Source organism: uncultured Sulfitobacter sp. (assembly GCF_947497275.1).
Lineage (GTDB): Bacteria > Pseudomonadota > Alphaproteobacteria > Rhodobacterales > Rhodobacteraceae > Sulfitobacter.
In genome coordinates, this window is sequence record NZ_CANMFS010000003.1 from 284511 (window position 1) to 515196 (window position 230686).

At 60.8% G+C, this 230686-nt stretch carries 209 protein-coding genes, 2 tRNA genes and 2 pseudogenes (1 of these 213 running past the window's edge); 98 read left to right on the forward strand and 115 right to left on the reverse strand.

The window, feature by feature from the left end; genetic code table 11:
• Positions 1-21 precede the first annotated feature (21 nt).
• From Q1A06_RS08165 to Q1A06_RS08180, 4 genes are all read right to left on the reverse strand, one after another.
• Positions 22-1203: an HlyD family type I secretion periplasmic adaptor subunit gene (locus Q1A06_RS08165; RefSeq protein ID WP_299561375.1), complete on the reverse strand. Its 1182-nt coding sequence runs from the start codon at positions 1201-1203 to the stop codon at positions 22-24.
• Positions 1200-3422: an ATP-binding cassette domain-containing protein gene (locus Q1A06_RS08170; protein WP_299561378.1), complete on the reverse strand. Its 2223-nt coding sequence runs from the start codon at positions 3420-3422 to the stop codon at positions 1200-1202. The genes Q1A06_RS08165 and Q1A06_RS08170 overlap by 4 nt, the downstream gene beginning before the upstream one ends.
• Positions 3419-4726, reverse strand: coding sequence for a TolC family protein (locus Q1A06_RS08175; protein WP_299561380.1), 1308 nt, complete (start codon positions 4724-4726; stop codon positions 3419-3421). Before Q1A06_RS08175 ends, Q1A06_RS08170 begins: the two co-directional genes overlap by 4 nt.
• Positions 4727-4834: 108 nt before the next feature.
• Positions 4835-8008: an Ig-like domain-containing protein gene (locus Q1A06_RS08180; protein WP_299561383.1), complete on the reverse strand. Its 3174-nt coding sequence runs from the start codon at positions 8006-8008 to the stop codon at positions 4835-4837.
• A gap of 330 nt (positions 8009-8338) precedes the next feature.
• Here Q1A06_RS08180 and Q1A06_RS08185 point away from each other — a divergent pair, with 330 nt between their 5' ends.
• The 6 genes from Q1A06_RS08185 to Q1A06_RS08210 all read left to right on the forward strand — a co-directional run bounded on the left by Q1A06_RS08185 (position 8339) and on the right by Q1A06_RS08210 (position 16459).
• A complete protein-coding gene (locus Q1A06_RS08185) occupies positions 8339-10336 on the forward strand; it encodes a CocE/NonD family hydrolase (protein WP_299561386.1) in 1998 nt (665 codons plus the stop codon).
• A gap of 114 nt (positions 10337-10450) precedes the next feature.
• The gene (locus Q1A06_RS08190) at positions 10451-12058 is read left to right on the forward strand and encodes an ABC transporter substrate-binding protein (protein WP_299561390.1); all 1608 of its coding nucleotides are present in this window, start codon (positions 10451-10453) and stop codon (positions 12056-12058) included.
• Between the two features lie 4 nt (positions 12059-12062).
• Positions 12063-13019, forward strand: a complete 957-nt coding sequence (locus Q1A06_RS08195; protein ID WP_299561393.1) for an ABC transporter permease — start codon at positions 12063-12065, stop codon at positions 13017-13019.
• Complete coding sequence (locus Q1A06_RS08200) at positions 13016-13831, forward strand: ABC transporter permease (protein WP_299561396.1); 816 nt, start codon at positions 13016-13018, stop codon at positions 13829-13831. The genes Q1A06_RS08195 and Q1A06_RS08200 overlap by 4 nt, the downstream gene beginning before the upstream one ends.
• On the forward strand, positions 13828-15465 hold the full coding sequence (locus tag Q1A06_RS08205; RefSeq protein ID WP_299561398.1) for an ABC transporter ATP-binding protein: 1638 nt from the start codon (positions 13828-13830) through the stop codon (positions 15463-15465). The genes Q1A06_RS08200 and Q1A06_RS08205 overlap by 4 nt, the downstream gene beginning before the upstream one ends.
• A gap of 157 nt (positions 15466-15622) precedes the next feature.
• Positions 15623-16459 carry an alkaline phosphatase family protein gene (locus Q1A06_RS08210; protein WP_299561400.1) on the forward strand — a complete coding sequence of 279 codons (837 nt, stop codon included), beginning with the start codon at positions 15623-15625 and terminating at the stop codon, positions 16457-16459.
• Between the two features lie 7 nt (positions 16460-16466).
• On the opposite strand, the gene Q1A06_RS08215 is transcribed toward Q1A06_RS08210, so the two are convergent.
• The 21 genes from Q1A06_RS08215 to Q1A06_RS08315 all read right to left on the reverse strand — a co-directional run bounded on the left by Q1A06_RS08215 (position 16467) and on the right by Q1A06_RS08315 (position 38272).
• A complete protein-coding gene (locus Q1A06_RS08215) occupies positions 16467-17396 on the reverse strand; it encodes an alpha/beta hydrolase (RefSeq protein ID WP_299561402.1) in 930 nt (309 codons plus the stop codon).
• The gene (locus tag Q1A06_RS08220) at positions 17393-19270 is read right to left on the reverse strand and encodes an acyl-CoA synthetase (protein ID WP_299561404.1); all 1878 of its coding nucleotides are present in this window, start codon (positions 19268-19270) and stop codon (positions 17393-17395) included. Before Q1A06_RS08220 ends, Q1A06_RS08215 begins: the two co-directional genes overlap by 4 nt.
• Positions 19271-19471: 201 nt before the next feature.
• Entirely contained in the window at positions 19472-19906 is a 435-nt protein-coding gene (gene lysM / locus Q1A06_RS08225; RefSeq protein ID WP_299561406.1) for a peptidoglycan-binding protein LysM, read from the reverse strand.
• Between the two features lie 68 nt (positions 19907-19974).
• The gene (locus Q1A06_RS08230; protein ID WP_299561408.1) at positions 19975-21777 is read right to left on the reverse strand and encodes an ABC transporter transmembrane domain-containing protein; all 1803 of its coding nucleotides are present in this window, start codon (positions 21775-21777) and stop codon (positions 19975-19977) included.
• Positions 21778-22056: 279 nt separating this feature from the next.
• Positions 22057-22130 (reverse strand) — tRNA-Gly (locus Q1A06_RS08235).
• 189 nt (positions 22131-22319) lie between these two features.
• Positions 22320-23888: a hypothetical protein gene (locus tag Q1A06_RS08240; protein WP_299561410.1), complete on the reverse strand. Its 1569-nt coding sequence runs from the start codon at positions 23886-23888 to the stop codon at positions 22320-22322.
• Between the two features lie 628 nt (positions 23889-24516).
• Positions 24517-25950 carry a hypothetical protein gene (locus Q1A06_RS08245; RefSeq protein ID WP_299561413.1) on the reverse strand — a complete coding sequence of 478 codons (1434 nt, stop codon included), beginning with the start codon at positions 25948-25950 and terminating at the stop codon, positions 24517-24519.
• 93 nt (positions 25951-26043) lie between these two features.
• Complete coding sequence (locus tag Q1A06_RS08250; protein ID WP_299561415.1) at positions 26044-26985, reverse strand: hypothetical protein; 942 nt, start codon at positions 26983-26985, stop codon at positions 26044-26046.
• 450 nt (positions 26986-27435) lie between these two features.
• Positions 27436-28179: a hypothetical protein gene (locus Q1A06_RS08255; protein WP_299561417.1), complete on the reverse strand. Its 744-nt coding sequence runs from the start codon at positions 28177-28179 to the stop codon at positions 27436-27438.
• A gap of 5 nt (positions 28180-28184) precedes the next feature.
• Entirely contained in the window at positions 28185-28562 is a 378-nt protein-coding gene (gene csgH, locus Q1A06_RS08260) for a curli-like amyloid fiber formation chaperone CsgH (protein ID WP_299561419.1), read from the reverse strand.
• A gap of 14 nt (positions 28563-28576) precedes the next feature.
• Positions 28577-29146 carry a hypothetical protein gene (locus tag Q1A06_RS08265; RefSeq protein WP_299561421.1) on the reverse strand — a complete coding sequence of 190 codons (570 nt, stop codon included), beginning with the start codon at positions 29144-29146 and terminating at the stop codon, positions 28577-28579.
• A gap of 114 nt (positions 29147-29260) precedes the next feature.
• Entirely contained in the window at positions 29261-29887 is a 627-nt protein-coding gene (locus tag Q1A06_RS08270; protein ID WP_299561423.1) for a hypothetical protein, read from the reverse strand.
• A gap of 165 nt (positions 29888-30052) precedes the next feature.
• Entirely contained in the window at positions 30053-31111 is a 1059-nt protein-coding gene (locus tag Q1A06_RS08275; protein WP_299561425.1) for a CsgG/HfaB family protein, read from the reverse strand.
• An 11-nt stretch (positions 31112-31122) separates the two neighbouring features.
• Positions 31123-31584 carry a curli assembly protein CsgF gene (locus tag Q1A06_RS08280; RefSeq protein ID WP_299561427.1) on the reverse strand — a complete coding sequence of 154 codons (462 nt, stop codon included), beginning with the start codon at positions 31582-31584 and terminating at the stop codon, positions 31123-31125.
• A gap of 287 nt (positions 31585-31871) precedes the next feature.
• Positions 31872-32717, reverse strand: coding sequence for an MBL fold metallo-hydrolase (locus Q1A06_RS08285; protein ID WP_299561429.1), 846 nt, complete (start codon positions 32715-32717; stop codon positions 31872-31874).
• A 170-nt stretch (positions 32718-32887) separates the two neighbouring features.
• Positions 32888-33061, reverse strand: a complete 174-nt coding sequence (locus Q1A06_RS08290) for a hypothetical protein (RefSeq protein ID WP_299561431.1) — start codon at positions 33059-33061, stop codon at positions 32888-32890.
• Positions 33061-34098: a pyridoxal-phosphate dependent enzyme gene (locus Q1A06_RS08295; protein WP_299561433.1), complete on the reverse strand. Its 1038-nt coding sequence runs from the start codon at positions 34096-34098 to the stop codon at positions 33061-33063. Before Q1A06_RS08295 ends, Q1A06_RS08290 begins: the two co-directional genes overlap by 1 nt.
• A 100-nt stretch (positions 34099-34198) precedes the next feature.
• Positions 34199-34771, reverse strand: coding sequence for a hypothetical protein (locus Q1A06_RS08300; RefSeq protein WP_299561435.1), 573 nt, complete (start codon positions 34769-34771; stop codon positions 34199-34201).
• Positions 34768-37008, reverse strand: coding sequence for a molybdopterin cofactor-binding domain-containing protein (locus tag Q1A06_RS08305; RefSeq protein ID WP_299561437.1), 2241 nt, complete (start codon positions 37006-37008; stop codon positions 34768-34770). The genes Q1A06_RS08300 and Q1A06_RS08305 overlap by 4 nt, the downstream gene beginning before the upstream one ends.
• A gap of 3 nt (positions 37009-37011) precedes the next feature.
• Positions 37012-37470: a (2Fe-2S)-binding protein gene (locus Q1A06_RS08310; RefSeq protein WP_299561439.1), complete on the reverse strand. Its 459-nt coding sequence runs from the start codon at positions 37468-37470 to the stop codon at positions 37012-37014.
• 25 nt (positions 37471-37495) lie between these two features.
• Positions 37496-38272 (reverse strand): SDR family oxidoreductase, encoded by a 777-nt coding sequence (locus Q1A06_RS08315; protein ID WP_299561441.1) that lies wholly within the window; start codon positions 38270-38272, stop codon positions 37496-37498.
• Positions 38273-38379: 107 nt separating this feature from the next.
• On the opposite strand from Q1A06_RS08315, the gene Q1A06_RS08320 reads away from it, so the two are divergent.
• Complete coding sequence (locus Q1A06_RS08320; protein WP_299561443.1) at positions 38380-38916, forward strand: TetR/AcrR family transcriptional regulator; 537 nt, start codon at positions 38380-38382, stop codon at positions 38914-38916.
• A 23-nt stretch (positions 38917-38939) separates the two neighbouring features.
• Here the strand turns inward: Q1A06_RS08320 and Q1A06_RS08325 are convergent, their stop codons facing one another.
• The 30 genes and pseudogenes from Q1A06_RS08325 to Q1A06_RS08475 form a co-directional block, all read right to left on the reverse strand.
• Positions 38940-40052: an S-(hydroxymethyl)glutathione dehydrogenase/class III alcohol dehydrogenase gene (locus Q1A06_RS08325; RefSeq protein ID WP_299562051.1), complete on the reverse strand. Its 1113-nt coding sequence runs from the start codon at positions 40050-40052 to the stop codon at positions 38940-38942.
• An 84-nt stretch (positions 40053-40136) separates the two neighbouring features.
• Positions 40137-40526 (reverse strand): monovalent cation/H(+) antiporter subunit G, encoded by a 390-nt coding sequence (gene mnhG, locus Q1A06_RS08330; RefSeq protein ID WP_299561445.1) that lies wholly within the window; start codon positions 40524-40526, stop codon positions 40137-40139.
• On the reverse strand, positions 40523-40810 hold the full coding sequence (locus Q1A06_RS08335; protein WP_299561448.1) for a K+/H+ antiporter subunit F: 288 nt from the start codon (positions 40808-40810) through the stop codon (positions 40523-40525). The genes mnhG and Q1A06_RS08335 overlap by 4 nt, the downstream gene beginning before the upstream one ends.
• On the reverse strand, positions 40807-41307 hold the full coding sequence (locus tag Q1A06_RS08340) for a Na+/H+ antiporter subunit E (RefSeq protein WP_299561451.1): 501 nt from the start codon (positions 41305-41307) through the stop codon (positions 40807-40809). The genes Q1A06_RS08335 and Q1A06_RS08340 overlap by 4 nt, the downstream gene beginning before the upstream one ends.
• Position 41308: 1 nt before the next feature.
• Complete coding sequence (locus tag Q1A06_RS08345) at positions 41309-42913, reverse strand: monovalent cation/H+ antiporter subunit D (RefSeq protein ID WP_299561454.1); 1605 nt, start codon at positions 42911-42913, stop codon at positions 41309-41311.
• Positions 42910-43260 carry a Na+/H+ antiporter subunit C gene (locus tag Q1A06_RS08350; protein ID WP_299561457.1) on the reverse strand — a complete coding sequence of 117 codons (351 nt, stop codon included), beginning with the start codon at positions 43258-43260 and terminating at the stop codon, positions 42910-42912. The genes Q1A06_RS08345 and Q1A06_RS08350 overlap by 4 nt, the downstream gene beginning before the upstream one ends.
• Positions 43261-43262: 2 nt before the next feature.
• Entirely contained in the window at positions 43263-46130 is a 2868-nt protein-coding gene (locus Q1A06_RS08355) for a monovalent cation/H+ antiporter subunit A (RefSeq protein ID WP_299561460.1), read from the reverse strand.
• A gap of 158 nt (positions 46131-46288) precedes the next feature.
• Entirely contained in the window at positions 46289-47035 is a 747-nt protein-coding gene (locus tag Q1A06_RS08360) for an SDR family oxidoreductase (RefSeq protein WP_299562054.1), read from the reverse strand.
• A 9-nt stretch (positions 47036-47044) separates the two neighbouring features.
• Positions 47045-48499: an aldehyde dehydrogenase family protein gene (locus Q1A06_RS08365; RefSeq protein ID WP_299561463.1), complete on the reverse strand. Its 1455-nt coding sequence runs from the start codon at positions 48497-48499 to the stop codon at positions 47045-47047.
• 262 nt (positions 48500-48761) lie between these two features.
• A complete protein-coding gene (locus Q1A06_RS08375; protein WP_299561466.1) occupies positions 48762-49439 on the reverse strand; it encodes an ABC transporter ATP-binding protein in 678 nt (225 codons plus the stop codon).
• Positions 49436-50185 (reverse strand): ABC transporter ATP-binding protein, encoded by a 750-nt coding sequence (locus tag Q1A06_RS08380; RefSeq protein ID WP_299561469.1) that lies wholly within the window; start codon positions 50183-50185, stop codon positions 49436-49438. Before Q1A06_RS08380 ends, Q1A06_RS08375 begins: the two co-directional genes overlap by 4 nt.
• Positions 50178-51161 carry a branched-chain amino acid ABC transporter permease gene (locus tag Q1A06_RS08385; RefSeq protein WP_299561472.1) on the reverse strand — a complete coding sequence of 328 codons (984 nt, stop codon included), beginning with the start codon at positions 51159-51161 and terminating at the stop codon, positions 50178-50180. The genes Q1A06_RS08380 and Q1A06_RS08385 overlap by 8 nt, the downstream gene beginning before the upstream one ends.
• Positions 51158-52078 carry a branched-chain amino acid ABC transporter permease gene (locus Q1A06_RS08390; protein ID WP_299561475.1) on the reverse strand — a complete coding sequence of 307 codons (921 nt, stop codon included), beginning with the start codon at positions 52076-52078 and terminating at the stop codon, positions 51158-51160. Before Q1A06_RS08390 ends, Q1A06_RS08385 begins: the two co-directional genes overlap by 4 nt.
• Before the next feature lie 51 nt (positions 52079-52129).
• On the reverse strand, positions 52130-53281 hold the full coding sequence (locus tag Q1A06_RS08395; protein ID WP_299561478.1) for an ABC transporter substrate-binding protein: 1152 nt from the start codon (positions 53279-53281) through the stop codon (positions 52130-52132).
• A 218-nt stretch (positions 53282-53499) separates the two neighbouring features.
• Positions 53500-53658, reverse strand: a pseudogene (locus Q1A06_RS08400) (enoyl-CoA hydratase); the annotation flags it as partial.
• Positions 53659-53757: 99 nt separating this feature from the next.
• Positions 53758-53916 carry a hypothetical protein gene (locus Q1A06_RS08405; RefSeq protein ID WP_366523509.1) on the reverse strand — a complete coding sequence of 53 codons (159 nt, stop codon included), beginning with the start codon at positions 53914-53916 and terminating at the stop codon, positions 53758-53760.
• Positions 53913-54077 carry a hypothetical protein gene (locus Q1A06_RS08410; RefSeq protein ID WP_299561481.1) on the reverse strand — a complete coding sequence of 55 codons (165 nt, stop codon included), beginning with the start codon at positions 54075-54077 and terminating at the stop codon, positions 53913-53915. The genes Q1A06_RS08405 and Q1A06_RS08410 overlap by 4 nt, the downstream gene beginning before the upstream one ends.
• 105 nt (positions 54078-54182) lie before the next feature.
• Positions 54183-55859 carry an amidohydrolase gene (locus Q1A06_RS08415; protein WP_299561485.1) on the reverse strand — a complete coding sequence of 559 codons (1677 nt, stop codon included), beginning with the start codon at positions 55857-55859 and terminating at the stop codon, positions 54183-54185.
• Between the two features lie 60 nt (positions 55860-55919).
• Positions 55920-56945, reverse strand: a complete 1026-nt coding sequence (locus Q1A06_RS08420; protein WP_299561488.1) for an extracellular solute-binding protein — start codon at positions 56943-56945, stop codon at positions 55920-55922.
• A 25-nt stretch (positions 56946-56970) separates the two neighbouring features.
• Entirely contained in the window at positions 56971-57726 is a 756-nt protein-coding gene (locus tag Q1A06_RS08425; protein ID WP_299562060.1) for an ABC transporter permease, read from the reverse strand.
• A gap of 43 nt (positions 57727-57769) precedes the next feature.
• A complete protein-coding gene (locus tag Q1A06_RS08430) occupies positions 57770-58681 on the reverse strand; it encodes an ABC transporter permease (RefSeq protein WP_299561491.1) in 912 nt (303 codons plus the stop codon).
• Between the two features lie 3 nt (positions 58682-58684).
• On the reverse strand, positions 58685-59764 hold the full coding sequence (locus Q1A06_RS08435; protein ID WP_299561494.1) for an ABC transporter ATP-binding protein: 1080 nt from the start codon (positions 59762-59764) through the stop codon (positions 58685-58687).
• A 464-nt stretch (positions 59765-60228) separates the two neighbouring features.
• Complete coding sequence (locus tag Q1A06_RS08440) at positions 60229-63339, reverse strand: adenylate/guanylate cyclase domain-containing protein (RefSeq protein ID WP_299561497.1); 3111 nt, start codon at positions 63337-63339, stop codon at positions 60229-60231.
• Positions 63336-66302, reverse strand: a complete 2967-nt coding sequence (locus Q1A06_RS08445; RefSeq protein WP_299561500.1) for an NAD(P)-binding protein — start codon at positions 66300-66302, stop codon at positions 63336-63338. Before Q1A06_RS08445 ends, Q1A06_RS08440 begins: the two co-directional genes overlap by 4 nt.
• A 329-nt stretch (positions 66303-66631) precedes the next feature.
• Positions 66632-66706: transfer RNA gene (locus Q1A06_RS08450), tRNA-Phe, on the reverse strand.
• Between the two features lie 102 nt (positions 66707-66808).
• Entirely contained in the window at positions 66809-66994 is a 186-nt protein-coding gene (yacG, locus tag Q1A06_RS08455) for a DNA gyrase inhibitor YacG (RefSeq protein ID WP_299561503.1), read from the reverse strand.
• Positions 66991-68022, reverse strand: coding sequence for a ribonuclease E/G (locus Q1A06_RS08460; RefSeq protein WP_299561506.1), 1032 nt, complete (start codon positions 68020-68022; stop codon positions 66991-66993). Before Q1A06_RS08460 ends, yacG begins: the two co-directional genes overlap by 4 nt.
• A complete protein-coding gene (locus Q1A06_RS08465; protein ID WP_299561510.1) occupies positions 68019-68597 on the reverse strand; it encodes a nucleoside triphosphate pyrophosphatase in 579 nt (192 codons plus the stop codon). The genes Q1A06_RS08460 and Q1A06_RS08465 overlap by 4 nt, the downstream gene beginning before the upstream one ends.
• Positions 68598-68639: 42 nt before the next feature.
• Positions 68640-68858 (reverse strand): translation initiation factor IF-1, encoded by a 219-nt coding sequence (gene infA / locus Q1A06_RS08470; protein ID WP_005978431.1) that lies wholly within the window; start codon positions 68856-68858, stop codon positions 68640-68642.
• Positions 68859-68938: 80 nt separating this feature from the next.
• Positions 68939-69814, reverse strand: coding sequence for a carbon-nitrogen hydrolase family protein (locus Q1A06_RS08475; RefSeq protein WP_299561513.1), 876 nt, complete (start codon positions 69812-69814; stop codon positions 68939-68941).
• A 143-nt stretch (positions 69815-69957) separates the two neighbouring features.
• Here Q1A06_RS08475 and Q1A06_RS08480 point away from each other — a divergent pair, with 143 nt between their 5' ends.
• Positions 69958-70653, forward strand: a complete 696-nt coding sequence (locus tag Q1A06_RS08480) for an NAD-dependent deacylase (RefSeq protein ID WP_299561516.1) — start codon at positions 69958-69960, stop codon at positions 70651-70653.
• Positions 70654-70657: 4 nt separating this feature from the next.
• Here Q1A06_RS08480 and Q1A06_RS08485 read toward each other — a convergent pair whose 3' ends face one another.
• The 3 genes from Q1A06_RS08485 to meaB form a co-directional block, all read right to left on the reverse strand.
• Positions 70658-71137, reverse strand: coding sequence for a copper chaperone PCu(A)C (locus tag Q1A06_RS08485; RefSeq protein ID WP_299561519.1), 480 nt, complete (start codon positions 71135-71137; stop codon positions 70658-70660).
• A 105-nt stretch (positions 71138-71242) separates the two neighbouring features.
• The gene (gene rpmB, locus Q1A06_RS08490) at positions 71243-71542 is read right to left on the reverse strand and encodes a 50S ribosomal protein L28 (RefSeq protein WP_299561522.1); all 300 of its coding nucleotides are present in this window, start codon (positions 71540-71542) and stop codon (positions 71243-71245) included.
• Between the two features lie 142 nt (positions 71543-71684).
• The gene (gene meaB, locus Q1A06_RS08495; RefSeq protein WP_299561525.1) at positions 71685-72659 is read right to left on the reverse strand and encodes a methylmalonyl Co-A mutase-associated GTPase MeaB; all 975 of its coding nucleotides are present in this window, start codon (positions 72657-72659) and stop codon (positions 71685-71687) included.
• A 96-nt stretch (positions 72660-72755) separates the two neighbouring features.
• On the opposite strand from meaB, the gene hrpB reads away from it, so the two are divergent.
• On the forward strand, positions 72756-75179 hold the full coding sequence (gene hrpB / locus Q1A06_RS08500) for an ATP-dependent helicase HrpB (protein WP_299562063.1): 2424 nt from the start codon (positions 72756-72758) through the stop codon (positions 75177-75179).
• 502 nt (positions 75180-75681) lie between these two features.
• On the opposite strand, the gene Q1A06_RS08505 is transcribed toward hrpB, so the two are convergent.
• The 3 genes from Q1A06_RS08505 to Q1A06_RS08515 all read right to left on the reverse strand — a co-directional run bounded on the left by Q1A06_RS08505 (position 75682) and on the right by Q1A06_RS08515 (position 78395).
• Positions 75682-75891, reverse strand: coding sequence for a hypothetical protein (locus Q1A06_RS08505; protein WP_299561528.1), 210 nt, complete (start codon positions 75889-75891; stop codon positions 75682-75684).
• 362 nt (positions 75892-76253) lie between these two features.
• Entirely contained in the window at positions 76254-77159 is a 906-nt protein-coding gene (gene argF / locus Q1A06_RS08510) for an ornithine carbamoyltransferase (protein WP_299561531.1), read from the reverse strand.
• Between the two features lie 60 nt (positions 77160-77219).
• The gene (locus Q1A06_RS08515) at positions 77220-78395 is read right to left on the reverse strand and encodes an aspartate aminotransferase family protein (protein WP_299561534.1); all 1176 of its coding nucleotides are present in this window, start codon (positions 78393-78395) and stop codon (positions 77220-77222) included.
• 417 nt (positions 78396-78812) lie between these two features.
• On the opposite strand from Q1A06_RS08515, the gene Q1A06_RS08520 reads away from it, so the two are divergent.
• The 4 genes from Q1A06_RS08520 (at position 78813) to mdoH (ending at position 84936) form a co-directional block, all read left to right on the forward strand.
• Entirely contained in the window at positions 78813-79400 is a 588-nt protein-coding gene (locus Q1A06_RS08520; protein WP_299561537.1) for a GcrA family cell cycle regulator, read from the forward strand.
• Between the two features lie 897 nt (positions 79401-80297).
• Complete coding sequence (locus Q1A06_RS08525; protein ID WP_299561540.1) at positions 80298-81542, forward strand: OpgC domain-containing protein; 1245 nt, start codon at positions 80298-80300, stop codon at positions 81540-81542.
• A complete protein-coding gene (locus tag Q1A06_RS08530) occupies positions 81539-83065 on the forward strand; it encodes a glucan biosynthesis protein G (protein WP_366523510.1) in 1527 nt (508 codons plus the stop codon). The genes Q1A06_RS08525 and Q1A06_RS08530 overlap by 4 nt, the downstream gene beginning before the upstream one ends.
• On the forward strand, positions 83050-84936 hold the full coding sequence (gene mdoH, locus Q1A06_RS08535; RefSeq protein ID WP_299561543.1) for a glucans biosynthesis glucosyltransferase MdoH: 1887 nt from the start codon (positions 83050-83052) through the stop codon (positions 84934-84936). The genes Q1A06_RS08530 and mdoH overlap by 16 nt, the downstream gene beginning before the upstream one ends.
• Positions 84937-85016: 80 nt before the next feature.
• On the opposite strand, the gene Q1A06_RS08540 is transcribed toward mdoH, so the two are convergent.
• The 4 genes from Q1A06_RS08540 to Q1A06_RS08555 form a co-directional block, all read right to left on the reverse strand.
• Positions 85017-86723, reverse strand: coding sequence for a capsule biosynthesis protein (locus tag Q1A06_RS08540; protein ID WP_299561546.1), 1707 nt, complete (start codon positions 86721-86723; stop codon positions 85017-85019).
• The gene (locus Q1A06_RS08545) at positions 86701-87360 is read right to left on the reverse strand and encodes an ATP-binding cassette domain-containing protein (RefSeq protein ID WP_299561549.1); all 660 of its coding nucleotides are present in this window, start codon (positions 87358-87360) and stop codon (positions 86701-86703) included. Before Q1A06_RS08545 ends, Q1A06_RS08540 begins: the two co-directional genes overlap by 23 nt.
• A gap of 144 nt (positions 87361-87504) precedes the next feature.
• Positions 87505-88419, reverse strand: coding sequence for a cation diffusion facilitator family transporter (locus Q1A06_RS08550; protein ID WP_299561552.1), 915 nt, complete (start codon positions 88417-88419; stop codon positions 87505-87507).
• The gene (locus Q1A06_RS08555; protein WP_299561555.1) at positions 88416-88766 is read right to left on the reverse strand and encodes a winged helix-turn-helix domain-containing protein; all 351 of its coding nucleotides are present in this window, start codon (positions 88764-88766) and stop codon (positions 88416-88418) included. The genes Q1A06_RS08550 and Q1A06_RS08555 overlap by 4 nt, the downstream gene beginning before the upstream one ends.
• A gap of 100 nt (positions 88767-88866) precedes the next feature.
• Here Q1A06_RS08555 and Q1A06_RS08560 point away from each other — a divergent pair, with 100 nt between their 5' ends.
• From Q1A06_RS08560 to Q1A06_RS08595, 8 genes are all read left to right on the forward strand, one after another.
• Entirely contained in the window at positions 88867-89451 is a 585-nt protein-coding gene (locus tag Q1A06_RS08560) for a uracil-DNA glycosylase family protein (protein ID WP_299561558.1), read from the forward strand.
• Complete coding sequence (locus Q1A06_RS08565) at positions 89448-90233, forward strand: SseB family protein (RefSeq protein ID WP_299561561.1); 786 nt, start codon at positions 89448-89450, stop codon at positions 90231-90233. Before Q1A06_RS08560 ends, Q1A06_RS08565 begins: the two co-directional genes overlap by 4 nt.
• A 117-nt stretch (positions 90234-90350) precedes the next feature.
• Positions 90351-90875, forward strand: coding sequence for a YHS domain-containing (seleno)protein (locus Q1A06_RS08570; RefSeq protein WP_299561564.1), 525 nt, complete (start codon positions 90351-90353; stop codon positions 90873-90875).
• Positions 90876-90879: 4 nt separating this feature from the next.
• Entirely contained in the window at positions 90880-91332 is a 453-nt protein-coding gene (locus Q1A06_RS08575) for a rhodanese-like domain-containing protein (RefSeq protein ID WP_299561566.1), read from the forward strand.
• Between the two features lie 49 nt (positions 91333-91381).
• Positions 91382-92752 (forward strand): 30S ribosomal protein S12 methylthiotransferase RimO, encoded by a 1371-nt coding sequence (rimO, locus tag Q1A06_RS08580; protein WP_299561569.1) that lies wholly within the window; start codon positions 91382-91384, stop codon positions 92750-92752.
• A 156-nt stretch (positions 92753-92908) separates the two neighbouring features.
• Positions 92909-93274, forward strand: coding sequence for a hypothetical protein (locus Q1A06_RS08585; RefSeq protein WP_299561572.1), 366 nt, complete (start codon positions 92909-92911; stop codon positions 93272-93274).
• Positions 93275-93311: 37 nt separating this feature from the next.
• Complete coding sequence (locus Q1A06_RS08590) at positions 93312-93704, forward strand: thiol-disulfide oxidoreductase DCC family protein (RefSeq protein WP_299561575.1); 393 nt, start codon at positions 93312-93314, stop codon at positions 93702-93704.
• A gap of 32 nt (positions 93705-93736) precedes the next feature.
• A complete protein-coding gene (locus Q1A06_RS08595) occupies positions 93737-94357 on the forward strand; it encodes a hemolysin III family protein (protein WP_299561578.1) in 621 nt (206 codons plus the stop codon).
• Here the strand turns inward: Q1A06_RS08595 and Q1A06_RS08600 are convergent.
• Together Q1A06_RS08600 and Q1A06_RS08605 are read right to left on the reverse strand one after the other, a co-directional pair.
• The gene (locus Q1A06_RS08600; protein WP_299561581.1) at positions 94346-94705 is read right to left on the reverse strand and encodes a YigZ family protein; all 360 of its coding nucleotides are present in this window, start codon (positions 94703-94705) and stop codon (positions 94346-94348) included. The genes Q1A06_RS08595 and Q1A06_RS08600 overlap by 12 nt on opposite strands.
• A 7-nt stretch (positions 94706-94712) precedes the next feature.
• On the reverse strand, positions 94713-95435 hold the full coding sequence (locus Q1A06_RS08605) for a M48 family metallopeptidase (protein ID WP_299562069.1): 723 nt from the start codon (positions 95433-95435) through the stop codon (positions 94713-94715).
• A gap of 148 nt (positions 95436-95583) precedes the next feature.
• Here Q1A06_RS08605 and Q1A06_RS08610 point away from each other — a divergent pair, with 148 nt between their 5' ends.
• The 12 genes from Q1A06_RS08610 (at position 95584) to Q1A06_RS08665 (ending at position 105650) form a co-directional block, all read left to right on the forward strand.
• A complete protein-coding gene (locus Q1A06_RS08610; protein WP_299561609.1) occupies positions 95584-95814 on the forward strand; it encodes a hypothetical protein in 231 nt (76 codons plus the stop codon).
• A gap of 28 nt (positions 95815-95842) precedes the next feature.
• Positions 95843-96721 carry a branched-chain amino acid aminotransferase gene (locus tag Q1A06_RS08615; protein WP_299561612.1) on the forward strand — a complete coding sequence of 293 codons (879 nt, stop codon included), beginning with the start codon at positions 95843-95845 and terminating at the stop codon, positions 96719-96721.
• Positions 96722-96803: 82 nt separating this feature from the next.
• The gene (locus tag Q1A06_RS08620) at positions 96804-97259 is read left to right on the forward strand and encodes a universal stress protein (protein WP_299561615.1); all 456 of its coding nucleotides are present in this window, start codon (positions 96804-96806) and stop codon (positions 97257-97259) included.
• 92 nt (positions 97260-97351) lie between these two features.
• A complete protein-coding gene (locus tag Q1A06_RS08625; RefSeq protein ID WP_299561618.1) occupies positions 97352-97912 on the forward strand; it encodes a NifU family protein in 561 nt (186 codons plus the stop codon).
• A 13-nt stretch (positions 97913-97925) separates the two neighbouring features.
• Positions 97926-98522, forward strand: a complete 597-nt coding sequence (tsaB, locus tag Q1A06_RS08630; protein ID WP_299561621.1) for a tRNA (adenosine(37)-N6)-threonylcarbamoyltransferase complex dimerization subunit type 1 TsaB — start codon at positions 97926-97928, stop codon at positions 98520-98522.
• Complete coding sequence (locus Q1A06_RS08635; RefSeq protein WP_299561624.1) at positions 98519-98938, forward strand: GNAT family N-acetyltransferase; 420 nt, start codon at positions 98519-98521, stop codon at positions 98936-98938. Before tsaB ends, Q1A06_RS08635 begins: the two co-directional genes overlap by 4 nt.
• 151 nt (positions 98939-99089) lie before the next feature.
• Complete coding sequence (locus tag Q1A06_RS08640) at positions 99090-100085, forward strand: BMP family ABC transporter substrate-binding protein (RefSeq protein ID WP_299561627.1); 996 nt, start codon at positions 99090-99092, stop codon at positions 100083-100085.
• A 112-nt stretch (positions 100086-100197) separates the two neighbouring features.
• Positions 100198-101793, forward strand: coding sequence for an ABC transporter ATP-binding protein (locus Q1A06_RS08645; RefSeq protein ID WP_299561630.1), 1596 nt, complete (start codon positions 100198-100200; stop codon positions 101791-101793).
• Between the two features lies 1 nt (position 101794).
• Positions 101795-102907 carry an ABC transporter permease gene (locus Q1A06_RS08650; RefSeq protein WP_299561633.1) on the forward strand — a complete coding sequence of 371 codons (1113 nt, stop codon included), beginning with the start codon at positions 101795-101797 and terminating at the stop codon, positions 102905-102907.
• 4 nt (positions 102908-102911) lie between these two features.
• On the forward strand, positions 102912-103883 hold the full coding sequence (locus tag Q1A06_RS08655; protein WP_299561635.1) for an ABC transporter permease: 972 nt from the start codon (positions 102912-102914) through the stop codon (positions 103881-103883).
• Between the two features lie 88 nt (positions 103884-103971).
• Positions 103972-104883 carry a sulfite exporter TauE/SafE family protein gene (locus tag Q1A06_RS08660; protein ID WP_299561638.1) on the forward strand — a complete coding sequence of 304 codons (912 nt, stop codon included), beginning with the start codon at positions 103972-103974 and terminating at the stop codon, positions 104881-104883.
• A complete protein-coding gene (locus tag Q1A06_RS08665; protein WP_299561641.1) occupies positions 104883-105650 on the forward strand; it encodes a TIGR02186 family protein in 768 nt (255 codons plus the stop codon). Before Q1A06_RS08660 ends, Q1A06_RS08665 begins: the two co-directional genes overlap by 1 nt.
• A gap of 6 nt (positions 105651-105656) precedes the next feature.
• Here Q1A06_RS08665 and Q1A06_RS08670 read toward each other — a convergent pair whose 3' ends face one another.
• The 6 genes from Q1A06_RS08670 to Q1A06_RS08695 form a co-directional block, all read right to left on the reverse strand.
• Positions 105657-106355, reverse strand: coding sequence for an SDR family oxidoreductase (locus Q1A06_RS08670; RefSeq protein ID WP_299561644.1), 699 nt, complete (start codon positions 106353-106355; stop codon positions 105657-105659).
• Entirely contained in the window at positions 106352-107890 is a 1539-nt protein-coding gene (locus Q1A06_RS08675) for an AAA family ATPase (protein ID WP_299561647.1), read from the reverse strand. The genes Q1A06_RS08670 and Q1A06_RS08675 overlap by 4 nt, the downstream gene beginning before the upstream one ends.
• A gap of 42 nt (positions 107891-107932) precedes the next feature.
• Positions 107933-108568 (reverse strand): acyl-homoserine-lactone synthase, encoded by a 636-nt coding sequence (locus Q1A06_RS08680; protein ID WP_299561650.1) that lies wholly within the window; start codon positions 108566-108568, stop codon positions 107933-107935.
• 99 nt (positions 108569-108667) lie between these two features.
• The gene (locus Q1A06_RS08685; protein ID WP_299561653.1) at positions 108668-109387 is read right to left on the reverse strand and encodes an autoinducer binding domain-containing protein; all 720 of its coding nucleotides are present in this window, start codon (positions 109385-109387) and stop codon (positions 108668-108670) included.
• 371 nt (positions 109388-109758) lie between these two features.
• Entirely contained in the window at positions 109759-111039 is a 1281-nt protein-coding gene (ccrA, locus tag Q1A06_RS08690; RefSeq protein WP_299561658.1) for a crotonyl-CoA carboxylase/reductase, read from the reverse strand.
• A gap of 113 nt (positions 111040-111152) precedes the next feature.
• On the reverse strand, positions 111153-112595 hold the full coding sequence (locus tag Q1A06_RS08695) for a 1-acyl-sn-glycerol-3-phosphate acyltransferase (protein ID WP_299561661.1): 1443 nt from the start codon (positions 112593-112595) through the stop codon (positions 111153-111155).
• A 208-nt stretch (positions 112596-112803) separates the two neighbouring features.
• Here Q1A06_RS08695 and Q1A06_RS08700 point away from each other — a divergent pair, with 208 nt between their 5' ends.
• From Q1A06_RS08700 to deoD, 3 genes are all read left to right on the forward strand, one after another.
• On the forward strand, positions 112804-114774 hold the full coding sequence (locus Q1A06_RS08700) for a protein meaA (protein WP_299561664.1): 1971 nt from the start codon (positions 112804-112806) through the stop codon (positions 114772-114774).
• An 85-nt stretch (positions 114775-114859) separates the two neighbouring features.
• Complete coding sequence (locus Q1A06_RS08705) at positions 114860-115201, forward strand: H-NS histone family protein (protein WP_299561667.1); 342 nt, start codon at positions 114860-114862, stop codon at positions 115199-115201.
• A 243-nt stretch (positions 115202-115444) separates the two neighbouring features.
• Positions 115445-116155 carry a purine-nucleoside phosphorylase gene (gene deoD / locus Q1A06_RS08710; protein ID WP_299561670.1) on the forward strand — a complete coding sequence of 237 codons (711 nt, stop codon included), beginning with the start codon at positions 115445-115447 and terminating at the stop codon, positions 116153-116155.
• 2 nt (positions 116156-116157) lie between these two features.
• On the opposite strand, the gene Q1A06_RS08715 is transcribed toward deoD, so the two are convergent.
• From Q1A06_RS08715 to Q1A06_RS08760, 9 genes are all read right to left on the reverse strand, one after another.
• Positions 116158-117000, reverse strand: coding sequence for a DUF1989 domain-containing protein (locus tag Q1A06_RS08715; protein ID WP_299562072.1), 843 nt, complete (start codon positions 116998-117000; stop codon positions 116158-116160).
• Between the two features lie 416 nt (positions 117001-117416).
• Positions 117417-118196: a succinate dehydrogenase iron-sulfur subunit gene (locus tag Q1A06_RS08725; RefSeq protein WP_299561676.1), complete on the reverse strand. Its 780-nt coding sequence runs from the start codon at positions 118194-118196 to the stop codon at positions 117417-117419.
• A 51-nt stretch (positions 118197-118247) separates the two neighbouring features.
• Positions 118248-118571, reverse strand: a complete 324-nt coding sequence (locus tag Q1A06_RS08730) for a hypothetical protein (protein ID WP_299561678.1) — start codon at positions 118569-118571, stop codon at positions 118248-118250.
• The gene (locus Q1A06_RS08735; protein ID WP_299561681.1) at positions 118568-119464 is read right to left on the reverse strand and encodes a hypothetical protein; all 897 of its coding nucleotides are present in this window, start codon (positions 119462-119464) and stop codon (positions 118568-118570) included. The genes Q1A06_RS08730 and Q1A06_RS08735 overlap by 4 nt, the downstream gene beginning before the upstream one ends.
• A 2-nt stretch (positions 119465-119466) precedes the next feature.
• On the reverse strand, positions 119467-121272 hold the full coding sequence (sdhA, locus tag Q1A06_RS08740) for a succinate dehydrogenase flavoprotein subunit (protein WP_299561684.1): 1806 nt from the start codon (positions 121270-121272) through the stop codon (positions 119467-119469).
• Between the two features lie 203 nt (positions 121273-121475).
• The gene (gene sdhD / locus Q1A06_RS08745; protein WP_299561687.1) at positions 121476-121847 is read right to left on the reverse strand and encodes a succinate dehydrogenase, hydrophobic membrane anchor protein; all 372 of its coding nucleotides are present in this window, start codon (positions 121845-121847) and stop codon (positions 121476-121478) included.
• Between the two features lie 11 nt (positions 121848-121858).
• A complete protein-coding gene (sdhC, locus tag Q1A06_RS08750) occupies positions 121859-122242 on the reverse strand; it encodes a succinate dehydrogenase, cytochrome b556 subunit (RefSeq protein ID WP_299561690.1) in 384 nt (127 codons plus the stop codon).
• A 324-nt stretch (positions 122243-122566) separates the two neighbouring features.
• Complete coding sequence (mdh, locus tag Q1A06_RS08755; RefSeq protein WP_299561693.1) at positions 122567-123529, reverse strand: malate dehydrogenase; 963 nt, start codon at positions 123527-123529, stop codon at positions 122567-122569.
• A gap of 220 nt (positions 123530-123749) precedes the next feature.
• A complete protein-coding gene (locus Q1A06_RS08760) occupies positions 123750-124331 on the reverse strand; it encodes a PRC-barrel domain-containing protein (protein WP_299561696.1) in 582 nt (193 codons plus the stop codon).
• Positions 124332-124762: 431 nt separating this feature from the next.
• Here Q1A06_RS08760 and Q1A06_RS08765 point away from each other — a divergent pair, with 431 nt between their 5' ends.
• Positions 124763-125518: a sulfite exporter TauE/SafE family protein gene (locus tag Q1A06_RS08765; protein ID WP_299561699.1), complete on the forward strand. Its 756-nt coding sequence runs from the start codon at positions 124763-124765 to the stop codon at positions 125516-125518.
• Between the two features lie 3 nt (positions 125519-125521).
• Here Q1A06_RS08765 and Q1A06_RS08770 read toward each other — a convergent pair whose 3' ends face one another.
• Entirely contained in the window at positions 125522-125851 is a 330-nt protein-coding gene (locus Q1A06_RS08770) for a hypothetical protein (RefSeq protein WP_299561702.1), read from the reverse strand.
• A 331-nt stretch (positions 125852-126182) separates the two neighbouring features.
• Here Q1A06_RS08770 and Q1A06_RS08775 point away from each other — a divergent pair, with 331 nt between their 5' ends.
• The 16 genes from Q1A06_RS08775 (at position 126183) to lpdA (ending at position 140749) form a co-directional block, all read left to right on the forward strand.
• Positions 126183-127049 (forward strand): CoA ester lyase, encoded by an 867-nt coding sequence (locus Q1A06_RS08775; protein ID WP_299561705.1) that lies wholly within the window; start codon positions 126183-126185, stop codon positions 127047-127049.
• Entirely contained in the window at positions 127046-127600 is a 555-nt protein-coding gene (locus Q1A06_RS08780) for an NnrU family protein (RefSeq protein WP_299561708.1), read from the forward strand. The genes Q1A06_RS08775 and Q1A06_RS08780 overlap by 4 nt, the downstream gene beginning before the upstream one ends.
• A gap of 9 nt (positions 127601-127609) precedes the next feature.
• Positions 127610-127813, forward strand: coding sequence for a DUF1737 domain-containing protein (locus Q1A06_RS08785; protein WP_273460137.1), 204 nt, complete (start codon positions 127610-127612; stop codon positions 127811-127813).
• Between the two features lies 1 nt (position 127814).
• Positions 127815-128849, forward strand: coding sequence for a MaoC family dehydratase (locus Q1A06_RS08790; RefSeq protein WP_299561726.1), 1035 nt, complete (start codon positions 127815-127817; stop codon positions 128847-128849).
• 115 nt (positions 128850-128964) lie between these two features.
• Positions 128965-129405 (forward strand): universal stress protein, encoded by a 441-nt coding sequence (locus Q1A06_RS08795; RefSeq protein WP_299561729.1) that lies wholly within the window; start codon positions 128965-128967, stop codon positions 129403-129405.
• A gap of 234 nt (positions 129406-129639) precedes the next feature.
• On the forward strand, positions 129640-130833 hold the full coding sequence (gene sucC / locus Q1A06_RS08800) for an ADP-forming succinate--CoA ligase subunit beta (protein ID WP_299561732.1): 1194 nt from the start codon (positions 129640-129642) through the stop codon (positions 130831-130833).
• 235 nt (positions 130834-131068) lie between these two features.
• Entirely contained in the window at positions 131069-131380 is a 312-nt protein-coding gene (locus Q1A06_RS08805; RefSeq protein ID WP_299561735.1) for a hypothetical protein, read from the forward strand.
• Positions 131380-131904, forward strand: a complete 525-nt coding sequence (locus Q1A06_RS08810; protein WP_299561738.1) for a succinyl-CoA synthetase subunit beta — start codon at positions 131380-131382, stop codon at positions 131902-131904. Before Q1A06_RS08805 ends, Q1A06_RS08810 begins: the two co-directional genes overlap by 1 nt.
• Positions 131901-132560, forward strand: coding sequence for a hypothetical protein (locus Q1A06_RS08815; RefSeq protein WP_299561741.1), 660 nt, complete (start codon positions 131901-131903; stop codon positions 132558-132560). The genes Q1A06_RS08810 and Q1A06_RS08815 overlap by 4 nt, the downstream gene beginning before the upstream one ends.
• Before the next feature lie 74 nt (positions 132561-132634).
• Complete coding sequence (sucD, locus tag Q1A06_RS08820; protein WP_299561744.1) at positions 132635-133522, forward strand: succinate--CoA ligase subunit alpha; 888 nt, start codon at positions 132635-132637, stop codon at positions 133520-133522.
• Positions 133523-133591: 69 nt separating this feature from the next.
• Positions 133592-136546 carry a 2-oxoglutarate dehydrogenase E1 component gene (locus tag Q1A06_RS08825; RefSeq protein WP_299561747.1) on the forward strand — a complete coding sequence of 985 codons (2955 nt, stop codon included), beginning with the start codon at positions 133592-133594 and terminating at the stop codon, positions 136544-136546.
• 4 nt (positions 136547-136550) lie between these two features.
• Positions 136551-138116: a 2-oxoglutarate dehydrogenase complex dihydrolipoyllysine-residue succinyltransferase gene (odhB, locus tag Q1A06_RS08830; protein WP_299561750.1), complete on the forward strand. Its 1566-nt coding sequence runs from the start codon at positions 136551-136553 to the stop codon at positions 138114-138116.
• Positions 138117-138178: 62 nt separating this feature from the next.
• Positions 138179-138565: an MAPEG family protein gene (locus tag Q1A06_RS08835; protein ID WP_299561753.1), complete on the forward strand. Its 387-nt coding sequence runs from the start codon at positions 138179-138181 to the stop codon at positions 138563-138565.
• Positions 138566-138590: 25 nt separating this feature from the next.
• On the forward strand, positions 138591-138854 hold the full coding sequence (locus Q1A06_RS08840) for a hypothetical protein (RefSeq protein ID WP_299561756.1): 264 nt from the start codon (positions 138591-138593) through the stop codon (positions 138852-138854).
• A gap of 26 nt (positions 138855-138880) precedes the next feature.
• The gene (locus Q1A06_RS08845; RefSeq protein WP_299561759.1) at positions 138881-139276 is read left to right on the forward strand and encodes an MAPEG family protein; all 396 of its coding nucleotides are present in this window, start codon (positions 138881-138883) and stop codon (positions 139274-139276) included.
• 84 nt (positions 139277-139360) lie between these two features.
• A complete protein-coding gene (gene lpdA / locus Q1A06_RS08850) occupies positions 139361-140749 on the forward strand; it encodes a dihydrolipoyl dehydrogenase (RefSeq protein ID WP_299561762.1) in 1389 nt (462 codons plus the stop codon).
• A 75-nt stretch (positions 140750-140824) separates the two neighbouring features.
• On the opposite strand, the gene Q1A06_RS08855 is transcribed toward lpdA, so the two are convergent.
• The 4 genes from Q1A06_RS08855 to Q1A06_RS08870 are packed head-to-tail and all read right to left on the reverse strand — an operon-like array spanning position 140825 to position 143736.
• Positions 140825-141430, reverse strand: coding sequence for a pyridoxamine 5'-phosphate oxidase family protein (locus Q1A06_RS08855; protein WP_299561765.1), 606 nt, complete (start codon positions 141428-141430; stop codon positions 140825-140827).
• Positions 141417-142100, reverse strand: coding sequence for a lysophospholipid acyltransferase family protein (locus Q1A06_RS08860; protein ID WP_299562075.1), 684 nt, complete (start codon positions 142098-142100; stop codon positions 141417-141419). The genes Q1A06_RS08855 and Q1A06_RS08860 overlap by 14 nt, the downstream gene beginning before the upstream one ends.
• A gap of 53 nt (positions 142101-142153) precedes the next feature.
• Positions 142154-143062 (reverse strand): FtsX-like permease family protein, encoded by a 909-nt coding sequence (locus Q1A06_RS08865; RefSeq protein ID WP_299561768.1) that lies wholly within the window; start codon positions 143060-143062, stop codon positions 142154-142156.
• Positions 143059-143736 (reverse strand): ATP-binding cassette domain-containing protein, encoded by a 678-nt coding sequence (locus Q1A06_RS08870; protein ID WP_299561771.1) that lies wholly within the window; start codon positions 143734-143736, stop codon positions 143059-143061. Before Q1A06_RS08870 ends, Q1A06_RS08865 begins: the two co-directional genes overlap by 4 nt.
• Positions 143737-143885: 149 nt before the next feature.
• Here Q1A06_RS08870 and Q1A06_RS08875 point away from each other — a divergent pair, with 149 nt between their 5' ends.
• Positions 143886-144725 (forward strand): zinc-ribbon domain-containing protein, encoded by an 840-nt coding sequence (locus Q1A06_RS08875; RefSeq protein ID WP_366523511.1) that lies wholly within the window; start codon positions 143886-143888, stop codon positions 144723-144725.
• Here Q1A06_RS08875 and Q1A06_RS08880 read toward each other — a convergent pair whose 3' ends face one another.
• From Q1A06_RS08880 to argH, 5 genes are all read right to left on the reverse strand, one after another.
• A complete protein-coding gene (locus Q1A06_RS08880; protein WP_299561773.1) occupies positions 144726-147350 on the reverse strand; it encodes a TIGR02302 family protein in 2625 nt (874 codons plus the stop codon).
• 39 nt (positions 147351-147389) lie between these two features.
• Complete coding sequence (gene lysA / locus Q1A06_RS08885) at positions 147390-148655, reverse strand: diaminopimelate decarboxylase (protein ID WP_299561776.1); 1266 nt, start codon at positions 148653-148655, stop codon at positions 147390-147392.
• Between the two features lie 32 nt (positions 148656-148687).
• A complete protein-coding gene (locus tag Q1A06_RS08890; RefSeq protein WP_299561779.1) occupies positions 148688-149005 on the reverse strand; it encodes a DUF2834 domain-containing protein in 318 nt (105 codons plus the stop codon).
• A 161-nt stretch (positions 149006-149166) separates the two neighbouring features.
• Positions 149167-149343, reverse strand: coding sequence for a hypothetical protein (locus Q1A06_RS08895; protein WP_299561782.1), 177 nt, complete (start codon positions 149341-149343; stop codon positions 149167-149169).
• Positions 149340-150731 (reverse strand): argininosuccinate lyase, encoded by a 1392-nt coding sequence (gene argH / locus Q1A06_RS08900; RefSeq protein WP_299561785.1) that lies wholly within the window; start codon positions 150729-150731, stop codon positions 149340-149342. Before argH ends, Q1A06_RS08895 begins: the two co-directional genes overlap by 4 nt.
• 23 nt (positions 150732-150754) lie before the next feature.
• On the opposite strand from argH, the gene Q1A06_RS08905 reads away from it, so the two are divergent.
• Positions 150755-151327, forward strand: a complete 573-nt coding sequence (locus tag Q1A06_RS08905; protein WP_299561787.1) for a TlpA disulfide reductase family protein — start codon at positions 150755-150757, stop codon at positions 151325-151327.
• A 2-nt stretch (positions 151328-151329) separates the two neighbouring features.
• Here Q1A06_RS08905 and Q1A06_RS08910 read toward each other — a convergent pair whose 3' ends face one another.
• Both Q1A06_RS08910 and Q1A06_RS08915 read right to left on the reverse strand, forming a co-directional pair.
• Positions 151330-152406: a Hint domain-containing protein gene (locus Q1A06_RS08910; RefSeq protein WP_299561790.1), complete on the reverse strand. Its 1077-nt coding sequence runs from the start codon at positions 152404-152406 to the stop codon at positions 151330-151332.
• 132 nt (positions 152407-152538) lie between these two features.
• A complete protein-coding gene (locus Q1A06_RS08915; RefSeq protein ID WP_299561793.1) occupies positions 152539-153465 on the reverse strand; it encodes a lipid A-modifier LpxR family protein in 927 nt (308 codons plus the stop codon).
• Between the two features lie 233 nt (positions 153466-153698).
• On the opposite strand from Q1A06_RS08915, the gene Q1A06_RS08920 reads away from it, so the two are divergent.
• Complete coding sequence (locus Q1A06_RS08920) at positions 153699-155348, forward strand: sulfatase-like hydrolase/transferase (RefSeq protein WP_299561796.1); 1650 nt, start codon at positions 153699-153701, stop codon at positions 155346-155348.
• Positions 155349-155402: 54 nt separating this feature from the next.
• The gene (locus tag Q1A06_RS08925; protein ID WP_299561799.1) at positions 155403-156797 is read left to right on the forward strand and encodes a pyridoxal-dependent decarboxylase; all 1395 of its coding nucleotides are present in this window, start codon (positions 155403-155405) and stop codon (positions 156795-156797) included.
• Here the strand turns inward: Q1A06_RS08925 and eda are convergent.
• The 3 genes from eda to Q1A06_RS08940 all read right to left on the reverse strand — a co-directional run bounded on the left by eda (position 156794) and on the right by Q1A06_RS08940 (position 161355).
• Positions 156794-157429 (reverse strand): bifunctional 4-hydroxy-2-oxoglutarate aldolase/2-dehydro-3-deoxy-phosphogluconate aldolase, encoded by a 636-nt coding sequence (gene eda, locus Q1A06_RS08930; RefSeq protein WP_299561802.1) that lies wholly within the window; start codon positions 157427-157429, stop codon positions 156794-156796. The two genes, Q1A06_RS08925 and eda, sit on opposite strands and share 4 nt — an antisense overlap.
• A gap of 4 nt (positions 157430-157433) precedes the next feature.
• Positions 157434-159242, reverse strand: coding sequence for a phosphogluconate dehydratase (edd, locus tag Q1A06_RS08935; protein WP_299561805.1), 1809 nt, complete (start codon positions 159240-159242; stop codon positions 157434-157436).
• A gap of 592 nt (positions 159243-159834) precedes the next feature.
• Positions 159835-161355 (reverse strand): hypothetical protein, encoded by a 1521-nt coding sequence (locus Q1A06_RS08940; protein ID WP_299561808.1) that lies wholly within the window; start codon positions 161353-161355, stop codon positions 159835-159837.
• Positions 161356-161754: 399 nt separating this feature from the next.
• On the opposite strand from Q1A06_RS08940, the gene Q1A06_RS08945 reads away from it, so the two are divergent.
• Both Q1A06_RS08945 and Q1A06_RS08950 read left to right on the forward strand, forming a co-directional pair.
• The gene (locus Q1A06_RS08945; RefSeq protein WP_299561811.1) at positions 161755-162804 is read left to right on the forward strand and encodes a hypothetical protein; all 1050 of its coding nucleotides are present in this window, start codon (positions 161755-161757) and stop codon (positions 162802-162804) included.
• On the forward strand, positions 162801-164027 hold the full coding sequence (locus tag Q1A06_RS08950; protein ID WP_299561814.1) for a GNAT family N-acetyltransferase: 1227 nt from the start codon (positions 162801-162803) through the stop codon (positions 164025-164027). The genes Q1A06_RS08945 and Q1A06_RS08950 overlap by 4 nt, the downstream gene beginning before the upstream one ends.
• A 96-nt stretch (positions 164028-164123) precedes the next feature.
• Here the strand turns inward: Q1A06_RS08950 and Q1A06_RS08955 are convergent, their stop codons facing one another.
• Positions 164124-164732 carry a LuxR C-terminal-related transcriptional regulator gene (locus Q1A06_RS08955; protein WP_299562081.1) on the reverse strand — a complete coding sequence of 203 codons (609 nt, stop codon included), beginning with the start codon at positions 164730-164732 and terminating at the stop codon, positions 164124-164126.
• 95 nt (positions 164733-164827) lie between these two features.
• Here Q1A06_RS08955 and Q1A06_RS08960 point away from each other — a divergent pair, with 95 nt between their 5' ends.
• The 10 genes from Q1A06_RS08960 (at position 164828) to Q1A06_RS09005 (ending at position 174091) form a co-directional block, all read left to right on the forward strand.
• Positions 164828-166030 (forward strand): substrate-binding domain-containing protein, encoded by a 1203-nt coding sequence (locus tag Q1A06_RS08960; RefSeq protein WP_299561817.1) that lies wholly within the window; start codon positions 164828-164830, stop codon positions 166028-166030.
• A gap of 56 nt (positions 166031-166086) precedes the next feature.
• Entirely contained in the window at positions 166087-166854 is a 768-nt protein-coding gene (locus tag Q1A06_RS08965) for an ABC transporter ATP-binding protein (RefSeq protein ID WP_299561820.1), read from the forward strand.
• On the forward strand, positions 166851-167555 hold the full coding sequence (locus Q1A06_RS08970; protein WP_299561823.1) for an ABC transporter ATP-binding protein: 705 nt from the start codon (positions 166851-166853) through the stop codon (positions 167553-167555). The genes Q1A06_RS08965 and Q1A06_RS08970 overlap by 4 nt, the downstream gene beginning before the upstream one ends.
• Before the next feature lie 8 nt (positions 167556-167563).
• Positions 167564-168553, forward strand: a complete 990-nt coding sequence (locus tag Q1A06_RS08975) for a branched-chain amino acid ABC transporter permease (protein WP_299561826.1) — start codon at positions 167564-167566, stop codon at positions 168551-168553.
• Between the two features lie 7 nt (positions 168554-168560).
• Complete coding sequence (locus Q1A06_RS08980) at positions 168561-169661, forward strand: branched-chain amino acid ABC transporter permease (RefSeq protein ID WP_299561829.1); 1101 nt, start codon at positions 168561-168563, stop codon at positions 169659-169661.
• A 14-nt stretch (positions 169662-169675) separates the two neighbouring features.
• Positions 169676-170311, forward strand: coding sequence for a nucleoside/nucleotide kinase family protein (locus tag Q1A06_RS08985; protein ID WP_299561832.1), 636 nt, complete (start codon positions 169676-169678; stop codon positions 170309-170311).
• 141 nt (positions 170312-170452) lie between these two features.
• Positions 170453-171679: a glutathionylspermidine synthase family protein gene (locus tag Q1A06_RS08990; RefSeq protein ID WP_299561835.1), complete on the forward strand. Its 1227-nt coding sequence runs from the start codon at positions 170453-170455 to the stop codon at positions 171677-171679.
• Between the two features lie 42 nt (positions 171680-171721).
• Positions 171722-172303 (forward strand): DUF1190 domain-containing protein, encoded by a 582-nt coding sequence (locus Q1A06_RS08995; protein ID WP_299561838.1) that lies wholly within the window; start codon positions 171722-171724, stop codon positions 172301-172303.
• A 247-nt stretch (positions 172304-172550) separates the two neighbouring features.
• A complete protein-coding gene (locus tag Q1A06_RS09000) occupies positions 172551-173141 on the forward strand; it encodes a TetR/AcrR family transcriptional regulator (protein ID WP_299561841.1) in 591 nt (196 codons plus the stop codon).
• 5 nt (positions 173142-173146) lie between these two features.
• The gene (locus Q1A06_RS09005; protein ID WP_299562084.1) at positions 173147-174091 is read left to right on the forward strand and encodes an EamA family transporter; all 945 of its coding nucleotides are present in this window, start codon (positions 173147-173149) and stop codon (positions 174089-174091) included.
• A 7-nt stretch (positions 174092-174098) separates the two neighbouring features.
• On the opposite strand, the gene arsB is transcribed toward Q1A06_RS09005, so the two are convergent.
• Both arsB and Q1A06_RS09015 read right to left on the reverse strand, forming a co-directional pair.
• Positions 174099-175157 carry an ACR3 family arsenite efflux transporter gene (gene arsB, locus Q1A06_RS09010; RefSeq protein ID WP_299561844.1) on the reverse strand — a complete coding sequence of 353 codons (1059 nt, stop codon included), beginning with the start codon at positions 175155-175157 and terminating at the stop codon, positions 174099-174101.
• On the reverse strand, positions 175154-175696 hold the full coding sequence (locus tag Q1A06_RS09015) for a hypothetical protein (RefSeq protein WP_299561847.1): 543 nt from the start codon (positions 175694-175696) through the stop codon (positions 175154-175156). The genes arsB and Q1A06_RS09015 overlap by 4 nt, the downstream gene beginning before the upstream one ends.
• Before the next feature lie 91 nt (positions 175697-175787).
• On the opposite strand from Q1A06_RS09015, the gene Q1A06_RS09020 reads away from it, so the two are divergent.
• The 11 genes from Q1A06_RS09020 to Q1A06_RS09070 all read left to right on the forward strand — a co-directional run bounded on the left by Q1A06_RS09020 (position 175788) and on the right by Q1A06_RS09070 (position 186493).
• Positions 175788-176114 (forward strand): metalloregulator ArsR/SmtB family transcription factor, encoded by a 327-nt coding sequence (locus Q1A06_RS09020; protein WP_299561851.1) that lies wholly within the window; start codon positions 175788-175790, stop codon positions 176112-176114.
• Between the two features lie 586 nt (positions 176115-176700).
• Positions 176701-177981 carry an urea ABC transporter substrate-binding protein gene (gene urtA / locus Q1A06_RS09025; RefSeq protein ID WP_299561854.1) on the forward strand — a complete coding sequence of 427 codons (1281 nt, stop codon included), beginning with the start codon at positions 176701-176703 and terminating at the stop codon, positions 177979-177981.
• 60 nt (positions 177982-178041) lie between these two features.
• Entirely contained in the window at positions 178042-179994 is a 1953-nt protein-coding gene (gene urtB, locus Q1A06_RS09030; protein WP_299561858.1) for an urea ABC transporter permease subunit UrtB, read from the forward strand.
• 3 nt (positions 179995-179997) lie between these two features.
• The gene (urtC, locus tag Q1A06_RS09035; RefSeq protein ID WP_299561861.1) at positions 179998-181230 is read left to right on the forward strand and encodes an urea ABC transporter permease subunit UrtC; all 1233 of its coding nucleotides are present in this window, start codon (positions 179998-180000) and stop codon (positions 181228-181230) included.
• The gene (gene urtD, locus Q1A06_RS09040) at positions 181227-181967 is read left to right on the forward strand and encodes an urea ABC transporter ATP-binding protein UrtD (RefSeq protein WP_299561864.1); all 741 of its coding nucleotides are present in this window, start codon (positions 181227-181229) and stop codon (positions 181965-181967) included. The genes urtC and urtD overlap by 4 nt, the downstream gene beginning before the upstream one ends.
• A gap of 3 nt (positions 181968-181970) precedes the next feature.
• On the forward strand, positions 181971-182666 hold the full coding sequence (urtE, locus tag Q1A06_RS09045; RefSeq protein ID WP_299561866.1) for an urea ABC transporter ATP-binding subunit UrtE: 696 nt from the start codon (positions 181971-181973) through the stop codon (positions 182664-182666).
• A 336-nt stretch (positions 182667-183002) separates the two neighbouring features.
• Positions 183003-183803, forward strand: coding sequence for a hypothetical protein (locus Q1A06_RS09050; RefSeq protein ID WP_299561868.1), 801 nt, complete (start codon positions 183003-183005; stop codon positions 183801-183803).
• Entirely contained in the window at positions 183793-184512 is a 720-nt protein-coding gene (locus tag Q1A06_RS09055) for a SprT family zinc-dependent metalloprotease (RefSeq protein ID WP_299561870.1), read from the forward strand. Before Q1A06_RS09050 ends, Q1A06_RS09055 begins: the two co-directional genes overlap by 11 nt.
• 254 nt (positions 184513-184766) lie before the next feature.
• Positions 184767-185342 (forward strand): hypothetical protein, encoded by a 576-nt coding sequence (locus tag Q1A06_RS09060; protein ID WP_299561872.1) that lies wholly within the window; start codon positions 184767-184769, stop codon positions 185340-185342.
• Entirely contained in the window at positions 185336-185755 is a 420-nt protein-coding gene (locus Q1A06_RS09065) for a hypothetical protein (RefSeq protein WP_299561874.1), read from the forward strand. The genes Q1A06_RS09060 and Q1A06_RS09065 overlap by 7 nt, the downstream gene beginning before the upstream one ends.
• A gap of 426 nt (positions 185756-186181) precedes the next feature.
• A complete protein-coding gene (locus tag Q1A06_RS09070; protein WP_299561876.1) occupies positions 186182-186493 on the forward strand; it encodes a hypothetical protein in 312 nt (103 codons plus the stop codon).
• Between the two features lie 393 nt (positions 186494-186886).
• On the opposite strand, the gene Q1A06_RS09075 is transcribed toward Q1A06_RS09070, so the two are convergent.
• The 7 genes and pseudogenes from Q1A06_RS09075 to Q1A06_RS09105 form a co-directional block, all read right to left on the reverse strand.
• The gene (locus Q1A06_RS09075) at positions 186887-187300 is read right to left on the reverse strand and encodes a hypothetical protein (RefSeq protein WP_299561878.1); all 414 of its coding nucleotides are present in this window, start codon (positions 187298-187300) and stop codon (positions 186887-186889) included.
• A 124-nt stretch (positions 187301-187424) separates the two neighbouring features.
• A complete protein-coding gene (locus tag Q1A06_RS09080) occupies positions 187425-187940 on the reverse strand; it encodes a hypothetical protein (protein WP_299561879.1) in 516 nt (171 codons plus the stop codon).
• A 622-nt stretch (positions 187941-188562) separates the two neighbouring features.
• Positions 188563-190386, reverse strand: a complete 1824-nt coding sequence (locus Q1A06_RS09085) for a TniQ family protein (RefSeq protein WP_299561881.1) — start codon at positions 190384-190386, stop codon at positions 188563-188565.
• Positions 190386-191357: a TniB family NTP-binding protein gene (locus Q1A06_RS09090; RefSeq protein WP_299561883.1), complete on the reverse strand. Its 972-nt coding sequence runs from the start codon at positions 191355-191357 to the stop codon at positions 190386-190388. The genes Q1A06_RS09085 and Q1A06_RS09090 overlap by 1 nt, the downstream gene beginning before the upstream one ends.
• A gap of 2 nt (positions 191358-191359) precedes the next feature.
• Positions 191360-193579 (reverse strand): Mu transposase C-terminal domain-containing protein, encoded by a 2220-nt coding sequence (locus tag Q1A06_RS09095; protein ID WP_299561885.1) that lies wholly within the window; start codon positions 193577-193579, stop codon positions 191360-191362.
• Positions 193576-194268 carry a hypothetical protein gene (locus Q1A06_RS09100; RefSeq protein WP_299561886.1) on the reverse strand — a complete coding sequence of 231 codons (693 nt, stop codon included), beginning with the start codon at positions 194266-194268 and terminating at the stop codon, positions 193576-193578. Before Q1A06_RS09100 ends, Q1A06_RS09095 begins: the two co-directional genes overlap by 4 nt.
• A 755-nt stretch (positions 194269-195023) precedes the next feature.
• Positions 195024-195571 (reverse strand): annotated as a pseudogene (locus Q1A06_RS09105) (DUF3883 domain-containing protein); the annotation flags it as partial.
• 304 nt (positions 195572-195875) lie between these two features.
• Between Q1A06_RS09105 and Q1A06_RS09110 the strand changes: the two are divergent.
• Positions 195876-197579, forward strand: coding sequence for an AAA family ATPase (locus Q1A06_RS09110; RefSeq protein ID WP_299561888.1), 1704 nt, complete (start codon positions 195876-195878; stop codon positions 197577-197579).
• A gap of 297 nt (positions 197580-197876) precedes the next feature.
• On the opposite strand, the gene Q1A06_RS09115 is transcribed toward Q1A06_RS09110, so the two are convergent.
• Positions 197877-199613, reverse strand: a complete 1737-nt coding sequence (locus Q1A06_RS09115; RefSeq protein WP_299561890.1) for a DUF262 domain-containing HNH endonuclease family protein — start codon at positions 199611-199613, stop codon at positions 197877-197879.
• Positions 199614-200130: 517 nt separating this feature from the next.
• Here Q1A06_RS09115 and Q1A06_RS09120 point away from each other — a divergent pair.
• From Q1A06_RS09120 to Q1A06_RS09135, 4 genes are all read left to right on the forward strand, one after another.
• Positions 200131-202833 carry a DNA methyltransferase gene (locus Q1A06_RS09120; RefSeq protein ID WP_299561892.1) on the forward strand — a complete coding sequence of 901 codons (2703 nt, stop codon included), beginning with the start codon at positions 200131-200133 and terminating at the stop codon, positions 202831-202833.
• Between the two features lie 2 nt (positions 202834-202835).
• Positions 202836-204911, forward strand: a complete 2076-nt coding sequence (locus Q1A06_RS09125; RefSeq protein WP_299561894.1) for a DEAD/DEAH box helicase — start codon at positions 202836-202838, stop codon at positions 204909-204911.
• Positions 204912-204925: 14 nt separating this feature from the next.
• Positions 204926-206125, forward strand: coding sequence for a GIY-YIG nuclease family protein (locus tag Q1A06_RS09130; RefSeq protein WP_299561897.1), 1200 nt, complete (start codon positions 204926-204928; stop codon positions 206123-206125).
• Positions 206126-207130: 1005 nt separating this feature from the next.
• Positions 207131-207544, forward strand: coding sequence for a hypothetical protein (locus tag Q1A06_RS09135; protein ID WP_299561899.1), 414 nt, complete (start codon positions 207131-207133; stop codon positions 207542-207544).
• A gap of 86 nt (positions 207545-207630) precedes the next feature.
• Here the strand turns inward: Q1A06_RS09135 and Q1A06_RS09140 are convergent, their stop codons facing one another.
• The gene (locus Q1A06_RS09140; RefSeq protein ID WP_299561901.1) at positions 207631-207798 is read right to left on the reverse strand and encodes a hypothetical protein; all 168 of its coding nucleotides are present in this window, start codon (positions 207796-207798) and stop codon (positions 207631-207633) included.
• A gap of 54 nt (positions 207799-207852) precedes the next feature.
• Here Q1A06_RS09140 and Q1A06_RS09145 point away from each other — a divergent pair, with 54 nt between their 5' ends.
• Positions 207853-208203 (forward strand): hypothetical protein, encoded by a 351-nt coding sequence (locus Q1A06_RS09145; RefSeq protein ID WP_299561903.1) that lies wholly within the window; start codon positions 207853-207855, stop codon positions 208201-208203.
• Complete coding sequence (locus Q1A06_RS09150; protein WP_299561906.1) at positions 208193-208585, forward strand: hypothetical protein; 393 nt, start codon at positions 208193-208195, stop codon at positions 208583-208585. Before Q1A06_RS09145 ends, Q1A06_RS09150 begins: the two co-directional genes overlap by 11 nt.
• 414 nt (positions 208586-208999) lie before the next feature.
• On the opposite strand, the gene Q1A06_RS09155 is transcribed toward Q1A06_RS09150, so the two are convergent.
• On the reverse strand, positions 209000-211288 hold the full coding sequence (locus Q1A06_RS09155) for an adenosylcobalamin-dependent ribonucleoside-diphosphate reductase (protein WP_299561907.1): 2289 nt from the start codon (positions 211286-211288) through the stop codon (positions 209000-209002).
• Positions 211289-211468: 180 nt separating this feature from the next.
• Here Q1A06_RS09155 and Q1A06_RS09160 point away from each other — a divergent pair, with 180 nt between their 5' ends.
• The gene (locus Q1A06_RS09160) at positions 211469-211900 is read left to right on the forward strand and encodes a DUF1489 domain-containing protein (RefSeq protein WP_299561909.1); all 432 of its coding nucleotides are present in this window, start codon (positions 211469-211471) and stop codon (positions 211898-211900) included.
• Here Q1A06_RS09160 and hisG read toward each other — a convergent pair.
• The 3 genes from hisG to hisS are packed head-to-tail and all read right to left on the reverse strand — an operon-like array spanning position 211897 to position 215158.
• The gene (hisG, locus tag Q1A06_RS09165) at positions 211897-212586 is read right to left on the reverse strand and encodes an ATP phosphoribosyltransferase (RefSeq protein ID WP_299561912.1); all 690 of its coding nucleotides are present in this window, start codon (positions 212584-212586) and stop codon (positions 211897-211899) included. The genes Q1A06_RS09160 and hisG overlap by 4 nt on opposite strands.
• Complete coding sequence (locus tag Q1A06_RS09170) at positions 212583-213662, reverse strand: ATP phosphoribosyltransferase regulatory subunit (RefSeq protein WP_299561915.1); 1080 nt, start codon at positions 213660-213662, stop codon at positions 212583-212585. The genes hisG and Q1A06_RS09170 overlap by 4 nt, the downstream gene beginning before the upstream one ends.
• A complete protein-coding gene (gene hisS, locus Q1A06_RS09175) occupies positions 213662-215158 on the reverse strand; it encodes a histidine--tRNA ligase (protein ID WP_299561918.1) in 1497 nt (498 codons plus the stop codon). The genes Q1A06_RS09170 and hisS overlap by 1 nt, the downstream gene beginning before the upstream one ends.
• A gap of 123 nt (positions 215159-215281) precedes the next feature.
• Here hisS and Q1A06_RS09180 point away from each other — a divergent pair, with 123 nt between their 5' ends.
• Positions 215282-215476 carry a SlyX family protein gene (locus Q1A06_RS09180; RefSeq protein WP_299561921.1) on the forward strand — a complete coding sequence of 65 codons (195 nt, stop codon included), beginning with the start codon at positions 215282-215284 and terminating at the stop codon, positions 215474-215476.
• An 18-nt stretch (positions 215477-215494) separates the two neighbouring features.
• Here the strand turns inward: Q1A06_RS09180 and Q1A06_RS09185 are convergent, their stop codons facing one another.
• Together Q1A06_RS09185 and dnaE are read right to left on the reverse strand one after the other, a co-directional pair.
• A complete protein-coding gene (locus Q1A06_RS09185) occupies positions 215495-216370 on the reverse strand; it encodes a hypothetical protein (RefSeq protein WP_299561924.1) in 876 nt (291 codons plus the stop codon).
• Between the two features lie 104 nt (positions 216371-216474).
• Positions 216475-219987, reverse strand: a complete 3513-nt coding sequence (gene dnaE / locus Q1A06_RS09190; protein WP_299561927.1) for a DNA polymerase III subunit alpha — start codon at positions 219985-219987, stop codon at positions 216475-216477.
• Positions 219988-220211: 224 nt separating this feature from the next.
• Here dnaE and xdhA point away from each other — a divergent pair, with 224 nt between their 5' ends.
• The 9 genes from xdhA to Q1A06_RS09235 form a co-directional block, all read left to right on the forward strand.
• A complete protein-coding gene (gene xdhA, locus Q1A06_RS09195) occupies positions 220212-221603 on the forward strand; it encodes a xanthine dehydrogenase small subunit (RefSeq protein ID WP_299561929.1) in 1392 nt (463 codons plus the stop codon).
• Entirely contained in the window at positions 221600-224011 is a 2412-nt protein-coding gene (gene xdhB, locus Q1A06_RS09200) for a xanthine dehydrogenase molybdopterin binding subunit (protein ID WP_299561932.1), read from the forward strand. Before xdhA ends, xdhB begins: the two co-directional genes overlap by 4 nt.
• Positions 224008-224772, forward strand: a complete 765-nt coding sequence (xdhC, locus tag Q1A06_RS09205) for a xanthine dehydrogenase accessory protein XdhC (RefSeq protein ID WP_299561935.1) — start codon at positions 224008-224010, stop codon at positions 224770-224772. The genes xdhB and xdhC overlap by 4 nt, the downstream gene beginning before the upstream one ends.
• Positions 224769-226289, forward strand: coding sequence for an ABC transporter ATP-binding protein (locus tag Q1A06_RS09210; RefSeq protein ID WP_299561938.1), 1521 nt, complete (start codon positions 224769-224771; stop codon positions 226287-226289). The genes xdhC and Q1A06_RS09210 overlap by 4 nt, the downstream gene beginning before the upstream one ends.
• 48 nt (positions 226290-226337) lie before the next feature.
• Entirely contained in the window at positions 226338-227420 is a 1083-nt protein-coding gene (locus tag Q1A06_RS09215) for an ABC transporter permease (protein WP_299561941.1), read from the forward strand.
• A complete protein-coding gene (locus Q1A06_RS09220) occupies positions 227420-228340 on the forward strand; it encodes an ABC transporter permease (RefSeq protein WP_299562087.1) in 921 nt (306 codons plus the stop codon). Before Q1A06_RS09215 ends, Q1A06_RS09220 begins: the two co-directional genes overlap by 1 nt.
• A gap of 47 nt (positions 228341-228387) precedes the next feature.
• Positions 228388-229467: a BMP family ABC transporter substrate-binding protein gene (locus Q1A06_RS09225; RefSeq protein ID WP_299561944.1), complete on the forward strand. Its 1080-nt coding sequence runs from the start codon at positions 228388-228390 to the stop codon at positions 229465-229467.
• A 196-nt stretch (positions 229468-229663) separates the two neighbouring features.
• The gene (locus Q1A06_RS09230) at positions 229664-230272 is read left to right on the forward strand and encodes a glutathione S-transferase (RefSeq protein WP_299561947.1); all 609 of its coding nucleotides are present in this window, start codon (positions 229664-229666) and stop codon (positions 230270-230272) included.
• 64 nt (positions 230273-230336) lie between these two features.
• Positions 230337-230686, forward strand: partial view of an aldo/keto reductase gene (locus tag Q1A06_RS09235; protein ID WP_299561950.1) — the 5' end (the start) only. It continues 586 nt past the right edge of the window; only the first 350 of its 936 coding nucleotides appear in the window; its start codon is at positions 230337-230339; the stop codon falls past the right edge of the window.

The following is a 230686-nucleotide window of genomic DNA, read 5'->3' on the forward strand; positions in this document are numbered from 1 at the left end:
GCGCGTATGCGCGCAATCGGATCACGGCTCGCGGAACGCTTCCTTTGATTTGTAGAGCGGCTTCAAAAGATACCGAAGCACCGTCTTGGATCCGGTGTGCAGCTCCACCGAGGCCTGCATGCCGGGACGGATCTCCAGCGCGGCCTGGCGCTGGGTCAGATGCTCCACATCCACCGCCAGCGTCACCTTGTAGTGCGGATCACCATCGGGATCGCGCGCGCGTTCGTCCTTGAACGTATCCGCCGAGATCAGCTTTACCTCGCCCTTGAGCGTACCGTAGATTGTATAATCATAGGCTGACAGCTTCACTGTCGCAGGCTGACCGCGCCGCACACCGGCGATATCCTCGGGTTTCACCCGCGCTTCAACGAACAGTTCTTCATCGAGCGGGATGATCTGCAGTATTTCCTCCCCCGGCCGCACAACGCCACCAATCGTCGTCACGCTCAGATTGTTCACGATACCGCGCATCGGGCTGCGCAGTACGGTGCGGTCCAGCTGGTCGGTGCTCGATTTCAGGGTCTGGCGCAACGTCCCCAGTTCCTTGAGTACGTCAGAATATTCTTCGGCGCGGTCCAGATCGGTGCGGGTCACGACCTCGTCGTATTTGATCTTCGCATCCGCGTAGGTCTTGCGCGCCCGACTCGCTTCGATCTGCGAAACGATCTTGTTCTTAAGCATATTGTCCATCAGATCGCGCTCGCGCCGCGCCTCGACCAGCACCTGCTGGGCCCCGTCGGCGGATGTCACGTAATCGGACTGGCGCGCCTGCAACAGGGCCGCTTCGGAGGCGACCATCTCGGGCGTCCGGGCCGCCCATTCGCTTGGCACATCAAAGGTGTAGTCGCCGTCGATCTCGGCTTCGAGCCGCAGGCGGCGGATCTCGAACGCGCTGATCTGGTCGCGCAAATCGTCCACGGCGGACTGGAACTGCGTGTTGTGGAGCCGTGCCAGCACGGTGCCCGCCTCGACGATATCGCCCTCGCCGACCGCCAGCTCCGACAGGATCCCGCCCTCAAGGTTCTGGATGATCTGCGGGCGCGAGCTTGAAATCATCGACCCTTCGGCCCGCACGATTTCATCGACCCAGGCAAACGCGGCCCAGATCACAAAGACGATGACCGCCGCCGCGCTCAGCCAGACCACAAGCGAAGGCCTGCGCATTTGCTGGCTGATGTGGGTATCCATGCCGGTGTCGCTCATGCGGCCCCTCCCTTCAGGGCGGTAAGATGTGCCATGACTTCCTCGCGCGGCCCGTCGACGCTCATCCGGCCATTCGACAGGATGATCGTACGGGTGGTCAGCGCAAGGATCGGCGCGCGGTGTGTCGCGATGATCGCGGTGCGGCCCGCCATCCATTTCTCCAGCCGTGCAACCAGCCCTGTCTCCAGCGCCTGATCCAAAGCCGCTGTCGGCTCGTCGAGCAAGCAGATCTTCGGGTCCTGCAACCAGATGCGTGCCCAGCCGATGGATTGGCGCTGACCGATCGACAGGCCTGCGCCTGCGTCAAGAATTTCAAGGTCGAGCCCCTTGGGATGGGTCCTCACGAAAGTGCCCAGCCCCGCGAAGTCCAGCGCTTCCATCAGACGCTTGTCATCGCGTTCCAGCATTGTGAGGTTCAGGTTGTCCCGCAGAGTCCCCGAAAACAGGCGGACGTCCTGCCCGAGATAGCCGATCAGCCGACGCAGATCCTGCGGCGCGATCTGCGTCATCTCCGTACCGTCGATCAAAACACGGCCTGTCGTTGGCGCGTAAAGACCGCTCAACAGTTTGAGCAGCGAGGATTTTCCCGATCCGTTCGCGCCGAGTACCGCAACGCGCTGTCCCGGCAGGATCGAGAAACCGGCAAGATCGAGTGTCGGCGCGCCGTCCTCGATATAGCGGAAGGTGACGTCTTTCAGTTCGAACTTGCCCTCCAGCCGGTCGCGGCGCAAATAACTGCGCGCGGGGTTGCTGTCTTGCTCTGATGTCGCGATATGCTCCAACCCGTCGAGCGCCGATTTCACGTTGCCCCAGCGCGCCATGGTGCCTGCAAGCTGCGTCAGCGGTGCGAGGGTGCGGCTTGTGAGGATACCGGTCGCGATGATCGACCCGACCGTGAACTGCCCGGCGAACACCAGATAGGTGCCCATGATGACGGCCGAAACATAGGTCGCCTGCTGCACGCCCTGACTCCAGAAGGTGAGTGCCGAGGCGAGCTTGCGCTGCTCTGAGGATTTCACCGCCGACAGCGTCGTCAGTTCCGACCAGATCCGTTCGATCCGCGCCTCGCCGCGTTGGGTCTTGACGGTATCCAGCTCGAAAATCGCTTCGTGCAGCAGGCGCGAGGATTTGGCGGATGCGCCCTGGGTCTCGCGGGTCAGCCGGATCATCTTTTTCTGCATGAAAAAGCCCGGGACGACCATCAGGATACCGCCCAGCACCAATACCCAGACAACGTTGCCTGCAATCGAAGCGACAAGCGCCAGAAACACGAAGATAAAGGGAATGTCGGCAATCGTGCCGATGGTGGACGCGGTGAAGAACTCGCGTACCGCAGAGAATTCGCGCATCGATGAAAACAAATCGGAGGGTGTCTGCGGCCGCTTGTCACTGCGCATGCCGAGAATCCGTTTCATCAAGATGCCCAGCACCGATACCTCGATCTGCCGCCCTGCACCGTCCATCAACTGCGCGCGCGCGATCTTGATGAACGCCTCCATCAGCACGGCCAGCCCCACGCCCGCCGCAAGAACCCAAAGCGTTGCCTCGGACTGGTGCGGGATCACCCGGTCGTAGACCTGAAGGGAGAACAGCGCCACCGCGACCGCCAGCAGGTTCGCAACAAAAGATCCGAGTGCCACTTCGCCCAGTTGCCGCCGAAAGCGACCGAATTGACCCCAGAACCAATGCGCCGGTTCTTCCGCCGTCTTGTGCACCTGCGCGACGGTCGCCATCGGCATCTGCGCGTGCAGGATCAGTCCGGAAAAGAAGGGAACGAAATCCGAGGCAGGAACCATCGCGCGGTTGTCACCGCAGGTCGTGTCGTACACCACCAGATCTTCGCCCTCGCGGGCAAGCACCAGCAACATCTGACCAGAGGTCATGTAGACCAGCGCCGGAAACGCCTGTGCGTCCGGCATCTCGCGGGTGATGAGGGTGGCGGTCAGGCCATGAGCGCGCAGCAGATCTGCGATGACGCGGGCCTCGTCGCGCCCGGACGTGTCGGGGCTCATCCGGCGGATCAGACCATCCGCAAGGTCGGATTGCGCAATCTCGATGCCGCAAACACCGGCATATGTGGCGATCAGTGCCGCGCGCGCGCGCATCCGGTCCTCGAACATCGGTGGCGCGGTTTCGTTCTGTCCGGTTTCCACCTGTGGCACGGGACGCAGGCGACCGGCATTGCCATTCGTGATCATCAGGGTGAAGGGCTTTGTCATATGGCTGTTCCGTCTGCCAGAACGCCCAGCAATTCGGCCATTTCGATCCGCAGGCGGATGGCCTCGTATTTCAGGGTTACGCCGGCATCCTGCTGCCGTGCGAATGTCTCGTATACGCCGACGACATCCATCACTTGCCGTTGGCCGGCATCGTATTGCGCTTGAAACACATCCAGGTTGCGTTTCGCCTGCGCGGTCAGCGCGGCGGCCTCTGTCGCCTGACGTTCCTTGGCAGCGATCTGCCCTTCGAGCTTGCGCAGGGTCCTGTCGGCGGTCTCGTTGGCCTGTGCCACACGGCGGCCGGCCGCTTCGCGTGTCGCTTCGATGGCCCTGATCCGGTCACCGGTGCCCAGACCCAGAAGATTGTCGGTCTTGACCTGAAGCCCGAAATTGCTGTCCTCGCCGACGGTGCCGCCAGCGGACAAGCCCGGCAACTGGCCCGCACGGTCCACCTTCGCGGCGGCAATGGCGCGGACCTTTTCGGCCTCGGCCTGTGTGACTGTCAAAGGTTGGGCCAGCCCCGCGTGGACCGGCAGGACAGGCACACCGCGCACCTCACCCAGATCGCCGATCGACATTGCGTTCAGCTCTGCCATCGCGGTGCTGGCGGTCTCGGCGCTGGCGGTTTGGCTGGCGCGGATCTCGCCCAGTTTCTGGCGCAGGATATAAAGATCCGATCCGTCCGACACGCCGCCCTGAACCCGCTCTTGCATCACCCATTCGAAATGGCTCATGTCTTTGAGGGTCCGGGTGCCGAGCGCAAATTTCTCGCGCGCTTCGGCGGCGGCCACGTAAAGGTCGAGGCCCTGCCGCACGCGGGCGTTGGTGTCACTGGCCAGTGCGACAGCGGCCACTTCGACATCGGCGACGGCAAATTCGCGTTCGCCCTTCTTGCGGCCATTGTCATAGATCACCTGTTCGACCACCAGATTGGTGATCACGCTGCTCAGCGAGGTCAGGCTGATCTGCGGCCCGATCTGCGGCAGCCAGTTCTTTGATGCCGCGCGCGACCGCAACTGTGCGGCCCGCAACTCGCTTTCAGCGGTACGCGCGTTGGCGGCCAGAACGGCGGTGGCGACGCGGGAATAGGGAGAGCCGTCGGGCAGCACCGACCGGCGCGCGACAAGGCTTTGGATGATCGCACTTTCGGCGTTGATCTTGTCGGCATGGGTCGGCGTGCCACCGGCATCTGGGTACCGCATGCGCGTCACGCTGTCCACATCGCCGCTTGCGCCGGACATACATCCGGCAAGGGCCAGCGCTGCGGCGCAAAGCCCTACGGTTTTCGTGCTACACTGCCCCATATCCTGCCCTTAACGTGCCGGTATTTCATTCTTTTTGTGCGTCTGCCGGATGCGGCGGGGGATATGCCCCGCCGCTTCCCTTTTTCTGTCGTTCTACCAAAGCTGGGGTCAGATCGTGACCGGGACTTCCGGATCGATCAGCAACGTACCCTCGGCGCCTACGGAATAGACGTTGTAGGTCTGGCCATCGATATCTTGGGTTCCGGTCAGCGTGCCGTCCTGGATGGTCACGCTGTCCTCGGCAGAGCCGCGAATGGTCAGCGTGTTGGTCTCGGTCGAGAGGGCAAGCAGGCTGGCTTCGTCGATCACCACGCTCGCCGCTTCGGCGAAATCGAGATCGAGGTTTTCGATCTGGTAGGTGCCGAGTGCCGGATTGCTCAGATCGACCGTGCTGTTGAGCGCCTCGTCGTCCAGCACCAGATAGGTACCTGACGTATTGCCCGCCTCGTCCGTCGCGTTGACGACCAGTTGCGACCCGTTCGGCACGTTCGTCTCGAACATGAAGTCGGTCTCGCCGCGCAGCTCGTTGTATCCTTGGGCACCGGCGACCTCGCTGATAGAGCCGTCCGACGCGACCTGTACGATGCTGGTCACATCCTCCGTCGGCGCACCGTCTTCCATCACCGTTTCGACAGAAATCCCGCGAATCCCGTCACCGCCGCGCGTGAAGGATGCGATAACCGGGCCTTCTGGTGCTTCGGTGTCGATGGACAGCGTGTCCTTGATGATGGCGGTGTTTCCGACGTAATCCGTTGCCACGACCGAGATCTCGGCGGCATAGGCTCCCGGACGCACATCCGCCGCCGGAATGGTCACCGACCAGGTGCCTGCGGCATCCACATCGGCGGCATAGCTCATCCCGCCGAAAGTGACCGTGACGGACGACCCGGCCTCGACCTGACCTTCCATGTCGATCCCCGTCGCCGCTTCATCAGCGTTCACCACCTGATCATCACCGGCGGAATTGCCGGTCAGCGTGAGCGGGTCAACCTCGGTATCGACGTCGACATCACCGGTAACTGTCTTTTGGTTGCCGGCACGGTCCGTCGCGGTGACGCTTATGCCGCTGTTGAACGTGCCCTCTTCGACGGCGCTCTGGTCAAAATCAGCGCTCCAGCTTCCATCGGCGGCAATCGTAGCGGAAGACGTCTGGTCTCCCAACGTGACCTCAACGGATGTCGACCCGACTTCGGTGCTGCCGGTGACGCTGAAGCCGTCGCCGCGCTCCTGGGCGTTGATGATGTTGTCTTCGGTCACACTGTTGAAGGACAGGTTCTCGACACGGGTATCCACCTCGACGCTGTCGGAGACGGAACGGGAGTTACCGTAGCCATCGGTGGTATGTGCGGTGATGTCTGCCGTGTAGACACCCGGCTCGATCTCCGCTGACGAAAAGAACGCCTCCCAGTTGCCATCGGCATCGGTCACTACATCGTGGCTGACCCCCGCCATTGTGACGGTAACAGTGGCATCCGGATCGGCGGTCCCGTTTAGCACCACACCGTCGCGTGATTCCTCGTGGTTGACGATGTCGTCGGTTTCCACCGGCTCTTCCGAGATTGTCAAAACCCCCGCATCGGTATCGACGGAGACAGGTGCGGTGGCCGTGTCGACGTTGCCAGCAGCGTCGGTCGCCGTTGCGGTGATCGTGCTCGTGTAAGTACCCGAGGCGACAGTGCCTGCCTCAAACGTCGCGGTCCAGCTGCCGGTGTCCGAAACTGTCGCGGTTTGTGTCACGCCGCCCAATTCAACCACCACGGACGAGCCCGGCTCGGTCATGCCGGTGACGGTCATCGACTGACCGGCCTCTTCCGCGCTGATAACGCCGTCTGCGCCGCCGGTGGAAGACGTGATCGAGAAATCCCGCACCAGTGTATCGACGTCGTATGTTCCGGACGCTGTGGCGGTGTTGCCGTGCACATCTGTCGCGAAGACGGAGACAGATCCCTCGTACTCGCCGGTCTCGATTTGAGTCTTGGTGAAGCTGGCCGACCATGTTCCCTCGGATGTCGCCGTCACGGTGGTAGTGGTGCTACCGACGGTCACTTCGACCGTGGAACCGGCCTGCGCCGTCCCGCTGAAGCTGATGCCGGCGGCTTGCTCGACGCCATTGACGACGCCATCGCCGCCAAAGTCCATTTCATCCAGAGTGACGTTGGTGACAGTGTCGACCACAAGCGTATCTGTAAAGGTGGCCGAGTTGCCGACACTGTCGGTCGTTACCAACGTCACCTCGGAGGTATATTCACCCGCTTCGAGCGTGCCCGCTTCCCAGCCGACGGTCCAACCGCCTTCGGCGTCAACCACCGTGGATTGCATGATGCCCGCGATGGTCACGTCGACCGTGCTGCCGACTTCGCCGGTTCCCGAAATTGTGACGCCTTCGGGGAAGGTTGTTCCATTGAAGAAATCGCCGACCGATTCTGTACCTTCGGTCACGGCAAGTTCCGGCGCGGTGGTGTCGATGTCAAAGCCCGGACCGTTCAGGTCGATCGTGTCACCGTCCGTGTTGGTGACCTCGACTCCAGTGTCGTACAGGCCATCGTCGGGAAAGTTCTCGCCTTCGAATACGACTTCGAATTCGCCTTCGTCGTCGATCACCGTGTCGATCTGCTTGTCGCCGACCTTCACCACGACCTCGTCACCAGGCTCTCCGCCGCCGGTAATGGTCAGCACTTCGTCAACGCCGTCGCCACCGACGACGACTTCCGTGTCAGGGTGATCGACATATGGCGCGCGCGGGCCGCTTCCGTTGCTGCTGCTGCCCGCGATCAACGCCGCGCCGCCCAGACCGGCGGCCACGGCCGCACCGCCGCCAAGCAGGCTGCTGCCGCCCAGGAGTGCTGCGCCGAGCATGCTGACCTCGTCATCGCCTTGTGCAAGCGGAACGCCGGCCACCTCGGTATGTCCAAGAAAAATAAGCTCATCGGACGGGCTCCATTTGCCCCACTCCTGCGTCGGCCCGTACTGGGCCGACAGGCTGCCCTCGCTCATGTCGGCAAAGCTCACCTCGTTGAGGTAGCCGTCTGTCGAAATGAACAGCCGGTTGGCCGCGCCGCTGTCGTTGAAAAAGTTGTCGATCGTGATGACACGACCGTCTTCCATCGTCATGATCAGCTGATCGCCCGACCGCACCTGGCTGGCAAAATCGACCTGCCGCGCGTTGATGGAAATTTCCTGACCGGCACCCGCCACGATCAGCTGGTTCTGGGTCTCTGCCGACACCGTACCACGTTGCAATCCGCCCGCACTTCCACGGACGACGAAATCAATCGCCTTCATCGTCTTACCACTCTACCTCAAAAGCGCCCGTCTTGCGCGGGTCGCTTGGTTTATATTGTTTTGTTTTGCTGCTACCTGGCCCGTTCGAGCGCGCCATGATTTCACCGTTATTGCGGCACATTACGCAGGACGCCCCCCCGAAATCCAGAACTTTATCCTCCTGCCGTCTCGCGTGGCCGCCCATGTGTGCGCCTTAAGCCACAGAGCGGATGCGTACGGGGGAGGAACAGGGCCCGTTAGGCAGGTGTCGGAAATCCGCGCGTGTCGCCCGTTTATCGCGTTGCGCACCAAGCGATTGACATAACACCGCCCCGCGCTGAGGCTGGCTGTATGACAAATATACCCCCGCCGCACGAAACTCTCATTGAAGATCCAGATCATATCATCGCGCTGTCGGATGGCACGCGGCTTTCGGCACGGCTCTGGCGACCCGAGAATTCCGGGAAAATGCCCGTGCCGCTGATTCTCGAATTTCTCCCCTATCGCAAACGTGATGGCACAACCGCGCGCGACTGCCTCACGCACCCCTATTTCGCCAAACACGGCTATGCCTGCCTGCGCGTAGACATGCGCGGGAACGGCGATAGCGAAGGCATCATGGAGGATGAATACACGGCGCAAGAACTCTCTGACGCGGTCGAGGTCATCAACTGGGCGGCGGCACAGGACTGGTGCACCGGCAGCGTCGGCATGATGGGCATCAGCTGGGGCGGCTTCAATGCCTTGCAGGTCGCGGCACGGGCGCCCGCGCCGTTGAAAGCGATCATCACCCTGTGCTCGACAGTGGACCGCTTCGCCGATGACATCCATTATAAAGGCGGTTGTCTGCTAAACGAGAATCTCGGCTGGGGGGCGACGATGTGGAGCTATTCGAGCCGCCCGCCCGACCCCGCCCTGCGCACCGAATGGCGCGAGATGTGGCTGGAGCGGTTGGAGGCCGAGCCGTTTCTGCCCTCGACATGGCTGCGTCACCAACGCCGCGACGCTTATTGGCAACACGGGTCGGTCTGCGAAGAGTACGCGGCCATAAAAGCAAAGGTGCTGGCATTCGGCGGCTGGGGCGATGCCTACAAGAACGCCGTGCCGCAACTGGTGGAGGCGCTCGATGGTGCCAAGGGAATCGTCGGCCCGTGGGTCCATAAATATCCCCATTTTGCCGTCCCCGAGCCGCGCATCGGCTTTCTGCAAGAGGCGCTTCGCTGGTGGGATCAATGGCTCAAGGGCGAAGATACCGGCGTCGTGGAGGACCCCGATTACCGGGCTTACCTGATGGACGGGCTGCGGCCTGCGGCGTGGTACGACGTGCGGCCCGGTCGCTGGATCGCGGAGCGCGAGGGCGCAACCAGCCACCTGCCGGTGCAGACGCTGCACCTGAATGACGACGGCACGCTGGGCGATGTGCCGCAGACCATCGCGCGCACCGTCTCCTCTCCGGCCCACTGTGGCGCGGCGTCAGGGGAATACTGCGCGATCTGGTTGGGCCCAGAAATGCCGGGCGATCAGCGCGGAGACGACGCGCTCTCTACCGTATTCGACAGCGCGCCGCTGGGCGCGGATATGGATATCGTCGGCGCGCCGCGCATCATGCTCTCGCTCAGTTCCGACAGCGCGCAGGGGCAAATTGCCGTGCGGCTCAACCACATCCATCCCGACGGCGCGAGCAGCCGCATCACCTACGGCGTGCTGAACCTCAGCCACCGCAAAAGCCATGCCGCCCCGCGCGCCATGCAGCCCGGCAAGACCGAGGACATCACGCTCGATCTCGATCACATCGCTTACCGCGTGCCGAAAGGCCATCGGATCAGGGTCGCGATCTCCACGGCGTATTGGCCGCTTGTCTGGCCCGCCCCGGTTGCGGCAACCGTCACACTCGGCAGCGGTACGATCACCCTGCCCCAGCGCCCCACAACAGGCGGTGACGAGGTGAATTTCGCACAGCCGGAAACCGCAACGCCGTGGGAAACAGAAGAGTTGCGCGCGCCAAAGCACATCCGCCGGCAGGAAACCGACATGGTCACTGGCATTCAAACGCTGATCATCGAGGATGATTTCGGCAAGCTGCGCGATCTGGATCATGGTCTGATCAGCGGATCTGTCGCTCGCGAGCGCTGGGAAATCCACCCCGACGATCCGCTCTCGGCGCGGGGAACCTGCCACTGGACAAGCGAGATGGAGCGCGGCGAGATCCGGCTGCGCACCGAGGCGCATTGCGCGATGTGGAGCGACATCGAAAGCTTTCATCTGAGCGCGCGAATAGAGGCATGGGAGGATGGCGAACTGATCTATGCCCGCGACGTCGACGACCGTGTGCCGCGCGACCAGCTCTAGCCAAACGGGGGCATTAGTCCTTGCGACGACCGTTCAAATGCGCAAGTTTAAAGCATCAATTAAATTGGGGCGCACGAAAAAGACGCCCGATTCCAACTGGGAGACACCAAAACAATGAATACCCAAATGAAAGATCTGACGGCCAAGGTCGCAAACGGATTTATGACACGACGGGAGTTCGTCAGCCGCGCAGCGGCGCTTGGCGTGACGGCAGCCGCGGCGAATTCCATGCTTGCCGGCGCCGCCAAAGCAGAGGCGCACGGCACACCCGTCGCGGGCGGTACGTTCCGTATGGGCATATCCGGTGGCGAATCCACTAATACGCAAGACCCAGCAAGCTGGGCGTCGGACGTTCCGCTTCAGATCGGTTTCTTCTGGGGTGAACCGCTGGTCGAGCTGAACCCCAACGGGACGCTGGACGGATTGGTCGCCGAAAGCTGGGAAGGGTCGGCAGATGCCAAATCCTGGACATTCAAGATCCGGGAAGGCATCACCTTTTCGGATGGTACAGAAGTAACCGGCGACGATGTTCTGAAAACGATGGAGCGCCATTCGAACGAAGAATCCAAATCCGGCGCGCTGGGGATCATGCAGGGGATCGAAAGCATGTCTGCCGAAGGCCAGACATTTACCGTTAATCTTGCAATCGGCAACGCCGACCTGCCCTATCTGATGGCCGACTACCATCTGATCATCCAGCCCGGGGGCGGCTTTGACGATCCGGCGGCGGCGATCGGAACCGGACCCTACACCATGACGGAATACGAGCCGGGCGTGCGTGCGGTGGCAACCCGCCGTGACGATTACTGGGCCGGCAGCCAGGAAGAGGTCGCTCACTACGATACGATCGAGTTGATCGTTCTCAACGATGCGACAGCCCGTACCGCCGCGCTGCAGTCTGGTCAGGTAGATGCCATCAACCGCGTCGAGCCGAAGATCGCCAAGCTGCTGGACCGTGCCCCGAACCTGACGGTCAACAACATTGCGGGTCGTGGGCACTATGTTTTCATCGCGCACGTCGATACGGCACCGTTCGACAACAACGACCTGCGTCTGGCGCTCAAATATGCCGTGAACCGCGAGGAACTGGTTGAGAAAATCCTTCAGGGCTACGGCAGCATCGGCAACGACATGCCTATCAACGCGGCCTACCCGCTGTTCGACGAGACGATCCCGCAGCGCCCCTTTGATCTGGAGAAGGCCAAAATTCACTACGAGAAATCCGGTCACGATGGTAGCCCGATCATCTTGCGCACCGCCGATGGGGCGTTCCCCGGTGCCGTGGACGCCGCTGCATTGTTCCAACAGTCCTGCCAGGCCGCCGGTATTCCACTTGAGATCAAGCGCGAGCCGAATGACGGCTATTGGTCCGAGGTCTGGAATGTGCAGCCGTTCTGCTGCTCCTACTGGGGTGGGCGTCCGGTGCAGGATCAGATGTACGCAACCGCGTATCTTTCCACCGCAGACTGGAACGATACCCGCTGGAAGCGCGAGGAGTTCGACGAGATGCTGCTCGAAGCACGGGCCGAGCTAGACATCGCCAAGCGCAAGGAGATCTATTCCAAGATGGGCCGGATGCTGAACGAAGAAGGCGGTGTAATCCTGCCGATGTTCAACGATTTCGTCGATGCCGTCTCGAATGAAGTGCAGGGCTATGTCGGCAACCCGAACGGGCCGCAGAGCTATTGGAAGACGTTCAAGTACACGTGGAAGGCGGCCTGACCCCGTGCATCCGATCGTAACTTTGGTCGCTCAGCGCTTGGCGCTGGGCTTCCTTCTCCTCTTCGCCGCATCCATTCTCATATTTGCCGGCACCACGATGCTTCCCGGCGATGTGGCGCAGCAGATCCTCGGGCAGAGCGCCACCCCCCAAAGCCTTGCGAACCTGCGTGAAGAACTTGGACTGAACGAGCCCGCCCTTACCCGCTATTTCGATTGGCTGAGTGGCGTTCTTCAGGGTGATCTGGGTACCGCGCTGACAAATGGCCGCGACATCGCCGACAGCATCGGCGGGCGTCTCAAGAACACAATGTTCCTTGCATTCTGGGCCGCACTTGTGTCGGTGCCGCTAGCGATTTTTCTGGGCTTGCTGTCCGTCCGCTACAAGGACAAATGGCCGGACAAGCTCATTTCAGCTGTGACCCTGACGACCATCTCAATCCCCGAATTCATGATCGGGTATATCCTGATCTACTGGCTCGCGATCAAGCTGCGCTGGTTTTCGTCCGTTGCCTTGATCAACGACAACATGAGCCTGCTCGAAAAGCTCAATTCCATTGCCATTCCGGTAATTGTGCTGACGCTGGTGGTTCTCGCACACATGATGCGCATGACCCGTGCCGCGATTCTCAACGTCATGCAGTCCGCCTATATCGAGACGGCCGAACTCAAGGGCATGCGAATGCTCAAGATCATTCGCACCCACGCTTTCCCCAACGCGGTCGCCCCCATCGTCAACGTCGTGATGATCAACATGGCCTATCTTGTCGTTGGCGTTGTCGTGGTAGAGGTTGTATTCGCCTATCCCGGCATGGGCCAGTACCTTGTCGATCATGTCGCCAAGCGTGACGTCCCTGTCGTGCAGGCCTGTGGCCTGATCTTTGCTGCCGTCTATATCGGCCTCAATCTGGTCGCCGACATCGTGTCGATCGTGACCAATCCGCGCCTGAGGCACCCGAAATGATCCGTATTCCCCCCGCCGCCCTGATCGGCCTGTTCTTCACCCTCCTGTTCTTCTTCTGTGCGGTTTTCGCGCCTCTGATCGCGCCGTACGGCATGGCAGAGGTCGTCGGCGACGTGTGGGAGCCATCATCGCGAGAGTTCCTGCTCGGCACCGACAGCATCGGACGTGACCTGCTGAGCCGGATGATCTGGGGCGGACGTACGACGATCTTCATCGCGACCGCCGCGACGATCCTGAGCTTTTTCACCGGATCGGTGCTTGGCTTCTTCGCCGCAGTCTCTGGCGGTTGGGTCGATCAGGCGCTGTCACGTTTTGTCGACCTGATCATGTCAATCCCCTCGCTCATCTTTGCGCTGGTGGTACTGTCGGTGATGCCGACGACCATTCTGACACTCATCGTGCTGATGGGATTGCTTGACAGCACCCGGGTCTACCGTCTGGCGCGCGCTGTTGCCGTGGACATCACTGTCATGGACTATGTCGAAGCCGCACGTCTGCGCGGCGAAAAGATTGGCTGGATCATCTTTCGGGAAATCCTACCCAACGCGCTTTCACCTCTTGTCGCGGAGGTGGGTCTGCGCTTCATCTTCATGGTGCTCTTCGTGTCGACACTGTCGTTCCTCGGGCTCGGCGTACAACCGCCGCAAGCGGACTGGGGCGGCATCGTGAAGGAGAACAAGGAAGGGATCAACTACGGCATTCAGGCGGCGCTCTATCCTGCCTACGCCATCGCGGCGCTGTGCATTTCGATCAACCTTGTGGCGGACTGGATTCTGGGCCGCACCACATCGCTGAAAGGAGGCCGCGGATGAGCGAGCCACTGCTAAAGGTGCGCGGCCTCAAAATCGGCGCGACAGTCTATCCCCCCGGCGAGCGGGCCCACGACATCGAGATCGTGCACGGCGTCGATTTTGATCTGGAGGCCGGCAAGGTACTGGGGCTGATCGGCGAGTCGGGTGCCGGCAAATCCACCATCGGCCTTGCCGCACTGGGATACGGACGCGGTGGTGTCGAACTGACAGGTGGTGAGGTCTGGGTGAACGGCCGCGACATCCTGCAATCAGGTATGGCCGATAAACGCCGCCTGCGTGGAGGTGAGGTCACATATGTGTCGCAATCCGCTGCAGCCTCGTTCAACCCGGCCAAGAGGATCATGGAACAAGTCGTCGAAGCCGCTATCAATCAAAAGAAGTTTTCACGCAAGGAAGCCGAGGCGCGCGCGGTCTCCTTGTTTGAAAAGCTGGGGCTGCCCGATCCGGAAACAATCGGATCACGCTATCCGCACCAGGTTTCCGGCGGACAATTGCAACGTTGCATGACCGCTCTGGCGCTGTGCCCTGAGCCGGATCTGGTGGTGTTTGACGAGCCGACGACCGCGCTTGACGTTACCACGCAGATCGACGTTCTGGCAGCGATCAAGGATGCGATCCGCGATACCGGCGTCGCAGCTTTGTACATCACCCACGATCTTGCTGTGGTGGCACAGGTCAGCGATCACATCATGGTGCTGCAACAGGGGGCGATGGTCGAATACGGCACTGCCGACCAGATCATCAACGACCCACAAGAAGAGTACACCAAAGCGCTTGTTTCGGTGCGCTCCATCATCCACGAGGAAAAGGTGCCGAACGATACCCCGGTACTGAGCGTCAAAGACGTCACGGCGCGCTACAGGGGTACTGATTTCGACGTTCTCAAGAACATCACCGTCGACATGTATTCCGGCCAGACCCTGGCGGTGGTGGGAGAGAGCGGTTCGGGCAAATCGACCCTCGCCCGCGTCATCACGGGCTTGTTGCCGCCTCGCGACGGTGAGATACTGTTCGATGGGCGCAGGCTCAGCCCAGATCTGCCGACCCGGTCTCTGGACGACCTACGGGAATTGCAGATGATCTACCAGATGGCCGATACGGCGATGAACCCGCGCCAGACCGTAGGGACGATCATCGGACGCCCTCTGGAATTCTATTTCGGGCTGAAAGGAAAGGCGAAGCAGCAGCGGATACAGGAGCTGCTCGACGAGATCGAGCTCGGCGAAGGATTTCAGGACCGCTATCCAGCGGAACTATCGGGTGGTCAGAAACAACGTGTCTGCATCGCGCGTGCGCTTGCAGCCAAGCCAAAGCTGATCATTTGCGACGAGGTGACAAGCGCGCTCGATCCTCTTGTGGCGGACGGCATACTCAAGCTGTTGCTGAACCTTCAGAAGGTTGAAGACGTAGCCTATCTGTTCATTACCCACGATCTGGCGACGGTGCGCGCTATCGCGGACAGTATCGCAGTGATGTATCAGGGTGAAGTTGTACGGTACGGCCCAAAATCGCAGGTACTCTCGCCTCCCTTCGACGCCTACACTGATCTATTGCTCAGCTCGGTGCCGGAGATGAAGATCGGCTGGTTGGAGGAAACCATCGAGAACCGCAGAATGGAGAGTGCCGGAAACTGAGCTGACCGGATTTTTCGAAAAATCCGCTGCGGAATTTGTTTCAAATTCCGGATCTGCAGCGCGCTATTCGCGGAATATCAGATCCAGCGGCGGGTTTATCCCGAAGTGTATCTCACATTCATTCGACCATGCCACCTTCGGGTGGAAGGAGCTGCCGATGGACAACAAACTGCTTCTCATCATTCTCGACGGGGTGCCTTACCGCAACTGGCGCCGCTTGTTCGGCAATCTGGAGGGATGGGTGGACAGCGGCGACGCGCGCATATGGAAGATCCGAGCGGTTCTGCCGTCCATCTCCGCGTCCTGCTACGCGTCCATTCACACCGGCGTAGCTCCTGCTGTGCATGGTTGTACAGGTAACGGCAATGTCTTCCGACTTGGCCAACCTGACGTATTCTCGCAGGTCCGGGCCGGCGGCGGTGTCACCGGCGCAGTGGCACACAGTTTCTGGTCGGAATTCTTTAACCGGCATCCGTTCGACTATGTCCGGGACATCGAGTACGACGAAGCCGACAGTGATACTATCAACCATGGCCGCTTTCATACGATGACAGGCTACAGCCAGGCCAACCAGATGACCCCGTCCGATGTCGATCTGTTTGCCACACTCACAAACCTCTGCCTGCGCTTCGGTCTGAATTACGGAATGTTGCACACGTGCACGCTCGACAGCATGGGCCACCGGTTTTTCCATGAGTGCCAAGAGATGGACCACGCCTGTCTGGTGATGGACGAGATGCTGGCGCCGTTCATTTCCAAGTGGCGGGCGGCGGGGTATGAAATCATCGTCACTGCGGACCACGGGCAGGATGCACGTGGTCACCATGGGGGGCGGGATTCTTTGCAGCAGGAAGCTGCGCTCTACTATTTCGGCCCGGCGGAAGGGCCCGCTGGAGCAGAAGTGATCGACCAGCTTCAGCTTGCTCCGACGATCCTGACGCGTCTTGGCGCCCCCATCCCCGACACGATGACGGCAGGGAGCTTCTTGACCTAGCCTTAGCTTAGTAGGGCCAGTCGCCCCGCCCCAAAACGGTCACCGCTTCGCAAACCCGATCAAACAAAGCATCGGCGCGCGTACTCATCGTACGGGCGCGCAGACAGCCGTGCACCAGACCCGGCTCGTTGAACCAGACCGCCCGCCCGCCTGCCGCCATGATTTCGTTGCGATAGCTTTCCCCGTCGCTCGCAAGCGGATCGCAGGCTGCCGTTACGATCACGGTTGGCGGCAGCCCTGCGAAATTGGTATCCTGAAGCGGGGCAAAGCGCGGGTCGTCCTCTGGCGGAGCCTTTCCGCCCAAACGCACCGTCTGATAAAACGCCATATCGCGCGTCGTCAACTCCGGCGCGTCTGCGTGCTCGACATAGCTTCCTTTCGAGCGGTCGCCACCAAGTCCCGGATAGATCAGCACCTGCCCCGTCACGCGGCTGCGGGCCTGATGGGTCACCGCCGCCGCCAGATTGCCGCCCGCGCTGTCGCCCACCATGATCAGGCGGCCGGGATACCGCGTCTCGATTGCCTCGAACGCTGCACGCGCATCGTTGTAACAACCCGGGAACACCGTCTCGGGCGCAAGTCCATAATCTACAGAGACAACCCGGAAACCGGTCCTCGCGCATATCTCAGCACAGACATCGTCGTGGCTGTGCAATCCTCCGACAACAAATCCGCCACCGTGGTAATAGACAACGGTGACCTGAGACGCACCGTCCGCCACCTCGTACCGCCGGCACGCCACACCGCCGAACGCCTCGTCCCATGACCGCATGCCGTCCGGTCGTCCGGCATGGAATTCCGCGCACATTGCATCATAGACGGCACGCTGCTCAGAGATTGTCAGATCAACCGCGTCAGGGGGGTAGAATGCAGCACCCCTTGCGATATAGGCCCGTATCTCATCGTCCAGAAGCGTGCCGTAGTCGGGCGGGATCACGCAGGCTCCCACTGTGTCACGAAATCACCAAGCACGTTGCCCACAGCGTCCCTATCCGCGCCATGCATCGCAACCGTCGCGACCAGTCCACGCTTTTTGTCGTCGATCACGCTCTGGACCCGGGCGGCGACGCCCGCCTTCTCCAGCGCGCCGTCGAAAACGCGCGTGATTGCGAGGCGGCGCAGGTCGGGTTTGAAGATCTTGCCGACGGCCGTTTTGGGCAGCTCGTCCATGATGGTCATATGTTTAGGCTGTGCTGCACGTTCGTGTACCTTCGCCTTGCAATACTCCATCAACTCCTCGACTGTCACCTCGGCGCCGCCGACCAGCTCGACGAAGGCGCAAGGCACCTCGCCCGCATGCGCGTCGGGCTGGCCGATCGCACCGGCAAAAGCCACCGCGTCGTGGCCCAACAGCGCCTCTTCAATCTCGGCGGGATCGATGTTGTGACCGCCACGAATAATCAGATCCTTCGCACGTCCGGTGATCCAAATGTACCCGTCCTCGTCCTTGCGTCCCAAATCGCCGGTCCGCAGGTACTTGCCGTCGTAGTAGAGGTCTTTGTTCTTGTCGTCCTCGGTATAGGTATGGCCCGGGAAAATGCCGGGATTCGCCACGCAGATCTCTCCGATCTCATCGACGTCCGCGTCAATCGGACCGTTCGGCGTTCCCTTGATGATGCGCACGCGGCTATAGGGATACTCGATCCCGACTGAGCCGACTTTTTTTACACCATCTGTCGGGTTGCACGACACCAGGCACGTGGCTTCGGTCAAACCATACCCTTCCACGAGCGTGATGCCTGTCGCCTTCTCGAACCGTCGGAACAGCTCCAGCGGCAGGGGCGCAGAGCCTGAGAATGCAACCTTTACCCGGCTGATGTCCGCATCGATCGGTCGCTGCATCTTGGCCGAAATCGCGGTGGGTACCGTGATGATGAACGTGACCTTCCACCGCTCGCAGAGCTTCCAGAAATTGTCGAATACGCCCTCACCTCGGTAGCCTTGAGGCGTCGGGAAAATGACATGCGCTCCGGAATGAATCGCGCCCATTAACACTGGGTGGCAGGCAAAAACGTGAAACAGCGGCAGCGGGCACATCGCCACGTCTTCCTCGGTATAGAGCAGCCGCTGGCCGACCCACCCGTTGTAAATCATGCCGGAGTACTTGTGCTGCGCGACCTTGGGCATGCCGGTCGTGCCGCCGGTGTGGAAATAGCAGGCGACACGGTCTTCCTGAACATCCTCGAATTGCAGTGTCTTCGGCTGCTTTTCCATCTCGGTGTTGAGGTTCTTGTAGGTCGCCTGATTTTGCACACTGCGCTTGGGCCGGACGAGCGGCACGATATATTTCTTCAGACCTGTAAGATAGCGCAACAGGTCGACCTCAAGCACGGTTTTGACATTCGGCGCGAGCGACACGGCCTCGGCAGTCTTGTCCGCCACATCGGTCTTGGGGAACGGTCGCAGCGTCACGACAACCTTGGCATTCGTCTCGCGCAGGATCGATCCGATCTGTTCAGCATCGAGCAGCGGATTGATCGGGTTGGCGATCCCGGCGATGGCGCCACCGATCAATGTCAAAGCCGTCTCGTTGGTGTTGGGCAAGACATAGGCGACAACGTCGTTCGGCCCCACGCCCAGACTGCGAAACAGGTTTGCAAGCTGCACGGACTTATCGTGAAACTCCTGCCACGTCAGTGTTTCCGCGTGATCGGTTGGTCCCGAGAAAAGCTGGTAGCTGGTGGCGTTGTGTTTGGGAAATTTCGCTGTCGTATCGGCAAGCAGACTGTACAGCGTCTTGTGCAGATCGCGCTCTTCCCATGCGCTTTCCGCCTCGATGGCGTCGCGATCTGCAATTCCAGAAAATCCCATGTCGTATCCTCCCCGGGCTGCCGCTTCTGCGGCTTGTCCACATTATCGCGTTACGATGACGCCGCGACGAACGAAGATCAAGCGGAGGCTGGCTGAAATGGGTCCCCGGAAGGCAGGTTGCCTGTACGTCACGTTTACAAGAACGCGGCGCCCGGCGGGTGGCCGCCCCCCGCACCGACGACGGGGAAGCGGCGCAGCATCTCAGGGCGCAGGCGGAATACGCAGGACCTGACCGGGATAGATCTTGTCCGGGTGCGACAGCATCGGTTTGTTCGCCTCGAAAATCTTTTCGTAATGCGCACCGTTGCCAAGCGTTTTCTCGGAGATCGCCCAAAGCGTGTCACCGGTTTGCACGGTGTGGAACCGGGGCTCACCATCGCCGCCCTCCACATTATCCTCGACTGCGGCGACGCCCTCGACGTTACCCACGGCCAGGATGACCTTTTCGCGCATTTCCTGGCTTAGGGCTTTGCCTGTCACCCTGACCTTGTCACCTTCGACCTTGATGTCGATACCTTCGGCCTCCAGGCCGAGGCCTTTCAATTCGTCTTGCAGCGCAGCGCCCGAAACTTCGGCATCGTCGTCGCCACCGAACACTTTTTTGCCCGCACCTTTAACGAAACTCCACAAACCCATCTCGATACTCCTTCTGGTGAATTGTACCGGGCAAGTGTTCACCTGACGCGGATGCGGCGCAAGGGGAATTACTCTGCCGCGAGACCGTCGGTGAATTGCAGGCGGGCCAACCGGGCGTAAAGGCCGCCCTTTGCCACAAGCGCATCATGGGTGCCGGTATCGACGATCCGCCCTGCTTCGAGGACGACAATCCGGTCGGCTTTTTTCACAGTCGCCAGACGGTGCGCGACGATCAGCGTCGTGCGGTCCTGGCTGAGGTCTTCGACGGCTGCCTGCACGGCACCTTCACTCTCGGCATCCAGCGCGCTTGTCGCCTCGTCCAGCAGCAGCACGGGGGCCGCGCGCAGGATGGCCCGTGCAATCGCGATCCGTTGTTTTTGTCCACCCGACAGCATCACACCGCGCTCGCCCAGATAGCTGTCGTAGCCGTCTGGCAACGCCGCTATGAATACATGCGCGGCCGCCGCACGCGCCGCCGCCTCGATCTCCTCGTCGCTGGCGTCGGGGCGTCCGAAGCGGATGTTGTCGCGGGCGGAAGCCGCAAAGATCACCGGATCCTGCGGCACCAGCGCGATTTGCCTACGGAACGCGTCACGCTCGAGATCGCGCAGATCGACACCGTCAAAGGTGATGCGACCGGATTGCGGATCGTAAAAACGCAGGATCATCTGGATGATCGTCGTCTTGCCGGCACCTGACGGGCCGACGAAGGCCACCGTCTCTCCCGGTTTGATGTCAATGCTGATGCCGTCGAGGGCGGCGATTTCAGGACGTGCGGGATAATTAAAATGGACGTTTTCGAACAGAATGTGTCCCTGTACCGGCTCCGGCAGTGTTTTCGACGGCGCCGGGTCCTGTACCGGGTCTTCGCTTTGCAAGAGATCGACAAGACGTTCGGTGGCCCCTGCGGCGCGTTGCAGCTCGGACCAGATCTCGGACAGGGCGGCCACACCACCGGCGACCATCACGGCATAAATCACGAACTGCACCAGTGCGCCAACGGTCATGTCGCCCGCCCGCACATCGCGCGCCCCGATCCAGAGCACGCCAACAACGCCGCTGAATACCAGAAAGATGACGATCGTGGTCAGAAACGCCCGCGTGCGAATGCGGCGGCGCGCGGCATTGTACGAGCTTTCGGTCATCTCTGCGAACTGGCGGCGGCTTGCGGCTTCGTGTGTGAACGCCTGCACAGTCTGCACGGAACTCAGGCTTTCAGATGCGTTACCAGAGGACGCAGCGATCCAATCCTGGTTCTCGCGGCTGATCACGCGCAGCTTGCGACCCAGCACCAGAATAGGCACGATGACCGCGGGCACGATCAACAACACCATCAGCGTCAGCTTGGCCGAGGTCAGCATCATCAGGATCAGGCCACCGGCGAAAAGCAGGATATTGCGCAGCGCGATCGACACGGACGAGCCGATGACACTGAGGATAAGCGTCGTATCGGTGGTAATCCGGCTCAACACTTCGCCGGTCATGATTCTTTCGTAGAAGACCGGGCTCATCCCGATCACACGGTCAAACGTAGCCTTTCGGATGTCGGCGACGACGCGTTCGCCGAGCCGTGTCACAAGCGCATAGCGCAGTGCCGTACCGATGGCGAGAAGACCCGCGATGACGAGGGCCGCGATAAAGTACTGATCAAGAAGCTGCGCATCGCCACCCTGAAAGCTGTCGACCACCCGCCGCACCGCGAGAGGCAACGTGAGCGAGATCATGGCGGTGATTACAAGCGCGGAAAGAGCAGCCACCAACAATACACGGTACGGGCGGACAAACGGCACCAGCGCGCCCAAGGCGCTGATCTTGCGCGACCGTTCGCGTTCTTCGTTTTGGGTTTGCGGGGGCGTCGGGCTGTCCGCCATGCGCTGTCCTTTTCATCACCTTGCAGCGCTTCATGGCGCGCACGCTCGCCGGGGTCAAGCGTCCGCCGGTTGCAGATGCTGGCAATTCGGGCACAACGGTCAGCCGGGCGGCTGAGATCGGGGCGAAGCCAACGAACGCCTCTCCTAATGACAAATTTTATAGAAGGGTCCTGATATTTTCGGAATCCGTGAGGGCCCGACATCTCTGCACAATTGGGTGGGGGGCTCTCAAATACCGGCAGCGGTCACTCATTTCGCAGCTTCAGTTATGCCGTAAAATGGAGCGGGCGGCGGGAATCGAACCCGCATCATCAGCTTGGAAGGCTGAGGTCTTACCATTACACAACGCCCGCGCAACACGAGCGGTAGTATTTCATCACCGTGAGGGCGTCAAGGCCGCCAAACGTCCTGTGGACCAAACGTCGCGCGGAATCGTCGGTACGGTGCAGCAAGGAAAACGCAAATTGCCGCGCCCCGGATACGGGACGCGGCTGTCTCGAACGCGTACCCCTGTTGCGGGGCACGCGTAGCTTAAAGAAGCGTTATTGAGTTACGCCCATGTTGTTGAAGCTGCCGGTCTGGGAGAAGTTGGTTGTGTTGAAGCTTCCCAACTGAGCAACGACTGCCTGGTTGTTGTTCCCACCGGAAATGCTACCGACGATCACGTTGTTGTCCCCTTGCTGCAAAGTTGCAAACAGATTGCTGTCGCTTCCGGCGCCAAGTGCACCGACATCAAGCGTCAGCTCGTTGCCTGTACCATGCTGCCAGAGGCGGCCACGACCAAACGTCAGACCCGTCACAGCATTCGCATCGTTGCGCGCAGAAAGCGCATCATCGGTGAAGAACGAGCCGGAGTTGTTGTTGAAGCTACCGTACAGATTGACCGTCATCGTGTTGCTGTCACCCCAACGCTGCTGAGCGCGCAGAACGTTCGAGTCACCTGTAACGTCCAGCGCAGCAGTGCTTGAGTTTCCATCGACCCAAAGCGACGTGTCGTTGTCGTTGCCGGTCTGCATCAGGCGCGCCCGGTTCATGTCACCAATTACATCGGCGGACGCGAGGTTGTTGTTACCCTCTTGCACGAAACCGATGCTGTTCATATCACCTGTGACCGTCGACAGCGAGATGACGTTGAGATCGCCAACCTGATCGGAACTGAACGAGTTCAGATCGCCGGTGATGACAATGCCAAGCGAGTCGTTGCTGTCGCCCCGCTGATGGACACCGAAATCGTTGTCGTTGCCCATGATGTCGAGGCTTGCTTCGTTGAAGTTTCCACGCTGGGTCACAGTGGCGCTACGCAAGCCGACGCTCCAAGGAGCACCACCTGCGCCAGCGCTGAATGCGGTTTCCGCGCCGGAATAGTCACCTGTCAGCGATCCACGTCCGTTGTTGTCGCCTGACATCACGACGGAGATGTCATTGAACGTGCCGTTGGAATAGCCGGTTGGGCCAGTGCCATACTGGAACGTGCTGACCGCGTTGTTCTCGCCGGTCTGCTGAATGTCGGTGTTGTTTCCGAGACCAAGCTGCCAAGCATAGCTGACGACGTTTCCGTCACCTGTTGCCTGCAAAATGTCGAGCGTGTTTACCGCCTCGGTTCCCGTTCCGGAGAAACGCTGGTCGACGCGATCAATCAGGTTGTTGTTCGAACTTTGCGTCATGTTCGCGATGTTTGTGCTGGCAGCAGTCGTCGTCGCAGTTGCGGTTTGGCGCAAGCGGTTAGCCCTGTTGTTGTCACCGGACTGGTCCAAATCGGCGATGTTGGATTTGCCGGTCTGAATGAATTCGTTGCCACTTCCGGCCCGGTTATTGTCACCCGACTGCGACACATCCAGATTGTTGTCGTCGCCATCCTGAAGCATGCTGTTCGCACTTGTCGTACCTGCGGTGTTATTGTCACCGGCCTGTACCACCAAAGCATCATTTGATGTGCCATTCTGAGAAAGGTACGTTGTGTTTGTGTCAGCCATCGCAACGCTGCCCAAGGCAGTCAATGCGGTGGTGACAAGAGCGATATTCCGAAATTTCATTTTATTCTCTCCGAGTTGATCGCGCGCCGAATGTGGCGCTTTGTGTATTTCCGCCGATAGAACTTGGGCGGTCTGCAAATCAGGATTGTGAGTCTAATTTTTTCTGGACGATCAGGAGTAGATCGCAGCGAATCCCCCGTCTCTTTCCAAAATTCTTACTATTCGAAAGGTACGTCTATTACGGCTTTCGGTGATCCCCCTCATTCCCTGTCCAATTTATGCCATATTCTAAACACGAATTAAACATTCGCCTTAACGGAATCAAAAGATTCAACTTCTGGTTACTAAACAGCCGTCGCTTCCGTCTCTTCTCCCTTTATGCGCGAATTGAACAAAGGATAATTAGCTAAGCGGCTGCACTTTGTTTCCAATCCCCCAAATTTCTTCGGGAGCCGCCGCAAATGGCGATTCGGAACTGTGGCACTATTCGATTGAAACTCGCTGCTCTGCGCATGCTCGGAATGGGTGCATGGGGTGGTGCCCCTGCCTTGGGATTCAACCGGGACACAACGGCCAACACACTCGAATGAATGACTTTTCATCCGGAATCCCAGCCGCCGCGCCGGAAACTGCCCTCGCATTTCAGTGAAATAGAAAATCATCTAAATGAGTTAGACGGTACTATTCGATACGTTGTTCCCGCAATACGAGAACTGCGCAATCTGGACGCGAACCGATCAATAGGATTGATTACCGAAAAGAATGCTTACTGACGGATGAGCGCGCCATTACCCTTGCCGGACTGCCGCAGATCGGTGAAATTCTGTGCGCCGGTTTGCTGTACCGCAGCCTGGTTGTTGGACCCGATGATAGAGGTCAGCAATTCGTTATCATCCCCGTTCTGGATAAACGCGAACAGGTTGGAATCGCCGAATACATCGACTACAGTGGTGTTGTTTTCCCCTGTCTGGACGAAATCACCATCCAGCAGACCCGTTGCGCCTGCGTAATTGAAAACGCCGGCATTGTTGTTGTTGGATCCGGTGATACTCAGGGAAAAGCTGTTCTCGCCCCGCTGCGTCAGCCGGCCGATGTTCTGGTCGCCGGTAATGCTGGCTGTTGCGGTCGTGCGTGTGGCGCCCGTCGCACCGTCGTAGTCTTGCAAGCCGGTAAAGTCGTTTTCGTTCCCCTGCACCGTCACGTTGATATCGTTGGTGCCCATTTGTACCAGAAGTATCCGGTTCCCGTTCCCACCCAGCGCAGGACCACGGGCAGGCAACAATGCTGAATTGAGGTTCACGTATGCCGTGTTCGTTCCCATCTGATCGACGCCGACGTTGTTTTCGTTTCCGTCCACCGGACCCATCTCGAATGTGTTCTCTGTCCCGTCCTGACGCAAGCCAAGCTGGTTCCCGTCGCCGTTCAGAGTGATCAGGTCCGCGCGGTTCCGCAGGCCCTGCTGGCGCAGACCGAAACGGTTGTCGCTGCCCGTGATCAGCATGTCGATGTAATTGCCGTTGCTGCGCCGGTCTTCGTTGCCCAGGGACTGGATGATACCGTTGTCCGTGGTGATCGGAATATCGGCATAGTCCGACAGTGCGATACGGCCGTTGTTTGAACCGGTCATGCGGACGGTTATTGTATTGCGATCCGCGTCCACGGCGCTGTTCGAAAGCTGTTCAATCACAGTGACTACGTTGTCGGGACCGGTCTGTGAAACCGTCGCGATCTGGGGAGCTTGGCCGTCCTGCTGGATCTGGCGTACCGCACCCACACGGTTACGGTCTGCCCCGGTCTGCCGGATTTCAAGCGTGTTTGCCCCGTTCGCCACCCCACCGAGGGACTGCTGCTGGATTGATCCGACCACATTACTATCGCCGGACTGCTCAATCAGGATACGGTTGAAAATATCCTGCGTATTCAATCTGCCAAGCTGCGTCACACCGTCTGCGCCCAAACCGATGCTGTTCTGCGTTCCGGTTTGCGCGGTGTCGATATCGTTGTAAATACCGTCCTGAAGCATCGGACGATCATCGGCACCGGCAAAGTTCCGGGTGCCGGTCTGATCGATCAAGGCACTGTTATCGCTTCCGATCTGGTCGATGACCGCGATGTTGTCGGAGGTGGCCTGCGCCAGCGCCGCTGTCGATACAGCCGTTAGAAGGCCTGAAATCGCGCATACAGTTGTCAAAATTCGCATAGCTTGGTGCCTCGGCTCCTGGCGTAATCATCGCCGTATCAATATCGTTTCTCCGCGCCCGAACCATCGGGTGCTGCGTTTGTCGGTTCAGCCTTACTGGGAGATGCCCGTGTTGTTAAAGCTGCCGGCCTGCGCAAACTGTGCTGCGTTGGTGCTGGTGAATTGCGTAACCACGACTTGGCTGCTGTCACCCGTGATCATGTTTCCGCGTCCTTCCTGCAGCGTCGCGGACAGGTTGTCATCGCCGTCATCCAACGCGCTGCCAACGGTGAGAGTGACGAGCGTTTGAAACCGGCCGTTGTTATTGCCTGAAAGAACGACGCGCATGTCGTTCGCCGATCCGTCCTGATCCGCCAGAGTCGTCAGTTTGTTCCCGCCGGTTTGCCGCAAATTCATGGCGTTCGTATCCCCTGACTGCGAAGTGGTATCTACCTCATTGCCGTCCAGATCCCGCTGGACGAGCCGCAGCTCGTTCGCATCGCCGCTAGAGCCGGCACCGGTGTATCGCTGGGTGATCTTGCCGATGATATTGTTGTCGGACCGTTGACGTACCGTCGCGTTGTTGGTGTCTACGATTGAGCTGTTTGGCCCCATGACTCGACGCAGAACGTTTTGCTGGTTGTTGTTCCCGGACTGGAGCAAGTCATAGGCATTGAAGTTGGCGGTTTGCCGGAAAATACGAGGCAGCCCGTTCAGACCGGCACCAGCGATGTTGTTGTTGTCGCCGGTCTGACGGACATCCAGATCATTGTCATTACCCGCTTGCAGAATAGACTGCCCTACCGCACCGCCGGACACATCGGCCGAACCTGCAGTATTATTGTCACCCCGGTTTTGAGAAACCGACGCGGCGTTGCGTTCACCGTTCTGCAACATATTTGATGTGTTTCCATCCGCAAAAGCCACGGAAAGGCTCACCGACATTGCTGCCGTGCTGACCAAACTGACTTTTGTTAACGACATGTTAATACTTTCTCGTCTAAATTCGTCTGTAGCACTGCGCCTATGGAACAGGATATGGCTTCCGATACGCACTCAAATGCGAAGTCGCTGCCCGTTCAGGCGTCACAGCATGTGCCGATCCCCGTAAATATTACCGATACCAAATTAAATACCTGCGACCCCCCCCCCCGGGGCGCGCAGCGTCAGAACACTGATTAAGTTTTCATTAAACGAGCGCGAACTTCCACCTAAATCTGGGCTATTGAGACGTATTTCTGCCATCTCCCCGCCACATTCTACTCAGAATAGAAATTGCCTGAATAGCTATCGCTGAATACCGGCAATGTTCAGGATGTCATCGAAACAAGGTGGCGACGAAAAAGCTATTGTTCAGAAATTCCACACAAAACCGATTCGTTGAAACTGCAGAACAGGTCGACAAAAACGCGATTCTTCAGAACCTTCCAACCCACATCATTCGCGCCAAGCTTCGAAGAAACAGAGAATGCTCCAGCACACGATTATTGCAGATTCGTGTGCCGCCTATTCGCCTGCGCACTCAGCGACATATGTCATGACCGGCCATTCTCCGCTCCGAATTGCGGTTTTCGCAATCCAGCCGTCTGTTTCACCGAATCTTGCGCGACACCAGAAGCCGTCGGATGCACGCAGACAGGCGTTCACCTTCAGACAGACCTTCTCAGGCAGGCTTCCGATAATGCTTGCATCCCCGCGCGGTTGTGCCCTGACGTTCAGGGCGGTCAATGTAGAAACTTCGCCCACACCGTCGGAAAACTCGGGCAACGCCAGATCAGATTGGACGACACAATCGTCTGAATAGCCTTTAAAAATGCACTTGTGCTTGGCAATTGCAGCAGACATCGCCCGAGTCAGGCTCGTGCCTTCACGACGCTCCAGGATGAAGGGATCGCCGGACGGCAACGATCCGGAAATCCGGAACTGATTTCCTCCCAGACTGCCCAACTGCTTTCCATCGTCGGTCAACAGAACAATCTGCCCCTCTTCTATGCGCCACCGCGCTGTTTCGCTGACGGGATCGATACAGTTCGCCGCGCTGACTTTCGCGTCCGTCGGAGCAGGCAGGGACACCATACAAGGCGCGTCCCCGGTGCTGTACGCCGGTTCAAACGAATACCACTCTCCGGAAAATGCAGTCCGAAACTCTTCAACAGTCTGCGCGCCAGCCAACTTTGGGATATGCATCAAAACAGCCGCCACAATCACAGGAAATGGCATTGCGAAAGCAATTTTTTCTATAAATTTCATTTGGTTCACTTTTTGGATGGGTCAGGTATCTCGATCGTGGACACTGCCACGACACGGTTCTCCAACAGGATCTCGAACAGGATAACAAGATGATCTTCGGGTGTGGCGGAAAAATTCGAGGTGGCGATGATGGCACGTTCACCCTTCGAAACCATGGCCTCGCCAGACTGCACGATCTTCAGTGATCCCGATTTGCCCGTGCGAGTGACTGAAATGCGACCGTCGAATGTAGCGTCTGCGGTATCCTGACCCAACACGATGCCGACCACCTCGTAGCCGCCGTTCGTCGCCGAAATATCAATGAGGGGAAGCGGCGCTGCGGACAGTCCACCGATTGGCAACAGCAGCGCGGGAGCGGCCATGAGTACTTTTGAGAGTGACATCACCCGACCGCCGCTCAGTTGCTTCCGATTGTTCTTTGCTGAATGGTGATTGATCCGCCTGTGTTGCTTATCACTTGTACGGGCGCACCTGTCGCTGCGGTCGTTGCATTGTTCGAGCGCAATGTATACGAAACGCCGACGTTCTGTCCGGACACTTCGAGACTGTTGTCATTGTTATCGCCGATCTGTTCCAGTCTCCCGCTCGCGCCGCGAGACGCGCGTACCGATCCGAAATTCCCGTCGCCGTCCTGAAGCAGTGTCGCACTACCACCGAGGTCAGCGTTCAGAATCGCGGAATTTCCCACACCGAGTTGTTCGAGAATGGCTGTGCCCCCGTTCAGGACGGTGATTTCAGCATCGTTCCCGCCGGTCTGGCCCTGGGTCGTCTGGGTCAGCCCGATGGCGCTGGCGACGGCATCCCCGCTTTGGATCAACCTGGCGGTATTCGCGCCCCCGATCTGTCGGGCCGGTTGCTGGAGAGATAGACCACCGTTTTCGGTGCCGCCGATCGACGCGTTCGACGCGTCGGATTGATCAATGAAAAGGCTGTTGCCCGACAGCGGATTCACGGTCGAATCCTGCATAACGAAAACGCTGTTGTTGTCGCCCGCATACGAGGCGGTGGCACAACAAAGGGAAAGTGCGGCTGAGAAAATTGAAAACTTCATGACATCCACCAAAAATAAATTTCGGCTATCTTACCATGATGTTTGAGAAATGCCCAGATTGTTGTTTGACCCGCTCTGGTTGTAGGCCGCGACGTTTGCGCTTCCGGCCTGGTAGACCGCGCTCACGTTATTCACCCCCGTGACGGTCGCAGTCAGCATGTTTCCGAGGCCGGATTGATACGCTGCAGCAAGGTTCGAAGTGCCGCTTAACGACACGTCCATGGTATTGTTCGCACCGACCTGAACAAAGGTTCCGGGCGCGAGCGATGCGGGCGCGAAGGTACCGGCATCGGGTAGGAAGTCGGGAACCAGCGCCGTCGCTGGCCAGCTTTCGCCCAGGCCGCCATTTTCCGTGCCGTTCAATACGATCGTCATGCGGTTGGTTGTTCCACGCTCCGAGGCGCCGCTGGTGTGTACCTCGTTACTGGCGTCGTCATTGATCAGCGTCAGACCGTTCTCTGTCTGAGACAGTTCCTGTTGCGGCTGTGATCCATCCAGTGGGAGCAGTAGGTTTCCGTTCGCAAGGCTCCCCTCGAGCGGTTGTGCGCCGACGGCACGCGGCTGGCCGAAACACAAACCAAGCCCAACCAAAGCGATCAACAGAGTCGTTGATCCGCCGGTCCGGGCGCGCATCTTTCGCTTCGTGGTTGTGGACATCTTCGTGCTCCTTCTTTTCTACCTGTAGGATGAAGATGGCAGATATTGAAGGCACGACTGTGACGTTCCCCTAAACGAAATGTGGCAAAATAGGTATCATCTTGAGAAGTTGCGCACAAAAACGGGCGCCGAAGCGCCCGCTGGTCCGCAGTAGTCCCCTGTATGCTACCCCAATGTTTCGCCGTCGGAGGCGGGCGGCTTCGGCGCTGCCTGAGGTGGCGCTGCCCGCCGCACCACCGCCGGAGCGGGGGCAACGCGACGTTGAACCACGCGCTGTGAAACCGAACGCGGGGTGGTCTGCGTGATGGCTGCAGGCGATCTCGTTTTCGGACGCGGCAGGTTCAGATGGCTGTCGGGACGGTACAGGCCGCGATATTCCTCGTCGCGGAACTGCCGGATCAAGGCCGCCGCCTTGCTGCTGTCCGCGAGCGACCAAATCCCGGTCTGCAGCCCATCCACGATCAGGCCAAGCACGGCTTTCTCGATGGCTTGCTGCGTCGCGACAAGCTTGGGTTCATTCGCGGTAACGCCCGCCTCGCCCTCCAGCAATTCGTCCAGCGCGACATAGCGGAACACGTTGCCCTGAACCGAGGTGGACACGATGGATTTCTGGGTTGTCACGCTGGCAAGCACTTCGCCGCTTTCCGTCGAAACGGCGCGCAGATTGACGGTGATTGTATCCATGTTCCACTGCGTGAATGCGCCGATCCCGAGATAGCGCGCCCCGAAACCGCCGGTCTCGGTGTTGAAATCATACCCGATGATACCGCCCTGCAAGATGATGCCCGAATGACGCAGGGGTGCCAGCGCATTCGGATTTACGGTATCCTCACCGCGATACTGGCGGCGCATTTCGGTGATGATTTGGCGCTCACGCAGCAGATCCTGAAGTCCCGCGCGGTCAAGTACCGTGAACCACCGCCGGTTGCCGGCATCCTGTAGCGCCTTGATCAGCATCGCGCTGCCACCCTGCGTCACCGCCCGCGACAGCGACTGCACGTTCTCGCGCTCATTGTACTGACCGGTAAGATCGGGGAAGTCGAACACCGACACTTCGATTCGGTCTGCAGGCAGAGGCACCGACCGCAAGGCAAGACCCTGCGCGGTTGGTCCCGCGACAAATGCGGGCTCAATGTAACCCTCGTTCAAGTCCTTGTAATCACAAGCGGTCAGCGCAAAGGCCGCGCTTATCACTGCGGCTGTACGGACGCGGAAATTCTTCATGAAACCTACCATCAGTTTGTGACCAGCTGCGGGACGATAATGTCCGTCACAGACCCGTCGATCGCATCAATAATCGACAACCGTATCTCCGAGGTTGTTCGTGCGAATGTCACTGTCGTGGTACCGAATGTGACCGTACCGTCTTCTTGCGGGTTCTCGCCAAAGATGGCGTCCGTTACCTGCGCCGACAGCGCCGAAAGCAGACGCCCCTGCAACTGGCGAACGAACAAATCGGCATCAGTCGTACCGGTCGTGGTGGTATCGCCGCCGCCGCTGGCAACGTCGTTGTCCACCACATCGCTTGCTGTCGCTGTTCTCTGCGCATTTGCGATCCCAAGGAAATGAGAGGAATTCAGAGCATTCCCTCCAAAGGAGGGGTTCGTGAAACTAAACGTCAAATCTCCGGCAATTGCCGGTCCGCCGAGCGCGGCGAAAGCGAGTGCCGCACATAAATGGGTAACAAGAAATTTCATATTCAATGGCCTGTGTAATTACTGTCTGAAACTGCTGCGTCCTGAATTGGGTTTATCCTGCCTTTAAACATTCAAACAGATCAAAGACAGTCGATTCAGCAAAAAATAGTCCTGTTTATGGGATGATAATCAAGTATTGACACCGTTGTCGCGCGAACGACTTCAATTGTGCGTCTTACTCACCACGTCTATGCACGCATGAGGTGAATAAAGGCCCGGAATCTTTTGCCCGGCCAATTCCGAGGACAATGCATAGCAAACAGGTTGCGCAGAAGACACACCCGAAATTACGCCTCCCAGCGAAAAGCACCCTTGTCTGCGCGGATTCGCCCGATCGAGGGAAGCGCAAAATGGCCGCCCAAGACGGTGCAGTCTTTCTCGGCCCCTGTCTCCATCAATGTCCGGCGCGAGGTCACTGCCTCCTTCGCATCGACATCGTATCTGAAGTGCCATTCCGGATGGCGGCATTGCACCGTCGAATGCAACGCGTCTCCGGTGATGATGGCCTCGCGGCCCTCGCTTTGTACCAGAACGCTGACGTGCCCGGGCGTATGACCCGGTGTCGGTATCAGCGTGATACAGTCACCCAACATGTGTCGCCCCGACACCATTTCCGCCTGTCCCGCCTCGACAACGGGCGCCACGCTCTCTGTGTACATGTCATTCGGACGTGCCCGCAGCACCCCTTCATCTGCGGCCGGCATAAGATAGCGCGCATGGCGAAACGTCGGTATCCAACGGCCGTCTTCAAGCCGGGTGTTCCAACCCACATGATCAGTATGCAGATGGGTACACAGCACGTAGTCTATATCGTCAAATCCCACGCCCGCCGCTACCAGCGAGGCTTGGAACCGCGTATCCGAGCGTTGGTGCCAATCGGGAAGGCCCGGCACCGTCTTGTCGTTGCCTACGCAACTGTCGACCAGAATCGTATGCGCGGGCGTCTTGAGCAAAAACCCCTGAATCGGCAGAATCAGGCGTCCTGTCGCAGCACACAGGCCACCGGGGACACGCTCTTCCACCACTGCGCTGACCTCCGGTCCCGCGTTCGGCCATAATTCCGCGGGTGTTAGAAAGGGCGCATGAATATCAAGGATGCGCCAGATCTCGACCGATCCGATTTTACTTAGCATGGAGGTGATTCCCTGTTTCAGTCAGCCATGGTGGCTTCCAGTGGCTGCCGCGATCGAGCGACGGGGTTTCCGCGCCGGACACAGCTGTACGCCCGCAGAAGTGCCACGCACGCACCTGATTGCTGGAATAGCAAAACAGATCGGTACGCGCTTCGATTTTCGCAAACACGTCAAGTCTGCGCAAATCGGTACAGGACCGGAAGATCGCCTGTCAGGAACCCCGTATAATAACGCATCTCCACTCCGATCGTCAGCAAAATCGCTGCAAAATCGGCCTGTGCCATCGCAATTTGTGTATGGAAGAGCCCTGCGCCGTCGTCTGCGGTGGCAAATCCGCGCTGCATCAATCCGGCCCCTCGCTCAGCACGCACAGGACCCGCGATTGCGGCGTGATGCCCAGCGCGGTGCGCTGGTCTGTGTCCAAGGCGATCAGCGCCGAGATACCTGCCGCTCCGGACGGTGAGGATCCCAGCCCGGCAACCATGCATAGGCCCGCGCCCGCCTGCCCCTCGGCCTCGGAGATCAACGCAAAGGCATCGGCATCGGCGGCCAACCCCCTGAGCGCGATGAGCGAAGGCATCTTGCAATCGAGCCTGCCCATGCCAGAGGAAGGGCCGCTGCTTTCCACCGCCTTGCCAGCCTTGATCGAGCCGTGGAGCGCCGGGGCTGCGTCCGGCTCCACCACGACAATGCGCGGGGCGTCGCCCCAAGCCAGCCGCGCCATCGTCGCACAAGCACAGGCCAGCCCGCCGACACCGGCCTGGAGGAAAACATGTGTGGGTACATCGGGTGTTTGCGTGATCGCTTCGGCCATAAGGACCGTATACCCCTCCATCAGTCGTTGAGGGCGCTCGGTGTACCCGTGCCACGACCCGTCCGACAGCAGATCCCACCCGTTCTGCTCGGCAGCCGTGTTGGCGGCAGTCAGGCTTTTCTCGTAAGTCGCGCCCGCGCGTATGACACGCGCGCCCTGCGCCTCGAGCCGTTTAGCAAAGCTCTCGGGTACTGTGTTGGCGATGTAGACAACGGCGGCCGCGCCGAACGCGGACGCGCCCGCCGCCACAGACAGGCCATGGTTGCCTGCGCTTGCCGTGACGTAGGTTCGGCCGCTGATATCTGCCTTCTGCGCATCCGTGGCGATTACATAGGCCGCGCCCAACGCCTTGAAACTGCCAAGTCCCATGCGCCCGCGTTCGTCCTTGATCCAGACGTCGCTGACACCGGCTTCGGTCGCGATTGCGGTCGCCGTGACCAACGGCGTCTCCCCCGCCACAGGACAGCGCGACAACAGAGCCTGCGCGCGCGCCGCGCTTTGGCTGGGCAGAGGAACGTCCTCAAGGCCGCTGATCGGCGCGGGGCGAGCATTGTGCAGGAGCTTCATCGTTCGATGATGACCCTCGTAGGCCCTCCCGCGTCAAGTTGTTTCGAAGCTTTCGCGGATGCGCAGAGATCATCCCCGCCCGCTCAAGCGATCTAAAATCTCACGGATCCGCGGTGCAGGGCGTTCCCGCAGCGATCCAGACCTCGATATCACGTGCCAGTTCCTCGGCGGTGCCCGGCGCGGGCACGCGATTGCCTCCCGGCTCGAATCCCCAGTTCACAAAGGCGCTTTCGCGGACGTGCGCAGCAAGTTCTTGTCCCTCGAACCCGTTGTTGGTTTCGGGGTTGCGCATCTGGATACAGATTTCACCGCTGGTCTTGTCGCGCCAGTCCAACGCGACCGGCGGCAAGCGCCATGCGTCGTCGATCTGCGGCGCGGCGTGCGGCGTAGCGTTATCGGAAGCGGCTGTGATGTGGCAGGTCTGGCACAGGACAGTCTCCGCGCCGATCCGGCTGTCGCCCGCCTGTACGTTCATCCCATGCAGCCACTTCGGGTCATACCCCAGTGCGGCCCACGCCGGTCTGCCGCTGTCGCCAACGTGACAATTGGTGCACCGGGGATGTGAGGCGACCTCGTAAATCCGGCTCCACGCGGCAAGGCCCTCCGCTACCGGCGGTTCCTGCGCCAGGACGCCGGCGGGGAGAACGAACAGCAGTGACACCAACCTGTTCATACAAAATCCACCGTCCGGAAAAACGGCATCTCGCGCAAACGCGTACCGGTTGCGGCGAAAATCGCGTTGGCCAACGCGGGCGCGGCAGGAGGCACAGGCGGCTCACCGACACCGCGCACGGTCACCCCGTTTTCCAGACCGCGCACCTTTATCACCGGACATTGGTGCAGGCGCATACCCTCGCCCATGTGAAAGTTGTCCTGCACTGCACGCCCGTCAGAGTAGGTAATCTCGGAATTCATCGCGTGACCCAGACCCCAGATCACGCCGCCCGCAACGACATTCTCAAAGGTGACGGGGTCGACGACCCGACCCACCTCTGCGGCGACCCAGACCCGGTCGATCCTGATGCCCGCGTCGGTTGCCGTCACCTCGACGACCTCTGCCGTGGGCACACCGAAGGATGTCACGAGCGCAACGCCGCGCCCTTTGCCGGCCTCAAGGGGACCACCCCAATCCGACATTTCGGCCACTGCTTCGAGAACGCCGCGTGCATCGTCGTCATCAACCAGACGCAGGCGCTCTTCCATCGGATCCGCACCGGCAGCGTGGATCAGCTCATCGAGAAACGATTCCGCAAAGAATCCGGCGGTCGATGCCCCGACCGAGCGCCAAGAGGACGTCGGCGCAAGCTCCGGCACGGCGTAGGCGCGCACGCGCAGATCGGGGATCGCGTAGCGCATGTTCCACGCCCCTGCCGGGATCTGCGTATCGGGGCCGGGCACCGGTGCGCCCAGACGCTTGGATTGGGAGCGGGAAGCGGAGACCGTGGCGATGTCGAGATCGAGTACCGTAACCTTGCCGCCGGCATGTGCCCCGCGTCCGCGTGCCATGCCGATCTGGCGGTTATAGTCCTGCGCAAAATCCTCCTCGCGGCGGAACGTCAGCTTGACCGGTGTGTCCGGCACTTCGCGCGCGACGTCGACCGCAATGTCGATGTTGTCGAACTCCAGCCGATGGCCAAAACTGCCGCCCGCGAACTGGTTGTGCAGATGGATCTGCGCGGTTTCGATGCCGAGCCGCTTTGCCACGCGCTGCTGCACGAAACGGGGCAACTGGTGCGCCGCCCAGATATCGACACGGTCGGAGCCGACCCTGACGACGGCACTCAGCGGTTCCAGCGGTTGATGCGCGACGTAAGGTGCGCGGTATTCTGCGGTCAGAACATCCGCACCGTCGAGTGCCGCATCGACATCGCCGTCGTGACGCCACTCCTTGTCGAGACGCTCGGACGTGAAAGACGCGGCCACTGCGGCCCAGTGCCCGGACTGCTCGGCGGGATAGGGGGCGACGTCCCAGTCGATTTCAATCTCTTCCAGCGCCCGGAAGGCCCGCCATGTATTATCGGCGACGACTGCAACACCGTAGGGCAGCGCCACGATTTTTTGCACGCCGCGCATTCCTTCGGCGGCGGTAGCATCGAAGCCGAGCATCGGCGCACCCTTGCGCGGGTTCGACCGGACGGAGGCGTGTACCATGCCGTCGACCTTGACGTCGATGCCGTAGACCTGCGTGCCCGTGGATTTGGCGAGGGTATCGAGACGTTGCTGCGACTTGCCGATCAGCCGCCACTGAGAGGGGTCGCGCAGCGGCACATCGGTCACCGGCTCCATCCGCGCGGCTGCCGCGGCAAGCGTGGTATAATCCATCCGCGTGCCATCAGGCAGCACGACAGCCCCCCGCTCGGTTTTCAACTGACCGGCGTCGATGCCCGTTTCCGCAGATGCGGCGGCTTTGAGCGTTTCACGCGCGACCGCGCCCGCGTGGCGCAGCTTGTCGAAACTGTCGGGCACCGACGTCGATCCGCCGGTGACTTGTGCGCCCAGCACCTTCATCACCGCGCCCATCGTCTCGCGCATCGCGCTGGCGGCGAAGCCGTCGTCGTTCGAACGGAACGGCACCGCCTCGGCGGCAAGGGCCGTGTTGTAGTAGGCGGCGGCAGGTTGTCCCGGCGTAGTGCTTATCTGGTCAAGCTCTACGTCAAGCTCTTCGGCGATCAACATCGCCTGCATCGCAGTGACACCCTGCCCCAGATCCGTGTGCGGTGTGACCAGGGTGATCCCGCTTCCGGTGATCTTGACCCAAGGGTTGAACACCGCGTCACCTGCCCCCGCGTTCTGCGCAAGCGGGTTCTCCGGATCGCTTTTGACCAGGTAGGTGCCGAAAGCGACGCCGCCCAGAACGACTGCGGAACCGATCAGGAAGGACCGGCGCGCGATTGTCTTGCCACGTCCCATACCTCAGGCTCCCTGCAATTTGGCGGCGGCGGTCTTTATCGCCGCGCGGATGCGCGGGTAGGTCCCGCAGCGGCACAGATTGCCGCTCATCGCGGCATCGATCTGATCATCGCTCGGTGTCCCGTTCAGAACGAGAAACGAGGTTGCCTGCATCATCTGCCCCGATTGGCAGTAGCCACATTGCGCGACCTGATGGTCCACCCAGGCCTGCTGCACGGCGTGCATCGCCTCGGGCGTGCCAAGACCCTCGATCGTGGTTACGTCGCCGTCCAGATCACCCACCGCCAACTGACAAGACCGCACGGCGATGCCGTCGACCTGTACGGTACAGGCACCGCATTGCGCGATGCCGCAGCCGTATTTGACACTTGTGAAGCCCAATTCATCGCGCAGCACCCACAACAGGGGCATGTCGTCCTCGACGTCAACCTCATGTTCCCGGCCGTTCACCATCAGTTTCATGACAGCACCTCCTGTTTTTTCGACATCATTTGGTCTGCATGGTATTGATCAGTTTCAGAACACGCCACCGTGGCAGCAACGGAATGATCCAGTTGACCAGCAGGCTTAACGGCTTTTCGTTCACCGTCACCAGTTTACCTTTGAGCATGGCGTCATACCCGTGCTTTGCAACCGATGCCGCAGATTTCCCGGCGCCTTTGACAAGGTTCGTTCCGTGCAGATCGGCGCGGTCCGCAAAGGCTGTATCGACATAGCCGGGGGCCAGAACCGTCACGCTGACGCCGTCGTTGCGCAACTCGTAGGCAACCGCCTCCGAATAGCTTTTGACGAAAGCCTTGGTTGCGAAATAGACGCCCTGCATCGGGCCGGGCATGAAGGCCGCGCTCGACGCGACGTTCAGTATGCGCCCCCCGTCGTTCGCCGCCATCCTGCCGCCGAAATGATGGGTCAGCGCAACCAGTGCCTTGACGTTCAGATCAATCATGGCCTGCTCCTCCGTCAGATCCCGGTCGATATGACGCCCCTGCCCGCCAAAACCCGCGTTGTTGATCAGAATATCAACGTCCAGTCCTGCCGCCTCGATGCGCTGCACGAGGTCCTGCGCACCATTGGCCGCACCCAGATCCGCTGCAAAGACATGCGCGGTTATCCCGTGCGCGGACCGCAGTTCATCGGCAAGCGAGTCAAGGGCGCCCTTGCTCCGCGCTGACAGGATGACATCCCCTCCCTTGGCCGCATGATAACGTGCGAATTCTGCGCCGATGCCGGACGAGGCGCCCGTGATAAGGGCGGTATGGGGCATGGGGTGCTCCTCCGAGCGAATTGGATGTGTCGCCGGTGACGATAGGCGGGCCAACGGTCATGTCAACGGTTGTTGACAACATTCAGACACCACGGCCATAAAACCGCATGAGCAGATCGGAAACCACCCGCGACAGATTACTGCACCATGCAAGAACCCTTCTGTGGACGCACGGTTACTCAAATGTGTCCCTGCGCCAGATCGCGGCGGCGGCCGGTGTCGATGTCGCATTGATCGCGCGGTATTTCGGCAGCAAACGCGGGCTGTTCGAAGCAACTCTTGACGGCGCGTTCGATCTTCCACCCGTGACCAGCGAAACCGCGCTCGTCGATATGGTGGTCGCCTTGTTCACCACCTCGCCGTGCGGCGAAACCGCACCGACCGTGCTTCAACTCCTGCTGATGAATGCACATGATGAACAGGTTGGCGGGGCTGTCCGCGCCGCGCACCATACCGGCATGCAATCCCGGCTTGACCGGCTGCTTGGCGATCCCCGCCGGGCCGCGCTGTTCATGGCCGCCGTGCTCGGAATGAGCGTTGCGGAAAAATCTCTTCGCCTGCCGGGAATCGGGCCGCACGACACGCACGACTATGCGGCGCAACTGCGTCACATGCTGGGCGCAGCCTTGTCTTTCGCCCGCTAGCCGAACGCCAGCGGGCGCTGTGCTTAAAACTCGACTACCGCGCGGATCGACTTGCCCTGGTGCATCAACTCGAAACCCTCGTTGATCTGCTCGAGCGTCAGCTTGTGGGTAATCATGGGATCGATCTCGATCTTGCCGTCCATGTACCAATCGACGATCCGCGGCACGTCGGTACGGCCCTTGGCACCGCCGAACGCGGTGCCGCGCCAGACGCGGCCGGTAACCAGTTGGAACGGACGTGTGGAGATTTCGGCACCGGCGGGCGCGACACCGATGATGATGCTTTCACCCCACCCCTTGTGTGCAGCTTCCAACGCCTGTCGCATAACCTTGGTGTTGCCGGTCGCGTCAAAGGTGTAATCGGCGCCGCCCTTGGTCAGTTCGACCAGATGTTCGACGATGTCGCCTTCCACATCGTTCGGATTGACGAAATCCGTCATCCCGAAATGGCCCGCGATCTCGGCCTTGTCGTCGTTCAGGTCGACGCCTACGATCTGGTCGGCACCGGCAAGGCGCAAGCCTTGAATGACGTTCAGACCGATACCGCCAAGCCCGAAAACCACGCAGCGCGCGCCGATCTCGACCTTGGCCGTGTTGATGACGGCCCCGATACCGGTCGTGACCCCGCACCCGATATAGCAGATCTTGTCAAAGGGCGCGTCCTTGCGCACCTTTGCAAGCGCAATTTCCGGCACGACCGTATGATTGGCGAAGGTCGAGCAGCCCATGTAGTGGTGGATCGGCGTGCCGTCGAGCATGGAAAACCGGGTCGAGCCATCGGGCAGCAACCCCTTGCCCTGCGTGACGCGGATCGCCTGACACAGGTTGGTCTTGCCCGACAGGCAGTATTCGCACTGGCGGCATTCGGGGGTATAAAGCGGGATGACATGATCGCCGACTTCAAGGGTCGTAACCCCTTCGCCGATTTCCAGGACAACGCCCGCGCCCTCATGTCCGAGGATGGCGGGAAAGATACCTTCGGGATCGTCGCCCGAGCGGGTGAATTCGTCGGTGTGGCACAGGCCCGTGGCCTTGATCTCGACCAGTACCTCGCCGCGCTTTGGTCCTTCAAGATTCACGTCCATTATTTCGAGCGGTTTGCCGGCCTCTATGGCGACGGCGGCGCGGGTTTTCATCATTGGGTGTCTCCTCATTCGAGTTGTATCAGAGCGCCCATGGGGCACTTTCATTATCTCGGGCGAGATGGCAGGCACACACGCTCAGGCGCGTTCCGCCTCTTGCGTTTCGCGGTCTGCAACCGGCACATCCAGCGTCGCCCAAAGCTCGTCACCCGGCAATTCGGGTGGCATGTCGCAATTGCGCCGGTGGACGTTCACCTTGGCAATAAAAATCGCCGAGATCGGCGCGGTCACGAACAGGAACGCCATGATCAACGCTTCGTGAATAGCGGCTTCGGCAAAAGCAAAACCGTAGATGATGGACGCCAACAGCAACATTCCCACACCGATGGTTCCTACCTTGGTCGGCGCGTGCAGGCGGGTCATGCTGTCGTTGAACTTCAGCAAGCCGATGGCTCCGACCAGCGTGAAGAAGGCGCCGGTGATCAGGCAGGCACTCACGGCATATGCGGCGATGATTTCAATATTCATTCGATGATGTCCCCCCTCAGTACGAACCGGGCGTAGGCCACGGTCGATACGAACCCAAGCATCGCGATGATCAAGGATGCTTCGAAATAGATCCGGGTGCCCTGCGCCAGTCCCATCAGGACGATCAGACCGATCGCGTTCACCACCATCGTATCGAGCGCGAGAATACGGTCGCCGACGCCAGGACCGATCACCACTCGGATCATCGCGAGCAACTGGCACAATCCGACCACGACGAACGCGGTGATCAGTGCATAGTTCATAAGCTCCATCGCAAACGTCATATGAAAATCTCCTTCAGCCGTGCTTCGTATCGGGTCTTAATGCTGTCGAGGTCGGCATCGGCATCATGGGTGTGCAACACATGCACAAGCAGGTAACGACCGCTTTCGGACAGATCCGCAGACACCGTACCGGGCGTAAGCGTAATGGTCCCCGCAAGAACGGTGATCGCCTCCGGTTGGCGCAATTCCAGCGGTATCACGATCCAGGCCGGCTTCAGCTTGGCATTCGGCACCGTGATCACGACCCACGCTACGCGCACATTCGCGACCAGAATATCCCACAGGACAATGACGCTGTACGCGAAAAGTTTGGTCAACCTTACGCCGCGCGGACGTTCGGGCCAGAACGGCGCGGCGAGGCGCGGGATGATGATCCCCAGAATCAGACCGAACACGATCATCCCGGGGGACACGGTGTTTTGCAACAGGACCCAGACGACCGCCAGAATGACCGTCAGAAATGGATGCGGAAAGAGCCAGCGGAAGAGACGTACCATATCAGTGATCCCCTGCTTTCACGGCCGGAACGGTGGCCTTTTCCCCGGTGTCCACGTCTTTCTCCGCATCATTGCCGCCCCCACTCAGCTTGCCCGGCGTGCCCAGCACCGTCGCGATGTAGGGACCGGGCGCAAAAAGCTGCGCTGCCGTTGTGGTTGTGTATGTATAGATGCGCCCCGCAAGCAATGTATGCGCCACCAAAAGCGCGATCAGCCCGCCGACGGCGGCGAAGGACAACGGCGTAGGTGTCGGGGCGTCTGGCTCCAGCGGCGCCGGTCCGCCTTCGGCCTGCGCCTTCCAGAACAGAACCGACCCCGCACGCGCGAAGCCGACGATGCTGATCAGGCTCGACACCAGAACGACCGCCCACACCCAGACCACAAGCGGTGAGGAAAAGGAGGCGCTCAGCACCATGAGCTTTCCGATGAACCCCGACAACGGAGGCAGACCGACCATCGCGATGGCGGCGGCCATGAACAGCCCCGCCACCAGCGCCGCACCTTTCACCGGTGCCGCCGCGACCAGTCCCAGGTGGCCCCGGCTGCGTCGCACCAGATCGACGATCAGGAACAAGGCCGCCGCCGTCAGCGTGGAATGGATGATGTAATACAACGCCGTCGCGATGCTTTGCTCGGTGAACAAACCCACCGCGACCATCACTGTCCCCATCGAACTGATCACGGCAAAGGCCACAAGCCGGTCAAGTTTGCGCGCCGCCAAAACGCCAACCGCGCCGAGCGCCAACGAGAGCAGCGCGAAGGGCAAAAGCCAGGTACCGTGCAACCCATCCGTCACCGCAAGATCGGCGGGGAAGATCAACGTATAAACGCGGATGATCGCGTAGGCGCCGACCTTGGTCATGATAGCGAACAGCGCCGCCACCGGCCCGGGCGCTTCGGCATAGCTCGATGGCAACCAGAAGTGCAGTGGCACAATCGCGGCCTTGATGGCGAACACGAGGATCAGCAACACCGCCGCAACGCGAATACCCACCGTTTCTTCGGCCCCGATCAGCGTCACCCGCTGCGCAAGGTCCGCCATGTTCAGCGTTCCGGTTTCCGCGTAGAGCGCGCCGAGAGCGAACAGAAACAGCGTCGAGCCCAGCAGGTTGAACAGCACATACTGAACCCCTGCCCGCAGTCGCGCGTTGCCGCCCGAATGGATCATCAGCCCGTAGGAGGCGATCAGCAGAACCTCGAAGAAAACGAACAGGTTGAACAGGTCGCCGGTCAGAAAGGCCCCGGCGATGCCCATCAGCTGAAACTGGAACAACGCGTGGAAATGTTGCCCAAGACGGTCCCAGTCCGACCCGATGGAATAAAGCAGAACCATCAGCGCCAGTACCGACATCAGCAGCACCATCATGGTTGACAGGCGGTCGCCGACCAGCACGATGCCAAAGGGCGCCGCCCAATCCCCAAGCTGGTAAAGCATGATCGTACCATCTGACGTCTCGATCACGAGGCCGAGCGCGATGGCGATCATCGCCAGAACGCCGACCACGGAAAAGACCCGCTGGATCCCGATATGATAGCGTGCCGCGAGGATGATGAACGGGGCCATCATGGCGGGCAGCACGACAGGCGCGATGAGCCAATGCATCATGTCGCGTCCTCCTGTGCTGCGTCCGGATCGGGCATCTCGTCCACATGATCGTCATCAGTGCCAAGATAGGCCCCCAGCGAGATCATTACCACCACGGCCGTCATCCCGAAGGAAATCACGATCGCGGTCAGTACCAGCGCCTGCGGCAACGGGTCCGTGTAGCGGGTGGCATCGGTCAGGATCGGCGGCGCGGCGACCGTCAGGCGTCCGGACGCGAACAGAAACACGTTCACCGCATAGGTCAGCAGCGACACTCCGAGGATCACGGGAAATGTGCGCAGACGCAGCACCAGGTACATGCCGGCAGCCGTAAGGATGCCAATGGCGGAGGCAACAAGAATTTCCATGATCAGGCCCCCTGCCCTTTTAGCTCTTCGTCGGCCAACCGTTCGGGATTGATATCCATCGGATGGTCGCTGTCCTTGAAGTGCGCGCGGCGCGCGAGGCGGCTGAACCCGTCGAGCGACAGCATCACCGCCCCCACGACCGCAAGGAATACACCCAGATCGAACAAAGCCGCCGTGGCCAATTCGAACTTCTCGAACGGCGGAATGCGGACGTAGGTGAAATCGGACGTCAGGAACGGCTTGCCCACGAACCAAGAACCGATACCGGTCAGACCCGCCACCAGGACACCTGCGCCGATGACCCCGTGATGCGGATAGCGTTGCCGCGCCGTGGCCCAGCTGTAGCCGCTGGCCATGTACTGCATCACCAGACCGATCGACGCGATCAGACCGGCGATGAAGCCGCCACCCGGTTCGTTGTGGCCGCGCAGGAAAACAAAGAACGCGACCATCATGATCACTGGCATCACCACGCGGGTCAGCACGACCATCATCATCGGATGCATGTCGCCCGCCAGACGTTTGTCCGGTTTGCGGTTGAGCAACCGCGCGCGCACCGGGCCGCCCAGCAACGCTTCGGTCAACGCATAGATCAGCAAGGCAGCGATGCCGAGCACGATAATCTCGCCGAACGTGTCAAAGCCCCGGAAGTCGACGAGAATGACATTCACCATGTTGGTCCCGCCGCCGCCTTTGTAGCTGTTGGCGAGATGAAATTCAGAGATTGGTGCGGCAACCGGGTCTCGAAGAAGAAAATGAAAGCTGAGCGCCGCTGCAGCAACGCCCGCGACGAGGGCCACCGACACATCGCGGGTGCGGCGCAGTACCGTGCTTTCGATCGGGGTCTGGTTGGGAAGAAAATTAAGCGCGAGCAGCATCAGGATGGTCGTCACCACTTCGACTGTAATCTGCGTCATCGCAAGGTCCGGTGCAGAGAAAAACACGAAGCCGACCGAAACCATCAAACCGACGATGCCAATCAGGATCAGGGACAAAAGCCGGTTGTGGTGCAGCAAGACCATACCCAATGCTGCGGCCACCAGCATGGCAAATCCGGCAATCTCGATCAGGCCTGCCACCTGCACCGCATGGTCCGGTGCGGCGATCGTCCCTGTCATCCACGCATAGACACCAGCAAGAACGACTGACACGCCCATCACGGCCCCGTAGCGTGAGAACGCCCCGTTGTGCAGTGGATGTATCAGCACTTCCGACAGGCTGACGCAGGCAGCAACCATAGCGTCGAAGATCGTCTTGGCCTCGGGTCGCGGTGCGGCGTCCCACATCCGCAACAACGGATTGAACATCGCCAGCACGATCAAGCCGCCCACTACGGCAGCGATGGACATGTACAGTGCGGGCACCAGCCCGTGCCAGATCTTGATGTGGGCGTAGGGCAACTCGGTCGTCCCGCCCAGCACGGCGGCGGTGATCCCCTTGACCGCCGGCTCCGCAAGGAAGGGGGCGACACCGATCACGACAACCAGCACCACGAGAATTGCCGGAGGCAGCCAGAGACCTTTCGGCGGATCGTGCGGGGCCGCGGGATAATCATCACGCTTGGCCCCCAGAAATGTATGACCGATCAGCCGGAAACAGTAGGCCGCCGAGAAAAGCGAGCCAAACACGGCAAAGCCCGGCACCAGCCAGGGCGTGTCGAACAGGACCGTTTTCGTCGCTTCCTCCAGCATCATCTCCTTGCTCAGAAAACCGTTCAACAGCGGGATCCCCGCCATCGACAGTGCCGCCAGCGTGGCAATGGTAAAGGTGATCGGCATCAGATGGCGCAGACCGCCCAGACGCCGGATGTCGCGGGTGTGGGTTTCGTGGTCGATGATGCCCGCAGACATGAAGAGCGCGGCCTTGAACGTCGCGTGGTTCATGATGTGAAATACCGCAGCCATCGCCCCGAACGCCGTGCCTGTGCCCAGAAGCATCGTGATCAACCCCAGATGCGACACGGTCGAGAAGGCAAGCAATGCCTTGAGGTCATGCTTGAACAACGCGATCACCGCGCCGAGTACCAGCGTGATCAGCCCCGCACCGGTGACGAGCACGAACCATTCGGGCGTGCCCGACAGCACCGGCCACAGCCGCGCCATCAGAAAGATCCCCGCCTTGACCATCGTGGCGGAGTGCAGATACGCGCTGACAGGCGTAGGAGCAGCCATCGCGTGCGGTAGCCAGAAATGGAATGGAAACTGTGCGGATTTGGTGAAACATCCGATCAGGATCAGGATCAACGCCGGGAGATACAGATCGCTTTGCTGGATAAGTTCCCGGTTTTGCAGGATCACGCTCAGATCATAACTGCCCGCGATCTGGCCGAGTATCAGCAAACCACCGATCAGTGCCAAGCCGCCCATGCCGGTGACTGCCAGCGCCATGCGCGCGCCCTGCCGGCCTTCGGGCAGATGTTTCCAATAGCCGATGAGCAGGAAGGAGGACAGCGACGTCAGCTCCCAGAACACCAGCAATAGCAGGATGTTGTCACTTAGAACGATGCCCACCATCGCGCCCTGGAACAGCAGCAGATAGGTAAAGAATTCGCCCATGTTGTCCTCGCGCGCGAGGTAGAAGCGCGCGTAGGCGATGATCAGCAAACCGATGCCGAGGATCAGCGTGGCGAAAAAGAAACCGAGTGCATCGAGCATCAGCGTCAGGTTGATGCCCAGCGCCGGGATCCAGTCTACCTGCATCATCACGGTGTCGCCCGCCGTGACCGCAGGCAGGTTCGTCATCAGCCCGATAAAGGCGGCGAGCGTGACTGTGAACGTCACACCGGCACAGGCCGCGCGGCCCGCCTGATTCATCAAACCGGGCAACAACGCCCCAAGAAACGGCAAGGCAACGATCAGAAAAAGGGACACGCGCGCTCCATCTTATTGGGGCCCGGAAAAGCGGTTTCCGGGCATGTCGATTTGCCTTGATCCGGAATCATGGCGGAAGTTTCGGCTACTCTAGGGGCTATTTAGCAAAGTTGCGAACCGATACCAGCAGTCGACACGAAATATCCTTAGGATTTCGCTCAGATACATCGCCCGCCGTCGACCTCCATGCACACGCCCGTGATCATGCTCGCCTCGTCCGAGCACAAAAAGCAGGCCGCGTTTCCCATGTCTTCGGGCGTCGAGAACCGCCCAAGCGGAATGGTGGAGAGAAATTTTGCGCGCATCTCGGGCGTATCTTCGCCCATGAACGATTTCAACAGCGGGGTTTCTCCGGCAACGGGATTGAGCGCGTTGACGCGGACGCCTTGCGGCGCCAGTTCGATGGCCATCCCTTTGGTCGCAGTGTTCATCCACCCCTTCGACGCGTTGTACCAATTCAACTGCGGGCGTGGCGACACGCCCGCCGTCGACGCAACGTTGAGGATCGCCCCCTGCCCGCGTGTCTTCATCAGCGGTACGATATGGCGGGCGGTGAGATAGACGGACTTGCAGTTCACCTCGAACACCTTATCGAAATCCGCCTCGCTCACCTCCTCCATGGGCGCTGGCAGATGCGTCGTGCCTGCATTGTTCACAAGAATATCGATCTGGCCCCAGACCTCCATCGCGGCATCGGCCAGCGCGCCGACGCTGCTTCCATCCGCCACGTTGGTCTTTATGGCGCGCACGCTGTCGCCCAATTCCTGCGCAAGGGCCTCGGCCAGATCGAGATTAAGATCTGCGATCAGAACACGCGCCCCCTCGGCATGAAACTTTCGCACGATCCCGGCACCGAACCCGGATGCCCCGCCCGTGACAATTGCAGTTTTTCCGTTCAATCTCATCATTCTATCCTATCCGTGAAAAGCCGCGACCGTCTTGAGCGTGGTAAAGCCGTACAGCGCCTCGAAGCCCTTTTCGCGGCCGTGCCCCGACAGCCCTGATCCGCCAAACGGCAGCTCGACACCGCCGCCTGCGCCATAATTGTTCAAGAAAACCTGCCCTGCACGCAAGGCGCGCGCCAGCCGCATCTGCCGGGCCCCGTCACGCGACCAGACAGACGCGACCAGACCGTAGGAAGTGCCGTTCGCAATGGCCAACGCCTCTGCCTCGTCCTCGAATGGGATGACAACCTGTACGGGTCCGAAAATCTCGTCCTGCGCCAGCGCATGTTTGGGGGCGACCCCTTCGAACAGCGTTGGCGCAACATAGGCGCCGCCGGACGGCGCATCCCCGATGACAGTGCCGCGCCCAGCCACGTTCAGATCGCTTCCGGCTGACAGAAACCCTTCGACGATCTCTTTCTGCCGCATCGACACCAGCGGCCCGACATCCAGATCGGCCATCGCAGGACCAGAGCGCAGCGCGTTGTAGCGATCCGACATTGCCTGCACCACGCGGTCATAGACGCCGCACTGCACCAGAATGCGCGATGAAGCAGAGCACGTTTGCCCCGCATTCTGAATGCCCGCGTTGACCAGAAAGGGCAGCGCAGCGTCAATGTCCGCATCGTCAAAGACGATCTGCGGGGATTTCCCGCCCAGTTCCAGCGTCACCGGCACAATGTGATCGCTCGCCGCACGTTGGATCATCCGCCCCGTGCCGACCGAGCCGGTGAACGAGATGTGGTTCACATCCGCGTGGGCGGTCAGCGCCGCACCTGCCTCGGCCCCCAGCCCCGGCACCACGTTCAGCGCACCGGCAGGCAGGCCCGCGCGGCGGGCCAGTTCGCCGAACGCCAGCGCGGTAATGCACGCCTCTTCGGCTGGCTTGAGCACGGCGGCATTGCCGGTGGCCAGTGCCGCGCCCACGGACCGACCGATGATCTGCATGGGGTAGTTCCACGGGATGATGTGGCCGGTGACGCCGTGCGGTTCGCGCAAGGTATAGACAGTGTAGCCGTCCAGATAGGGGATCGTCGTTCCGTGCAGCTTGTCTACGGCACCGGCGTAGAATTCCATGTAACGCGCCAGCGCCACAACATCGGCGCGCGCCTGTTTCAATGGCTTGCCGACATCCAGTGCTTCGAGTTCCGCGAGCGCGTCGATGTTTTCAAGCACCAGCGCACCGATCCGGGACAGCACGCGGCCCCGCTCTACCGCCGTCGCACGGCCCCAGTCTCCGTCAAACGCTGCCCGGGCGGCAGCGACTGCGCGGTCGATGTCGTCTGCCGATCCGCGCGCGATCTCGCACAGCGTGCTGCCGTCGGACGGATTGATGAGCGGCAGCGTTCGACCATCCTGCGCTGGTACCCATTCGGTACCGATCAGGCACAGGGAGGGGTCCATGTCCAGCGGTATGATCGTCATGCGCCTGTTCCTTTGCATCGTTTCCGGGCGCGAACTTTCGCAACCAATCCGGTCCTTTGCAAGCCGCAAAGCGGTGTCAGACAGCGATCTTCGCCGTCGCCGTCAGGGTCCGTGCCGACAACGGCTGACCACCGCATCCGGACAAGCGTCAGAAAACGCCTCGACGCAATCGTTGATCATTTCGAAACAGCGCGGATGGAAAGTGGTGCCCGCCGGATCGCAGTGTTTGAACAATATCTTTTGCTTCATAGTAAACGGCACGTCAGACTCCCAGATACTGCGTCGTCACATCCGTCATCGCCCCGCGCCAGACCGTCTCTCCCCGCTCAAGGACCACTGCGCGGTCCGCGACCTGTCGCAGTTCGCGCAGGGATTTATCCACGAGCAAAATCGCCATGCCGGTCTGCGCCTTCAACATGGCGATTGACGCCCAGATCTCCTGACGCACGATGGGGGCGAGCCCTTCGGTCGCCTCGTCGAGGATCAGCAGGCGCGGATTGGTCATCAATGCGCGCCCGATGGCCAGCATCTGTTGCTCTCCACCCGAAAGCGAAGCGGCGGACTGGCTTTTTCGTTCTTCAAGCCGCGGGAACAGTGTGGCGACCTTGGCCAGATCCCATTCGCCCGCGCGCGCAGCGGCGGTGAGATTTTCCAGCACCGTCAGGTTGGTGAAACAGCGCCGCCCTTCGGGCACCAGTCCGATGCCCATCCGGGCCGCGCGGTGCGCGGGCACGCCGGCCAGATCGTGATCTGCGAAATGGATGGTGCCGGCGGTAGCGGGCAGCAGCTTGCAGATCGTCTTGACGGTTGTCGACTTGCCCATGCCGTTGCGTCCCATCAGCGCCAGCACCTCGCCCTCTGCCACCTCCAGCGAGACACCGAAAAGCGCCTGCGATGCGCCGTAGGACGCGGTGACGTTTTCGAGGCGCAACAGGCTCATGCGTCCTCTCCCAAATAGGCGTTGCGGACGGTTTTATCGGCGCGGATCTCGTCGACGGTGCCGGTGGCGATGATCCTTCCGTAGACAAGCACGCTGATCCGGTCCGCGAGCGCGAACACCGCGTCCATATCGTGTTCCACCAACAAGATGGGCGCCTCTGCCCGCAGACCGTCCAGGAACGTCGTCATTGTCTCGGAACCCGAGGTGCCGAGGCCCGCCATCGGCTCGTCCATCACGAAGACGCGCGGATTCAACGTCAAAGCGACGGCGACTTCAAGCTGCCGCCGCTGCCCGTGCGACAACTCCGACGTGCGCATCCGCGCCTTGTCACGCAGCCCGACCCGCTCCAGCGCCGTTTCCGCGCGGTCGCGCAAATCGCTGTGACCCAGTGCGCTCTGCCAAAAGCGGAAGGGATTGCCGCCGGCGCCCAACGCCCCCAGCAGCGCGTTTTGCAAAACCGTATCCTCCATCGCCAGTTCAGAAATCTGGAACGTCCGACCCAACCCACGCCGGGCGCGCTGCGCCGTGCTGAGCGCGGTGATGTCACGACCATCCAGCAGAACCTGCCCCGCATCCGGACGCAGCCCCCCGGCGATCTGCTTGATCAGAGTGGATTTGCCCGCCCCGTTCGGACCGATCAGCGCGTGGATCTCGCCCGCCCGCAGATCGAGGGTGATGTCTTTGCTCGCCTGAAGCGCGCCGAACGACAGGCACAATCCGCGCGTTTGCAATACAGGGTCAGTCATGCGCCGCCTCACGACCCGTCAGCGTTCCGATCACGCCACCGCGTGCGAAAAGCACGATCAGCAGCAACAGCGCGCCAAGGTAGATGTGCCAATAGTCCGACAGGCCGCCCAGAAGATGTTCGAGAATGATAAAAAGGATCGCACCGACCACCGGACCGAACAGCCGCGCCACGCCGCCGATGATGACGAAGACCATGATTTCGCCGCTGGTTTGCCAGCTGAACATCACCGGGCTGACAAAACGGTTCAGGTCAGCGAACAGCGCACCGGCAAGGCCGGTGATCATGCCCGACAGCGTAAAGGCGACCAATTGCAAGCGGTAGGGCGAAATTCCGACAGTCTCGACCCGCAGTGGCGTTTGTCGCGCGGCACCCAACGCCAGACCAAAAGGCGACTTTGCAAGCCGCGCGAGCAGAAAAAGTACCGCGCAGAGCACCCCCAGCACAATGCCGTAGAACTGGATCGGATCGAGTGTATTCAGCCCCGGAAAACTGTTGCGGACGTAGATCGACAAGCCGTCCTCGCCACCGTAGGCAGGCCAGCTGATCGAGAAGAAATACAGCATCTGACCAAAAGCAAGCGTGATCATGATGAAGTACACGCCCGACGTGCGCAGGCTGAGCGCGCCGATGCCCAACGCCGCAAGGCCCGAAGCGAGGATTGCAGTAAGCCAGATGACCGGCATGGATTTGCTGCCCTCGAAAACGAACGGCTGGGTGAAGATCGGATCATACGCCTGCGCATGGCTGGCGAGGATTCCCATCGCATATCCGCCGATCCCGAAAAACGCCGCATGGCCGAAACTGACCAGCCCGCCGATGCCGAGGGCGAGGTTGAGGCCTACACCGGCAAGTGCCAGGATCGCGGCCTTGGTCGCCAGGGTAATCATAAAGGGCTCGTCCGCCATCCACGCCCAGATCGGAAACAGGACCAGCCCGGCCACGACGACCGCGTTCAATATCCGTTCGGTGGTCATGCGCGGGCTCCGAACAATCCGGTGGGTTTCCAGATCAACACCACAGCCATCAGGATGTAAATCAACATCGACGCAAGCGCCGATCCCGCCGAGGTCGCTGTCGCGGGATCTGTGAACAGCTTGAAGAGGTGCGGCAGCAGAACGCCCCCCAACGTATCGGTCAAACCGACCAGAAGCGCGCCGATCAGCGCCCCCTTTATCGAGCCGATGCCGCCGATCACGATTACCACGAAAGCGAGGATCAGCACCGGTTCTCCCATGCCGACCTGCACCGACTGGATCGCGCCCACCAAAGCGCCCGCCAGCCCGGCCAGCCCCGCGCCCAGCGCGAACACGATGGTGTAGAGCTTTGAGATGTCGACACCGAGCGCCGCGATCATCTCGCGGTCATTCTCGCCCGCGCGGATCTGGATGCCAAGGCGGGTCTTGCTGATGAGCACGAACAGACCGGCGGCGATGGCAAGGCCGATGCCGATGAGCGTCAACCGATAGAGCGGATACTGAATTCCGCCGGGCAAGGTCACAGGTCCCGAAAGGTAGTCGGGAATGTTGAGATACAGCGGAAAGGAGCCGAATATCCAACGGGTGCCTTCGGAAAAGATCAGGATCAGCGCGAAGGTCGCCAGCACCTGATCGAGGTGATCGCGCGCATAAAGGCGACGGATCACAAGCACCTCGATCAGCGCACCCGCCGCCGCCGCCGCGGCAAGCGCCGAAACGAGCGCCAGCATGAAAGACCCCGTTGCCCCCGCCACCGCCGCCGCCGCGAAAGCGCCGACCATGAACAGGGAGCCATGCGCGAGATTGATGAGCCCCATCACTCCGAACACGAGGGTCAGGCCAGCGGCCATGACGAACAGCATTACGCCAAGTTGCACGCCGTTGAGGATCTGTTCTGCCAACAGGATCGGAGACATGGGGGGACTTTCCGGGAAGGGTTCGGGGCGATCTTCGCCGCCCCGGTTTGTTTATTGCATCTGGCACTCGGCGGCGTGGGCGTCGCCGTGATCCTCAAGCGCCGTGCCGATGATCTTGTTGGTATATACGTCACCTTCCCTGATCACTTCACGCACATAGATATCCTGTATCGGGTGGTGGTTGGTGTTGAATTTGAATTCCCCCCGCGTACTGGCAAAATCCGCCTCTTCCAGCGCCGCCTGAAAGGCGTCCGCGTCCGAGATGTCGGCCTTGTCCATCGCGCTCAGCAACAGGTTCGCGGTATCGAACCCCTGACTGGCGTACAGCGACGGCAAACGTCCGTACTCGGCCTGAAAGCTCTCGACGAAGGCCGTGTTTGTCGGATTGTCGAGGTCCTTGCTCCACTGCGAGGTGTTCACAACGCCCAGCGCCGCATCGCCCACCGCTTGCAGGATGCCCTGGTCAAAGCTGAACGCGGGACCGACGACGGGGATGTCAACGCCGCTGTCGGCGTATTGTTTAAGGAACGAAATACCCATGCCGCCGGGCAGAAAGAAGAACACGCTATCGGCGCCCGATGCACGGATCTGCGCAATTTCCGAAGCATAGTCGGTCTGTCCCAAGGCGGTAAGTAACTCCCCCGATAGTTCACCCTCGTACTGACTCTTGTACCCGGTCAACGCGTCCTGTCCGGCCGGATAGTTCGGTGCGAGGATGAACGAATTCTTGTAGCCAGCCGAATTGGCATAGGCCCCCGCCGCCTCGTGCAGGTTGTCGTTCTGCCACGCGACATTAAAGTACAACGGGCTGCAACCGCGCCCCGCCAAAGCGGACGGACCGGCGTTGGGCGAGAGATAGAATTTGCCCTGCGCCACAGCACCCGGAATGACGGCCATCGCCAGATTGGACCAGATGATGCCGGTCAGGACATCCACCTTTTCGGACTGGATCATCTTGTCGGCAAGCTGCACCGCGATATCTGGCTTGCGCTGGTCATCCTCGATGATGACTTCAAGTTTGTCGTTGCCCGCCTGCTTGGCGGCCAGCATAAAGCCGTCGCGCACGTCTATGCCAAGGCCCGCACCACCACCAGACAGCGTGGTGATCATACCGACCTTGACCTTGCCCGCATGGGTATCGGCAAAGGCACCTCCGGCCAGACCTGCGATGCAGGCGGCAAGTGCGAGTGTTCTGGGTGTCATGTGAAGTCTCCTTGTTGAGGTTGGAACGCGCCTCTGACGGGTGCTTTGGGGTTTAGTGTCGCGCTTGAGCAGAAAGCGCAGGATCTTGCCGGTCCGAGTTATCGGCAGTTCGTCGCAAAACACAATGCTGCGCGGATATTTATACGGTGATGATCGGTTTGATGTAGTCCAACAGCGCCACGTCATCGCGCCACCGATATTGAGTCAGTCGGGGTAGTCAATCGGTTGTAAAACCCCCAGCGATCGCCCTCGTCGGCGTTCATCGCGCACCCGGTACAAAGCAATTCCGCCGAGCACCACTGCCCGATGATGCGCAACAGGATCGCGCAAGCCCCAATGTCGCAGCCCGCTAGCCTGACGCGCGCGAACAGGAACGCGCAGTTCGTTCTTGATCACCCGGGTGGCCTTGAGCAGCCACAATCGCAGGCGGTGCTCCGACGCAGATTCGGTTACGTTGAAGTAAAGCGACACGTTGTTCATATCTCGCCCCCCGTTAGGTTAAGCGTGCGGCCCTTCACCGACCGGGCAGCGGGCGCGCAAAGATAGAGCGCTGCAGCCGCGACCTCGGCCACCTTGGTGAAAAGCTTTTGCGGATTACCCTTGGACAAGGATTTTGCCGCGGCTTCGTAGCTCACTTGTCCATGTTTTTGGCGATGGAGGTCTCGAGCATCGGGGTGTGGATGAAAACCCGAACAGATGGCGTCGACAGTGATGCCTGTGCCTTGGGTTGGCGCAGCTTGGACGAGATGGCAACGTAAAGACCGGCTGGACCGCCATCGAGGCAGGCAAGGCGCATTTCCCTCTCCGAGTTCGCTGCTGAAACAAGGCTAGGCGCCTGCTGGGTTCGTTTCATGGTTTAGTATTTTGGGTTTGAAGGATGCAGGAAGGTCCGGGCCGGCAGTTACCGTTGAAATGTCACTGCACCGTCACAGATCGTCAAGACTGCGTACGCCTGCGTGATGTCATCGGGCGCGAGCCGGAACAGATCCATGTTCAATACGGCCACATCCGCCATCATCCCTGCCTTCAGCATGCCTTTGCAGTCCTCGTTGAACTCGACCCATGCGTTGTCGCGGGTGTAGCTCGCGAGCGTATCGGTCAGGGTTTGCGTCTGGTCGGGCCACGCCGACCCAAGATCGAGCGGCGCGATCGCGGCGCGGATGTTGGGCATCACATCGACTGGAATCACCGGCCAATCGGTCGAAAAAATAACGCGCGCACCGGTGTCGCGGATCGTCTGCCACGCGTAGGCGCCCGCGATCTGGTCATCGTGCAGATACTGGCCGACTGCCCCGGGCGGAAAGATATGGCCGATGGGCGCATGGCCGGGCTGAATTGACGCGACGATGTCAAACTCGGCAAGGCGCGGTATGTCGTCGGGGTGCATCACCTCGAGATGCTCGATCCGGTGGCGGCTGTCGCGCGCGCCGTTAGCCTGTCGCGCAGCGGCGAAGGCGTCGATGGTGCGGCGGACGCCCGCGTCCCCGATCGCGTGCACCGCGATCTGAAACCCGAGACGGTCCGCCTCGATGCAGGCGGCCTCGAAATGCTCTTGGGTGAACACCTCATCGCCCGCGTTGCCACCCGCGCCCAGCACGCCGGGATAGGGGCGCAGCATCAACGCGGTGCCGCTTTCGATAACACCGTCGAAGAACATCTTGACGTGGCCGCAGCGCAGCTTGTCGCTATGGAACCTGTTGCGCATTTGCGGCGCTTCGGCGGCGATGCGGCTGATCGGATCGGTTCCCTTCATGTGGAACGGCACGAGACAGCGGCACGGCAGACGGCCTTCCGCGTCAAGCTCGGACAACAGCTCAAGCTGATAGGTATTGCCGTCCATCAGGTGCAGACCGGTGATCCCCTGCGCGGCACAATGCGCGAGGCCCTTCGCGATTACATCCTTATCCATTTCGCGCTGCGCGGGCGTGGCGGGCGGCTGTGGATCCTTGCCGGTGGTCAGACCCAGCATCTCTCGGCCCGCGTGGTCGGTCATCGCAAGGACCGCGCCGTAAGCGCCCGGCTCAAGTAATTCGCCGGCGGCATACCCATCGTTGCCGATCACGACTTGCGATCCCGCATCGACTCGCGCGCCGCGAAATAACCCCGCAGCCTTCAAAGCAGCGGTATTCGCCCAGACGGTGTGATGATCGGGCGCAAACAGGGCCAGCGGTCGGTCGGGCAGGATCTGGTCCAGATCATGCCTTGTCGGCGTCGCGCCGGTGCCCAGAATGCCGTAATCTGCCATCACACAGAACACCAGATCGCTGTCCGGGTATGTTTCTGCATAGGGCAGGATGACTTCGGCCATCGTCTCCAGACCTTCAACCCCATACAGGCTCGGCAGGGTCAACTCCACCGATCCGGTAAACAGGTGCACGTGGCTGTCGATCAATCCGGGCAACACCGTGCCGCCATTCGCATCATATACCTTGGTGTCCGGACCGGACAGCGCAAGGATCGCCGTGTTATCACCGACTGCCGTGATCAGGCCTGCGGTAATTGCCAGCGCCTGCGCCGTTGGTTGCTCGGGATCAAAGGTCATCAGCGCACCATTGTGCACGATCAGATCTGCGGTCATCCGACGCTCCCGATTGCTGAGGGGATCCATGGCCCTGCCGAAAGCGGGCCATGGATACGGTTACTTCTGGAGTTCTGTCCAGATCGCAGTGTAGAGCTTGGTCGCTTCCGGTGGGCAGGTTCTTGCGACATAGGCCGCGCCTTTCAACTCGGCGGGCACGACGATTTCGGGCGCGGTCTTCATGTCCTCGGGCATGAATTCTTCGGACCCAGCGATGCCGTTGGCGTAGCGCGCAAACGACGACAGCATGGCCGCGTTTTCAGGCGCCATGATAAAATTGAGGAAGGTTTTCGCCTCTTCCACGTTTGTCGCATCGGCCAAGATCGCGGCGTTGTCCATCCAGACGGGATAGCCTTCCTGCGGATAGCCGAAGGAAATATCGGCGTTCTTGGCGCGCGCGCGCATCGAGGCACCGTTCCAGTTTGATCCCGCGGCCACATCTCCAGCTGCGTATTTCTCGATCATGCCATAGTCCATCGAAATCCAGCTTGGCTTGGCGGCCTGCAGCATGTCGCGCACCTTCTTGAGGACTTCCTTGTCGGCCGTGCATTGCTCTCCGCCGACGTAGTGGATCGCGAGGCCCATCAAGTCGTTCATCTCGGGCGTGACGTTGATTTTACCCTTCAGTTCTTCCGGCGGATCGAAGATCACGGCGGAGGTGTCGATGTCGCCATCGTAGACGGATGTGTTCACCGTCACGCCGACTGTTCCCCACTGCCATGGCACGGTGTAATTGCGGCCCGGATCGAATTCGACATCGACCCACTGCGGGTCCATGTTCGAGAAGTTTTCCATCTCGTTTGGCTTGCTTTCCATCAGCAGGCCTTCGTCGATGAAGATCGGCACATAGGTCCCCGACGGCACGACAATGTCGAAGCCGTGACCGCCCGCCTTGATCTTGGCCAGCGCCGTATCGTTGCTGTCGTAATCGGTGATCGTGACCTTGATGCCGGTCTCTTTCTCGAACTTCTCGATCATCTCGGGGCTGGTGTAGTTGCCCCAGTTGTACAGGTTCAACTCTCCTTCGGCGAAGGCCGGAGCGGCGAGTGCCAGAAACATCGCGGTTGTTGCCAGTGTCTTGGTCATTTTGGTCTCCCTTGGTGACGGTGATTTATTTTTTCATTTTGCTCAGCACGGTGAAGGCAATCACCATGAGGATGGATATGCTAAGCAACGCGGTGGAAATCGCGTTGATTTCCGGCGTTACGACACGTCGCAATTGGCCGAGCATGTAGGTAGGCAGTGTATCCTGTCCGGCGGATTTGACAAATTCGGTGATTACCACGTCATCGAGGCTGATCACGAAGGCCAGCATAGCGCCCGCAAGAATCCCCGGCCAAAGCTGTGGCAGGGTGATCCGGCGGAACACCTGAAATGGCGTGGCATATAGATCCGCCGCCGCCTGTTCGAGCGTCAGATCCATGCCCTGCAACCGTGCTCGGATCGGCAGATAGGCGAACGGGATGCAGAACGCCGAATGTGCGAGGATCAGGTAGAACAATCCGGTATACCCGGTCGCCACCTTGATCCCCGCGAAAAAGATCAGCAGCGCCACGGCGGTCACGATTTCGGGCACCATCAGCGGCTGGTTGATCAGTGCGAAGACGACGCTCTGGCCCCTGAACTTGCGCGTGCGGGTTGTGGCGAGCGCCGCCATGACCGCCACGGAGGTCGAGACCGCGGAGGCCCAGAGTGCGATGATCAGGCTGCGTACCGTCGCCTCCTGCACCTGCTCGTTCTGCCAGGCGGATTGATACCAGCGCCACGAAAACCCCTCCCAGATCGCTATAGAGGAACCCGCGTTGAACGAATAGATCACCAGCAGGATGATCGGCATGTAAAGCAGCACAAAGCAGCTGAACGCGATGGTGGTAAAGCCTGTTTGGCGGTGAACGTCGTACCTTGTGTATCTAGCCACGGTGCGGCTCCTCGCTGCCGGCGGCGCGCACGTAGAGCAACAGGGCGAGCATCACTATTCCCAGAAGCGTGATCGAAAGCGCCGCCCCCAACGGCCAGTTACGCCCCTGCCCGAACTGCAATTCGATCAGGTTCCCGATCATCAACTGGTTGCCGCCACCCATCACCCGCGGCGTGACGTAGGCGCCCAGCGACGGCACGAACACAAGGATCGATCCGGCGACAACGCCAGGCTTGACCAGCGGCACGATCACCCGGCGCAGGACCTGAAACCGCGTTGCGTAAAGGTCATAGGCCGCCTCGACCAGGCTGAAATCCAGCCGCTCCATCGCCGCGTAAAGCGGCAGCACCATCAGCGGCAGATAGACATAGACCATCCCCACGAGAATCGAGAATTCGGTGTACAGCATCTGGATCGGGGCATCGATGACACCGAGCCACAGCAACAGCGTATTGACCGTGCCCTCGTTCCGCACCAACTCGACCACCGCGAAGGTCCGGATCAGAAGGTTGGTCCAGAACGGGATGATGATCAGCAGCATCCACAGATCGCGCTGTTTTTTGGGCCGCGTCGCGATGAAATAGGCGGTGGGAAAGCCAAAGAACAGGCACAAAACCGTGGTCATCAGCGACAGCTTCACCGAACGGGCGAAGATGCTCAGATGCGCGTCGGAAAAGCCGAGCGTGTCGTCGAAGATATCGCGCTGCATGACAACGTTGAACCACGCATCGACCGAAAACTGCCATTCCACCCCGCCGTAATCGCCGGGTGTGAGAAACGAATAGACGAGCGTGATCAGCAACGGGCCACTGGCCGCGATCAGCAGGATGACAAGCGCGGGCGCCAGCAAGAGCCAGCGGGTGCGCGCGGCGCGCTGTTGCGTGGCTTGGGCAAGATCAGCCATCCGTCAATCCCTCAACACCTGCGCCACGTCATCGCCGAACCGCACGCCGATCCGCTGCCCCGAGGCATAGGCCGCCTTGATCTCCGGCTGGTTCTGGCGGCGCACGACAAAGCCCGTGCCGTCGTCCAGCGCGATGTGATAATGCGTGTCGGTCCCGAAATAGACGATCTCGCCCAGTGTGCCGGCCAGAAGCCCTTCATCCTCGGACGCAAGGCTTGCGTGCTCGGGCCGGATCGCCAGCGTGACCTTGCCCTTCTGTTTGACGTCCGCGTGGCCGCGCGCCTTCACCGTCTTGCCCGACGACAACCGCGTCTGGATGCTGTCGCCCTCAAAGGCGGTGATCTCGGCGGGCAGGAAATTGGTGTCTCCGATGAAGTCCGCGACGAAGCGTTCGGCAGGCTGGTCATAGATGTCGCGCGGCCCGCCGACCTGACGAATGGTGCCGGCACTCATCACCGCGATGCGGTCCGACATTGCCAGCGCCTCTTCCTGATCGTGCGTCACGAAGATGAAGGTGATGCCCGTCTCCGTTTGCAAACGCTTCAGTTCAAGCTGCATGTCCTTGCGCAGCTTGAAGTCCAGCGCGCTCAACGGCTCGTCCAACAGCAGAACCTTAGGCTTGGGCGCCAGTGCGCGCGCCAGCGCGACACGCTGTTGCTGGCCGCCTGAGATTTGGCCAGTCTGGCGGTCCGCCATCTGGGTCATCTTTACCAGTTCCATCATCTCATCCACCGTCCGCGTGATTTCCGCGCGCGATTTGCCCAGCATCTCAAGCCCGAAGGCGATATTCTGAGCCACCGTGAGATGCGGGAACAGCGCATAGTTCTGGAACACAGTATTCACGGGCCGCTTGTGCGGCGGCAAGGCCAGCAGATCCTCGCCGTGCATTGTTAGCGTGCCTTCGGTCGGATGCTCGAACCCCGCGATGAGGCGCAACAGCGTGGTCTTGCCACAGCCCGACGGACCCAGCAGGGTGAAAAACTCGTTCTCCAGAATATCGATTGTCGCCTCTTCGAGAGCCACAACGGGAGGCTGTCCCGGATAGACCTTGCGCAGTTTCCGCGCGCTGATCGCTACTGTCACACACATCCCCGATGTTCAAATCTTCACCAAACCACCTTCGGCCATCCGGTTCTGAATTACCATGATTGCGGCAACCAAGCGGCGATGAAATCACATCGCCCGGTTATATTTCGGACGTTTCTGAGCGAATGAGGGGTTAGGTTTGGATCAAACCCTGAAGGGAAGAGGCGTTTGACGGCTGCGCACGCCATTTGTGCATGTCAGTGACGATTCCTTTGTTTTGAACGCTGCCGGTGGATGCTGCGTAGCAAACTGCAATTCGACGCCTGCCGTCTCATGCGGACTGACGCACCGGGGACGGGTGATCCGACACCGGTACGTGATATGCATGCGGAGGCAAGACCGGCTCCACGTGCGGGCGGCCCTGCGCGAATGCGAAGTTGCAGCACTGTGGCAGGACCAACCCTGCCGCCTTTCAAGCGCCGACGGATAGAGCAATGCGCGCCTGAGCTACCGCAGGTGCCTTATATCGGCGCGATGAAAGCACGTCTGGCGGTAACAAAGGCGGGGTGCAGTTCCGATCCGGGCAGGTGCAGCGCGCAGAGGGTTTTTTCCAGCCATGCCTGAGCTTCCGGCGTTCCCGTTTCGACGCTCATCAGTCGGGCGCGGGACGCAGCGATCAAGGCGGCCCAGGCACGGCTTCCCGTGCGTTCTGCCCGTGCCTGTGCACGATCCAGCAGTGCATTGGCTGGCCCCCGCGCTTCGGGATCGGTCAAAATCGTCACCTCCGCCTGCAGCCTCAGCACTTCGGGTGCATAAATGAGATCGCGCCCGACCTGGTTCTCGCTAAGTGCTTCGTTTATCGCGTCCTGCGCATCCTGCGGCCGTCCGGTTTGCGCAAAACAACGGGCCAAAGTTGCCATGTGATAGGCCTGCCCCATATGCAGCCCGATCGCCCGTGTCTGATCGGTTGCAGCTTCTAGTGCCGCAGTCCCACTCTCCGGGTCGGCGTTCCGCACAGCTTCGTGTGCCAGCCATATCTGTCCGGCAACGATCCAGAAGGGCTGTCCGATCTCGGCGGCATATTCTGTCGCCTCTGCGATAACGGCACGGTAATCTTCGTCCGAATGGGCGTATGTGAGCGGGGCAGCGCCATAGATGCGAATATACGGGCGCAGGAAAGGCAGATTCAGAAAGTCCTCATGCTCCCGCGCGGCGGCACGCGCCGCTTGCCAATTCGGCAAATCGCCGGCGATATACCTGGTGTGAATGCGGAACAGATGGGAAATCTCGAGGCTGTCCATCGAATAGGTGACGGCGTGCAAACGGTGGAGTTCGGGCACATACAGCCTTCGGGTCTCTGCGGTTGCCGCCTCCTGCGCCGCCAGATCGCCGGTGTTCCAGAGGACAAGCGATCTTGCCGCGGCGGCCAGCACTTCGAGCGACGGCTCGACCGTCGCGATCTCGTCCATGCGGCGCGACAAACGGATCGCACGATCAATTTCGCCGATCACCATGTAATGCGCCCAAATACCCCAGGCGATCTGGAATTCGGTCTCACCGTTGCGGTCCCCGGACAGGCACAGTTCGAGCGCACGGCCATAGGCCTCGGCGACGCTGGCGTCGGAGAATCCCCGGTGCTGCACCAGCGCCAACCCCAGCGAGAACCTCATCATCATTTCAAGCCGGTCCCGTAATCCATCGGCTGTCGGCACCTGGTCGAGATTTTCTTCGGCGCGTGCCAACAGGCGCACGGCTTCGGCGATCTCCCCTCTGGCCAGCGCCAATTGCGCCGCCTCTATCAGCTTAGGCATTGCCTCGCTGATGCGCCCCGCCCCCTTGAGGTGATAGGCAGCGGTGATCGGCGAGACGGACAATACGCCGGGTGCTACTGTTTCATAGGCTTCCAAGGCGGATTTGTGCAGTTTGTGCATATGTGCCGCCATCAACGTGTCGATCACGGCCTCCCTTATCAGCGCATGGTCAAAACTGACCGCGCCATGCTCGCCCGGACGGAGCAGACCCCGCGCGATGAGCCGCCCGATCTGTTCGTAGACCTGCGCTTCGCTCGAATTGAGCATCGCCGCAAGCACGTCGACACGTACTGCGGACCCTAGCACCGCTGCCGCCTCCACCAGGTCCCGAGTGTCTCCGAGATTGGTAAACCGCTCCAGCAGCGCCTCGATCATCGTGGTGGGAATTGTATCTCCGGGGCGGCTGTCTGGCCGTTCGAGCACTGCCCGCGTGATATGCTCCACATAAAGCGGGACACCGTCGGCCCTTTCGACGATCTGGGAACGCGTCACACGGTCGATCACCCCGTCGGTGTCCAGCGCCGAGATGACCCCGTCCATTTCCGACACATCCATCTGCCCAAGCTTGATCAGCCGCGCATCTGTCAGCGGGAACGCAGCCCCCTCCGGGCGCCGCGTCGCAAGGATCAGCAGACTCCTGCCCCGAAGGACGTCCGGCAGGCCGCCGATCAGTTGCAGACTGTCCGCGTCGAGCCAGTGGGCGTCATCCAACAACAGGGTCGCCGGGGTGGACGGCACACGCTCCTTCAGGACCTGCAAGAGCGCGTTCTTGATCATCGGGGCGCGCAACTGTGGCGATACCGGTTCGTCGTTCAGGTTGCACAGAACCACGAGACCTGCCAGCGCGTCGGGGGGCGCCCATGCCGTCAATGCGGCCTTCTGGCTGTCTCGCGGTGCGTTGACCGACGCATCGGCGAGCGACAGAATGAAGGGCCTGAAAGCAGCAAAGCTCTTCTCGCGGCGATGGCGCTGCGCGCGAATGATAAACGCGTTGCCCTCCCCTACGGAACTTTCAAGAAAGCTTTCGGCGAGCGAGGTTTTCCCGAAACCGCCCTGCCCCTCGATCACGGCGCTCAGGACCTGTCCCTTCTGCACCTCGGTCCAGACGTCGCGCAATGCGTTGCGCATCGGGTCACGTCCGACAAAGGCGGTGACACGCTCTCCGCTGATCGCGGCATCGACCAGCCAGACCCGCACAGGATCGGCAAAACCGCGCAGATTTCGCGACCCCAATGGCGTGAGCGCAAATTGCGTCGGATCGAGCCTTTGCCCGGTTTCAGACGAGACGGCGATCCGGCCCGTGCCGGCCTCCGATTGCAGCCTTGCCGCAAGGTTCACCGTTCCGCCGATCGCCATCGTCTCCGCGGCTGCGGCACCTGTGTTGGTGTCGCCGACGACCATCCAACCTGTCGCGGTCCCGGCACTTGCCGAAATTTCGCCGTTCGGAACGATCAGGTCGCGGTTGCGCTCGATGATGCGCAAGCCCGCGCTCACTGCCGCGTTCGCGCTGTTCTTCACCGGTTCGGGATAACCGAAATAGGCGAGCATCCCATCGCCCATGTATTTGGCGACGTATCCGCCGTGATCGGTCACAGCATCGTTACAGATCTCCTGATAGCGCGAGATGAGATCGAACATCATTTCATCCCCAAGCTGCCGGGTAAGCTCTGTCGAACCGGCAAGGTCGCAGAACAGGACCGTCATGTAATGCGAATGGATGGACCGCTTTTCCTCCACCCGCGCCCCGCAGGCGCTGCAGAACTTGGCGGCCTTGGCGAGCGGGGCCGCGCAATGCAGACAGGTCGCGCACATTTCGGTCATGTCTTGAGCGTCCGCAACAGCTGGTGGGATTGCAGCGGATTGTTGATCGTCGCATCGCTGGTCAGGAAAAAGCCACCCAACGAGGATGTGCGGATGTCCGGTGTCTTGATGATCCCCTTCGGAAGCCCGAAGACGTCCGAGGAGATCCGGATCTGCATGTTCAGTGGCTCAAGCTCGGCCTGACCGAGGGAAAAGTCATAGACCGAGTACTGCCACTGGCCGATCCGGTTGCGCGTTACCATCGCCATTTCATAGCCGGCCCGCACCTTGTCGAAAAACGGCAGGGCGTGTGCCCGGGTCTTCGCGCCCGCGCGCTCGAAACTGCACGAAATGATTTCTTCATCCGTTTCTGCATCTCGTATGATGTAGTTATCCATGTCAACATGCATTGACGCGCGTTCTTTGGGAAAGCCGTAGCCGTAGATGCCCAGCAGGATCGGCGGCAGGCTGTCGAGATAGAGCTTTGTCGGAACAATCAGCGGCGGCAAGTCCTGAAGCGACGGATCGGCGTGGCGCACCCAGGGTACCGCGCAGATAAACTCGGAATAATTCATCCCGAACGGCAGCTGGTTCGGGCGCACGTCGCGCTGTCGGGCAAACAGCAATATCACCGGATGATCGCCGGTTTCCGTGATGGTTTGTTCGCCCAGCACCAACCCCTTGGGTAAAAGCTTCTGCACGATTTCGCGCGCGAAGGGCACCACCACTGATGCCCCGGTGGTTTGTGCCATCCCGTAGACCGAGCTCCATGGCCAGGCCGAATTCTGCGCGCGGATGGTTTTGAGAACGGGCGCCATCGGCACCTCTTTCTCCGGACGGTGACCCGATCCGCCGGGCACGGGATTGACCTCTTCGCCCACGATCGACGGCCGTTCCTTGCGCAGACCCGCCGCCGCCCGCAATCCGGACATTGTGGCGGCCTCGACGCATCCTGCATTGATGCCGGTATAGGTCCAGTCGCCCGCCAGCCAGAGATTGGCAAAGCCGGACCGGTCCGACCGCAACCTTGCGGTGGTCGACCCCGGCGCCGACAGGACATAGCGTTCCGCCGGCTCGAAGTTCGCCCGAAAATACTGCATATCCCAAGGATCGTCTGACGGCCCGTACTCCATTTCGACCAGTGCCTTGGTGTCGAACTTACCGTCGTCGCCAAACGCGGTAGGCCAAAGCTGCGCGCCGTGCATGTCCATCCACTTGCGGCTGTTCGACCGAACCTGCGCGCGGGCGCGCTCCGGAAAGCCGGTATCGGAGAATAGCGGTATGTCCGCCGGATCCGGTAACGGGCCGCAGAAGTAGGCGATGCTGCCGGGTGCCTGCCCCTCCGGCCAGTCCTCGACGCCCGCCAGATGGGTCATGTCAGCCCAGGTGTTCATGTCGTCGGCGTAGGCGGTCAATATCGTGTCTCCATGCGGCCAGCCCAGTTTGGCCGTGTCCGGTTTGAGCCAGAGTTGCATCGCCTGGGTTGCGGTCGTCTTTACCCGCTCGATCATCTCGCGCCAGGCCGGGTCCGCGTCGATCAGATCCCCGGCGATATAGGGCAGCGCGCCCAGCGATATGCCCAACACGACCTCATCAAAATCCTTGCCTCGTTCGAGGCTTATCTGCTGGACGGGTTGCCAATCGCTCCAGGAACTTTCCAGATCAATCTTGCGCGCCGCGAGGTCTTTGCCCTCCTTCAACTGATCGAAATCCGGCTCGGAAGGCCAGCAATCAAGGCCCTTGACGTTCACGAAAGGGTTATAGGGAGGCGTCAGGACAGTTGCCTGCCGGTCGATCTCGATCGTCTCAATATGCACCCCTTCCAAATCGAGCTTGAGATCGCGTACCTTGTGAAAGAACTCGAACTTCACGCCCCGCGCCGCCAGCACCTTGTAGTAAGGTGTGAAAATCGTATCTCCCATCCCCGCGTTCATCTTGAAAAAGATCGAACCTTTGTAGGTGAAAAACAGACGCAGGCTGCCGTTCAGGAAAACACCGGCCCCGATGGCCCGGTGCGCATGGTCGGTCATTCCCTGCCTGAACCCGAAGGCATAGTCATAAACCGCCCGCACCAGCGGACCGTCGATGGTTTCTCGCTTGGAACCGTGTCGTTCGAGCCAGGCGGAAATCTCGACATCGTCGATGACATCGAAGCCGTGCAGATAGACACCGTCGGCAACCATCCCCCTGAGCGCAGCTCCCCCCAGATCAAGCACCTCATAGAGAAGACGGGACGTCTCATCGCCATGGCTCTTTGCTTCGATCGCGATACCATTGCGCTTGACGGCGCGATGTGCGGCGCGGGTAATGTGTTCGAGCGCTTCGGTATCTGCGGGGACATGTGAGTTTGGATCCTTGGGCAAAGACTGCGCCAGATCATCCAGCCAATGCACTGCCGTGCCGCTTTCGGTATCCACGGCGAAGCCACGCCGACGCGCCAGATGCTCCTGCACATGCGCGGGAAGGGTCACGGCGGGGTGTGGGGCGTGCTTTAACTTTCCACCAACCTTGTCGAGCACGGCACGCAAATAGCCTGCAAGCTCCGTGAAATACTGCCAAGGCGTAAGCGTGACACCGCCCGAGCCGGGGATGGCATCGTTGTTCTCAGGTCTCAGAGGCAACATCGTCCAGGCGTGATCAGAATAATCTCCGAGCGCAATATTGTTGTGTGCGGTGAACGATTCCCCGAATGATCCATAGACGCCGCCGATCCCGGAACTGTTCAGCTCATCCAGACATTCCTTCATCTGCTTGATCGCGTTGTCGTAGAAACCGGACCAGACATGCAACCCGTGCTCTTCGATCCGTTGATGCGCCGACGCCCGCCTTCCGCTTGCCCCCTTGCCGCCCAGACGCCACCCTATCTGGTAGACCGTGACGTCGTACTCCTGTTCCCATCCTTTTGCCGAAGTCAGCGCGAAGGCAGCGGTCACCGCTCCGACACCACCTCCAAGAATAGCGATCTTTTTTGGTGGTCTCGACATCACATCCGCCCCCTGCAATGCTATATTTCGTCGGTACAAATCGACTGAGTTAACGAAACGAAAGCGGTTCCATGTTGCGTATGTTTGCCGTTCAAATCAAGAGCCTTGGATTTTCGACGGGTTGATGACGTCGATTCATCGGGGACTAATGACTGCAAAGCCGGTTTGTGCCGTACGAATTAATGATGTGGAGAAGTTATCAAATGGGTAGGTGCATTCCTTCAAGGATTTTCAGTTGGAAAAACGGTACCCAAATGACACCCAACGGATATTAAGGCTAACTCACCTGTAGCGATTTTCGCCAACCACCTGCTTTAATTTGATAAACATGGTGCCCGGGGGCGGAATCGAACCACCGACACGAGGATTTTCAATCCACTGCTCTACCCCTGAGCTACCCGGGCATCGGGACCAGTGAACTGGTCGGGTGAGCGCGTTCTAGGGGGAACCGGCGAGGGTGTCCAGCCTCTTTTTGGCGGGAAACGACGCCGCGTTCCAGGAAACGCTCAGTGTTTATCTTCGTCTTTGCGCGTGTCCAGTGCATCGATCACCTTTTCAACGTCTTCGGGATCGTTAGACGGTACCGCGTACGCGCCATTGAGCCACTTCGCCAGGTCGACGTCGGCACAGCGACGCGAGCAGAACGGGCGGTAGTCCGGCGCGGTTTTACGATCGCAGATCGGGCAGCTCATGACAAGATAGCCGCCAATGGTGCGCGCATGCGTTTGCGCTGCAATTCGTAGTGGCCCAGCGGCGTCCAACCGACCAACGCGGTTTCCACGTCATCGTTTCTGAATGCCGCGCGCAGGGCTGTTTCAAACGGCCGACGGTCCTTTTTCGGCATCGGTGCGAGATCGAGCGTGATTTGCCCGCCCAGCCCCTTGAGACGCAACACGCGGGGCAAAGCGCGCGCGCAGGCCATATTCGCCTTGATCCCGGCCGCGAGGGAGGCGTCGTTGCCGGTGTTCACATCCACGGCGACCAGCGCGCGCGTCGGCTCCACGTACATTGACGCACCGCCGGGCAGGGAGACATGTTCCTGCGCCAGCGCGTCGAGTGCATCCAATACCCCGTACGTCTCGAAACCACCCGGATCCGTGACGACCCCGGCCTTCTCCGCCCATTCGCGCCACGCCAGCACATGCGGTCCGTCCCCTTCCGACAGGGTCTCCATCTCTGTGCTGTCGTCGGACATCACAGTATCGGCCAGTGACAGCATGGCTTCGATATCCTCGGCAACCGGCTCCGCCTCGACCCCCGCGCATGACGAGCGCAGGATCAGCCCGTGCGCGGCGCCCGCCATCGCGTCGTGCGCGATTTCCAGCAGGCGGTCACGCTCGGGCTCGTCGCGGATGCTGCGCGAAACATTGAGACCGGGCGCATCCGGCGTGACAATCGCGTAGCGGCTCTTGAACAGCAATTTCGCCGTCACCGGGATCGCCTTGCCCTCTTCGGCGTATCCGGTGACCTGCACGAGAATCGGCTGTCCGGGGGCCAGACCCCTGATCTGGCGCAGAAAGGCGGATCCATCCGGGGTCTTGAGGAACATACCCCCCTGCCCCTTGACCGGGCGGTCCGCAATCGCGCGGTAAATGGTGCCGACACGCGGCGCGTCGTCGACGTCGACGTCGATCAGAAGGTCTTCGAGTTGTCCGTCGACGACCAACGCTGCCGCCTCCGTATCGCCCAGCGTATCGAGTATGATTGTGCGGCCTTTCATGGGCGCTCTCCGTATAGAGGGTATCCCGCTGCGCGCAGCAGATTGGCCGTTTCGGCCAGTGGCAAGCCGACGATGCCGGTGAACGATCCCGATATCCAAGGGATCAGCGCGCTTGCAGCGCCCTGGATGCCGTAGCCGCCTGCCTTGCCTTGCCAGTCACCGCTGTCGAGATAGGCGTTCAACTCATCATCAGCCAATGATTTCATCCGCACCGTGCTCATGACGTCGCGCTCCCAAACCCGGGTGCCGCGCTTCACTGCGACGGCGGTGATGACCTTGTGCCGACGCCCCGACATCAGACGCAGGAATGATGCCGCCTCGTCGCGGTCGGCGGGTTTGCCGAGGATGCGGCGGCCGACGGCAACGGTGGTATCGGCACACAGAACGATGTCGCCCTGCGTGGCCTCGACTGCAGCAGCCTTTTCGCGCGAGATGCGCGCGCAGTAGGGCCGCGGCAGTTCCGCCCTGTGCGGTGTCTCGTCGATGTCGGGGGGCCGGATTTCATCGGGCACAACACCGATCTGCGCCAGCAGTTCAAGACGGCGCGGCGATCCTGATCCGAGGATGAATTTCATCGCAAAGCTCCTCGCGACCGCCTGCGGCGGCGCGCCAAAGCGTTATTTGAAACGGTAGTTGATCCGGCCCTTGGTCAGATCATACGGGGTCATCTCGACCTGCACCTTGTCACCCGCCAGAACGCGAATGCGGTTCTTGCGCATCTTTCCTGCCGTATGCGCGATGATCTCATGGCCGTTTTCAAGCTCGACCCGGAACGTCGCGTTAGGCAGAAGTTCCTTCACAACACCGGGAAATTCGAGCGTATCTTCCTTGGCCATGGTTTCTCCTGTAAACACAGCCCTCTCAGTGAGGGCACGCGCCTAGATGAGCGCATCCGCGACGATTTTCAAGGGGAGAGTCACTTCAGAGCCACATTTAACGCCGCGCCGTCGCGTCCGGCCTGCTCGTCCCAGTGCGCGCGGTTCAGAACGACACCGTCGGCACGCACATGCGCGATGGTTTCGAGGGCCACGTCCGCGTAGGTCCAGCCCGGCACGCAGATCTCGGCGGCGGCCAGGACGCCGGTGGGCGGAAAGCCGGTATCGGGCGGGCAAAAGATACCGCCCGCGCCAAAGCTGGTGCCAAGCGCCTCGGACCACTGCGCATCGCCCACCACCGATGACATTGCGGTGACGCACTGGTTCTCCAACGCGCGTGCCATCGCGCCCGTACGCACCCGCCAGTACCCCGCCAACGCCTCGGTCACACTGGGTACGGCGATCACGTCACACTCCGACAGCGCCCGCCCCAAAAGCGGAAATTCGCTGTCATAACATATCAGTATGCCGATCTTTCCGATCGCCGTGTCGAACACCTGAAGGTGGTTTCCACCGACAACGCCCCAGATTTCGCGCTCGAACCGGGTCATGATCTGTTTGTCCTGCACGCCGATCTGACCGTCGGGCGTGATCAGGCGCGCCCTGTTCACGGGCCGCATCTGTGTCGCCGCCGGACCCGAGGCTGCAACGATGTGTACATCGTGCGCCGCAGCGAGCCGTTGGTGCAGCGTGTCCGCATCGGCCATACGGTCGGAGACCGCAAACAGCGATTTCTCCAGATCGCCGGCCACGTCCATGCCGGCGAGTGTTGCCAGTTCCATCGCCCCGTATTCGGGAAACACCAGCAGATCGGCCCCATTGGCTGCAGCATCACCCACCCACGCCGCTATCTTGTCCTCGTACTGTGCCCACGACGTGAGCGCATTGAGCGGATAGGCGGCGGTGGCGATTCTCATGGGGCACTCCTGCGGGGTCTCATCGGGGGCGATTGTGCCAAGTCATGGGGCGCGCGACAAGGGCACAACGGGCGCTTGCGGGTTGACGGACGCACCGCCGCACCGCAAAAACGCTGCGACACCCGAAACCAAAGGCAGCCCCCATGAGCACCATTGTCATCCTCACCGGCGCAGGCATTTCCGCCGAAAGCGGTATCGAGACGTTTCGCGCGGAAACCGGTCTTTGGGCGCAGCACCGGGTCGAGGATGTCGCGACACCGGAAGGTTTTGCCAAAGACCCCAAGCTTGTGGTCGATTTCTACAACGGCCGGCGCATACAGGTGGCCGGGGCCGAACCGAACGCGGCGCACAAAGCGTTGGCGCGGCTCGAAGCGGAACACACGGGCGAAGTGCTCGTCGTTACCCAAAACGTCGACGATCTGCACGAACGCGGCGGCACGCGGAACCTCATCCACATGCACGGCGCGCTCAACTCTGCGTTATGTGCGGGCTGTGATCATCGTTGGCCCATCGCGGGCGACATGCAGGTCGGGCAGCAATGCCCCGCTTGCAGTGCGCCCACGGCTCGCCCCGATGTCGTGTGGTTCGGTGAAATGCCCTATGAGATGGACCGTATCTTCGACGTCCTGGGGCGGGCGGATTTTTTTGCCGCGATCGGCACCTCCGGCAACGTCTATCCGGCGGCGGGTTTTGTGGCAGAGGCCACGCGCGCGGGCGCGGACACGGTCGAGATCAATATGGCCCCAACCATCGTCGGATCCGAATTCACTTCGTCGATCATGGGTCCCGCAACGCAAACCGTGCCTGCATGGGTCGACAAGATTCTCAAGTCGAATTGACGACCTAGCGGTCGAGATCAACCAATACCGAAATCGGTACGTCTCCCGCCCGCTCGAACACAAGCGTAATCGGAACAATGGCACCCTGCACCAGCGGCTCTATCAGCCTGGAAAGCATCAGATGGTCTCCGCCGGGAGCAAAGCGATGCTGCGCCCCGTCCGGCAGTGCGATACCGTCAGTGATCTGCGTGGTCGGTGCCGCTCCCGCATCGCCCTCTCCCTGACGGTGCAGCATGGCATCATGCGCCAATGCCGATCTTGCTCCTATCAGACGGTCGTCTTGACCTGTCCGGTTCGTCAGCGACAGGTATGTAACGGCTTCCTCTTCCGCAAACCCGATGCCAGTGACGTAGGCCTGTTCCACCACAAATGCCGCATCCGACTTGTCGAGTGGTGAAAGCTTGACCGAAACCACCGCCATGACCACAGCCAGAAGTCCAACAAGGGCCGCGACTGCAATCACGGTCGATCTGTTTTGGACCATATTCCGTCCCCCCCGATCGCGACCCGACAGAAAGGCCGCGTTCAAACGCAACAACCCCGACCTGATCGCAGGTCGGGGCTGTCAAATCTTCACCGTCTGGTCAGCTCAGGACAGAACGTCTGCTTCCATACCGGATTTCTTGATCGCCTTTTTGATCTTCAACGCGTTTTCGGACAGTGTGTCGTCCTTTGCTTTCGCAAGAAACTTGTCCAGACCGCCGCGGTGGTCGACGCTGCGCAGAGCAGACGCGGAAATGCGCAGTTTGAACCCACGGCCCAGTGCCTCGGACTGCAACGTGGTGTCGTTCAGGTTGGGCAGAAACCGGCGACGTGTGCGGTTCTTGGCGTGGCTTACGTTGTTGCCCGACATCGGGCCTTTTCCGGTCAATTCGCAGCGGCGCGACATGAGCTTATCCTCTTGGTAGGGTGCGACACACGAAGGTTCGGCACCACGGCTGAACAGATCGCGCGGGCGGCGATCCTAAATTGGTTCGCTGGCTTTAGGGGGAATCGCGGCGGGGGTCAACCCGAATGCCCCGCATTGTTGTCTATAGCTGCCCCAGATCGCGCACAAAATCGCGGGCGGCCGCCGCAGGTTCGCGGGTCCCGTGAGCGACCGCATCGCTGAGCGCCGCCAGGGCTTCGCGCGCCTGCGGTTGGTCAAGCTGTGCCAACAGCGCCGATTTCACTGCATCCTCGAACCAATAGCGTGCCTGCGCCGCGCGGGTCGTCTCCCAGAAACCATGCGTGCGGCGCCAGTCGGCGAGCGTCTGCAACGCCTCCCACACCTCCGGCAGGCCACGTTCTTCGAGCGCCGAAACGGTCATCGCACGCGGATATCCTTCCGGATCCTGCGGGCGTTTGCGCAGCAGCCGCAAAGCGCCGGAGTAGTCCGCCCGCGTGCGCATTGCCGCTGCCTTCAAATCGCCATCGGCCTTGTTTACCACGATCAGATCCGCCATCTCCATGATGCCGCGCTTGACGCCCTGCAACTCGTCGCCCCCCGCCGGCGCCAGCAAAAGCAAGAACAGATCGGACATCTGAGCGACAACGGTTTCCGACTGCCCCACCCCGACGGTTTCGATCAGCACCACGTCGTATCCCGCCGCCTCGCACAGGGCGACCGCTTCGCGCGTGCGCCGCGCGACACCGCCCAGATGGGTCTGGCTGGGAGAGGGGCGGATAAACGCATTTGGATCACGGCTGAGCAGGTCCATCCGCGTCTTGTCGCCGAGAATCGATCCCCCCGATCGCGCCGAACTTGGGTCGACAGCCAGGACTGCAACCCGCTTGCCCTGCCCTGTCAGCATCAGACCAAAGCTCTCGATGAAGGTGGATTTGCCGACCCCCGGCGTGCCCGAGAGCCCGATGCGCAACGCCTCGCGCCCGCTGCCCAGCGTCGCCAGAAGCTCGGTCGCCTGCGCGCGGTGATCGGCGCGGCCGCTTTCAACCAGCGTGATCGCGCGGGCCAGTGCACGACGTTCGCCCGCACGTATACGCTCTGCGGTGTCTTTGATGTCCATCGGCGGCGCCCCCTTCGTCGTTCGCTACGGTTTTCGGCAAAGGCGCACGAAATGTCCAGCCTTGCCCAACGCGCGCGCAGACCCGATAAGGGCGCGATGTCTTACGACCTTCCGATAGATGTGGTGATGCCGCAGGTGCTGACGGCGCTGTGCGACGCGGGCCGGGTGGTTCTCCAAGCGCCGCCGGGCGCGGGCAAGACGACGCGCGTCCCGCTTGCGATACTGGAAGCCGGGGTGACGCAGGGCCGTATCCTGATGCTCGAGCCGCGCCGTCTGGCTGCGCGCGCTGCCGCCGAGCGGATGGCACAGACCCTGGGCGAGCCGGTGGGCCAGCGCGTCGGTTACCGCGTGCGCGGCGCATCCTCTGTGTCAAAATCAACACGCATCGAGGTGGTGACAGAAGGCATCCTGACACGTATGATACAGGACGCGCCGGATCTGCCCGGTGTGGGCGCCGTGATCTTCGACGAATTTCATGAACGCTCTCTCAACGCCGATCTCGGGCTCGCCCTGTGTCTGGAGATTGCGGGCGCGCTGCGCGACGACCTCCTGCTCGTCGCCATGTCCGCCACGCTGGACGCAGCCCCCGTGGCGGCGGTTATGGATGCGCCAATCGTCACGTCCCAAGGGCGCAGCTTTCCCGTGACGCCGGTCTGGCTTGACCGCCCAGTCGACAGATCGCACCGCTTCGAGACGGCGGTCGCAGATCTGGTGCTGACCGCCCTGGCGCAATCTGAAGGCTCGGCGCTGGTGTTTTTACCGGGCGAAGGAGAGATCCGCCGCGTTAAGTCCATTCTCGAACGCCAGATGCCGAAGGATTGCACAGTAGCGCCGTTGTTCGGAGCGATGGATTTCAAGGCCCAGCGCGCCGCGATCGCCCCCGCGCCCGCGGGACGCAAGGTGGTGCTGGCGACCTCAATCGCCGAGACATCGCTGACCATCGAGGGCATCCGCGTCGTCGTCGACGGTGGTCGGGCGCGCCGCGCCGAGTTTGATCCGTCGTCGGGAATGTCGCGGCTGATCACGACGCGCGTCACTCAAGCCGAGGCGACCCAGCGCGCAGGTCGTGCGGGCCGGATGACCGCCGGCACCGCCTACAAGCTGTGGACGCGCGGCGAGGATGGCGCGCTGCCCGCCTACCCGCCTGCCGAGATCGAAACCGGCGATTTGAGTGCCTTTGCGCTGGAACTGGCCCTGTGGGGCGCGCAGGCGGACGATCTGCGCTTTGTCACCCCGCCGCATGAGGGACGGTTGGAAGAAGCAAAGACCTTGCTGCAGATGCTCGGTGCACTGGACAGACGCGGGCTGATCACGGCGCACGGCCGCACCCTCGCACAGTTGCCGCTGCATCCCCGCCTTGCGCATATGGTGACGCTGGGTGGTCCACCCGCCGCCACGCTGGCCGCGATTCTGGCCGAGCGTGATCTCCTGCGTGGCGCGCCGCTGGACCTTGTCGACCGGATGCGCGCGGTCGCCGGAGAGAATGTACTCGGTGAGGTGCATCACGCCACCCTCGCGCGCATCCGCACCGAGGCCAAGCGTCTGCGTGCGCGCACTGCGCCCAAGGGTGCGCAAGACACCGCCACGCTCGCCGCACTGGCATATCCCGATCGCATTGGTCTGCGCCGCAAGGGCGACGGCGCGCGCTTTGTGCTGTCGGGCGGCAAAGGCGCTGTCGTGCCGGAGGGGGATCCGCTGGCCGGTGCACGTTTGTTGGTGGCCACCGATCTGGATGGCGACCCGCGCGAGGCGCGGATCCGACAGGCGATAGCCCTGAGCGAAGGCGCCTTGCGCGCCACGTTTACCGATCAGATCGCGTGGCACGATCACTGCGCATGGTCACGCCGCGCGGGCCGGGTCGAGACGCGCCGGCAGGAACGGTTCGGTGCATTGGTGCTGGACGACCGCATATGGGCCGACGCGCCGGACGATCGAATAGCGCGCGCCATGCTCGAAGGGGTGATGCAGTTGGGCCTGCGTCCCGACAAGGCCGCCGCACGCTTCATGCGCCGCGCTGCCCTGTTGACGGATCAAGAGGGCTTTCCCGACTTTTCGGAATCCCATCTGATGGAGACGCTGGAGGATTGGCTGCTGCCGCACCTGAGCGGTGTGCGCAGCACGGCCGACTGGAAACGATTTGATCTGCTGCCCGCCCTGCGCGCGCGGCTCAATTGGGAGCAGCAGCAAACCCTGGACCGCGTCGCCCCGCCCCATTTTGCGACGCCGCTGGGCCGGCGCATCGCCATTGACTACGACGGCGAGACACCGCAGATTTCAGTCCGCCTGCAGGAAATGTTCGGAGCGACGGATCATCCGGTAGTGGCAGGCCACCCCATCCAGATCACGCTGCTGTCTCCGGCCCAACGCCCGGTTCAGGTCACGACCGATCTGCCCGGTTTCTGGGACAGCTCCTACGCCGATGTGCGCAAGGACATGCGCGGGCGGTATCCGCGCCACCCGTGGCCCGAAGATCCCCGCGCTGCCGATCCCACCCTGCGCGCAAAGCCGCGCGGGACCTGATCCCGCCCCCAGGCCGTTCGGCCGCCTCTGAGTAATTCCAGCCCGAACGCACTTGGCCGGGCACTGAGGTGAGATGGTCCCTCGCCTCTACGGGGGATAGCATAGATTCCGGACTGCCGCCGAAATACCCATTCTCCTTCCGCCTGCCAGCGGCAATCGTGATCCTGGCTTTCGTAGTCGTCAATCTCGGCCTGTCGACCATCGCGCTGACAATCGCACTGGCGCAACGCCATCTGGACATCCCGAAAGGAGCGGTGCCCGTGTCACTCTCAGGTGTTACCCTGCTCGAAACGGGTCTGGTGGAAAAGCCTGACCAGTTGGGATGCTATGACGCGATCAAGGCGTTCAGCGCGCGGCGGCGGACCCTGCGCACTGAGCTAGATGCGTTGGAACTCCTCGTTGAATATGTCCTCCCGGCGCACCCGCGAATGGCTGGCCGGTATCGCCTCCACGCTTTTTTGGGACGCAAATCTGGTCCAGACAGGCACCATACAGGCCACCATCAGCGATACAGGCCACCATCAACGCCGCCCCGAAGCAGCAGTTTGATCTCGCGCGGGTCGATCTGTTCTTGCCCGATGGCAATGGCACTGAATTCCTGCGCTACATGGCACAGGCGCAACCCGGTTGCCGCTGCGTGATCTACCGCACTTGCAGCCGACAGCACCATTGTCTCGGCATTGGCGGCGGGGGCGCAGGGATACCTGCTCAAAAGCGATACCGACGCAATGATCATCCATCGAGCTGGAGATCAGCAACCGCGCCGAAGCCACCCTGCACGCAAGCCGTCTGGGGCTACTGGGTGACGTTTGAGGCACCTAAACGTACCCCCCGTTCCTTCGGAAGTTTGAAATTCCGCTACCCTGCGCCCCTTCAGATATCTTGGAGACAGCGTTCACGACCATCCGGGACGGATACATGAACAGGGCGCCGCGAAAGACACCTCATCCTCCTTCTGCGCCGCCGCAAGAAATTGGAGCGCAGTAGCCCCCGCTGTCATGCGACACGCGGAGGCAGGCGCACCGGACCGCTTTGCGCTGCGGATGACGATCACCGACCGTCACCCGCCGCACATCACGTCCCGAGGCACCACCTCATCACCGCTTTTTGCGCGTGCAAGCGGTTCTCGGCCTCATCGAAAATGACCGAGTTCGGTCCATCCATGACCGAGCTTGTCGCCTCGTCCTCTCGGTGCGCGGGCAGGCAGTGCATGAAAAGCGCGTCCGGTTTCGCCCGCGCCATAAGCGCGTCGTTGACCTGATATCCGCGCAGCTGGTTGTGGCGCCGCTCGCGGGCGGACTGCGGATCGTGCATCGACACCCATGTGTCCGTGACCACCAGATCTGCCCCTGCGACTGCCTTGTGCGGATCACGCTCGACCGTATAAAGGCCCGCCAGCGCGCCTTCGGGATCCAGCGGCGGCGGTCCCGTGAAGGTGAGGTCGAAATCAAACTGTTTCGCCGCATGGGCGAAACTGGCGAAAACGTTGTTGCCATCGCCCGACCAGACGACCTTCTTGCCCTTGATCGGGCCGTTGTGTTCTTCGAATGTCATCACGTCGGCCATGATCTGGCAGGGGTGCGAGCGGTTGGTCAGCCCGTTGATCACCGGCACGCTGGCGTATTCGGCCATGTCGAGCAGGGTTTGCTCTTCGAACGTGCGGATCATGATCAGATCGACGTAGCGCGACAGGACGCGCGCGGTGTCCGCGATCGTCTCGCCATGGCCCAGCTGCATGTCGGCGCCGGACAGTACCATCGTCTGCCCCCCCATCTGGCGCACCCCTACGTCGAACGATACGCGGGTTCGCGTGGACGGCTTTTCAAAGATGAGCGCGACCATGTGATCCTTGAGCGGCTGGTCGTCGTCCGGTGCCCCGCGCGGGCGGCCATTGCGGGCGGTCTTCATACGTGCGGCAGCGTCAATGATGCCACGCAGTTCTGCCGGGTCGGTCTGGTCGATGTCGAGAAAATGCTTCATAAATAGGTCTTTGCTGATGGAGACATTCGGAGGCGCGAACCCCCGCGAAAGTGGGATGGATCAGTGCGCGGCGACGGTAGCTGCGGCGCGGTCGAGACGGGACACGGCCTCGGACAGTTCCGCGTCGGTGATGGTCAGGGGCGGCAGCAGGCGCACGACATTGCCCGCCGCAGGCACCGTCAGCAGTTCTTCGGCGTACCCCGCCTTGACCAGCGCAGCCGGTTCGCCCTTGCATTTGAGGCCCAGCATCAAACCCGATCCGCGCACGCTGTCGAACACTTCGGGATGCGACGCCACCAACCCTTCGAGTTTCTGGCGCAACAGCCCTGCCTTGCGGTTCACCTCGGCCAGAAAGGCCGGATCGGTGACGATATCCATCACTGCGCAGCCCACCGCGCAACCCAAAGGATTGCCGCCGTAGGTCGAGCCGTGGGTGCCCGCCGTCATGCCCGATGCGGCCTCTTCCGTGGCAAGCACGCCACCCAGCGGGAACCCCCCGCCGATGCCTTTGGCGACCATCATGATATCGGGCGTCACACCTGCCCATTCATGGGCAAACAGCTTTCCGGTGCGGCCCACACCGCACTGCACCTCATCGAGGATCATCAGGATGCCGTGTTCATCGCACAGATCGCGCAACCCCTTGAGGCAGACATCGGGCACCGGACGGATGCCACCCTCGCCTTGCACCGGTTCGACGAGCACGGCACATGTCGTGTCGGTGATCGCGGCTCTCAGCGCGTCGTGATCGCCGAATTCCAGATGCACGAAACCGGGCAGCAGCGGCCCGAAGCCCTTGGTCATCTTCTCCGACCCGGCGGCGGCGATCCCGGCGGCGGAGCGGCCGTGGAAGGACCCCGAGAAAGTGATGATCTCAACCCGATCCGGCTCCCCCTTATCGTAGAAATGCTTGCGCGCCATCTTCACGGCCAACTCACAGCTTTCGGTGCCGGAGTTCGTGAAAAACACCGTATCGGCGAAAGAATGTGCCACCAGCTTGTCCGCCAGCGCCTGCTGCTGCGGGATCTGGTAAAGGTTCGAGGTATGCCACAACCGCTGCGCCTGATCGGTCAGCGCCTTGACCAGTTCTGGATTGGCATGGCCCAGCGCGTTCACGGCGATGCCAGCGCCCAGATCCAGAAACCGTCGCCCGTCCGCTTCTATCAGCCATGTGCCTTCGCCCTTGACGAAATTCAGGGGCGCGCGGGAATAGGTGGGCAGAACGGAAGGGATCATCTGGATCATCCTTATGGGGTAGAGCCGCAGGGAAAACGCCAAAAGGACATGGGCAGCGGCAGGGGTCAAGGGATTTTGAAAAGCGGTGCCGTGCACCAATGATCGGAACCGGCCAAAGGCGGTCCTGCGGCAGGGGTCAGCTGCGGCGTCGTCGGGAAAAGAGAGCTATGGACGTGATCATGATGCGATTCATGACCGCAAACGGATGGCCATGCAAGCGATAAACCAGATACCGCCCCCAAACGCCGGCCCCGGTGTCGCACTGGCGGCGGCGCATTGAATGCGGCTCAAAACCCCACACCACGCTTTCTTACCGCCGCGTGATCCCTTGCACCTCGCGGCGGAGCCATTAGTATAGGGTATTGAATTTTGCAAAGCGGTCCGTCCAAGGGCCGCTTTTTAGCTAGGGAAGCTTCCATGTCCTGGACCGATGATCGCGTCGAAACTCTGAAAAAAATGTGGGGCGAAGGCCAGTCCGCAAGCCAGATCGCCAAAGAGTTGGGCGGTGTCACCCGCAACGCCGTGATCGGCAAGGTGCACCGGCTGGGGCTTTCCAACCGTACGACAGCGGGTGCTGCGGCCAAGCCTGAGGCGAAAGCCAAGCCTGCGTCCAAGCCTGAGGCGAAAGCCGAAGTGGTGGAAGAGCCGGAGCAGGCGGCCGAGCCGGAAAAACCCGAACTCAAGACCGAACCCGCGATCGCGCCGCAGACCAACCTGCCCGCGCGCAAACAGATCATTCCCGCAGGACAGCCCCTGCCGCCGCAGCCTTCGGCGAACGAGATCAGCCCAGAGGCTCTGGCCAAGGTGAACGAGATCGAAAAGAAGGCCAAGAAGCTGGGCCTGATGGAGTTGACCGAACGGACCTGCAAATGGCCCGTGGGCGACCCCGCCACCGAGGATTTCTGGTTCTGCGGTCTGCCGGTGCAGCAGGGGAAACCCTATTGCGAGGCCCATGTCGGCGTCGCCTTCCAACCGATGAGCGCGCGGCGCGACCGCCGCCGCTGACCCCTGCCCCGCCTGCATTCGCGATGCGTTCTGGCATCCCCGCCCTCGCCAGCGACAAGGCGAAGGGCTGCTAGACCAGAATCACCCCTCTGTCGCTTAGAGCCGCGCGCCTTTCTTCCCCTGCGGACCTGCATCTGCCCCCCCTCGTTGAAGGTACCTTATTCGGTGCAGCCCCGCGCGTGCGCCATTGCGCAGGACGTGGCCGCAGGCAGTATCGCGGACGGATCGCTCCGGGCTTCGGCAAACCTGTTGAAAGTCTCAGCGACGCCAGTGATGTACCTGCGCACTGCCCAATTATGAGCAGGTCTTGAATGCGGTTCTGACCCGCTACGGCGGCAAACCCGACGTCCGACCGGCGATTCGCTGCTCAGCACGGCAGGCCCATTGGCGGATTGGCGCCAATCTGCGGCGGGTCTGGCCAATCTCTGACACATCGGCCCATGAAAGCCCTACATGCGTTCAGGTTGGCGTGTAAGCCCGCACAAAATCATGTGGAGAACGGGTAATGGAGGCTAAATTTCGCTCTGCCTACACCGAAAGATCGCCTAAAGCCTTGGATCAAAGGCAATATGCCGTGATCCACACAGAAAAACGCCGTTATCTCTGCGTGCCAGTTTCCGTCAGCCCGCGATTGGATCACGCGGATGCAGCCGGGGATAAACGGGCCACTTTCGTTGGCGGGTGCAGCCGATGGCACGCCTCGCCGCGCATATGCAACGTAGCGTCCCTGCGCGGGCAACGGCGAACGCGCACTTGCGCACCACGCGCCGGAGTGCGAACGAAGCGGAGTCGCAGGATTGCCTATGACTGCTTTCCCGCCACTTCTCTTCCCGCACCGCTACGAACTGACGTGCCACCCGCAAACCTGCGCCTTACCCAATGGACCCACCGCACCCGATGACCCTCGCTTCGCCCGAAACCTTCCCGCTCGCCGCCCGCGCCTCGGCTGCGAACACCAGTGCGCGTGTGCGCGATCTGCGGCTCGACTTTTTCCGTGGAATCGCGATGTTCATCATCCTCGTGGCGCATACGCCGGGCAATTTCCTGACACTGTGGATCCCGGCGCGCTGGGGTTTTTCCGATGCGACAGAGATCTTCGTGTTCTGTTCCGGGATGGCTTCAGCAATCGCCTTTGGCAGCGCATTCGCAAAAGTCGGCTGGCTGCTGGGCACCGCGCGCGTCGCGTTTCGCGTCTGGCAGGTCTATTGGGCCCATATCGGATTGTTCGTCGCCATCGCTGCGCTGATGGCGGGAATTGACCACTACGGCGGCTACGACAAGACCTATATCGGGTCGCTGAACCTGTGGGCGTTCTTCGAAGCTCCGGCAGAGCCCCTGATCGGTCTGATGACGCTGAGCTATGTGCCGAATTATTTCGACATCCTGCCGATGTACATGGTGGTACTTGCGATGATGCCGCTCGTGATGGCCCTGTCACGCATCAACCGCTGGGCGGTGTTTGCCTTCATGATCGCGGTCTGGCTGGGGGCACAAACGTGGTTGGCGGGTGCGGCGCATCTGGCGTTCCCGGCAGAGCCATGGTCGGATCGCAAATGGTTCTTCAACCCCTTCGGCTGGCAGCTCATCTTCTTCACCGGTTTCGCCTTCATGCGCGGCTGGTTGCCCAAGCCGCCGGTGCACGGCGCTCTTGTCGCTATCGCGGCTTTGGTGGTGATCGTCACTGTCGGGCTAAGCGATGTGGCGGTGCGTCTCGTCGCGCAAAATTCGGCTTTCGATACATCCGGCGTCAACCCGGTGGTCGCAGCGCGCAAATTCCTTCGGCCGCTGATCGACAAGACCGACTTCGGCGTGCTGCGCTACGTCCATTTCCTGGCACTCGGCTATATCGCCTGGGTGATCGCGGGCGACAAGGGGGACAATCTTCTGGCGCGGGGCGGCAGTATGCCAGCGCGCGTCTGGGACCGGGTCGTCAGAATCATCCTGAAGGTCGGCCAACAGTCTCTGGCGGTGTTCGTCGCCTCAATGTTTCTCGCAAGGGTGATGGGTTTCGTCATGGACCTGACCGGGCGGTCGACCGCGACCGTGGTGCTCGTCAATCTGGGTGGCGCGCTTGTTCTCGTGGCCGTCGCCTACGGCGCCGGATGGTTCAAATCGCAACCCTGGAAAGGAAAAGCCGCATGATGCTGCGCCGTGATCTACTTAAGGCGCTGGCCGCTCTGGCCGCCGCCCCCGGCACGGCGCTTGCGCAGGATGCCCCGCTGCGCACCGGTGCGCCGGATCCGTTCAACGCGCAGACGGTGATCGACCGCGCGCGCGCGCTAGCCGCCAAGGCTTATGTGCCCCGCCCCACGATCCCGCAGGCTTGGCAAGATATCAGCTATGACGACTACCGCAGCATCTGGTTCGATCCGCGCAACGCGCTGTGGGAGGGCACGGGTCTGCCGCAGCGTCTGGATGTGCTCCCGCCGGGACTGTATTTCACCCGAGCCGTCGAGATCAACATCGTCGCCGACGGTGCAGCTCGCCCGTTGCTGTTTGACGAGGATGTCTTTGACCGCACCGATGCCTTTCCCGATCTCCCCCGGAACGCGCATATGGGGTATTCCGGTCTGCGCCTGCGTGCGGATCTGCGGCACGACAGGCAGTTCACCGAATATGCGGTGTTCCAGGGCGCCAGCTATTTTCGCGGGATAGGGACCGGCGAAACCTATGGGCTGTCGGCACGGGGACTGGCGTTGAACACGGCGGACCCGGCGGGCGAGGAATTTCCCGATTTCGTCGCCTTTTGGGTAGAGACACCTGCGCCGTCGGACAAATCGGTCACGGTACATGCCCTTCTTGACAGTCCCGGTTGCACCGGCGCGTTCCGGTTCGAAATTACGCATGGCGCGGTTCTCGATATGGTCGTCGAGGCGCAGATCTTCGCCCGTACCGAGCTTGAGAATGTCGGGCTCGCGCCGCTGACCTCGATGTTTCTGTTCGATGCGACGATGCGGGACCGCTTCTCCGATTTCCGGCCCAACGTACACGACAGCGATGGCCTTTTGATCCACAACGGTGCGGGCGAGGCGCTGTGGCGACCGCTGGCGAATCCCGTCGCACTGCAGATCAGCGCGTTCGTCGACCACGCTCCGCGCGGTTTCGGCCTGATGCAACGCAAACGCGCATTCGATGATTTCAACGATCTCGAGGCGCATTACCACGCCCGCCCTTCGGTCTGGATCACACCGATGGGCGATTGGGGCCGCGGCAGCGTGACCTTGGTGGAGATTCCGGCGGACAAGGAAATCTACGACAATATCGTGGCATACTGGCGTCCCGCCGACCCGATACCGGCCGGAGGCAGTCACAAATTCAGCTACCGCCTACAATGGGGTGGCGATCCCGCCCCGCAGCACGACGATCTGTTGCGGGTGCGCAAGACCGCGATGGGCGCGCGGATGGAGGGCGGCGAGGTCGTCGTGATAGATTTCGAGAACGGCAGCGCCCTGCCCGAAGATCTGTCGACGGTCGAAATCGCGCTGCAATCAGGCGGAGTCCGCACGACCCCTCCGGTTTTACAGCGCAACCCGGAAACCAATGGCCCTCGGCTTGCGTTCACCTTCTATCCCGAAGAGGCCCGCGCGGTCGAATTCCGCGCGCAGCTTCTATTGAAAAAGACACCTGTTAGCGAAGTCTGGTTGTATAGATGGACCACACCGTAAACACCCGCGCACCCTTCAGCGCCATGCCGGCCCCGTCACCGCTCGTCGCGGATCCACAGGCCCTGGACCGCGTCTGCGCCACCGGTCCCGTGACACGGCGCACCGCCAGGACCCGGCGTTGGCGTTTCGCCACATTCGCACCCGCTTTGGCAGGCACCGCGCTTTTGATGTATGGCCTGTTCGGTTGGCTCGCACGCGACGGTATGACCGGCATGGAATGGCTGCTTCTCAGCTTGATCGCGGCGACGTTCATATGGGTCACGCTGTCGGTCAGCACGGTCGGCGTGGCCATCGCGGGTCTGCTGGCGCGCGCCCGCGCCGATGCCCGGCCCATGGGCAGCGCACCGGGTATCGACGTGGCGCTTTTGGTGCCCGTCTACAACGAAGTGCCGCAGAACGTGTTCGGAAACGCCGCCGCGATGTTACACGCACTCGCCGCGCGCCGCGGGCCGCACCGCTATACGCTGTTCATCCTGTCGGACACGCGCGACGAGGGCATCGCGCAGCTTGAAGAGCGCGCTTTCCACCAGCTTGCTGCGCGAGCGCCTGACGGATTTTCCGTCTATTACCGGCGGCGCGAGATGAACACCGACAAGAAAGTCGGTAACATTGCCCAATGGACGCGTGGTTGGGGGGCGGCATTCGAGGGAATGGTGGTTCTGGACGCCGACAGCTTGATGAGCGGTCGCGCGATTGAGCGTCTTGCATCCGAACTGTCTCTCGACCCCGAGGCTGGGCTGATCCAGACCTTTCCGATGCTGATCGGCGCGCGCACCCTGTTCGCCCGCATGCAGCAATTCTCGAACATTGCCTACGGCTGGCTGCTGGCAGAAGGCCTCGCCATGTGGGCACGCACCGAAGGCAATTATTGGGGGCACAACGCCATCATCCGCACCCGCGCATTCGCAGAAAGCGCGATGCTGCCACATATGCGTGGCAGCGGCGGGCGGCAAAAACTGATCCTCAGCCATGATTTCGTGGAAGCAGGGTTACTCCGCCGTGCCGGTTGGCGCGTCCGGTTCCTGCCGCGCGTGACGGGCAGCTTCGAGGAAACGCCCGCAACCCTGATCGACTATGTGATCCGCGACCGCCGATGGTGCCGCGGCAATCTACAACACCTGCGGCTTCTGGGAACCAAGGGTCTCCATCCGATATCGCGGTTCCACCTTTTCCACGGGGCGGTCGCCTATCTTCTGTCGCCGGCGTGGTTCTTCCTTCTGGTGATCTGGGCCCTGCTGGGCAAGGACACGGATACCAATGTGATCCGCTACTTTAATGAAGCAAACCCCCTGTTCCCCGATTGGCCCCCGGCGATGAGCCATATCGACAGCGCGGTTTTTCTTGTCGTGATGTACGCGCTCTTGCTGACGCCGAAAATCGCGGGGGCCGGTATCATCGCGGCGACGCCGCGCGCAGCACGCGTTTTCGGCGGTGCGGGTCCATTTCTGCGCAGCTTCCTGTTCGAAGTCGCCCTGTCGGTCGCCTATGCCCCGATCATGATGATCCAGCAGACCAAGGCCGTCTGGCGTGCGCTGACCAGCGACGCCGAGGCGTGGGCACCCCAATCGCGCGAGGCGCGCAGCCATGGCTGGCTCACGTTGATCAAGTTCCACTGGGTCGAAACGGTTCTGGGCCTGCTGCTGCTTAGTGGGTTGATCGCGGGCCTCGTGTCGCTCTGGTTGGTGCCCATTGTGGCAAGCCTTGTCGCGGCTGTTCCGCTATCGGCGCTGTCGGGTCTGACCGTGGCGGACAGCGCCTCGCGCGCATTCCGCCTCGACAGCCCCTACACGTTGCGCGAACCCTCGATCGTGCGCAGCGCGCGGGCTGAGCGTGCGCGGATCACGGACGCTCTGGCGCTCGGTCCGGAATGAACGCGCCCTGAAACTATGCGAACGCCCGCCGGTTCATTTTTTGGGGGGGGGCGTTCTCGCGTCCTGATCGCAGGGCTGTGTCAGGACGTTACCTGCTCGCGCAAGATGGATGCAGTCAACGAGAACATCAGATAGATGCCCGCGAAAATCAGGAAGGCCAGAATGGTGTTCTCGAACTTACGTGGATAACTGGGCTCTTCGCTGGCGACCGGACGCACGGCGACCGTCAGATAGCGGACCTGCCGACCTGCCTCGACCCGCGCCTGCTCCATCCCGGTCTGGGCCAATTGCAGATTGGCATCCGCGTTCACCAGATCCGCCTGTGCCAGTTGCAGTGTTACCGCCTGTTTCGCCAGCGAGTTGGTACCCTCCGTCGCACTGCTCATGCGACCGTTAAGCTGATCAAGCTGGTTTTGAAGCCGGCGTACGTCGCCCTGCGCGCCCTCGACCTTGGCGCGGTTCGGGCGGGCGTTGTCCAGCAAAGCGGCCAGTTCCAGCTGCTTTTCGATCAACAGTGTTTCGTAATTCGTGATCTGGCTGCGAATGGCCGCAATCACCGCTTCGGGGTCGACGCCGTTGGCGACTTGCAACTCGATCAGACGTTGTTGCGCCGTCCGTCGCGCCTCCAGCGCCTTTTCGTACCCCGACTGTGCATCGCGCATCCCGTCTTCGCGTTTGGCCTGGCTGAGGCTGTTCACCCGCTCTTCGGCGTATTGCAGCAACCGCTCAGAGAAAACCGTGGCGACTTCCGGATCGGCGGCGATCACCTCCATTCGGATCACGCCTTCGGTCGGATCATAGCCGATCTTAATGTTTTTCTTGTACAGCTTGTACGCTTCCTCGTTGGTCGGATCGGCGTTCAGGCGCTGAATGGGGTCGATGCTTTCATCGGTGAAATGCGCCTTGAACCCGGCGTCATCGTCCAGCCGCACCATCGCATCCTTTGATTGCAGATAGGCCTGCGTCGCGATGCTGTCGGCACTGTTGGCGAACTGGGTGGGCAGCATGCCGCCAAACGGGCTGGCGCTGCCGCCACCCTCGCTCTGGATGATGAGAAACTGGCTGTCGGTGGCGTACATCGGTGTCGCTACCTTGTAGAAATAGTACCCCGCAAGCAGCGTCGGGATCATCACGAAGAACGCAAGCCGGACCACGAGAAGACCCATCTTCTTGCGGCGGCGGTGGGTAATGTCGCGCTGGATGTCGGAGATTTCGCGCATCCGACGTTCCATCGGGTTCAATTCGGTTGACGGCAGGGATTGCTTGCCGGTCGGAATTGTCTGTGGCAGTTGGACGCGGCCCTCCGATCCCGCGCCGCCGTGCTGCGCGGGCAATTGCGCCAGGGCATCGCCGGGGCTGCCGTCGCGCTGCTCGCCGCCCGCCTGCGGGACCACCAGTTCAAGCATGTTTGCCCGCTGGAACGGGTCGATGCCCTTTTCACGCAGCAGCCGGACCGCATCGAAATCGGACGTGGCGGGAAGCCCGTGCTTTTGTGCCACGCGTCGCGCCATGCGCAGTTGCCGTCCCGTCAGCCCCTCGCGGCGGATCGCGTCGATATCCTGCTCTCCGCTGACCTCACCGGCGGACGCCACCTCCCCCGTGCGCGCCGCTGCCGGCGCCGGATCGGGCCGTTTGGCGGCGGGGCTCTCCTCACCCTGCTGCATGTTAGACGGAGAATCCGCGGCCGCGCGCACGGGTGGGTGCGCCCGGTCCGCCGACGGGCCTTCGGTCGTGGCGCTCGGACTGCGCTTGATGCGGAACTTTCTAGCTTTGGGTTTGGTAGTCATAGAGCTGTTTCGCTTCTTCCAAGCTGTCGAAAACGTTGAGTTGCCCGTTCATCAGAACCGCGGCAGATCGAGCGAATTTTTCCAGCGTTTGGGCCTGGTGCGACACGATCACAATCGTCGTGGTGCGCAGGCGTTCCTGCAGGATTTCGCCTGCCTTCCGATTGAATTCGACATCTGTGGTGGATGGCATACCCTCGTCAATCAGATACATATCGAAGTCCAGCGCCAGCATCAGCGCAAAGGAGAACCGCGCCCGCATCCCCGCCGAATAGGTACCGAGCGGCTGATCGAAGTATTCGCCCAGCCCACACAGCCAACGGCAGAAACTCTCTACATAGTCGGGGTCGAGGCCGTAAAGCCGCGCGATGTAGCGGGCATTCTCCATGGCCGAAACCTTGGAAACGACCCCGCCCATGAAACCCAGCGGGAACGAGATGTTGCAGTCACGCGCGATTTCGCCCTCGTCTGGCTTCTCAAGTCCCGCCATCATGTTGATCAGGGTCGTCTTGCCGGTTCCGTTGGGTGCCAGAATACCCATGGATTTGCCAAGTTCCACACGGAACGACACCTGGTCAAGAATGACCTTGTGTTGCGTACCCGTCCAGAAAGACTTGGAAACGTTACGAAACTCCAACATCGCGTACCTGCTCCGGTTCGGCCCTTGTGTTGATATACGTCCTCTCTCGCGGAGGCTCATCCCCTCTTTAACGCGGGAATTTGACCACATTATGTCCGATTGGGAAACAAAAGTACAACGCCACCCGCACTTCCGGGTCGCGGCTCAGACCGCATGGCCGACGCGCTGTCCATGATCGTCGCAGGAGGTGCCGTGCTCTTCCGTTTCGAGAGTGCTGTGGTGCACATCGAACCGGTTCGCAAGCACCTCCTTGATCGTTCTGCGGGTCTGTTCCGCATCGGCGTCCGACGACAGCCGGACATGCGCTTCGAGCGCCGTGCTGTGCTCCTGCATCATCCACAGATGGACGTGGTGCACGCTTTCGACCCCGGCCACGTCCTCTATCGCGTCGATCACGGCAGAGGTGTCCAGCTCGGGCGGGCTGCCCAACATCAAAAGCCGCATAACCCCCGGCATTTCGGTCAACGCATGATACAGGATATATCCCGCGATCAGCAACGTCACCGCCGGATCGACCCACGTCCAGCCGTAGAGGATGACGAGCGTGCCCGCCACGATCACCGCGACGGATCCCATGGCATCTGCAAGGTTGTGCAGGAACGCGGCACGTATATTCATGCTGGATTTCGACATGGTATAGGTAAGCGCGGCGGTGCCCAGATCGACGGCCAGAGCGATGCCCGCAACAATCACGACAATCCAGCCGCTGATCGCGCTCGGCTCGAACATCCGCGCGACGCCTTCGTAGATCAGGTACAGCCCGATCACGACCAGAGTGGTGTAGTTGATCAGTGCCGCCACCGCTTCGATCCGACCATAGCCGAAGGTCATCCGCGCATCCGCCGGTCGTCGTGCGATCTTGCGGGCGACAAAGGCGATGATCAGCGATACCGCATCGCTGAAATTATGCAGCGCATCGGCAATGAGCGACAGGCTGCCCGACACGACGCCACCGATGATCTGCGCGACGGTAAGCAACATGTTGATGCCCACCGCGACCGCAACCCGGGCATCGCCCGCCTCGGGATCTACGTGATGATGGTCGTGGCCGGTACTCATAAACAAACTCCGTGAGGGTGATCGGGACAAGGCTTTGCCGCATCGGCGCAGCATTGGGTCAGCAGAAACTGCGATAAGCCATCGACGCGCGCGTGGGCGACGGCGGCGCAGATGGTGCTCCGGCCCTGTCGCGTCTGCGTTATCAGCCCGGCGGCGGCGAGGATTTTCATGTGGTGGGTCAATGTCGATCCGGTGACGCCGCTGCGCGCGCCCAGCGCACCTATGCTCATCCCCTCCGGTCCCGCCCGCACAAGCGCGAGCAGAACACCAAGCCGTTGCTCGGATCCCAGCGCGGCAAAGCTGGCGGCAGCCTCGGCAAGTTCGTGCGGCGTTTGATTTATTTTCATATTTCTAGCATCATTGAAATATCTCGCGCCCGCAAGGCCAATCCGCAAGTGGTCCCCGAATACCACTTGGCAAGTCGGAAGCGGCGCTTACGTATTGGCTATGACCGATATTCGTCCCGACCTGCGTTCATGCACGCTGTGCGCCGAGCGTTTCGCCGCCACCGCCACGGCGCACCGGCCCAACCCCGTCGTCTGGTTCCGGCCCGGAGCACGTCTGCTGATTGCCAGCCAGGCACCGGGCATGAAAGTGCACAAAGCGAACACCCCGTTCTGGGATGCGTCGGGCGTGCGCCTGCGGGCGTGGCTTGGGCTCGACGAGGACGCATTTTACGACCGTTCGCGAGTGGCGATCATCCCGATGGCCTTCTGCTTTCCCGGCTACAGTGCAAAGGGAAGCGATCTGCCACCGCCACCCATTTGCGCGCGAACATGGCGCAGCGCGGCATTGGCAACCGTGCCGGACATCGCGCTGACGGTGCTGATCGGCGGGCACGCGATGAAATACCACTTGCCCGACTTCACGACAGTCACCGACGCGGTGCGCAACTGGGAACGCCTGCCCGACCGTGTCTTTGCCTTGCCACATCCGTCATGGCGCAATACGGGATGGTTGAAGAAAAACCCGTGGTTCGAGGCAGAGGTGATCCCGCGCCTGCAAGCCGCCGTAAAAGAGGTGATGCAATGAGCGAGACCCCGCTTGATACGGCCCACGCCGCAATGATGGCCGCCCCCAACGATGATACAGCCCGCCTGCGGTTCTACGAACGCATGGCGGATGTGGAATTGTACGTCCTGCTCGAAGCGGAACCTGCGGGCGACCAAATTGATCCGAAAATTCTGGAGACGGACGGCGCGCAATATCTACTGGTGTTTGATCGCGCACAGCGCCTCGCCCAATACGCAGGCGATGCGGCGGCCTACGTGGCGCTGTCGGGGCGCAACGTGGCGGCGATGCTCGACGGGCAACCGCTGGGCCTCGCGCTCAACATCGACGTGGCGCCCTCGGCGATCCTGATGCCCGACACGGCGGTGGCCTGGCTGCGCGAAACGCTGTCGCACGCGGCAGGCGAGGTCGAAGCGCGGATCGAGCGGGTGCTGCCCCCCAAGGGCCTGCCGGAATCGCTGATAGAGGCGATCGACGCAAAGCTGGCGACCGCGACCGGCATGGCCGCGAACGCGTGGCTGGTGGGGGTGGAATATGATACCGGTGGACGCGGGCATCTACTGGCCTTCGTCGACGCGATCCCGCGCGCGCAGGATGCGTTGGTGCGCGCCGCCTCCGAGGCATTGACGTTTTCCGGCATCGAAGCGGGCGCAATGGATGTGGGGTTTTTCGCCCATACCGATCCGACGGTCGGCAAGCTGATGAAAGTCGGGTTGCGCTTTGACCTGCCACAGATGGAATCCCTGCAAAAGACACCGCGCATGCCTGGCAGCGACCCCGATGCGCCGCCGATCCTGAAATAACAGGCGCAGCGTCCTCACAAACCTGCGAGATCACGCGGTTGCGATATACGGCACGGGCAGCGACGCGTTAGCGTGCTGGCTACCGGCGCATTTCGCGTCTTCGTCAGGAGCCAGATCATGACACGCTTTGCCGTTTCACTTGCCGCCGCCATCACGGCCCTCACTCTCGCTAGGGCTGCCTTTGCCGGTGATCAATACGTTGACGAGACCGGCTATGCCGCGTCCGGCTATGATGTGGTCGCCTACTTCGATCTGCCGCAGAACCCGGTGGGGCAAACCCAGACCGCGCCGGTCCCCGGAGACAAGACGATCACCGCAGACCACAACGGCGCGACCTTTGCGTTCGCCTCGCACGAAAACCGCGACAGGTTTCTCGCAGACCCCGCGCAGTACGCACCGCAGTACGACGGCCATTGTGCCTACGGCGTGGCCAAGGGGGGCAAGGTCCCCGGCAACCCGACGCTTTGGCGCATCGTCGACGGCAAGCTGTACCTCAATATCACCGAGAACGTCGCGGGATTTTGGCACGAAGACATTCCCGGCAACCTGAACCTGTCCGAAGGCAACTGGCCCGACATCGACCCGACACCGGCTTCCACCGCGACCATCCCGCAGTGGTCCTCGCAAGCGCCCGAAGGTTGAACCCTTGCGGCGGCGCGCAATCGTGGGGGGCGGCCTGGCGCTGGGTGTGCTCGCTGCCGGTGGCGGTTTCGCGGCCTGTTGGCTCAATCTGTCGGGCAGTACCGCCTCGCAGAGCGCGCTGAGCGTGGACGAAGCACACCGCGCCGCCCGTGCGGGCAGCATCACCCTGACCGACATCCGGCGGCCCGACGAATGGGCGCGCACCGGCATCCCGTACGGCGCCGTGCCGCTTGACATGCGCGATCCTGCGTTCGCCCGCGATCTGCTGGCGCAGGTAAACGGCGCCCGCGATGCCCCTGTCGCGCTGATCTGCGCGCGTGGTGTCCGCTCGCGCCGGCTGGCGGAGGCGCTGGCAGAGGCCGGTTTTACCAATGTTCTGGACGTCCCCGAAGGCATGATGGGATCGGGCGCAGGGCCGGGATGGCTGGGCGCTGGCTTGCCGGTCCGCGCGCCCTGAGACATCGTGAGAGATTGCCCAGACCGTGCGCCTGCCCTATAGCGCAGGCATGAGCACAAATCCTCCGAACCTTCGCCCCGATCTGGCCCCGCGCGCGCGCATCGCCACTCCGGACCGTCCCGGCCAGCCGACAATCGGCATGGTCAGCCTCGGCTGTCCCAAGGCGCTGGTCGATTCCGAACGGATCCTGACCCGTCTGCGCGCGGAGGGCTATGCGATATCGCCTGATTACGCCGGTGCGGATGCGGTGATCGTGAACACCTGCGGATTTCTCGACAGTGCCAAGGCCGAAAGCCTCGACGCCATCGGCGAGGCGCTCACCGAGAACGGCCGCGTGATCGTCACCGGGTGTCTGGGGGCGGAGCCCGATTACATCCGCGAGCATCATCCCCGCATCCTCGCAGTGACCGGCCCGCACCAATACGAGCAGGTGCTCGATGCCGTGCATACCGCCGTACCGCCCTCCCCCGATCCCTTCATCGATCTGCTGCCCGCCTCCGGCGTCTCGCTCACGCCGCGCCATTTCAGCTATCTGAAAATCTCCGAGGGCTGTAATCACAAGTGCAGGTTCTGCATCATCCCCGACATGCGCGGGCGCCTCCAATCGCGCCCCGCGCACGCGGTGCTGCGCGAGGCGGAGAAGCTGGTCGAGAACGGCGTCAGAGAACTGTTGGTGATCTCACAGGATACCTCCGCCTACGGCGTCGATATCAAGCACGCCGAGGCGCGCGGCCACCGCGCGCATATCACCGATCTGGCGCGCGATCTTGGATCCTTGGGCGCCTGGGTCCGGCTGCACTACGTCTACCCCTACCCTCATGTGCGCCAGCTGATACCGCTGATGGCGGACGGTCTGGTGCTGCCTTATCTCGACATCCCGTTCCAGCACGCACATCCCGACACGCTCAAACGCATGGCACGCCCCGCTGCAGCGTCCCGTACGCTCGATGAAATCGCCGCATGGCGCGAGGTGTGTCCCGACATCACCCTGCGCTCGACATTCATCGTCGGCTACCCCGGTGAGACAGAGGCGGAATTTCAGACCCTGCTTGATTGGATGGACGAGGCGCAGCTCGACCGTGTGGGGTGCTTTCAGTACGAAAACGTCGCCGGTGCGCGGTCGAACGCGCTACCCGATCATGTAGCCCCCGACATCAAGCAGGATCGCTGGGACCGCTTCATGGAAAAGGCACAGGCGATTTCGGAGACGAAGCTGCAGGCCAAGGTCGGCAAACGCATGGACGTGATCATCGACGAGATCGACACCGATGCGGCCACCTGCCGTACCAAGGCCGACGCGCCGGAAATTGATGGAAACCTGTTCATCGACGAAGGCTTCGAGACGCTGACCGTCGGGGATATCGTCACCGTCGAGGTCGAGGAAGCGGGCGAATACGATCTGTGGGGGCGTCTGGTCTGAGGGCCTGCGCACCGCCGTCTTCCGACAGAAAACGCAGCCTGGCTTCTGTGATCCACAGCGGTGGCAGGCGCGTGCACTGACGGACAAAAACAGAACACTTGAAAATGTTCCGTTAATGTTCTATATACTGAGGGTAATCAGAACGAGGAACGTGCCATGTCGTTTCAACCCTCTTTTCCCGGCTTTTTCAGCCAAAGCACGCCTGCCGCCGCAGTCGAGCAACCCGATCTGCCGTTGCCCGCGCACACGCCCGCCACGGCGAAGCAGATCGACTATGCCCGCGCGCTTGCGGCGAAAACGGGCGATGATCTGCCCGACGGCATCGAGCAGGACCGTGCGCGGTTGTCGAAATGGATAGACGCGCACAAACCTGCGCCCAGTGCTTTCAACGACTATCCGTCTTCCAAACAGGTCGGTTTTGCCGAACGGATCGCACGGATCAAACGCACCGAGGTGCCGCCCGAGTGTTTCCGCGACCGTGCGCTCATGTCGCGGTGGATCGACGGGAATAAGCCGCGATAGGGCTGGCATTGATGCCGAAGCTGCCTAACTTTGTCGGATGGATGACAAAGTCGAAGTTCTGTACAACGCCTCCTGCCCGGTTTGCAGCCGCGAGGTAGATCATTACGCCAAGTTGAGCGCACGTCAGAAATTGCCGATCGGGTATCACGATCTGGGCAGCGCGGACACGTTCGCCGCTTGGGGGATGACCCAACGCGAAGCGGCACAGCGTCTGCATGTGCGCAAGGACGGGCAGGTATACGGCGGCATTCCGGCCTTTATCCAATTATGGCGTGAGATCCCGCAGATGCGGTGGCTTGCCACGGTGATCAGCCTGCCCGGCGTCCATTGGCTCGCTTGCAAGGTCTACGATCATGCACTGGCACCGTTGCTGTATCGCCGGCATCTGGCGCGCGAAGGCAGACGCGAAGGCAGATCCGATGACACATGATTGCGATACTTTGGCGCTGTGGTACGTCTAGAATGGCCTACCCACATTCAAAACCCGAGACAGTGGCCGACGGTGTAATCCATTCCGCCGGGCTTCTGTTTGCGCTGCCCGCCAGCGCGCTCCTGTTTCTTCAGGCAGAGGACAGCGCCCTCCTGCTCGGCGCGGTCACGCTTTACGCGATGTCGATGGTTGCTGCCTTCACCGCCTCAGCAGTCTATCACCTGTCGCCGGTCGACGCGACGCGGGCATTGCTGAACCGGATCGACCATGCCGCGATCTACTTCAAGATCGCTGGCACCTACACGCCACTGGTCGTCATGATCGGATCGGCCTTTGCCTATGTCATCCTCAGCGTCGTGTGGACGCTCGCCGCCATCGGGGCGGTGGCCAAGATGCGCGGTTGGGGCACTGATGCGAAGGGATCGCTGGCGCTGTATCTCATGATGGGATGGCTGTCGGTCCTGCTGGTCTGGCCGATGTGGCACGCCCTGCCTGGCCCCGCCCTGTCGCTGATCGTCATCGGCGGTCTGGTCTATTCGGTCGGCACAATTGTGTTCTCGCGCGAAAGCCTGGCCTATCAAAACGCGATCTGGCACGCCTTCGTGCTTGTCGCCTCGGTCTGCTTCTTCGCGGCCATCGCCCTAAGCATCTGACAAAGCGTCAAGATACCCCCGCACGCAGGCCTGCACATGGCGAAATCTGTCACCTCCCAGATGCTTGCCGCCGTACCACCGCGTCACCACGACAAGATGATCCGCCAGCCCCTCCCGCTCCAGCATCCGCAAGATCACCATGCCCGCCCCGCTTTCACCGTCATCCGCCTTGAGCGGCCCGTGCCGGGTGAGCAACACACCCCATATATTGTGCGTTGCCCTGGCATAGGCCTTCTTGGTTTTCAGCGCCTTGAGCGCCGCGTCGACCTCGGACCGCGTCGACACGGGGCAGCCCGATACGGCGTATTTGCTGCCTCTGTCGCTGATGATCTGACCCAGCTTGCGCATCCGTACCTTACAGACCCGCTGCGGTCCTGCGCACGGTATCGAGGCGCGCACTGTTGGGCGGATGTGTGCCTAGGAACTTGTCGCCCGGATCGGGAATACGGGCGAAGAATTCCGCGCCGCGCAACGGATTATATCCCGCCCGTGCTGTGATCACGGTGCCCAAAGCGTCCGCTTCAAGCTCGAAATCCTTGGAATAGCTCCGCGCGCCAACCTGCGCGCCAAGCTCCTGCGCGGAGCGGACAGCACTGGCGTCTCCGCCGCTCAGCGTTGCCAAGCCCGCGAAGATGACAGCCCCGGCAACGGCGTTTTGCTGTTGGCGTCCGATGTGGCCCGCGATGTGGTGTGCCGCCTCATGGCCCATGACAAAGGCGAGCTCGTCCTCGTTCTGCGCATCGTCGATCAGCGCAAGCGTGAACGCGATGATCGGGCGGCCCTGACGGTCGACCGTCTGATAGGCGTTGGCCGGCTGGCCCGGACGATCATCGACAACGATGTTGAAATCACAGTTCATGTTGCGGGTACGCGCGCGACACTCGCGTTCCGCGACGGGTTCAAGCTGCGTCACGACGCGAACGAAATTGCGCGCGTTCTGACGACCCGAGGACGCGACCGGCTGGGTCTGAACCGAGGCGGGGCCGGAAATCGGGCCGGGGGCGGCCCCGCCCACCGGCACCACATCACAGGCGGCCAGCGTCAGCGCGAAACCAACAGCGGCAAAAGCACGCAACATCATGTGAGAGATTCCTTTTCGAACAATCTGATGGTCCATTTTAACATGATGGACGGGAGGGGCCAGTCCGATCACCACAGCGTGCGAGAAGCCGCAAGGAGCAGTTAGTTGCCTTGCGTCGTCGCGCGGATCAGGTCATCTTGCAGCTATGTTTACGATAGAGCACGAATTCGATGCGACCGTGATCACGCTGGTCGATGAAGGGGAGACTCCCCTGCAAGAAGACGTGATCCTCAACGCGTTCGACAGCCAGATCACCATTGAACAATGGGATGCAAAGACGGATCGGGTGCTGCGTATTACGCTATCGCCGAACCAGCTGCGCGATCTGGCGGCGGCATTGAACCTGCCCGAAGGCATATATCACAGCGCGCCCTGACCGCGCCCGCACAGCGAAAGTTACTTCTATGGCCACGGGCACACATATACGGACCTTTTTCGAAGGCACCTGGCACGACGGCGACCTGAGTGTGATGAAAGCCGCCGATCACGGTGCGTGGCTCGGTACGACGGTGTTCGACGGCGCGCGGCTTTTCGATGGGCTCGCGCCGGATCTGGAGGCGCATTGCGCGCGCATAAACCGTTCGGCACAGGCGCTGATGATCACGCCGACGGTCGACACCGAAACCATGGTCGCCACGGTGCGCGAAGGGCTTGCCGCCTATCCGCGCGAGGCTGCAGTGTACATCCGACCGATGTACTGGGCGTTGGAAGGCGACGACCTGGGCGTCGTGCCGCGCGCTAACGCAACCGGTTTCGCCATTTCGCTCGAACAGATCCCGATGGCCTCGCCTGAGGCCGCATCGAGCCTGACACGCACGCGGTTTCGGCGGCCTGTTCTTGAGGACAACGTGGTCAATGCCAAGGCCGGCTGCCTTTATCCCAACAACGCGCGCATGTTGGCCGAAGCCCGGTCCAAGGGGTTCGGCAACGCGCTTGTGGCGGATGCGATGGGAAACGTCGCCGAAAGCGCCACCGCGAATGTGTTCATGGTCAGGGACGGCGAGGTCTTCACCCCGATCCCCAATGGCACGTTTCTTGCCGGAATCACCCGCGCACGGCACATGAAAAATATGCGAGACGATGGCATCAGGGTCCACGAACGGGTGCTCGGCTTCGATGATTTTCACGCCGCCGACGAGATTTTCCTGTCCGGCAACATGATGAAAGTCACGCCGATCAGGGCGTTCGACGAAACGACCTACGAGGTGGGCGGCAACGGCAACCCCGTCACCCAGCGTGTGCGCGAAATGTATTGGGACTGGGCCGCCAGCGAACGCCGATGACGCCCCTGCAGCTTTGGGGCAAAAGCCAATTGCATCGCGGCGGGGCGCGCGCCATGATCCGCGCTGACTTGGGGAGAGTACAATGCGCAAGTTTCTAGTGGTTCTGGACGACAGCCGCGAGTGTCTGAACGCCATGCGGTTCGCCGCGATGCGCGCCTCGAAAACCGGCGGCGGGGTCAAGGTACTGTCCGTCATTCCGCCCGAAGAGTTCAACCACTGGATCGGCGTGGGCGACATCATGCGCGAAGAAGCCCGCGAGCGGATCGAAGTGCATTTCGAGGTTTTCGCGAAATGGATGCGGGACCGGCAGGGGGTCGATCCCCAGCTGGTGATCCGCGAAGGGCAGCCGGTGGACGAGATCGTCGCACAGGTCCGCGAAGACAGCGAGATCGGCGTTCTGGTCCTTGGTGCTGGGGTCGATGGCAAGGGGCCCGGCCCGCTTGTCACCCAGCTGACGCGCAATGCAGGCACCCTGCCGATCCCGATCACCATCGTGCCCGGCGATCTGAGCAAGGAACGGCTTGAAGCGATCACCTGAGACCCCGATCACACTTTAGAATCATTCCAGATACCTTGACATCGCGGCCCTTTATCCGCATATCTGGAACAGCCCAGATGGAGACCGTCCGCATGTTTATCCAAACCGAATCGACACCCAATCCCGCCACCCTCAAGTTCCTGCCCGGCCAGACGGTTCTGGACATGGGCACGGCGGACTTCCCGACGGCAGACACCGCCGGAAGCTCACCGTTGGCCACGCGTCTGTTCGGCGTAGAGGGTGTGACCGGCGTGTTCTTCGGCACTGATTTCGTCACCATTACCAAGAACGACGAGTTGGATTGGGACCATCTCAAGCCCAGCCTGCTCGGCGCAATCATGGAGCATTTCCAGTCCGGGCAGCCCGTCATGGGCGCGGATCATACGCCCAAATCCGGCCATGCGGAGCATGACGGCGAGGACGGGGCTATCGTCGGCCAGATCAAGGAGCTGCTCGACAGCCGCGTGCGTCCCGCAGTGGCGCAGGATGGCGGCGACATCACGTTCCACGGCTTTGATCGCGGCGTCGTCTACCTGCACATGCAGGGGGCCTGCGCGGGCTGCCCCTCCTCGACCCTGACGCTGAAGATGGGCATCGAGAACCTGCTGCGCCACTACATTCCCGAAGTGACCGAAGTGCGCCCCGTCGCCTGATCGGGACAGACGTATGATCCTCGGATTCGATACGTCCGCCGCGCATTGCGCGGCGGCACTCTTGCAAGGTGACAAGATCATCGCGCGCGCGCATGAACCGATGGCCAAAGGCCAGGCCGAGCGGCTCATGGTCCTTGTTCAGGATCTGCTGGACCAGTCTGGCACGGCACTGAGCGATCTCGATGCGATCGGGGTTGGCATTGGTCCGGGCAACTTCACCGGCATTCGAATCGCCGTTTCCGCCGCACGGGGTCTTGCGCTTGGCCTCTCCATACCGGCGGTCGGCGTGAGCGCGTTCGACGCGCTGCACTATGGCACCCAGGCGCCATGTCTGTGCGCGGTAGATGCACGCCGCGATATGGTTTTCGTGCAGGGGTTCAACACCCCCGCCTACCAGTCTCCATCGCTGCAATCCATATCGGTGCTTGCAACCTCGGACGCGCCGGTGATCGGTGCCTTCGGTGCCGCACCCGTACATTTCGTCGCCGACGCCATCGCGCATCTGTGCCTGGAACGCTATGCGCAGACCACAACACGGCCCAGCCCGTTATACATCCGGCCAGCCGATGCTGCCCCCGCGCGCGATGCGCCGCCCCGGATTCTGGTGTGACGCCCGCTGACATGGCACGCATCCACGCCGCCGCCTTCATCCATGATCGCGGCTGGCAGGCGCAGGAGTTCGAGGCGCTTCTGCTCTCTCCACATATCACCGCGTTCACCGAGCCTGAGGCCTTCGCGCTGACCCGGACGCTGGCCGGCGAATCCGAGCTGATCACGCTCGCGGTGCATCCGGCACATCGGCGCCGCGGCCTTGCCCGCGGTCTGCTGGACCGCTGGCTTTCCGCTTCCTCGGGTCCCGCCCAAACCGCATTTCTCGAAGTCGCGTCAGACAATGACGCGGCCATCGCCCTGTACCAAAGCGTGGGATTCGAGCAGTCGGGTTTGCGGCGCGCCTATTATGTCCGCAAACCGGCCCCGGCCGTAGACGCGGTTCTGATGACGAAGACGCTGACGCGAGGGCAATAGCGCCCTGCACCCGCCGCAAACCAAGAATCCGGTTGACCCCATGCCCTTTAGCGCCGCAAATTTGGTGCAGCGTCGCGCAAGCAGACGTGCGACCGGGCAGACGGGCCATCGCGATGGCCCCGGCCCCAATTCTATAACCTGGGAGAAACCAATGACCCTGATGACCAAATTTCTCGGCGCTGCCGCCGCGACAGCGCTGAGCGCGGGTGCCGCACTGGCGGAACCTGCGCTGATCTTCGATCTGGGCGGCAAGTTCGACAAATCCTTCAACGAAGCCGCCTTTGCGGGTGCGCAGCGCTGGGCGGAAGAAACCGGAGAAACCTTCCGCGAGATCGAGCTTCAATCCGAAGCCCAGCGCGAGCAGGCGCTGCGCCGCTTTGCTGAAGCGGGTTCCAATCCCATCGTGATGACCGGCTTTGCTTTCGGCGACGCATTGGGCCAGGTCGCCACAGACTATCCGGATACCGATTTTGTCATCATCGACATGGTTGTCGATCAGCCGAACGTCCGCTCTGTCGTGTTCAACGAGCATGAGGGATCCTACCTCGTCGGAATGTTGGCGGCACAGGCTTCCCAGACCGGCACGGTGAGCTTTATCGGCGGCATGGATATCCCGCTGATCCGTAAATTCGCCTGCGGCTATGCCGAGGGCGCGCTGGCGGTGAACCCCGAAATCGAGGTGATCGCGAACATGACCGGCACGACCCCTGCCGCCTGGAACGACCCCGTGAAAGGCTCCGAGCTGACGAAGGCTCAGATCAGCCAGGGCTCAGACGTGGTCTATGCCGCGGCAGGTGGCACCGGCGTCGGCGTGCTGCAAACGGCAGCCGATGAGGATATCCTGTCGATCGGCGTGGATTCCAACCAGAACTACCTGCACCCGGGCAAAGTCCTGACCTCCATGCTCAAGCGGGTCGACAACGCCGTTTATCAGGCATTCAAGGAGGGTGCCGGCATGGAAAAAGGCTTTAACGTGATGGGCGTCGGCAACGGTGGCGTCGGCTACGCAATGGACGAATACAACGCGGACCTCGTCACCGAAGAGATGCAAAGCACCGTGGACGAAGCGGCCGCGAAGATCTCCAGCGGCGAACTTGAAGTCCACGACTACATGTCCGACGACAGCTGCCCTGTGCTGAGCTTCTGACCGATCCGACAGAAGACAGGCCGCGTCGGGACACTCGACGCGGCCCTTTTTCCAGCGATCCTCCGCCAAGGCCCGCAGCCCTGTAAATGCGTGCCACACCAAGGACTGCCTCATGACCTCCGATCCCGCCATCGAACTCAAAGGCATTTCCAAGGCCTTCGGCCCGGTGCAGGCGAACAAGGATATCTCGATCCGCGTCATGCCCGGCACCATCCACGGCATCATCGGCGAAAACGGCGCGGGCAAATCCACGCTGATGTCGATCCTCTACGGCTTTTACAAAGCTGATAAGGGCGAAATTTTTGTCGCGGGCAAGAAAACCAACATCACCGACAGCCAGGCTGCAATCGCTGCAGGCATCGGCATGGTTTTCCAGCATTTCAAGCTGGTCGAGAATTTCACCGTACTTGAAAATGTCATTCTGGGGGCCGAGGACGGGCGGTTGCTCAAACCTTCCATCGCCAAGGCCCGCCGCACGCTTGTGGAACTGGCGGAGGACTACGGCCTCAACGTCGAGCCCGATGCGCTGGTACAGGACATCGGCGTCGGCATGCAACAACGGGTCGAGATCCTCAAGGCGCTCTACCGGCAGGCGGATATTCTCATTCTGGACGAACCGACGGGCGTTCTGACGCCTGCGGAGGCCGACCAGCTTTTCCGCATTCTCGACCGGTTGCGCGCGGAGGGCAAAACCATCATCCTGATCACCCACAAGCTGCGCGAAATCATGGATATCACCGATACCGTCTCGGTCATGCGGCGTGGCGAGATGACGGCAACGGTCAAAACCTCCGAGACATCACCCGCCGAACTGGCCGAACTGATGGTGGGGCGCAAGGTTCTCTTGCGGGTCGACAAGACACCCGCCAAACCGGGGCCTGTCGTGCTGGATGTCCAGAATCTGCACGTCAAGGACGAAAAGGGCGTCGAGCGGCTGCGCGGCATTGATCTACAGGTGCACGCGGGGGAAATACTGGGCATCGCGGGTGTCGCGGGCAACGGGCAATCCGAACTGCTCGAAGTGCTGGGCGGCTACGCCGACGGGACCGGTACGATCACAGTGAACGGCGAATCCATCGACCTGAGCGGCGCGAAGTCCGACGGCCAGTCGCGCCGTGCGCGCGGCATCGCGCATGTCCCCGAAGATCGCCAGCGCGAGGGCCTGATCATGGATTTCCATGCCTGGGAAAACGTCGCCTTCGGCTATCATAACGATCCTTCCTACCGCTCCGGTATCCTGATGGACAACGCCGCGATCCGCGCGGACACGGAAGGTAAGATGGCGCGGTTCGACGTCCGTCCGCCCGACCCCAAACTGGCCGCCAAGAATTTCTCGGGCGGCAACCAGCAGAAAATCGTGCTCGCCCGCGAGATCGAGCGGAACCCCGATCTGTTGCTGATCGGCCAGCCGACGCGCGGCGTCGACATCGGCGCAATCGAATTCATCCACCAACAAATCGTCGCCCTGCGCGACAAGGGCAAGGCGGTGCTGCTCGTCTCGGTCGAACTTGACGAGATCATGGCGCTGTCGGACCGGATTGCGGTGATGTTCGACGGGCAAATCATGGGCGAGCGTCTGCCGTCGGAAACGGATGAGAAAGAGCTTGGGCTGTTGATGGCCGGCATCACGGACACCGGGGCTGAACACAGCGTGGCTGAGGTGCAGGGCAATCTCGCCCATGTGCACGCAGCGGAAAAAGGGGTCTGAGATGGATGTGATGCCAAAATGGGCCGAGGTGATCCTCGTGCCGCTGATCTCGCTTCTGCTCGCGGCGGTGCTGTCGGCGCTGGTGATCCTCGCAATCGGTGAAGATCCTGTCGCTGCGGTCAAGCTGATGGTCAACGGTGCGCTGGGGTCCAGCTATGGGTGGGGCTATACGCTTTATTACGCGACCAACTTCATGTTCACGGGGCTGGCCGTGGCCGTCGCCTTTCACGCGCGCCTGTTCAACATCGGCGGGGAAGGACAGGCCGCACTCGGCGGTCTGGGCGTCGCACTTGCCTGCCTCTATATCCCATGGCCGCATTGGTCGCTGGCGCTGATCGGAGCAACAGTTGCCGCCGGGCTGTTCGGCGCGGCGTGGGCCGCGATCCCCGGGTGGCTTCAGGCCCGGCGCGGCAGCCATATCGTCATCACCACCATCATGTTCAACTTCATCGCGGCGTCCCTGCTTAACTACGTGCTGGTCAACATGCTTCGTCCGCAAGGGTCGATGGACCCGGCCACCGCCCGTTTCCCGGAGGCCGTCAACCTGCCGACGCTGCACGATCTGCTCGCCCCGATCGGCATCAGTTTCTCCAAGGCGGCCCCCGCAAACGTCTCGCTGCTGGTCGCCGTTGCGGCCTGTGTCTTGATCTGGTTGCTGATCTGGCGCACCCGACTTGGCTATGAAATCCGCTCCTACGGCCATTCTGAATCGGCGGCGCGCTACGCCGGAATGCCGCCGACCCGGATCATCATGATCACCATGCTGATCTCCGGCGGGCTGGCCGGGATGATGGCGATCAACAACGTCATGGGAGAAGCGGAGCGGCTGGTGCTGAACTCCGTCGAGGGTGCCGGGTTCATCGGCATCGCCGTCGCGCTGATGGGCCGGTCGCATCCGTTCGGCGTCTTCATCGCCGCGATCCTGTTTGGCTTTCTCTATCAGGGCGGGGCCGAGCTTGCGCTCTGGACAACGATCCCGCGCGATCTGATCGTCGTGATCCAGGCGCTGGTGATCCTCTTCACCGGCGCGCTCGACAACATGGTGCGGATGCCGCTTGAGCGGGTCTTCCTGTCTCTGCGCCGCGCGCCCAAGCCCGAGCGCAAGGAGGTCTGAGCAGATGGACATGTATCTTACCCTGATCCAGTTGCTCGATTCGACGGTGCGCCTTGCCACGCCTCTGCTGCTGGCGTGTCTGGCTGGCCTGTTTTCGGAACGCGCGGGCATTTTCGACATCGGCCTCGAAGGCAAGATGCTGGCCGCCGCGTTCTTTTCCGCCGCCGTCGCGGCATTGACCGGATCGGTCTGGGTCGGGCTGCTGGCGGGCATCGCCGCCTCGCTGGCGCTGAGCGCCATCCACGGCATCGCCTCGATCACCTTTCGCGGCAATCAATTGATCTCCGGCGTTGCGATCAACTTCCTCGCGGCGGGCATGACGGTATTGATCGCCCAGGCGTGGTTTCGACAGGGCGGACGCACGCCCTCGCTGATCGGCAATGCCCGGTTCGAGCCTGTCACCCTGCCCTTTGCCGAAGCCCTGCAAAACGTACCCTTCATCGGACCGCTTTATTACGAGCTGATCTCGGGGCATTCCGTGTTGGTCTATATGGCGTTTGCCGCTGTGCCGCTGACCTGGTGGATCCTGTTTCGAACACGGTTCGGTCTGCGCCTGCGCGCGGTCGGAGAAAACCCCGCGGCGGTCGATACCGCCGGCGTCTCCGTCGTCGGTCTGCGCTTTGCCGCCGTGGCGATCTGTGGCGTGCTGTGTGGTGTCGCGGGCGCCTACCTCAGCACCGCGCTGCAAGCCGGGTTCGTCAAGGATATGGCGGCGGGGCGCGGTTTCATCGCACTCGCCGCGCTGATCTTCGCCAAATGGCGGCCGTGGCACGCGCTTTATGCGACGCTGTTGTTCGGCCTTTTCGGGGCGCTGGAAACGCGCCCCGACGTGATCGAATCGCTGATCGGGATGAAGGTGCAGGGACAACTACTTGCCGCATTGCCCTACGTCATGACGGTGATCATCCTTGCCGGTTTTGTGGGCAAGGCGATCCCGCCCCGGGCCGGTGGCGAACCCTATGTGAAAGAGCGATAGGACCGACAGGGAAGATGGTTTATATCCTATGCAAGCTTGGGCCGGATCGCTTGTTGATCTAGGGCTCTGGTACGCCTAAGGGAACGCCATGCAGATCTACCTTCCCATTGCCGAAGTATCGGTCAACGCCTTCCTGCTACTGGGCCTGGGGGGGATCGTGGGTATCCTTTCGGGCATGTTCGGCGTGGGCGGCGGATTTCTGATGACGCCGTTGCTGTTTTTCATCGGCATCCCCCCCGCCGTGGCCGTCGCCACCGAAGCGAACCAGATCGTCGCGTCGTCCTTTTCCGGCGTGCTCGCCCATTTCAAACGCAAGACCGTCGATCTGAGGATGGGCACCGTGCTGCTTGTCGGTGGTCTGGTCGGTGCCGCGTTGGGTGTGATGGTGTTCAACTATCTCAAGGCGCAGGGCCAGGTCGATCTGTTGGTCAAGCTCTGCTACGTTGTTTTCCTGGGCGTCATCGGCGGGCTGATGTTCATCGAAAGCCTCAAAGCCATTCGCAACACCAAGCGCGGCAAAGCCCCCAAACGCAAAAAGCACAATTGGATCCATGGCTTGCCGCTGAAAATGCGGTTCCGGGTCTCGGGCCTGTATATTTCGGTCATCCCGCCGCTGATCGTCGGTGTCGCCGTCGGTGTGCTGGCCGCGATCATGGGGGTCGGCGGCGGTTTCATCATGGTCCCCGCGATGATCTATCTGCTCGGCATGCCGACCAAGGTCGTCGTCGGCACGTCGCTGTTCCAGATCATCTTCGTCACCGCCTTCACGACGATGCTGCACGCGACGACGAACTTCACTGTCGACATCGTGCTGGCCGTTCTGCTGCTGGTCGGCGGTGTGGTGGGGGCACAGATCGGCACGCGGATCGGGATCAAGATGAAGGCCGAGCAACTGCGCATCCTCCTCGCCATCATGGTTTTGGTCGTCTGCGGTAAACTGGCCCTTGAGTTGCTGCTGCAACCGGCCGAGTTGTACTCCATCGGGACGGAGGGCCATTGATGCGCGGGTTTTTCGCCATGATATCGTGCTGGGTGCTGCTTGCCTCCGTCGCAGGCGCCAAGGAAGAGGTCGTTCTGGGGCTCAGCCGCAACACCGTGTCCATTACGACAAACTTCGATGGCTCCGAAATTCTTGTCTTTGGCGCGGTAAAGCGTGAAACTCCGATTCCCGCCGGATCGGACCTAGAGGTGATTGTCACGGTCGCCGGCCCGTCCTATCCGGTGCTGGTGCGCCGCAAGGAAAAGCGGTTCGGCATCTGGGTGAATACGGATGCGGTCGAGGTGGACCGCGCGCCGTCCTTCTACGCGATCAACACCTCCGGCCCGCTGGACGACATCCTGTCCGCCGTCGAGGACCAGCGCCACAAGATCACCATCCCGCAAGCGATCCGGTCCGTCGGCGCACCGCAAAGCATCAGCGATGCAGGTGCCTTTACGCAATCGCTGATCCGGATCCGCAAGAAATCCAACCTGTACCAGCGCAACGAGGGCGCGGTGACGGTCGAGGAACAGACGCTTTTTCGCACCTCCGTCACCCTGCCCGCAGCCCTGACAGAAGGCGGCTATGACACCCGCATCTACCTGATGCGTGGCGGGTCGGTCGTGGCGCAGTACGAGACCATCATCGATGTGCGCAAGGTCGGGCTGGAGCGGTGGCTGTTCAAACTCTCGCGCGAGCAATCGTTGATCTATGGCCTTTTGTCGCTCGCGATTGCCATCGCGGCGGGCTGGGGCGCGTCGGCTGTGTTCGGACTGCTGCGCCGCTAGGACAGCTTAGCCGCGTCCGAGAAACGGCATCTTCGTCGCCATAACGGTCATGAACGGAATATTGGCCGACAGAGGCAGGCGCGCCATGTGCAGCACGGCGGCTGCGGCGTGCGACACATCCATCGTCTGCATATCCGGGTTCGCGGTCTTGAGACCCACCAACAGCTCACTTTCGGCATTGCCGATGTCGATCTGGCCCGCCGTGATATCAAAGGGCCGCCCGTCGAGCGCGAGCGATTTCGTCAGACCGGTAATCGCGTGCTTGGTCGTGCTGTAGCAGATCGTATTCTCGCGAGGTGTGTGCGCGGAAATCGACCCATTGTTGATGATCCGCCCGCCGCCCCCCTGCGCGCGAAAGCGGCCAAACGCCAGCCGCGCGGCAATGAACATGCCGCGCAGGTTCACGCTCAGCACGTCTTCCCAAACCTCGAGCGGCACCTCGTCAATGGGAACGGACGGCCCGAAAACACCGGCGTTGTTGAACAGGACATCCAGCTGGCCAAACCTGTCGAAAGCGGCGGCCATCGCATCGCCGTCCGTCACATCCGCAGGCAGGGACACAGCATTCGGATGATCATCCGCCACCTCCGCGAGCCGCTCCGCGCGCCGCGCGACCATCCCCACGCGCCATCCGGCCTCAAGAAACGCCTCCGCCGTGGTGCGGCCGATGCCGGAACTGGCGCCGGTGATCAGGATCGACTTCATTCCGTTTCCTCCTCGGCTGCATTCAAGGTCAGCGGCGCTGCGGGCGTGGCACGCAAATCGTCGATCTGAAGCCCTGCCGTCGGCTTTGACAGCCGGTTGCGCACCACCCAGATCAGCCGCTCCTGCGCGCGGGTGATCGCAACATAGGCAAGCCGTTTCCACAGCGGTTGGCCTGCTTCCATCCGCCCCATACGGGCGGCGGCATACAGATCGGGCGCAAACACCTGCACCGTGTCCCACTGGCTGCCCTGCGCCTTGTGGATCGTCACTGCGGCACCGTGCAGAAACGTCGCCCCCATGCGCGCCGCGAAGGGGATGAACGGCTCTTCCTCGTCGGGTTTCTCGATCTTGACGATGCTCGCGGCCGACACCTGCGGGTCCTCCGCCCCCATCACATGCAGACGGCTGAACCCCGGCTTGCGCCCGGCCCCCAGATAGATCACCTGCGCGCCCTTGATCAGGCCGCGCGCTTCGAGGTCAAGCCGCTTCTTGCGGTGCTTGAGCGGCAATTCGATCCCGTCGCAAATGAGCGGCTCTCCCTCCAGCAACGCATCCTCGGGCGCGCCGTGCACCGCGCGGAACGCATTGATCAAACGGATGCGCGTGGCGTTGCGCCAGACCAGCACGGGGCTGCGCGCCATCAGGTCGACCTCGACGCGCTGTCCCCAGACAACACGCGGATCGCGTTTGGAGGCATCCTCGACCATCCGCTCGAAATCCTCGAACCGCAGATCAGGATCGGCCAGCGCATGGGCCAGATCGAGGATCGGGTTGTCGGCCTCCTGTCGGAAAATACGGTCAAGGTTCATCACACGTTTTTCGGGCAGTTTCTCGAACACCATCGTGCCGGATTGCCCGACGGGGGCCAGCTGTGCCGGATCGCCGAACAGCAAAAGCGTGGGAAAGATCTCCTTGAGATCCTCGAACTGCTTGTCGTCCAGCATCGAGGATTCGTCTACGAACCCAATGTCCAATGGCTCTTCGCGCCGCTTCCAGCCAGTGATGAAATCACTGCCGCGCAGCCCGGCGGCGGCAAGCGCGCCGGGGATGGATTTGTTGTTGGCATAGAACGCCGCGGCGCGGTCCAGTGAAAGATCGCTCAGCCCTTCGATCACAGGCCGCTCGCCGTTGCCGGACAGCCATTCCGCGATCTTTTCGTATTCGGGATCGTACACCGGCGTATAGAGAATCCGGTGGATCGTGGTGGCAGGCACCCCGCGCAGGCGCAGAACACTCGCGGCCTTGTTGGTCGGTGCCAGGATCGCAAGGCTGCGCTTGTCCTTGCGCTTGCGCGATTCATATTCGCCCGACACGATATCGACGCCCGCGTCCTCCAGCGCGCGGTACAGTTCAGCCAGCAGCAGCGTCTTGCCCGATCCGGCCTTTCCCGTAACCGCCATCACCTGATCGGTGTTGCCCTTGGAAGGCATCAACAGCGCATCGTCCAGATTGATGCCTGCCGATTGCAGCATGGCGGCCACCGCATCATGTGCGGCGGCCTGGTCGTCGGAATAAGTCAGTTCGGTTTGCGTCATGGCGCGACACTAGGCGCATGGCGCAGAAGGGGCCAGAGCCGTTCAGGCCGAGCGGGCAAATTCCAGTTGCGGCTGCGCCCCGAACGCGCGTTCGAACCACAGGCGCGACATTTCCGGCGCGATCCCCGCCCGCGCGGCCACCCGCGCCTGCGCCTCGCGCCCGAATTGCCACAGGCCGACGCTGATCTTGTCACGGCCGGTCCCGGCACTGCCCAGGATCACCGGAGAGGATCCCACACGCTTGTAAATCCTGACCATCCGCGCATCGAACACGCCGACGAACTGCTCGACACCGAAACCGGTCATCAGCTCGCCTCCACCCAGCATCAGCGCCGCAGCGACATGCGGCCCCTGCCCCGGCGCCATGCAGAACCGGGTACATTCCCAGATCAGCGGGTTGCGCACCGGCGCGTCGATCAGATCGGCGAAATGATCGTTGACCATCACCGGTCCGACCGTCGGCAGAAACCGCATGGAGCCGCCATGACCGCCTTCGGGCGTTTCCCATATCACGTAAAGCGGATTGAGCGTATCGTATTCATCGCGCTCATGGCCCCGCCCGTCAACGGAGACGTCCCAGCCAAGGCGGGTGTAGAACTGGTCCGCGCGGTGGCGAAACATCTGGTCGGCAAGTTTCGGAAATTGGTCGAGTTGATCGGCGTAGAGATAACGCAACATTCGGGATTCCCCTGTAACATCTGAAAGATGCACAAAGGATTACACTGCCGCGCGTTAAGGACGCTCTAGCGCAACGCGCTCAGGGCCGCAACGATGCCCCTATACCACGATCAATCCGCGGCTCATGGCGCGCGCCACCGCGTGTGTCGTGTTGAGCGCGCCCAGTTTGAAACGCGCGCTTTCGATATACACCCGCAAAGTGTGTTCAGAAATGGAAAGGGTGTTCGCGACCTGCGCACGGCTGTATCCGATCGCAAGCAGGGTCATCGCATCGATTTCGCGCGGTGACAGAGCCTGTGGCTGCCTGTCGCCCCGGTCGGGCTCGAATTCCAGAGCCTTTTCGTTAAAGTAATGCGCAATCAGGATCAGATCGCGACGGTGAGTCTGGGTGAATTTGATCCAAGTCGCATCATCGCATGTGGAATTAAGCGTAAACAGGGCGAATTGCCCGTTGGGTCCGCGGATCGGGATCGAATAGCCTTGACTGCCAATGCCGTGCGCCACAGCATCGTCGCGAAATTCGCGTGCAGCGCGGCTACGCCAGTCGAGTTGCTTCCAATCGACCGGATGAAAGCGTTGATAGCATCCCTGGATGACAGGATCGATACGCAGGTAGTTTTCGGTAATATAGCGCTTCTGCCACTCTTCCGAATAGCTGCCGCACCCGTATTGATCGCCTGCGGAGTCGACCCAATGATACACGACGTGATCGACGTCATAGAACTTTTTCAGCGTCTGAGTGACGCTCTGCATATCCTCAAGGTTAACGGCCTGTTCTAAGGTGCTGAGAACCCGTTCCAGTTTGAGCTTGTTTGCCATCCGCGTATTTCGCAGACCCCTCATTCTTCATCGCGATCTCGGCCGTGGCAATCAAGGCGGTGTCGTCAAGCTGTTCCGCCAGGCGAGGCAAATCATTGGCTTGGGCGAATGCGCGCAAATCGGCAAGAACGTCTAAAATCCAGTCACTTCGCATCCCAATGTTCCCTTTTTAATGGTTAACAGCAAGTTAATTCAATCATAGCATGTATCAATCGCTTGCTTCCACTCACAAATATTTCCTCCCCAGAAATAGCGAGTGAGAACAATACCAAAACATTGATCGCATTGAATTGGTTTCAGAAACGTAAACGCCCTGCGAATTGCTTGCGCGATTCGCAGGGCGTTGAGCTTTCAGGGCCGTTCGGCGCTGCTTATTTACCGGCTTCCACCGCGTCTTCGAGCGTGCGCAGTCCGGTCTTGGGGGCCTGGACCAGCACCGCCATATTGCCGGGCTTGTGCTCGTTGCGCTGCATCTTCATGTGCGCTTCGGGCAGATCGCTCCAAGTGAAAACCTCCGACATGCAAGGGTCCAGCCGCCGCTCCAGCATCAGCTTGTTGGCCGCCGACGCCTGCTTGAGATGGGCAAAGTGCGAGCCCTGCAAACGCTTCTGGTGCATCCACATGTAGCGCACGTCGAACGTGAGGTTAAAGCCGGACGTACCGGCGCAGATCACAACCATCCCGCCTTTTTTCACCACGAAGGTCGATACCGGGAACGTCGCCTCGCCGGGGTGTTCGAACACCATGTCGACGTTCACGCCCTTGCCGGTGACGTCCCAGATCGCCTTGCCGAATTTGCGCGCCTCGGTAAACCATGTGGCGTATTCGGGCGTATTCACGGTCGGCAGCTGCCCCCAGCAGTTGAAGTCCTTGCGGTTCAGTACACCCTTGGCGCCCAGGTCCATCACGAATTCGCGCTTGCTTTCGTCCGAGATCACACCAATCGCGTTCGCGCCTGCGGTGTTGATCAGCTGGATCGCATAGGAGCCAAGCCCCCCCGACGCACCCCAGACCAGCACGTTCTGTCCCGGCTTGAGGTCATGCGGCTCGTGGCCGAACAGCATCCGGTACGCCGTCGCCAGCGTGAGAGTATAGCACGCCGCCTCTTCCCACGTCAGATGCTTGGGGCGGGGCATCAGCTGCTGCGCCTGCACATTGGTGAACTGCGCAAACGATCCGTCGGGCGTTTCATAGCCCCAGATCCGCTGGCTGGGCGAATACATCGGATCGCCCCCGTTGCACTCTTCGTCGTCGCCGTCGTCCTGGTTGCAGTGGATCACGACCTCGTCGCCCACTTTCCAGCGTTTCACCTTGTCCCCCACCGCCCAGACGATGCCGGAGGCATCCGAGCCCGCGATGTGGTAGGGCTGCTTGTGACCGTCGAACGGCGAGATCGGTACGCCCATTGCGGCCCACACACCATTGTAGTTCACGCCTGCCGCCATCACGAGCACCAGAACGTCGTGGCTGTCGAGCTGTGGCACGTCGACGACCTCCTGCAACATGGCCTTGTCAGGATCGCCGTGGCGTTCGCGGCGGATCGTCCAGGCGTACATCTGCTTCGGCACATAGCCCATCGGGGGCATTTCACCGACCTCATAGAGATCTTTTTCAGGTGCTTCGTACTGTGCGATATTCGTGTCCAGTGCCATGTCGGCCTCCTACAGGAATTTTTGTGTGCCGCAGCGCAGAATCGCAGCGATTAGGGGATAGATAAAGGAGGACTGCGCAACATTGCAACCTCCCGACCTTTCATTTTGTAACTTTATGACCCTGCGGTTGCAGAAAAATCCCTCGCACCCGCAGCATCGGCAGGATCCTCGCGCACCGGGGTATCTGGGTTCACGGTTTGCGCCCCATCAGGGAGAAAGTGCGCAATGGAATTGGCGTAGAATTCCGCCGCCCCTTCCTCCCCGCGTGAAATGACCCATTTGCCGTCCGCTTTCTCGATCATTCCGTGTTGCTGCATGTGACGGCACGCCCGCGACACCTCCGCGCCGGTCTTCTGAAAGTCAAAGGTAATATTCTGCCGCGGCATCTGCGCGATCAGCTTGGCCACAGCCGCCTCCAGTTCCATCACGTTCAGCGGCCCATCCGCCAGCAGCACCGCAGAGACGAGTGGCACGCCCAGAACGGGCATCACCTTTTCGATCCGCTCCATCAGGGCCTTCGAGAGTGTTTCCACGTCATCAACCGTGCCGTAGGCCCGCATGCTGACCGGATCGCCAAACGCGACCGCCGCCGTCCCGAACCGCGTGTCATGGCCCCGCAGACGCTCCCAGAACTTGCGCAGGATAAAGGCCACGATCACGGAGATGCGCGCGCCAAAGCGGCGATCACCGCGCGCATGGGCGGCCATAAGTACACGGTCTTCGAGAACGCGGTCGTAATTGATCGCGACCGGGATAAAAACGATGTCGCGCTCGCCCTTCGGATCAAAACCGTCGACAAGATAGCTCAGCAGCCCCACCTTGGGCGGTTGCAGTTTGCCGGTCAGGCTCAGCCCGCCTTCGGGATAGAACGCCTGTGTATCGCCGCCGTTGGTCGCCATCTGGACATAGCGCGACAGCACCTTGCGATAGAGGCCCCCGCGCGACCGGCGGCGAATGAAATAGGCCCCCCACAACCGGATCAGCGAGGACAGCGGCCAGACCCGCGCCCACTCCCCCACGGCATAGCTCAGCGTGGATGTCTTCGACGCGAGATATGTCACCAGCACATAGTCCATGTTGCTGCGGTGGTTCATCACGAACACCGGCGTCGCGTCGGCGGGGATTGACGCAAAGATCACATCGTTGGAATCCGCCGTGCGGATCCGGTAGACGCTGCTGGCCAGCAGTTTGGCAACCCGCATTGCAAAGCTGAAATAGGCAAAGGCGGAAAAGCTTGGCACGATTTCGCGGGCGTATTCCTGTGCCTTCTGAAACGCCACGTTTTCCGGCACATGATTTTCGCGCGCGTAAACCGCGATCTCGCGGGACACTTCGGGGTCATAGATCAATCGTTGGATCATGTCGTGACGTCGGGCCAGCTTGAACGGCTGGATCGGGCGTTTGAGCCGGGTGTTCAGCCGGGTGACCGCCCGTTCGAACCGACGTCGGAAAAACCAGCGCACCGATGGCAGCAGAAAATGGCTTAATGCCGTGACGGCCGCGAACAGCACGATCAGGACAAAAAGCCAGAGAGGAAGCTGTACGGTCTGGGTCATGGCCTACACCCTTGCAGCGCACGACCCGAAGGACAATAACTAACTCGCCAGCGGCTGCGGCCCCGTTGTCAGGATTGTTCGCTACCGCATGGGTAAAATATTACATCTGACCGCCCATGCCGCGATGCAGCGAATTGACACTTGCCGAAAGTTTCCTATACCTAACCAGTAACGCAAGATTATTGCCAAGCAATCAGAGAGATCCGCGATGACCGATGCCCCTCAGAAAGACCGCCCCTGGCTTATCCGCACCTATGCCGGACATTCCACCGCCGAAGCGTCGAATGCCCTCTACCGGGGAAATCTGGCCAAGGGTCAGACCGGCCTTTCCGTTGCGTTCGATCTGCCGACGCAAACCGGCTATGACAGCGATCATGTCCTGAGCCGTGGCGAAGTCGGCAAGGTCGGCGTGCCAGTCGGGCATCTGGGTGACATGCGCACGCTCTTCGACCAGATCCCGCTGGAACAGATGAACACGTCGATGACGATCAACGCGACCGCGCCGTGGCTGTTGTCGCTCTATATCGCCGTGGCCGAGGAACAGGGCGCCGATGTCTCCAAGTTGCAAGGTACCGTGCAGAACGACCTGATCAAGGAATACCTGTCGCGCGGCACCTATATCTGCCCGCCTGCCCCCTCGCTCAAGATGATCGCGGACGTGGCCGAGTACTGTTATACATCGGTGCCGAAATGGAACCCGATGAACGTGTGTTCCTACCACCTGCAAGAGGCCGGTGCGACACCCGAGCAGGAGCTTTCCTTTGCGCTTGCCACCGCCACCGCCGTGCTCGATCAGCTGCGCCCCCGCGTGGCCGAGGAAGACTTCCCTGCCCTTGTGGGCCGCATCTCATTCTTCGTGAACGCCGGCATCCGGTTCGTCACCGAGATGTGCAAGATGCGCGCTTTCGTCGATCTGTGGGACGAAATCTGCGAGACGCGCTATGGCGTGACCGATCCCAAATACCGCCGCTTCCGCTACGGCGTGCAGGTGAACTCTCTCGGCCTGACCGAACAACAGCCCGAAAACAACGTCTACCGCATCCTGATCGAAATGCTCGCCGTCACGCTGAGCAAAAAGGCCCGCGCCCGCGCCGTGCAACTGCCGGCGTGGAACGAGGCACTGGGCCTGCCGCGCCCGTGGGACCAGCAATGGTCGATGCGAATGCAGCAGATCATGGCCTACGAGACCGATCTGCTGGAATTCGACGACCTGTTCGACGGCAACCCGGCGGTCGATGCCAAGGTCGAGGCGCTCAAGGATGGCGCGCGCGCCCAGCTTGCACATCTCGACGGCATGGGCGGCGCGATTGACGCCATCGACTACATGAAATCGCGTCTCGTCGACAGCAACGCCGAACGGTTGGGCCGGATCGAGGCAGGCGAAACCGTCGTGGTCGGTGTGAACAAATGGCAAAAGGGCGAACCTTCGCCGCTGATGTCCGAAGACGGCGGCATCATGACCGTAGATCCCGCTGCCGAAGCGGACCAGATCGACCGCCTGAACGCCTGGCGCGACCAGCGCGATACACAGGCGGTGAAATCCGCCCTTGCCGATTTGCGCGCCGCAGCCGCCGAGGGGCGCAATATCATGCCCGCTTCGATCATCGCGGCCAAGGCGGGTGTGACCACCGGCGAATGGGCCGAACAGATGCGCGCCGTGCACGGCGAATACCGCGGCCCCACCGGCGTCGGCAAAGGCCAGTCGAACAAGACCGAAGGCCTGGACGATCTGCGCGCCGCCGTCGATACAGTAAGCGACCGCCTGGGGCGCCGCCTCAAATTCCTTGTGGGCAAGCCGGGCCTCGACGGACATTCCAACGGTGCCGAACAGATCGCGGTGCGCGCCCGCGACTGCGGCATGGACATCTCTTACGAAGGCATCCGTCTCACGCCGTCCGAAATCGTCACCGCCGCACGCGAGGACGACGCCCATGTTGTGGGGCTTTCGATCCTTTCGGGCTCGCATATCCCGCTGGTCGAAGATCTGATGACCCAGATGCGCGATGCAGGGCTGGGCCATATTCCGGTCATCGTCGGCGGCATCATCCCCGACGAGGATGAAAAGCGGCTTTTGGCAATGGGCGTATCGCGGGTCTACACCCCCAAAGATTTCGAATTGAATACGATCATGAGCGATATCGTCACGCTGGTGGATCCCGCACCTGTCGCCGCCGAATAGCTGTCAAGTAGCTGCCGGAGAATTAAGGCTGTAATTCTTTTCTGAATAGGGTAAAGGCTCCATTATCATTATGGAGCCCTTTCGAATGTCAAATGACCTGAAATCAATGAGCCGGAAAGAGCTGGAAAAGCTTTTGGCGGACGTCAAGAAAGCATTGGCGTCGGCGCAGGCTCGCGATCGCCGCGATGCGCGCAAGGCCGCCGAGAAAGCCGCAGCTGAATTTGGCTTTTCTCTCAATGAGTTAGACGATAATACACCGGTAAAACCGAAAAAGAGCAAGGCCGCCGGCAAGCCGTCGAAGCCATCCAAGCCCAAGTATGCAAATCCCGCCGACCGGACGCAGACTTGGACCGGCAAAGGCCGGCAGCCGAATTGGTTTCGCGCCGAAGTTGAAAAAGGCACGCCGCCCTCCGCAATGGAGATTTAGCGGCCATTGCCTACTGCGCGGAAATACGCGCATGTGCGGGCTAATTCCTGCCGACCCGAACCTGCGTGACCCACTCGCAATCGTGATCGGTAAACCGCCCTCGCGCGCGCCCGCGTCTTCGGCCCACGTCAGAATACGCTGCGTTTTCCCCCGCCTGCGGACGCGAGACAAGACTGCCAGTTCGACCTTGCTCTCGCAGTATTGGTTCGGCATCCTCGCGCCGACCCCCAACAGGAGAGAACTATGACCGTTCACATCGGCGCGGACGTTGGCCAGATCGCAGAAACCGTATTGATGCCGGGCGATCCGTTACGCGCCAAATGGGCCGCCGAGACGTTTCTCGACGGTCCTGAGTGTATCAATCGGGTGCGCGGCATGCTGGGGTTCACCGGAACGTGGAAGGGCAACCGCGTCACGATTCAGGGGTCCGGTATGGGGATGCCGTCGCTGTCCATCTACGCCAACGAATTGATCACCACCTACGGCGCGCAAACCCTGATCCGCATTGGGTCCTGCGGCGCAATGCAACCCGATGTCGGCATCCGCGATGTAATCATCGCAATGACCGCCAGCACGCTGACCTCACCCTCCTCCGCCATTCTGCGTGATATCAATTTCGCGCCTTGCGCGGATTGGAGCTTGCTCAACGCCGCCGTCACTGCCGCGCAGGCGCGCACCGTGCAAACCCATGTCGGCGGTATCTATTCGTCGGATGTGTTCTACGCCGAGCGGCCCGATCTGGACGAGCAGATGGCGCGTCACGGTATTCTCGGCGTGGAGATGGAGGCGGCGGAGCTTTATACGCTGGCCGCGCGCCATAAACGCCGTGCGCTGGCGATCCTGACGGTGTCCGACCACCTACAAACCGGCGAAGCGGTGCCCGCGCAGGACCGCGAGCAGTCGTTCGGAGATATGGTCGAAATAGCGCTTGAGGCAGCGTTTCCCGACGCTTGAGACTACGCCCCGTGGCTGCGGTCGTAGGCGTTCGACCGTGGGCTGCGCCATCCGGACAAGGCGTCGCTTCGGGGCGCGAAAATCTCCACTTGCAGGGGATGGCATTGCGCCCGATCACTTGAATGAATCGTGCTGCAATCGCCGCCCGGACACGCACTCAGCGCACCGAGCAAATCAATCTCGGCAAAGAATTCAAGCGTGTCGCCCGGACGGACCGGGCTCGCCTTCATGAAATATTGCCCCGTATCGCGCGTAAACCCCGTGCACATGAAGACGTTCAGAACATCGTGCACATGCGGCTCCGCCTCTGCGACATCGACACCCAGATGCGCGGCCAGCGCGCGGGTCAGATTGGAATGACAACAATGATGGTACTGCCCGCCCGACAGCAGATTGTGCGTGTAGGGATCGCATCGGGTGCCGATCACATCATGCACCGCCCCGCCAAACGCATCCTTGCCGTACCACGCCAGACTGTCATGGGTCAGCGTCGCCATCGGGCGCAGATGCGGAAACGCGCTCCACATCCGGGCGCCGCGTGTGATGTGTGTCCCGTGCAGCGCCCGCGTCTTGCCTGAATAGAACCGCTCCGACAGATCATGCGCGTGCCACAGGTTCAGATCCCCCACCTGCGCACCCTCGATGGACGTGATGCGAAAGAAATGCCCGGCGGGCACCTCGAACGTCGAGGCATCGCGCGCGGGCACGATCACGTCTCCTGTTTTCACAAGCATTTCGCGCGCCGCGTCCAGCATCGCCATGTCGGGCTGCGGCAACGTCTCGACCGGATAACAGATCACGGGAGGGACGGCGCGGCGCGCGTCCGCATCGGCGGGCTGGCTCATTTCATCTGTCTGATAGTTCATGGTCATATATCTCGGATAAGACCGGGCCGCGTCGTCCGACGCAAGCCCGATCGCAAGCCATTACCGACCCCTTCGGCCTGACCGATCAAAGTTGTGGACCGCCAAGCCCTCTCTTGCAGGTTTCCGGCGGTCCTTTCGTCGCGGTAAACGCCTCCGCCCCGCAGGCAGTGCACCTGTACATTCGCAACGTACCCTTGTCGCCGCTGCGATCTTCACGCCACCGGCATCCGCGCACGCCCCTGTTACGCCAAGCAAAATACACGACGAGCGCGAAAGCGATGGGAAGCAGGATCAACAACATCAGCCTACACCCACAACACACACCCTACGCAGGGCCACAGAGAGATACGGCAATCTGGACCGCCGCTTTTCCCGTATCCATCCGACAGCCGAACTCAAACGGTACGTTCGACCATCAACTTCTTGATCTGGCTGATCGCCAACGCCGGGTTCAACCCTTTGGGGCAGGTCTTGGCGCAGTTCATGATCGTGTGGCAGCGGTACAGTTTGAACGGGTCTTCCAGCTCGTCCAGACGCTCGCCGGTGCCCTCGTCACGGCTGTCGATGATCCAGCGGTACGCATGCAACAAGGCGGCTGGCCCAAGGTAGCGGTCGCCGTTCCACCAGTAGCTGGGGCAGGACGTCGAACAGCAGGCACACATGATGCACTCGTACAGACCGTCCAGCTTGGCGCGGTCCTCGATGCTCTGCTTCCATTCCTTCGCGGGGGCCGGTGTCTCCGTTTCCAGCCACGGCTTGATGGAGGCGTGCTGCGCGTAGAAATGTGTCAGGTCCGGGATCAGGTCCTTGACCACGGGCATGTGCGGCAGCGGATAGATCTTTACCACGCCTTTCACCTCGGCCATGCCGTAGGTGCAGGCCAGCGTGTTGATCCCGTCGATGTTCATCGCACAAGATCCACAGATACCTTCCCGGCAGGAGCGGCGGAAGGTCAGCGTCGGGTCGATCTCATTCTTGATCTTGATAAGCGCATCCAGAATCATCGGGCCACAATCGTCCATATCGACGAAATAGGTATCGACCGCAGGGTTCTTGCCGTCGTCGGGATTCCAGCGATAGATGTGGAACTCCTTGAGGTTCGTCGCGCCGTCGGGCTTGGGCCACGTCTTGCCGCTGGTCATGCGGGAGTTTTTGGGGAGCGTCAGTTGTACCATGATGCTGTTCCTTTTCTGCGTCTTCCTGCGCCCGTCGGGCGCCTGTATCCGTTAAATCGTCAGCGGCGCGTTCGTCCGCAGGCATGTCTGTGTCGCGGGCCGCTCCAGAATGCTGCGCACGACGTCGATTGTGGTTTGGTCGACCCCGATCACCGACGCTTTCGCCAGTTCGCGGACTTCCACGGCGGCTGCGTTATCGATGACACAGCCCGTGAACGCCTCGATCAGCGGCTTCGGCACCTGGGGGAAGTTGATCGCGATCACTTCGGTCACTGCCGACTGCGCCGCGCGGCGGCCGGTCTGGTCGGCGGCGGTCTGCACCTCGGCGCAGGCGGTCAGCGCCAGCAGCGCCATTACAAGAACGCATCGGATCATGCTGCAACCTTTCGCATTGGCAGGGTGATGTTCACCCGTGAACTTTCGGCAAGCGTCGCCAGCCGTTCCGCGTCTTCTTCGAAATGCACGATCAGCCGCTCCATGAACCGCAAGTCATGCGCCGCCGTCCAGAGCAGCAGCAGGTATTCCGGGTCATCGGCCATATCCGCATCGCGTGTCGTGCTTTGCAATTCCTGCGCATCCCTGGCCTTGGCCTGGAAGGACGAGCCGCCGCCGTACCGCTGCACCTTGCCCAGTCCCAGATCGTGCGCGGCAAGGCCAAGTACCTCAAGACGACCGGCGCGGTATCTTTCCGAAACCATCCAGTCGTCATAGCAGATCGCCACGATGTCTTTCGCATCCGAAATCCTGTCCAACCCCTGAATATAAGTCGCAAAGGCCAGCGTCATGATCCGCAACCGGTCCGTCGCGCCATACCCGTCGTTGCGCTTGATCTTCGCCAGCAACGATGCTGTCCAGTTCAGAAAGCTGCGATAAATCACGATCTTGCGGGTGAAGGACGCATCGGTAAAGTTCTGACTCGCCCGCTGTGGACGCCCCTCGGGTGCGGGCATCCTGTCCTCGTAGGATACCACGATCATCGGCGCGCTGCCCGCACCGGCCACGCGGCGCGCATCCGGAATATCCCCGTGCGGCAGCATATTGCGCTGCCCATCGTAGATATCCAGCGATGCATACGCCGACAATGGATCCTTCCCGTGGCGACAATTGTTATAAAACACACCGCCTGTCGCCCCGTCGGGTGCATTGCGCATCAGCCAGTCGATGATCGCATGGTTGCCGGACCGGCGCATGCCGAACACCTGAAAGGCGCAGGCCGGAGTAATCTCCGGCTGCGGCCAGTCAAGACCGGTCTGCGCTACCGTCCCCATGTTCAGTAAACCCGCGCTTTCGGTGCGATTTTCTTGAGGTCGATCCCGCCTTCGTTGTGACTGGTCAAGGGCTGCGTGTGCACACCGCGGAAGCCAAGGCTGGCTTCGTTGCCCTTGAACCAGACAAGGCTGTGTTTGCGCCAGTTCTCGTCGTCGCGGTCGGGATAATCCTCATGCGCGTGCGCGCCACGGCTTTCCTTGCGCGCTGCGGCGGCAGTGATCGTGGCCACCGCGTTGGGCATCAGGTTGGTCAGCTCAAGCGTCTCCATCAGATCCGAATTCCAGACCAGCGACGTGTCGGTCACTTTCACATCCGACAGCTTACCCGCCACGCCTTTCATCTTCTCTTCGCCCTCGGCCAGCGTCTTGTCGGTGCGGAAAACGGCGGCGTCCGCCTGCATGGTTTTCTGCATTTCCAGCCGCAACTCGGCGGTCGGCACATGCCCGTTTGCATAGCGCAAACCGTCAAACCGGCTGAACGCCGCCTCGACGGACCGCTTGTTCGGCGTCGGCACGGCGGCTGCGGGGTCAATCACTTCTCTGGCGCGGATCGCCGCCGCGCGCCCGAACACCACCAGATCGATCAAGGAATTCGACCCAAGACGGTTCGCACCGTGCACCGAGGCACAGCCCGCCTCGCCCACGGCCATCAGACCCGGCGAGACATTGTCAGGCTTGTCCTTCGTGGGTGCGAGCACTTCACCCCAATAGTTCGTCGGAATGCCGCCCATGTTGTAGTGCACCGTTGGCAGCACGGGGATCGGCTCCTTCGTCAGATCGACACCGGCAAAGATGCGCGCCGATTCCGAAATCCCCGGCAAACGCAGGTCCAGCGTTTCCGGTGGCAGGTGGTTGAGGTGCAGGTGGATGTGATCGCTTTTCTCACCCACGCCGCGGCCTTCGCGAATTTCCATTGTCATGCAGCGTGAAACAACGTCGCGCGACGCCAGATCCTTATAGGTCGGCGCATAGCGTTCCATGAACCGCTCGCCTTCGGAGTTGGTCAGATAACCGCCCTCGCCACGCGCGCCTTCGGTAATCAGACACCCCGCACCGTAGATGCCGGTCGGGTGGAACTGGACGAACTCCATGTCCTGCAGGGGCAGACCGGCGCGCGCGGTCATGCCGCCGCCGTCGCCGGTGCAGGTATGCGCCGACGTGGCCGAGAAATAAGCACGGCCATAACCGCCCGTCGCCAGCACGACCATCTTGGCCGAGAACAGGTGCATGGTGCCGTCATCCAGCTTCCAGCACAGAACACCCTGGCATTCGCCCTCCTCGGACATGATCAGGTCAATCGCGAAATACTCGATGTAGAATTCCGCGTTGTTCTTGAGCGACTGGCCGTACAGCGTGTGCAGGATCGCGTGGCCCGTCCGGTCCGCCGCCGCACAGGTGCGCTGCACCGGAGGGCCTTCGCCGAATTCGGTGGTATGACCGCCGAAAGGTCGCTGGTAAATCTTGCCCTCTTCGGTGCGCGAGAACGGAACACCGTAATGCTCAAGCTCGTAGACCGCCTTGGGTGCTTCGCGGGCGAGGTATTCCATCGCGTCCGTATCGCCCAGCCAGTCAGACCCCTTTACGGTGTCGTACATGTGCCACTGCCAGTTGTCTGGCCCCATGTTCGACAGCGACGCCGCGATCCCGCCCTGGGCGGCGACGGTGTGCGAACGGGTCGGAAAGACCTTTGAGATGCACGCAGTGCGCAAGCCCTGCTCCGCCATGCCCAGCGTTGCGCGCAGCCCGGCACCACCGGCACCGACGACAACCACGTCGTATTCATGTGTCTCGTAATCGTAAGCAGCCATCTCGTGCCCTCTCAAGTTTCCGGGTCGGTCCGTTCCATCGTACTGAACCCTGTCTCTACCCCCGGCCTGAACGCCGGTTGGACGCATCCGCGCCCCGAAATTCGATGTTCCCGCGCGGCGCAGATACCGCCGCTCAGACCTAATCTAGCGCGGCGTCACGGCCCAACGAGCGCGAAACGCCACGCTTTTTGTCGCAGCAGGGCTCAGAGCGCCATCCGCACAATCGCAAACACGCCAAGCGCCGCGGCGCCGTAGCTGATGCAGGTCATCACGATGATCGAAATCTTCTGTGCCATCCCGTGCACGTAATCCTCGATCATTGTCTGCACCCCGTCATTGAAGTGCTTGAACCCGACCGCCAGCGTCAGGGCCGCGACAATTGCGGGAAACGGACGGGCGTAGTAGGCTAGGATTTCCTCGTACGTCCCGCCCAGCGCCGCACCGAAGGTGAACACGAACAGCGGCACAAGAACCAGCAGCGCAACCGAGCTCACTTTCATTGCCCAGAAATGCGCGGTCCCCGACTTTGCCGACCCCAACCCTACCGCGCGTTTGCGGTCTGTCAAATAAGCCATTCAGACGCTCCTTATACTACGACGACTGTGATCAACGTCAGGATGACGGATCCGCCGATACAGGCCCAGCCGAGCTTTTCCGCCGTGGGCACATCCATCAGAACGGCATTGTCCCAGATCAGATGCCGGATCCCTGCAAGTGTATGATACCACAGGCCCAACACCGACAGGAGCATCACCAGATCACCGAACCAGCTGGTCAAAAAGCCATTCGCGGTGGCAAAGCTGTCGGCCCCGGCAGCGGCAGCGGTGAACCACCAGACGATCAACAGCGCGGTGATAAGCATCGCGTTGCCTGTGACCCGCGTCAGGATAGATGTAATTGACGTAAGTTGCGGACGATAGATCGTCATATGAGGCGACAGGGGACGATCGCCCCGGTTCACATCGGCCATATCAGGCTCCTTTTTTGGCTACTTGCGCCTAGTGATAGCGTATTTTTCGCGCCTGTCACGCGAACATGGCATGATTTCGCGAACTGTTACCGCTATTTGCATAGGAACTCCCGGGAAACCGTCGGCAGCCCGTTCATCCGTGATCACAAGGTTGAAATTGTGATCACGTTGGATGATGCATCGCCGCAATCGGTGTTCTCAGCCGGCTCGATCCAAAGCCTGCCGAATCTATCCGCCGCCCAGTCTGTGATCACAAATACCCGGTGACAGGCAAAAAGGCGCGCCGTGACCGCCGCGCCTTTCAATTCCGTGTATTGACCGGACTTAACCGAGTGAGCCGTCAATGCCCTTGCAGGCGTCGACCAGACCCTTCACAGCGGATACCGAGTTGTCGAACATGGATTGTTCATCCTTATTCATGCTGATCTCGACCACTCTTTCGATCCCGCCGGCCCCGATTACCGTAGGAACACCAACGTAGAACCCGTTCAGGCCATACGCGCCATCGACGTACGCGGCACAGGGCAGAACGCGCTTTTGGTCCTTCAGATAGGCTTCAGCCATTTCAATGGCGCTGGTTGCGGGGGCATAGAAGGCCGAACCCGTCTTGAGCAGGCCGACGATCTCGGCACCGCCGTCACGGGTCCGCTGAACGATCGCGTCCAGCTTTTCCTGCGTGGTCCATCCCATCTTCACCAGATCGGGCAGCGGAATGCCCGCAACGGTTGAATACCGTACCAGCGGCACCATCGTATCGCCGTGCCCGCCCAGGACAAACGCGGTAACATCGCGCATCGAGACCGAGAATTCCTCGGCGAGGAAATGCCGGAACCGCGCCGAATCAAGAACCCCGGCCATGCCACAGACTTTCTCCTGTGGCAGACCCGAAAATTCGCGCAGCGCCCAGACCATCGCATCGAGAGGGTTGGTGATGCAGATCACGAATGCATCCGGCGCATGCGCGGCGATCCCCTCGCCGACCGATTTCATGACCTTGAGGTTGATGCCCAGCAGATCGTCGCGGCTCATGCCGGGTTTGCGCGCCACACCGGCGGTCACGATGCACACATCTGCGCCCGCGATATCCGCGTAATCCTGCGTGCCCTTCAAGTTGACGTCAAAGCCCTCGGCAGGACCGGACTCCGCAATATCAAGCGCCTTGCCCTGCGGCAGCCCATCGGCGATGTCGAACATCACCACGTCGCCCAATTCCTTGACAGCAGCAAGGTGGGCAAGTGTCCCACCGATATTACCCGCGCCAATAAGCGCAATTTTGGCTCGTGCCATGTGCAGTACTCCATGAGGTTTGCGTTGAAGGTGGGATAAACCCATCAGCCGGTACGCGCAAGTTGACTGACGCATATCCTGGATCCGAATCGAAAAGGGCCATCCGCGCGCGGATGGCCCCTATAATCGCGTCTGTGCGTCCACAGCAAAGGGATCAAGGATCCGTTGCGTGTCCTGTTCAACCGGCGAGCCGGCGTTCAGGCCTTGGACGCGGTGCCGCTTACATCTCGTCGCGTTCGAAGACCGGAGCGTTTTCCAGCTCTTCTTTCGACGTTTTCACGACGAGGAAACGGTCATCGCTGTCGCCTTCTTCATTGAGAACGGTAATCGCGTCCATCGAGACAGATACGTCACGCTCGCCAATGCCGAGGAAACCACCGACACCCAGGATCACGGCACTGACCTTGCCTTCGCCGGTCACGATCAGATCGTTGATCTCGCCAATGTCGTCCCATTCCATTTCGGCGCCATCGACAACGGGCCTGGCTGTGTCCAAGTCGTTTTCGACGTTATAGATCCGCATGCCGATCAGGTCGGACGCATAAAAGTCTTCCGGTGTCGCTTTGACCATGCCGATGCCTTCGACCATTGCGGTATCGGTCGTTACGGTATTGGTCGTCGCGTCGTTGGTCGTCGTGGTGTTGGTCGTCGCGTTGTCGTTTATCACTGTGTTTTCGTTGGCTTCTGTCTCAGTGGTTTCTGTCATTGTATCGGTTTCGTCCGTTGCGGTCACATGGGACTCTGCAAAGGCGGCTCCGGACAAGGACATGATGACGGCGGTTGTGCTCAGAATATGTTTCATTCTTCAACTCCAGTAACTGTTTTTGTTTTCCACACTTGGTGTACCTCAACAACGGTGGACCCCCGGTGATCGTTCCGCTATCCGCTGACAAAATTGTTATCTATATAATCTATGACATATTGGTACCGCGGTTTCCCACCGCCGCGCGCGCCGTCTCAGTCTGGCGCTATCGGGTCGTCCAACACACGCCGGGATCCTGCGCCTATCCTTTTATTTCTTAACATGCTGTTACGCGACATTTTCGATCACGGCACCGCCGCCTGCACGGTTTCGGCAGCGGTGCGCAGCCAAACCGCCAGACCGGGGCCCGTCGCGGTCATCGAATATCTTTCGTCCTCAGGCGGCGCGCGACGCATCATCGATTTTGCGATTGCGCACGCCCCCATTCCTGCAAGACTTTGCGAACACGGTGCCGCCCAAAAGGAGCGATAATGCTCGATCTCGATCTCGCTTTCTTTCTCATCGCCGGTCCCGCTGTCGTATTCGCGGCAATATCAAAGGCGGGGTTCGGTTCCGGCGCGGCGTTCGCAGCCGCCTCGATCCTGGCACTCGTGGTCGATCCGGGGCTTGCGCTGGGAGTAATGCTGCCGATGCTGATGCTGATCGACGCGGCCTCGCTCAAACCCTACTGGGGCAAATGGCGGCTGCGCGACGGCATGCTGATCATTCTTGGCGGGTTGCCCGGCGTCGCGCTCGGGGCTGCCCTCTACCGCGTTGCATCGCCCGATCTGCTCAGGCTTCTGATCGGCGGCGTTTCGGTCGGCTTCGTGCTGTGGCAGGTCAGCGTGGCGCGCGGCCTTGTACGGATGGGCGGGCGGCATATGCCGGACGGGGCCGGCCTTGCTGCCGGCGTCGCCGCGGGCTTTACCAGCTTCATCAGCCATGCGGGCGGCCCTCCCGCGGCTGTCTTCCTGCTCTCGCGCGGATTGAACAAAACGGAATATCAGGCGACTTCCGTTCTCATCTTCTGGGTGCTCAACATCGCAAAGTTCGTACCCTACGCCTTTCTCGGCCTGTTCACGCTCGAAACGGTCCAGGCCAATCTCGTGCTGGTCCCGTTTGCGCTGGTGGGCACCTGGCTGGGCGTACGCGCGCACCGGCTGGTGCCGGAACGGCTGTTCTTTGCCCTCACCTACATCTTGCTGACCCTCACGGGGATCAAGCTGATCTGGGACGGGCTGACCTGACCCTCAGGCGTCGTTCCCCGCAGCGGGCAGGTTTTCCGCAAGCCGCTCGAACGACTGGCCCGACGCGACAAGGCACGCAACGCCGGTCGGCTGGGTCACAAGGATGGTCCAGCTGCCGGTTTCGGGACTGGCAAACACCTCGACCATGTCATTGTTGCTGCCAAGGCCCATCGACTGCCGCGTTTCGCCAAAGCGTTCGGCAAGGCGCTGCACCACCGCTTCGCGCAGGCCGCAGTTTCGGGCCTGCGCCTGCGCCGTCCCCGACAGCGCGATCAAAAGAGCCGAGGCCGCTGTCAGCCCCACCAGATGAAGTATCTTCGCCGTTCGAGTCATTTCCTGTGCCTTTCCGTTTTACGAAAGCGGCTGCGGCAGGTTTCGGAACGCGTCGGCACACTCACCGGTCGGCGAAACCCGGGCGCCCCCGGTTCGAGAAAATGTGCAAAGCGACCCGCGCCCCCCGCAAAGTCGCCCCCGGGACACCTGCTGCGCCAGCCTGCACCGCTATGATCCTGCGCCCGAGGGATTGAAAACGAGGTTAACGCACCGTGCCAAGGGCGTTGCCTTCACATATTCGCTGCGATGCGGCACCTTATCGCTTGAACTTTTCGCCCAAAAATGGCCCTTTGCGCGCAATATTGTTTCGTGCCTCTCGAAAGGAGCTCCCATGCCATCCATTGCCCGTCCGCTGCGGTCCGTCCTCTACATCCCCGGTTCCAAGCCGCGCGCGCTCGACAAGGCGCGCGGCCTGCCGGCGGATGCGATCATCTTCGACCTCGAAGATGCGGTGATCCCGGAAGAGAAAGCCGCCGCGCGCGCGACGCTCGCAGAGGCGCTTCAAACCGACGGCTACGGCGCACGGATGAAAATCATCCGCATCAACGGTCTCGACACCGAGTGGGGGGCCGACGACGCGAAAGCGGCGGCAAAAATGGGCGCCGATGCGATTCTGCTGCCCAAGGTGAACACCCCCGCCGACCTGGAGGCGCTGGCCGAAATCGTCGGTGACATCCCGCTCTGGGCAATGATGGAGACGCCAGGCGGCATGCTCAACGCCGCCGCGATCGCCGGACACCGATCGTTGCAGGGGATGGTGATGGGCACCAACGATCTGGCGAAGGATCTGCAGACCCGCTTCCGCGCCGACCGCCTGCCTCTGATCACCGGCCTCGGCCTGTGCGTCCTTGCGGGCAAGGCACACGGCATCGCGCTGATCGACGGTGTCTACAACGCGTTCAAAGACGACGACGGCCTCAAGGTCGAATGCGATCAGGGCCGCGATATGGGGTTCGATGGCAAGACCCTGATCCACCCCGCGCAACTGGCCGTGGCCAACGCCGCCTTCTCCCCGTCCGACGATGAAATCGACCTGGCCCGCCGCCAGATCGCCGCATTCGAGGAATGCGAGGCGACCGGACAGGGCGTCGCGGTGGTCGACGGCAAGATCGTCGAAAACCTTCATGTTGCAACCGCACGCGAAACACTGGCAAAACATGAAGCCATCGAAGCCCTCAGCGCGGAGCACGCCCCATGACCCTATTGATTCTCGGCATTCTCCTGTGGGTCGCCGCCCACTATTTCAAACGCTTCGCCCCCGACCTGCGCGCCCGGATGGGCACCGCGGGCAAGGGCGTCATCGCCCTTGCGATCGTAGGCGGGCTGGTCCTGATGATCATCGGCTACCGCAGCGCCGAGTTCATCAACGTCTGGTATCCACCCGCCTTCCTCACCCACGTCAACAACCTGCTGATGCTGCTGGCGCTCTGGGTCTATGGCTCAAGTGCCGCAAAAGGCGCGAAAGCATGGCCCGCCTACAAGACCCGTCACCCGCAACTGCTCGGCGTCAAGATCTGGGCGCTCGCGCATTTGCTGGTCAACGGCGATCTGGCGTCGATTGTGCTGTTCGGCAGCATGCTGGCATGGGCCGTCGGTTCCGTCATCCTGATCAACCGCGCCGAACCCGACTGGACCCCGCCCGCCGCCGCCGGGGCCAAGACCTACATCCGTCTCGCCGTCATCAGCATCGTCCTGCTGATCGTGATCAGCGCCATCCACTACGCCCTCGGCGTCAGTCCGTTCGCATAAGGAAACCGCATGAAACTCTATCGCTTCCTGTCCGAAGAAGACACATCCGCGTTCTGTCACAAAGTCACCGACGCCCTTAACAAGGGGTGGGAGCTTTACGGCACACCCACGCAAACCTGGGACCACGCCGCAGGCATCATGCGCTGCGGGCAGGCGGTGACGAAAGAGGTCGAAGGCACCTATACCCCCGACACCAAACTAGGAGCGCACTGACATGACGACGAAAACCAACGCGGGCCGCTTTTTCGAAGACTACAGCATCGGGCAGGTCCTGACTCACGCCGTTCCGCGCACCGTCAAGATGGGCGAACGCGCGCTCTATCACGCACTCTACCCCGCACGCCACGCGCTCTATTCCTCGGACCAGTTCGCGCAGGACTGCGGCCTGCCGTTCAGCCCGCTCGACGACATGATCGCGTTTCACGTCGTGTTCGGCAAGACGGTGCCGGATGTGTCGCTGAACGCCGTTGCCAATCTGGGCTACGCACAGGGTCGCTGGCTCCTGCCGGTCTGGCCTGGCGATACGCTGCGGTCGCAGTCCGAGGTCATCGGCCTGAAACAGAACTCAAACGGCAAAACGGGCGTGGTCTACGTGCGCACCACCGGCCTGAACCAGCACGACGAAGCGGTGCTTGAATACGTCCGCTGGGTGATGGTGCGCAAACGCAACGCCGACGCCCCCGCCCCCGATACGGTGGTGCCGGATCTGCCGGATGCGATTGCCGCGTCCGATCTGGTCATCCCCGAGGGCCTGGATTTCACCGGCTACAACTTCGATCTCGCCGGAGAACCGCACCGCTGGGGCGACTACGACATCGGCGAAACGATCGACCACGTCGATGGCGTCACCGTGGAAGAGGCCGAACACATGATGGCCACCCGCCTGTGGCAGAACACGGCCAAGGTCCATTTCGACACCTCCGCCCGCCCCGACGGCAGCCGCCTGATCTACGGCGGCCACGTCATCTCGATGGCGCGCGCGCTGTCGTTCAACGGGCTTGCCAATGCGCAGATGATCGTTGGCCTCAACGGCGGCGCACATGCCAATCCGTGTCTCGCGGGCGACACCATCCGCGCGTGGTCCGAAGTGCTGGACAAGGCCGAAACCGCCGCACCCGGTATCGGCGCCATCCGCCTGCGCCTCGTCGCGACAAAGGGCGGCGCGCCCTTCGATCTGCGTGGACCGGACGGCAAATACACCGGCGACGTCCTGCTCGATCTCGACTACTGGGCCCTGATGCCTCTGTAGCCGATGCACATACCGCGCGCTGCACCGACGCGCCGCGCGCGGTCTTGATCCGCATCAAGGTTTCCGCGCCAATCGTCTGTTACGGTTCTCCCCGAAACAACCGAGGAGAGAGACGATGTTCAAGACGATTTTGCTGGCCTACGACGGCTCGGACCACGCGCAACACGCACTCGAACTGGCCTGCGACATGGCCAAAACCCATGGCGCCGCGCTGCATGTGGTGCATACGCCGCAACAAGACAGCCCGCCGATTGTCTTTGGCCCCTACGTCAGCGGCCTCGGCACACCGCCTTCGCAGAATAAAATCAACGAGGCCGGCGAAAAGATGGTCGAAAAGGCGCGCGCCGACGCGAAGGCGCTCGGCGTCGATTTGGCCGAGGTCCACATCGGCAAAACCCAGCCCTCCGAATTCATCCTGAAAACTGCCGACGCGACGCACGCCGATCTGATCATCCTCGGGCGGCGCGGTCTGGGCTCCGTCAAATCCATCACCCTTGGTTCAGTCAGCCAGGCCGTCGCCCATGGCGCGAAAACTGCCTGTATGACGGTGGTCTGAAAATCCGCGAGAGAATCCTCCGTATCGCCGGCCCCGTCCTTTCGTCCTGATCCTGGACCTATCCGTCAATTGAAAGGCAATAATCGCCCGTTTTGTGATCACACGTTTTCACCGTGTGATCACAAATGTCGCTTTTCTATGGATATCTGTTCACAACTTCGAAAAGCTTCTCCGCGAGCCTTATCAGAAGGGTGCGCATCGTGCCCTGTCCAACAATAACGGGACCGATTCCACATGAACATCCACGAATATCAGGCCAAAGCCCTCCTGCGCAGCTATGGTGCGCCAGTGTCAGACGGGCGCGTTGTACTCAAGTCCGAAAACGCCAAGAACGCCGCCGGCGAAATGGACGGCCCGCTGTGGGTGGTAAAGGCGCAGATCCATGCGGGCGGCCGTGGCAAAGGTAAATTCAAGGAAGCCGACGCGGGTGAAGGCGGCGGTGTCCGTCTTGCCAAATCAGTCGAGGAGGCCGCCGAGGAAGCCCGGAAAATGCTGGGCCGCACCCTCGTCACCCACCAGACCGGCCCGGAAGGCAAACAGGTCAACCGTGTCTACATCGAAGACGGCTCCGGCATCGAAACCGAACTCTACCTCGCCCTGCTCGTCGACCGCGCGACCCAGCGTGTCGGCTTCGTCTGCTCCACCGAAGGCGGCATGGACATCGAAGAGGTTGCCGCGAGCACGCCTGAGAAAATCGTCAGCTTTTCGGTCGACCCCGCAACGGGTTTCCAACCCTTCCACGGTCGCCGCGTCGCTTTCGCGCTCGGCCTCGAAGGCAAGGCCGTCAAACAATGCGTCGGCCTGATGGGAACGCTCTACAAGGCGTTCATGGAAAAAGACATGGAGATGCTCGAAATCAACCCCCTGATCGTCACCGACAGCGGCGATCTCAAGGTGCTCGATGCCAAGGTGTCCTTTGACGGCAACGCGATCTACCGCCAGGCCGACATCGCCGAGTTGCGCGACACCACAGAAGAAGACCCCAAGGAGCTTGAAGCCTCCAAGTACGATCTCAACTACATCGCCCTCGACGGCGAGATCGGCTGCATGGTCAACGGCGCGGGTTTGGCGATGGCCACGATGGACATCATCAAGCTCTACGGAGCCGAACCCGCCAACTTCCTCGACGTGGGCGGCGGCGCGACCAAGGAAAAAGTGACCGAAGCGTTCAAGATCATCACCTCCGATCCGCAGGTCAAAGGTATCCTCGTGAACATCTTCGGCGGCATCATGCGCTGCGACGTGATCGCCGAAGGTGTCGTGGCCGCGGTGAAAGAAGTCGGCCTGCAAGTGCCGCTGGTCGTGCGCCTCGAAGGAACCAACGTCGACGAGGGCAAAGCCATCATCAACAACTCCGGCCTCGACGTCATCGCCGCCGACGACCTGAAAGACGGCGCCCAGAAAATCGTCAAAGCGGTCAAGGGCTAAGGCGCCCGCGTGCGGAATGCCCGGACCCCTGCGGACCTCCCTTCTGCACCGGCGTCTTGTGCGCAACCCTCACAGGATGCGTACAATGGCGACCGGCCAGAGGCGAAGGTGCGCGGGACGGTCCGGGATACGATAACGCGCGCAAAGGCCCACGGGAACAAGACAGTGCCCGGCTGCTGGTCCGCTGACCGAGACAGCAACGCCCCGCGCGCCTGAACCAACTGAGGATATCGCAATGCAAGACATCGACCCACGCGACCTCGCTCCAAGTTCCCCGATCATCGCGGGGGTCGCTTTGTTGGGTGTCGGCCTCATCCTGCGCAACTGGCAGCCCAGCGCGCTCGAGCTGCCAGAGCCGGAACGTGACCGTCCCCACCGCGACCGGGGCGCGCGCCGCGCCGCGCGCAAGGCCCGCGACGGGGTGGCCAGACTGATGCCGCACAACCTCACGCGGTCGGTCGCACGGTCACTCCTGGTCGTAGGGGCTGCGCTCATCATGGTGCGCGCACTCGACGAGCTGGTCGAGGAAGAGGAGACACTGTTCTGATGTCCGCAGAGCGCGATATCTTCCTTGCCCTTGCAGGCGCGCTTTTCGCGGCGCCCGCTTCGGCGGATCCGTCCGCCGTGGCAGCCGACGCCGCACGCGCGTTCGGTAATCATTGTTTTAACCCCTACCTGACCGCCGAGACGGCGCATGCGGACATCGCGCGCCCCGGAGTCCGCGTGGATTTCTACGACACCGCCCCCTTCGCGTCGGATGCGCCTTCCCCCGCGACGGGCCGCGCGCCCACCCCCGGCACCGACCGCCGCTGCGAGGTCGCCTTTGACGGGATGCATGTGGAAACCGCAAGGAACGGCGCGATCACCGGCCTCGCGCGCGAAGGCATCCGCGCCCAAACCGCCGTGCCCGCCGCTTTCGCCGCGCAGCCCGGCACCGAATTCATTGCCGCCCGCCTACTCAACCCGCGCCGTATCGCCGTCGTACAGGTCGGCACGCGGCACGGTGCAGACGGGGCAGAGACATTCATAAACGTCGAACGGCTCAATCCGCTGACGGAGGCATCGCAATGACGGCGCGCGCGGCCCATCCACGCGGCAACGCGCTGGTGCTTGCGGCAACCGCGTCCGTCTTCGCGCTGATGGCCATCGTGGGGGCCCTGCCGCTTTCCGCGCGCAAGCCTCTGCTGACCGAAGGCGGCCCGGTAGAGACGCTGTCCGCCATCGGCTACATCGTTTGCATCGGCCTCATCGTCGCGCTGTGGCCGCGCGCCGAAACCCGTGCGCGCTGGTACTTCCCGGTCGTACTCGCACTTTTCGCGGGACGCGAACTCGACCTCGACAAGCGTCCCTTTACCGAAGGCCTGCTGAAAGCGCGCCAATACACCGGCGATACCGTCCCGACGGGCGAACTGATCTGGTCCAGCGCGCTGCTCCTTGCCATCCTCGCCACCCTCGCGATCCTGCTGTGGCATGAAACGAAACCCTTCCTGCGCGGTCTGGCCCAGCGCAGCCCTGTCGCGCTGGCGGTGCTGGTCGGCGTGGTGTTCATCGGCTTTTACAAGGCCATCGACGGTCTGGGACGCAAGCTTGCTCCCTTCGGCATCACCATCAGCGAAGATCTGAACAACTCCATCGCGGTGGTCGAGGAGATCGGCGAACTGGGCATCCCCTTGATGCTCGGCATCGCCATCGTCCTCGCCGCGCGCCCGCTCAGGGCGGCCCGCTAAGCGCCGCCTTTTCACTCACCGCGCCCGCATCCGGGCGCCCCGAAACACGAAGACAACAGAAAGAACATATCAACATGGCCGTACTCGTAGACGAAAACACCAAAGTCATCTGTCAGGGCCTCACCGGCTCGCAGGGGACGTTCCACACCGAACAGGCCATCGCCTATGGCACGAAAATGGTCGGCGGGGTGACACCGGGCAAAGGCGGGCAGACGCATCTCGACCTGCCGGTCTACAATTCGGTCCACGAGGCCCGGCATGAAACCGAGGCCAACGCCTCGGTGATCTATGTGCCCCCGCCCTTCGCCGCAGATTCCATCCTCGAAGCCATCGACGCGGAAATGGAGCTGATCGTCTGCATCACCGAAGGTATCCCCGTTCTCGACATGATGCGCGTCGCGCGCGCGCTCGACGGTTCCAAATCGCGCCTGATCGGACCGAACTGTCCCGGCGTCATCACGCCGGGTGCGTGCAAGATCGGCATCATGCCCGGCCACATCCACAAACGCGGCTCCTGCGGGGTTGTCTCGCGCTCCGGCACACTTACCTATGAGGCCGTGAAACAGACAACCGATCTTGGCCTCGGCCAGTCCTCCGCCGTGGGTATCGGCGGCGACCCGATCAAGGGGACCGAGCATATCGACGTGCTCGAGATGTTCCTTGCCGATCCCGAAACCACCTCCATCATCATGATCGGTGAAATCGGCGGCACCGCCGAGGAAGAGGCGGCACAGTTCCTTGCCGACGAAAAGAAAAAAGGCCGCTGGAAGCCTACCGCAGGCTTCATCGCAGGCCGCACTGCCCCTCCCGGCCGCCGCATGGGCCACGCGGGCGCCATTGTCGCCGGCGGCAAGGGCGACGCGGAAAGCAAGATCGAAGCCATGCGCGAAGCGGGTATCGTTGTTGCGGACAGCCCCGCAACCCTCGGCGAAGCGGTGCAGGAAGCCATAAACAAGGGCTAATGCCCGACCGGACGGGGAGGTGTCTCCGTCCGGGTCCCTCAGCCAGTCATCTCAAGCGAGGCGTCCCCCATGACCGACCATCCCGCCAACGAGCAGTTCCATGCGTCCTCCTTCATGCAAGGCCACAACGCCGAGTATCTGGAACAGATGTACGCCCGCTACGCCAACGACCCGACCGCCGTGGATGAAAGCTGGCAGGCGTTCTTCAAGGCGCTAGGTGACGAGGAGAAAGCCGTCAAGGCCGAGGCCTCCGGTCCAAGCTGGGCGCGCGGCGACTGGCCCCCCGTTCCGGGCGACGATCTGACGGCGGCGCTGACGGGCGAGTGGCCCGCCGAAGCCAAGGCCGCAGGCGGCAAGATCGCCGACAAGGCAAAGGCGCAGGGCGTCGAAATCACCGACGACCAGATCCAGCGTGCCGTGCTCGATTCGATCCGCGCGCTGATGCTGATCCGCGCCTACCGCTTCCGGGGACATCTGGCGGCGGATCTCGATCCGCTGGGCATGCGCGAAATGCAGACCCACGACGAGCTTGATCCGAAATCCTACGGCTTCGACGAGGCCGATCTGGACCGGCCGATTTTCATCGACAATGTTCTGGGCCTGCAGATCGCGACGATGCGCGAGATCACGGACATCCTCAAGGCGACCTACTGCGGTACCTTCGCGCTGCAATACATGCACATCTCGAACCCCGAAGAGTCCGGTTGGCTCAAGGAGCGGATCGAGGGCTACGGCAAGGAAATCCAGTTCACCCGTGAGGGCCGCAAGGCGATCCTGAACAAACTGGTCGAGGCGGAAGGCTTTGAGAAGTTCCTGCATGTGAAATACATGGGCACCAAACGCTTCGGCCTCGACGGCGGCGAAAGCCTGATCCCCGCGATGGAGCAGGTGATCAAGCGCGGCGGCAGCCTTGGCGTACGCGACGTCGTGATCGGAATGCCGCACCGGGGCCGGTTGTCTGTGCTGGCCAACGTGATGCTCAAGCCCTACCGCGCGATCTTCAACGAATTTCAAGGCGGCAGCTTCAAGCCCGAGGACGTAGATGGATCGGGCGACGTGAAATACCACCTCGGCGCGTCATCGGACCGCGAGTTCGACGGCAACACCGTGCACTTGTCGCTCACCGCCAACCCTTCGCACCTCGAAGCTGTCAATCCGGTGGTGCTGGGCAAGGTCCGCGCCAAGCAGGACCAGCTGAACGACAAAAACCGCACCGCGGTGATGCCGATCCTGCTGCACGGCGATGCGGCCTTTGCCGGTCAGGGCGTGGTGGCGGAATGTTTCGCCCTGTCGGGCCTGCGCGGTCACCGCACCGGCGGCACCATGCACATCGTGGTGAACAACCAGATCGGCTTTACCACGGCGCCGCATTTCTCGCGCTCATCGCCCTACCCCACTGACAATGCGCTGGTGGTCGAGGCGCCGATCTTCCACGTCAACGGCGACGATCCCGAAGCTGTGGTACACGCCGCCAAGGTCGCTACGGAATTCCGCCAGAAGTTCCACAAGGACGTGGTGATCGACCTGATCTGCTACCGCCGGTTTGGCCACAACGAGGGCGACGAGCCCATGTTCACCAATCCGATCATGTACAAGAAGATCAAGAAACAGAAGACCACGCTGACACTCTATACCGACCGTCTGGTCAAAGATGGCCTGATCCCCGAAGGCGAAGTCGAGGACATGAAGGCCGAATTCCAGGCCAAGATGAACGAGGAATTCGAGGCCGGTAAGGAATACCGCCCGAACAAGGCCGACTGGCTCGACGGCAAGTGGTCCCATCTCGACAAGAGCGAGGAAAACTACCAGCGCGGCGAGACGGCGATTTCGCGCGACACGATGAAAGAAGTCGGCAAGGCGATCTCGACCGCGCCCGATGGCTATCCGCTGCACAAGACCGTGGGCCGCCTGCTCGAAGCCAAGCGCCAGATGTTCGACAGCGGCGAGGGGTTTGACTGGGCCACCGCCGAGTCTCTGGCCTTCGGGTCGCTACTTACCGAAGGCTACAAGGTCCGCCTGTCCGGTCAGGACAGCGCGCGCGGCACCTTCTCGCAGCGTCACTCGGCCCTGATCAACCAGGAAACCGAAGAACGCTACTACCCGCTCAACCACGTCCGTCCCGGCCAGGCCGATTACGAGGTCATCGATTCGATGCTGTCGGAATACGCGGTGCTGGGGTTCGAATACGGCTATTCGCTGGCGGAGCCGAACGCGCTCACGCTGTGGGAAGCGCAATTCGGCGATTTCGCCAACGGCGCGCAGATCATGTTCGACCAGTTCATCTCCTCCGGCGAAAGCAAATGGCTGCGCATGTCGGGCCTCGTTTGCCTGCTGCCGCACGGCTACGAGGGACAGGGACCGGAACATTCCTCCGCCCGGCTCGAGCGGTTCCTGACCATGTGCGGCGGCGACAACTGGATCGTGGCGAACTGCACCACCCCGGCGAACTACTTCCACATCCTGCGCCGCCAGTTGCACCGCAGCTACCGCAAACCGCTGATGCTGATGACCCCCAAATCGCTGCTGCGCCACAAGCTGGCCGTCAGCAAGACCGAGGAATTCACCACCGGTTCATCCTTTCACCGCGTGCTGTGGGACGATGCCCAACAGGGCAATTCCGAGACCACGCTTGTGGCCGACGACAAGATCAAGCGCGTCGTGATGTGTTCGGGCAAGGTTTATTACGACCTGCTCGAAGAGCGCGACAGCCGCGGCATCGACGACGTCTACATTCTGCGGTTCGAGCAGTTCTATCCCTTCCCCGCACAATCCGCCGTACAAGAGCTGGAGCGGTTCAAGAACGCCGAGATGGTCTGGTGTCAGGAAGAGCCCAAGAACCAGGGTGCCTGGACCTTCATCGAGCCCAACATCGAATGGGTACTGGGCCGCATCGGGGCCAAACACAAGCGGCCCGACTATGCAGGGCGCGCCACGGCTGCCTCCCCCGCCACGGGTCTGGCCTCGCAGCACAAAGCACAACAAGCAGCGCTCGTCGAAGATGCGCTGACAACCAAAGGATCCTGAGACCATGAGTAGCGAAGTCCGCGTGCCCACTTTGGGCGAATCCGTCACCGAAGCCACCGTGGCCACATGGTTCAAACAACCCGGCGATACGGTTGCCGTCGATGAAATGCTCTGCGAGCTGGAAACCGACAAAGTGACCGTCGAAGTCCCCAGCCCGGTGGCTGGCAAACTTGAAGAGATCGTTGCCGCCGAAGGCGAGACCGTCGGCGTCGACGCGCTTTTGGCCACGGTCGCCGAAGGCGACAGCGGCACCGATGCCGCGCCAAAGGCCAAGGAAGCGGCGGAAGACGCCAAGGCCGAGGGCCAGGCGCCCCGCGATGCCGTCGAAGAGCCTGAAGAAACATCCGGCGGCTCCGGTGGCGAGAGCGTCGATGTGATGGTCCCCACATTGGGCGAAAGCGTCTCCGAGGCCACGGTAAGCACTTGGTTCAAGAAGGTCGGCGACACCGTCGCGCAGGACGAAATGCTCTGCGAGTTGGAAACCGACAAGGTGTCCGTCGAGGTGCCAAGCCCCGCCGCCGGCACGCTGACGGAAATCCTCGCCGAGGAAGGCAGCACAGTCGAAGCCTCCGGCAAGCTTGCCGTGATTTCATCGGGCGATGGCGCACAGGCCTCGGCGACCGCAGAGGAACAGGCGCCCGCCCCCGCCGCCAAGACGTCCGAAAACACCGGCAAGGACGTCGAGGATGCGCCGTCGGCGAAAAAGGCAATGGCCGAAGCGGGCCTGAGCCGCGACGACGTGACAGGCACCGGCCGCGATGGCCGCGTGATGAAGGAAGACGTCGCCAAGGCGCTCGAAATGGGCAAATCAGCGGCAGCAAGTACGCCAGCGGCATCCGCACCCCGCGCGCCCGTCTCTTCGGACGACGCCAGCCGCGAAGAGCGGGTCAAGATGACGCGCCTGCGCCAGACCATCGCGCGCCGCCTGAAGGAAAGCCAGAACACCGCCGCGATGCTCACCACCTACAACGAGGTCGACATGACCGAGGTGATGGCGCTGCGCACAGAGTACAAGGACCTGTTCCTCAAGAAGCACGGCATCAAACTTGGCTTCATGTCCTTCTTCACCAAGGCCTGCGTGCATGCGCTTCATGAAGTGCCCGAAGTGAACGCGGAAATCGACGGCACCGATGTCGTCTACAAGAACTTCGTGCACATGGGCATCGCCGCCGGCACGCCGAGCGGCCTTGTCGTGCCGGTGATCCGCGACGCCCACGCGATGAGCTTTGCGGGCATCGAAAAGGCGATCGCCGAAAAAGGCGCACGCGCCCGTGACGGCAAGCTGTCGATGGCCGAAATGCAGGGCGGCACCTTCACAATCTCCAACGGCGGCGTCTACGGCTCGCTGTTGTCCTCGCCCATCCTGAACCCGCCGCAATCGGGCATCCTCGGTATGCACAAGATCCAGGACCGCCCCATGGCGATCAATGGTGAAGTCGTCATTCGTCCGATGATGTATCTGGCACTCAGCTATGATCACCGCATCGTCGACGGCAAGGGCGCGGTCACCTTCCTCGTGCGCGTTAAGGAGGCGCTGGAGGATCCGCGTCGCCTGCTGATGGATCTGTAGGCCAGACGGGCTATCTGAGAGGGCGGAGCAATTTCCGCCCTCGTTTCCTGAAAGGATATTCGATGTCTGAACTCGACGCACTCGTAGGCTACGGCCTTTTGGTCATGGTGACATTGCTGTTGCAAGCGACCGCAAAGATGAGCCAGCTCGGCGTCGGCTACCTGATGGGCAGCCGTGACGAACAACGCGAAGTCACCGGAATGGCCGCACGGCTCGACCGCGCGCTGCATAATTCCATCGTCGCCCTGACCCTGTTTGCACCCGCCGTTCTGCTGATCATCCTGACCGGTGACAAATCAACGGGCCTGACGCAAACGTTGGCGCTTATCTTCATCATCGGACGCGTAATCTATCTGCCGTCCTATGTCTTCGGCATCAAGGGTGTACGCTCGATTGCCTGGGCTGCGGGCTTTTTCGCGACGGCCGCGCTTTATATCGCGGCCTACTAGGGACCAGAAAACCGGAGGAAGCAGAATGCAGATGATTTGCCACCTTGAAGTCACCGCCTTCGATGCATGGAAGACCGCGTTCGACGCCGACGACGAGGCCCGACGCGACGCCGGCCTTGGCGTCCTCCAGATCTGGCAGGAGGCGGACAATACGGCCCACGCCTTCGTGCTTCTTTCCGTCAACGATCGGGACCGGGCGGAAAAATGGATCGACCGCTCCAACGCGCTGCGCAGCGACGACGGCGCCACCGTGACGTCCGCCAGCTACCATTTCGTCAAGACCGCCTGACCCCCGCCGCCGTATCCGGAGCTGCCATGACCGCCGAACTTACCGCTCTGACACTCGCCGCGATCCTGCAATACGTGCAATTCGCGCTCTACGCCGTCCCGGCGAACCGACAGCTCGGACCGGGCTATACGATGTCCGCGCGCGACCGTGATCCCAGCAACGCCCTGTCGGACCGCGCTGGCCGGTTGGGCCGCGCGTTCGACAACCATTTCGAGGGGCTCATCCTGTTCGGCATCGCCGTCGGAGTGATCCAGATGTCGGGCCAGAACACCGGCTTCACCGCCGCCTGCGCGTGGATCTATCTGATCGCGCGCATCGCCTATGTCCCGGCCTATGCGTTTGGTTGGCGTCCGTGGCGCTCGCTGATCTGGATGGTGGGATTCGGCGCAACCTTGTTGATGCTGCTGGCAGCCCTGTTATGACAGATCCGAACACTGATCCGGTGCACGGGCTGTGTACGACCAGTGTACACCTTGTGACACGCAACCACCGCCAAGGAGACCCCCATGTCGAGCTATGATGTCATCATTATCGGATCCGGCCCCGGCGGCTACGTCGCCGCCATCCGCTGCGCGCAACTGGGCCTGAAAACCGCCTGTGTCGAAGGGCGTGAAACTCTGGGCGGCACCTGCCTCAACATCGGCTGCATCCCCTCCAAGGCCTTGCTGCACGCGTCGCACATGCTCCACGAAGCAGAGCATAATTTCGCCGAGATGGGGCTCAAGGGAAAATCTCCCTCCGTCGATTGGCCGCAGATGCTCAAGTACAAGCAGTCGACCGTTGACACCAACACCAAGGGTATCGAATTTCTGTTCAAAAAGAACAAGGTAGACTGGCTGAAGGGCTGGGGCAGTATCCCCGAAGCAGGCAAGGTCAAGGTGGGCGATGAGGTCCACGAGGCCAAGCACATCATCATCGCCACAGGGTCAGAGCCGTCCGGACTGCCGGGTGTGGATGTCGATGAAAAGGTGATCGTCACCTCCACCGGCGCGCTTGAGCTCGGCAAGGTGCCCAAGAAGATGGTTGTGATCGGAGCGGGCGTAATCGGGCTGGAACTCGGATCGGTCTACAAACGTCTCGGCTCCGAGGTGACGGTGGTCGAGTACCTTGACCATATCACCCCCGGAATGGACGCCGAAGTCAGCCGCACCTTCCAGAAGATGCTCAAAAAGCAAGGTCTTGAGTTCATCCTCGGCGCTGCCGTTCAGAAAACGGAAGCGACCAAATCGAAGGCCAAGGTTCACTACAAACTGCGCAAGGACGACAGCGAACACGTGCTGGACGCCGACGTCGTTCTGGTGGCGACGGGGCGCAAACCCTACTTCGACGGCTTGGGCCTCGACAAGCTCGACATGGCACTGACCGATCGCGGCCAGATACAGGTCGACGACACCTGGAACACCTCGGTAAAAGGCGTCTACGCCATCGGTGACGCCATCGAAGGCCCGATGCTGGCCCATAAGGCCGAAGACGAAGGCATGGCCGTGGCCGAACAGATTGCGGGCCAACACGCGCACATCGACTACAACCTCATCCCCGGCGTGATCTACACCCACCCCGAAGTCGCCAATGTCGGTGCGACAGAGGAAACGCTCAAGGAAGAGGGGCGGGATTACAAGGTCGGCAAGTTCAGCTTCATGGGCAACGCACGCGCCAAGGCAAATTTCGCCGGTGACGGTTTCGTCAAGATCCTCGCGGACAAGAAGACAGACCGCATTCTGGGGTGCCATATCATCGGCCCGTCAGCGGGCGACCTGATCCACGAAATTTGTGTCGCAATGGAATTCGGCGCATCCGCGCAGGACATCGCGATGACGTCGCATGCGCATCCGACCTACTCCGAGGCCGTGCGCGAAGCCGCTCTCGCCTGTGGTGACGGGCCGATTCACATGTAGCGGCGGCGCGACCGCCCGCACGGCAAAGGCGAAAGGCTCTTCGGACCTTTCGCCTTTTTCACTTCAGCTTCCCGCTTACCACATCGTCTTGGCCGCGCGGGCGCCCCACTCGGCATCGTACTGCGCGCCGCCTAGATCGCCCCGCGTGACCTCTGCCAGGATATCGCCTGCCGTGGGTAAGCCCGCGCTTTGATCCGCGCCTGTCCACGTCTGTGCCCGCATCAACGCACGGGCGCATTGGGTATAGATTTCCGCGATTTCGATCACAATGACAGTCGCCGGCGTGCGGCCTTTCTTTTCGAAACCTGCGCGCAGCTCGGCGTCGTCGGTCACGAAAGCGGTCCCGTTCACCCGAACGACCGTGTTTGACCCTGGCACCATGAACATTAGCGAAATACGCCCGTCCACCACTATATTGCGCAGCGTGTCGAGGCGTTGATTGCCGCGCCAGTCGGGCAAGGCAAGATGCGAGGGGTCCAGTTCCTGCACAACGGGGCCGTCGTCCCCGCGCGGGCTGCCGTCCGTGCCCTCCGGCCCCACCGTGCTGACGAGACATAGCCGCGACGCCATGATCCACTTGCGGTAGAGCGGCGTAAGCGATTGCGCCACCTTCCCCAACGAAGCCGCGCCGGGTGTGCCATACAGCGCCTCCAGTGCCGCGATGCTCTCAATCCGTCGCATAGGCTTTGCCAAATCCGCTTTCCATCAAAAGTGCCGCCGAGTTTTCCTCGATCCTGTCCTCAAGCTCTTGCATGAACGCCTTGCGGGATTTCCCCGGAGCGATCGGTTCGAGAAAGCTGACCACGGCAACGCCCGGACGCCGGTAAAGTCCACGGCGCGGCCAGAAGACACCGGCGTTCGTCGCGACCGGAACGCATGGCTGGCCCAGCTGCTCGTAGAGGATGCCGGTCCCCGCCTTGAAATCCGCCTTGAGCCCGGGCCGGACGCGTGTGCCCTGCGGATAGATGACAAGCTGCCCCGGCTCCAAGGCACCCGATTTCACGTCATTGAGCATCTTGGCAATCGCCTTGCCCCGTTTGCCCCGATCCACAGCGATCATCTGCATCTTGAGCAGGTATTGTCCGATGACGGGTGCCCAGCGCAGTTGCTTTTTATAGATGAATTTCGGCAGCGGCAGCGCGTGGTAGATCATCAGGATATCGAGAAACGACTGATGTTTTGCGGCGACCAACACCGCGCCCTCGGGTGGTGTGCCGCGCACTTCGCAGCGCAGCCCGATCATCCAGCGTGCACTCCACATCGTGTAGGCTGCATAGGTCCGGCACGCCGTATAGGCGCCGCGCTTTGACAGCAAGGCCCAGGGCGCGAAGGCGAGCCCGATGATCGGCATGGCGATGGTCGCCTGCACAGAAAACAGGATCGACCGGATCCATTGCAATAGGTTCAAGACAGTTCCTCCAACGTGCGACGGGCCGCCAGACGGGTGGCGACAAACGCCACGAAAGCGGCCAGCGGCGGCAGAACCAGCGGCAACAGCCAGTGCCAGCCCTGAAAACCCAATCCTGTCAGAAAACTGGCAGTCTCGTCCCCGGCGCGCGGCATCAGTGACACCGCAGCCATCCCCAGCGCCATGCCCGCAAACGCCCCCAGCAGGGCACGCAAAGTGAATCGCCGGATGAAGGCCTGTGCAATGTAGCTGTCGGTCGCGCCGACAAGGCGCAGCACGGCGATCACCTGCGCATTCGCCGCAAGCGCCGCGTTCGCGGCCAGAGTGACCATCGCGGCCATGACGGCTGCGATCAGGATGATGGCGGTCCAGCCCAGCAACCGGAGCCGCGAGGCGGCCTTGACCAAAGGCGCACGCCAGCGGCTGTGGTCATCGAGCACCGCGCCGGGCACTTCCGCCGCAAGGCGCAGGCGCAGGCCGGCCGGGTCCATCCCCTCGGACGTCTCGATCACTTCGATCAGCTGCGGCACCGGCAGCGCGTCGAGCGGCAAATCCGCGCCGAACCACGGCGCAAGAAGATCGGCCTGTTCGTCCGTGGTGAGCGCGCGCGCCGTTTGCACACCGCGCGTCGTCTCGAGGATGCGCAGCGCCGCCTCCGTTTGCGCCTGCTGCTGATCTGCGGGCGCGGCGATGCGGATGGTGGCGGACCGGCCAAGCTCGTCCCCCCAGCGCACGGCCAGTCGGCCGGACGCCAGCGAAAGAGCCAGTGCGAAGACCGCAAGGAATGCCATTGCGCCCGCCGCGAAGACCGTAAGCCGAGCGGTGTACCCCGATGGCGGCACGACACGATCCGCCTGCGCATCGGACACCAGAAGTCCCTTCAGGAACCGCGGCCACCGGATCAAAGGTCTGCTCCCGCAAGCTGGATCCGGCGGTTTGCGATGCGCAGAACCCGCGCCTGGACATGCGATTTGGTCGCGCGGATCAGACTGAGATCATGGGTGGCGACAAGGACGGTCTTGCCCATCCGGTTCAGTTCGATCAGCAACCGCAACAGACGCTGTGACATCTCCCAATCCACGTTGCCGGTCGGCTCGTCCGCCAGCACGACGTCGGGTGACATGATCACGGCGCGTGCCAGTGCCGCGCGTTGCCGCTCCCCGCCCGAAAGCTCGGGCGGCAGCGCATGGGCGCGTTCCGTCAGACCGACCCAATGCAAGAGGTCATTCAGGTCCTCGCCTTCCGCTTCCTGACTGCGGCCCGATACATGCAGTGGCAGCGCCACGTTTTCACGCACAGGAAGGTGGTCGAGAAACTGACAGTCCTGATGAACGACGCCGACCCGTCGGCGCACCATTGCAACGTCGTCGCGGGTCAGGCTGCGCACGTCCGCTTCGAACAGGCGTACTTGTCCTGCGGTCGGCAGCAGGGCTCCGTAGCACAGTTTCATCAGTGTCGTCTTGCCGGCGCCCGACGGGCCGGTCAGGAAATGGAACGAACCTGGCGCAAGTTTGAGGGTGATATCGGACAACAGCTCTCCCCCGCCATAGCTGTAGGCCACATTTTCCAGCTCGATCACTGCCAAACCCTCTTAGTTGGCCTGTTGTGCCTGAGCATCGCTTGGGTTTCAATGCATCCGTCACATGCAGCGCGGCCAGATTGCACTTTTCGCGCCCGCCATGAAACCCTATGCTATGCATTAATGAATGCTTATAGGACACTACCGATGTGGCAGGACACAAAATGCGGCTGATCTGTCCGAATTGCGACGCGCAATACGAAGTGCCGGACGATGTGATGCCCGAAACCGGACGCGACGTGCAATGTTCCAACTGCGGCCAGACCTGGTTTCAGCATCATCCCGATCACATGCCGTCCGAGGACACCGCCCAGAGTGTGCCGGCACCGGACGAGGAAGTTGCCCCTCCGCCGCCACCGCCCTCACCCGCACCGGAGCGGGAGCGCAAGCAGTTGGACCCGGCGGTTGCCGACATCCTGCGCCAGGAGGCAGAGGCCGAGCAGGAAGCGCGGCGTCAGGCGCAGCAGACCGGCCTGGAGAGCCAGCCCGATCTGGGGCTGGATCTGCAGGAGCGTCCGCGCGAAGATGATACAGAACGGCGCGCGCGCGAGGCCCGCGAACGCATGGCACGAATGCGCGGCGAAGATGTCGAAGCGCCATCGGACCGCGTCGGCGACAGTGCCTCGAATGCCGCCGCGCTGAATTCGCGCCGCGATCTTCTGCCGGATATCGAGGAAATCAATTCGACCTTGCGCGCCAGTTCCGGCAGATCAGGATCCACGGCGGAATACGAAGCCGACATCGAAGCGCCCACGCATCAGCGCAAGAAACGCGGATTCAGAACCGGCTTCGTCACCGTTCTGCTGATCGTTCTGGTGCTTGCCGTGTTCTATATCGCCGCGCCGCGGATCGGCGCGCAGGTGCCGGCACTCGAAGGCCCCATGCAGGGCTATGTCGCGTTTGTCGACCAGATGCGCCTCTGGCTCGATGACCAGGTTCGGGGCATTCTCCAGTCACTCGATTCGACCGCACGCGAAAGCGGCGGCTGATCAGAACCTGTCCAGCAACCGGTTGAGATAATCACGCTCGACCTCCGGGCGGGTGGCCTCGCCGGAGCGGCGGCGGATCTCATCAAGCAGTTCGCGCGCGCGGCCGTAGACATCGCCGTCGAGATCCGCGTCATTGTCGCTGCCCGTCGCGCCGTTGCTGCCTTGGCTCCGGCCCAGCGGATCGCGGTTTTCCGCGCGGCGGTCGCTGTCTTGCGTGCCCTGACCGGGCTGTTGGTTCTGCTGCTCCTGCGCCATCGCGTCACCAAGTGATCTCATCCCTTCGCGCAGCGCTTCCATCGCTTGTGACTGATTGTCGAGCGCCTCCGGAAGAGCACCGTCGCGCAGGTTCTGTTCGGCCTCATCCATCGCGCGACCGGCGCGATCCAGCGCGTCGCGCGCCGCGTCGCCCTCGGAGGTGCCCTGGCCGGGCATGCGCCCTTCCTGGCGGCTCAATTCATCGCGCAGCGCCTGCTGGCGATCTGCGAGCGATTGCTCTTGGCTCTGACCTTCACCGGGCTGCTGTTCTCCCCCACCGCTCTGACCCTGCTGCTGACCGTCCTGGCCTTCGCCTTCGCCCTCCTGGCCCTGCTGGCCCTCGTGGCTCTGCCCACGTCCCTGCCCGCCGTTGCGGCCCTCATTGTCCTGATTTTCGCCCGCACGCGCGCCGGGATTGAATTGTTCTTGCAGATCGCGGAACGCCTGATCACTCAGCCCCTGTTGATCGCGCAGCGTTTCGGCCAAGCCTTCCATCGCCTGCTCACCCGGAGATTGGCCACCTTGACCCTGCTGGCCCTGTGTGACCTGCATGTTCTCCATCATTTCCTGCAACTGGCGCAGCGCCTCTTCGGCTTCGGCCATGCGGCCCTGCTCCATCAATTCCTGAATGCGGTCCATCATGCGCTGAAGATCGTCCTGTGTCATTTGCATGGACTCGCCCTGTTGCTGCTGGCCGTCCTGCCCTTCTTCCTGACGTTGGGCCTGTTCGCGCTGCAACTGCTGCATATACTCTTCCGTCGCGCGCCGCAGTTCCTGCATCAGTTCCGCGATTTCCTCGTCCGACGCGCCATTTTTCATCGCCTCGTTCAGGCGTTCCTGCGCCCGGCGCATCCGCTCGCGGGCATCGTCGAGATCGCCTTCTTCAAGCTCGATCGCCAGATCCCACATCTCCTGTGCGAGCGCGCTGCGGTTCTCTTCGTTCATGCCGAAACGCGCGAATGTTTCGAGGCTTCTGATGATGCCGCGCAGACGCAGCGCCGTCGTCTCGGAGCGGAACGCATCCTGCGGCACATAGCTGATGGCGCGCAGCACCTGCGCCGACCGACGCGTGTTCCCCAAGCTCCACAGCAGGTCACGCCGCATCTCGATCACGGCTGCCGCCATGGGATCGAAGAACCGACGCCCGGGCAGTATCATCTGCATCGGTTCGGTGTGCGCTTGCTGCTCTGCCGCGTCGAGCGCGGTCATCGCCACGGTCACGGGCAGGTTTGCCCAAGGATGTTGAGAGAAATCGTCGATCAGGTTTTCCTCGAAAGCGGTGCGGTCGCCAGCAATGGGCATCGGCAACGGCACGACAATTTCGGGGCGCGGATCCGGGGCAGCGGACAGGCCATAGCGGCGGTCTACCGACGCGAGTTCAAGCGCAAACCGCGCCTCTCCCGCTTCGACGCCGTAATCGTCCTTGGCCGCGAACGGCAGCCGCATCTCACCCAAGGCGGACACTTCCGGCGCGCCCAAAACAATGATCTGGGGTGCCGCGTCCGCACGCACGGTCACATCCCACGCGCGTCCGTTCGGGCCATCGATGCGCAGGGACCCATCCTGTATCACCGGAAAATCGAATGCCATCTGCGGGACTTCCAGCTCTTCATTGACAGTCTGACCCGACACAGTCTCGCTTACTTCAAGCGCGCCGACCTCGCCATAGAGGCGTAATGTAATCAGCGTCCCTTCGGGCAGGTCCAGCGCCCCGGCGCGCAGGTCATTGAGGTACAGCGTCGGCTTGCCGGTATAACGTGGCGGTTCCGCCCAGCCTTCCCAGACCGGACCGCTGGCAAGGGGCCCCGTGCCGCCACTTGCCATGTCTGCCACTGTCCCGACCCGCAGGATCGATCCGAACATCAGCGCCATGCCGAATATGAGCACCGCAACGTAGCGCAGGGCATAGGGATCGCGGGCCGACACGCGCAGATCGCCGGGGACCGCGCGGGCAGTCGCGGCGCGATCCGCCATGCGCCGCTGATGCGCGCGCCATACCGCCGCCGACGCGGTATCGGTGCCTCCGATGGCCTGATCATCCAGAAGGGCCGTGAGCGGACGCCCTTTGAGGCTCCGGTCCAACCGCTCCATCGCGGCGCCCCGTGTCGGCGCGTTCCAGCGGCGCGCGGCATAGACAATTGACCAGAGCGATGCGGCGACGGTCAGCCCGACCACACCCCAAAGCGCCTCAAGCGGCAGGATCTCGTGCAGGCCCATCATCGCTGCGGCAAGCGCCAGCAGCACGACAGTCATCAGCGGCCAAAGGCAGCGCACGATTGTTTCCGCCCACATGCCTGCACGCGTCAGACGCAGCGGCCAGCGCAGCTTGTCCAATGTGCGGTGCAGGTCGTCGGGGGTGAATTGGGTCATATCAGCCTCGTTCAGCGCGCCCCCGTGCGCGACACGCGCCTAGAGCCATTCAGGGATGGTATCGCGATTTATCATTTCGTCAAAGGAGGGCCGTGCGCGGATAACCGCAAATTGATCGCCATGCACCAGAACTTCGGGGATAAGTGCCCGCGAATTATATTCGCTCGCCATCACTGCGCCATAAGCGCCCGCACTGCGAAACGCGACCAGATCGCCCGCCTCCAACGGCGGCATCGCACGCTGTTTCGCAAAGGTATCGCCCGATTCGCAGACAGGCCCGACAATGTCGTAAATGTGCTTTTCCACGCCCGGTGCGGGTTCGTTCACTGCGACGATATCGTGATGGGCCTCGTACATCGCAGGTCGGATCAGATCGTTCATCGCCCCGTCGAGGATCAGAAAATCGCGCCCCTCGCCGGATTTGACGTAGATCACCTGCGTCACCATCAGACCTGCGTTGCCCGCGATCAGGCGCCCCGGCTCGATCTCGATCTCGCAGCCCAGATAGCCCAGCGTCCGTTCAACCATCGCACCGTAATCCGAGGGCAGCGGCGGGGCCTGATTGCCCGTCTCGTAGGGAATGCCCAAGCCGCCGCCCAGATCGAGGCGGGTTATTTCGTGCCCGTCAGCGCGCAATGTTTGCGTCAGCTCCGCGACCTTCTGATACGCCAGTTCGAACGGGGCAAGATCAATGAGCTGCGATCCGATGTGCACATCGATGCCGATGACCTTGATGCCGGGCATCTTCGCCGCCAACGCATAGACCTCGCGGGCGCGGGCGATGGGGATGCCGAACTTGTTCTCTGATTTGCCGGTGGCGATCTTGGCGTGGGTCTTGGCGTCGACATCAGGATTGACGCGCACGGTGATCGGCGCGACGGTGCCCAGCTCAAGCGCCACCGCGTTGAGCACGTCCATTTCCGGCTCGCTTTCGACATTGAACTGCCGGATGCCGCCGGTCAGCGCCACGCGGATTTCCTCCGCCGTTTTCCCGACACCTGAAAAGACAATGCGGTCGCCCGGAACGCCCGCGGCCTTGGCCCGCAGGTATTCGCCTTGCGATACGACATCCATCCCCGCCCCCGCCTGCGCCAGTGTGCGCAAAACCGCTTGGTTCGAATTAGCCTTCATCGCGTAGCAGACCAGATGATCCATGCCCGCAAGCGCCTCGTCGAAGGCGCGGAAGTGGCGCAGCAGCGTCGCGGTGGAGTAGACGTAAAAGGGCGTGCCGACGGTTGCCGCGATCTCGGAGATGGCGACGTCCTCGGCATACAGAGCGCCGTCGCGGTACAGAAAGTGATCCATGCTTTATCTTGGCCTTTGAATTCGGTCCGGCATCACCGGACGGGCGCGGAGCGCAGAAACAGGTAGAGCGGCAGGCCGCAGCTGACGCCGATGCAGACCGTCGCGGGAATAGCGATGAGTGCGCTCCAGTTGCGCCGGACGGCGACCTCGGCGATGATCCAGACGGTCAGCGTGACAGCCGCGATGGTCAGATCCCAGACCAGACCGCTGGCTGCCGCGTTGGCGTGCCAGGCATCGACCATCGCCATGATGTCCCAGCTGTTCTGCCGAAACCAGCTCACGAAATAATACATCGGATGCACAGTGCCCCAGACGGCCAGCGCAAGATACACCATGCGAAGAAAAGACATGGCTCAATACCTTTTGATGACGCCGACATTAGCGTATCCGGACACCTGCACGCCGGGTGTGGTGACTGACGGTTGCTGGCGCGGATGGGTTTGCGGGTCACGTTGGGCGTCGGGCCGTCCGCAGGCGGCCAACGCAACACAAACGCATAGGACGAGCGCTCTCAAAACCCTTCTCCGGATGCAACAGAATCACTGTCCAGCCCGATGGAGTCGCCAAGCTCCTGATCCGCGCTGTCGAGCGACACGCTGACACCTCCCGCCGGTTGCTCGGGTTCGCCGTCAATGCCGCAGGCCGACAGATTTGCCAGTACGGCAAGGATGCAGAGCGGTCGCATCATCCAAGTTTCTCCTTCCAGCGGGCGATCTGCGCGCGGACCTGTGCGGGCGCGGTGCCGCCGTACGACATGCGCGAGTTTACCGAATTTTCTACCCCAAGGACGGAAAATACATCGTCGGTGATGTCCGCATGGGCGGATTGCATCTCCTCCAGCGTCAGATCCGGCAGGTCGCACCCTTTCTTCTCCGCAAGGGCGACCAATGATCCGGTGATGTGGTGCGCGTCGCGGAACGGCAGACCCAATACCCGCACCAGCCAGTCGGCAAGGTCCGTCGCGGTGGAAAAGCCGGATCCGGCAGCGGCGGCCAGTTGCGTACGGTTGGCCGTCATGTCACGGACCATGCCGTCCATCGCGGCCAGGGCCAGCATCAGGTTGTCGGCGGCGTCGAATACCTGCTCCTTGTCCTCTTGCATGTCTTTGGAATAGGCCAGCGGCAGCCCCTTCATCACCATCATCAGCGCGACATTGGCACCGAAGATGCGCCCGACCTTGGCGCGGATCAGCTCCGCCGCATCGGGGTTTTTCTTCTGTGGCATGATGCTGGAACCGGTCGAAAAGCGGTCAGACAGTGTCACAAAGCGAAATTGCGCGGAAGACCAGATCACCAGCTCCTCGGCAAAGCGGCTCAGGTGCATGGCGCAGATCGAAGCGGCGCCCAGAAATTCCAGCGCGAAATCCCGGTCGCTGACCGCGTCGAGGCTGTTGGCGGCGGGCCGGCCAAAGCCCAGAGCCTGCGCCGTCATCTCGCGGTCGATCGGAAACGACGTACCGGCAAGTGCCGCAGCGCCCAGCGGGCTTTCGTTCATGCGCGCGCGGGCGTCGCGCATGCGCGACAGGTCACGGCCGAACATTTCGACATAGGCCATCATGTGATGGCCCCATGTCACCGGCTGCGCCGTCTGGAGGTGGGTAAATCCGGGCATGACCCAATCCGCTCCCACCTCGGCCTGCGCCAGCAGCGCGCGGATCAGCGCCTCCAGCGCGCCATCGGCTGCGTCAAGTTGATCGCGCACCCAGAGTTTGAAATCCGTCGCGACCTGATCGTTGCGCGACCGCGCGGTGTGCAGGCGGCCGGCAGACTCTCCGACGACTTCTTTCAGGCGCGCCTCAACATTCATGTGGATGTCTTCGAGGGCTGCGGAAAATTCGAAAGACCCGGCTTCGATCTCTGACAAGACCGTGAGCAGCCCTTCCCGTATGACCTCGGCATCGTTAGTCTCGATGATACCCTGTGCGGCAAGCATTGCCGCATGGGCGCGCGAGCCTGCAATGTCCTGGGACGCCAACCGCTTGTCGAAACCGATCGAGGCATTAATTGCCTCCATGATCGCGTCGGGACCGGCGGCAAAACGGCCGCCCCACATCTTGTTGGAAGTCTTGTTTGTCATATGCCTATCCCCCGGAGGGACCCATGAAGAAATACCTGCTAGCTGCCGTTTATACGGCCCTGACAATGGGTGCAAACCCTGTGCTCGCCAATGATGCGGAAACCATTCTGCCGCTGATCGCGGGTGACATGAAAAAGCTGGCGGTCCATGAGGCACCCAAGGCCACATCGGCGGCGGCGTTCGATCTTGCCGATGGCGCGGGAAAGGCAACGCTTGAGGACTACGCGGGCAAGTACGTTCTGGTGAACTTCTGGGCAACTTGGTGTGCGCCCTGCCGCAAGGAGATGCCGCATCTTGCCGAGCTTCAGGCCGAGCTGGGCGGGGACGATTTCGAAGTCCTGACCATCGCGACCGGGCGCAATTCGCCCGAAGGGATCGTCAAGTTTTTCAAGGATGTTGGTATCAACAACCTGCCCCGCCATCAGGACCCCAAGCAGGCCCTTGCAAGCCAGATGGGGATATTCGGCCTGCCGATCACCGTGCTGATTGATCCGCAGGGCCGCGAGATCGCGCGGCTGCGCGGCGATGCCGACTGGGCCGGCGACAGCGCCAAATCCATCATCACGGCGCTGATCGAAGGCCGCCGCGACAGCTGATCTCAGGCGGCGTAGTTCAGGATCGCCGCCTCGGAGGCCGACAACGTACGGCGCGCAAAGCTGCCGTATGTATGCGGGTCGTATTCCAGACCGGGCAATTCACGCAGCAGACGCTCGCGGTCCTTGGCATCCAGCGTCGCAAGGGCTGCGGACGCCGGATGGAAGCTCTCGGTCTCGATCCCGTTGGCAGTCAGGATCTGGTGCTGGTCCAGCAGCACGTGGATATAGGTCACTTCGCGCACGCGGGTGTCTATGGTGATCGACGATCCATTGACCAGATCGCGCGCCGTCACCAGAACTTCGGTCGTGTTGAACAGGCTTTGCGCCTGCGCCCCGCTCACCAGAAGCCGGTGCTCGGGGGAAACAAGCAGATCGCCGTCGGGCCGGTCAAACCCCAGCGCGCCGTCCGAAATGCGGATCGGGCGCAGCTTGGGCATCGCGAACAGTCGGGCGCCGGTCATCCGGCGTTGCCCGATCCAGCGCAGCGGCTGCAGCCCATTGTCCTTGGTCTGGACCAGATCGCCTTCACAGAGATCCTCGATCATGCGTTCGCCAGTACCGGTACGGATGCGCGTCCCGGGCGTGAAGCAGATCACCCCGCCCTGCTGCTGCGGATTGCTCTGCTCGTTCGGGGCGCTGGTGCCCAATGTGTGATGCACGATCCACAGATCGCAGTTGCGCGGCGGCATCTCGTTGAGGAACATCAGCAACGGCTGGCTGCCGCGCCCCACCTCGATCAACGTCACGCTATAGCTCTTGCCACCGTCGGTGACGACAAAGCTGTTGTCCATCAGGGGCGAACTGTCGTCTTGGGTGCTACAGTCGCGCACCGGCGCATCGCGCTCCAGTGCCGCGCCCACCAACCGGTGAACCATGCGCGCCGCGCGTTTGCGCAATTCTTCTGCCCCGTCCGCCTTGTCCAGCCGCAACACATCTGACGGTCCGTCGACACGCACGGCGTCCCCACGCCATGCCCATGCGGCACCTACGCTCAACGACTGCACGGGTGCAGCGTCCAGACCATCAATTTCTGTTTGCGACCAAGAGATGACGAACGAACCACGAAAGCCCGTTCTCATATCGAATTCGCCTGCCTCAGTTCTTTTTTTATTGAGAGCAGGCTAGCAAACTCGATTCTTCGGGGAAAGAGTTAATGGGACGTCGTCCGCGATTGTTGCAGAATCAACAACTTTCGACGCGGTGCCGCTTGTTCAAAAGCTGAAGTTGATCCGGATCGACCCGGTGAGTTGCCCTTCGGTCTGCGCCTCGAACTCTTCGCCCAGATAGGTCAGCCCGTAGAATGCGGAGGCCGACCGGCCTTGCCAATGCACGCCCGCGCGCAAGCGGTCGCGGTTGGGCGTCAGGGTGTAGCCCCGCTCTTCCGGGAGATATATGCTGTCGGCGACATGGGCGATATCGCCCCCGACAACGAAGGAAAATCCGCGTATGCCTTCATCCTGCACAACGCGGTAGCGTTGACCGGTGACGTTTTCGCGCACCAACAGTTCCTCTTGCCCGATCCGGCCAATGGTCAGGTCAAGACCGGCCCGCAGCAATGTCTCCGCACCCGCACGCCCTTCGAGGAATGGCCGCAGCGTGACATTGGCCGCAACCGGGAGAGGTCGCGACACCTCACTTACCAATGTCGGATGAATGCCACCGGAGATCTGGTCATCCAGCAATGACGATGACGGCCGGCGCGCGCCGACCAGCTTGTGCACCTGCCGCTGGAGATTTCCAAGGCCGGTGCCTGACCCGGTCGCAACCAGATCCGCGCCAAGCGAGGTATCAAGCCCCTTCCACGAGAAATGCGTGTGCGCGCCAAGAGACAGCACACCGGCGTAGGGTCGGTCTCCGGCGGCGGGGCGGTTGATGTTGTCGGGTGCGATGATCTGCGAGGACAGGCGCACTTCGATCAGATCGCCGAACTTTGCCGGCAGGCCGCCGGACCAGCCTGATCCCCAGATCCGCGAAGATGTCCAGGAACCGGTGCGCCAGCGGTCCTTGTTGTCCCCGAAATAGTCGTTGGTCATCAGGCGACCGTAGCCGAGCTTTGTCCGGCCCTCGGCGGACGATGGGCCGCCCGTCGTGACAATCAAGATGGATGCGAGCACGGCGGCAGCGATATGTCGAAACATTGGTAGTTCCCGTTCAATCCGCCCCCCAGCGATCTGTGTGCTACGCGTAATCGACGATTCTTACCACGCAAAGACCGGCGCATAAGCCGATATGGCGCCGGATTGCGGCAATGATGCAACGGCGGCGCTGTCCCAGGGTCCTGCGCCCGGCGGCGGCGGTCGTGCGCGGATGCTGAAGCCTCTATGATGCGCGGGACACCGGGCAGAATCGTCACCGCAGGAGCGTCTGATCCATGAATATCCTCTTCATCATGTATGACCAGTTGCGCTTTGACTACCTCGGCTGCGCGGGCCATCCGTACCTTGAGACGCCGCATTTCGACCGCGTTGCGGCGCGCGGCGTCCGGTTCACCAACGCCTACGTCCAGTCCCCGATTTGCGGTGCCAGCCGGATGTGTTTCTACACCGGTCGCTATGCCTCCAGCCACGGCGCGCAATGGAACGGTTTTCCCTTGCGGGTCGGCGAGCAGACGCTGGGCGACCATCTGCGCAAGCTGGGCATGGGCTGCTGGCTGATCGGCAAGACCCATATGAAGGCTGACGCCGAAGGCATGGCGCGGCTGGGCCTGTCCCCCGACAGCACGATCGGCGCGCGGCAGGCGGAATGCGGTTTCGATGTTTGGGCGCGCGACGACGGTCTGTGGGGATACGGACCGGACGGGTATTACGACGAAAAACGCTCGCCTTATAACGAATACCTCAAATCAAAGGGGTACGACGGCGAAAATCCTTGGGCGGACTATGCCAACGCCGGGGTGAGCGATGCGCAGATCGCCTCCGGCTGGATGTTCCGCAACGCCGACAAACCCGCCAACATCCGCGAGGAAGACAGCGAGACGCCCTGGCTGACCAGCCGGACGATCGAGTTCATTGATCGGGCGCAGGAACCGTGGTGCGCCCACGTCAGCTATATCAAACCGCACTGGCCGTATATCGTGCCCGCCCCCTACCACGACATGTACGGGCCCGCGCATGTGCCGCCCGCGCGCCGTGCCGATATCGAAAGGGAGAACCCCCACCCCGTCTACGGCGCCTATCAAAGCAACAAGATCGCGCAGGCGTTTCAGAAAGACGCGGTGCGCGCCAAGGTGATCCCGGCCTACATGGGGCTGATCAAACAGTGCGATGATCAACTGGGGCGCCTTCTGGATCATCTGGAGGCGACAGGCCGAATGGAGGACACCATGATCGTCCTGACATCGGATCACGGAGATTATCTGGGTGATCATTGGCTGGGCGAAAAGGATCTGTTTCACGAGCCCTCCGTAAAGGTGCCGATGATAATATATGACCCCCGCGCGGCGGCGGATGCCACGCGCGGTACGACTTGCGATGCGTTGGTCGAAAGCATCGATCTGGCTGCGACATTCGTCGAGGCGGCAGGCGGCACGGTGCCCGATCACATCATCGAGGGGCGCTCGCTGTTGCCTTGGCTGAACGGTCAAACCCCTGACTGGCGTAAATTCGTCGTTTCCGAGTACGATTATTCCGCTTCGCCGCAATGTACGAAACTGGGGCTGGAGCCGCGCGATGCGCGACTGTTCATGGTGTTTGACGGGCGTTACAAGCTGACGCACGCCGAAGGCGGGTTTCGGCCGATGCTGTTCGATCTGGCCAAAGATCCCGACGAGTTTCACGATCTGGCGAAGGCCGCGGGACATGAGACGGAGATCGAAAGGCTGTATGGGATGCTCGCAAGTTGGGGCCGCAGGATGTCACAGCGCGTGACGCGGTCGGATACCGACATCCGTGCGATGCGCGGGGTATCGGCGCGGCGGGGGATTCTGCCCTTTTTGGTGGACGGAAGCGAGGTTGACCCCGAATTGACGGAAAAGTATCGCGGCGCGGTGCGCCAGATGTACGTCGAGGATAACAAGAGTTGACGGAAAGCCGATGGCGCGGCGGTGGTGCATGAAACCTGAGTGTAAGGGGACACGATGAACTGGGACGATTTCGCACATTGGGGCCGCCAGATTGCCGACTGGGGCCGGGATTATCACCAGGGTTTGCGCGCGCGGCCCGTACGTGCGCAGGTCCGCCCCGGTGACGTCGCGGCGCAGTTGCCCGAAACGCCGCCGGAGTTGCCCGAAGAAATGCAGCAGATCTTCGGCGATTTCGAGCGGATCGTGATGCCCGGCATCACTCACTGGCAGCACCCCCGCTTCTTCGCCTACTTTCCCGCCAATGCGGCTCCGCCCTCGATGCTGGCGGAGTTCCTCGTGACCACGCTGGCGGCGCAATGCATGCTGTGGCAGACCTCTCCGGCGGCCACCGAAATGGAAACGCGGATGCTCGACTGGCTTCGGCAGGGGATCGGACTGCCCGACGATTTTCATGGCGTCATCCAAGACAGCGCGTCATCGGCCACGCTCGCGGCGGTGCTGGTCATGCGCGAACGCGCGACAGGCTGGAGAGTCAACGAGCAAGGCCTGGGCGCGCAGGGACGTTTGCGCATCTATGCGTCCGCAGAAGTACATTCCTCGGTGGATCGCGCGGTATGGGTGGCCGGTATCGGACGCGAAAATCTGGTCCGCGTCCCGACACAAGGACCGTTACGTGGGATGGACCCCGCCGCCCTGGCCGATGCGATCAAGGCGGACCGGGCGGCGGGGTTCATTCCCGCGGGCATCGTCGCTTGCACCGGCGGCACCGGCACCGGCGCGTGTGACGACATCGCAGCCACTGTCGCGGTCGCCCGGGCCGAAGATCTGTATCTGCACGTCGATGCCGCTTGGGCGGGGGCGGCCATGATCTGTTCTGAATACCGCAGCCTGTGGGCCGGCGTCGAGGGCGCGGACAGCGTTGTGTTCAATCCGCACAAATGGCTGGGCGCGCAGTTCGATTGCTCTGCGCATTTCATCCGAGACCCTGAGGCGCTGGTCAAAACGCTGGCGATGCGGGCAGATTACCTGCTGACGCCCGGCGCACAGGACATCATCGACTATTCCGAATGGTCGATCCCGCTGGGTCGTCGCTTTCGGGCGCTCAAGCTGTGGTTTCTCATTCGCTCCTACGGGATGGAGGGCCTGCGCGGGCGCATCCGCAACCATGTGAACTGGGCCGAAAATCTTGCTGCACGGCTTGGCGCGCTGGACGCGTTCGAGATCGTGACGGCGCCGGTCCTGTCGTTGTTCACCTTCCGGTTGACGGGGCAGGATGACGCGGCACAGCTTGGCTTTGTGGAGCGGTTGAACAACGACGGGCGCATCTATGTCACCCAATCGAGGGTGGCCGGCGCGGTGGTCATCCGGTTCCAGATCGGTCAGTTCGACTGTACGCAGGCCGACATCGACGTCGCCTTTGATGTGCTGACCGAACTTGCGCGCGCCTAGGCGCGCAGCTTGGACGCGGCGCGGGCGCGGGCTTCGATCTCGTCCCATTTTTGCGCTGTGACCAGATCGGCGGGCGCGATCCAGCTGCCGCCCGCGCACACGACGTTGGGCAAAGAAAGATACGCCTGCGCGTTTTGCGGGCTGACGCCGCCCGTGGGACAAAACGAAATGCCGGGCAATGGGCCTCCGAGACCTTTGAGAGTAGTGATGCCCCCCGCCCCTTCGGCGGGAAAGAACTTGAGGATGTCATATCCCTTCGCGTTCAGTCGCATCGCCTCCGTCGCGGTCGCAGCTCCCGGCAAAAACGGCAGCTTCGCCCCAGCGCAGGCATCGAGCAGATCGTCAGGCGCACCGGGAGAGACGCCGAACGTCGCACCGGCAGCCACCGCAGCGGTCACATCGTCCGGCGTGACCAAGGTACCCGCGCCGACATAGGCGCCCTCGACACGGCTCATCGCGCTGATCACGTCAAGCGCGCAGGCGGTGCGCAGGGTCACTTCCAGAACCGGCAGACCACCCGCGACCAGCGCCCGTGCAAGCGGTTCGGCATGTGCCAGGTTATCAACCACAAGCACCGGAATGATCGGCGCGATCTCGGCCAGCTGGCGGATGTGAGCGTGCGTATCGGTCATCGGGTCAACTCCAGAAAACGCTGGCACCGCTTTCTGCGGCACCGACAGCAGTGCGGAACGGTGCGAAAAGTTCGCGGCCCGTTCCGAAATGATTATCGCCAAGATCGGCGGTGACGGCATCGCGGTCAAGCACACCGTCCGTCAGAATGTCGAGCGTTCCCCTGACCGCATCCACGCGTAGCATATCGCCGTCGCGCAGTTTGGCGATGGCGCCGCCGTCCAATGCTTCGGGGCATACATGGATCGCCGCAGGCACCTTGCCGGACGCGCCCGACATGCGGCCGTCGGTGACAAGAGCGACCTTGAGGCCCCTCCCCTGAAGGATCCCCAGCATCGGCGTGAGGCTGTGCAGTTCGGGCATGCCGTTCGCTTTCGGCCCCTGAAAACGCACTACGACGATTACGTCCTGCGTCAACTCGCCCGCCTTGAACGCCGCTTTCGCCGCTTCCTGATCGTGGAACACGCGCACCGGTGCCTCGACGACATGGTGCTCCGGCGCGACTGCGGAAACCTTCATCACCCCGTTGCCCAATGTGCCTTCCAGCCGCTTGAGCCCGCCCGTCTTTTGAAAAGGGTCTGACGCAGGGCGCAAGATCGCGGGGTTCAGGCTTTCCTCGGGACCCGCACGCCATGCGACGCCGCCCGCCTCGAGGAATGGCTCATGCGTGTACTTCTCAAGCCCCCCGTCCGCGACGGTCCTGGTGTCGGGATGAAGCAATCCCGCCTCAAGAAGCTGACCGATCAGATATCCCAGACCGCCCGCCGCGTGGAAATGGTTCACATCCGCAAGCCCGTTCGGATACACCCGCGCCATCAGCGGCACCAGATCGGAGATGTCGGAGAAATCCTGCCAGTCGAGCACGATTCCTCCGGCCCGCGCCATCGCGACCAGATGGATCAGCAGGTTGGTGGAGCCGCCGGTTGCCATCAAACCGACCATCCCGTTGACAAAGGCCTTTTCCGTCAGGACCTCGCACACCGGCGTATAGTTTTCTCCCAGATCGCTCAGGGACAACGCCTGTCGCGCGCTTTGCACCGTGACCGCATCGCGCAATTCGTTGCCCGGATTGATGAAACTGGTGCCGGGCAGGTGCAGGCCCATGAACTCCATCAGCATCTGGTTGGTGTTCGCGGTGCCGTAGAATGTACAGGTTCCGGGGCTGTGATAGGCCGCCATTTCAGCCGCCATCAATGCGTCGCGGCCGACTTCGCCGGCTGCGAATTGCTGCCGCACCTTGGCTTTTTCGTCGTTCTCAAGGCCGCTCGTCATCGGACCTGCGGGAATGAAAACCGCCGGCAGATGACCGAACACCTGCGCGCCGATCACGAGGCCGGGGACGATCTTGTCGCACACACCCAGAAACACGGCCGCATCAAAGGTGTTGTGGCTCAGCGCCACGCCTGCGGCCATTGCAATCACGTCGCGCGAAAACAGACTCAGCTCCATGCCCGCTTCGCCCTGGGTCACGCCATCGCACATCGCGGGCACCCCCCCTGCCACCTGCGCGGTGTTGCCATCCGCGCGCACGGCGTCTCGGATCAGCGCGGGATACCTTTCGAACGGCTGGTGCGCCGACAACATGTCGTTGTACGCGGTGACGATACCGAGGTTGGCGGCCTGCCCCTGCGCCAGTGTCTGCTGGTCCGGGCCGGCGGCCGCGAAAGCATGCGCCTGTCCGCTACAAGACAGGTGGCCGCGCGACGGCCCTCTGTCTCGAGCCGCTTTCATGCGGTCGAGATATTGCGACCGCGGTGTCTGGCTGCGTTCGATGATACGGTCAGTCACATCGCGGAGTGTTTGGTTCAGCGTCATTTGGCGTTCCATCCATTTACTTGGCGTTACTGCCGATCAGTTAGCGCTAACATAGCAGATACCCTGCCTCTGTGAAACCCATGAATACACATTGGCTGATCGGGACACGCTGCGTCTCATCGGCGGCCGGAGACACATGCAGACGCAGAAGGCATGATCGCATTGGTCAGGGATCCGCCCGATCGCATCCAGGGCCGTTTTTCTGGATGTATGGTTCATCCCTTTGATGATACTCCTGCTCCCCCCGGCTACGCAACGTATAACGAGGATAAGCGCAAGAGTATGAAATCCCAAGCCGTGATCGGCGCGGGCGTGTGCTGCAAGCAGCCTTGTCATCACTGCAACAGGCCGCAGGGTGTACCGCCGCAGTTCAAGCCATGCGTCAAAAAGAGGGGTCGGTGTCCGCACGCCCACCTATGGGGCGGACACTCATCGGTTTGCAGTCCGCTTCGTTTGCTGCCGGATCGCGTTTGTGGCGCTGGATATGAATGTGATCCCTTCGCCCATGTCGTGACGCAAGGTGCGAGGTCCCGAAAACGCAGATGGCGGCCCGAAAGCCGCCACCGCAAACCGTCAAGAAAAACGGTTGTGATCAGATCAGGTCCGCGCCGGTGCCGCCGGCGGTCGCCGTTCCCCAATTGTTTTCCTCGGTCTCGTCGATATCCTGTGTCATAAGCGCCAGTACATCGTCGACCGAAGTGCTCTCCTGCGCCTCGACATCTTCCGGATAGGCCGAGAACGGCGGCAATGTATCGGCTGCCGCAGAGGCATGTACGCCGCTCCACTGACCGTAGCCGCCGGTTGTACCACCGGAGCCAGATCCCTTCGTACCCCCGAGACCGAAGCCCCACGTGCCACCGAAACCGAAGCCCTTCGTGCCGCCCGAACCGGACCCCTTCGTGCCGCCGAAGCCGAAGCCCCGCGTACCGCCTGAACCGGAGCCCCACTTGTTGCCGAAACCCGAGCCCCATTTGCCCCCGAAACTGAAGCCTTTCGTGCCGCCCGAGCCGGACCCTTTCGTGCCGCCTGAGCCGGTGCCCTTTGTGCCGACCGATCCGGTACCCTTCGTGCCGCCGGAGCCGGTGCCTTTCGTGCCGCCCGAACCGGACCCCTTGGTGCCGCCCGAGCCGGACCCCTTGGTGCCGCCCGAGCCGGACCCCTTCGTGCCGCCGGTGTCATCCGGGATTTCGTCTGCGGTTTCTTCCTGCAAAACGCCATCGCTCAGGATCTCCGGCGTGCCGTCACCGGAATTAACGACAAGGGTAAGGCTCGAAAGATCGACATCATCCAGCGACAAAGGACCATTGTCCGACCAAAGCGTGAAACCGACCGAGTTGACGGCGCCGTCCGTTGATCCTTCACTTTGGCCAAACTGAACAGCCGCATCGTAAGCGCCGGGAACAGCCGTGCCGTCCGGCAGCTCACTGACTGAATCCGCGTTCGCCTCGAACCCTGTCACCGGCAATGAAAGCGGGTCCGGGAAGAAGTTCAGCCCCTCAAGAGTCGCGTTGTTGGAGAAGTTGAAGAATACGCCGTCGATATCTGCCGCGCCATTCTCAAAGGAAGTGGCACGCAGGCTCATGAAAAGCTGGCCTTCGGGGGTCTGCGTGACAGAAACGGTCACTTCCTGCCCGTTATCGAAAATGAGCGATTGAGTGAGTTTACTATCATCGGGCGTGTTGTCCGGTGGTGTATCCGTTCCCTTCGTCCCACCGGAGCCTGATCCCTTCGTACCGCCGGAGCCGGACCCCTTCGTCCCGCCGGAGCCGGACCCCTTCGTCCCACCGGAGCCGGACCCCTTCGTACCGCCAAATCCGAAGCCCTTCGTGCCGCCGGAGCCAGACCCCTTCGTACCGCCATATCCGAAGCCCTTTGTCCCGCATGCGCCGGAGCCGGACCCCATCGTATCATCGGTATTCGTTTCGCGGTCACTGGGGTTGAAAAATTTTTTCGACAGGTTGGAGTCGTACCACTTCGCGAAGGCATCACCTTCCACGCCACCATTGTGATAAGATTTCGTTGCGCTCGCGGAATCGTGGCTGGTTCCCCGGGTCCCGCCGGAGCCGGATCCGTGGTTCGTCTTCCAGCCCTTCCAATTGTATCGTTTCGACATGGTAATATCCCCTCAAATGTCTGGTCAGCCGGACCCTAAACCCCATGACGCGCCCGATATTGATCGGAGATTTACGTCGCCAGCCTGATGCAACTGGGTAGCCAAGTCGTTCATTTGTGACAAATATTTTGGATAAATCGGTCGAAATTGCGGTCGATAGCTGCGCCTTTTGGAAACAGTGAACTTCCAAATCCGATATTCGCGCCAGACCTTAATCAATGAGCGGAGCGAGGGTCACATTCCTGCCGCATTCGGGTGATTCGCCGTTACTGAGTGCCGCAGACCTTCAAATTTGCGCCATATTTCCACGCTATACCCAGAACCTGAAAGACAAGTTTCGGGCGACGGCAATCACCGCGGTCGGCAAATGTACAGGCCGTGGAACGGAGCGAAAAACCAATGAGCGAGAACACCAACCGGGAGCGATTGGCCAAGCTGGTGGCCTGCGCCGAAAGCCACTTCGGAGAGAAGGTTCTGCGCACCTCAGCACCGGGCGGCGAAGGCCGGGCAAGCTGGCGATTCGAGCTCGAGAGCCGCTCGATCATCGCAACCCTGCGTCCCAATTTCAGACGCACGCATCTCGAAGCGATTGCCCTGACAAGGATCGGTCAACATTGTGCCGACATTCCCCAATGCCTTGGTGTCGTGGGCGAAATCATGTTTCAGTCGGATGTCGGCGGCCGGCGGCTCAACCAAGAAATCGTCAAGTTCAACCGCACGCGGCGCACCGAGGTCGCCCACGAGGCGGTTGCGGCAATCTTCCGCATCCAATCCGCCGCACGGCGCGCTGAATTGAACGAGACGATGCCGCACCTAGGCGTGAACAGCGACTGGATCGAAAATTTTATTGGTGCGATCTCCGCGCTCGAACCCTATTCCGCGGGGCGCTCCGCGAATGTCGACCGTGCGGCACTGGCCGAGAAAATCGCCTGTCCCGCAACCCAGTTCGTCAAATGGGATTGCCGGTCGGGCAATGCCGCCATCGGTGATGATGATCGCCTGCGCTGGTTCGATTTCGAATATGCAGGCGTGCGCCACGGGGCCGAGGATGTGGCATGGCTGATCGGCGACGAGGCGTGGCCGCTCGGACCCGAATTGATGCAGCAGCTCGTCGTCGACGCCTTCGATCCGAATGGCGGGCACGAACTGGATCCGTATCTGGACTATCTGTCGCTCTACGTGACCTTGCATTGCGTTCAGCGGTTCAAGCTGATCCTCAAGGAAGTCCACAAACGCGGCTGGCTGTCGAAAACACGGGTGCGCAAATATGATGATGCGGGGGTCCACCCCGAATTCGCCGCACAAATCTGCGAAGTAGGTGCCTATTTTGCGCAGCGCACTGCGCTGACAGCCCTCATCGGGCGCGATTTCGAGGACGCGCGAAAAGTGTTCGACGAGGTTCTGCGGAACGGCACTGCGACTGTCGCAAACGTGGGAGTACCGGCATGAATAGTCTCGTTCCGGACAGAAAGGCGAAGACGCGGCTGCGCGCCGCTTTCATTGATACATTCGCTGAATTCGAGGAAATCGAGAGCGACTGGAAGGCGCTCGAGGCGCAAGATCCCGAAACGACGTTCTTTCTGTCTTGGGACTGGATGGCTCAGGCGTTCCGCGGCAATCTCTATAGATGGAGCGTACTCGTCGTGCGTGATCGCAATGACGGCGACAGGCTCGTCGGTGTGCTGCCGCTGAAATACAACGTTCACTGGAGCACGACGCGCGGCGAGTTCCAGACCCGGATCGAAGCCGGGGGGCGTTTGATCTTTAGTGAATATACCGGTTTTCTTTGTGATGCGCGCACCGAGCGTGCCGTCTTGCAGAGCATGGCGGACGCCCTGCGCGTGATGCCGTGGTCAAGGCTGTCCCTGCGCTATGTCGCGCAACAGCGGCGTGCCGAAATGTTCTGCGCCCAATTCGAGCGGCTTGGTTTTCCCGTGGCCTGGAAGGAATACCGCATCAACAAGGGAGAGACGGACAATCTGGTCTGTCCGCGCGTTCCCCTGCCCGAGACGTTCGAAACCTATCTGCAAGATTGCGTCAGCGCCAACACACGCCAGCGCTACCGCCGGTTCAAGCGCAAGTACTTCACCGACGGATCTTACCGCTTTACACATTGCAGCGCCGAGACCTTCGATGCGGATGTCGCCAAGCTCATGACGTTCTGGAAGGAAAAGTGGAGCCCAGACAAGGGTAGCGGTACCGCATCCAAGGTAGCGGCGAATTTCCGGCGCGTACTTGAAGCCGCACTCGCGACAGACGCGCTTTTCCTGCCGATCCTGTGGCGGGACGATACACCGCTTGCCGCGTTGGGCCATGTCATGGATCCTCGGAACGGCACGATGCACTTCATCATCGCGGGCCGCGACACCACCGCCGAAGAGCCTTTCATCGGTGCTGCATTGCATTTTCACAGCATTGAATGTGCAATCTTGCTGGGATGTCAGTCCTATGATTTCGGGCATGGCGACGAAGCGTACAAATTCAGCTACGGTGCCGAGAAGACCCGGCTGACGTATTTTTCGATCTCGCGCCCTGAGGGAAGCACGCACGAAGTTTTCGATTCGATCAGTACGGGAGCCGCCCTGAGGCGGATCGAGGCATTCATCGGGGCGGGCAAATCAGACGAAGCGCGCCGCGCCTGCCGACAACTTTCACAGACCTTCACCGGATAGTTCACCGGCTGCCGCGCGTCCGGACAGACGAGCGCGCCTGACTACGATTGGCATCGTTCGACCCATTCGGAATCAAACGCCGTTTTCGTGCCGTTTTCAGGACGCGCTGAACGCCGAAACGACGTGATCGCCGTCGATCCAGCCCATCGAATGGAACAGGGCGCCGGTGTTGTTCACGCCGAATTTGCGCAGCAGCTTCGCGCGGTACACTTCGATCGTGCGGTGCGATATCTCCAGCTGCAACGCGATCTCCTTGCTGGTCAGCCCGTCGGACAAATAGCTGAGTATTTCGCGTTCGCGCCGGGTCAGCGGCAGATAGGGCCGCTCTGTACTGAGGTCCGCAAAGCTCCAGACGGCACGGCCCAGAGGCGCGTCCGGCGTAAAGGAGTGGCCGCGGACCCGGCACCAGAACAGCGTACCATCCTTGCGGGCCATGATCCTCTCGTCCCAATAACGGTTCGTCTCGCGCAGCTGCTTGACCCCGCGGTCGCGGATGTTCACGAACTCCTCGTCGCTCGGATACAGGATGGCGAACAGCTCTCCGGCAAGATCGTCCACCTCATAGCCGAACATATGCGCAAACGCGATGTTGCAGGCCCGGATGACCCGGTTCTCAGTGACGACCAGTCCCACCGGCGCATAGGTGAACGCGAGCTCCGCAAACCGTCCCTCTTCATAGCAATCGTCGATAGGTATTATCACTATCTTGCTCCGGCCGATGATATCCTGAATGCTGTCAGACACGTAAACGACGGAGAAGGTGCGCGCAACAGCGGCCCCCGTCGATCTGGGAGGATACAATGAAAAAACTCACGCGGCTCATGGCAACCCTTGCCACGTCGATTGCCCTGACGGGTGCGGCGGCGGCACAGGATTCAATAAAGATCGCGCTGGTACACGGGCTGTCCGGTTCCAGCTTTGAAGCATTCTCGAAACAGGCCCAGACGGGGTTCGAGCTGGGGCTGGAATACGCCACCGAAGGCACGAACGAAATCGACGGGCGCCCGATCGAGGTGATTATCAAGGATACCCAGTTCAAACCAGATGTCGCACGCGCCGTACTGGCCGAAGCCTACGGTGATGACGAGGTTTTGCTTGCCGTCGGAGCGACGTCCTCGGGTGTGACCAAGGCAATGCTGCCCATCGCGGAAGAATACGAAAAGATATTGATCGTCGAACCTGCCGTCGCTGACAGCCTGACCGGCCCCGACGGCAACCGCTATGTGTTCAAGACCTCGCGCAACTCGTCGATGGATATGCAGGCGCAGGCACTCGCGCTGAATCCCGACGAGAATCTCTTTGTCGCGACCCTTGCCGAAGATTACGCGTTTGGCCATGACGGCATCGAAGCGTTCAAATCGGCGCTCGACGGCTCCGGCGCGACGGTCGTGACCGAAGAGTACGTTCCGCAGGGCACCGCCGACTTTACCGCCGCGACCGAGCGGATGTTCAACGCGCTCAAGGACCGCGAAGGTCGCAAGGTCATTCTAGTCTATATCGCCGGCGGCGGCGACGCACCGGGCAAGATTCAGGCCCTGGACCCCGACCGCTATGGTATCGAGATTTCCATGGGCGGACACATCCTGCCGGTTCTGCCGACGTACAAGCGGTTTCCCGGCCTCGAGGGCGCGGTGTACTATTACTACGAAGCCTACGACAACGAGGTGAACAACTGGCTGGTCGAGGAGCACCAGAAGCGTTTCGATGGCCCGCCAGACTTTTTCACCGCTGGCGGCATGGCTGCGGCCCTCGCCGTTGTGGAGGCGCTGAAAACTGCCGAGAGCTATGAGACAGAAGATCTGATCGCGACGATGGAAGGCATGTCGTGGGAGACGCCTAAAGGAACGATGACGTTCCGCCCAGAAGACCATCAGGCGCTGCAATCGATGGTGCACTTCAAGATCCGCGTTGACGAAAACGTCGACTGGGCAATCCCCGATCTGGTGCGGATCATCGAAGCGGACGAGATGGACATTCCCATCGGTCGCGACAACAGCCAATGATCCCTGACCGGCCCGCCCCGCGCGGGCCGGAAACCCCTCTGACCTAAAGTACCCCCATGCCACAGACATCTCTCTCCACCACGGACCTGACGATCCGTTTCGGCGGCCATGTCGCGGTCAACCGTGTCTCCTGTGATTTTCACCCCGGGGAGACGACCGTGATCGTCGGCCCCAATGGCGCGGGCAAGACCACCTATTTCAACCTGATTTCCGGACAGCTAACCGCGAGCGAAGGATCGGTCCGCAAGGGCGACACCGACATTACCCGCATGTCGCCCTCGACCCGTGCCAAGCACGGGCTGGGCCGCGCGTTTCAGCTGACCAACCTGTTCCCGCAGCTTTCGGTGATGGAGAATATCCGTCTGGCCGTTCAAGCGCGCGCGGGTGCCGGATGGGGGCTTTTCCGCTCCGCCGCAAGCCTGACCGGCCTGAACGAGACCACGCAAAGATACCTCGAAGCCGCCCGTTTGGGCGATAAAGCGGCGATGCCAGCCGCCGCCCTGCCCCACGGCGACCAACGCAAGCTGGAGGTCGCCCTGTTGATGGCGATGGAACCCGACATCTATATGTTCGACGAACCCACTGCCGGGATGTCGCTGGACCAGGCCCCCGCCGTTCTGGACCTGATCGCGCAGATCAAATCCGACCCGAAGAAGACGGTGCTGCTGGTCGAGCACAAGATGGACGTGGTGCGCGCGCTCGCCGACCGCATCATCGTACTGCACAACGGCGAGCTTTTGGCCGATGGCGCCCCGGACGAGGTGATGTCGAGCCAGATCGTCCGCGACGTCTATCTTGGCACCGCGACGGAGGAAACGGCATGACGATCCTATCTGTGCGCGATATGAAAACCGACATCGGCCAGTATTCGGTGCTGCACGGTGTCACGTTCGATGTGCCCGAGGGGGGCGTTTTCGTCCTGTTGGGCCGCAACGGCGCGGGCAAGACAACGACGCTGCGCTCGATCATGGGGCTGTGGCAGCCCTCACCGGGATCGGTGCAGTTTCAGGGCACCGACATCGCCGGCATGGAGACAGCCGACATCGCCCGCAAGGGCATCGCCTATGTCCCCGAAAACATGGGCATCTTCGGCGGTCTGACCGTTGCCGAGAACCTGATCCTCGCCACCGGGAAGGGCACGTTTGACAAGACCCGCCTGCGCCGCATTTATGATCTGTTTCCCGCGCTCGAACAGTTCTGGACCAAACAGGCGTGGAGCTTGTCTGGGGGCCAGAAACAGATGCTGTCGGTCGCGCGCGCCATTATCGAGCCGCGCGCTCTTATCCTGATCGACGAGCCGACCAAGGGCCTTGCGCCCTCGATCGTCGCGGCAATGGCCGATGCATTTCGCGAGACTGCAAAGGACACGACTATTCTGCTGGTGGAGCAGAACTTCAACTTTGCCCGCGCATTGGGAAGAGACATGGCGGTGATCGACGACGGGCGCGTGGTGCATCAGGCCAGCATGGCCGAATTCGCCGCCGACACCGATTTGCAGGGCCGTTTGCTCGGCCTGTCCGCATGAGGGGCTTTATGGACAAACTAACCGATACGCTGGGCCGCTACGGCGGCGTCAATCTGCTGCCGCTCGCGCTTGCGGGGGTCGCGTTTTTCCTGATCGGGGCGCCGTCGTCCTGGGTGACGCTGACGGTGGCAGGCCTGTCGATGGGGATGATGGTATTTCTCATGGCGTCGGGTCTGTCACTCGTCTTCGGGCTGATGGATGTTCTGAACTTTGGACATTCAGCGTTTGTCAGCTTCGGTGCTTTCGTCGCCGCTTCGGTGCTCGCGCTGCTGGGTGGCTGGCTGGACGGCGGGCCACTGCTGGCCTCTGCGGCGCTGGCGCTCGCGCTGATCGCGGCTATCGCCTTCGGGCTCGCCGCGGGTCTCTTTTTCGAGACCGTGATCATCCGACCGGTCTACCGCGACCACCTGCGCCAGATCCTGATCACGATGGGCGCGCTGATCGTATCCGAGCAGATCATCCTTGCGATCTGGGGCGGCACACCTATCACCGTCCTGCGCCCGCCGTTCCTGGAGGGCGCGTGGATCATCGGCGACGTCAGCATCGAGATCTACCGCCTGTTCGCCTTTGTCCTTGGTGCGGCGGTGTTCGCCGGTCTGATGGTCCTGCTGAACAAGACACGCATCGGTCTGCTGATCCGCGCGGGCGTCGAGAACCGCGAAATGGTCGAGGCGCTGGGGTTCAAGATCAACCGCCTGTTCATCGGGGTGTTCATGCTGGGTAGCGCGTTGGCTGCTTTGGGCGGCGCAATGTGGGCCGGGTACGAAACCTTGATCACCCCCGCTTTGGGCGGCGAAATGATGATCGTCGTGTTCATCGTGGTCATCATCGGCGGCCTCGGCTCGATCGAGGGTACGCTTCTGGGTGCGCTCATCGTGGGGCTGACTGCCAACTACATCGGCTACCTAGCCCCGAAACTGGCGCTGGCGTCGAATATGATCCTGATGATGGCGATCCTGATGTGGCGGCCCAGCGGCCTGCGCCCGGCGGTCAAGTGAGGCAGCTATGAAACAGTCCATAGGATCTTTGACCGTCAAATCTGCGATGCTCGTCATCGCAGCCCTGCTGCTGTTCGCGCCGTTCCTGTTTCAGGACATCCGCGCACTGGAAGTCGCCGCACGCATCTGCATCTTTATCGTGCTGGTGGCCAGCTACGATCTGCTGATCGGCTACACCGGCATCGTCAGCTTTGCCCATACGATGTTCTTCGGCTTTGGCGCCTACGGGTCGGCGATTGCCCTGAAACAGATGGGTCCGGGGTGGGACGCCGTGGCGCTTGGCACCGTTGCCGGTGTAGTGGTGTCATTGGTGATCGCCGCCGCCATCGGGTTGATCAGTCTGCGGGTGAAAGCAATCTTTTTCGCCATGATCACCTTGGCCGCCGCGTCCGTTGTTCTGGTGCTGGCCTCCCAACTCAGCCAGATCACCGGGGGCGAAGACGGCATCACCTACCGCACGCCGGACCTGTTCAAGACCGCGACAAAGCTCGCGGTAGACGAAGACGGCAAGGTCGTGCGCTGGTTCGGAGTCAAGCTGAACGGCAAGCTGGCGGCCTACTACTTCGTCTTCGCGACGTCGCTGGTGCTGTTCCTGGCGATGCTGCGGATCACGGTTTCGCCGCTTGGCACCGTGCTCAAGGCGATCCGCGAGAACGAGGCACGGGCCGAGGCGATCGGGTACCGCGTCGTCGCCTACCGTACTTTCGTTTTCTGCCTTTCGGCCGTCGTCGCGTCCATCGCCGGATCGGTCTATGCCATCTGGCTGAAATACACCGGGCCGGACACGGCGTTGTCCTTCGCGATCATGATCGATATTCTATTGATGGTCGTCATCGGTGGCATGGGCACGATGTGGGGGGCGGTTATAGGTGCCGTCCTGATGGTCATGGCGCAGTATTACCTGCGTGATCTGATGGGGGCCGCATCCGAGGCGGTGGCCGGTATCCCGTTGCTGCCAGAGCTGTTGGCGCCCGACCGCTGGCTGTTCTGGCTGGGGATCATCTTCATCCTGCTGGTCTATTTCTTTCCCAAGGGAATCGTTGGTACTTTGACGGCGAAAGGTGCCCGCCCGCCTGAGCCGCTTGAGGGTCCTGTGGGGGTGAAGTAGCAGCGGGAGGCCGCATGGATACCACGGATCCGCCGCTTGCAGATATGGTCGCGGCCATTCGCGCCGCGCCAATATCGGGACGCCGGCGTCTTGTGGCCCTCGCCGGCCCGCCTGCCAGCGGCAAATCGACCCTCGCGGCCTCGCTTGCGACAGACCTTACCTCAGCGGGCACAGCGACGGTGGTGGTGCCGATGGACGGTTTTCACCTGCACAATCGCGTATTGCGTGACCGGCATCTGATGGACCGCAAGGGAGCGCCGCAGACCTTCGATGTACAGGGACTCGGCGCGCTGGTGCGCCGCCTTAATGCCGAAGACGAAGTTTTCTTTCCGGTATTCGACCGCGCGCGCGACATCGCGATCGCGGGTGGTGGAATGGTCGGCCCCGATTGCGAAACGGTGGTGATCGAAGGCAACTACCTTCTGTTCGACGCGCCGGGGTGGCGGACGTTACAGGCATATTGGGATTTCTCTGTTCGGCTCGATGTCCCGTTGGACGCGCTGAAAGAACGGCTCGTCGCGAGGTGGCTCGCACATGGTTTGCCTGCGGCACAAGCGCATCGGCGTGCATCGCAAAACGATCTGGCGAACGCCCTGTTGGTTACGGGCGCACCCTTGCCCGCCGATATAGTCGTTTCGGGTTGGGCCTGAAAACCGGGGACCTCGCACCGGCAGCGACATGCTGACGGCATGTATCCGGTTGCACTTCCCGCGCGGGCAGTCGTTCATAGGTGACTGGTTGCCAGCGGAAAACCCACGTAAACAATCTGTCTTATCCGCAAAGGAGCTTGCATGCACAGAATCGACCTGCCTGAACGGCCCGGCTGGCGCGACCATGCCCAGGACGTCGGGTTTACGTTCGCCGACATGCACGGCGAGCCCTACTGGGATGAAACCTCGGCCTATGCGTTTTCGCTCGACCAGATCGAAAACGATCTTGAGGATCCCGCGACCTCCCTGCATGCCATGTGCCGCGAAGCAGTGGCCCATATTGTCACCAGCGAAGAACTGATGGAACGGCTTGCGATCCCCGAAGCGTACCGCGATCTTGTCGCGGACAGCTGGCAACGGGACGATCCTGAAATATACGGACGTTTCGATTTCGCCTACGACGGACAGGGTCCGGCGAAACTGCTTGAATACAATGCGGATACACCGACGTCGCTCTACGAGAGTGCCGCCTTCCAGTGGCAGTGGCTGGAAGACCAGCTTGCCGCAGGGGTGTTGCCTCAGGGCGCAGATCAATTCAACGGCGTGCACGAAGCCCTCGTCGCGCGGTTCGCGGCGGTCTTCGAAGCCCGAAGTGATCTGCATTTCACGGCGGTTGCCGGAAATCCGGAAGATTACGGCACCGTCGAGGCGATGGGATGGGCCGCGCGCGAAGCAGGTCTGGGCGCGCATTACTGTGACCTCGACAAGATCGGTTTGAGTGATGACGGCCAGTTTCTCGACGACGAGAACCGCCGCATCGCCGTGTTGTTCAAGCTCTATCCGTGGGAAGACCTCCTGCGCGACGACTATGCCCGACACATTGCGGGTTCGGGCTGTTTGTTTCTGGAACCGGCGTGGAAGGCACTGCTGTCGAACAAAGGACTGTTACCTGTGCTGTGGCAGATGTTCGAAGGGCACCCAAATCTGCTTCCCGCATTCTTCGAACAGGACATCGCTGACGCCATGTCGGGCCGGGGGGCCGTCGCGCCGGACGCGGCGGAGGCGTTTGAGCGAGTCCGGGCGCAGCTGGCGGCGGGACATGTGCGCAAACCGATCCTGTCGCGCGAAGGGGCATCCGTCACGATCTTCAAATCAGGCGAGATCGTCGAGCAGGCGAAGAATACCGACTATGCCGAACATCCCCGCATCATCCAGGCCTATGCGCCCCTGCCCCGCTTTGACAGTTTTCGACCGGTCATCGGTGCGTGGATCGTGGGCCGTGAATGTGCCGGTATCGGGATCCGCGAGGACCGCTCGCGGATCACGCAGGATTTGTCACGCTTCAAACCGCACTATATTACGGCGTGAGACACCCAATCTCTCGCCCACTGGAAAAGAAAGCAGGATGCCATGACCAAACGTTCCAACCGTGTCGCAATCGCGATCATCGGCGCCACCGCCTTTACGCTGGCGGGCTGCCGTGAGGAAACGGTCGACGCGGCCGCCTTTCCCGACCTGCAAAGCTGTACGGATGAAGCCACATCCGCCGGGCTGTTTTCCGCACAGGATTGCGAGGAGGCGTTTGCGCAGGCCGAAACGCTCCATGCCGAATCCGCGCCCCGGTACGACAGTCTTGAGGTGTGCGAGGAACAACACGGCGCAGGCGCCTGCGGCTCCGAAGCGCAGGCCACGCAGGGCGGATCCGGAGGCATCTTCATGCCCCTTCTCGCGGGCTATCTTATCGGCAACATGGTGAGCGGTCGGGCTGGAATGTCGGCGGGCCAACCGCTTTACAAGACATCGGATGGACGGTTTACCAATGCGGCGCGCTCCAGCACATATTCGACCAACAAAGGATCGGCAAAGCTGGGCACCGCCCAGTTCACGCGCCCCGCTTCGACTATCGGAAAAACGCCGATGTCGCGGGCAACGGCAAGTTCACGCGGTGGCTTTGGCAAATTCGGCGGCGGACGCACAGGTTTCGGCGGCTAGGATCGTGCACCGACCTCTCTGTCGGCGGCGTCAGCGCGTTCGTGATACAAAAGGAGGTACGCTGCTCTGGAGTGCGGACTGTGGGAGGCGGCGCGACGGGCTCGGCGGTGCGCGGGACTCGAATCCGTGGGAGCAATCGTCCACGGCGTCTGATCCTTTCGCTCTCAAAACACCCCGGCCTCATTACGCGCCTCTTGACTTGAAGCGTGAATAGGTAGACTGGTCTACCTAACACGATAGGTGAACAATGATCTCTTCAAAGTCCAAGGCTCCCAAAAGTGCAAGGGACCGCTTGCTACAGGCGACGGCAGTTCTTTTCTACAATGATGGAATCGCAGCCACGGGAATCGATGCCATCACGAAACACGCCGGCGTCGCGAAGCAAAGCCTGTACAACAACTTTGCGTCGAAGTCCGAGCTGGTGGAAACGTACATCGAGATGCGTCACGCGGAATGGCTTGGCCTGCACACTGCACGCGACGCGGCAGCTGTCGGCCCGATCGAAAAGATCCTTGCCGTTTTCGATGCCTATGATGACCATGCCAGCTTTGCCTACGTGCGCGGCTTTCGCGGATGCGGACTGCTCAATGCGGCGGCCGAGCTTTCGGCGGGCGATGCCGGGCGTACCGCCGTGCGACGCCACAAGGAAGAGGTCGAGGCGATCCTGACCCGGCACCTGCAAGAGCTTCTTCCCGCTGAGACGGACCGCGCCGACGCACTGGCCGCACAGGTGGCATTCTTGCTTGAGGGCGCGATGACACGCGCGGGCCTTGAAGGTGACAGCAGCCGCCTGCGCCAAGCGCGCAATATGGTACGCGATATGTTGAACGCGCTGTGACCGCTGTGGACCCGAATACCGCGCGTCAGCAATTGGTCGGCGCGTGCCTTTGCATGTTTGCCGCTATCGCGTGGGGCACGACCGGAACGGCGGCCACATTCGCGCCCGATGTCAGCCCGCTCGCCATAGGCGCTGCTGCGATGGGCATCGGCGGCCTTCTGCAAGCTTTCATCGCCAGACGCGGCATCGTGGCGCACAGGGTTGGCCTTCGCGGGCAAAAGGCGTTGCTTGTGATCGGCGCGCTGTCCGTCGCGGTCTATCCTCTGGCTTTCTATGCGTCGATGCGCCTTGCCGGTGTTACCATCGGAACGGTGATCTCGATCGGGTCCGCGCCGTTGATCTCTGCCCTGATCGAGAACAGGTTCGACGCACGACGTCTCACATCGCGCTGGGGCGTCGGAGCCGGAATCGGTCTGACCGGAATGCTGCTGCTGAGCATGTCGGAAGGCGCTTCTCCCACTGCGGAGAGCAGAATTCTTCTCGGTGCCTTGCTGGGTCTGGTCGCGGGGGGCACCTACGCGCTTTATTCCTGGACGTCGCAGCGCATGATGCATCGCGGACTGCCCTCGCGCGTTGCGATGGGCGCGACGTTCGGTCTTGGCGGACTATTACTCCTGCCGGTTCTGTTGTTGACCGGCGCACCCTTTGCTGACAGTTCCGGCAATCTTCTGGTGGGTCTCTACATGGCGGTGGTGCCGATGTTTCTAGGCTATATCGCGTTTGGCGGCGGGTTGGCCCGCGTTCCCTCCAGTACCGCGACGACGATCACCCTGTTCGAGCCCGTCGTTGCCGCGATGCTTGCCATCTACATCGTGGGCGAAAGCCTTCCGGCGAGGGGCTGGCTCGGCGTGGGAATGATAATCGTATGCCTTGCCTGGATGACTGCCCCGATGCCCCGACGAAAGCCCCGCGCGATCGATGTTTCAACGGTTTCCCTCCGCTCGCGGTAGCGGTCCATCAGCGAACGGTCGGTGCACCCGGAAACCGCGCACGGGTTCGGTTGGCGAAGGCGACAAGTGAAAGCATTACCGGCACCTCAACCAGAACGCCGACCACCGTGGCCAGCGCCGCGCCGGAGTTCAGCCCAAACAAGCTGATGGCCACGGCGACAGCAAGTTCGAAAAAATTGGACGTGCCGATCATCGCACAGGGGGCGGCAATCCGGTGCGGCACGCGCCAGAGGTAGGCAGCACCGTATGCGAGCGCGAAGATCCCGTAGGACTGGATCAGGATGGGGATCGCGATCAATGCTATGACTGCGGGCTTTCGCAAGATCACCTCTCCCTGCAGGCCGAACAGGATCGCGACGGTCGCGATCAGGCCAATGACCGACCACGGCTTGATCCGCGCCGTAAACGCGTCAATCCGCTCAGGCGTGCCAAGCATGCGGCGCGTGATTAAGCCCGCAAGCAGCGGGAGCAACACATAGAGCACAGTCGCCAGAACCAGCGTCTGCCAGGGCACGACGATGTCGGTCACGCCCAGCAGGAACGCCACGATCGGCGCGAAGGCCACCACCATGATCAGATCGTTTACCGACACCTGAACGAGCGTATATGTCGCATCCCCGCGCGTAAGCTGTGACCAGACAAACACCATGGCGGTACAGGGTGCTGCACCCAAAAGGATCAGCCCGGCCGTGTATTGCGCGGCATCCTGTGGGTCGAGGAAGGGCGCGAAGATATGCTCAAAGAAAAGCACCGCGAGAAAAGCCATGCTGAAAGGTTTGATCAGCCAGTTGACTACCAAGGTCACAAGCAAACCTTTGGGCTGACGCGCCACCCCCGCGACAGCGCCGATATCGACACTGACCATCATCGGATAGACCATGGCCCAGATCAGTAGCGCCACAACAAGGTTGATCGACGCGACCTCAGCTGATGCGATGGCGTTGACCAACCCTGGCGCGATCGTGCCGATGCCGATCCCGGCGATCATCGCCAGCGCCACCCAGACGGTGAGATAACGCTCGAACGGTCCCATTGGGCCGCTGTTCCTGGATGTCTGATCCGTCATCGCGTTTCCTCCGATGGTGCGGCAAATTCCGCCTGACTATTGGTGCCGACGGTAGTGCCCGATTGCGCGACGCGCGGGTGGGTATCGGCATCTCGAGTGGTATGAAGGTGGACAATATCCTTTCGCATGGGCGGCGCGACCGCGAACTGCGGTTCCTGCCCCGGTATCTTGCAATCAGCGACCGTATCGCCAGGCTGTTTCAACGGCTCGGTCCACCTCGCTTCCGCTGACATAGATTGCTGCTCGGACAGGTAACATGCACGTACCGCACGCTGGCTTGGGCGCGTTGTCGGACAGGATGCCGCGTGCGAGGGAGCCTGAGCATTTGCAACAGGATCACACGACCAAGAATCGTCCGTCTTGCGTGTGCGCACAAGGTCCGATACGGCGAGTCCGCTATCGTTTTCGCAATTACGCTGCACCGTGGTCGGGATCCAGCCGAAAACTGGCAGATGAACCGGACGATACACTCCGCGATGCACCGTTTGATTGTCCACGGTGCCGAAATCGGCTTTGAGCGTGATCAGCGGGCTGCACATGGCGTCTCACTTCGGAGTTTTCGGGTCACTTTCTAGGCTGGACCATCGGTTCGCACTGGTTAATCTTCGTTATTTCGGGTATTGACGAATTATGCAACAAGAAACCGCGATTGCCGCTTTTTCAGCGCTTGCGCACCCGACCAGACTCGCCGTGTTCCGCCTGCTGGTGGCTTGCGCTCCTGATGCTGTTCCCGCGTTGACGATCGCCGCGCGGCTTGAGGCAAAGCCCTCAACCCTGTCGGGACATCTCGCCATCTTGAAACGCGCCGATCTCGTGGCAAGCACCCGCCACCAGAGAGAAATCCGCTACGAGGCTAATCTGCAGACCGTCAACAGCCTTGTGGGATTTCTCCTGTCTGACTGCTGCGGTGGCCGCCTCAGCCGGTGTCAGGACATCCTGACGATGCTTAGCGACTAAAAGGCTGCTGGCGGTGTGTATCGCAACGAGGTGAGCGGATGCCACCAGATCTAGGCGCTTCAACGCCTCCGTCAGCTCCTTACCAGCGGGAGACGATTGGAAGCGATGAAGAAGCCGTGAGTAGCCTGCTTCTTGAAGCATTGACGGCATCCGGCCCAGGGGATGCTCTTTGCGCCGTCTGGCCCGATACGATGGCTTCGCGGCAATCCGAAAGACGCCGGAACGCGGGCATGATCGACCCGTCTCAAATGTGCAAAGATGTCATAAACAGGTGCGTTTGCGGCGTCAGCCGTTTCACGACGCTGCATTATTGTGCGCCAGCAGCCCGAACTGACCAAAAATTGAGCGCCGTCGGATGTAGCACGTGCACCGCGTAACATGCGGCTTGCCAGCCGTGCTGCGACGCAGAAACGATGAGCCCACCATCCCGGCCGTGCGACGTGCCGGTTCAAGTGTGTGGTAACCGGACGAAGTGAAGCCCGACCCGGCCACCACACGGATTGCAACAACAAGGTTGCAGGATCGACGTAGGACACCCGGCGCTGCCGCGCAAGATCCCCTGCGATGATCCCGCGAGGAGAACATCATGACTACCTTCAATTCCCTACTGGCAGGAACGCTCGCCTTTGCCGGTCTGGCAGTACCCGCCTTCGCGGCTGAATGTCCGATCAAGGTCGGCGTTTTGCATTCCCTGTCCGGCACCATGGCAATTTCGGAAACCACGCTGAAGGACACCATGCTGATGCTGGTAGAGCAACAGAACGCCAAGGGTGGCCTGCTGGGCTGCGAACTGGAAGCTGTGGTAGTCGATCCGGCGTCTGACTGGCCGCTGTTTGCCGAAAAAGCGCGCGAACTGCTGTCAGTGCACGAGGTCGACGTGATCTTCGGCAACTGGACCTCGGTCAGCCGAAAATCGGTCCTGCCGGTGGTCGAAGAGCTGAACGGCCTGCTGTTCTATCCGGTGCAATACGAGGGTGAGGAAAGCTCCAAAAACGTCTTTTATACCGGTGCCGCGCCAAACCAGCAGGCGATCCCGGCCACCGATTACTTCCTTGAGGAACTAGGCGTCGAAAAGTTCGCGCTGCTCGGCACCGACTACGTCTATCCGCGTACTACCAACAACATTCTTGAAAGCTACCTGCAATCCAAGGGCATCGCCGAAGATGACATCTTTGTAAACTACACGCCGTTCGGCCACTCCGACTGGTCCAAGATCGTGGCCGATGTCGTAGCACTGGGGGCTGACGGCAAGAAGGTTGGCGTGATCTCGACGATCAACGGGGATGCGAACATCGGCTTTTACAAGGAACTGGCCGCTGCAGGCATCTCTGCCGACGATATCCCGGTCATCGCTTTCTCGGTCGGCGAGGAAGAGCTTTCCGGGCTCGATACTGCCAATCTCGTCGGCCATCTTGCCGCGTGGAATTACTTTCAATCCGCCGAATCCGAAGCCAACACCGACTTCATCGAAGCATGGAAAGCCAAGATGGGCGACGAGCGCGTGACAAACGATCCGATGGAGGCCCACTACATCGGTTTCAACATGTGGGTGAACGCGGTCACTGCGGCGGAAACCACCGATGTCGATGCCGTCCGTGCCAAGATGTACGGACAGGAATTCCCCAATCTCACGGGCGGGACCGCGGTCATGCTGCCGAACCATCACCTCGCAAAACCAGTGCTGATCGGTGAGATCCAATCGGACGGGCAATTCGACATCGTCAGTCAGACCGCCGAAGTACCCGGTGACGCATGGACCGACTTCCTGCCGGAAAGTGCTTTGCTGACCTCCGACTGGAAGGACTTGAACTGCGGTATGTACAATACCGAAACCGAGACCTGTGTTCAGACCCTGTCGAACTACTGATGACCGAAACCGGGAAGAGGAAGGGGCGCCGTGTCCCTTCCCACCTCGAGGAAACCTCACATGAAATATCTCTATGTCGCGGTGCTCGCTCTTGCATTGACCAGCACCTTCGTGCGCGCTCAGGAAGCGCCGACGCAGATGATCCTGCAAGAGCAAGCGCCGCTGATCATGGAAAACTCGCGCCGGACGGTTGCCCCGGCCATCGCTGCGGTGTCGGACAGCGGATTACCGCAGGCGCAGGACGTTCTACAGGCATGGCAGGCCAAGAACCTTTGGCAACGCAGCGCGGACGGCCTGTTCTTTCGCGCCACGAAGACCGAGCAGAACGATTACGCCCTTTATGACTTCGACAGCGGCGAGATCGTGGGCACCGCCCTTTCGTCGGACCTTGAACAAATCAAGCCCAACAGCGGCATCCGTGCGCTGATCGGCTCAGCACTCGTACGATTCCAGTTGCAGGACCCTGATCCGAAACGGCGGCGCGCGGCGCTGACGTCGGTGCAACGCAACCCCGGAGAAGATCTGCTGGCCCCGCTGAGGGAATCGCTTGCCGCAGAGCCCGACCCCGAGATTCTCGCGCTAAAGCAGCGAGCCGAGCGTCTGTTGACGATGGCTTATGACGCCGACGAAGACCGACGGATCGCTGCGGTCTCGCAAATGGCAGGCGATCTGGGCGTCGATGTACGCGCCACGCTGAACCCGATGCTGAGCACCCGCCAGGCCGTTTTCGCAGGACCGCCACCCGAGGCTCTCAACATTGCCGAAACCCTTGTACCGGGTGAGACCATCGAGACCTCGGAAGCCTACGACATCCTCGTCGCGGCTGATCTGGCGCCGCCACGCGTCACTGCTGCGCAGATACGCAACGCATTGGCACAGCATATCGAGGGCGGGACGGTCGGCGGTGTGCCGGTACACCGGCTTGATGATCCCGACATGCGCCTGCAGGCCTATGCCGCGCTGGCCGAGTTGGGCGATGTTCCCCCCGCCCCCGGTCCAGTGCAGATTGCGCAGACGCTTGCCGCGCATAGTTTTGTCGAGGTCTACGTCGAGCCTTCGACGCGGGTGACCGATGCGGCGTCAGAGGCGCTTGATACCATTGCGCTGACTGTCGGCGCGAACCAGGCGGTTGACCTGATCCTCGACGGGTTGTCGCTGACCTCCATCTATTTTCTCGCGGCGATCGGGCTGGCCATCACCTTTGGCGTCATGGGGGTCATCAACATGGCCCACGGCGAATTCATCATGATGGGCGCCTATACTGGCTACGTTGTGCAGCAGATCGTCCCGAACCACACTGCCAGCATCCTTCTGGCGATCCCGCTGGCCTTCGCAGTCACCTTCGCCGCCGGTGTGTTGATGGAACGGCTGGTGATCCGATGGCTCTACAACCGCCCGCTCGAGACCTTGCTCGCCACCTTCGGTGTATCCATCGCGTTGCAGCAATTGGCCAAGAACATCTTTGGCACGCAAGCAAGGCCGTTGACCTCTCCGGAATGGCTCGACGGGGCGTGGGCAATCAACGATGTGGTCGCTATCAGCTATATTCGCATCGCGATCTTCGTACTCGCCGGGTTCTTCCTCTGTGTCTATCTTTTCATCATGCGGCGCACCCGGTTAGGGTTGGAGACCCGTGCAGTGACCCAGAATCCGCGCATGGCCGCCTCGATGGGGATCAACCTCAACAAGGTGAACATGCTGACCTTCGGACTGGGCTCCGGCATTGCCGGTGTGGCAGGTGTGGCCATCGGGCTCTTTGCCAAGGTCACATCGGAACTGGGCAGCGACTACATCGTGCAGAGCTTCATGACCGTTGTCGTGGGCGGTGTCGGCAATATCTGGGGCACTCTGGCCGGGGCAGCGATGATCGGCTTCCTGCAGAAGGGGATCGAATGGTTCAACCCGTCCAACACGTTGGCGGCGCAGACCTTCATGATCGTCTTTATCATCATGTTCATTCAGTTCCGGCCTAGGGGCATCATTGCCCTCAAGGGCCGCGCGGCGGGAGATTGAGATTTGCAAAGAGCTTATCAAGGGCGCAACCGTTCGACCGTGATCTTCCTCGTGCTGCTGGCGGTCTTCACCCTCACCGTCACCGTGCTGTCCGAAGGGGTCGGAAACGGGATGATCTCCACCTCGTTCGTCAAGACGTTGGGCAAGACGCTCTGTCTGGCACTGGTCGCGATCTCAATGGATCTGGTCTGGGGCTATGCGGGCATCCTCAGCCTTGGGCATTTCGCCTTCTTCGGACTGGGCGGTTACATGGTGGGTATGTGGCTGATGTATGAGCGGACCCGCGAGATTGTTGCAACCTCGCTGGCCGACGCGCCGATCCCTCCTACCGCACAGGAGGTGTCGGACGCCGTGGCCAATCAGATCTTCGGAGTGGTCGGCAGCGCGGAATTCCCGCTGATCTGGGCATTTGCAGACAGTCTGGCCGCGCAGCTTCTGCTTGTCGTGCTGGTGCCTGGGGTCCTGGCCGGTGTCTTTGGCTGGCTGGCTTTCCGCAGCCGGGTTGCAGGTGTCTATTTGTCGATCCTGACCCAGGCGATGACGCTGGCGCTGTCACTCTATCTCTTCCAGAACGACAACGGCCTGCGCGGCAACAACGGCCTGTCCGGTCTGCAGAACATTCCAGGCCTTGCGGACGTGCCGCAGGCGCTGGTCTCGGTCTGGTTTTTCTGGGGCGCGGCCTTTGCACTGGGTGCGGGTTATTTGCTCGCGGTCTGGGTCGTATCCGGCAAATTCGGATCCGTGCTGCGTGGCATCCGCGACGATGAAGCACGGGTGCGTTTCCTCGGCTATCCGGTCGAGACCTACAAGCTGGTCCTTTTCACTGGCACGGCCTGCCTCGCGGGCATTGCAGGCGCGCTCTACTACCCGCAGGCGGGCATTATCAACCCGGCAGAACTGGCCCCCATCGCCTCGATCTATCTGGCGGTCTGGGTGGCTATCGGCGGGCGTGGGCGGCTGTATGGCGCGGTGATCGGCGCGGGTTTGGTCAGCCTCGTTTCCTCATGGTTCACGGGGGGTCAGGCCCCTGACGTGCCGCTGGGCTTTTACACCATCAAATGGGTGGACTGGTGGCTCGTGGTCCTGGGCCTTTCCTTCGTGATGGTAACCCTCTTCGCCCCCAAGGGAATTGGCGGTCTGTTCGACCTGCTGGAACGGCGCATCGCGCCCGACCGCCACGGCGCCGACCTTGGCCCTGACCAGGGCGCTCTGCGCGAGAAGGAAGCGAGCGAATGACCTCCTTGCTAGAAGTTTCCGGGGTCTCGGTCAGCTTTGATGGCTTTCGCGCGATCAACAACCTGTCGTTCCATATCGGCTCGGCCGAGATGCGTGCCATCATCGGACCAAACGGCGCGGGCAAGACGACTTTCATGGATATCGTAACCGGCAAGACCAAACCGGACGAAGGCCGCGTGATTTGGGGCGAGCGGAGCCTGTCGCTGCTGGGCCTGTCAGAGGCACGGATCGCCCGCGAAGGCGTTGGGCGCAAATTCCAGAAGCCGACGGTTTTTGAAGATCAAAGCGTGCAGGAAAACCTGTTGATGGCGCTCAGGAACCGGCGCGGCCCCTTCTCTGTCCTGTTTTACAAAACGCGACCGGACCATCTGGCGCGGGTTGTGGAACTGGCCGAGGAGATCGGCCTTTCGGATCAGTTACAGCGCACCTCCGGCGAATTGAGTCACGGCCAGAAGCAATGGCTGGAGATCGGCATGCTGCTGGCACAGGAGCCGCGGCTGCTGCTGGTCGATGAACCCGCAGCCGGGATGACCCCGGCGGAGCGAGAACATACCACCAACATTCTGGTCGAGGCGGCAAAGACACGCGCCGTAGTCGTGGTGGAACACGACATGGAATTCGTACGCCGCCTTGGGTGCAAGGTCACGGTGCTGCACGAAGGCGCGGTGCTGGCAGAAGGCAGCCTTGACCATGTCACGGCCAACAAGGAGGTCATTGATGTCTATCTGGGACGCTGAATCATGCTGAGCGTGCAGGACCTGACGCTGCATTATGGCCGCTCGCAAATCCTCAACGGCATCAGCTTCGAGGCAGAGCGTGGCGAAGTCACTTGTGTAATGGGCACCAACGGCGTGGGCAAAACCAGCCTGATGAAGGCAATTTCTGGTGTCCATGCGCGATCCGGCGGCACGCTCACGCTCGACGGCGAAGTGCTTCCCGTACTGCCAGCCCACCAGCTTGCCCGACGCGGGATCGCTTATGTGCCGCAGGGACGCGAGATCTTTCCGCTGCTGACGGTAAAGGAAAACCTTGAAACAGGATTTGGCTGTCTGCCTCTCGCGGACCGGCGGATCCCTGATGAAGTATTTGATCTTTTCCCGGTGCTGCACGAGATGAAGTCACGCCGCGGTGGCGACCTGTCCGGGGGGCAGCAGCAACAATTGGCCATCGCACGTGCCTTGATCACCCGGCCTAAACTGTTGCTGCTGGACGAACCCACCGAGGGTATTCAGCCCAACATCATCCAACAGATCGGACGGGTCATCGGGCAACTCCGCGAGAACGGCGAGATGGCAATCGTATTGGTGGAGCAGTACTTTGAGTTTGCCTACGAATTGGCTGATCATTTCGTCGCACTACGACGCGGCGAAGTGATCCTGCAGGGCGACAAGGGTCAACTCTCGAAAGGTGACCTCCTGTCGAAAGTGTCTATATAGTCAGAGGCACCCGGATCGCGGCCTATCCACTTCGGATCGGCGTCGTGATACGCGGATGATGTCTGACGTCAGCGACCGAACTTGCCCCCATCCTCCATGCCGCCCGGAAATTTCCGGAAACACCGCTGGAAAATCCAACCCAAGGCTGGAAGTATCTCAATACGGAAATATGTTTCTTGGAACTGAAACCCGCTGTGTTTTTCGAACACGCTGTCTCATGGAAAGGAGGGTCCCTCCAGTTGAACCCGCGAGCAACTGTTCACCTGAAGGTGCGCAAATGCACCGTGCGATGATATCTTTGCCTACTTCTCCAGCCCGCAAGGCATCGAAAACGATTTGGACTCCGAAGAAAAAGCCCGGCGGCGCCAAGGCCTCTACAAGATCGCTGGTCGTTATGCTCGCGCCTACGCGAACATCGCGGCCGAACCCGATAGCTCAGACTTCAACGATCTGGAACTGGGCGAATTTCGGCGTGAAGTGGAGAACGCCATCGGGATCAGAGATGCCGTCAGACTTCACAGCGGAGACGCAGTAGATATAAAACTTTATGAGCCTGCCATGAGGCACCTGATCGACAATTACATACGTGCCGACGACTCTAAAATCATCTCTCACCTCGACGACATTAGCCTTATAGATTTGGTCATCAGCAAAGGAGCCGCTGCCGAAGACGATCTTCCGCCGGCGTCCAAGCGCAAACGCGAGAACGTTGCCGAAGCCATTGAAAACAACGTCCGTAAGCTGATCATCGAAGAGACGCCGGTCAACCCACGCTTCTATGAAAAAATGTCTGAGCTTTTGATCGATCTGGTGCGCCAGAGGCGTGACGAGGCCAGCGAATACGAGGAATATCTTGAACGTATCGCGGCGCTGGTGAGGAATGCGAAGGCAGGTCACGGCAAAGAGTATCCCGAGACAATCACCAGCCCAGGCAGAAAGGCGCTATATGACAATCTTGGGGATAATGAAGCGTTGGCGTTGGAAGTCGACCGAGCAGTGCGCGAAACAGCCCCCTTTGGCTGGCGCGGAAGCGCGATGAAGGAGAGAAAAGTTCAGCGATGCCTCGAGCGAATTCTTGATGATCCTGACGCTGTGGTGCAGGTCTTTGAGTTTCTGAAGAACCAGCATGAATACTGAAATGTCTCAGATTGGCGGCATTGAGGTCGAGATCGTGCGAAAGGCTATCAAGAATTTGCATATAGGCTGCTATCCACCGGAGGGGCGCGTGAGAGTCGCCGCCCCGCTTGGCGTGAGTGGTGATGCGATCCGGATTGCCGTTCTCACCAAAATGCAGTGGATTATGCGCAAGCAGTCACAATTCCGGAAGCAGGAGCGACAGACCGAGCGTCGCTTCATCTCAGGGGAAACGCATTTTCTCTTTGGCAGATCACTTCGACTTGAGGTTAGAGAATGGGACAAAAAGGTCCACCAGATCTCACGACAGGGCAGTGATCGCCTGATCATGAAGATACCATGCAACACCACGACTGAACAAATGAGACGTTGGATGGATATTTGGCTCAAAGCCAGCCTACGGACTTATGCGGCACCCCGCATCTCATTTTGGGCTGATCGGCTGGAACGACGCCCCGAGAAATGGGGCATTCGCATGATGAAGACGAAATGGGGCAGTTGCAATCCTGATAAGAGGATCATCTGGCTAAATTCAGAACTCGCAAAAAAACCAGAGCGTATGATCGACTATGTCGTTCTGCACGAGATTGCGCACTTGGTTTCTCCTCGGCATGACACGCGGTTCACGGAAATTCTTGATCGCGAGATGCCGCGATGGAGGGAAATCCGGAAAGAGCTGAACTCCCTTCCGATACCTGCTTGGGCCCGCTGATGAGATGTAGAAGAGAACACCGATCCGGGGCTGATTCTCGTCGCCAGAAGTTATCGCACCAAGCAGGGATTGCTTCCGCTTCCTGCTCTATCAGGCTATTAGGTAATATTAGAATTGGACGGGTTCGGATGAACGCAAGCTTCCATCCATGAAACTACGACGGTGGTGGCCCGAGTTCAATAATGTTAATGCAAATTCGCCAAATTTGGGCATGTGATCCACTTTGGTCGTCAAAAATAATGAGAAGTTTTCTTATGTCGGTCAGCCTGAAAACACAAAAAATACTGTGGGGCAAAGCCGCCGCACGCTGTGCCATGCCAGATTGCCGCCGCCGGCTCGTCGAAAACAATAGTGAGACCGATGACCCTACGCTTGTCGGCGAAAACTGCCACATCGTCGCGGAAAAAGATGGCGGGCCGCGTAGCGATCCGAAAATGCCAGTCCAGGACGGCGATCGCTACGCCAACCTTGTTCTTCTTTGCAATGTGCATCACAAGATCATCGACGACAACGAAGCAATTTGGACAGGCGATCGCCTAAAGACCTTGAAATCTGAGCACGAGTCTTGGGTGGAAGAGTCTCTCGATCTCGACACCGCCAAAATTCGTGATGACACTGTTTATGCCGATTACGTAGACGAATGGGTCGGCTCTCTCATCTGGACAGTTGCACAGTATGGAGCAGTTGGGTGCTCGGGTCCGGGCAGCCGCGGATATTCGCTGAAGTTGATGACGAATTCAGGACGTTGCGACAGTGGCTATTGGGCCGTGTCTGGCCCGGCCGCTATTCGTCACTTGAAAGCGCATTTCGCAATTTTGGGCGAGTGCTAAGTGATCTTCAAGAGGTCCTACACAAGCATCTGGAGCCACGGCGCAACGATGGTGAACTCACCACGCGCAAATTCTACCAAATTGAGGAGTGGGACCCGCCGCTCTATTCTAAGCTTGCGGCGCAATACGACTTTCACGTGGATATAGTTTCCGACCTATTGCTCGAGCTCACACGTGCGGCTAACCTCATTTGCGACGAAGTCCGTCAGCATCTTTCGCACAACTTCCGCTTATTGGACGGAAATGCAGTTGTGCAGCGCGGGCCCGACCAGGAGCTGCGCTGGGTCGAGTTCGTTCCGCGCTATTCTCAGAAAGAAGCCTCTGAACCTACCCCATACCCCGGCCTATTGATCTTCTACAGCGATCGCGAAAATAGAGATTGGTCAATTGGTAAAGGAATTGCCAAACAATGAAGAAATGGCACCGACTATCGTTTTAATGCTGTCCACAATATCTACGATAGGTCGACATGTAGCTCGCTCTCGCGAATGAGCAGGGCGGCTTTGCTGGCTGAGTTCGAATAGCCGTCATTAAAAAGGTAGATATTCCTCAAGTCAGGGTTCGGGAAGCTGGGAGGTGTTCTTAGGTTAGCCTTTCAGAACCCGGTTGGGAAGCTTGCCAGGTCTCAGCGCGACTGGCTGACAAGTCTTACGCCGCCTCTTGCACCAACGGCCGCTATGCGCAGCGCAATGTTCTCAAACAGACGTTTTCGACAGTAGAGCATCAGTAGCAATCTGATCATGCCCATTAGTTTGCGTTAAACCTAATCCTCATGTTGTATGTGATTTATCCGCAGTAAGATATTTAGGGAAGCAAAATGGGCGTTGTCAAACGCTCTGATGATGGAGATGGAAGAAGCTCAATGGGAAACGAGTGATGTTTCGTTCTATTGTCCGGAATGCAAGATGGATGTCGATGGAACAGTTGATCTGCCGATTGTTTATGACAACGGAGACCGCACACACCTTCCTGTTAATGTGCAGTGCTTCAGCGGTAGACATAAATTTGATGGTTGGGTCAAGACGAACTGGGATAGCTGTGAAATAGAACTTGATGAGTATCCCGAGATAATCATTAAAGCAGCCCCGATGCGGGGATATGCCAGTGAAATTGATGACTATGACCACGATTATTATGAGTGGTCCATCTGAATGATGGCCTCGGACGCAGGTGGGAGATAGCCATATCGACGGTACTGGCACGTCCAAACCTACAAAGTAGACCGTCTCGTCTTGCTCAGATTGTAGCAAGCACTTTATTCTATCGAGAGTCTAACCTCACCTGCTGGCCAGCCAGATAACCGATGCTTAGTCCCGCGATCTATGAAATTGCCCATCACCTGATTTCGCGTTTGCAGCGAAAGACCGGTCTGACGGGCCGCACTGCAGCACTCCGTTTACTGGGTGAATGGCAACTATGGGCCGAGATCGTCTACTCAGATGGTAATCTCCCCATTAAAAATGGGGAGTTTACCCTCACTCCCCTATCTCTATAGAACGACAAACACCCCGAGCGGTATTGCTGCTCGGGGTGTCCCTCTTTTTTTAGGTACTCATAATGTCCAGCAAACAACGGTGTGCAGCGACGTGGTCGAGCACACCGTCGCGGCTGTTAAGAAAATCTTGGAACAGGTATAGCAGTTCGATGAGTTCATTACCGCGGTCGGAATAGACTGGTGTATCACGGGTTTCGCCACGTGGGCCGAAGTCATCGTACCCCGTTTCCTCGTACTGTTCTTCACTGCCCAGGAATTCCGAAGCAATACAACGCTCCAAAATATCCATGACGGCGTCGAAACCACCTTCATCAGCTTCATCGAAGGGTTGGCGATCTTTCAGGCGCGCAAAGCAACGCGACACGAACGCAACATTCTTTGCGGTGTCGCCAAGGTGAAGCGCTTTGGCCCGCTCGGCGACCTGCCTCCCCAAGCCTACGGCCTCGGCTGCCAGATCGTCCATGTTCTGTTTGTTGTAAAGCACGTGCATCGTCGTGATACCCCTATAATTGATTGTCGTTCATTGGGGCGCCCGGGATGGCCGCCCCTTCAAGACAGCCGACCCCGTCTGGGTCGGCTCTCGGGGATCACGCGACTTGCGGCAATTCCTGCAAGGCGTGGCAACGAACGTCACTTGTGGGTTCGTTCTCACCGATCTGCCGCAGCAACGATCCGAGCTTTTCGGACAACTCACAGCAATCATCGACGAATTCAGAAGCAGGATTTATCTGAGCAAAGAGGCCGCACTCAATACGATCCGGATCGCTGACGTGCTCCAGCGTCAGCAACTTGTGAAAGTCCACAAGTTGGCTGCTTTGAGCCCGTGCTAACCGCCGCGTGTGCCGTACAGCTTCACAGAGCAGGAACACGCGGGCACTGGCTGCGGGGCCACCAAGCCTGCGAGCCGCCAAAGCCAAAGCGGTCCCATGATCCCGGAGAAACCGGCGGACGTGCATGAGGTTAGCGCAAGGCTTTTTGGTAGAGAAGGTTCTGTAGAAAGTCATCGGTTTCATCCCGAAAAGTGCTGCGCCAGACGGCAGCTCAAGAAGCCCATTCCCTCCTATCAAAAGGCAATCTTGCCAGACACGCTGTAGCAGCAGCATTGTCTATCGGTCTGGCATTTGTTGATGTTTGTTTTGGTTCGGCCTCACCAGAGTATCCAGATCTTCGCGGCCTCAAAAGAGGGCCCGCGCAAGATCTGGAAATCAGGTGAGAAGGCAGCGGTCAAAGTATATCAGATATTTACGCTACAAGATTTGCAGCTCTTTACCCAGCCACCACGATTTGCGGTGCAATGACAAGGCAATCTTCTTGATGCGCTGTGTCGCTTGCACCGCCAGATCACGCTTATTGATCCGTTTTGGCCGAATATTCTCATTCGGCCAAAACTATTTTAATTCAGAAGGTTAGGCACTCATGGCAAATCTAATCCCGTTTCGTGGCAAACAAAACTGGGGGGTTTGGCATAACTATGCCCGTATCGACATGTTCCGGCAACCGAATAATAGCCACTAAACCCACCTAAGTCATTGTTTTTATTCAGGGGTAAGAACGAACCGGCCAATAGGTTAGCCATTTTGCAAGCAATATAGGTCCACTCGCATACGGCACGAACCAGCCCAATGAGAATTGTCAAACTCTGGAGGAATTTTGCAAACAAAAAAGCCGCCCTATTGGGCGACTTTGGAGTTCGAATATGAGATTGGGCTTGTAAGCCCCATTATGTTAAGTGAACAGATCCAGCTTGAGAACGCTGGCTCGATAGAAGTCCACACCAATCTCAGCTTTGGTCAAAACAGGCCGAATACCTCGACGCTTCAACTGGTTGACGACCTCTCTTACCTGAAGGCCATGGTGCTCGGCGATCCGCGCCGGATGGATGAAGTTGCATTTGAACTCGGCGACGACCTCCGGGTTGAGCCTTGGGATGCGATGGACATCATCCGGTCCGGCGATCCATTCGATGGTCAGGCTCACCTCCTCAGGACAGCGGTCCACCAAACGCCATCCAATGTCCTTCGGAATCTTCAGCGCACCGAAGGCGGCCATTGGTGAGAGCCCCTCCGTGCAGACTGCGGCGTGCCGCTTGACCTCTATCGTATCCACGCGGAGCGCACCTACTCCGTCATGACCTTCCAAGTGAAAGACGCTTTCGAGAAATCCCCCGAGAACCATATGCACCACGGTCACGGCCGGCACTTTGGCCTTCTCCGCGGCCTTCGAGATCGGGACCAGTTCATCGGTTTCGGCATCCAGTTTGACCGCTCTCGCGTGCAGCTTGCCAACCAGCATGGCAATCTCCTCGCAATCTACGGCCTTCTGGGTGTGCCCCTTAGTTCCCGGCCTCCCGTAGTAGATGGGAGTGATCAGCCGCTCTTCAAAAAGCTGATCGATCAGCGGACGTGCACAACCCAACGCTTTGGGCAATGAGACCACATGAACTGTTCGCTTGACGCGACCGGCAACCTCACGCCCCTCATGAACCGGGATAGGATAATGGGCCGACGCATTTTGCGGTAAGACTTCTGCCGCAACCAGCACATCGCGCAGGGTTCGAGAGTCGAGATCCTGCTCTATCGCCAGCGAGGCCACGGTGTGCAACCGGCGTTCGGTCAACTTGTCCCCCAAAACCTCTTTCCCGGCGGGTAGCGCAATGTTCTCTGTAATGATCTTGCGCAGAATGCGCGCGATATCCCCTGGATCCTTGTCGGATTTGGAATAGGCCAGCGCTTCATAAAAGCGACCGAAAATTCTGCGCGGCCCGGGGGTGCCGGTTGTGGCGTCAAATTTCCGGATTTGCGCCATCAGCGCCTCTTGGATCCCTTCCTCACCGCGGGACGTGAACCCGAAACCGATATGTCCAGCATGATCCCAGTCATCCGCCGTCAGCTCCGGCAACTTCTGCTCAGGTCCGAGTTCGAGAAGTACCCCCAAAAGCTCTGTCGCTCTGACTGCCTGCTCCAGTGACTGCGCATCCAGCCACTCGGGACCAGCCTCTCCATTGAGACGGTTGACGGCATATTCCTGCAGCGGCGAGACTGGGCGCCGCTTTGCTTCGGCAACCAAAGCTTGAAGTTGTTCACCACGCTCGGGAACACGGCGCTCAAGCTCGTGAAACGGATCGGTCCATTTGCGCTTGGCCCGGCGCGTCAGCGCAATTTCATGACGAGGGCAAGTCCTAACAACTGACAAGGTCCATAGCCAGCGACCACGGCGCCCAGCCTCTTCGTCATCCTCGGCAAGGCATGCCGCGCAAAATATGGTATGAGGGTTTGCCAAGAACTCTGCGGTGACCAGCTCACCGCGAAGATCGTAGCGACGTTCCCCAACCGGAATGGCGACATTGGCGTGCAGTTCATCGAACGGAACGCCGGAGATCTCAGCCAGACGTACAATGGCGCCTTCTTTATTGGCGGCCATGTCCTGCGACTTGACCCCAATATCTTTTAGGAATGCGATGACCTCATCTCCGATATGAAACTTCGCCAATCGGCTTGCGTATGAGAGCGGGCTTTCATCGAGAATGAATGGCAGATTGGGCAAGAGCATCAATACGCTCCTCCGCCGGAGAATTTGGCCTCACTTAAATCGATCTTGGCCCATTGGCGTGCCAGAAAGACGTTCTGGCCTACGCCACAGCCTTCTTGCATGCCCCAGCTCTCCGCAAAATGTTGCAGGGTCAATTCATCGGCATCATCCAGTGCCGCCGCTTCAAGCGCCGCGAGGATGTTTTCCATGCAGCGACCGAAGCGGTTGCGGCTGGCGTGGACCAACCGATCCACAAGATCATCTTCTGAGGGCGGTCGCATGCCGACCGCGTGGCAGAAATCCGTAATGACACCAAACAGAGCCTTGCGATCAGAATGCGGGGAGACATCACCCAATGGCATCCGCCAGTAGCGGCGTGTGACCTGGGCATCACAGGATGCTATCTGCCAAAGGCTCTCGATGCCACTCAACACGACGCTAACCGCTCCGTCGCCCTGCATCAGGTTGCGGACCGTTTTCAGGAACACGTCGATCTTGAACCTGCTGCCGGCGCCAAAGAGGTCATGGGCCTCGTCGATCCAAAGGATCGCCGTGCCCCGCAGTTTGAAGTGGTGCCGCACTTTACGCATGAGGTCATCTTCGGTGACGGAGTTTGAGCGCGAAACCGGATATCCGCTTGCGCCCAGGATCTCGATGGCGAGGCTTTTGGCTGTCGCCGGGCTGGGCACGCGAACCCCGACCCAAGGTTGATGGACCGCATCGCGCGGCTGAAGCGCTGGATGGTTTTTGAGACCATGGTAAACCAGAGAGGTTTTCCCGCCGCCCGCGGGCTCCACCACGGCGATACCACGGGCATCGCCATCCTTAGTGTAGAGCCGCGGCGCTGCGATCAGGTTGCCATACTCATCGCGTTGTAAAAGCCGATCCAAATAGCTGCGGAACTGAACGTCCCGCGGTGTCGAGATATGCTTTTCCCGCAGCCGATCGACGGCTGCGAGTTTTGCGTTGATGGGTGAGATTGTCGTGTTCATGTTTATTTATCCTCCATGGACCAATCGCTGCTGTTGTCAGCCCCGTCGGCATCATCGCCTGGCTGAGAATCCGGAAATTGGATCGGACGAGGGTCGCCGGAAGAAGTTTCCGCAACGTCATCCCGATATTTTAGTTTTGAGGTTTCCGAAGTTGCTGAACCGGCCGTTGGAAGGCTCGTTCCCCAGTTACCTCGGTCTTCCTCATAGGGGCTTTTTGGCTCCGTCTCGGATATCGTGAAACCGATGAACAGGCGGTCGTCTTCATAATCCTCACGTTTTTCGGACCAGTCCTGCATGGTGAGGCCGACACGTGTCATGGCGGCGCTATTGGTTTCCTTGATGTAGTCGAGCGCCTGGCGCACTACAGCAAAGTTGACCTCGGCAGCCTGGGCATTCTGCGCTCGAATTTCCGCAGCGGCGTTAATCCAGTCCTGTGCCGAAACACCCTGATACCGATCAAAGACTGCGGGTATCTCATACCACCGCCCATTCAATTCGGCCCAAATCGCCCCGATGTCCTCAGGATACCACCGGATTGCGACTTTGCGATCCTGCGACTTTGTCATGAAGCGTGCCAGAACATGTGAGTGATAGCGAATTCCCAAGATAGTAATCCCCTGCTTGGTCACAGAGCGTTCCCGCTCTTGGCCAAAAATCAAACGTCGACGCCCAAGATCAGGCGGGGGCTGGACCCCGTATTTCTCTACCAGCCGGTTCCAGCAATCCAACGGCGTCTCACCGTCCAGCCCGCTATGGGGCGAGCGGTGATAGACGTCGACGACGTATCGAACCAAAACCGTGCAGAACTCTTCCGGGTTAAGGACCGCGCGTTCTTCAGATTCATAATCACCCCGCTTGACGCTGTTGCTAAAGGTGCGCCCGCTCAACCTGGGCATAAGCTGAGTTGCGAATGTACCGAACACCCGCTCGATGCGTCCTTTCAAATGCGGGTCGCCGGCCGGGCAGTACTCTACCGTAATCCCAAGGTCCGAGGTTCGGGCTTGGATCAAGCTTGAGATATTGTACGCCGCGCAATCCGTGACAATGACAGACGGCCACCCGAATTGGTTCCAAGCCGTGAGGCCACCACAGGCATCTCCCCAGACGCCCTTGTCTCGCATCATCATCTCGATCACGCGCAACGCGCTTTGAGAATTCGGCCTGCGCGATATGACCATCCCGACAATACAGCGGGTTGCGCAACAGATGGCTACGGTAATCCACCAGCGCGCCTTCTTCTTGTCGAGACCAAGCTTCTTTTTCTCTTCCTCGGTCAAATGGTGGTACAATCCACCTTCTGCCATGAGAGTGATCGCATCCACTTCCCACTCATCGAACTCGACCCTCTGCATAGGCCGCGCGACTTGCAGGCCCATGCCTACAGGGGCGAACTGACGGTTCGCTGCTTGGCGACCATGTCGAGACAAGGTGATGTCAAACGGATTAAGCTTGCGGATTGCCTGGCGCACGGTCTCGCGCGACGGGCAGACGATTTCCGGCTCGCCCTCAGCTCGGCGCCGCTCGTTTTCCTTGATAAAGGCGGTTTTCACGTCATCGAAGATGATTTTCTGGGACGGCCGCTGGTCGTTAAGGTAGTTGCCGACAACCTTACCCATGAGCATCAACTCGTCAGCGGTCATCCGGCGATCCCGGTTCCCGCGCTCCGCGCTCTTGTCGTAAAGACCAGGCAGGCCGAAACGACGCTCCCTTCTTTCCCATTCCAGCACAGTTTTCGCGCCCAGCTTTTTAGGAACAGCGAGATATTCGCTGTCGCCCTCGGGCTGTTCCCTTTCCATAATTTCGCCAGCCCGCATCCTGATGTACCCGAGGACAGGTCTGACAGACGTGGCGATCCGAGTGACGTCTTTGGTCTCGTCATTCAGAAGTTCACGGAAGGCTTTCACCACCGCAAAACGCATGCTCGCTTTCCTCTGCGCCTTAGTGCCGCGCAGTGAAAGGAGACCACCGTCCGGCAGAAGGCGCTGGCGTAGTTGCTCAGGCTGGAATTCGTTTGGTGTGCACTCAAAATTGCCAACCGCAAGGTAGCGGCTGATTTCGGCATTGGTCATAACCTGGGGTACGCCCGTACCTTTCGCCGCGACGAAAATGTGCCCCTCCTCTCGGGTCTGAAAGTAACGGTGCGGCTGGCCGCCGATGACGATGCCATCATATTCGGAGAACGAAAACTTGGGCTGTGCGGAACTGGGTGTGGTGGCGATCATTTGAAAATCCTCCGGCAGACGTAGGCTTCGTGCGCGATACGCACCTTGATGACGAGTTTGAGTTCGTGGGAGCGGATCAGCCGAACAATGGTCCGGAAGCCACGCGCGCTGAGACCTATGGCATCGACGAGATCCTGGATTTGCACGGAGGCGACCATTTCATTCATGATCCTGCGTCCAATCGCGTCGGCCTCAGGGTCGGGACGGCGCATTTCGTGCATCATCTCGGCGTTGAAAAGCTCGACGGGGTCGAGATCCCTCTCGGTCATAATGACCACATCATCCGCGAAATCCGGCGTGACCTGGGCTGCGATCTGTGCCAACTCGGCTTGAACTTCCGGCTGGCGGCGGCGGTATTCGGATTTCACCATGATCGCCCGGCGAGAGCCGTCGGCCATCAGAACACGGAAATCGAAATGATGCGTCGCAGTCTTGCCGTTCGGCTTCACCCATTTGAACGGCACCTGGTTCTCCAGGCCAGCCACATCAGGTCGTGCGATGGTCACCAGAGCCGTGCACAGTTCGGTGTGGCTCTCGATATCCATGGTTCGACCTTCGTCAGGCCCAAATGTGAACTGACCGGTGAAATGTGTGCGGCGACCTTTGGCGACCTTCCGGGTTGTTTGAATCCGCTCTGGCAACGCAAGTCCGCCATCTGACAAGTAATTCATGCTTTTTCCTTTTGGCATGAGGGTATCGCTCGTCGGAATTCACTCCGACGCTGCCCGAAGGCGGCGATACCGATTTCTGGTTTTGTTTGTTTGGGCTCCCGAGGATTCAGGCGGCCCTTGCTGCAAGCTTCACATCGGATGGGCTTGCGTATTTTTGTGGCTTATTCTGTTCCCTTGACCATATCGTTCATCCCCTCTTGGCTGTGGCCTCCCAATCATCGCCGAGTTCCGACGCTGTTGACTGAAAGGTTGGCTGACCGCCTGTTTCACGAAGAAAAATTTGCGTCCCGGTCGGTGTGATCTGCCGGTCAGCCTTCGCTTGAGGACGAGAAACTACCCATTGCGCGCTCCCCAACAACAGCTGATTTTGCGCAAAATAAATTTGCCGAAATCGTTTCCGTCCAAAATAAAATGATCCCAAGGGAACTCTAAAATAAGATCAAGCTATTGAAATAAATACGGAAATACCCACGCTCACTGAACAGCATCCGAGAGATGAGCCTGCCAAGAAAGTTGTTCTATGGCCAAGTCGACTGGAATGGCTCCAATCACTCGCTAAGCACGAGATAATTTTACAACACCTCATCCAGAATATCGAAAGCGGTGGAAGGGCCAGGGCACCGATACGGCTGCAAAACGATTCGTCAGGGGACGATTTAGCCCGCGGCGAAATCTAACCTTACGATACCCAAAGGCGCTTTCGGTGCCGGAATATCTGCGCCGATGCGCAGGGGGTAACTGACCTTGAGCGGTTTTAGCGTCTCGTTTCTCAATCACGACATTCCGATCTTTGGAGATCGAAATGACAAAGACCGCACGCGTGCTGACTTGTCGCCGGTTTGCAGCCATCCAAAGCTTGTTTGGAAACTCGTCTCGGTCAGGGATACATGCGCTTGCAGCGGTGGCCGCAATTCCAAAGCCTTTGGATCGCGCGCTAACTCATAGATACGTAGCAAGTGCCAATGCTCCCGCCGTTCCTCTGCGACCTCCAGTTCGTTTCGGGAGGTATGAGAAGGCGTAAGCTCCCACCCGTCGGCCGTTTTAACTTCGATCAGGCGATCATGCCCCTCCGGTGTGACGCTGGCAATGTGGCAGCCCATCCCATCGCCGTCTCCAGCGCACCCGCTCCGCGAGGTCATTCCGACCGTACTGGCTTAAAGTCACCCGCTCCTCACCGGCATATCCGAGCGCAGGGTTCCGTTCATCCCGGCCGGCGGCATCGAACCGTCGGGCGATGCGCTGCATATGCTCCAACTCATCCGGAGGTGGCGCATCTACGAAGGTTCGGTGCGACACCAATGAAGAGCGGCGCAGCCTCAGCCTGAGGCCTGATAAAGTACGAACAACGAACTGCGCGGCAGGCACACAGTGTGATCGCAGCCCAAACCAAATTTTGGCAACCCCAAAGGCGCGGCGTATCCATCTCGAACGGCGGAGCTGCAGTTCGCTGCGAGCAGTACAAATGGCGGCTCTTGATCGATAGATTTCCATGCAAGGTGTAGCGCACGATCTCGTGTTCGAGTATTGGGGGGAACTGGAATTGACACTGGTTGAGCTCGCGGTGGTCGGTATACTGGAGCTCGATAATCCAATGCTCTACCAAGATATTTTAAGTAAGAAATGTTATGAAAATAAGAACACTGAAGGTTGAGAAATTTCGCGCTGTAAGACATTCTGAAATTGAACTGAGTCAAGAAACCGCATTTGTTGGCCAAAACAGCGCGGGAAAGTCGTCTCTATTGAGAGCATTGAACGCATTTTTTAATTTTCCGGAAGAAAAGCGCGCCTTCGTGGAGGGCCGGCATGCATTCCATAAAACAACCACGGCAACGATAACCATTGGGTTCTCAAACGTTCCAGAGGACTGTGATCTACCTCGCCAAACGATAGGGGGGGAGGAAATCCGGGCACGTTTGAAGTATCGCAAGTCGGATGTTTGGCAAATTTGTGACAATGGCACTTGGGTGACTGCGCCTGGCGATATGCATCAGAAATTGTCGGAGCATATTCGATATGTTTACATCCCGATGAGGCGCGATCATGAAGTTTCTGGGTGGAGTGATACAGGTTTGCTCAAATCTGTCGTAAGTGCATGGCTTGAGCAACACACCCAAAACAGAGACACTATAAGCCCAAAGGTTACCGAAGTGAGCACCGCGATCCAGCGGCAAGCTTTCAAAAAACTCAGCAAGCAGATCCGCAGAGTCACGCCTCTGAACGGCAAATTTTCATTTTCCCTGGAATATGACCCTGCGCCGAACTACTCATTATTTCTCCAGGACCTTGTACTTCGCGTTTCTGAGGGTGACACCACCGTTGACTTGCAGGATTGCGGAAGTGGCACCCAGAGCATGACCGCATTTGGATTGTATTCTTACCTCGCCGAGTTACAGGGCAACACATACGTTCTTGGAATCGAAGAGCCCGAGCAAAACCTTCATCCACATGCGCAACGAGAGCTGCTCCAAAACTTGCGGAAATTGCCTCTTCAGGTTTTGTTCACGACCCACTCTACGGTAATGGTCGATGAACTGGACCATGAGGAAGTAGTCCTATGTCGACGTACATCTTCCACGACAAGAGGCGTTGAAGTGACGACAACGCAGATAAAAAGTGCGTTCTGGGCAGGTCAAGGCTTTGACCGAGAACGGTATTATCTCTTCCACCGGCAGCGTAATTCAGACTTCTTTTTTGCAAACCATATTGTTCTTGTGGAGAGTCCAATTGACGGCGAGGTGATCAAATATATACTCTCGGAAGAAGGCATAGATCAGTCTGCTTTCGCTGTTTCCATTTACAGCGTGGGGGGCGTCAAATCTTTACCGTACGCATTCATGCTTCTTCGTGAATTAGGTATGAGCTTTTCAATAGTAGTCGATAAAGACTACTTCATGCCCTACCTTAACAACGAACGAAAACAAAGCTTGAACCCAGCAGGCTTCCCTAAGTACCGCAAAGAACTAAAGGGCGATTCACTCCTGAATATAATGCTGCCTGATCCTGCTGACCAAGCGGATTTACTGGAGAAATTCCATTCTAATCATTCGCGGGCCATGGAGGTTTTGGACGCGATTGGTGTCTATTGTTTCCGTTGGGCGATGGAGATTGACTTAGTTGCATCCAACACTGCAGAGGGACTCATATATCATCAATTGAATATCCCGCCCGGTCAACAGAATACTCTTGAGCTCTTGTCCAACCGGGGGAAATCATTGAAGCGGCTTGAGACCGTGTTGTCCGTACTGAGGCAACTACCCAAGAGAAATTACCCGCATTCCTACGCTCGCATTCGCAAAAGCCTCCCAAAAGTGATAAAACAAGCGATCTAAGGGCGACCTGCCGCGTGAAAGTTGCTGAATATCATGTAAGCCTGAAGATGTTTTCGGACCCGGGCAATCGTCGACTATGGGCCGTTCAAGATAGTGATCAGAGACGGAAATGGCGCAATTTCTGCACTATGCGCATTTCCACGTGAGGGGCAGAAGGGACGCATTCTCTGCCCCATTCCCATTCCATCTGGATGTAAACGCTTTATGAATTACTCTTGGCGATCTGTTGGATAGAAGCGCTGCAGTATGCCCCTCAGGGCCCATCAACACATAAGATTTTGAATACGAATTTTTTTGTCATTCGCTTTTCCACCACTTCTTGAAAGTGTCTTTCAGGCGCCAGTCTTTAGCCAAACGCTTCAACAGTGCTTTTCTGCGCCCTTCTACATCCTCTGGCCTCCAAGAACAGAATTCACGGACTTCATTGGTCAAAGTGAATGGACTTGTGTCATCGGCGGCAAAATACTTGGTCTTCTTCTTGTCAAAATCGTAATTTCTGGCAGCCGAGTTTTTCCGAAAATTCAAAAGAACAAGGTTGCCAATAGTATGCAGCCAAATGCTGTGATCTTCCCCGTCAGCATACCACTCTGCCCACTGGGAGCCCTCTTCCAAGGTTTGTGGACAAACATGCTCCACTGAAATGGTCGGGAAATCGTAATTTGCAGACCCATCGTGAGATGCCTGCTCGAGCCGCAATAGAAGGGGTTTGACGACCCGTGTAGCTAAGTAAACATCCCCATCAAGCGCATTGAACAGCGCAAATACTTCATCTTGGGTCAACTCCAACCCTGTCGAGCGCTCCTTTGCGCCTGCCCGGAGTTTGCGTTCGACTGGCGGCTCCAACATGTCGAGAACATCCGCATAGCGGCTCATCCGGGCATTTACGTCAGCGCGGACCATGAACAAGTAATATGCCAGCCGCTCAAGCTCGAAGACGAAGTCTGCAACATCGTCTTTGTTGCCGGTACTGCTCTGCTGAAGGCAAAGAAGAAGTGGCGGCAGCCAATCCTTGTTATCCAAGCGATCGAGAGAGCGCACAAGGTCAGCAGTTTTATGGCTAAAACGGCTCCTTAGCTCTGCATCGTCCATAGACAGCAAGAATGCGTCCGCGAACGGTTCGAGAACCGTGTCCATAAATTTCACAGGATCATCACGAAAAATAGAGACTTGTTCGGGGAATCCGTTCTCGAGCGCTGACCGTGGCTTATCTCGCTCAAAGATCATCCGAATGTGCGTGAATAGATCGCTGAACTTACCGCGTTCAAGGCTGACTTCGACGTCTTCCCACCGCTGAGAAAGGTTGTCTTCCTTGTCCTCGCCAGCACGTTCCAGAAGGTCAGCCTTCAAAATATCTGTGGCAGACAAATCCATGCCGCGCGCGTTTAGAACCGTGAAAATTCGGCGGGCGGCTGTTTGCGTTGGCACCTCAACGACAACCAAATAACAACTCTGCAGAAGAAACTTCAAAAGCGCGCTGCGCGTCTCCTCCCCCATATCTTCCAGCTTGCGGCGGACGGTCCCTGCGTTCTGAATGATACGGGCCTTGGCACCCGACAGCCCGTCAATCGCGGGTAGGTTGTCAGTTGCGCCGCCAGCCTGAACGTGTTTCTCAAAATATGCCTGATCCTTCTGACGCAATTGAAGTCGGAGTGCTTCGGGGATGCCTTCATCTTCATTGGCCACCTGCTTGACGTATTTTTCGCGGTTGGCCTGCTTTACAGCGTCTTCGGTCAAGTCGCGGATCACGCTGAACAGGATCGTCAGCGTGGTCAAACGCTGCTGTCCGTCCACAACACGCGAGTCCGGGCTGCCATGTTTTTTTACCAGAACAATACTGCCGAGAAAGTAGAACCCACCTGACTTTGAGGTCGGTGCCATGGCATCAGTTAGGTCGGCCAACAACTCTTCAACCTGCGTCGTTTCCCATGCGTAGGGGCGCTGGTAGGCGGGGATCGTAAAGGCGTAGTCCTTGGAAAAAACGTCCGAAATCTTCTTGTGGGCAGCTTCAATCCGAAGCTGTGAGGCATCGTTCATCTCTTTTCCTCTAAATTAATAAAACGCGTTTGTGGTATAACTGTTACTATTGGTTTCTTGGTGAAAGCGTCGATGGAATCTGGCACAATTGCGGCCAGTTCCTCTGTTCCCCCGTATATTCTCTAAATGGTAACTCCTCAGATCCGCCCCATAGTTTGCAGCGCTATTTGACTACTACATTTGTAGTCCAGTCATACAATACATGAATGTCTGCTCTGGCGACGAGATCTTGGATGAAAAAATGGCTGGCTAAAGGCCGCTTCGGGCCGTTCGCGTCGATCGTCTCAAGGGGCAGGAAAGGAAATTTCGCTGCGGCAGAGCCTAAGGTCAGCAGTACGCAGTAAGCTGCCGCTCAGTCTGACATCTGCGCAATCGCACAAATTCTAAGGAAGGTCATTCGGCCCCGGCTACGTATGACCATCTACGCCAATTAGTGTTTATTCACCCACCCGAGCCTTTTTGGTGGATTCGTTGATTGGCGTCTTCTACCAATAGGATAATTACGCCGAGGCCCTTGATGAACCCTACTGAAATTTATGACGCATTGGCGGAGATTGCCGCCGAACCTTTTGACGCCACCGAATTTCCCTTCGCCTTTGCTGCCGCCACTGATGGCGCTAAGGCAGCGATCTCCAAGCTGCGGAGCGGGTCGACCAACAGGTCCGACCTTCCCGGCGGCGTGCTGTTCGGCAAGAAGTTCCATTTCGCCCCCGCGCTGGCCGGGATGACCGATGTCACGCTGGACCAACTGCGCAACTCGAAGAAGACCAAGACCTCGAAGCCGGCGATCCTGATCGCAACGGATGGCGAGATGATCTCGGCAGAGCATCTGGCCTCGGGCGACACACTGCACTGCCGTTTCGATGAGCTTGGCGACCACTTCGGCTTCTTCCTGCCCGCCGCAGGCAAGGAGCGCTACCGCGCAGTCGAAGAAAACCCCGTCGACGTCAAGGCGACCGGCAAGCTCGCTCGGCTCTATGACGCACTGACCAAAGCCAACCCAGACTGGGGCAGCAATGAGCGTCGGCACGAGATGAACCAGCTGATGATGCGGCTGATCTTCTGCATGTTCGCCGAAGACGTCGGTATCTTCCCCGACAACCAGTTCTCGCGCCTGCTGTTCACCCATGCGGGCGACAAAGGCGAGGAAGCGCGCGAAACTATCATCGCGGCCTTCCATGCGATGAACCGGGCGAAAGACCAACGCGAGGGCCTGCCTGCCTGGACGGGCGAGCTGGAATACGTCAACGGCGGGCTCTTTGCGGGCACCATCGACGCGCCGCGCTTTGATGCCGTGGCCTTCCGCTATCTGCGCGAGGCCTGCGATCTTAACTGGCGCGAGATCAACCCGGACATTTTCGGCTCGATGATCCAGTCGGTTGCGGACCCGAAGCAGCGCTCGGAACTGGGGATGCACTACACCTCCGTGCCGAACATCATGAAGGTGATCGGGCCGCTTTTCCTTGATGATCTGGATGCCGAGATCCACAAGGCATGGGATCGCGCCAAAGGGCTGCAACAGGTACTGGACCGGATGTCGCGCATCCGGGTGTTCGACCCGGCCTGTGGCTCGGGCAACTTCCTTGTTGTTTCTTACCGTGAACTGCGGGCACGCGAGACGCGCATCCTGCGGCGGCTGGAAGAGCTGAACGGCCCCGGCTCGCTGACCATGTTCTCGGCCATCCCGATCAGCCATTTCTACGGGATCGAAATCGCGGATTTTGCCGCCGAGACCGCCAAGCTGGCGCTGTTCATCGCCGAGTATCAGGCAAACGCCAGCTTTGCCGAGGTCTTTGGGCACCGCCCCGCAGCGCTGCCGCTTAAAGATGCAGCGCAAATTTGCAACGACAATTCTCTACAAATCGATTGGACTTTGGTTTGCCCGCCACCCATTGAAGGGGAGGAAGTGTTTATCGCTGGAAATCCGCCATTTGCAGGTGCAAAGAACCAGACCCCAGAACAGAAGAAAGATCGAGCCGGAGTCTTTGAGGCTCGCAAGATTAAAGGATACAAAACCCTTGATCTCGTTTCCACATGGTTCATTTTGGCAAATGACTATTTATCTCGCGGTCAAAATTCAAAGTTTGCCTTGGTCGCTACAAGCTCAATTACGCAGGGCCGACAGGTGCCTGCTCTGTGGCCATACATCCTCAAAAAAAACCAGATTTTCTTTGCCCATCGCCCCTTCAAATGGCGAAACAATGCATCTTCTAACGCTGCGGTCGATTGCGTCATTATAGGGGTTGAGAATTCTACAGGAGCGAAATCCGTAAGGCTATTCGACTCCGACACTGCGAGCGAATGTAGAATAATCAACGGATATTTAGTGGATGGGCCGCTCCTCTACGTCTCTCAAAGAGGCCATTCGATGTTTGGGCTTCCGCAGATGATTTACGGTTCTATGCCGAATGATGGAGGGGCACTAATTCTTGATGAAGCTGACAAATCCGAATTAATAGACTCCTTCCCGAGGGCTGAGCGATTAATTCGTCCACTTGTTGGCACTACAGAACTGATCGATTCAAGCAAAAGATACTGCCTCTGGATAGAAGATACAGATTTGAGCGAAGCTGAGGATATTCCGGACATTTCTCGACGGATAAGAGCGTCCCGCCAGCATCGCCTTGATAGCAAAAATCCTGAAACCATTGAAAGGGCTGCAACTGCCCACCAGTTTTGGCACATTGGAGGCGTCTCCAAAACAGGCTCTATCGTCGTTGCAAGCGCCTCTTCGGAGCGACGCGAAGTGTTGCCCTGCGACTACCTGACGCCAGATGTTATTGCATCAAACCTGTGCTTTGTTATTCACGATGGTCCATATTGGGCGCTCTCTTTGATAATGTCGCGTCTCCATCTAACGTGGATTGCTGCAATCTGCGGAAAGCTTGAAGCACGCTATCGGTACTCCAGTTCGCTCGGCTGGCATACCTTCCCGGTGCCAAAATTCACCGACGAGCAACTGGAGGCGCTCTCGGCTTCGGCCCGCAAGATCCTGCGCTGCCGTTATTCCCACTACCCGGCTACGATTGCCCAGCTCTATGATCCGGACAAGATGCCCGACGACCTGCGCGCTGTGCATCGGGAAAACGACGAACTGCTGGAGACGATGTATATCGGCCGCCCCTTCCGCAATGACACCGAACGGCTGGAGAAGCTCTTCAAGCTCTACGCTGCCAAGGTGAAATCGCTGGAAGCCGCGCCAAAGAACAAGAGGGCCTGACAATGGTTCAGATGGTCAATGTCACCTACGGCACCTCCAAGGCGACCACAAACGCCCTTGGTCAGCGCCCGATGCAGGCCCGCACCTATGCCGCCCGCGCGGCGCAGTTCCTGCTTCTGAAAGCGCCGCCAGCAGCTGGCAAGAGCCGGGCGCTGATGTTCGTGGCGCTCGACAAGCTGCGCCATCAGGGGCTGGAGAAGGTAATCGTCTGCGTGCCCGAAACCTCGATTGGCGGGTCGTTCCAATCGACCGATCTGACGAGTTACGGGTTCGAGGCGGATTGGGAGGTCGATGACCGCTGGAACCTTTGCCTGACCGGCGAGGAGGCCGACAAGCAAAAGGTGAAGGCCTTCCAGAGCTTTATGGACAGCGATTCCAAGGTGTTGGTCTGCACCCACGCCACCTTCCGCTTCGGCTTTGACGAGGTGATCAAGAGCAAGGGGATCGAAGCGTTCGACAGCTGCTTCATCGCCATCGACGAATTCCACCATGTTTCGGCCTCGGACAACAACCGGCTGGGGGTGATCCTGCGCAGCCTGATCAATCGCGCTGAGTGCCATGTGATGGCGATGACCGGCAGCTATTTCCGTGGCGATGCTGACCCGGTGATGCGCCCCGAGGACGAAGACCGCTTCACCAAGATCACCTACAGCTATTACGAGCAGCTGGAGGGCTACGCCTGGCTCAAGGCGCTTGGGATCAACTATGAGTTTTACAAAGGCAATTACGTCAATGGGCTGCCGGGGGTGCTGGACCCCGATCAGAAGACGATCATCCACATCCCGCATCGGGGGTCGTCCGAAGCGTTCGATGACAAGTTCAACGAGGTGGGGAAGATCATCGACCTGCTGGGCGCCCATGAAGGGCGCGATCCCGAGACGGGGTTTGACCTGGTGCGCAAGCTCGATGGCGGGCTGCTGAAGGTCGCGGACCTGGTGGATGACGGGCCGGGGCGTGATATCGTTAAGGCCGCGCTGTCGCGCGAGATCAAGGGGCCGGATGGCAGGCGGGATGATGTGGCGGACCGGGCCAAGGTCGACATCATTATCGCCCTCGGCATGGCGAAGGAGGGATTTGACTGGGTCTGGTGCGAACATGCGCTGACGATTGGCTATCGGTCGTCCCTGACTGAGATCGTGCAGATCATCGGACGCGCGACCCGCGATGCACCAGGAAAGCCCCGCGCGTTGTTCACCAACCTCGTTGCCGAACCCGGCGTGGAAACCGGCGTTGTGACCGATGCTGTGAACGACATGCTCAAAGCGATCTCCGGCTCGCTACTGATGGAGCAGGTGCTGGCCCCGAACTTCAAGTTCTACCGCCGCGAGGATGGCGATGTGCGTGCACCGATGGGGACCGATGACGAGGGCAATATCACCATCGGCATCAAGGGACTGGTCGAACCGCCCACGGACCGCTCACGCGAGATCTGTGAGAAGGACATGAACGACCTGATGGCGACGGCCTATCAAGAGATGGACCGGCGCGTTTTGTCGCCTGATACGGCACCAGAGGTCGCCACCCAGATGGTGCTGACCGACATCATTGAGAAGCGCTATGAGACGCTGGATGTTGAGGAAGCGGAATCCGTTCGTCAACATCTGGCCGCCCATATGAACGTGCTGACGCTGGCGCGGAAGGAAGCCGAGCACGGGTTTGCCGAGGGACAATCGCCCCTAAGTGGCACGCCCCCAAAGCCGAGCAGTGACGGAGATGAAGGTGAACCCGCCAGCGCGCCGAACACCCTGCTGGAGATGGTCCGAAAATTCATCAACGTCCGCGACATCGACATCGAGCTGATCGACAGCGTGAACACCTTCCAGGAGCGGTTCGAGGTCGCGTCGAAATCGCTGAACTCCGAACTGCTGTCGCACGTGCAATCTGCGATGGTGGCCTTGCGCGTGAACATGACCGGCGACGAGGCCAGAACGCTTTGGCCTCGCATCAAGGCATTCCGCGCTGCCGAAGGACGTGAGCCGAATGTCCATTCCGCTATCCCGCTTGAAAAGCGCATGGCAGAGGCACTTGCTTGGCTGAAGGCAGAAAAGGCCAAGCGCCTGCGTGAGGGGGCTCTGTAATGTCGCGCCTAAGCTTGGAAGACATTTTCGAGGAAGACGACGAGTTCGGCCTATTGGATGTCAAACTTCGCGCGGGACGCGGCAATCCTTCGCAGGATCGTGGCGTCGCAGCCTTGCTCGAAGTAACCGCCTTCTATGAGCGTCAGTCGCGCCTTCCGCATCCAGATGCAATGGATCATGATGAGATGCGCCTTGGCGCGATCTGGGACGCCGTGAAGTTGGCACCCACCGATCAGATGCGGGCCGTGGATCGGTTGGGCTTGCTGACAGAGGATGCGACCCCCACGCCGCGTTCCTGGCAAGATGAACCTGTCGACGATGAAATTCCCGACAGTTTGGATGACATCTTCGCAGATGATGATCTTGATGTTGACGCGTCACTGGTCAGTCTCAAGCACACCACGCCATCCGCAGAACGCCATGTTCCCGATCATCGCGCAGACTTCGTGCCCTGTCAGGATTTCGAGCGATTTCGGGAGCGATTCGAGACGGTGCAGCGCGGTCTGGAAGCAGGTGAACGCCAAGCAAACCCGGTACGGAAATGGTCGGTAATCGAGCCGATCGAAGGGGACTTCTTCATCAGGAACGGTTTGCTCGCCATGATCGCTGAAAAGTCGGAAATGACCGCCCGTGGCGGCGCGCGCGACCATCGGCTTCGCGTCATCTTCTCAAATGGCACAGAGAGCGACCCGCTCATGTCATCATTCCGCAAATCCCTGAATGAGGACAAGACAGCTCGCATGGTCCAGAAGGTCGGCCTCGGGCCGCTTGATCCTGAATGGGAGAGTGATCAGCTCGAACTGTCGGGAACGATCTATGTTGCTCGCTCCCGATCCGAAAATCCCGAAATCAAAGGACAGCGCATGATCTTGCACAAGATCGGCGTAACCAGCCAAGACGTTGCCCGCCGCGTTGCAGACGCCAGAAACGATCCAACGTTTCTTCTGGCACCGGTGGAGATTGTGGCGACATACAGCCTGCAAAACCTGTCGCGTAGCAAAGTCGAAAACCTACTGCATCGCTTCTTCGCAGCGGCTCGTCCTGGAGAACTCTTCGTCACCGACCGGTTCGGGAAGAAAGTATTCCCTAAGGAATGGTTTTATGTCCTGCCAGATCACGTCGGCCAGGCTGCTAAACTGATTGAAGACGGGACATTGCATCAATTCAGATACGATGCCCGCTCTCAGAGGATCGTACCGAAAGCTGAAAATTGAAGGAGCCCAACTTTTGATACGAAGGACATCCTAACGCCGGTCGCTTCGATAGCGCCTGCCAAGCGCTGCCGTCTGTCTTGCAACATTTTCAAAGGGACCGGCAACTCAGGGCTGAGATCGGTGATGCTTTGCACCAGGCACGAATGCCGGCGCGGGTCCGTTGTCACTTTTCGCTTCAATTCTTGGAATGCGCGCGGGAACCCGCCACGCCCACCTCAGACCACAGCGCTACACGCGTCAGAGTTTCCGTACCGGCAACCCGGGTCGCTTGGTCATAAAGTTGAAACTCAATGCTTGTGCTATCAAAGTCATCGGTTTTCCGCTGCGGTTAGAACGAGCGCCACCGCGTTCGAGGTCGTCTCCCGTCGGTGGCCGGGAATTCGAAGACCGCCAAGGTCAGCCTTCTTTGACAGATGAAATGGGGGGCGCCTCGGATGCACGTTGAGGCTTCCATTCGAGTGAATGCCAACATCTCTGGGGAATGATCAGATCCCAGCAGCGCGCTGCGTCTTCAGTGATGTACAATTTTCACGAGCGTCCAGGTCATCTGGAATTTGCGCCTCCTCCTTTAACTTCGCTCGTCGTGCGGTCGCCGAGGGCATCTCCATGCCCATCCGTCATACAGAGGAAATGGAATGGTTGCGTTCAGCCGAAAGCATTTTTCTGGCTAAAACAAAAAAACTTTAACATACCTGCTTCGGGGCAGCGCCGGACCTCCTACCCCTCGTAAAGCGAGGTTTGAAATTAAGCCGGTGAGGATGACCTCCTGGGGACATGCAGCATTCGCAACGCAGCGCCAGCTAAAGGCATGATTGTTTGGCCCGAGAACTGCCGCAGCAGGGTATCAGAAAGATCGAAGTTTTTTCTTCGTGCTGCGGATGATTGGCCAATGTTGATTTCGAGAAGCAGAAACGAAGTCGGCACAACGCAAACGCTAACCTCAGGACCACGCACAGGCTTGAAGCTGCCACGAACGGCAGACGCGCAACAAACAGGAGGACCAACATGCTGCGCACGCTCCCCACGAAGACCCTGTCCGCAGAACCGCAACTTGCCATCACCCGCACATTCGTCGCCGAGCACGGAACCGACCTGTGTAACGCCGCGGGCAGGATCGCCGGCGAGGCCGGAACAGCCCACGTTCTGCGCCTCATGTCGATGCTGCGCAAGGCACCACGCCTTGACCGCACAATGCGCCTCAGGTTGGTCAATCTCCATCGCCTCCTTTCTTTGGACCCTGCCGGTGAGGCGCACGACCCCGACCTTTCCAATTGGGTCTTCCTCGACCCCGCCAGCGAGGAAGTCGAACACCTCTGCCTACTCACCGACCGGCTCTATGATCTTTTGGTCGACATCAGCACTCTGGATGCGAAGTGGGAGAAACAGGCGCTCGACCTCCCGGCGCAGAAGGCAGCCTGACATGCGGAACCGGTCGCGTAGTGCGCGCGACCGGCGACACTCTTTTGGGAGCGCAGCACAAGATGCCCAAGCGGAAAGAGCATCGTCTAAACAGTGGCACGAACAATAAACTGTCCCGCAGGACAGATTTCTTCTTCGTCTCTCAAAAGAACGACCAATGTTCTCTTCACCAGCACCAGCACCAGCACCAGCACCAGCCTCTGAAACCAACTGAAAGGAACATGCTCCCCGGCTCTCCCGAACGCAGCGCACATGACGCCGATGAATAGGCACCACCAGCACCTTTCATGCATGCAAGGGAGACAGTCATGCTCAACACAAACACCCCGAATATCAGCCAGGCCCGCTTTGATGCGGTCGCCGCGACCGAAAGACACCTGCGCCGAAATGGTGCCAGTCTGTGCGATCTGCTCGACGCGCTCGACGATCCCGCGGGCTTCGAAGCGCTGTGCCGTCTGCATAGCGCCTTCAGCCATCCTTTTCCGGACGCGGATGCCGTCGAAGACGCGGTGCACGATATCACCCGCTTTCTTGCGGATCAGTCGCCCTCATCGCTCGACCGCATTGGATCGGAGCGCAACTTCGCTGCATCCGACATGGTGCGGTGGCATGGCGCTCGGATCAGCGAAATCCACGGGAGGTTTCGCCATGCCGAATGATCTGCGTTGTGTGTTGCAGATCATTAAAGAAAAGCGTCTGAGAGATTACCCTCGCTCATTCGGGCCAGAGCAAGATATTTGCGATATCACGCTCTGGCTGAACCAAAAGTTCCCATCACAGAAATCACGTCTTCTGGTGGATCGGCTGTACACCCATCGCAGCCGCGAAATCATTGGCCTTTCGGTCACCGGAATAGCCTCACATTCCTTGTCGATGACCCCAATCGCCTTGGAGGCCTTCTTGGCTTTGGGATATTCGATCCAGAAGGGGAGCGGAGATAGCTTTCGATGCCCCTCTTGTTTTGGGCGTCATTCAAAGCATGACGCAATCAAAGCCTTCGCACGCATCGAAAGCGCGCTACGCGCTCAGCGTTCACGATAGAAACACTGAAAAACGATATGAAAGGGCGGCGCGAGCCGCCCTTTTCTCGTTGCAACACCTGGACTGGGTTCAGGTCTTAAACTTAGAGTATGAGTGATGTGCAGATACGCCTCTGGATGCTCGGGAGACTTCATCAAAGGTAGCCCAAGGATTGATCGGTCTGGCGTTGCGGCTGCACATTCGGATGGCTCTGGTGGGCGGAAAAACAAGAATTTGTTTTTGGTGGCCACACCCCCGCCCCATATCCTCCCTGGCAGGCTCGAACCCCCATTTAGCCTATAAGGGGGCCTAAACCGCAAAAATCGGGCGTTTCCGCCCGATTGACTTATTTTGCTTGCGAAATGGACATTTCAGCCCGGCCGATGGCTATTTATTGGTGGTCAGATCACGACAAGCCAAAAACTTAGCGGTTCATTAAGAACACTTGCTGTGTCCGCAGCTGCCGCACGTGATGCATCCCTCTATCATTCGGAGGTCGTACTGACCGCAGCTGCTACACGCTTTGCCGCGCGGCTTCTCCAGTCCAACGACTTTTGCTTGTGGATCGGATTTCAAGCCTTTCCCCTCACCGGCGATAAAACCGGTCGCCACGAGATGCTGCTCGATAACTCCGCCAATCGCCGCGAGTATCGACGGGATGTACTTGCCGCCCATCCACGCGCCCCCGCGTGGATCGAACACAGCTTTGAGCTCTTCGACGACAAACGACACATCACCGCCCCGCCGGAATACGGCGGATATCATCCGCGTCAGCGCTACAGTCCAGGCGAAATGCTCCATGTTCTTAGAGTTGATGAAAACCTCGAACGGACGCCGATGGCCTCCCACGACCAGATCGTTCACGGTGATGTAGAGCGCATGCTCGCTGTCCGGCCATTTGATCTTGTAGGTCGATCCTTCCAGTTCTTCGGGACGGTCCAGCGGCTCGGACATGTAGATAACGTCACCATGTGGCGATTGAGGTTCCTCGCCATTTTGACTGATTACCTCGGGGGCGTCCTTCTTGTCTTCGGACACGGACAGCACGGACCCTGTCACGTCGTTCGGACGGTACGTCGTGCATCCCTTGCAACCTGAATCCCACGCTTCCATGTAAACGTCCTTGAACGCGTCAAAGCTGATGTCTTCGGGGCAGTTAATGGTCTTGGAAATTGACGAGTCCACCCATTTCTGGGCGGCTGCCTGCATCTTGACGTGGTCCAGCGGCGCCAGCGTCTGCGCGTTCACGAAATAGCCGGGAAGCTCCTGATCACCGAATTTGTCGCGCCACATCTGCACAGCATAATCGACGACTTCTTCTTCAGTCCGGCTGCCGTCTTTCTGCAGCACCTTGCGGGTGTACGCATAGGCGAAGACCGGCTCGATCCCCGAGGACACATTGCCTGCATACAGCGATATTGTTCCGGTTGGTGCAATGGAGGTCAGCAGCGCATTGCGAATGCCATGGGTGCGGATGGCATCGCGGACGTCCTCATCCATATGCTGCATGGTACCGGACGCCAGATAGGCGTCCGCGTCGAACAACGGGAACGGGCCTTTTTCCTTCGCCAAATCCACCGACGCCAGATAGGCGGCGCGGGCGATCGCGTGCAACCAGTCTTCGGTCTGACGCGCCGCTTCGTCCGATCCATAGCGCAGGCCCAGCATCAGCAGCGCATCGGCAAGGCCGGTGACGCCCAATCCGATCCGGCGCTTGTTGTGCGCTTCCTGCGCTTGCGCGTCGAGTGGAAAGTTCGATACATCCACCACATTGTCCATCATCCGCACGGAAGTTGCGACAAGTGCATTGAGCGCGTCGACATCCAGTGTGGCCGTGTCCTCGAACGGCCCGGTCACGAGACGCGCCAAATTGATCGAGCCCAGCAAGCAAGCACCATAGGGCGGCAGAGGCTGCTCACCACAGGGGTTCGTAGCGGCAATGGTTTCGCAATAGCTAAGATTGTTCGCAGTGTTGATCCGGTCGATGAAGATCACGCCCGGTTCGGCGAAATCATAGGTTGCTCTCATGATCGCGTTCCACAGATCGCGCGCCTGCACGGTTTTGTAGACCTTGCCGTCGAAGACGAGATCCCATGATCCGTCCGCCTTGACTGCTTCCATGAAGGGGTCGGTGACCAGCACCGACATGTTGAACATGCGCAGCCGCGCAGCATCGGATTTGGCGGTAATGAAGTTTTCCACGTCCGGGTGGTCGCACCGCATTGTGGCCATCATTGCGCCGCGACGCGAACCGGCGGACATGATCGTGCGGCACATCGCATCCCACACGTCCATGAACGACAGCGGCCCGGAAGCATCCGCCGATACGCCCAGCACGTCCGCGCCCTTGGGCCGGATCGTCGAGAAATCGTAACCGATGCCGCCGCCCTGCTGCATGGTCAGCGCCGCTTCCTTGAGCATGTCGAAAATGCCGCTCATGCTGTCAGGAATCGTGCCCATCACGAAGCAGTTGAACAACGTCACCCGCCGCGCGGTCCCTGCCCCCGCGGTAATGCGCCCCGCTGGCAGATATTTGAAATCTTCCAGCGCGCCGTAGAATGTCTCTTCCCACGCGTCCTTGTCGTTTTCGGCCTGCGCGAGATCACGTGCGATGCGGCGCCATGTATCCTCGACCGTCACATCGTGGGGCGTGCCGTCGGCCGCTTTGAATCGATACTTCATATCCCAGATCTGTTCAGCGATGGGGGCGGCAAAGCGGGTCATGGCGATTCCTCGGGTTGGGGTCAGGACGGACGCGGAACATACTCCATCCTTCATAAAAGGCCACCGTTCATTGCAGTGCTGACGATGCGTCAGACCACCACAGTTTGCAGTTTGCGTGCTATAGGCTACCTTATATCGTAGCTCAGAAGTGAGTCTCTGGATAACATGGTGGGTAAGCCTGTGAGCAAGACCGTAAACCTGATAAAACTGTCCGTCGGCACGGAAAGCGTCGAAGACATGATGAACTGGCAACGCAACCGGTCCAAGCAGGTGACGGATGGGCAATACTACCATCTGACCCGCATGTGGCCCAAGCGGGTCGATGAAATTCTCAACGGCGGATCAATCTATTGGGTGATCAAGGGTGAAATTTCGGCGCGCCAGCGTGTGCTGCGGTTCGATGAAAAGATCGGGGCGGACGGAATCCGCCGGTGCGGCATCGTTCTGGATCACGAAGTGATTCCCACCGTCAACGCCCTGCGCCGCCCGTTTCAGGGTTGGCGGTACCTGACCGTCGAAGATGCGCCCGCCGATCTGCCCAAGGGCCGCAGCAAGGAAGATCCGCTGCCGGTGGAATTGAACCGGGCGCTGGCCGAGATCGGCGTGCTTTAGCCGAGCCTGCGCAGCAATTCGTGCAGGCTCGCGCGTTCCTCGCGGTTCAATGGTGCGGTGCGCGACTGCCAAAGCGTGGCTTGTGATCGCAGCATCAGCCCGTCACTCAGTATTTTGAGATGGTTCGCGCGCAGCGTCTCGCCGGTAGACGTGATGTCTGCAATCGCCTCGGCGGTCTCGTTCGCAACGGTGCCTTCTGTCGCACCCTGGCTGTCGACCAATGCATAGTCCGCCACGCCCGCCTCGCGCAGAAATTCACGCACGAGCCGATGGTACTTTGTCGCGATGCGCATACGGAACCCGTGCGTACGACGGAACGCGGCGGCGGCGGCATCGAGATCGTGCAACGTGTCGACGTCGATCCATGCCTTTGGCACCGCAAGGATCAGATCTGCATGCCCAAATCCCAGCTCTTCGACGCGCTTCACGCTCTGTTCCCACAGAACGAGCTTCTCATGCACCAGATCAGTACCGGTTACCCCTAGGTGGATGCGTCCAGCGGCCAGTTCGCGTGGAATTTCACCCGCCGACAGTAGCACAAGCGAGACGTTTTCGATGCCATCCACGGCACCTGCGTACTCTCGGTCGGATCCGCTGCGCGCCAGCGTTATACCGCGCGCACCAAACCACTGGAACGTCTTTTCCATCAGCCGCCCCTTTGACGGCACACCCAGTTTCACGGTCACACAACGCCCTCCAGCTCAAGGATCAGACCGGGCCGCAGAACCCCGCCCACCGCCGGAATCTCTGTGCCATCGCCCAAACGCCGCGTCAGCGCGTCGTAACGCCCGCCGGTCGCGAGCGGTGGCAGATCGGTCCGGTCGCGGGCTTTGAATCCGAAAACGAAACCGTCGTAATACTCCATCGAGGCACGGCCATAGCTGGCGTCGAACATCAGGCTGGCGACATCGATACCGCGCGCGGCAAGCGCATCCATCCGCGCCGAGACCCGCGCCACGGCTGGCACGATCGCGGGCAGATCGACGGACAGATCGTGCAACCGTGCCAGGGCATCCGGCATCGGTGCACCGATGTCCAGCAGCGCCTCGATCATCTGCACATCGCGCGCCTTGATCGGCGGAACCTTGGCGTCGTTCTTCAGCGCGGTGATGCGGGCTTCGATTTCACGGTGCGACCGCAATCCCACCAGCGGCGCATCACATGCGACCTTGCCCTCCAGCAGTGCCCGTCGGGCGGGCGATACCGGCGTCCGGCCCGCGAACTGCTCAAGAAGCGCACGAAAGCGCCGGGGCCGCCAGATGTGGCGCATCAGAGCTTCCTTACGCAACTGTGACGTTTGCAAACCCGCGACAACCGCCATCAACATACCGATATCGCCGGTGATCGCGCGCACCGGCAAATCGGCCAGCGCCCGCGAGATCAGCGCGAACACCTCGGCATCGCTGGCCGCCGGGTCATCACGCGCAAACACTTCATATCCCACCTGAACATATTCATTGGGCCGGTCCGCGTGACGCTCCTGACGGCGAAACACCTCGCCGGCATAGGTATACCGCGCCGGCTCCGCCCCGTCGGCCATATGCATCTGTACCACCGGTACGGTGAAATCGGGGCGCAGCATCTGCTCCCCGCGCAGCGCGTCTGACGTGACGTACGCGCGCGCGCGAATGTCCTCGCCGTAAAGATCCAGCAGAGTGCCCGCAGGTTGCAGCAGCGGCGGCTCGATGGCCTGCGCGCCGTGCGCTTCGAAATGCGCGCGCAAGGCAGCGGCCTTTGCATTCGTTTGGGCCCGCGTCGGCATCAGCGGTACAACTCCAGAATGGCCCGCACCTTCGCGACCAACTGATCACGGGGCACTTCGTATTGGCTCGGGCGGTCGCGCCACTCCTCAAGCGTCGCATCCTCGGCAATCTTGGCGCCCAGAACGAGGTCTTTGATCTGGACGACCCCTGCGGCATGTTCATCGCCGCCTTCGATCACCGCGACGGGGCTTTGCCGTCTGTCCGCGTATTTCAGCTGATTGCCGAAATTCTTGGGATTGCCAAGATACACTTCCGCACGGATGCCCGCCTGTCGCAGCTCGGCCACCATCGTCTGATAATCGGCCATGCGTGCCTTATCCATCACCGTGACCACCACCGGACCATGATCGGACGCGGCCATGCGCCCCTTGGCGTGAAGCGCCGCGAGCAGACGATCAACGCCGATGGAAACGCCAGTCGCCGGCACTTCCTGGCCGGTGAAACGCTTGACCAGATCGTCATAACGCCCGCCGCCCGCGACCGACCCGAAATTGCGCGGGCGGCCCTTCTCATCGGTGATCTCAAATGTCAGCTCCGCCTCGAACACCGGGCCGGTGTAATAGCCCAGCCCGCGTACGACGCTGGGGCCGATCTCGATCCGGTCGGGACCGTATCCCCCAGCGGCCAACAGCGCCGCGATGGTTTCAAGCTCTTCAACCCCATCAAGGCCAGTTGCGCTCTCACCGACGAGATCGCGCAGCCGCGCACAGGTCCCGGCTCCGTCGTCCCGTTTCGCCTGCATGAAGCCAATGATCACGTCGGCCTGCGCGGTATCAAGCCCCGCACCTTCGGTGAAATCGCCGCTCTCGTCCTTGCGCCCTGCCCCCAGCAGCGCGCGCACGCCGTCCAGCCCGAGACGGTCCAGCTTGTCGATGGCGCGCAGCACGATGCCACGCTCAGCCTCCTTGTCGTCGCCCGACAGACCTGCGACTTCCAACACCCCGTTCAACACCTTGCGGTTGTTCACCCGCACGATGTAGTCGCCGCGTTCGATCCCGACTTCCTCCAGACAATCGGCCAGCATCGCGCAGATCTCTGCATCCGCCGCAACCGACGACGCTCCGACAGTATCCGCGTCGCACTGGTAGAACTGCCGAAACCGCCCCGGACCCGGCTTTTCGTTGCGCCACACAGGCCCCATCGCGTAGCGGCGGTAGGGCGTCGGCAGATCATTGCGGTGTTGGGCATAGACCCGCGCCAGCGGCGCTGTCAGATCATAGCGCAGTGCCAACCAGTCGCCGGGTTTATCCGCTTCAGCGTCCTCCTGCCAGGCGAAAACGCCTGCGTTCGGGCGGTCCACATCGGGCAGAAACTTGCCCAGCGCCTCGACCCGCTCTACGCCCGAGCTTTCCAGCGCATCGAAGCCGTAGCGATGATAAACGTCCGCGATCCTGGCAAGCATCTCGGCGCGCTGCGTCACTTCAGCGCCGAAATAATCACGAAACCCCCGCGGCGTCTCGGCCTTTGGGCGCGGTGTCTTCTTTGGCTTGGCCATGACGGTCCTCTGCAACGAGATCTACTTGCGCCGAGCCTCTACCGGATGCGCGCCAGCGGGGCAAGCGCGCGCAACTATGCGCAGACCATTGCGCAGGCCGTCAAAGCGTCTTAGGTGCGGATCATGGAACAGCTTGAAGAAACAATCGCGCATCTTTCCCGGACGGTCGATGATCTTTCCGATATCGTCACGAAACAGCAGCGGGAGATTGATCGTTTGACGGCGCGTGTCGAAATGCTCATGCGCCGCGAAGGAGAGCGCGAAGCGGCCGGCAGCGGCGGGATCGTCATCGGGGACGAGCGTCCGCCGCACTACTGAACGCTGTCGCACGACGTCTCAGTTCAGTTTTTTCAGAGCCGCTGCAACGATGTCGCCGCCGTGGATCAGGAACTCTTTCCACTTACCGTTGTGTTCGTTGAATTCGTAGGCGCTTAAGAATGCCGTGTCTGCCTCGAGGCGGCCGATCTTGCCGCCGCAGGGTTTTGATTTGCCCGCGCGGCATACCTTAGATTTGATCCCGTCATACGCCTTGTCGGTTTCGGCATAGGGCAGGTTTCCGCCCGCCGGACCGAACCGCAACTGTTCGTAGAACGAGGGTGGTCCGAACAGCGCGTTTGCAGCGGTGAACTGGCGCGGGCAGTTGTCGCCAAAACCTGTCAGATAAAAAGTCCGTTTGCTCATGTTTCCGGGGTTGCTGTCATACAGAGCGATACCGCGCTTGCCGATCTGGGCGACCTTGTTGCCCAAAGACTTTCCCCGGGCGTCGCAGACCCGCGCGACCTCACCGAAGGCCAACACCGCCCCGAAAGGCACGTCGCGCGCATCGGGGCCGGAGTCCGCGCGCGCTTTTGTCCTGACCGGTTCTTCCTGTACCGGCGCAGCATCCGATTGGCGCTCGGGCGACGGCAGTGCTGCAAGTTTCTCTACCTCGTCATCCTGACTTTTTGCCCCGATACTACCGAAGAGACCCGCAAAAAGACCTCTATGTGCGGATTCCTGATTCTGCAGGGCATCGACGCCCTCGGGGATCTCGCCCTGTGCCGCTTCGGTGCCCAAAAAGCCTTCGCGCGCGACCTCTTCGGCATCGGGAAGCGCAGCCGCCACCGGATCAGTGGCGACGATATCGACATCCGAGAGCCGGTCTACGCCCGCTAACGGATCGCCGCATGCGGCAAGACCCAGACCAATGAATAACGCAGCAAATACCCTCATCAAAGATTCCCCCTCTTCCGCGTAAAGACTTAGCGTGGCGTCGGCGGCAGGTCCAGCAAACCACGGCGGGTCTCCGCTGACATCGGGTCAAGCTTCGCGCCTGATCAGATCTCTTCGACTTCCATCACCCCGCTCAAGGAGCGTATTGCGCCCTTGATTTGCGGCGTGACGGGAAATTCCGCACCGAGATCGACTTCAACCTCGCCGGGCAGGCCCGGATCCATAAGGCAAAGATGAACGGGCCCCTTCGCAGCAGCCTTGGCCGCATTGCGGGCCCCGCTCAGGACATCGGAAACAGCGGCAATCGCACCGGAGCTTTCGATGAAGATCCGCAGGCCCATGCCGCCCGCATCGCCCACCGCCGCGTCGATCGGCGTCACCGCGCGACCCAGCAGCTTGAGCTGATCCGATTCGAGCGTTGCCTCGACCGTGACGACGACCTTCGATCCGGTCTCCAGATGATCACGGCAAGCCTCCAGCGTGTCCGAGAACAACGTCACCTCATAGGCACCCGTGGTGTCCGACATCTGCGCAAAGGCAAAACGGTTGCCGCGCGCGGATTTGCGCTCTTGCCGTCCGGCCACGACACCCGCGAGCTTCGCAACCAGCGGGCCGTTCTGCGCCTTGTCCGTCAGCGCGTCCAGCGTGATCACCCCCTTGCGCTTAAGCGGCCCCATGTAGTCGTCCAGCGGATGGCCCGAAAGGTAAAAGCCGACCGCCTTGAACTCTTCGGTGAGGCGCTCGGCGGGCAACCAATCGTCGCAGGGCATCATGCGCGGCTCCGGCAGATCGTCGCCTGCTTCGCCGAACAGCGACACCTGATTGGATGATTTCTGTTCGTGGATCGCCGCCGAATAGGCGACCAGCCCATCCAGCGCGCCAAACACCCGGCGGCGGTTGCTATCGAGTTGATCGAAGGCACCGGACCGTGCCAGCATCTCAAGCGGCCGCTTGCCCACCCGTTTGAGATCGACGCGCCGCGCCACATCGAACAAAGTCGCAAAAGGCTTGTCGACGCCGTCGACACGGCGGCCTTCTGTGATCAGCTTCATCGCCTCGACGCCGACGTTCTTCAGCGCGCCCAGCGCATAGATAAGCGCGCCGTCCACCACCCGGAATGTCGCATCCGACCGGTTCACACAGGGCGGCACCCACGGCAGTTCAAGCCGCTTGCGCACCTCTTCGAAATACACCGCCAGCTTGTCGGTGAGGTGGATATCGCAATTCATCACACCGGCCATGAACTCGACCGGGTGGTTCGCCTTGAGCCATGCCGTCTGGTAGCTGACGACCGCATAGGCCGCGGCATGCGATTTGTTGAAACCGTAGTTGGCGAATTTTTCCAGAAGATCGAAAACCTCCGACGCCTTTTTCTTGTCGACGCCATTCTCCATGGCACCTTTCTCGAACTTGGGCCGCTCCTTGGCCATCTCTTCGGCGATCTTCTTGCCCATCGCACGGCGCAGCAGGTCGGCACCGCCAAGGCTATAGCCCGCCATGACCTGCGCGATCTGCATCACCTGTTCCTGATAGACGATGATACCCTGCGTTTCCTCCAGAATATGGTCGATCGACGGGTGGACGCTCTCGCGTTCTTTCAACCCGTTCTTGACCTCGCAATAGGTCGGGATGTTTTCCATCGGGCCGGGGCGATACAGCGCAACAAGCGCCACGATGTCCTCGATGCAGGTCGGTTTCATGCGCTTGAGCGCATCCATCATGCCCGAGCTTTCCACCTGGAACACTGCCACGGTCTTTGCCGCCGCATACAGCTTGTAGGACGCCTCGTCATCCAGCGGGATGGTGGCGATATCATCTTCCAGCCCCTCGGGCGGCACGAACAACTCCGTCCCGTCGGATGCAATGTGAAGATGCCGTCCAGACGCCTTGATCTGGTCCACGGCGTTCTGGATCACGGTAAGCGTTTTCAGGCCCAGAAAGTCGAACTTCACCAGCCCCGCCTGCTCGACCCATTTCATGTTGAACTGCGTCGCGGGCATGTCGGACCGTGGATCCTGATAGAGCGGCACCAGCGCGTCAAGCGGCCGGTCCCCGATCACCACACCGGCGGCATGGGTGGACGCGTTGCGCAGCAGGCCTTCCACTTGCTGACCATATTCCAGCAGCCGCGCGACGACCTCCTCGTTGCGCGCTTCCTCGCGCAAGCGCGGCTCGTCCGCCAACGCCTTTTCGATGGATACGGGTTTGACCCCTTCCACCGGGATCATTTTCGACAGCCGGTCCACCTGTCCGTATGGCATCTGCAACACGCGCCCGATGTCGCGCACGGCGGCCTTGGACAAAAGCGCGCCGAAGGTGATGATCTGCCCCACCTTGTCGCGCCCGTATTTGTCCTGAACATAGCGAATGACTTCTTCACGCCGGTCCATGCAGAAGTCGATGTCGAAATCGGGCATCGAGACGCGTTCGGGGTTCAAGAACCGTTCGAACAGCAGCGAATAGCGCAGCGGGTCCAGGTCCGTGATCAGCAAAGCATAGGCCACGAGACTACCGGCACCCGACCCACGGCCCGGTCCCACCGGGATGCCCTGGTCCTTCGCCCATTTGATGAAATCGGCAACGATCAGGAAATAGCCCGGAAATCCCATACCCTCGATGATGCCCAGCTCGAACTCCAGCCGTTCCTCATAGACCGACACCGCCGCCGCATGCGGAATGATCGCAAGGCGCGCGCGCAGCCCCTCCTGCGCCTGACGGCGCAATTCGGCCACCTCGTCATCGGCAAACTTCGGCAGGATCGGATCGCGGCGGTACGCCTGAAAAGCACACCGCCGGGCGATCTCGACGGTGTTCTCGATGGCCTCCGGCAGATCGGCAAACAGTGTGACCATCTCCGCCTGCGATTTGAAGTAATGCTGCGGCGTAAGGCGACGACGCTCCCGCTGCTGATCGACATAGGCGCCTTCCGCGATGCAGATCAAAGCGTCATGCGCCTCATACATCTGCGTTTTCCGGAAATAGACATCGTTGGTCGCCACCAGAGGAATGTCCATCGCATAAGCCATCTCGACGAACCCCCGCTCCGTCAGCTTTTCGGCGTCCGGCAATCCGTCGTCGCCCGGATGGCGCTGTAATTCGACGTAGAGTCGATCCGAGAATATCCTGTGCAACTCGCGCATCAGCGCCTCTGCGGCGGGGCGTTGGCCGCCATGCAACAACATGCCCACCGGCCCTGTCGAACCGCCCGTTAGGCAAATCACATCGCCCGCGTTCTCGGCCAGTTGCGCCAGCGTCACCTGCGGCAGCGCCCCGCCCTTGTCCACATACAGACAGGTGTTCAGCTTCATCAGATGCGCATAGCCGCGCTCGGTCTGCGCCAGAAGAACCACAGGCGCAGGCGCGCGCGGCTTTTCCCCCGGCCCGGTCTGAACATATTTCAGATCCACCTGACAGCCGATGATCGGCTGGATCCCCGCCCCCGACATCGCGACGGAAAATTCCAGTGCTGCAAACATGTTGTTGGTATCGGTCAGCGCCAGCGCAGGCATATCCGCCTGCGCAGCCATATCGGGCAGCTTTTTCAGCCGCAGCGCCCCTTCCAGCAAAGAGTATTCTGAGTGGGTGCGCAGGTGAATGAATCGGGAGGCTTGTGTCATGTCGCCAGTCTTATGGCAGATCTGCCGTGCACTCTACCGCCAAACACGACATTTGCGCGCCTCAATCCGCAGCACACAGCGGACAAGTTCGCCCCGTAGACCCGCTTGCCCTTGCCAAACCGCGCAGCTGCCCTTTAGCGTAAAACCGCGCCCGCGCTCTACGCCGCATCGAACGCCGGGCGCACATGATGAACTGAGTTTGGTATCGCGGCGGGGTCATCCCCATGAACACTTCCTTCTTGCTGAACGCAGAGCCTGTCACCGTGGCAGGCCTGTCACCCACGACGACACTTCTGGACTGGCTGCGCGACACCCGGGGGCTGACCGGTACCAAGGAAGGGTGCAACGAAGGCGACTGTGGGGCCTGTACCGTGATGGTAACGGACGAACACGGGGCTGCACCGCTCAACGCCTGCATCCTGTTCCTGCCGCAACTAGACGGCAAACACGTCACCACAGTCGAAGGGCTTAGCACCTCCGACGGCGCGCTGCATCCCGTACAGGATGCCATGATCACCCATCACGGCAGCCAATGCGGCTTTTGCACGCCTGGCTTCATCATGAGTATGGCCACCGCGCACCTCAACGGTGAGACCGATTATGATACGGCGCTTGCGGGCAACCTGTGTCGGTGCACCGGCTACGCGCCGATCGTACGCGCGGCCAAAGCCGCCGCAGCCCTGCCGGTCCCACCCCGCCTATTTTCTTTGGCTGAAAATATCCCGGGGGAGCAGCCAGAGGCTGCGGGGGCAGCGCCCCCTTCCTCCCACCACCCCCGCACATCGGATAATTTGGCCGCCCTCTATGCCGCGAATCCCGATGCAACCCTGATCGCGGGGGCCACAGATGTGGGGCTATGGGTCACAAAGCAGTTGCGCGATCTGGACACACCCATCTTTCTCAATCAATGCGCCGATCTGCGCGGCGTCACTGACGTACCGGACGACTGGCGGATCGGCGCGGCGACGACAATCGCGGAAGTCGAGCAATTCTTCACGCCACTTTTTCCAGGCCTTGGCACGCTGCTGCGCCGCTACGGCTCCGCTCAGGTGCGCGCGGCGGCGACGCTGGGCGGCAACATCGCGAACGGCTCGCCCATCGGGGACGGCAGCCCGGCGATGATCGCGCTTGGTGCAACGCTACATCTGCGGCACGGCGCTACCCGCCGCACACTACCGGTAGAAGACTTTTTCCTCGCCTACGGCAAACAGAACCGCCGCCCGGGGGAGTTCGTCGAAGCGATCACGATTCCAAAACAGGAGGATACGCTCCACTGTTTCAAGATCTCCAAGCGCTTCGATCAGGACATATCCGCCGTCTGCGCCTGCCTGAACCTCCCGGTGCGGGATGGGTTCTTTGCGGGTGTCCGGCTCGCCTTTGGCGGAATGGCCGGCACGCCCGCCCGCGCGTCGGGCGCCGAAGCGGCGATGGAGGGGCGGCCGGTGACGCGGGAAACGATCGATGCCGCGATGGCCGCACTTGCGCTGGACTTCAGCCCGATGTCGGACATGCGCGCCTCGGCTCCCTACCGGATGCAGACCGCGCAGAACATGCTGCTGCGCGCCTTTCACACGCTGGACGGGGCGCTGACGGATGTGCACGAGGTGCAGGCGTGAGCGTTGCAAAACCACTGCCCCACGACGCCGCAGCTCTGCATGTGACCGGTGCCGCGCGGTACGTCGATGACATACCGACCCCGACGGGTACACTTTATCTGGCCTTCGGACTGAGCGAGACAGCCCGCGGAACGCTGGTGTCGATAAACCTCGACGCGGTCAGATCGGCGGCCGGTGTCGTGGACGTTCTGACTGCTGCCGACCTGCCCTTCGCCAACGATGTGTCGCCGTCCAACCATGACGAGCCGCTGCTGGCCACGGACCGCGTGCACTATGTCGGTCAGCCGCTTTTCCTGGTGATCGCCACGACGCATCTGGCCGCACGGCATGCGGCGCGGCGCGGCGCCATCGACATCAAGGCAGAAACCCCCATCCTCTCCATCGAAGACGCGCTTGCCGCCGACAGCAGGTTCGAGGACGGGCCGCGTGTGTATGCCAAAGGCGAAGCTACCGCCGCCCTTGCGCGGGCCCCGCACCGCCTTGGCGGCAGCATCGACATCGGCGGGCAGGAGCACTTCTACCTCGAAGGTCAGGCCGCCCTTGCTCTGCCCGAAGAGGACGGCGACATGCGTGTCCACTCCTCCACCCAGCACCCGACCGAAATCCAGCATAAGGTCGCCGAAGCCATCGGGCGTCCGATGCACGCCGTGCGGGTCGAGACGCGGCGGATGGGCGGCGGTTTCGGTGGCAAGGAAAGCCAGGGGAATGCGCTGGCCGTGGCCTGTGCCGTTGCTGCGGTCCGCACGGGCAAGCCCTGCAAGATGCGCTACGACCGCGACGATGATATGATCATTACCGGCAAGCGGCACGATTTTCGCATTGATTACAGCGTGGGATTTGACGCGGAAGGCCGAATTTCCGCCGTCGACTTCACCCACTACGCGCGCTGCGGCTGGGCGATGGATCTGAGCCTTCCGGTGGCCGACCGCGCGATGTTGCACGCTGACAACGCCTATTTGCTGGAAAACGCGCGGATCACCTCGCACCGGCTCAAGACGAATACTCAAAGCGCCACCGCCTTTCGCGGCTTTGGCGGGCCTCAGGGGATCGTCGGGATCGAGCGGGTGATGGACCATATCGCCCAGCATCTGGGCCGCGATCCGCTCGATGTGCGCCGGGCCAACTACTACGCCGATCTCATCGCGCCGGACGAGGCGACCGAAACGCGGCCCCCTGCCGCAGCGCCCGATAACGCCGATCTGGCCAGCAGGGGGGCGCAGGCTGTCGTCTCGGAAAACCAAACCGCACCGGAGCCGCCAGAAGGCGTCCAGACCACGCCTTACCACCAGCCGGTGACGGACTGCATCATCAACGCCATCACCGATCGGTTGATCGAAACCGCCCGGTACCAAGAGCGCCGCCGCGCGATACAGGACTGGAACGAAGCCCAACCGGTCCTGAAACGCGGCATCGCGCTCACACCGGTCAAGTTCGGCATTTCCTTCACGCTGACCCACCTCAATCAGGCTGGTGCGCTGGTGCATGTCTATCAGGACGGCTCGATCCACCTAAACCACGGCGGTACGGAAATGGGGCAAGGTCTGTTCCAGAAGGTGGCCCAGGTCGCCGCCGCACGCTTTGGCGTGCCGCTAAGGACGGTGCGTATCACCGCCACTGATACGGGCAAGGTGCCTAACACCTCTGCAACGGCGGCAAGCTCGGGCAGCGATCTGAACGGAATGGCCGTGCAAAATGCCTGCGACATCATCCGCGACCGGATGGCCGCCCATCTCGCACTGCGGCACGGCGACAGTGCCGACAATGTGCGTTTTGTTGACGGTCAGGTCCATGTGGCAGGGCAAACGATCACCTTCGCGCAGGCGGCACAGCAGACTTATGAGGCGCGCGTCAGCCTGTCCTCGACCGGCTTTTACAAAACACCGGACATCCAGTGGGACCGGATCGCGGGCCGTGGCAGGCCATTCTATTATTTCGCCTACGGTGCGGCGATAAGCGAGGTCGTGATCGACACGCTGTCGGGCGAGTACCGGATTTTGCGCGCGGATCTGCTGCATGATGCCGGCGCGTCCCTCAACCCCGCCATCGACATCGGCCAGATCGAGGGTGGATATGTGCAGGGCGCGGGCTGGCTGACTACGGAGGAACTGGTGTGGGACGACAAGGGTCGCCTACAGACCCATGCACCCTCGACCTACAAGATCCCCGCCTGTTCGGACAGACCGCGGGTGTTCAACGTGGACTTGTGGGACCAACCGAACCCTTCACAAACGGTCTACCGCTCCAAGGCTGTCGGAGAGCCGCCATTGATGCTTGGCATATCCGCCTACGCAGCCCTTGCCGACGCGGTGCGGGCCTGCGGCCCGGCGTACGGTGATCTGCAAACACCGGCAACGGCAGAGGCGGTGCTGGCGGCAGTTGGCAGGGCACGCGGGGAGACATCGCGGTGAGCGCGATCTACATCGAGATCGCGGCGACGCGCGGATCCGCCCCGCGCGACGCCGGTACCGTCATGCGCGTAACCGCGACCGACTGTGCGGGAACCATCGGCGGTGGCGCGCTTGAATATCGCGCCATCGCCACCGCGCGCCGCATGTTGGTTGCGAACCGGACGAGCCATATGGAGACATACCCGCTTGGCCCCGGACTGGGCCAGTGCTGTGGCGGCAGCGTTACGCTGAGCTACGGCCACGATGGCCGGACAGTGGATGTAGCGCATCGATGCGAGCTGAAATCGGTCCGCCCGCCTGCCCGCCCTGTGGCACTTTGGATATGGGGCGCGGGCCACGTCGGACGGGCGGTCATCGACTGCTGTCCCGCCAATGCATTTGACATCACATGGATCGACAGCGCCGCTGATCGGTTTCCTGACGCTGTGCCACCTTATGTTACGCAAATCCCCGTCGCCGACATGCCGCGCCTTGCGCGTCGCGCGCCGCAGGGTGCCCATCATCTGATTTTCACGTACTCCCACGATATCGATCTGGCGCTTTGTGCAGCCCTGTTGAAAAGCGGAGCCAGACAGATCGGTCTGATCGGATCCGCAACCAAACGGGCGCGGTTCGAGCGGCGTTTGCGCGCCGCAGGTCTCGATCCGACGCCGATCACCTGCCCGATCGGCGATAAAAAGCTTGGCAAAGCGCCCCATGAAATTGCACATGGCACCATCAATGCGCTTCTGGCGCTGGCACACGGGGAAGTTTCCGCATGACCCAGACACCGCTGCTGTCCCTGACCGGCCTGACCAAGGCCTATCCCGGCGTGGTTGCCAACGACAATGTCTCGCTACAGATCGCGCCCGGCGAGGTCCACGCCCTGCTGGGCGAAAACGGCGCGGGCAAATCGACGCTGGTCAAGATGATCTATGGGCTGGTGAAGCCCGACAGCGGCACGATGCATATGAACGGGGCGGAGTTTGCGCCGGCAGAGCCACGCGCGGCAAGAGCGGCGGGCGTGGGCATGGTGTTTCAGCATTTCTCGCTTTTCGATGCGATGACCGTTGCGGAAAACATTGCGTTGGGGATGGAGAACGCGCCAAAGCTGGGCGCGCTTTCGGCGCAAATCACCGCAGTTTCCGAAACTTACGGCCTGCCGCTGTCGCCCGACCGGATTGTGGGCGATCTCTCTGCCGGAGAGCGACAGCGCGTCGAGATCATTCGCTGTCTGTTGCAGGATCCCAAGCTGTTGATCATGGACGAACCGACATCGGTGCTGACCCCGCAGGAGGTCGAGATCCTGTTTACTACCCTGCGCAAGCTCAGTGCGGACGGCACCGCGATCCTGTATATTTCGCACAAGCTCGAAGAGATCCGCAGCCTGTGCGACAGCGCCACGATCCTGCGGCTGGGCAAGGTTGTAGGCGCGTGCGTTCCGCGCGACACGACAGCGCGCGACATGGCGGAAATGATGGTGGGCAAACTGTTGCAGACGCCCACGCGCACGCCCCATGCGAAAGGCGAGATCGTGTTGCAGCTCAAGGATCTGAAGGCGCCCGCGCCCAATGCGTTCGGCATGGCGCTCAAGGGCATCAGCGTGGATTTACGCGCGGGCGAAATCCTTGGAATCGGCGGCGTCGCGGGCAACGGACAGGACGAGCTTCTTGCCGCGCTTTCGGGCGAACGCCCTGTCGCGGGGGGTATGCTTCTGCACAGCGGCGACGACATCGGGGGGCTCGGTCCGACCAAGCGGCGTGCGCGCGGTATCCTTGCCGCCCCCGAAGAGCGGATGGGCCATGCCGCCGTGCCCGACATGTCGCTGACCGAGAATGCGATGCTCACCGGCGCCGCGCGCGAGGGATTGGACCGGCGCGGGTTCCTTGACTGGTCCGCCGCCACACGGTTTGCCCAATCCGTCATCGACACTTTCGACGTGCGCACCCCCGGCCCGCAGGCTGCGGCGCGGTCGCTATCGGGCGGGAACCTCCAGAAATTCGTGATCGGGCGCGAGGTCCTGCAGCGCCCCGAGGTATTCGTCGTCAATCAGCCGACATGGGGTGTGGATGCCTCCGCCGCTGCGGCCATCCGGCAGGCGTTGCTGGATCTGGCCGAAACCGGCACGGCGCTAATCGTGATTTCGCAAGACCTCGACGAGTTGATGGAAATATCCGACCGGTTCTGTGCACTCAACGAAGGGCGGTTATCAGAGCCGCGCGAGGCGCAGGGCATAACTGTCGAGGAGATCGGTCTGATGATGGGTGGCGCGCATGGCATGGAGGTGGCGCATGTCTGAGCCTAAGGCCCATGCCACGCCATTACCAACGGAAACGGAAGACATGACATGATCACCCTCGTAAAGCGCCCCGAACCAAGCCGGGCCTTCTCGCTCGCCGCGCCCCTGCTCGCCGTGCTGGCGACGATGGTTTTCGGCGGGCTGCTTTTCGCGGCACTGGGCAAGGACCCGGTCCTTGCGATCCGGACGATCTTCTGGGAGCCGCTCTTTGGCGAGTTCGCGTTTTTCTACCGCCCCCAATTGTTGATCAAGGGTGCGCCGCTGGTGCTCATCGCCATCGGCCTCAGTCTCGGGTTCAAGGCGGGGATCTGGAACATCGGGGCCGAGGGGCAATACATCATGGGCGCGCTCTTCGGTGCGGGCGCAGGGCTGGCGTTCTATCCCGCCGACAGTGTTTTGATCTTCCCGCTGATGGTGCTGGCGGGGGCGCTTGGCGGCTGGATCTGGGCCATGATACCGGCGGTTTTGAAGGTCAAATTCGGCACCAACGAAATTCTCGTTTCGCTCATGCTGGTGTATGTGGCAGAACAGTTTTTGGCGTCCATGTCTCTGGGATTGCTGAAAAATCCAGAAGGATTCGGATTTCCTGGCAGTCGCAACCTGCAACAATACGCCAGCGCCCACAACGCCGAACTGATCACTGGAACCGGCATGCACTGGGGCGTCGTGGCGGCATTCGTCGCCGTGATCTTTGCCTATGTCCTGCTCGCGCGCCACCGTCTTGGATTTGCCATCCGCGTCACCGGCGAGGCACCGCGCGCCGCCAAGTTCTCTGGCGTCGATCCCGCGCGGCTGGTGCTGTTCTGCCTCGGCACGTCCGGGCTTCTGGCCGGTCTGGCGGGCATGTTCGAGGTGGCAGGCCCCTCCGGTCAGGTGACGATTGATTTCAACGTGGGCTACGGCTTTACCGCGATTATCGTGGCATTTCTGGGTCGTCTACATCCGGTAGGGATCCTGTTGGCCGGAGGCCTCATGGCGCTGACCTACATCGGCGGCGACATCGCGCAATCCAAACTGGGACTGCCCGCAGCGGCTATTCAGGTGTTTCAGGGGATGCTGCTGTTCTTTCTGCTGGCCTTCGATCTCTTCACCAATTACCGGCTGCGTCCGGGCCGCGCGGAGGTGGTATGATGGATCTATCTGCTATCAATCCGCTGCTGTTCATCGCCGGCTTCTTCGTCGCCGCCACACCGTTGATCTTTGCCGCTATCGGCGAGCTGGTCGTCGAGCGGACGGGCGTGCTGAACCTCGGTGTCGAGGGCATGATGATCATGGGCGCGATCTGCGGCTTTGCCACCGCTGTCGAAACCGGATCGCCGCTTCTGGGTTTTGCGGCGGCGGCTTTGGGCGGCGCGGCACTCAGCTTGCTGTTCGCGTTTCTGACTCAGGTGATGCTGGCCAATCAGGTCGCTTCCGGGCTCGCGCTGACCCTTTTCGGTCTCGGGTTTTCGGCGCTGTTGGGCCAGAGTTATGTTGGGATCAAGCCCCCACGCCTGGGTGATATCGACTTTGGCCCTCTGGCGGATATTCCGGTGGTAGGGCCCATCCTGCTCAGCCACGACATCATCGTATATCTAGGCATCGCCCTTGTCGTGGCGGTCTGGGCGACGCTGAAATTCACCCGTGCGGGACTGGTCCTGCGGGCCGTGGGCGAAAACCACGATGCTGCGCACGCGCTGGGGTTCAAGGTCAAACGCATCCGCACGCTGGCGATCATGTTCGGCGGTGCCTGCGCGGGAGTGGGCGGCGCCTACATCAGTCTGATCCGCGTGCCGCAGTGGACCGAAGGGATGACCGCCGGTGTTGGCTGGATCGCGCTCGCGCTGGTTGTGTTCGCAAGCTGGCGTCCGTTCCGGGTGTTGCTGGGTGCCTATCTTTTTGGCGGTCTGGTTCAATTGCAGCTCAATCTGCAAGGCGTAGGCGTTGCCATTCCCGTCGAATATCTGGCAATGTCGCCCTATGTCATCACGATCGTGGTGCTGGTCGTACTGTCACGCGACAGCAACCGCGCACCCGGATCGCTTGGCCGCATATTCCATGCCTCGCATTGAGGCGCAAACCGCCTGAGAGCGGATACAATCCACTGGGGAGATACCACATGACGTTCATGAAACTGCTGGCCAGCGCGGCGCTGGTTGCGGGCATGGCCACGGCCGCCTTTGCTGAAAGCCACGGAAAGACAAAGGTCGGATTTGTTTATGTCGGGCCGGTCGGTGATGGCGGCTGGACGTATGAGCACAACGAAGGCCGTCTGGCCGTCGAGGAAGAGTTCGGCGACAAGGTCGAGACCGTGTTCGTTGAATCAGTGGCCGAGGGCCCGGATTCTGAGCGTGTAATGACCCAGATGGCACTCGACGGGGCCGACCTGATCTTTACCACCTCGTTCGGCTATATGGACCCGACGATCAACGTCGCGGCGAAATTCCCCGATGTAAAGTTCGAGCACGCGACCGGCTACAAGCGCGCGGATAACGTCTCGACCTATTCGGCGCGTTTCTACGAAGGCCGCGCGATTCAGGGCCACATTGCGGGCAAGATGACCGAGAGCAACATCGTGGGCTATATCGGATCCTATCCGATCCCCGAAGTGATCCGTGGCATTAACTCCGCGTTCATCCACGCGCGCAAGGTCAACCCCGATGTGCAGTTCAAGATCGTCTGGGCCTACACATGGTTTGATCCCGCCAAGGAAGCGGACGCCGCCAAGGTTCTGATCGAACAAGGCGCGGACGTGATCTTGCAACACACCGATTCCACCGCGCCGCAGGCGGCGGCACAGGAAGCGGGCAATGTCGTGACATTTGGTCAGGCGTCCGACATGGCGCAATTCGCGCCCTTCCCGCGCGTGTCGTCGATCATCGACGATTGGGCGCCCTATTACATCGCGCGCACCAAGGCCGTGATGGACGGCACCTGGGAAAGCAAGGACACATGGGACGGCATCGGTGCGGGCATGGTCGGCATCGGCGAGATCACCGATGCGGTACCTGCCGACGTGAAGGACGAGGCGCTGGCGCTCAAGGCGTCCATCGCCGACGGCTCCTATCACCCGTTCACCGGTCCGCTGAAAAAGCAGGACGGCAGTGATTTCCTGGCCGAAGGCGAGACAGCGGATGACGGAACGCTTGCAGGGATGAACTTCTATGTCGAAGGCATCGAAGGCGACATTCCGCAGTAAACTCTGCGGCATTCCAGATCAGGCTCCGCCCCGGCGGGGCCTTTTTCGTTTGCTACAGCGTCCATTGCGTCTTGGTCGCTGCGATTTCGCGCAAGTGGCTTACATCCGGCCCGGCATTGATCCTTGCAAACAAAAGCTGTCGCCGCCGGGCGTCTCTGATCTTTCCGCCGGCGCATAAACCGCCTAAGCTTGGAAGATGATGAAACTGCATCACCTCAACAGGTCCCGCTCTCTCCGTATACTGTGGCTTCTCGAAGAAATCGGCGAGCCCTACGAAATCGTCCTGCACACGCGCGATCCCGACACCAATCTGGCGCCTCCCGCACTGCTCGACGTGCATCCTCTTGGGAAATCCCCGGTGCTTGAGATGGACGGCGATACGATCATCGAAAGCGGGGCGATCACGGAAATCCTGTGCATGAAACATGCGCCGCACATGATACCGCCCGTTGGAACCCCGGACCACCACCGCCATCTGGAATGCATGCATTTCGCCGAAGGATCGGTGATGATACCTGTTTTGCTCAATCTCTACGTCGGCCGCCTCGGCGACGCGGGTGCGCCGCTTCATCCGCGCATCCAATCGGAGCTGGAAAACCACTTCGCTTACATGGAAAGCATTCTGCGCACGTCAGGGCACTTCGTTCTCGACGAAATCTCGGCTGCGGACATCATGATGAGCTTTCCGGCACAGATTGCCTTGCGGCTGGACATGGGCGAAAAGTTCCCCAAACTCAAACGGTTTATCGACGCCATGGAAGCGCGACCGGCCTACCAGCGCGCTGTCGAGGTTGGCGGAGTCTGAAGATCTGCAAGGCTGCGCGTATCTGCGATTGCTAATGCGCGATGCAGATGGCACCAATTCGGATATGATACACACCCTGACCAGCCTCGACGGCACTCCGGCAAGCCGCCTCGCATTCGGCACCATGCAATTCGGCGGGCGGGCGGATGCGGCTGCCTCGCAAGACATGTTTGACGCGGCGCTGGCGGCGGGCATCACGCATTTCGATACGGCCCATGTGTATACTGACGGTGCGTCCGAAACGTTGCTGGGTCAGATGATCAAGCCGCACCGCGAGCGCCTCATTATCGCGACAAAGGCGTCCTATGGCGGCGGTGCCTCGGCGCGCAACATCCTCGACAGTGCGGAAACTTCGCGCAAGCGCATGGATCTGGACGTAATCGATGCGCTGTACCTGCACCGCTTCGATCCCGA

What these genes read in the sequence shown, in the direction of transcription:
- Q1A06_RS09075 (WP_299561878.1), bottom strand. Translation starts at nt 187,300, where the DNA reads ATGGACGATCTGGCAGCCGAGGCCGTAGGCTTGGGGAGGCAGGTCGCC.
- Q1A06_RS08395 (WP_299561478.1), bottom strand. Translation starts at nt 53,281, where the DNA reads ATGACACCCAGAACACTCGCACTTGCCGCCTGCATCGCAGGTCTGGCC.
- rimO (WP_299561569.1), top strand. Translation starts at nt 91,382, where the DNA reads ATGAGCACAAATCCTCCGAACCTTCGCCCCGATCTGGCCCCGCGCGCG.
- Q1A06_RS09125 (WP_299561894.1), top strand. Translation starts at nt 202,836, where the DNA reads ATGGTTCAGATGGTCAATGTCACCTACGGCACCTCCAAGGCGACCACA.
- infA (WP_005978431.1), bottom strand. Translation starts at nt 68,858, where the DNA reads ATGGCCAAGGAAGATACGCTCGAATTTCCCGGTGTTGTGAAGGAACTT.
- Q1A06_RS08525 (WP_299561540.1), top strand. Translation starts at nt 80,298, where the DNA reads ATGACCCTCGCTTCGCCCGAAACCTTCCCGCTCGCCGCCCGCGCCTCG.
- hrpB (WP_299562063.1), top strand. Translation starts at nt 72,756, where the DNA reads ATGTCTTACGACCTTCCGATAGATGTGGTGATGCCGCAGGTGCTGACG.
- Q1A06_RS09230 (WP_299561947.1), top strand. Translation starts at nt 229,664, where the DNA reads ATGATGAAACTGCATCACCTCAACAGGTCCCGCTCTCTCCGTATACTG.
- Q1A06_RS08555 (WP_299561555.1), bottom strand. Translation starts at nt 88,766, where the DNA reads ATGAAAATAAATCAAACGCCGCACGAACTTGCCGAGGCTGCCGCCAGC.
- urtA (WP_299561854.1), top strand. Translation starts at nt 176,701, where the DNA reads ATGACTACCTTCAATTCCCTACTGGCAGGAACGCTCGCCTTTGCCGGT.
- Q1A06_RS09120 (WP_299561892.1), top strand. Translation starts at nt 200,131, where the DNA reads ATGAACCCTACTGAAATTTATGACGCATTGGCGGAGATTGCCGCCGAA.
- argH (WP_299561785.1), bottom strand. Translation starts at nt 150,731, where the DNA reads ATGACAAACAAGACTTCCAACAAGATGTGGGGCGGCCGTTTTGCCGCC.
- Q1A06_RS08840 (WP_299561756.1), top strand. Translation starts at nt 138,591, where the DNA reads ATGCAGATGATTTGCCACCTTGAAGTCACCGCCTTCGATGCATGGAAG.
- Q1A06_RS08855 (WP_299561765.1), bottom strand. Translation starts at nt 141,430, where the DNA reads ATGCGACGGATTGAGAGCATCGCGGCACTGGAGGCGCTGTATGGCACA.
- Q1A06_RS08645 (WP_299561630.1), top strand. Translation starts at nt 100,198, where the DNA reads ATGACCTCCGATCCCGCCATCGAACTCAAAGGCATTTCCAAGGCCTTC.
- Q1A06_RS08790 (WP_299561726.1), top strand. Translation starts at nt 127,815, where the DNA reads ATGACGACGAAAACCAACGCGGGCCGCTTTTTCGAAGACTACAGCATC.
- Q1A06_RS09000 (WP_299561841.1), top strand. Translation starts at nt 172,551, where the DNA reads ATGATCTCTTCAAAGTCCAAGGCTCCCAAAAGTGCAAGGGACCGCTTG.
- Q1A06_RS08480 (WP_299561516.1), top strand. Translation starts at nt 69,958, where the DNA reads ATGAGCACCATTGTCATCCTCACCGGCGCAGGCATTTCCGCCGAAAGC.
- Q1A06_RS08990 (WP_299561835.1), top strand. Translation starts at nt 170,453, where the DNA reads ATGCACAGAATCGACCTGCCTGAACGGCCCGGCTGGCGCGACCATGCC.
- Q1A06_RS09150 (WP_299561906.1), top strand. Translation starts at nt 208,193, where the DNA reads ATGCCGAATGATCTGCGTTGTGTGTTGCAGATCATTAAAGAAAAGCGT.
- Q1A06_RS08205 (WP_299561398.1), top strand. Translation starts at nt 13,828, where the DNA reads ATGAGCGAGCCACTGCTAAAGGTGCGCGGCCTCAAAATCGGCGCGACA.
- ccrA (WP_299561658.1), bottom strand. Translation starts at nt 111,039, where the DNA reads ATGGCACTGGACACGAATATCGCACAGTACGAAGCACCTGAAAAAGAT.
- arsB (WP_299561844.1), bottom strand. Translation starts at nt 175,157, where the DNA reads ATGACGGATCAGACATCCAGGAACAGCGGCCCAATGGGACCGTTCGAG.
- Q1A06_RS08460 (WP_299561506.1), bottom strand. Translation starts at nt 68,022, where the DNA reads ATGAAAGGCCGCACAATCATACTCGATACGCTGGGCGATACGGAGGCG.
- Q1A06_RS08570 (WP_299561564.1), top strand. Translation starts at nt 90,351, where the DNA reads ATGACACGCTTTGCCGTTTCACTTGCCGCCGCCATCACGGCCCTCACT.
- Q1A06_RS08170 (WP_299561378.1), bottom strand. Translation starts at nt 3,422, where the DNA reads ATGACAAAGCCCTTCACCCTGATGATCACGAATGGCAATGCCGGTCGC.
- Q1A06_RS08825 (WP_299561747.1), top strand. Translation starts at nt 133,592, where the DNA reads ATGACCGACCATCCCGCCAACGAGCAGTTCCATGCGTCCTCCTTCATG.
- lysA (WP_299561776.1), bottom strand. Translation starts at nt 148,655, where the DNA reads ATGGATCACTTTCTGTACCGCGACGGCGCTCTGTATGCCGAGGACGTC.
- Q1A06_RS08220 (WP_299561404.1), bottom strand. Translation starts at nt 19,270, where the DNA reads ATGGGATTTTCTGGAATTGCAGATCGCGACGCCATCGAGGCGGAAAGC.
- Q1A06_RS08415 (WP_299561485.1), bottom strand. Translation starts at nt 55,859, where the DNA reads ATGACCGCAGATCTGATCGTGCACAATGGTGCGCTGATGACCTTTGAT.
- lpdA (WP_299561762.1), top strand. Translation starts at nt 139,361, where the DNA reads ATGTCGAGCTATGATGTCATCATTATCGGATCCGGCCCCGGCGGCTAC.
- Q1A06_RS08700 (WP_299561664.1), top strand. Translation starts at nt 112,804, where the DNA reads ATGACCGATGCCCCTCAGAAAGACCGCCCCTGGCTTATCCGCACCTAT.
- Q1A06_RS08785 (WP_273460137.1), top strand. Translation starts at nt 127,610, where the DNA reads ATGAAACTCTATCGCTTCCTGTCCGAAGAAGACACATCCGCGTTCTGT.
- Q1A06_RS08925 (WP_299561799.1), top strand. Translation starts at nt 155,403, where the DNA reads ATGAACTGGGACGATTTCGCACATTGGGGCCGCCAGATTGCCGACTGG.
- Q1A06_RS08285 (WP_299561429.1), bottom strand. Translation starts at nt 32,717, where the DNA reads ATGCTAAGTAAAATCGGATCGGTCGAGATCTGGCGCATCCTTGATATT.
- csgH (WP_299561419.1), bottom strand. Translation starts at nt 28,562, where the DNA reads ATGTCACTCTCAAAAGTACTCATGGCCGCTCCCGCGCTGCTGTTGCCA.
- urtE (WP_299561866.1), top strand. Translation starts at nt 181,971, where the DNA reads ATGCTGAGCGTGCAGGACCTGACGCTGCATTATGGCCGCTCGCAAATC.
- Q1A06_RS08295 (WP_299561433.1), bottom strand. Translation starts at nt 34,098, where the DNA reads ATGAAGCTCCTGCACAATGCTCGCCCCGCGCCGATCAGCGGCCTTGAG.
- Q1A06_RS08175 (WP_299561380.1), bottom strand. Translation starts at nt 4,726, where the DNA reads ATGGGGCAGTGTAGCACGAAAACCGTAGGGCTTTGCGCCGCAGCGCTG.
- Q1A06_RS09080 (WP_299561879.1), bottom strand. Translation starts at nt 187,940, where the DNA reads ATGCTGCTGCTACAGCGTGTCTGGCAAGATTGCCTTTTGATAGGAGGG.
- Q1A06_RS08315 (WP_299561441.1), bottom strand. Translation starts at nt 38,272, where the DNA reads ATGCCCCATACCGCCCTTATCACGGGCGCCTCGTCCGGCATCGGCGCA.
- Q1A06_RS09095 (WP_299561885.1), bottom strand. Translation starts at nt 193,579, where the DNA reads ATGATCGCCACCACACCCAGTTCCGCACAGCCCAAGTTTTCGTTCTCC.
- Q1A06_RS08230 (WP_299561408.1), bottom strand. Translation starts at nt 21,777, where the DNA reads ATGGCGGACAGCCCGACGCCCCCGCAAACCCAAAACGAAGAACGCGAA.
- Q1A06_RS08345 (WP_299561454.1), bottom strand. Translation starts at nt 42,913, where the DNA reads ATGATGCATTGGCTCATCGCGCCTGTCGTGCTGCCCGCCATGATGGCC.
- urtB (WP_299561858.1), top strand. Translation starts at nt 178,042, where the DNA reads ATGAAATATCTCTATGTCGCGGTGCTCGCTCTTGCATTGACCAGCACC.
- Q1A06_RS08320 (WP_299561443.1), top strand. Translation starts at nt 38,380, where the DNA reads ATGAGCAGATCGGAAACCACCCGCGACAGATTACTGCACCATGCAAGA.
- Q1A06_RS08265 (WP_299561421.1), bottom strand. Translation starts at nt 29,146, where the DNA reads ATGCAGGATTCGACCGTGAATCCGCTGTCGGGCAACAGCCTTTTCATT.
- Q1A06_RS08880 (WP_299561773.1), bottom strand. Translation starts at nt 147,350, where the DNA reads ATGACCCAATTCACCCCCGACGACCTGCACCGCACATTGGACAAGCTG.
- Q1A06_RS09110 (WP_299561888.1), top strand. Translation starts at nt 195,876, where the DNA reads ATGAAAATAAGAACACTGAAGGTTGAGAAATTTCGCGCTGTAAGACAT.
- Q1A06_RS08605 (WP_299562069.1), bottom strand. Translation starts at nt 95,435, where the DNA reads ATGTTGCGTGCTTTTGCCGCTGTTGGTTTCGCGCTGACGCTGGCCGCC.
- Q1A06_RS08245 (WP_299561413.1), bottom strand. Translation starts at nt 25,950, where the DNA reads ATGCGAATTTTGACAACTGTATGCGCGATTTCAGGCCTTCTAACGGCT.
- Q1A06_RS08765 (WP_299561699.1), top strand. Translation starts at nt 124,763, where the DNA reads ATGCTCGATCTCGATCTCGCTTTCTTTCTCATCGCCGGTCCCGCTGTC.
- Q1A06_RS08905 (WP_299561787.1), top strand. Translation starts at nt 150,755, where the DNA reads ATGAAGAAATACCTGCTAGCTGCCGTTTATACGGCCCTGACAATGGGT.
- urtD (WP_299561864.1), top strand. Translation starts at nt 181,227, where the DNA reads ATGACCTCCTTGCTAGAAGTTTCCGGGGTCTCGGTCAGCTTTGATGGC.
- Q1A06_RS08475 (WP_299561513.1), bottom strand. Translation starts at nt 69,814, where the DNA reads ATGAGAATCGCCACCGCCGCCTATCCGCTCAATGCGCTCACGTCGTGG.
- Q1A06_RS08810 (WP_299561738.1), top strand. Translation starts at nt 131,380, where the DNA reads ATGTCCGCAGAGCGCGATATCTTCCTTGCCCTTGCAGGCGCGCTTTTC.
- sucD (WP_299561744.1), top strand. Translation starts at nt 132,635, where the DNA reads ATGGCCGTACTCGTAGACGAAAACACCAAAGTCATCTGTCAGGGCCTC.
- deoD (WP_299561670.1), top strand. Translation starts at nt 115,445, where the DNA reads ATGACCGTTCACATCGGCGCGGACGTTGGCCAGATCGCAGAAACCGTA.
- Q1A06_RS08540 (WP_299561546.1), bottom strand. Translation starts at nt 86,723, where the DNA reads ATGACTACCAAACCCAAAGCTAGAAAGTTCCGCATCAAGCGCAGTCCG.
- Q1A06_RS08430 (WP_299561491.1), bottom strand. Translation starts at nt 58,681, where the DNA reads ATGGCTGATCTTGCCCAAGCCACGCAACAGCGCGCCGCGCGCACCCGC.
- Q1A06_RS08715 (WP_299562072.1), bottom strand. Translation starts at nt 117,000, where the DNA reads ATGAGCCAGCCCGCCGATGCGGACGCGCGCCGCGCCGTCCCTCCCGTG.
- Q1A06_RS08620 (WP_299561615.1), top strand. Translation starts at nt 96,804, where the DNA reads ATGCGCAAGTTTCTAGTGGTTCTGGACGACAGCCGCGAGTGTCTGAAC.
- Q1A06_RS08275 (WP_299561425.1), bottom strand. Translation starts at nt 31,111, where the DNA reads ATGAAGAATTTCCGCGTCCGTACAGCCGCAGTGATAAGCGCGGCCTTT.
- lysM (WP_299561406.1), bottom strand. Translation starts at nt 19,906, where the DNA reads ATGGGTTTGTGGAGTTTCGTTAAAGGTGCGGGCAAAAAAGTGTTCGGT.
- Q1A06_RS09060 (WP_299561872.1), top strand. Translation starts at nt 184,767, where the DNA reads ATGTCGGTCAGCCTGAAAACACAAAAAATACTGTGGGGCAAAGCCGCC.
- Q1A06_RS09020 (WP_299561851.1), top strand. Translation starts at nt 175,788, where the DNA reads ATGCAACAAGAAACCGCGATTGCCGCTTTTTCAGCGCTTGCGCACCCG.
- Q1A06_RS08730 (WP_299561678.1), bottom strand. Translation starts at nt 118,571, where the DNA reads ATGATCCGATGCGTTCTTGTAATGGCGCTGCTGGCGCTGACCGCCTGC.
- Q1A06_RS08680 (WP_299561650.1), bottom strand. Translation starts at nt 108,568, where the DNA reads ATGTTGCGTTATCTCTACGCCGATCAACTCGACCAATTTCCGAAACTT.
- Q1A06_RS08655 (WP_299561635.1), top strand. Translation starts at nt 102,912, where the DNA reads ATGGACATGTATCTTACCCTGATCCAGTTGCTCGATTCGACGGTGCGC.
- Q1A06_RS08965 (WP_299561820.1), top strand. Translation starts at nt 166,087, where the DNA reads ATGCCACAGACATCTCTCTCCACCACGGACCTGACGATCCGTTTCGGC.
- Q1A06_RS09220 (WP_299562087.1), top strand. Translation starts at nt 227,420, where the DNA reads ATGGATCTATCTGCTATCAATCCGCTGCTGTTCATCGCCGGCTTCTTC.
- Q1A06_RS08595 (WP_299561578.1), top strand. Translation starts at nt 93,737, where the DNA reads ATGGCCTACCCACATTCAAAACCCGAGACAGTGGCCGACGGTGTAATC.
- Q1A06_RS08180 (WP_299561383.1), bottom strand. Translation starts at nt 8,008, where the DNA reads ATGAAGGCGATTGATTTCGTCGTCCGTGGAAGTGCGGGCGGATTGCAA.
- Q1A06_RS08445 (WP_299561500.1), bottom strand. Translation starts at nt 66,302, where the DNA reads ATGTCGAGACCACCAAAAAAGATCGCTATTCTTGGAGGTGGTGTCGGA.
- Q1A06_RS09090 (WP_299561883.1), bottom strand. Translation starts at nt 191,357, where the DNA reads ATGAACACGACAATCTCACCCATCAACGCAAAACTCGCAGCCGTCGAT.
- Q1A06_RS08640 (WP_299561627.1), top strand. Translation starts at nt 99,090, where the DNA reads ATGACCCTGATGACCAAATTTCTCGGCGCTGCCGCCGCGACAGCGCTG.
- Q1A06_RS08210 (WP_299561400.1), top strand. Translation starts at nt 15,623, where the DNA reads ATGGACAACAAACTGCTTCTCATCATTCTCGACGGGGTGCCTTACCGC.
- Q1A06_RS08305 (WP_299561437.1), bottom strand. Translation starts at nt 37,008, where the DNA reads ATGGGACGTGGCAAGACAATCGCGCGCCGGTCCTTCCTGATCGGTTCC.
- Q1A06_RS08995 (WP_299561838.1), top strand. Translation starts at nt 171,722, where the DNA reads ATGACCAAACGTTCCAACCGTGTCGCAATCGCGATCATCGGCGCCACC.
- Q1A06_RS08660 (WP_299561638.1), top strand. Translation starts at nt 103,972, where the DNA reads ATGCAGATCTACCTTCCCATTGCCGAAGTATCGGTCAACGCCTTCCTG.
- Q1A06_RS08795 (WP_299561729.1), top strand. Translation starts at nt 128,965, where the DNA reads ATGTTCAAGACGATTTTGCTGGCCTACGACGGCTCGGACCACGCGCAA.
- argF (WP_299561531.1), bottom strand. Translation starts at nt 77,159, where the DNA reads ATGAAGCATTTTCTCGACATCGACCAGACCGACCCGGCAGAACTGCGT.
- Q1A06_RS08365 (WP_299561463.1), bottom strand. Translation starts at nt 48,499, where the DNA reads ATGACGATCATACCGCTGGACATGGACCCCTCCCTGTGCCTGATCGGT.
- Q1A06_RS09155 (WP_299561907.1), bottom strand. Translation starts at nt 211,288, where the DNA reads ATGACCCGCTTTGCCGCCCCCATCGCTGAACAGATCTGGGATATGAAG.
- Q1A06_RS08805 (WP_299561735.1), top strand. Translation starts at nt 131,069, where the DNA reads ATGCAAGACATCGACCCACGCGACCTCGCTCCAAGTTCCCCGATCATC.
- hisS (WP_299561918.1), bottom strand. Translation starts at nt 215,158, where the DNA reads ATGGCCAAGCCAAAGAAGACACCGCGCCCAAAGGCCGAGACGCCGCGG.
- Q1A06_RS08895 (WP_299561782.1), bottom strand. Translation starts at nt 149,343, where the DNA reads ATGATGCGACCGCTCTGCATCCTTGCCGTACTGGCAAATCTGTCGGCC.
- Q1A06_RS08970 (WP_299561823.1), top strand. Translation starts at nt 166,851, where the DNA reads ATGACGATCCTATCTGTGCGCGATATGAAAACCGACATCGGCCAGTAT.
- Q1A06_RS09185 (WP_299561924.1), bottom strand. Translation starts at nt 216,370, where the DNA reads ATGAGGGTATTTGCTGCGTTATTCATTGGTCTGGGTCTTGCCGCATGC.
- Q1A06_RS08940 (WP_299561808.1), bottom strand. Translation starts at nt 161,355, where the DNA reads ATGTCGAAACGATACAATTGGAAGGGCTGGAAGACGAACCACGGATCC.
- Q1A06_RS08835 (WP_299561753.1), top strand. Translation starts at nt 138,179, where the DNA reads ATGTCTGAACTCGACGCACTCGTAGGCTACGGCCTTTTGGTCATGGTG.
- Q1A06_RS08310 (WP_299561439.1), bottom strand. Translation starts at nt 37,470, where the DNA reads ATGAAACTGATGGTGAACGGCCGGGAACATGAGGTTGACGTCGAGGAC.
- Q1A06_RS08515 (WP_299561534.1), bottom strand. Translation starts at nt 78,395, where the DNA reads ATGATCCCTTCCGTTCTGCCCACCTATTCCCGCGCGCCCCTGAATTTC.
- Q1A06_RS08290 (WP_299561431.1), bottom strand. Translation starts at nt 33,061, where the DNA reads ATGCAGCGCGGATTTGCCACCGCAGACGACGGCGCAGGGCTCTTCCAT.
- sdhA (WP_299561684.1), bottom strand. Translation starts at nt 121,272, where the DNA reads ATGGCTGCTTACGATTACGAGACACATGAATACGACGTGGTTGTCGTC.
- Q1A06_RS08615 (WP_299561612.1), top strand. Translation starts at nt 95,843, where the DNA reads ATGGCCACGGGCACACATATACGGACCTTTTTCGAAGGCACCTGGCAC.
- Q1A06_RS08360 (WP_299562054.1), bottom strand. Translation starts at nt 47,035, where the DNA reads ATGAGATTGAACGGAAAAACTGCAATTGTCACGGGCGGGGCATCCGGG.
- Q1A06_RS08325 (WP_299562051.1), bottom strand. Translation starts at nt 40,052, where the DNA reads ATGAAAACCCGCGCCGCCGTCGCCATAGAGGCCGGCAAACCGCTCGAA.
- eda (WP_299561802.1), bottom strand. Translation starts at nt 157,429, where the DNA reads ATGACCGATACGCACGCTCACATCCGCCAGCTGGCCGAGATCGCGCCG.
- Q1A06_RS08600 (WP_299561581.1), bottom strand. Translation starts at nt 94,705, where the DNA reads ATGCGCAAGCTGGGTCAGATCATCAGCGACAGAGGCAGCAAATACGCC.
- Q1A06_RS08530 (WP_366523510.1), top strand. Translation starts at nt 81,539, where the DNA reads ATGATGCTGCGCCGTGATCTACTTAAGGCGCTGGCCGCTCTGGCCGCC.
- Q1A06_RS08390 (WP_299561475.1), bottom strand. Translation starts at nt 52,078, where the DNA reads ATGTCTCCGATCCTGTTGGCAGAACAGATCCTCAACGGCGTGCAACTT.
- Q1A06_RS09085 (WP_299561881.1), bottom strand. Translation starts at nt 190,386, where the DNA reads ATGCTCTTGCCCAATCTGCCATTCATTCTCGATGAAAGCCCGCTCTCA.
- Q1A06_RS08520 (WP_299561537.1), top strand. Translation starts at nt 78,813, where the DNA reads ATGTCCTGGACCGATGATCGCGTCGAAACTCTGAAAAAAATGTGGGGC.
- Q1A06_RS09170 (WP_299561915.1), bottom strand. Translation starts at nt 213,662, where the DNA reads ATGCCGACGCGGGCCCAAACGAATGCAAAGGCCGCTGCCTTGCGCGCG.
- Q1A06_RS08760 (WP_299561696.1), bottom strand. Translation starts at nt 124,331, where the DNA reads ATGAAACATATTCTGAGCACAACCGCCGTCATCATGTCCTTGTCCGGA.
- Q1A06_RS08725 (WP_299561676.1), bottom strand. Translation starts at nt 118,196, where the DNA reads ATGGTACAACTGACGCTCCCCAAAAACTCCCGCATGACCAGCGGCAAG.
- Q1A06_RS08860 (WP_299562075.1), bottom strand. Translation starts at nt 142,100, where the DNA reads ATGCCGATCATCGGGCTCGCCTTCGCGCCCTGGGCCTTGCTGTCAAAG.
- Q1A06_RS08380 (WP_299561469.1), bottom strand. Translation starts at nt 50,185, where the DNA reads ATGACTGACCCTGTATTGCAAACGCGCGGATTGTGCCTGTCGTTCGGC.
- Q1A06_RS08945 (WP_299561811.1), top strand. Translation starts at nt 161,755, where the DNA reads ATGAGCGAGAACACCAACCGGGAGCGATTGGCCAAGCTGGTGGCCTGC.
- Q1A06_RS08950 (WP_299561814.1), top strand. Translation starts at nt 162,801, where the DNA reads ATGAATAGTCTCGTTCCGGACAGAAAGGCGAAGACGCGGCTGCGCGCC.
- Q1A06_RS09215 (WP_299561941.1), top strand. Translation starts at nt 226,338, where the DNA reads ATGATCACCCTCGTAAAGCGCCCCGAACCAAGCCGGGCCTTCTCGCTC.
- Q1A06_RS08705 (WP_299561667.1), top strand. Translation starts at nt 114,860, where the DNA reads ATGTCAAATGACCTGAAATCAATGAGCCGGAAAGAGCTGGAAAAGCTT.
- sdhD (WP_299561687.1), bottom strand. Translation starts at nt 121,847, where the DNA reads ATGGCTTATTTGACAGACCGCAAACGCGCGGTAGGGTTGGGGTCGGCA.
- Q1A06_RS08585 (WP_299561572.1), top strand. Translation starts at nt 92,909, where the DNA reads ATGTCGTTTCAACCCTCTTTTCCCGGCTTTTTCAGCCAAAGCACGCCT.
- Q1A06_RS08335 (WP_299561448.1), bottom strand. Translation starts at nt 40,810, where the DNA reads ATGACGTTTGCGATGGAGCTTATGAACTATGCACTGATCACCGCGTTC.
- Q1A06_RS08590 (WP_299561575.1), top strand. Translation starts at nt 93,312, where the DNA reads ATGGATGACAAAGTCGAAGTTCTGTACAACGCCTCCTGCCCGGTTTGC.
- Q1A06_RS08200 (WP_299561396.1), top strand. Translation starts at nt 13,016, where the DNA reads ATGATCCGTATTCCCCCCGCCGCCCTGATCGGCCTGTTCTTCACCCTC.
- meaB (WP_299561525.1), bottom strand. Translation starts at nt 72,659, where the DNA reads ATGGACATCAAAGACACCGCAGAGCGTATACGTGCGGGCGAACGTCGT.
- Q1A06_RS09145 (WP_299561903.1), top strand. Translation starts at nt 207,853, where the DNA reads ATGCTCAACACAAACACCCCGAATATCAGCCAGGCCCGCTTTGATGCG.
- Q1A06_RS09055 (WP_299561870.1), top strand. Translation starts at nt 183,793, where the DNA reads ATGAATACTGAAATGTCTCAGATTGGCGGCATTGAGGTCGAGATCGTG.
- yacG (WP_299561503.1), bottom strand. Translation starts at nt 66,994, where the DNA reads ATGAGCTGCCCGATCTGCGATCGTAAAACCGCGCCGGACTACCGCCCG.
- odhB (WP_299561750.1), top strand. Translation starts at nt 136,551, where the DNA reads ATGAGTAGCGAAGTCCGCGTGCCCACTTTGGGCGAATCCGTCACCGAA.
- Q1A06_RS08735 (WP_299561681.1), bottom strand. Translation starts at nt 119,464, where the DNA reads ATGGGGACGGTAGCGCAGACCGGTCTTGACTGGCCGCAGCCGGAGATT.
- Q1A06_RS08485 (WP_299561519.1), bottom strand. Translation starts at nt 71,137, where the DNA reads ATGGTCCAAAACAGATCGACCGTGATTGCAGTCGCGGCCCTTGTTGGA.
- mdh (WP_299561693.1), bottom strand. Translation starts at nt 123,529, where the DNA reads ATGGCACGAGCCAAAATTGCGCTTATTGGCGCGGGTAATATCGGTGGG.
- Q1A06_RS08685 (WP_299561653.1), bottom strand. Translation starts at nt 109,387, where the DNA reads ATGGCAAACAAGCTCAAACTGGAACGGGTTCTCAGCACCTTAGAACAG.
- Q1A06_RS08845 (WP_299561759.1), top strand. Translation starts at nt 138,881, where the DNA reads ATGACCGCCGAACTTACCGCTCTGACACTCGCCGCGATCCTGCAATAC.
- Q1A06_RS09140 (WP_299561901.1), bottom strand. Translation starts at nt 207,798, where the DNA reads ATGTGCGCTGCGTTCGGGAGAGCCGGGGAGCATGTTCCTTTCAGTTGG.
- Q1A06_RS08300 (WP_299561435.1), bottom strand. Translation starts at nt 34,771, where the DNA reads ATGAACAGGTTGGTGTCACTGCTGTTCGTTCTCCCCGCCGGCGTCCTG.
- Q1A06_RS09210 (WP_299561938.1), top strand. Translation starts at nt 224,769, where the DNA reads ATGACCCAGACACCGCTGCTGTCCCTGACCGGCCTGACCAAGGCCTAT.
- Q1A06_RS08270 (WP_299561423.1), bottom strand. Translation starts at nt 29,887, where the DNA reads ATGTCCACAACCACGAAGCGAAAGATGCGCGCCCGGACCGGCGGATCA.
- Q1A06_RS08165 (WP_299561375.1), bottom strand. Translation starts at nt 1,203, where the DNA reads ATGAGCGACACCGGCATGGATACCCACATCAGCCAGCAAATGCGCAGG.
- Q1A06_RS08350 (WP_299561457.1), bottom strand. Translation starts at nt 43,260, where the DNA reads ATGGAAATTCTTGTTGCCTCCGCCATTGGCATCCTTACGGCTGCCGGC.
- Q1A06_RS08385 (WP_299561472.1), bottom strand. Translation starts at nt 51,161, where the DNA reads ATGACCACCGAACGGATATTGAACGCGGTCGTCGTGGCCGGGCTGGTC.
- mdoH (WP_299561543.1), top strand. Translation starts at nt 83,050, where the DNA reads ATGGACCACACCGTAAACACCCGCGCACCCTTCAGCGCCATGCCGGCC.
- Q1A06_RS08560 (WP_299561558.1), top strand. Translation starts at nt 88,867, where the DNA reads ATGACCGATATTCGTCCCGACCTGCGTTCATGCACGCTGTGCGCCGAG.
- Q1A06_RS08670 (WP_299561644.1), bottom strand. Translation starts at nt 106,355, where the DNA reads ATGAAGTCGATCCTGATCACCGGCGCCAGTTCCGGCATCGGCCGCACC.
- Q1A06_RS08565 (WP_299561561.1), top strand. Translation starts at nt 89,448, where the DNA reads ATGAGCGAGACCCCGCTTGATACGGCCCACGCCGCAATGATGGCCGCC.
- Q1A06_RS09100 (WP_299561886.1), bottom strand. Translation starts at nt 194,268, where the DNA reads ATGCCAAAAGGAAAAAGCATGAATTACTTGTCAGATGGCGGACTTGCG.
- Q1A06_RS08770 (WP_299561702.1), bottom strand. Translation starts at nt 125,851, where the DNA reads ATGACTCGAACGGCGAAGATACTTCATCTGGTGGGGCTGACAGCGGCC.
- Q1A06_RS08695 (WP_299561661.1), bottom strand. Translation starts at nt 112,595, where the DNA reads ATGACCCAGACCGTACAGCTTCCTCTCTGGCTTTTTGTCCTGATCGTG.
- xdhA (WP_299561929.1), top strand. Translation starts at nt 220,212, where the DNA reads ATGAACACTTCCTTCTTGCTGAACGCAGAGCCTGTCACCGTGGCAGGC.
- Q1A06_RS08780 (WP_299561708.1), top strand. Translation starts at nt 127,046, where the DNA reads ATGACCCTATTGATTCTCGGCATTCTCCTGTGGGTCGCCGCCCACTAT.
- Q1A06_RS08420 (WP_299561488.1), bottom strand. Translation starts at nt 56,945, where the DNA reads ATGACCAAGACACTGGCAACAACCGCGATGTTTCTGGCACTCGCCGCT.
- dnaE (WP_299561927.1), bottom strand. Translation starts at nt 219,987, where the DNA reads ATGACACAAGCCTCCCGATTCATTCACCTGCGCACCCACTCAGAATAC.
- Q1A06_RS08980 (WP_299561829.1), top strand. Translation starts at nt 168,561, where the DNA reads ATGAAACAGTCCATAGGATCTTTGACCGTCAAATCTGCGATGCTCGTC.
- Q1A06_RS09135 (WP_299561899.1), top strand. Translation starts at nt 207,131, where the DNA reads ATGCTGCGCACGCTCCCCACGAAGACCCTGTCCGCAGAACCGCAACTT.
- mnhG (WP_299561445.1), bottom strand. Translation starts at nt 40,526, where the DNA reads ATGAATATTGAAATCATCGCCGCATATGCCGTGAGTGCCTGCCTGATC.
- Q1A06_RS08545 (WP_299561549.1), bottom strand. Translation starts at nt 87,360, where the DNA reads ATGTTGGAGTTTCGTAACGTTTCCAAGTCTTTCTGGACGGGTACGCAA.
- Q1A06_RS08340 (WP_299561451.1), bottom strand. Translation starts at nt 41,307, where the DNA reads ATGGTACGTCTCTTCCGCTGGCTCTTTCCGCATCCATTTCTGACGGTC.
- rpmB (WP_299561522.1), bottom strand. Translation starts at nt 71,542, where the DNA reads ATGTCGCGCCGCTGCGAATTGACCGGAAAAGGCCCGATGTCGGGCAAC.
- Q1A06_RS08465 (WP_299561510.1), bottom strand. Translation starts at nt 68,597, where the DNA reads ATGAAATTCATCCTCGGATCAGGATCGCCGCGCCGTCTTGAACTGCTG.
- Q1A06_RS08675 (WP_299561647.1), bottom strand. Translation starts at nt 107,890, where the DNA reads ATGACGCAAACCGAACTGACTTATTCCGACGACCAGGCCGCCGCACAT.
- Q1A06_RS08775 (WP_299561705.1), top strand. Translation starts at nt 126,183, where the DNA reads ATGCCATCCATTGCCCGTCCGCTGCGGTCCGTCCTCTACATCCCCGGT.
- Q1A06_RS08375 (WP_299561466.1), bottom strand. Translation starts at nt 49,439, where the DNA reads ATGAGCCTGTTGCGCCTCGAAAACGTCACCGCGTCCTACGGCGCATCG.
- Q1A06_RS08975 (WP_299561826.1), top strand. Translation starts at nt 167,564, where the DNA reads ATGGACAAACTAACCGATACGCTGGGCCGCTACGGCGGCGTCAATCTG.
- Q1A06_RS09180 (WP_299561921.1), top strand. Translation starts at nt 215,282, where the DNA reads ATGGAACAGCTTGAAGAAACAATCGCGCATCTTTCCCGGACGGTCGAT.
- Q1A06_RS09115 (WP_299561890.1), bottom strand. Translation starts at nt 199,613, where the DNA reads ATGAACGATGCCTCACAGCTTCGGATTGAAGCTGCCCACAAGAAGATT.
- sdhC (WP_299561690.1), bottom strand. Translation starts at nt 122,242, where the DNA reads ATGGCCGATGTGAACCGGGGCGATCGTCCCCTGTCGCCTCATATGACG.
- Q1A06_RS08440 (WP_299561497.1), bottom strand. Translation starts at nt 63,339, where the DNA reads ATGACCGAAATGTGCGCGACCTGTCTGCATTGCGCGGCCCCGCTCGCC.
- Q1A06_RS08410 (WP_299561481.1), bottom strand. Translation starts at nt 54,077, where the DNA reads ATGCGCCTTGCCTGCCTCGATGGCGGTCCAGCCGGTCTTTACGTTGCC.
- Q1A06_RS08910 (WP_299561790.1), bottom strand. Translation starts at nt 152,406, where the DNA reads ATGAGAACGGGCTTTCGTGGTTCGTTCGTCATCTCTTGGTCGCAAACA.
- Q1A06_RS08890 (WP_299561779.1), bottom strand. Translation starts at nt 149,005, where the DNA reads ATGTCTTTTCTTCGCATGGTGTATCTTGCGCTGGCCGTCTGGGGCACT.
- Q1A06_RS08920 (WP_299561796.1), top strand. Translation starts at nt 153,699, where the DNA reads ATGAATATCCTCTTCATCATGTATGACCAGTTGCGCTTTGACTACCTC.
- Q1A06_RS08915 (WP_299561793.1), bottom strand. Translation starts at nt 153,465, where the DNA reads ATGTTTCGACATATCGCTGCCGCCGTGCTCGCATCCATCTTGATTGTC.
- Q1A06_RS08815 (WP_299561741.1), top strand. Translation starts at nt 131,901, where the DNA reads ATGACGGCGCGCGCGGCCCATCCACGCGGCAACGCGCTGGTGCTTGCG.
- Q1A06_RS09015 (WP_299561847.1), bottom strand. Translation starts at nt 175,696, where the DNA reads ATGTGCAGCCCGCTGATCACGCTCAAAGCCGATTTCGGCACCGTGGAC.
- Q1A06_RS08650 (WP_299561633.1), top strand. Translation starts at nt 101,795, where the DNA reads ATGGATGTGATGCCAAAATGGGCCGAGGTGATCCTCGTGCCGCTGATC.
- Q1A06_RS08255 (WP_299561417.1), bottom strand. Translation starts at nt 28,179, where the DNA reads ATGAAATTTATAGAAAAAATTGCTTTCGCAATGCCATTTCCTGTGATT.
- sucC (WP_299561732.1), top strand. Translation starts at nt 129,640, where the DNA reads ATGAACATCCACGAATATCAGGCCAAAGCCCTCCTGCGCAGCTATGGT.
- Q1A06_RS08190 (WP_299561390.1), top strand. Translation starts at nt 10,451, where the DNA reads ATGAATACCCAAATGAAAGATCTGACGGCCAAGGTCGCAAACGGATTT.
- Q1A06_RS08960 (WP_299561817.1), top strand. Translation starts at nt 164,828, where the DNA reads ATGAAAAAACTCACGCGGCTCATGGCAACCCTTGCCACGTCGATTGCC.
- Q1A06_RS08625 (WP_299561618.1), top strand. Translation starts at nt 97,352, where the DNA reads ATGTTTATCCAAACCGAATCGACACCCAATCCCGCCACCCTCAAGTTC.
- Q1A06_RS08280 (WP_299561427.1), bottom strand. Translation starts at nt 31,584, where the DNA reads ATGAAATTTCTTGTTACCCATTTATGTGCGGCACTCGCTTTCGCCGCG.
- Q1A06_RS09070 (WP_299561876.1), top strand. Translation starts at nt 186,182, where the DNA reads ATGATGGAGATGGAAGAAGCTCAATGGGAAACGAGTGATGTTTCGTTC.
- Q1A06_RS08185 (WP_299561386.1), top strand. Translation starts at nt 8,339, where the DNA reads ATGACAAATATACCCCCGCCGCACGAAACTCTCATTGAAGATCCAGAT.
- tsaB (WP_299561621.1), top strand. Translation starts at nt 97,926, where the DNA reads ATGATCCTCGGATTCGATACGTCCGCCGCGCATTGCGCGGCGGCACTC.
- Q1A06_RS08665 (WP_299561641.1), top strand. Translation starts at nt 104,883, where the DNA reads ATGCGCGGGTTTTTCGCCATGATATCGTGCTGGGTGCTGCTTGCCTCC.
- Q1A06_RS08610 (WP_299561609.1), top strand. Translation starts at nt 95,584, where the DNA reads ATGTTTACGATAGAGCACGAATTCGATGCGACCGTGATCACGCTGGTC.
- edd (WP_299561805.1), bottom strand. Translation starts at nt 159,242, where the DNA reads ATGACGCTGAACCAAACACTCCGCGATGTGACTGACCGTATCATCGAA.
- Q1A06_RS08985 (WP_299561832.1), top strand. Translation starts at nt 169,676, where the DNA reads ATGGATACCACGGATCCGCCGCTTGCAGATATGGTCGCGGCCATTCGC.
- Q1A06_RS09225 (WP_299561944.1), top strand. Translation starts at nt 228,388, where the DNA reads ATGACGTTCATGAAACTGCTGGCCAGCGCGGCGCTGGTTGCGGGCATG.
- Q1A06_RS08550 (WP_299561552.1), bottom strand. Translation starts at nt 88,419, where the DNA reads ATGAGTACCGGCCACGACCATCATCACGTAGATCCCGAGGCGGGCGAT.